The organism is Methanothermobacter crinale, assembly GCF_055397825.1.
On sequence record NZ_AP042450.1, the window covers coordinates 1,146,453 to 1,377,138 of the forward strand.

The window sequence follows — 230,686 nt, forward strand, 5'->3', positions numbered from 1 at the left end:
ACTGCAACATGCCATAACAGTACTCATAGCGGCATCACCACACGCCATCAGAATAGCAACACCAACCACAATCCTCGCAGCCACAACAATATCCGCGAAAAATGGCATAATCATAAAAAACAAAAAATCGTATGAAATCGCGCCCAAAATAAACACTATAGTATTCAACAAGACAGGAACCCTAACAACAGGCAAATTCAAAGTAACAGATATCATATCATTAGACGATGAAATAGATGAAGGTGACATAATCAACTATGCAGCCGCCATAGAATCCAAAAGCCAACACCCCATAGCAAAAGGCATAAAAGAAGTGGCCAAAGACCCCATACCAGTGAAAAAATCCAAGCCAATCCCGGGAAAAGGCATTGAAGGATATGTTGGAGATACAAAAATCCAAATCACAAGTTACAAACACGTCAAGGATCTAGGATTCCAGGTAAAACCAAAAATCCTAGAGATGATAAACCAAGGAAAAACACTAGCATTCATAATAATAAATGATGAACTCAAAGGGTGCATCGGACTCTCAGATAAAATAAGAAAAGAGGCCAAAAAGACAATAAAAACCCTCAAAGACAAGGGGATAAAATGTATAATGTTAACAGGAGACAATAAAAAAGTCGCAGAACCTATCGCCAGGGAACTAGGATTAGATGAATACCATGCAGAACTAACAACAAAAGAAAAAGCAAAAAAGATCGAGAAAATGCAAGAAGATGGGTTGAAAGTCGCTATGATAAGCCAAGCAGATGACGCCCAAGCCCTAAAACAGGCCGATCTTGGCATGGCCATTGGGACAAGTCATAACTTGGAGGTCAAAGGCGCTGATATCATCATCCCCTGGGGGACGCCATCAGATATTCCACATATACTAGAAATTTCCAAGGCAACCCACAACAAGATAAAAGAAAACCTTGCATGGGCTGCTGTCTACAATACGATAACAATACCCCTCGCCACAGGAATATTATACCAACAGATAAACCCACCCATAGGCGCCACCTTAATGGTGCTAAGCACCATAATCCCAATATTAAACTCCAAAACCATCATAAAGAGGTGAAAAGGCATGGGAAAAACCCTTGAGAATCTGGTTAAAGCATTTATTGGTGAAAGCCAAGCAAGGAACAGATACACATTCTATGCCAAGACAGCTAAAAAAGAAGGATTTGAACAAATCTCAGAAATATTCTTAACAACAGCTGAAAATGAAAGAGAACACGCAAAGTGGTTATTCCGGATGATACAAGAACTAAAAGGAGCGGATGATTCAATAATAGTGGAGGCAGAAGCCCCACTCACACTAGAAGATACTGTGGAGAATCTTAAAGCAGCCATAAAAGGAGAGAATTATGAATATAGTGAAATGTACCCTGAATTTGCGGATACTGCGGAAAAAGAAGGATACAATGATATAGCCAAACGCTTAAGGGCCATAGCAGCCGCTGAAAAACACCACAAAGAAAGATACGAAAAACTCCTAGAACTTGTAGAATCCAATAAAATTTACAAGAAAGACAAAGAAGTCATATGGACTTGTAGAAAATGTGGTTACACGCATAAAGGCAAAAAACCGCCTGAAAAATGTCCATCATGCGACCATCCAGGCAGATACTTCCAGATAAAATGTGAAAAATACTAGGGAGGAAAAAATTGACAACCATAAACCAAATATTCAGATGCAATATATGCGGAAACATAGTCGAAATCCTCAACCCAGGTGAAGGACGCCTAGTATGCTGTGGCCAGCCAATGGAATTATTATTAGCAAGACACACAGACATCGGCCCAGAAAAACACATCCCCATGAAAGAGAAGGTAGAAGAGGGCCTAAAAGTGAAAGTCGGTGAAACACCACATCCAATGGAAGAAAACCACCACATCCAATGGATAGAAGTCATACTAGATAATAAAGTGCTAAGAAAAACCCTTAAACCAGGTGACAAGCCAGAGGCAACATTCCAGGAAAAACCAACCAAAAAAATCATGGTAAGATCATATTGCAATATACATGGCCTATGGCACGATTAAAAGAATGCCAAGGCCTATGTTTACAATTATCATTAAAGTGCTGGGGGGAGCCTATCCCAGAGATTCTATTGGATCCCCACATATTGGGGGGGTTTCTCTATTGAAAGGGGAGTAGGAAAAACATGAAGAAGAGACTGCTATCAGCTCTTATAATACTCATAATCGTTTCTTGTAGCGGGTGCGTTTCCAATGTAGGTGAAATAAACAAGTTATCAGGAGACATCAACCAACACCTCAAAAAGGGTGATGAATATTATAATGGGGCCGCAGAAGACATGAATAATCATGAACTGGATAGTGCCCTTGAACAATGCGAATCAGCATCATCCGAATATAACGCGGCCCGGCTTTTAACATCAGAAGCCATGGCATATGCCGAAGAATCAGGGGATCAAGTATTCATAGAATACTTAAAACTTGTATTAGCAGAAATAGATGCGAAATTGAACGCCACATCAGAACTTAAAAATGCCATACAACTCCTCAACATAGATGAGACAGAATCAGCCAATAATAGTCTAGAACTTGCAAACAAGTTCATGTACGAAGCCAAAGATTATGAAAGACAACGAGACGAACTAGTAAATAAAAACCCCCAAAAATTCAACATATAATTAAAGGTGGCATTAGACGAGAATTCTGTAAAAAAATTGTGGCGAAAGCCAATAGTTGAGGATAAAATGATAAGAATTAACTCAGTTTATTTTTTCATGAAAACTCATCTTTTCAAGGCCAATTTAAGAAGATAGGTCCTTTCCCAACCCGTTCATGTTTCCTACTCTGTGTTAAAGAACACTTCCCTTTTAAAGAAGAATGGTAACCTCATACCTTGATAAAACCTTGTATCTCCCCCCTCTGAGGGTAAAGCACCACAATTCGATCCACCTATGCCAAAGCCGACAATGATAACATCCTATTCTTCTTTTCATTTCGGCTTTTGTGGATTCACTTCTTTAAGATTCAGTTTTACGAACATCTAATTTGAACACTTCCGAGCCCTTTTGATTTGTATCCGCCGAATTTAGACTATTTTCTATCAAATTCCAAGATTCAAGCCATTTATTTCCTTTGCTTTCCGATAAATCTGCTAGTTCTTTAGTTTCCATACAATGTCATAGTCCTAATCAAACTCAGATGACAGATAAAAAGTTTATCTTCGCTCGTTTTTCTGATTTTCTGATGCTTAGGACGCCAAAATGTTTTGCATATAAGTCTTCTAGTACATGATTCAAAAATATGGGGGGGCAGCCTTTTTATCATTTGGGTTTCTTGATACATACTCCGGCTTCAATGTCTCGCCCTGATAAAAAAAATTTAAAATTAATACCGTAGTCTTTCTTTTCCACAAAATCTTCTGATGTCACTATCAGATACTTGATACAAGTTTTTTGTCAATAGGTTGACAGAACTCTCTAATCAGTAAATTTAAATATTGCGAAGATCATAATTTATTAGGTGTTTAAAATCTGTATGGTGTTATCTTTGAAAAAATATAAGTGTAGAGTTTGTGGATACATTTACGACCCGGAAAAGGGCGAACCACGTAGGGACACGCCCCCAGGAACTCCTTTTGAGGATTTACCCGATTTGTGGAGATGTCCTTCTTGCGGGGCTCCTAAGAGGATGTTTAAACCAATAGACTAGTTTGTGTGGGGGGGTTAAATTTTCTATGGATAGATACAAGTGTCAGATGTGCGGATATATTTATGACCCAGAAGAGGGTGATCCCACCCAGGATATAGAGCCTGGAACGCCCTTTGAGGATCTGCCAGATGATTGGACCTGTCCCATCTGTGGAGTGGGAAAGGACCAATTCGAGAAGATTGATCAGAATGGTAATTAAAAAAATAGCAAGAGAAGTTTACGCTCTCCAAAATTTCGACTGGGATAGGAGAACTTTCGACAGCATAATAGAAATTCCGAAGGGTACAACATATAATTCTTTCTTGATAAAAGACGAGAAGAACATCCTAATAGATTCGACAGAACCTTCAATGGCGGATGAACTATTAGATGATCTCGAATCCCTAGACGTTCAAATAGATTATATAGTGTCTCAGCATGCAGAACAGGATCACTCAGGTGCAATACCAGCACTGCTAAGGGAATACCCTAATGCCAAGATCCTGGAGACAAGAGCATGCAAAGAACTTTTAGAAAACCTACTAGGAATCCCAGCCAAAAAAATCCAGAGTATAGACGATGGACAAGTATTATCAGCCGGCCGCCACCAACTAAATTTTATAGTAACCCCTTGGGTTCACTGGCCAGACACCATGGTAACATACCTCCTACCAGAGAGCATATTGTTTTCCTGCGATTTTTTCGCATCGCACTTCGCAACAACTAAGACAATATCAAAGTTGGATGACATCCAGGAGGAGGCCAAAAGATACTATGCACATATAATGATGCCATTTTCCCAGATGATACAAGGAAACTTGGAAAAACTCAGAAACCTTGAAATAAGGATGATAGCACCATCACACGGTCCCATCATAGAAAAACCAGAGATCATATTAAACCTTTATGAAGGGTGGTCATCACAGACTTCAAAGAAAGTGATCATAGCCTATATTTCAATGCATGGAAGCACAGAACTCATGGTTAAGCACATTACAAGGACACTCATAGACCTAGATGTTAACATCAGAGTACTAAACCTTGCAAATGCTAGTACAGGTGAGCTTATAATGGAACTTGTTGATTCAGGAGCCATGATCATAGCCTCCCCCACAGTATTAACTAGGCCGCATCCATGTGCAGCCTACATGTTATACCTTGTTAACATGCTCAAACCACCAATAAAATACGCTGCTTTGATAGGCTCATATGGTTGGGGCACCCTCATCGAAAAAGAAACCAAGAAACTATTTGATACAATGAATGTCGAATTCTTGGAGCCCGTGATCGTGAAGGGCAAACCATGCGAAGAAGATTTTGAAAGGTTAGACAAACTTGCACATGAAATTAAAGAAAAATTGGAGGTGATAGAATGATAAGTGAAAGGATGGAGGAAGCCCTGAACCGGCAGCTGAACGCGGAATTATATTCCGCCTATTTGTATCTTTCAATGGCCGCATATTATGAGGCCTCTGACTTGCCAGGGTTCGCTAATTGGATGCGAGTCCAAGCACACGAAGAACTGACACATGCCATCAAATTCTTCGATTACATCACCCAAAGAGGGGGTCGGGTAACCCTTGAAACGATTGAAAAGCCCCCAGAAGAGTGGGAATCCCCAGTTGATGTTAGTGAACATGTACTAGAACATGAAGGGAAGGTCACAGGCCTAATAAATGATCTTGTGGATTTGGCCTTGGAGGAGAAGGATCATGCCACCTACAACTTCCTCCAATGGTTCGTCGCTGAACAGGTTGAAGAGGAGGAATCAGCAGGAGAAGTCCTCAGAAAGGTTAAACTGGCATCTGAATCAGCGGCAAGCATGCTCATGGTGGATGCTGAACTTGGAAAAAGGGTTTTTAATCCACCTGCTGATGAATAAAAGGAGATGGTATTGGTGGAAGATGAAAAAAAGGGGATGCCCCTAATAGGTGATAAATTTCCTGAAATGGAAGTGCAGACAACACATGGGATGATGAAACTCCCAACAGAATACAGGGGAAAATGGTTCATATTATTCAGCCACCCAGCAGATTTCACACCAGTCTGCACAACAGAATTTGTAGCATTCCAGAAAAGGTACCCCAAATTCAGAGAACTAGACTGTGAGCTGATAGGATTAAGCGTAGACCAAGTATTCTCTCATCTAAAATGGATTGAATGGATAAAAGAGAACATGGAAGTAGAAATCGAATTCCCCATAATCGCAGATACTGGAGAAGTAGCTGATACCCTCGGCCTCATACATCCAGCAAGGCCAACCAACACAGTGAGGGCGGTTTTCATCATGGACCCGCAGGGTATAATAAGGGCTATACTATATTATCCGCAGGAACTTGGACGTAACATGGATGAAATATTAAGGATGATAAAAGGTTTCAGGACAATCAACGAGGAAGGCGTCGCCCTGCCAGCTAACTGGCCCGAGAATGAGATAGTTGGCGAGGGTGTTATTATACCACCACCAACAGACGTGAAAACCGCCAAAGAAAGGAAAGATAAAGAGAACTGTTTTGACTGGTGGCTTTGCTACAAAAAACCATAAGATTGGGGGAGGTTTTAGTATGGAGAAGAAGTTTTATGAACTGCCAGAGCTGCCCTATGGGTATGATGCTCTTGAACCTTATATTTCAGAGGAACAATTAACCATCCATCATCAGAAGCATCACCAGGCCTATGTAGATGGTGCCAACAACCTACTCAGAAAATTGGATGAAGCCCGAGAATCCAAAACAGGCATAGATTATAAAGCCGCTGCAAAGGAATTATCATTCCACGTAGGGGGATTTTTATTACACAGGTTTTTCTGGGAGAATATGGGCCCCGCAGACGAGAATGGGGGAGAACCCCATGGTAAAATCAAAGATTATATCGAAAAGGACTTCGGAGGTTTTGAAAGGTTCAAAGAGGAGTTTTCACAGACTGCTATAAGCACTGAAGGGTCTGGTTGGGCCATGCTAACATATTGTCCTTTAACGGATCGTCTGTTCATAATCCAGGTTGAGAAGCATAACATCAACTTGATACCGCAATGTAAAGTTCTTCTCGTATTGGATGTGTGGGAGCACGCCTATTACCTCGACTATAAGAACCTGCGCCCAGATTATGTTGAAGCATTTTGGAAGATCATAAACTGGGACGAAGTAAACAATAGGATGGAGAACATCTAAGCCCCTTTTTGGGAAAGATGAAGAAAATCCTCTAATATGACATTTAATGTAGGGCATTAGGCAGCCCACACTATTTTCAAGTATATGTAAATATAGTAATAGGTAAGGAAAAACCAAAAGGGATGCGGGAGCGTCCTAATAGATATAGTAACCGAACTTTATAGAAATGATATAGGTTCACAGAAAAATTAAAATCAGAGCACGAGTTCATTGTTGCAAGTGCAGATGAAACAGAAACAAAGAATATAACAGTCAATGAAAGGATATGGACAGCCCCCTAATTGCAAATGGGTAATATGGAAAAGCTAAGAGTTGAACCGGCGGACATTTCAAGAGTGTACGTGGATGGTTCGTTCGGAGGTGTATAAGCGTTGAAAATGCGAAGTTCATAGGACTCCTACCAGATATACCAACAGATCAGATAATGATTCCCAGGAGACATTGCAGTCACCGGAGCATCTAGGGGCACTGAAGTCCATCTAAAAAAGGATGGAATCTCGTGAAATACTCAAATTAATAGATTGTATTGAACTTTCAGCCGAAAAAGATTTCAAAAAAATATTCGCAGAATCGATCCAATTATAATCCCCCCAATTCTTGGCCTGTTAGAATTTTCAACTTTTTTTATCATTTCCCTATTGGATGGGGATGATCGGTCAGTTGAGAAGCTGGAACTTGGCATTCATTCTTATTTTTCTTTGAAATAATCTTACTCTGGCAAAAAAACTATTTTTAACAAACCATCTCATTATATTCAAAGGAATGGAAAGGGCTGGTCTAGATGATCTGGAACGAAGAGATGGAATGCATTTCAAGGGATGATCTAGAAGAATTACAAATTAGAAGATTGCAGGACACTGTAAAAAGAGTATATGAGAACGTACCATACTACAAAAGGAAACTCGAGGAAAATAATATTTACCCTGAGGACATTGAAAGCTTAGAGGATATAAAAGAGCTTCCTTACACGACAAAAGATGATCTTAGAGAAGTATACCCCTTTGGGATGTTCGCAACCCATAGAAAGGATATAATAGAAGTGCACACTTCCTCAGGGACCACAGGCAAACCGGTAGTTTCAGGTTACACAAGAGAAGACATTGAAATATGGAGTGAAGTCATGGCAAGGGGCCTTACAATGATGGGAGTCACAGAGGATGATATAATACAAAATACTCATGGATACGGCTTATTCACAGGAGGATTCGGAGTACATTATGGCGCCCAGAAGATAGGTGCTACCGTAATCCCCATTTCAACCGGCCAGACAAGGAGACAAATCGAGATCATGAAAGACTTTGGGACAACCGTCATGATATTCACACCATCTTATGGGTTATATCTTTCAGAGGTGGCTGAAGAAGAAGGCCACAATCCAAAAAAATCCCAACTAAAGGCCATAGGCTTCGGAGCCGAAATGTGGACTGAAGAAATGCGAAGAGAACTTGAAAGGCGCTTCAATGCACCAGCATTCAACATTTATGGTTTGACAGAGATTATTGGACCGGGTGTTGCCATGGAATGCCCTGAAAAAGACGGTTTACACATTTTCGAAGATCATTTTTATCCTGAGATTATTAATAGTAAAACAGGCGAAACTTTACCACCTGGAAAGCGGGGTGAACTTGTTATAACAACTCTAACAAGAATTGGGATGCCAATCATCAGATTCCGTACAAAGGATATCACCTCAATAAACTATGATGAATGCAGTTGTGGGAGAACCCTAGCGAGGATTTCAAGGATAACAGGACGCGTTGATGACATGCTAAAGGTAAGGGGGGTTTCAGTATTCCCTTCACAAGTGGAAAAGGCTTTGCTTAAAGTTGATGGGCTTCAACCCCATTACCAGATCATCGTAACCCGGCCGCACCTCATGGATGAGATGGAAGTTAAGGTTGAAACTTCACCAGAGATATTCTCAGATGATATAGGTGAAATGATGGAATTACAGAAAAAGATTGAAGATTATATAAGGGATGAGATCGGATTAAGAGTTAAAGTAACCCTCGTAGAACCCAAAACTTTGCCAAGGAGCGAGGGAAAAGCTGTGAGAGTTATAGATAAAAGAAAGTTTTGAGGTTACTAATATGAAGGTTAAGCAAATCTCAATATTCCTAGAAAACAAGAAAGGAAGGCTCTGGAAAGCCCTTAACATATTAAGGGGTGCTGGTATAAACATTAGAGCATTATACTTGGCTGATACTTCAGAATTTGGCATATTGAGGCTCATAGTCCCAGACCCTGAACTGGCGAGGAAAGTTCTCGAAGAAAACGATTTCGCCGTGAAAATGAATGAAGTAATAGCAGTAGAATTAGAAGACAAACCAGGAGGCCTCGCATCCATCCTAAAAATACTCAAGGACTCCCAGATAAACCTGGAATACATATACGCTTTTGTACATGAAAAAAAAGACAAAGCCATACTATTCTTAAAAGCTGACGACATAGACAAGACAATAAAAGCACTACAAGACAGCAATGCAAAAATATTACCAGCTGAAGAAGTTTACAAGCTCTAACCTGGTGAGCCTCAAAAAGACATGAGAAACCCTCCACACCACATGAAAAGGGAGGATGGTGGGCTTTGAACCCGATTATTCCAATTCTATTCATGAATACTGAAACCCATGAGGTGGGTTGCCCCCCATAAAATTTTTATACTACTGTCACGCACTTTGCAAGGTTTCTTGGGTGGTCAGGGTCTTCACCTTTCATTACACTGATATGATAAGCTAAAAGTTGTAATGGTATAATATATAAGAGCGGCGATATTTCCTCTCTTATACTAGGATTAAATGATATATACTTATCAGTATTCTTCTTAAATTCTTCATCGTCTTCTGCTCCGAGGCCTATGACCTCAGCACCCCTTGCCTTAACCTCCTTAACATTGCTCAGGGTTAAGCTATGTGAATTGCGGAATTCTTCCTCATCTTTAACTATCTTGGCCCCTGTTTTTAATGGGAGTGGTGGGGGGGCTATGGCCACTACAGGCACTCCTTTTTCTATTAATGCTATGGGGCCATGTTTTAGTTCCCCTGATGCATAACCTTCAGCATGGATGTATGAAATCTCTTTGAGTTTTAAGGCTCCTTCAAGTGCTGTTGGATATGAAAATCCACGTCCAATGAATAAGAAGTCGGACTTGTTTTTGTAGGTTCTTGCGATCTCCTTTATAAGCTCCTCTTTTTCTAGTATTTTCTCCATTTCATCGGGGAGCTTTCTCAAATCCTTCACTATCTCGGTTTTTCGGCCTATGGCAGCTGCTAACATGTATATACAAGCTAGTTGGCTTATATAAGTTTTTGTTGCCGCGACACCTATCTCTGGACCTGCTCTGGTATAAATTACATGGTCCGCTTCTCTGGTGGCCGTGCTCCCAAGGACGTTCACTATTGCTAATGTTTTTGATTTTTTGTTAACGGCTCTTAATGCGTTGAGTGTGTCCGCAGTTTCACCTGATTGTGTTATAAATATTGTGAGAGTTTCCTTGTCGAGCGCATTAGCAGTGTATTGGAATTCACTTGCTATTATAACATCTGTTGGTATATGGAGGATGCTTTCAAAGAGGTATTTGCCAACGAAAGCTGCATGGTATGATGTTCCACATGCGACAAAACATATTCTTTTTATTTCTCCTATTTCATCCACAACCCTTTGGATTGTGTTGATTTCCCTGAGGGTGTCCCTTAGAACTTGTGGTTGTTCATGTATCTCCTTTAACATGAAGTAGTCGTAGCCGCCTTTTTCAGCCATCTCAGGAGTCCATTCGATGTATTTGTATTCCTTCTTTTTAATGTTACCCTCCAGGTCTTTTATTCGGGCTCCTGTATCATCTATTATGACCATTTCATTATCATCCAGGAATATGACATCCCTTGCATGGTCTAGTATGGCTGGGATGTCTGACGCTAGAAAATATCCCCTTTCACCCTTGGCCACTATTAACGGACTTTCCTTCCTAGCCCCTATGATCTTATCAGGTTCGTCTGATGAGATCACAGCTATCGCATAGGCGCCTTTTAAACGTATAAGAGCTCTTCTAACAGCTTCTTCAAGGTTGTGTCCTCTGTTTTTGTATTTTTCTATTAGGTGTGCTATGACTTCAGTGTCTGTCTCTGATGCGAAATTGTGCCCTTCACTTTTGAGTTCATTTTTTAGTTCCATGTAATTTTCGATTATCCCATTGTGTACTATCGCTATCTTTCCATCACAGTCTAGGTGTGGGTGCGCATTTTCTCTTGTTGGGGGGCCGTGTGTCGCCCAGCGCACGTGGCCAATGCCTATTCTACCCTGGAACTTGGAAAGGTCTAGGCTCTCTTCGAAATCATTTATTTTACCTTCATCTTTTTCGACTATTATACTTGAATTGAGTGTTGCGATGCCGACGGAGTCATAACCTCTATATTCCAACTTTTTAACACATCCTAGTAATATTGGAGCGGCTTTATCATTTTCTAGTATGCAAGCAGCTATGCCACACATTATTTCACCCGGAGAAGCTTCATAGTCCTATACTCTTGGATTATAATGGATAATCATAAAGGGATGTATATAAACTTTGTTGGTAATATATCACAATAATAGTTCTAACACCTATATAAGGTTCTCCCCCATAAGAGAGATGTGATAATCATGAAACTGGGAAAACTTCTCTACACTGGCAAGGCAAAGGATATATACAAGACAGACAATCCAGATGAGGTTATAATCAGATTCCGGGATGATATAACTGCAGGTGATGGTGAAAAACATGACAAGATCCCTATGAAGGGATACTACAATTCCATAATATCAGCTAAGTTTTTCGAGGTTCTTGAAGCTGCCGGTATAAAAACCCATTATATAACGTTGGTGAAACCAGGGTATATCCTCGCCAGGAAACTTGAAATGATACCTATTGAGGTCATAGCAAGGAACATAGCAACTGGAAGCCTCACAAGAAGGTACCCGTTCAAGGAAGGCCAAGAATTCAAGGAGCCTATAATACAGATGGACTACAAAAGTGATGAGTATGGGGATCCAATGCTCAATGATGACATAGCTGTCGCCCTTGGCTTCACAACCATGGATGAACTAGATAAGATGAGGAAGATAACATTAAAGGTTAACAACATTCTAAAGGGGTTCCTCAAGGAGAGGGGTTTGCTGCTACCAGACTTTAAACTAGAATTTGGACGATACAATAGCAAAATACTAGTGGGTGATGAGATAAGCCCGGACACTTGCCGATTATGGGAGATGAAAACCAGGAAAACCCTAGACAAGGATCTTTTCAGGAGAGGTGAAGGTGGAGTTATAGATGCCTATAGGATAGTTGCCTCTTTAATCCTCGATGATAGGGATAAAAAAAGATGGAAACTAGAGGATGATCTGTTATGAAATTCAATGTTGAAGTCAGAATAAAACTAAAAAAGGGTATGCTAAACCCTGAGGCGGCCACAATACAAAGAGCCTTGGCACTGTTAGGGTACGAGGTTGAAAATACTAACACAATGGATATCATAACCTTTACAATGGAAGAGGATAACATGAAGAAGGTTGAAGAGGAGGTTGAGGATATGTGTCAGCGCCTCCTCTGCAATCCAGTAATACATGACTATCAAATTAATATAGAACCTGAGGATTAAATATGAGGGTTGGAGTTATAAGATTCCCAGGCTCAAATTGCGACAGGGACGTCTACCACGCCCTGAAATTAGTGGGAGCCGAGCCAGAATACATATGGTGGGACTTGGAGGATTTAAGTTATTTAGATGCTGTTATAATCCCGGGCGGATTCTCATATGGGGATTATCTTAGGGCAGGGGCGATAGCAGCCATAACACCAGTTATGGATGGTGTAAGAGAACTCGTGAAAGAAGAAAAACCTGTCCTAGGTATATGTAATGGGGCTCAGATACTTGCAGAGGTCGGCCTAGTACCCGGCGTTTTCACAGTCAACCAATACCCAAAATTCAATTGTAAATGGACAAAACTCAAAGTTAAAACTACTAGAACGCCATTTACCTCACTCTATAAGAGGGATGAGATTATTAAGATGCCAATCGCCCACGCAGAGGGAAGATACTATACCAACAACATCCAGGAACTCTGGGACAATGATCAAGTGGTTTTACAATTCTATTCAGAAAATCCTAACGGGTCCATAGATGGGATAACAGGAGTCTGTGACAAGTCGGGGCTAGTATGCGCTGTGATGCCCCACCCAGAAAGGGCCTCAGAGGCCATACTAGGATCAGATGATGGTATAAAATTCTTCAAGGGTATAATAGAATACATTAACAGAGGTTAGAATATGGTAGTATATCTTATCGGCGCAGGACCTGGAGACCCTGAACTCATCACACTAAAAGCACTGAAAGTCATAAAAAAGGCTGATGTCATAATATATGATCGTTTAATCAACAATAAAATCCTAGAACATGCTTCAGAGGATGCTAAACTCATATACGTGGGTAAAAAACCTGGAGGGCACAGTAAAACCCAGGATGAGATAAATAGGATAATAGTCGAAGAAGCAGAGAAAAACAATATAGTGGTCAGATTAAAGGGGGGAGACCCATTCATATTCGGCCGCGGAGGAGAAGAACTCCTAACACTAAAATCCCATGGAATAAAAACAAAAATAATACCAGGTATAACATCTGCAATAGGTGTTCCCACAGCAGCAGGCTTACCCATCACCCACCGCGGCATATCAACATCATTCACCGTTGTAACAGGCCATGAAGATCCTACAAAAGAGAAAAGACAAGTACACTGGGATTACAAGGCAGACACCCTCATCATACTAATGGGCGTGGGCAATCTCAAAAAAAACACAAAGGAATTGATGAAATATCGTCCAGCTGACACGCCAGTTTGCGCCATAGAAAATGGGACAACAAAGAATGAAAGGATAACCTTCGCAACACTAGAAGACATGCACACAAAGGATATAAAACCCCCCGCAGTAATCATCATAGGACACATAGTAGACCTATACAAGAAAATAATAGAAGAGGACCCATAATGGATTTGAAAGGCAAGGTAATAGCCATCACGAGACCAGAAGAAAGATGTGAAGAAGCCATAAAACTCATAGAAGAAGCAGGTGGAATACCACTCATCACCCCCACCCTCCAAATCCAAACACCCAAGACAAAAACCCTCAAAAGATTATGCGAAAACCTCAAAAAATTCGATTGGATAATCTTCACATCACCAGCAGCCATAAAATCCATAAAAAAACACTGCGAAAAAATAAAATTAAAACCAGATTGTAAAATCGCGGTCATAGGCCCTAAAACCCAAGAAGCTCTTGAAAAGATAGGATTAAAAGCTGATGTCATACCCTCAAACTACACAGCAGAGGGCCTGCTTGAAACATTATCATCCTATGATATGAAGAACAAGAATGTCGCCATACCAAGGACGCTTGCAGCCAGAAATGTGCTACCCGAAGGCTTGAAAAAGATGGGAGCCAAGGTTTATATAGCAGAAGCTTACAAATCCGCCAACCCCAAGGATGATAGGATAAAAAGGCTCATAGAAAAAATACTAAAAGAGGAGATAGACGCGATAACATTCACAAGTCCATTGACAGTGGAAAATCTCCTCACCACAGAAAAGGACAAAAAAGATGATATAATAAAAAAACTATCCAACGGGAAGATAATAGTAGCCGCCATCGGCCCCATAACCGCGGCAAAGCTCAAAGAATATGGTATAAAAGCTATAACCCCAGAAAATTACACCATAAAAGACATGCTGATAAAATTATTCCACGAACTCTCAGAGGATTGAAAAACATGCAAACAATCATATGGCCCGCTTATCTAGATGCTAAAAAAACAAAAAAAGAAGGAAGAAAAATCCCCCGAAAGCATGCAGTAGAATCCCCAACTTTAAACGAGATCAAAGAGGCTGCTGAAAGATTAAAATTCAAGGCAAGGGTAGAGGCGGATAAGGCATATCCACCATCATGGTGGGAACGCAGCGGAAGAGTCATAATAGAACACAACAACCTAAAAAAAAGAAGACTACTCATCAAGATCAGTAAAATGATAAAAGCCTCCCGAAAGAGATGATAGGATGAAAACACCCCCAGGACTCGATAAAGGCCTCCTAAAGGCTAAAGAGATTATAGAATCCTCGGAGGACATTAAAGTTTACAGTCACCGCGACTGTGACGGTATAACAGCCGGGGCCATCATCTCAACCCTCCTTGAAAGAACAGAAAAAGACTATGAAATAGAATTCATAAACCTCAACCAAGTCGAAGACATCAAAATAGAAAACGAGCTCACAATATTCACAGACATGGGCTCAGGCCAACAAATAGAAGAAATCGCCACATCCAACTCCAAGATAATAATCTTGGATCACCATCCACCACTCCCAAGAAAAAACCCGAAAGGACAATTACTAGAACTGAACCCAATAAAACATGGGATAGACGGTTCAACCCAAGTCTCAGGCGGTGGAATGGCATACCTCCTCTCAAAAAAATTCAACCATCATGACCTAAGCTGGATGGGCGTGTTATCAGCCGTAGGAGACCTTCAAAATTCGCTCACAGGCAAACTAACAGGTCTAAACGCTCAAATACTAGAGGATAGCAAGCAACTGGGGCAAATAGATATCATAGAAGACCTATCAATATATGGCAGACAAACAAGACCCATATTCGTAGCCTTATCATACTTCAGTGACGTCAACCTGCCAATCACCAACAACAGGACAGAATCTATACTACTGTTAAAAAAATTAAGGATACCATATAAGGAAGGGGAAAGATACCGTTGCCTATGTGACCTAACCATGGAAGAGAAAAGAAAACTATTCTCAGAACTAGTTAAGATGCTATCAAGGAAAGTGCCCCCAAAATACGTGAAATATATTCCACAATTAGTATCCACAGAGGCATATGACCTCCTAGGAGAAGAAAAATACACACCACTCCGCGACTTGGCAGAATTCTCCACGGCTATAAACGCCTGCAATCGAAACAACGACATCAAACTAGCCCTCAAAATACTAAGAGGAGAAAGAGACAAGGCACTAGACGAACTGGAAACAGTTACAAGAGCCCATAGAAGATACTTGGCAGAGAAAATAGAACTAATAGAAAGAGAGGAGCTCCTACAACAAAAAAGGAACCTACAATACTTCAAAACCACTGAGATAAGAGATAACGTGATAGGCACCATAGCAGGGATGATAATAGGCTACGGTGACTGGAGAAAACCCATAATAGGCCTAGGGGTCAAGGAACATGGCACAAAGGTTTCCCTGCGCTGTTCAAGGCTCCTCGCATTAGATGGGATACACTTCGGATCCATAATAGGTAAAATAGCAGAGAAAGTCGGGGGAAGTGGCGGAGGACATGCAATGGCCTGCGGAGCCTACATACCCCACGGAACCGAAGAAAAATTCCTAGAATTACTCGATAATGCACTTAATGGCAAGATAGGGTGAAACAGCATGCGAGTATTCAAAAAGAAAGGTGAACTCACAAGATTTCAGATACTAGCCGAGATAGCGGAAAACCAACCCCACATAAGACAAAGGGACATCGCTGAGAAACTAGGCGTAACAGTACAAGCCGTCTCCGAGAACATAAAAGCACTAACAAACCAAGGCTATATAGAACCAGGAGATGGAAGATCATACTATAAACTAACAAAAAAAGGACTGGAAAAACTAAAAAGAGAAGCTATAACACTCAGAAAATATGCCGATAGCGTACTAGAGACAATGAGCACCTACAAATCAACATGGCCGGCCATAGCAAAAGAAAACCTCAAAAAAGGCGACGAAGTCGAACTATTCATGGAAGATGGAATACTATACGCGAAAAAGAGAAAAAACGGCCAAGCCCACGGGAAGGTCCTGCAAGATGCCGAAAAAGGAGAGGATGTGGCATTAACGGAGCTCAGCGGACTAATCAACCTCAGAAAAGGTAGAGCAACCATACTAGTACTCCCAAGGATAAACGAAGGAGGATCCAGAGCCGCCAACCTCCAAAAGATAAAAAAGATCTACAATCAAGGCTACGACAAAGTCGGTATAATGGGGACGGTAGCAAGGGCAGCGGCCAACAAACTAAACCTAAGAGTCGATTTTGAATTCGCAACACCAGAAGCAACCCTAGCCGCGGCCAAAAGAGGCCTGGACGTCCTAGTATTAGCGGTGGGTAAGATGAGTAAAAGCATAGCAAGAAAACTCGAAGAAGAAAACATAGAATACAAGATAGAAAATGTAACCAAAACCTAACATTATACTTTTCGCGCACTCCCCTAACAGAATAAAACCCCACCTCTCATTTAAAAACTTCCACCCCACACTTTAATAAAAAACCATATTTTTCTGTCCTACAATATTTTTAGGTGCTTCTAATATCCACGTGTAACTGCAAATTGAAGTAAAAACCCTCCTTTTTTTGAAAGGTCATTATATCCATGTGAAAAAGAATCCTCCATTCTCCTAAAACCCCATCAAACCTCCCTTTTGAAACATTCATATACTTTCTCCATGACAAATTTCAGCGCTAATACTTTTGAACGGTCTTATAGAAACAGTGAAAATATGGAGGCAAAACAATAAACTTCGTTCCGCGAAAAACTATCACAGCAAAAAATCTCACTTATGTTCCAGAGGATCATAGGTAATTAGTACTACTCTTTTACCCTGCTAAATTGGAAGTGCTTAGAACGAGGAGATTATAGAGGCTAAAAAATTGAAGGGAAGAACCCAATAAATTTATTCACATCATTTCTATTTCTATGATCTCTTGTCAATTCGGATTTCACGCATATTCGTCTAAAAACTATTTGCTATTTTTTAGAAGTGTACATGCTGGTCGATTCTTTCTTTAAATGCCAACATAGATTTTCTTCCCTAAAAAAAGTTTATAAATTATTGGTTCCCAAATAATGTTAAGAAAATCTTCATAATCGGAGACTTTATCCATCATCCCCTTAGAGTGTAGAGATCTCCTATCGCAAAATTGGGAGGTGTTATTATAAGGCGTATGATAGGACTTCTGCACATGATCCTGCTAATTTTAATCTTACTGGCTTCAACCACGTTTGCATGGAAATGGCACACACATTACAATACAGTGGATCAAATCTATAAGAGCCTTCCCAGGGAATATAGAGAAAAAATTGACATTGAAGCCATGAAAGACGGGTCAGATGACCCCGACCAGAAATTTAAAGACTTTAAAAGGCACCATTTCCCACCAGCATATTATGAAGCGAAAAAGTGGCTCATAAAAGGAAAAGACGCATGGGACAAAAAAGATTACAAATATGCAAGTTACTGCTTTGGAGTAGCCTCACATTACATAACAGATTCATTCTGCGCTCCACATTACATTACCGAAGAATCGGAAGAAAATCACCAGGTCTATGAAGCTCAAGTCTTTGACTATGCGCCTAAAATTGAATATGTCGAAGGAGACCTCTACACTTTAATGTCGATGGGCCCTTACACTTCAGATCACTGGAAAATATGGTTAAACACAAAAAACCCTAGCATACCAAGAAAAGACTTGGACGTGGGGGCTTCCATCACCTATTCCGCGATAAAAGACGCAATAGAAGGTAAAATCCAATACTATCCCACAAAGGCCTACAAAGAAGATTACGTCGCTCAAAATAGGACGACCAATATCACATCGTCACAGCCAAAAAATTACGCCACCCCATTAAAAGAGACAGGAACGCCTATAGCACCCCTGTTAATAGGAGTAACCCTAATAGTAGCTGCTCTCATCGGAAAAAAATACTTTTAGAGCCAAAATTCCCTTTAACCATCCATGGCAGATTCAAGATATTCTGCAATCTTAGCTTCCTCCACCATACAGAATATATGAATTCATTTCGAAAGCCCTCGACCCTCATTATTTTTTATCTTGTACGAGAACAGTTATCCCGAAGGATGATCTAAAAAGACCTGCTAAAGCCATAACTTGGATTTTACATACAAAGTTCAAACTTTAAATTCGGCTCCCTACATTTAGTCGTTCTTTGATCCTTACTTCCCCTTGGGATTCTTGATAAAATTGAGGTTTATTCTTTCCATTACAAAAAGCTGCGATAATAATGATCCCAATTATTCTTTTCCTTTAATTTTTTCTTCTAATTCTTTTATCCTTCTTTCGATCCATTTTTTCTCTTCTTTTAAAATTTCAAGCTCCTATATCTCAGATAGTATGGATATCGCACATCTCTCGGTCCGAAACCACCTCTTCCGTATCCCATAAAATAGTAAGGGTATATCTCTGATACATGGTAAATTCTTCCTCTCACATTTTCATAATATGCATGAGACCCGAAACCACACTTACAAGGACCTACATACCTAAACCTTCTGCACATAGTTTACCACCTTCCTTTAATCTGCTTTAGGATCTCTTTCTGAAAATTTTGAGCATCATTATGAATATATATTCATAACTCATATATAAATGTTAAAATGAACACTATCCAGATAATCTAAACATAACACTTTCAATAGATCCTAAATTTCGAGAAAAAAGAAAATGACCTAAACTTGTAGATCACCACATTAATCGCCAATATAATCCTCCCCACTTATGCTTTCGAAAAAGGAAATTCTAATAAGCCCCTACACCTAACAATAAAAATCTACTTTTACAGCTAATGCTAAAAAATCAAAAATACATACCCATTTTTATATAACAGATTTTAAAGATTATATTATAAAATTTTTAGAATCCGTGATTCGATGTTATAAGCAAGAATACAAACAGAAAAAAGAAAATCACGCCATTAGAAGCTATAATCAATTTAAAAAAAGAAGAGATAGAATCCCATGGATTTAAATGCGACTAAGAAGTGATCATAGCACCTAAACCTGAATTCCAAGAACTTATAGAAATCTATGAAAAATACGAAAAATTACTAAAAGAAAATAGAAGTAACAAAACAACTAAAAAATACAAACAACCAGAAAAAGAAAAATAGCCACTCCCAAAAAAGATCCAACACCCCCGGAAGACCTTTCAAAAAAAATTAGCCGAAATTCTATAACTGTAAAAATCCGAAAATAATTCTGTAATTAAAATAAAGATCCATGCAGATTTCAAGATTAAAATTAATTCTTTTAAACAAGATTATTCCAGTAAGTGATATGATATTATCTATTACGCGACGATACAACTTCTACAATATCTTCTCCCATTTGTAACCTTCCCATATCTTACAAGGATTTTGGGCCCGGCCAACTTTGGAAGAGGTTACATTCATTGGATAATGTGACATTTTAACCATTTAAAAAAGAAAGAGAAGGAAAATGGGAAAGAAAAAATCGTTGAAAAAATATATCCATTCCACCGCCTCGACAAAGCATCTAGTGATTATACATCACCAAAAAACCATAAAAAGATTAAGTGTCATTCTTACATGCTCAGAGGACAAGAGAAATCAAAAAGCAAGCAAAAAATTAATTAAAATGTCATTGTGACATTTTCACACCCCAACATGCTCCAAATCACCCAGAAAAAATAAATTCTGTATTAAAAATGCTTTTTTGTCAGGAATGTGTGCCCCATATATTTATTAGCTTTAGAATATATTATAAAAAATGAGGTGAAATCTGCATTCCACTCACCTTATAACGGATCCAAAATGGGTTTTTTATAAAATAAGTGGTATATGAACAATTAAAGGATAACTTAATTGTTATTATGACCCAATAATGAAAAAGCAGGTGAACCCTCGACTTCACAAACTTCTATTAAGGCAGGCCCTTATTTAGTGAAGAAATTCGAATATTTTTAGCAGGCTAAAACTTTCTTTGGGACTGTTTCTGAGAATTTGTTTAATGTTTACCACAGCTTTTTTGAAATTATCCATTGTTGGGATGTTCTCATTGATATAAGTATAAGATCTAGAAAGGTTTCAACCGGAAAAAATATGTTGGAAGGTTCTCTTTTAGCTTTCTTGGTAAATGCCTGCCCCTTCTATGGAAAATAGTACTCTTGAATATTTAACATGACTTTTTTGGGAATATATTTTGCAAAACAAGGTGTATGGGTAAACTGGCAAGAAAAACCGAACTCACCTAAGGAATTGTAAGAATGGAGAGAGAGCTACAAAATACATGGAGATTTTAGTAGAATAGTGGAAAGTGGTAAAGTATGTGCAGAATTCTCAAAGATCCACATCTACACATTCTAGAGGTGGAATCGGGGGAATCAAAGATAATGAAGTACAAGAGGATACTCGAAAAAATAGCATATTCAAGAAGAAAAGGGAAGCCAAAATATTAAAATGAAATTGTTAATAATATCTAGAGGAAAGGATTAAATCCATGGAAAGCTGCAACATGTACATGGCGCATGCAAGTCCAAAAAGAATTTGGAAATCAGAAGAAAAATGTCGAAGTGAAGGCAGAGGAAAAAGAACAGGTGTCTTCAACCATGATCAGTACAGATCTTGGGATATATTGAAAATGTGGAAGTCAAGCGTCAATATCGAAAATGATGTCAGTGAGCCATTAAATTATGGAATGTCCATATATAAAATGGGAAGGGCTCGATTTGAGTGGCTCTATACATGTAGTCTGGTCTAAACTTCTAGGCTAGCTGATTTTTTGAGTTCCATCCTACCATTGCAATTTTTTGTAGTTTCTATTCCAACGCCCTAAAGGGACTTTCCAATGGCTTGTCTTCGGTTTCACCTTCTTGAACGGCCCTTTTAACCGCCCCCTTTTGCTTCTTTTGTATTATGGAATTCCTTTTCCTTGCCTGGTTATTTTAGTGTTTTCATCTGTCATGAGTCTTCATTTTACTCTTATTTTACTGCAGTTCCACTGTAGTATCATTGCAATCTTGTGAAGTGTAAAGGGGGCCTCTTTTCCAATTTTTCTTCCTTTATCTGTTTTTTCACGTCTTTTAAAGCTTACTTACCTGAAAGGGTGATAAATGTTATTTTCACATGGTTTTACGGTGTTTTTTGATAACCACAAAACCTGCAAAATTCCAATACCGGGCCTGATTTTAACGTTTCTTTTTGTGATAAGTATTACCCGAGAACACAAGTGAAGATGCGAAAAAAGCAGCAAACTATAGCCGTAAATGGTTTGAAGATTTTCTTTAAAAAAGATCAATATTTTTGCTGACATCATATTATTTTCATTACAAAAAGGGGGTATGGAGGTGTAGAGAATGAAGAATGCCTATTTTCTTGATTACTTTTTGCTAAAATGGAGTATACTTATGCCAAGGAAACGATTATCCATTCTCTTTTCAATTTTAAAATCTTCATTTTTTAATTTTTCTATGATGGTCTCTGGGGGCTTCTTGATTAAAAAAGTATGGTACTCAAGGATGATCTTATTGAACATTTGTAGGTCTTGTTCTTTTATTATTTTATATTCGCAACCTTCACAATCCATCTTTAATAAGTAAGGGTCTTCTATTTCATATTGTTTTAATATTCTTTTTAATGTTATAGTATTTACCTCTAAGGCGTTATCTGCTTTTATGAGAATGCTGGATTCTCCCCCTTTATTTAAACCTTGGTAGCTTATTTTAGCGCGACCTTCCTTGCTGTTCACAGCTTTATTTACAAAGGTTATTTTATCAGCTAGATGAGAGTTTAATTTAATATTTTTGAGGGCCACTTGATACACTTCTGGGATTGGTTCAAAAGAATAAACTCTATAACCTTTGTTGGCAAAATATAACGCTGTATCACCAACATTTCCACCTATATCTATCACTATTTTATCTTTATCCGTGGATGGGACATGATATGGTTCTTCAACGAATGTTTCAAAAAAAGATGACAAAGCGACGTTCATTATTTTTAAATTTAGAGGTTTTATATTTATCACTTCCTTATCTTTTTGATCAACAAGCAATTTAGCTACTTTCCAGTTTATGTTAAGTTTATGGGGAGAGATAGAGAGAAGAGCAGGGAACAACCCACTTTCTATGTCACGTTTTGTAAGTTTTACAACCCCTAATTGCCTAAAATCACATTCACACTCACTAAAAACTCCTAACCTAAATAATAGTACAGAGAATGGATTGTTGGTTGACTGAAAAATCTTGGTGGTCCAATAAAATTTTTTGCTCAAATAATCTATAATCCTAATTCCTCCAATGTCTTGTTAAAAACTTCCTTGAATTCCTTAACTTGACTTTCTTTTGAAAATCGACGACTGATGTCCTTACATTTCCTGGAAATTTTCCTTTTCCAATGCAATGGCCTATTGTATACTCTCATTATCTTTTCAGCTATTGTTTTAGGTTTATTGTCTTTTAAAATTAAAAAATCAAGACCATGCTCCCTGAAAACCTCAGATTGACCGGTATTCTCTGTAACAATAGGTATGATACCAGCTGACATGGCCTCCAGTACAGAAACAGGAAATGGTTCGAAGTCCGCCGGATGAACATAAAAAGAACATCTACTAAAGTATTTCTCAGGATGCTTCGTAAAGCCAATCTTATGTAACCAGTCATGCTTCTCTTCAATAATATCGCAACAAGACCCAATAAGATAAAGTTGAAAATTCCCATTATCATCATTCAAAATCTTCACGGCCTCAACAAGATTATCAAAACGTTTATCAGCTCTGTGACTCCCTATGAAGAGTATGTTTGATGTGTCAAGTGGACAGCTAATATCAAAATTTACATTAACGCCAAATGGGTGGACAACCTTTATATCTCGGGATTTGAAATATTTAGATGCCAATCTCTTGTTCATTTTGGATACAGTTATTATATGGTCAACAAATGACAATAAAAACTTCATCAGCAACTTCTTAGGGAATATACTCCTTGAAATAAGATAAAAGAAGGCGTCTGCATTGAGAAGTATGATCTTTGCCCTGGGGTTCTTAATTTTTTTAAGAATTGCTAAAGGTAGCCCCAATCCGCCTTCAGAAAAAACCACATCAGCCCTGTATTTATCTTTAATAATTGAACTAAAAAGAATCTTTATTATAGATTTACGGTTATCTCCATAAAACTCCCATTTATCAGTTATGGTTTCCGCAAATGCTGCGTGAACTGGATGTGGACCTTGATGAATAAAAACTATCTTCATTTATTCCACCTATCTCTAAAGTTTTTTAGAACTCGATTCCGTATAATATTTTTTGGCTATAATCAGGGGTCACATAAGTATTAATTATCAACCTTTGAAAGGTGACCCCCTCATTGAGCCTCTAACATAGTATATAGTAACAGTTAATAAAATTTAAAGATATTGCATTTAAGTGGAGGAGGATTTACCAATTATTCAAGTACCATGCCAAAGCATAAGTACATTCAGCACCATTTATGGCATTGAAGATGAAATTATAGGCTCAAGTATTTTGATAGCTTTAATGCTTTCAGTACTCAAAATGCTCAGCTTGAAGGATGTGTCACACTTCAAAGGTTCATTTAAGTGCATCATGATCCTGGGGAGCTGGAAGAGGCCTGAGTTAACGGTGCATTTATTCAATATAGAGGATACTTGGATCTCTATCGATGGAACAGGATATGTAACTTCATGATACGCTATAAAGCCAGATCACGCAAAAAAAACAGAGAAAAAGTTACACTAAAAATCAGATTGCACTGGATGCACAAGAACAGGTTATATTAGCACACAGAGTAGTCAGGAGTCTCCATGAAACAAAGGATGCAATACCATCTAACAAGGAAATACAGAGCGGCGGGATTTTGTATGGATAAATCATTCGACCAAGAAAAAGATGCACATAAACGAAAAACTAAAATCAACCAGCATGGATACCACTCAAAAAAAGACATGAAGAAAGGTAAGCATCGGTTTGCAATGGATCTCTTCAGTATATAATTTTGGAAATCTGGCGGAGGCGGCCATCAGTAATGAAAATGATAATGGGTGATGAAAGGCTATTCAAGGAGCAACTGACAAGGATACCGGGAAACAAAGCTCAATAACATCTACGTAGGCACGTAAAAACCTCATCGAAATAGGGAAAAACAGGACTTTTTACAAAACCTCCAATCATATATTTGGGACTTTCACCCGCCATTTAAATGTGAGAATCTTTTTAAATTCGCTATGATTTATTCTTTTTTTGACCATTTTCCTTTTTTTCATGATTGATATTATATTTTTGTAGGCATCATATTTTGCCCGGAAAATGATCCATTTTTTTCCTTTTTAAATTTAAAAGAACTTGTAAAATTTCTGCTAATATGAATAAAGGCGAATATGCGACAAGAAGAGGCCCTGGCATGTTTTTAAGGTGAGTCCATGTGTAGTTTCTCCAGTTATGGTATATTGTGAAGTCGCTTAAAATCCCCTTTGAGGCTCCTTTGTGATGATATGCAATCGCATCGGGACAATAGTATGATTTCCACCCGGCCAATCTTAATCTTAATGCCAGATCAAAATCTTCATAATATGCGAAGAAATCTTCATCAAAATACTCCCCGTTGATTTCAACATCTTCTAGGGCTTCCCTACTATATAGACAAGCGGCAGCGCAGCATCCAAGGATTTCAGTTGCATTATCATATTCTTCAGTTGCTTTGTAGGCGCCCCGGTTGAATCCCAGACCATTCTTTGAGTATTCTAGGCCAGTTGAATCGATAAGCTTGGGGTTTTGTCCCCATATTATCTTGCTTGGATACTCCCGGCCCTTTGATGTTTTTCGGCCATTTTAACAAAATTTTCGATAAAATCTGGTTCTGTTGTGGTGTCGTTGTTGAGGCAGATCAGATATTTGCATTTAGGATCTTTGAATGCTTCTTTGATTCCTTGATTGTTTGCCTTGGCAAAACCAAAGTTTTTTGGATTTTTTATTACTTTTAGTTTGCCATTTTCTATCCAAGTGTGGTAATTTTCCCGTAAATATTTTGATGAGTCATTATTTTCTGAATTGTCAATGATTATTATCTTAAATTCGTTGTAGGTTTGTTTTAGAGGGAATCAAGGTAGCTTTTAAGGAAGTTTTTGCCCTTGTATTCTGGTGTGACTATGTATACCCTTGTCATTTTGAATCACATACCCTTATATGTTTTAATGATCTCATCTATGATCTTGTCCCAGTTGAATTTTTCTTCGACTATTTTTCTCCCATTTCTTCCCATTTCCTCTTGTAGTTTTTCATCTAGGAGTAGTGTTTTTATTTTTTCTCTTAAGGACTTTATGTTTAGGGGTTCGATTAGGAATCCGTTCTCACCATCTTTTATAACCTCTATAACCCCTCCACTTTTATAAGCTATAATCGGTCGTTTACATGCGTTGGCTTCAGCAAGAACCATCCCGAACCCTTCTCTTGTTGATGGGAGGACCAGTATAGAAGACTCCTTCATATGATATATAACATCAGCATATCTAAGATTCGTGTAAAATGACACCCTATCTTCTATCTTACAATCTTTCACAAGTTTTAGAAGTCTATTTTTCTCTACGCCGCTGCCTATGATCTTCAATCTTATATCTGGGATCTCATCTTTTAATTCTTTCACTATTTTTAGGAGGTGGTCAACATGTTTGTGAGGTGCGAGCCTCCCTACAAAAATCAGAGTATCAGGAGTTCTTGATGCTTTTATCGAATCTACTAGGGGTAAGTCAACACCATTATAGACGACCTGGATCCTCTCGGGTTTTATTCCATAATCTTTGATTAATGCGTTTTTTGTTGCATTACTTACGGTGATTATCCTGTCATATGGTAGTCTTAGGAGTGTTTTCTCGGCTAATTTAGCAGTTTTCGATGATTGTATCCACTGATCGGGAAAAGTGGAGCTTACATCATGGATTGTTGCAACCATTGGCGTTCTTTTAATCCTTGAGGCTATAAAAGCTGGTAATAGTGGGGCATATGTCTGGGCATCGATAATATCATAATCATGGGATAGGATCCAGAATATAACAGCCAACATGAAATGCAAAAAATCCAAAAAACTCCTCTTTGGAGGATCCCCTATCACAGGACCGATATGATGGACTTTTAAACCTCTTATATCCTCCTTTTCCTTAACACCTTTAATTTTCATGGATATTACTTCGACTCGCCAGCCCCTTTCAATTAGTCTTTTCCCTATTTCAAAATATCGCCTTTCCCCACCACCAGGATAATGGGGCACGAAGAAATCGGAAACTATCAATATCTTCATAGAAGATCTTAAATAGGACTATACATATAACCTTTTTGGGGAGTTTCCAATCGAAATGTTTTAGAATGGTGAGAAGACTCTGATAAATACTAGCCAGGTGGGTATTGTTTTGGCTGTGAGACTGATATACCCTTTCACCATTAAGTAGTTTTTCCATTTGCCAATCTCATTGTAGTAGCATGTTCACAGAGAATTAAAGTAGATGAGTAGTGCAGGTAGACGAATGCTGGTGGATTAGTTTCTGTTGATCCTAGGGCCGCGACAAAAATAGGCTGCTATAACAATCCATGGCGTGAAGCTTGCTAGGCACTCGCATATATATGGCGACCAGTCAATCTTTTCAATGTATTGGTTCAGTTTCCCATTATCATCGAAAAACGAAGATCATTACAAGTGACCAGAGTTCCCAGACTCCTACAAAGGTTGCAAGTATCACGATCATGATCAAACTTGGAAGTGCATATTCGTACCAATGATATTGAATTCATATGAGAACAGGGCATGTATACTTTGGGTTTTTCTAGTTATTCGTACCCAATATTGGATTCATATCATTCTTCAGGTAATCCATCCTTTTGAGGAACCTGATGAAATGTGCAACTGCCAACATAAAAGGGAAAAGTTAATATAACAACCAATAGCCTATGGATGCGACTTTAAGGCATGATCTGAAATGATGTAAATTCATTGAAACTATCTTAGACTTCAAATAGAATGTGCTCATGAAAAGGGAACTTCCAGAACAAATTATTATGATTCCTTGGATAAAATGTAACGATCCAGCGATTATGTTCAATCTTTTAAGTCCCTTCAAAACTTTATAGGGGGATCTTCGCCTTAAACCTTTCAATATATTAATAAATATTGTGGGATCTAAAAACTTATTTTAGCGGCCAAAAAAAAGAGATTTGTTATGATGGAAATTTTCACATTGAATTTTTCATGCTTTAAGCCTAATTGTGGGATCCACTTTTCTGGTGTGAGTCATGTACAAACCTTTGACAGTAGATGATGAAATCATAGCATTTATAAGAGAATATTTGGGCAGGGAACGTCTTGGAGAAAATGTAAGGGAAGAGGCTTCAAGGGAACTTAGAAGATATTTGATCAGGACTTGTGATGGTTCATATACACTCCCTTCACAGAAGGTTTCGGGAAAAAGTGAAACCATGCACACAATCCATGGTGCCATAAGTGAGGCCTATGAAAAATTTGTTAAGCCATTACAACTAGAAAACAGAGACACTATTAGGGTTCTTGATATCTGCTCCGGACTCGGATACAATTCAGCAGCGCTCATAGACCATATAAGAGCCGATAATATTGTTATACATATGATAGAAGTTTCGCCAGAGGTTATATTTGCTGGGGTCCTTGTTCCAAGTCCAATATCAACCCATAGGATCATAAAAAAGGCATATGAGGAATGGCTATTTGAAAATGGATGGGTCCATTTCCAGATGATCTCGACCACGATCCCCGAGAATATCTCCATCGAAGTTTTCTGTGAAGATGCAAGACAAATATTACCCTCACTCCCACAAGGATACTATAATGCCATATTCTTGGACGCCTTCAGCCCTGATAAAACTCCCGAACTTTACACTCTAGAATTTATAATGGAACTTGCAAGGGTTATAGAAGATGATGGGATACTTACAACTTATACTTCAGCTGCCCCTGTAAGATCTGCCATGATAGAAGCCGGTTTCCATGTGGGTGAAGGTCCAAGTTTTGGTAGAAGAGGTGGTACTATCGCATCACTCTCAAAGGTGATGAAAGACTTGTCATGGATTGATGAAAGAATGATAGCCTTATCGGACGTTGGAATACCATACACTGATCCTAGTCTAGCTGATAGTAGAGATGAAATAATAGAAAGGAGAAAAAGGGAAAGAAGAACAGTTAGGAATACAAAAAGGTTGTCCTCAACTGTTCGAACACCGTTATACCTTGGTAAGGATCTTAAAGGTGGTAAATATGATCATAGGGTCTTGAAAAATCTTAGGAAGTTTGGGATCAAGGATGGATTTTCAAAAGAAGCACTTTATGTTATCTGTCCACAATATTCTGATTGTATATGTGGGTGTGGACTTTCAAGATTATCATCTTCACGAGACAGAATACTTGAAATGAGAAATAGGCTTGAATCCTTGTCAACGGGGAAATTATATGTTCGAAATAAAGAATAAGGATAATCTTGGCAGGACAGGTATATTCAAGATAGGAGACTCTAAAGTTAAAACACCCGCTTTAATGCCCGTAATACACCCCGGAAAAGTTTCATTGGATGTTAAATCTTTCGGCGCCGAAATAGTGATAACAAACGCCTACATAATCTACAAGAACGATAAATTAAGGGATCTGGCCCTTAGATGGGGTGTTCATAAGCTTATAGGCTTTGATGGTCCTGTTGTAACAGATTCTGGTTCCTTCCAACTGGCAGAATATGGCGACATTGATATAAGTAACAGAGAGATTGTTGAGTTCCAGGAGGATATCGGAGCCGATATTGGAACATCACTTGACATACCAACACCACCATATGCACCCTATAAAAAGGCTGAAAAGGACCTTGAGATAACCCTAGAAAGGGCCAAGGAGGCGTTATCCTCTCGAAAAAATATGATGTTGAATTCTGTTGTCCAAGGTTCCACATATGCTAATCTTAGGAGAAGGTGCGCTAGGGAACTTTCAAGGATGGATTTTGATGTTCATCCCATTGGAGCAGTTGTACCTCTTCTAGAATCCTATGATTATAAAAGTCTTGTTGAGGTTGTTATGGCCTCTGTAGAGTGTCTTCCACCTTCTAGGCCTCGGCATCTTATGGGTGCTGGGCATCCTATGCTATTTGCACTCGCAGTCGCCATGGGCTGCGACCTATTTGATTCAGCAGCTTATATGTTATATGCTAATGATGACAGGCTCCTAACACCATCTGGGACATATAAACTAGATGGACTTAAGGAGATGCCATGCTCTTGTAATGTGTGTGTTGAACACACTCCACAGGAATTACAGGCCATGGATAAAGATAAGAGAAGAGATCTTATAGCAGCCCACAATCTTTATGTGAGTTTTGCCGAGATTAGGAGGGTGAGGCAAGCCATAAGTGATGGTAGTCTGATGGAGCTTGTTGATCAGAGGTGTAGAGCACATCCACGATTATTGGACGCTTATCGAAGGCTACTTAATTATCAGGAACTGATCGAAAAGTATGATCCAGTATCTAAAAAGTCCGCTTTTTTTTATACTGGTCCAGAGTCGCTTAAGAGAGTTGAAGTTTATCGCCACCATAGGAGATTGAACCGACTCCCCAAGAAAAGGGGGCTTGTGCTTTTATCAGCATATAATAAGCCCTATTCAAGGCATGTCCCAGAAGATCTTGGGGAATTTTTTTCTCAAGCCCCTGTTGAAATTGATGAGTGGCAGTTCATGGTAGTTGACATCCCCTTCGGGATAATACCATTGGAATTGGATGAGTTTTATCCTTTCTCCCAGAACGAGTCCCCATCCACATTAGATGTTGAATCAGAGAATTTCATCAGTTCAATAATAAAAAAGCTTGAAGGAGAGTATGAAGCTATAATAGTCAGTGGAGATGTTAATAGAAGATTTAACCTTGGGTTTAAGTTTAGGGTTGAGCCTCCCCATATTAAGTTTTCTGATAGGGATCGTCTAGTTGCTGTGGCAGATTATCAGTTTGGTAAGGGTGCTGGTAAAGCGCTCTTCAATGGAAATCTCCAAATAATAAAGAGTAAAAAGACTGGGAGAATACGTTATGTTTACGCTGATGACGAGCTTATCGCGAGTATAAGGACATCTGATGGTTTCATAATCCCATCATGGAAAGGTGCATCACTCTTACACTCCAGCCTAGATTATCCCAGGTGTAGAGTTGTTGTAAACGAGGAATCAGAACCCTTTGCAAGGGAGGGGAAAAATATATTTGCAAAGTTTGTTATAGAATGTGATAAAAATATACGTGCTAATGATGAAGTTTTAATAGTTAACGAAGATGATGAATTATTAGCAACTGGCAAGTCGCTCCTCTGTAGTGAGGAAATCCTAGACTTTAGTCATGGCCAGGTTATAAAGACCAGGAGAGGAAGAAGATGATACCCGGCATGAACCCTAAGCAGTTGAAACAGATGCAAAGGGCCATGAAACAGATGGGAATGGAGATGAAGGATCTTAAGGGCGTGAAAGAGGTTATAATAAGGTTAAAGGACAAGGACATTATCATAGGGAATCCTAAGGTCAGTATCATGGACTTCATGGGCCAGAGAACCTACCAGGTAACCGGTAAAGCCAAGGAGAAAACCAGAGAACCAGAGATACCTGAGGAGGATATAGAGCTTGTGATGAGTCAAACAGGCGCCACCAGAAAGGAAGCGGAGGACGCGTTAAAGGATACCAAGGGAGATCTTGCAGAGGCTATCTTGAGGTTAAGTTAAAAATGGTGCTCATCGCACACATTTCAGACCTGCATGTAGGTGCAAGAAATTTCAAAGAGGATATACTATTAGAGGCTATAAGGCAGATAAATGACATGGAACCTGATGTTGTTGTGGCCACGGGCGATTTAACAGACAATGGCTACTACCTAGAATTTTTACAAGTGGCAAGTTATCTTAGTAATATAGAAAGTCCATTGGTGGTCGTCCCCGGCAACCATGACGCTAGACATGTAGGCTATGAAACATTTGAAGAAATTCTAGGAGAAAAAAGAAACACTATAACTGTTAATGATGAGTTGCAGGTGATAGGCTTAGACAGTAGTGAACCAGACTTAGATGATGGGAAGATTGGAAGGTGGCAGCAACTATGGATGGAAAAAGAGCTTAAAAAGGCTGCTGAGGCCGACATGTATAGTGTGATAGCATTGCACCATCATATCATACCCGTACCGAAAACAGGACGTGAAAGGAACGTCTTAGCCGATGCAGGCGACGTTTTATGTTCCATTGTTAAGGGTGGAGCTAACCTAGTTATATGTGGCCACAAACATGTTCCACACCTGTGGAGGGTTGAGGACATATTCTTTGTAACGGCTGGTACAGTAGCATCACTCAAGCTTCGAGGTAAAGATATTAATTCATATAATACATATTATATCGAGGACGATATGATAGAGATAAAATTGAATCAAGTGCAAAGGAAAAGTTATCTGATGGGGTCTTATAAGCTCTATTCTAAAAAATAGAAAGGTGATTGATTGAGGGTTATTATAGATGCATCCAATGTAGCTCATTCTAGGAAGGGAGATGATGATAAGCCCAGGTTGGAGAATATATTAAAGGCCGCTGAAGAACTTCGTAAACTTGGATATGAGCCTGTTATAATTGCTGATGCATCATTAAGGCATGAGATCGATGATAAGGAAGAATTTAAGAAGTATCTCGAAAAGGGTGAGTTTAAGCAGGTGCCCCCCGGCACCAACGCGGATCATTTCATCTTGAAATTGGCAGAGGAGGAAAATGCTAAGATATTATCAAATGATGCTTTCAAAGAATATTCTGACGAATTCCAGGACATAGGTAGTAGAAGGATACCCTACAATTTCAAGGAGGATAAAATAGTTATCGGCAGACCATCAAAGCCTAAGAGGGTTAAGAACGTCCTCCAGAAGATCTGCGCAGAAATACTGGGAGAATTCGAGCGTAAAGGCTTCGATTATTATAAGGTTAAAAGGGGTAAAAAATTAAGTGGTATAGCAATTGCAAAAGAAGCTATCGACAGGATAGAAAAAGTGGAAGAAGAAGGTCTCGAACCAAAACTTGAAGGTTTATTCATGAAATTACCCCTCTTTGACAAGTTCATGGAACTCGTTGAGGAAGCTGAAAGAACAGGGGACTTTATAATATTTGTACTTGTAAATCCTCAAGATTATAGAGAAGTTGTCAAATATGCTGGTAACATTGCAGTGACGGTTTTTGAGCGTTTAAAATTGGATCATGCACCCCTTGTCGCTGTTAGAAATGATGTTTTCATCAAAAAAGGCCGTTTCGAGGTTAATATACTATATTCTGATGAGGTCATGGAGGAAGCACCATATGATATTAACATAATCATCAATGACCATGACTATAATTTCGTGAAGAAGAATTCAAGGAACATTGCAAGTACTGTGGCAGCTCGCATAGGATCTTGGAGATTTCCCATAGTCTCTGTTAAGCCTAGCATGTTAATGGAAAACCCCGGAGAATTCGAAGTGATCTTGGAGAAGGGAGGAAGCAGCTGATGCTGACAGAGTATATCCTCCGAGCACTATTAGGTTTATTATTAAAAAAGAAAGTTTTGGGCATAGGCACCAAATATTCTCCAAACAATGCCAGTGAACGTGAATACGTTGACATGATAAACTATACAAGGACGATGCTCATAGAAATAAAAAAAGCAGATATAAACAGCCAAGGCATCTTCAAGAATCTTATAAGAGAGGTTGGCTCTGAGAACATCCCCCGCAGTAGGAGATTCATTGAATTAAAACCACCATTGGACAAGGTAGATGAATATGCTCTTTTCAGTAACATTATAATAGGCAGCGACCGTTACCTCTACATAGAAGTTTTTAACAAGGCCAAAATAATCAACGATTTCATAAAACTCCTAAGAAAAGAAAAAGGGGAGATTGTTGAAAAAAGTCCCACAGAAGTCCTTGCACGACTCCCTTCAAAGAATGATGCTATAAGGGCTGCTATAAAACTTATAGGATTGGCTAGTGCCAAGAAGATTAATGTTAGGGCTGCTGTGGGGATGACAGGAGCCGCTGCAATAGAAAGATCCATAGAATTAAACGAAAAGATCGGCGAAGTCCCGGGGGTGGGCTTCACAAAACTCGGTGGCGAATTCGCCCTCATATTCCCAACACCATTCACCCCAAAGGAGGGTGAACCATCACCCCATGACAATTACCTTTTCATTGACGTTATCAACTCCACAAAATTTATCGAAGAACATGGCAAAGAAGCCCTAGTCGAAATAATGAACGACATCAAGAATTACATTGAAAAGGAATGTAAAGGGAAAATCGAAGGTTACAAGGAAGGTGGTGATGACATAATCGCCAACCTACCAAGTAAAGACATGGCACTAAAAGCCACAATAGATGCTGCATGGCATGCACTTGCAAACGGTGCAAAAATAAGAGCAGGTATAGGTAAAACGAGAAGAGAAGCAGCTGAAAGAGCACACCTTGCAGATGATATAAAATTGTGGAACCCTGCCACTCTCATAATATTCGATGTTGCAGATGGACTCTACGGTTATTTCATCCCCAACCCTTTTACAAGGGCCATAATAGATTACTTATTCACTAGAAAGTCAAGACTCATCATAATATTCATTTTCGTTTTTATAGCAACCTTCTTGGGTTGGAACCTTGGATATTGGCAACTAGGACTACTCGCAATATTACTAACAGTATTGTATGGGGCCACTACCTAGGAAATCCTACTCATATTCCCCCATATAATCTTAAACTATTTAAAGGATTATCTATAATATAGTCTGGGGAGTTTTACAATGCGGCCTGAAACTGAAGCTAAAATAATGGTTGCCCTTTTAATCTCATTGATAGCATTTGGTTGCGGCTCTTGTCTAGGGATAATATTAGCGATATCACCCGAAAATATCACCCCAGAAACCGCCCATAACAATGCAAGCCTAGAGGCCCCAAATCCGACCCAAACGTCAAATCAGATTAACGAGACGATTACAAGTAACATGACAAATTCCAACGGATATAACCCATAAGAACGTGACTAATCGTCCTTGGATGGCGGGGGATCATCCATGAAGATAATAGAGGGTGGAGTATGTGCTGTAGATAACATACTCGCCGGGGGATCCAGAAAAGGAAAATATGGTCTTGGCATATTATATACTGGTGAAAGCACCGCAGCGGCCGTCTTCACATCTAACAAGATAAAGGCTGAACCATTAAAATTAACCATGAAAAACCTAGAAGATGGGAGACTATCAGCCATCATAGCCAACAGTGGTAATGCAAATTGCTTCACAGGCCCGGAGGGCATGAAGGACGCTCATAGGATGGTTGAACTAGCAGCAGAGGGTCTTTCAGTCCCAGAGGATAGGGTTGCTGTGGCCTCCACGGGCGTCATAGGCAGAAAAATGCCCATGAACATAATAGAACCACTCACCCAAAAGGTTCTGAAAGGCCTTGAAAATTCACCCAGGGGGTCCAGAAGATTTGCAGAGGCCATAATGACTACTGACACGTTCCCCAAGGAGTTCGCGGTTGAATTTGAACTTGAAGATGGTAGCACAGCCAGGATAGGTGGTGTGGCCAAGGGCTCTGGTATGATAGCTCCTAACATGGCCACAATGCTTTCCTTCATAACCACTGATGTGAGGGCATCATCATCGCAGTTAAAAGATGCTCTTAAGAGAGCCGTGGATGAAACCTTTAATATGCTAATAGTTGATGGTGATGAAAGCACCAACGACATGGTCATATTAACAGCAACTGGAAAATCAGGAAAAATAGATGATAATTTCCAAAAAGCACTAAACTTAACATGCAGGGAACTAGCGAAGATGATAGCAAAGGATGGTGAAGGAGCGACAAAGTACATGGAAGTGAAAGTCCTAAACGCTAGATCCTCAAAGGATGCTAAAATGGCCGCTAGGACGGTTGCAGGATCTCCACTCGTCAAAACAGCATTATTTGGGGCTGATCCGAACTGGGGGAGGATCGTAGCAGCAATAGGACGCTCAAAGGCCACTATAGAAGAGGAAAAAATGTCCATCATCTTGGAGAGTGAAAACCGAAAGATAGACCTTATAAGAGAAGGCGAAATCATAGCCTCTGAAGATAGTGAAGAACTTAAAATTGCAAGAGATCTTATGAAAGAAGATAAGATAAGAATAATCATAGACTTGGGCATCGGCGAAGAAACCGCAAAAGCCTATGGTTGCGACCTAACCTACGATTATGTGAAGATAAATGCAGAATATACAACATAGGATGCGATTAAAATGGAAACAGTGAAAATCCTTGTGGAAGCCCTACCATACATTAAAAGATTCCATGGAAAAAAGATCCTAATAAAATATGGTGGACATGCCATGATACAAGAGGAGGCCATGGACTCCACAGCAAGGGACACCGTACTCCTAAAATATGTGGGGATGGAACCAATCGTAGTCCATGGTGGAGGACCAGAAATATCCCGTGCAATGAACAAGATGGGGAAAAAACCCAAATTCATCCAAGGTTTAAGGGTGACAGATGAAGAGACAATGGATATAGTTAAAATGGTCCTGGTCGGTAAAATAAACACGAGCATAGTATCAAAGATATGCTTCCATGGAGGCAAAGGCATAGGATTATCAGGCAAGGATAACCAACTCCTACTCGCCAAGAAAAAAGCACCCCATATAATCAAGGATGAAAAAACTGGCCAAGAACAGAAAATAGACCTTGGACTAGTCGGTGAAATAGAATCCGTCAACCCTGAAATATTAGAGATACTGACAAGTAACGGGTACATACCTATAATCTCGCCCATAGGAATCGACAAGAATGCTGAAACTCTAAATTTGAATGCAGATACCGTTGCAGGTGAAGTGGCCGCAGAGATTGGCGCGGAGAAACTTATAATATTAACAGACGTCCCAGGAATCCTAGAAGACCCTGAAGATCCTGAAACTTTAATAGAAAAGGTTAGTATAAGCAAATTGGATGAACTCATCAAAGATGGTGTCATAAAAGGTGGCATGCTCCCCAAGGCCCTTACATGTATCCAGGCAATAAGGGATGGGGTCTCATCAGCACATATCATCGATGGAAGAGTTCAACACTCCTTATTATTAGAAATTTTCACAAAAAGGGGTATAGGGACCATGATAACAAAATCTTGAGTCTGAAAGACCCCCCTCGTAATACATTGAATGAAATGCATCTTATTGAGGTTTAACTCATTTTTTAGATTTCCAACCCAAATCTCCCACCTCCTCTATTTAAAGTATACTTGATAATCTCTAATTTCATGATGATAATGGGAGGGTTTGATTTCAAAACCTTGATCTTATACATGAAAAATACTATACCATGGTTAATGATATTAGCCTTTGATCCCGAATAGGAAGCGGAATCCCTTGATTCTTCTAACCACTTCAATGGTGGCTATGGTAAATATGAAACCAAGGCACATGATTAAGATTATCTGGAAGGGTATCTGGTTGGGTATCCAGTTTATGATGTAATAGGCGAAAATGTTGATCCAAGCCAAGTGGAAGATGTAAATGGGGAAGGACACTGCCGAAAGGTAGAGTGTTTTTAGGTTTTTAAATTCTAGGTAATGTTTACCTATTCCCATCACGCCAAGGACTCCCAGCCACATTATAGAATTTTCAAATATTTTCATTATAAATGCGCCTAGAATCGACTGAAAACTGAATTCGGTGTTAGAGTTTCCTGTGGAATTTAAGTTAGGTACACTTATCAAAAGATAGAGGACGGTTATAGCTAGAAATGAGATGAAAAGCGGCCATCTTTTATCCTCCAATTTTCGCTGGACTTCTTCATTAGCTAATAAAAAGTAGCCAAAAATAAAAACTAAAAAGAATTGTATTATGCTTTTTTCAGGGTATAAATTGAGGAAAAGGCTGCCGAAGGCTAGTGCGATGATCAGTAATAATAATTTGGGTATGGTTACCTTTTCTGGGAGAACTTTCCATTTTCCATTTTTATATTCTATGATAATGGGAAGTGCAACAAGGGACACTATAAAGAGATATAAGAGGAACCATAAGTGGCCTATAATTAGTCCTGACTTTAAATTGGGCAACCAGTGAATGAAGAAATCCGAGTAAAAGGCGAGGAAACTTCCAGTATATCCGCTGTAGAGCGAACCAAAGTATACACTTACTGGTATTACTAAGATGATCCCTGCTACTGTGGGGATTAGTAGTTTTGATATTCTTTCTTTCAGATATTCACTTGCACTTCTCTTTTTCAATGAGTAATATGTGGCTATTCCTGCTATGGTAAAAAGTAGTTGCATAAACCAGGGCGCAAGACTCAAGATGAATGTATTGGCAATAACAGAATTCGCAGCATGGAAATAATAGGATCCAATATTGCTGTAGATGAGTAAAACATGATATGGGAACAGTAACAAAATTATAAGCCAGCGCAGATTATCAAGATAATATTTTCTCATTTATAGTGCCCCATGTAACTAAATCAGGCCATTTCTGTTCATTATCCGGATACGTGATGAAATAATATTAAATGTTTTATAAATAGTATATAAATCCACTGGTATGGGGAGGTAGCATCTAAGCCATATAAATAATTTTTTATAATTTAAAGCAGCCAGTGACATGGAGATTTATCTTAATACTAAACAGATTTTTAACTGGAATACGATCCTGGTTTTCTTCTTCGCTAGGCTTGCTATGGAACTTTGTCAAATGCTAAGGGGGGTGATGAAACCGATTAGATGACTAAAGTAGTTTCTTGATCTTTGACACGAAAAAAGGTTGGATCTTGAAATAAAAATATTTTGTTGAAGTCTCTGCTAGAGAATCATGGCAATTTCTAAGTGCTTGGGGATTGGGGGGATGATTTCGTGCCAGTTAATATAACTTATCTAATCTAGCAAAGGTGTGGATTTTTATAAAGCTTTAGGGTCGTGTTTGTGAAAATTTCGACCGATGACAAACTATCTTTGATTGGAGTAGATGTTTTTTATTTTTAGTAGTTCTTTTTTTATCGCTTTTGCCATTTGCTTGGTTGTGTGTTTTCCTCCGAGGTCTGGGGTTTTTATTCCTTTTTTCAGGGTTTTTTTGAGGGCTTTTTCTATTAGTGTGGCTTCTTTTTTTTTGTTTAGGTGTTTTAGCATTAGTGTTGTTGATAGTATCATTGCTGTGGGGTTTGCTATGTTTTTTCCGGCTATTCTGGGTGCTGATCCGTGCACTGGTTCGAATATTCCGGTTTTTTGGCCGATGTTGGCTGATGGTGCCACTCCCAGTCCTCCTACTAGTGCTGCTGCTTCGTCTGATAGTATGTCTCCGAACATGTTTGTTGTTACAATGGTTTCGAACTCTTCTGGTTTTCTGATGAGGTACATTGCCATGGCATCAACATAAAAATCTTCGGCTTCTATTTCTGGATAGTTTTCTGCAACCTTGTAAAATTCTTCCCTGAAAATCCCATCAGTCTTTTTAAGGACATTGGCTTTATGCACAGCCGTTACTTTACCCCGATTTTCTTTCAAAGCATAATCAAAGGCAAACTTGCAAATACGCTCACAAGCCCGACGAGTAATAACACGCTTGGCAACAGCACCCTCACTCGTATACTCCTCCAAACCAACATACAAATCTTCAGTATTCTCACGAACAATAACAAAATCCAAACCAGAAAACAAACCACCAACACCAGGCAAAGACTTAACAGGCCTCAAATTAACAAACAAATCCAACTCACGCCTGAGTGTTATTATTGCACTTTTTTCCCCGGGTACTGTCGTAACTGCACCGAATAGTGTTGCATCAGATTTTTTTACAAGTTTTATTGTTTCTTTGGGTATTGTGTCCCCATGTTTTTGGAAGCATTCATGGCCAGCCTCTGCAAACTCATATTCGAAATCTAGGTTTAGTGCGTTTAGTACCATGAGGGCTGCTTCCATCACTTCTTTTCCTATTCCATCACCTGGGATGACAACTATCTTTTTCATTGTTTTCACCTAGGATTCATGAAAATTTTAAGTTGGATGAAAAATATAATTTTTGTAGATGACCTTGGGGGATGTTTAAATGATATTTTTGCTTGTATTTGGATTTTTGGATTCATTGAGAAGGGGGTAAAAGAGAGGATCTTAAAGAGTACAAGAGGAGGCTTGGTGAATATCAAGGGCACGAAGCCGAAACTTTAGTAGAAATTGGTGTTTTTTATCTGGAGAGGGATGAAACGGAAAAGGCTCGTGCTAGGTTCATGGAGGCTCTTGAAAATTATAGGAAAGCGGGGGATGTTGAAGGTGAAGGATATGCCCACTGAATTTATCGGGGACTGTTATTTGGTTGAGAGGAATTTTGAAGCTGCATTTAAGGATTATGAAAATGCACTTAAATGTTACAGGGTTGCTAAATCCTCTCCCAAAGATGGTCTGATAGAGAAGATGAAAGAGGTTGAAATGCTAAGAGAAACCCTCCAAGGGAAATCAAAGATTAAGGAAAGAAGTTTTCATGAAGATGAGGCGAGCGGAGTCTCCAAAGAGGATGCTATTGAAAATACTAATGGTCTAATCCAAGAATTTATAAGTTTAATGGACAAATATAATTCTCATAGGGATATTTGTAAGACACATTGGAATCATCAAAGTTAATCAATGACCAGGAGGATGAAGGAATCCTTCACCTTATCATTGGAGAAATTCTCCCTAGAAAAGGAGAGTATAAGCAGTCCCTAAAACATTTTAGTGAAGTTTATAATATCTTCAAAGGTAGGGATAAAAAAGGGGATGGCATATCTCTCTTATTGACTGGGGTGACTTCTTTTATCCTAGGTAGAGAGAGTGGAATTTATGAAATACTAAATAAAGTCATGAAAATTTTATGTGAAGTGTCAGATAAAGCTCTTAGGATAGCTTATAGTATTATAGAGGCCATTGAAGCCCTCTAGGTTTGGTGAGTTTAATGGAGAAAAGAGAGAATATTGAAAGGATTATAGAAAGATTGGAAGATGAAGACGAACTTGTGAGAGTCCAGGTTATGGAATTGTTGGAGGAGATAGGTGAAGCCGCGGTGGATCCGCTTATAGAAGCGCTTTCACATCCAAACAAGCTTGTAAGGAGAGGTGCTGCCAAGATCCTTGGTAATATAAAGGATCCACGGGCCATAGAACCTCTCATAAAAGCTTTGAGTGATGATAATAAATGGGTTCGACGGGAAGTTTCAACAGCCCTTTCCAAGATGGGTGAAAAGGCGTTCAAACCATTACTCAAAGCATTGAAGGATGATGATTGGAAGGTTAGGGGCGCTGCTGCTTGGGCTATTGGCAACCTAAAGGATGAAAGAGCAGTAGACTCCCTAATAGAGCTTTTAGATGATAAGAGTGGTTTTGTTAGGAGTGGAGCTGCATGGGCCCTCCAGAATATAGGGGGTGAGAAGGCGGAGGCTGCGCTGAAGAAATTAAAAAGTGAAGGTTCTGGTTTCGCTAAGAAAGTGGCATCAGATTACCTAGATAAGAAATAATTTCATATAGGGGGCTGATCTTTTTATGAAGGTGAGTATTATAGGCTCAACTGGTAGGGTGGGTAAATCAACTGCATTATGTCTTGCCGAAGAGGAAACTGTAAGTACTTTACAGTTGATTTCAAGAGAGGAAAGTTTTGAGCGCAGTAAAGGGGAGTTATTAGATATTAGTGATGCATTGGCGGCGAAGGGCGTTTCTGTCGACTTGGAAACTTCCTCGGATATTAGGGATGTGCGTAATTCCAAGATCATTATCATAACTGCTGGGATCCCAAGGAAGCCTAACATGGAAAGGGACGATTTAGCCCATGTGAATGGTCGTATAGTGGCCACTTATGCATCTGAGATAGGGAAATTTGCACCAGATTCCATGATACTTGTTGTGACAAATCCTGTTGATGTTATGAGTTATGTGGCCCTTAAGTATTCTGGTTTTCATCCTAGTAGGGTTTTCGGTCTTGGTAATCACCTTGATTCCCTTAGGCTTAAGAATTATATGGCGCAGCATTTTAATGTACATGTTAGTGAGGTCCATACAAGGGTCATAGGACAGCATGGCCCTTATATGGTGCCCCTTATAAGTTCAACGTCTATTGGTGGCATACCGCTTGAATATTATTCCAAGAGGGACTATTTTTCTGGTTATAAGCCTTTTGATTTAGAGGGTACTATTAAGAAGGTTATAAATGCTGGTAGTAATATTATTAGTAGGAAGGGTGCGACTGAGTATGGTCCGGCTTTTGCCGTTTCAAATATTGTTAAGACTATCTTAAATGATGAGAAGAGGATATTGACGGTTTCAACTTTGATTGATGGTGAGATAGGAGATATAAGGGATGTTTGCCTTGGGGTCCCTGTTAAACTTGGAAAGGATGGTATTGAGGGTATTGTACCATTTCTTATGGATGATAATGAACGAGAGGCTTTTATTGAGGCGGCTGAGTTTGTGAAAAGTTCAACTATGGAGGTAATGCGTTTACTTGAAGAGGAAGGTTTAAAGGGGCGTTAATAATTTATTTTCTTTCCTTTTTATGGTGGGGGTGTTAAGCCCCCAATGGAAACCTTTATATAATTGTTCAATTATAAGTGTTTTTACGGGTAGTTTTTTGAACATTGTATAATATGGTTTTTTTTGTGGGTCTCCCCAAAAAATGTGCCGGTAACCATTTTCTGGTAGTATTATATTGGAAGACTCAACTTAATATAATCAAAAAAAAAAGATTCGTAAGGAGTCGCCCATGATAAGGATAGGAATACTAGACCTCCAAGGAGACGTGTCAGAACACCTCGAAATGACAAAAAAGGCAATAAAAAATTTGAAAATAGAAGCAAAGGCTACAAAGGTGAAAAAAAAGGATGAAATAATATCATGCGACGCTCTGATAATCTCAGGTGGTGAAAGCACAGTCATAGGCAAGCTCATGGAAAGGGAAAACATAATAAAAACCCTAAAAAAGGAAAAAATACCAATAATGGGCACCTGCGCCGGGATGATACTCCTGGCAAAGGAAACAGACCATAAACAACCCCTCATAGGTATTATGGACATGAAAGTGCAAAGAAACGCCTTCGGAAGACAAAAAGAATCATTCGAAGAAAAAATAAGAATACTAGGCAAAGAATTCCATGGCATATTCATAAGAGCGCCAGCAGTCACCAGAACTGGGCCAGGAGTAAAAATCCTCTCAAAACTCAACGACAAAATAATAGCAGTAAAACAAGGAAAAAACATCGCACTATCATTCCATCCGGAACTAGGCAACGACACCCTAATCCACGAACATTTCATAAAGGAGGTACAAAATGTGCGGAATAGCCGGGATAGTATACAAAGATGGTAAACTCCACCCAGCAGGAAGAGACATGACAAAGATGCTCCATGCACTACAACACAGAGGCCCAGACTCCGCAGGCTTTTCAATCTACGGGGGGCTAAAACTAGCCAAAGATGAATACCTACTCAACATAGAAATCAAAGAAAAAAAAGGCATACTAAACAAGGTCAAAGATACAATAGAGGCCATGACAAGGATAAAATCTGAAGAAAAAATACAATCCGTGGAAAACTACATAATATACCGTTGCAAGATAAGCCTCGACTCATTCTCCCAACTAAAACCCCTAATAACAGAAATAGACAAAATAGAAGACGTCACAGTACTAAACGGGAGTCACTCATTCGAAATGATAAAAGATGTTGGCTCGGTCCTTGAAATAGCCGACCGCTATGATACATGGTCAAAAAAGGGCACACACGCCATAGGCCATACCAGATTTTCAACAGAGAGCATAGTAGACAGATACCATGCACACCCATTCCAAAGCTACATAATCCCAGACATCACAGTAGTCCACAACGGACAGATAACAAACTATTGGAAAATAAGAGACCCACTCGAAAGAAAAGGCCACATATTCGAAACAACAAATGACACCGAATGCATAGTACACTACATAGCTGACAAACTCGCAGATGGTTACAAACTAGAAGAAGCACTAGAACAATCAGTAAAAGACATGGACGGCCCATTCTCATACATAGTCGGAACACCAAATGGCATAGGAATAGCAAAAGACCAACTCGGCCTGCGACCTGGAGTAATGGCAGAAGACAATGAAATCTTCGCCATAGCATCCGAAGAAATGGCTCTAGGAGAAGTAGTAGATACAAGACACATCGAACAGATAGCACCCGGCGAAGTAAGAGTCTACGAAATATAAGGAGGCCATGAAACAATGAAAGAAGCTAAAATCAACGCCAAAGGGAAAACACCAAGGGAAGTTAACAGCAAACTCAAGAAAATGGCAGAAGAGTATGATAGAATAATCATAAAAAACCCGAATGCGATGCACTATCTTGCAGCAGGCCTAACAGGGGACGTTGAAGTGGTCATAGACGGATCAGCAGGATACTTCGCCGGTACAATGATACACGGTCCCAGGATAGAAATAAGAGGGAATGCTGGGTGGTTCCCAGCAGATAACATGACACGTGGTAAAATTAAAATTCATGGATCGGCAGGTGATGGGGTAGGACAAGGCATATATGGCGGCACGGTCATCGTAAAAGAAGATGCCGGCTCGCGGACGGGAGAAATAATGAAAAACGGGACTATAATCATCGGTGGAAACTCAGGTTTCATGACAGGACTCTACATGATGGGAGGACAAATAATAGTCCTAGGAGACCTTGGGAAAGATGCTGGTGAATCAATTATACGTGGAAAAATCTATGTTAAAGGAGAAGTGGAAAGCCTAGGCAAAAACGCGAAGATAAAAGGAATAACAGACCAAGAAAAAGAAGAATTAGAAAAAATATTAGGAGAGAATGGCTTCAAATTAGAAAAAAGCGAATACAAGAAGTTCAAGAAGATAATACCGAGGAGCAGAAGGCCATTTTATGGTAAAGAAGTGGAGGAAGGATAAATGGACCCAAAAATTGGCATGGTTGGCACTCCATGTCAAATAACAGCAGCAACACTCATGAAAGACTATGAATCCTTCATAAAAGAATTCCCAGTCACATTAAAGGTAGGATTATTCTGCATGGAAAACTTCTCCTACAAATACCTTAAAACGCTCTTAAAAGGGAAGGGAATAAGTCTAAGAGAAATAATACAATGTAGAATAGAAGGAGGATCCGCGAAATTCCACCTAAACAATGGAGAAGTAATATCCATGCCCCTAAAGGAATTAAAGGAGGCCATGCGCAAAAACTGTCAAATCTGCATGGATTATACAGCAGAACAAGCTGACATATCAGTAGGTTCAGTAGGCTCGCCAAAGGGCTGGTCAACTATAATCATAAGAACAAAAAAAGGACTGGAACTCCTCAAAGAAGCCGAAAAAAATAAATACATCAAAATCAAGCCAATAGACGATTCAGGGTTCAGATTAATCCAAAAGTTAGCCAGAAGGAAAAAAGAAACGAACCTAAAAGAGATAAAAAGGAGAGAAAAAATTGCAAGGCCAGTAATGTACTGGAGAGTGATGCCAGAGCCAGAATACCTTGAAGAGGTGACTGATTACCAATTCAGAGACCTCAAAGGAGATGTTATAGACATAGGGGCTTGTGTATTATGTGGAGCATGCCTACTCTCATGTCCAGAAAAGATCATAAAAATAGAAGATAGAAAGCCAGAAATAAGAGGAGAATGTCCACCCACCTGTAATGCATGCTACCTAGCCTGCCCAAGAACCTATGTACCTGACAATATCATAAACCATGAAACTGCGAATGAACCATTGGGAGATTATATCAAAATAGTATCAGCTAAAGCCCCAATGTTCAAAGGCCAAGATGGTGGTGTTGTAACCGCATTATTATCATATGCATTATCAGAGGGAATAATTGATGAAGTCCTAGTAGTTGACAAGGACACTGAAAACCCATGGAAACCCATCCCCAAACTTACAAAACAAGTTGAAGATGTTGTGAAGGCAGCTGGCACTAAATATTCAGCCTGCCCAATATTCAAAGCAATGGGAGGATCCTAATTGCCCTTCAAAGTTGAAAGGAAAGCTGAAATATGTAAAAGAAACTTCAACAGGCCAGGTTGTTGCTGGTACCTTTGCGACAACCGAGACGAAGAACAATGCAAAGGCTGCTTCTCATGTTATAACAATTGTCCACACAAGGTCTATGAGGTAATAAACGGAGAACCACAACCCATAAGACATGAAAATTGTGTAGGATGCCGTATATGTGAAGAGATGTGTCCTAATAATGCTATAGAAGTAAATGCTGTTGCGGAGGATAGGAGAAATGTATGGTCACTAACAGATCTCACCGAAATACAGCGAAAATCAGAGGAGGGCACTTACAAGGTTAGAGGATGCGGCGCACTACGCAGAATACCAACATTTGATGACTTGGTCTTAGTACCGGCACAAGTTTCAAGACCACCCATAGACAAATACAGGGAACCATGTAACACGAAGGTTATATTAGGAGACAGATACGCGGAAAAACCCCTAGAACTCGACACCCCAATAATGATAGCCGCAATGTCATTCGGGGCCATCAGCAAAGAAGCCAAAATAGCATTGGCCATGGGGGCCACGCTCGCCGGGACAGCCACCAACACAGGCGAAGGCGGCATGCTACCAGAAGAGAGAAAATACGCCTCAAAACTCATCGCACAATATGCATCTGGTAGATTCGGAGTATCAGCAGCATACCTAAACAATTCAGATGCCATTGAAATCAAGATAGGCCAAGGTGCAAAGGCTGGTATGGGCGGACACCTACTAGGAGAGAAGGTCACAGGGGAAGTGTCAAGGATAAGGATGATACCCGAGGGTACAGATGCTCTAAGCCCCGCAAGACACATGGATATAGTCGGCCCGGAAGACCTTAGCATGAAAATATCACAACTTAGGGAAATAACAGATTGGAGAGTGCCTATAATGGTCAAGTTTACTTCTGGACGAGTAAGAGATGATGTTAAAATAGCTGCGAAGGCAGGGGCTGACATTGTTGTCGTTGATGGCATGCAAGGGGGTACAGGCGCCGGACCAGATGTGGTAACAGAACATGCAGGCATACCCACCATAGCAGCAATAGTAGAAGCTGATGAAGCTCTTAAGGAGGTTAACCTCCGCGAAGAGGTCAGTCTCGTGGCGGCTGGTGGAATAAGGAATGGTGCAGATGTTGCAAAGGCCATAGCCCTAGGTGCAGATGCAGTATATATTGGGACAGCAGCTCTCGTGGCTATTGGATGTAGGGTCTGTCAAATGTGTTATGCTGGAACTTGTCGTAAAGGTATTGCAACCCAAGACCCACTATTTAGGAAAAGATTGGATTACGTTGAAGGCGGAAAACGGGTTGCAAGATACATCGAGGCCATGACAGAAGAACTTTCCATGTTAACGCAGCAAGCAGGGAACACTGATGTAAGCAAACTTGAAAAGGATGACTTGAGGGCGCTTAACCTTGAAGCTTCTGCCCTCACTGGTGTTAAAATGGCAGGGATGGAAGCACCACTCTATTCCTTATAAATTTTTTATCATTTTCCTTTTTGCATACTATATATTTAAATGGATGATAATCATATTTCCAAAAGGAAGTTATCAAACATAAATAATTGTTCTAATTGCGGAGTGTGAAGTCCTATGGAAAAATCCCTGAAACTTTATGTTTTATTAGCCGCCACCCTTTCATCTTTCTTAACTCCATTTATGGGCTCTTCTATTAATTTGGCCTTGCCAGTTATTGGCAGGGAATTCCAGATAGATGCTATATTACAAACTTGGATCCCTACAGCCTATCTTCTAGCCGCTGCAATGTTCGCAGTACCTTTCGGAAGACTATCTGAAATTAAGGGGATGAAAAAAATATTTGTCTATGGAAATATCATATTCTTTATATCATCTCTACTTTCTGCGTTATCTCCAAATGCCATATACCTCATAATATTCAGGCTGTTACAAGGTATAGGCTCTGCAATGATGTTTGTAACAGGCCTCGCCATCCTCACAAGGGTTTATCCTCCAATGGAAAGGGGTAAAGTTATCGGTATCAACACCGCCGCAGTATACGTTGGCCTATCCCTTGGGCCGGTGCTTGGAGGTGCCTTAACACACTATATTGGGTGGAGGAGCATATTCTTTGTAACATTACCTATAACACTCCTTGTGATTTTTATAATATCGAGGGTCAGGGAAGATTGGGCTGATGCGAAGGGTGAAAGGTTCGACCTTGGAGGTTCGATATCCTATAGCACATTCCTCTTCCTGTTAATATATGGATTTTCCATGTTACCAGATAAGACAGCTTACATGTTACTCATAGGGAGTATCCTAATAGCATCATTATTTGTCTGGATAGAATTGAACAATTCAAGCCCCGTTTTTAACCTGAGACTATTCAAGAACTTCACCTTCACCTTTTCAAACCTGGCGGCACTCATCAATTATAGTGCAACCTTCGGCGTTTCACTACTACTAAGCTACTATCTTCAATATATCAAAGGCTTAACACCCAATATAACAGGTTTCATCCTGGTAACTCAACCAGTTCTAATGGCACTAGTAGCACCCTTAGCTGGGAGAGCATCCGACAAATTCGACCCACAGAAACTCGCAGGCTTGGGAATGGCTGTAATATCCGCTGCACTTTTTACTTTAACCTTCATTAACGCTTCCACGCCCGTGAGTATGATATTCATTTCACTTATAATTCTCGGCGTCGGATTTGGATTATTCTCTTCCCCTAACACTAATGCCATTATGAGTTCAGTAGAGAGAAAATATTTTGGTATAGCCTCTGCCACAGTCAGCACTATGAGACTTATCGGCCAAAGCTTCAGTATAGGTATCGTAACGCTCATATTTGCCGTCATCCTTGGAAGAGTTAGAATAATACCCGCAAACTACCATTTACTCTTGAAGAGTACCCATGTCTCTTTTTCAATATTCGCGATATTATGTTTCATAGGTATATTCGCTGCCATAGCCCGACGCAAAGAATAATGTTGTTATTGTGGGGGCACCCCAAATATGATGGCGAAATGATGGTGAATGTCATATCATTGACATCAATAGAAAAATGTGAATGACCATTGGGGTTTTATACCTCCAATGATGAGAACATGAAGTTCGAAATGGGGGGGTGGACTTTGTTTCATTGCGGATTATAGAATTAGGCTATTTACTGGATGAACATCCAAGAAAATGAGGGGATCAAAAAATAAAAATGTTGTGGGACTTTAGAGTGGTACGATGTCCCTTCCATAGACTTCGTTTATAACTTCACCCAGTCCCACATAGATCGCGCTTGCACCTGTGAATATACCCTCATATCCTGCTATCATTGTTATGAGCTTAGATCCTGTTAGTTCGCCGATGGTAAGTAGGAAGAATAGTATCGCTAGGCTTATGAATATCACTTGAAGGCCTCTGTTTAACTTTAGGGTTGCTATAAACATTATAAGGGTGAACAGCCCCCACATGAATAAGTATGCTGCCAGTGAAGCTGGATCAGCAGCCTGGACTGGTGTGCCCATAGTTTTAAGGATGGTTAGCTGGGGCACCATTAATAGGAATACTAGTGACCACCAGAATAGTCCATAGGATCCGAAGGCGAGTGTTGCGAAAGTGTTACCCTTCTTATATTCCATTGCACATGCCAATATCTGGGCTATCCCACCATAGGCGAATCCCATGGCGAGTATCATGCTTGTTATGGGTATTAACCCAGCGTTATGCACATTTAATAGGACTGTGGTCATCCCGAAGCCCAGCAGTCCTAGTGGAGCCGGGTTCGCTGTTTTATCAACTATACTCACGGTTTCTTGTCCCATAATTTTTCACCTTTTATTCTTCTAGTGTAGAGGTGTCTCCTAGTTCTAGTCCTTCTTCTTTGGCTCGGAGTATCCTCCTCATTATTTTACCACTTCTTGTTTTTGGGAGTTTATCGACTTGGACCATCTCTCCAATGACTGCTACGGGTCCTAGTTCGTGTCTTACATGCCTTTTAAGATCCTCTATTAAGGCCGTGTTTAGGTTATGGCCTTTTTTGAGTATGAGGAAAGCTTTGATAACTTCCCCTTTGACGGGGTCTGATTTTCCTATTACGGCTGCTTCAGCGACTGCTGGGTGGGATACGAAAGCTGATTCAACTTCTGCGGTCCCTACCCTGTGTCCTGCTATGTTTAGCACGTCATCTGACCTTCCTTGTATCCATATGTATCCGTCTTCGTCCATGCGGGCCATGTCACCTGTTGTATACACGCCTCCTGGTATGTTTTCCCAGTAGGTTTCAATGTAGCGTTTTTCATCCTTGTAGAGGGTTCTTAGCATGGCGGGCCATGGTGTTTTGATTACGAGATACCCTCCTTTTCCTGGGGGTACTGGTTTGCCGTCCTTGTCAACGACTTCTGCTTCGATTCCTGGGAGTGGCCGAGTTACTGATCCTGGTTTTAATGGTGTTACTGGAAGCGGTGATATGAGGTGCATTCCTGTTTCGGTTTGCCACCATGTGTCCATTATTGGACATTTTTCTCTGCCGATGTTTTTGTGGTACCATATCCATGCTTCTGGGTTTATTGGTTCTCCGACACTTCCTAGTATTTTCAGGCTGGATAGATCGTAGAGTCTGGGGTATTTTTCGCCGAATCTCATTAGGTGTCTTATTGCTGTGGGTGCGGTGTAGAATTTTGTTATACCGTGTTCTTCTATTATCTTCCACCAGATTCCCGGGTCTGGATAATCTGGGGCGCCCTCGTATACTACTGTTGTTGTGCCTACGAGCAGTGGTCCGTATACTATGTAGCTGTGGCCTGTTATCCATCCTATGTCTGCTGTGCACCAGAATATGTCATCGTCGTGTATGTCAAATACCATTTTGGTCGTGGTTGCTGTTCCTACCATGTACCCTCCTGTTGTGTGGACTACACCCTTTGGTTTGCCTGTGGTCCCTGAGGTGTAGAGTATGAATAGTGGGTCTTCGGCGTCCATTATCTCTGCTTCACATTTAGCGTCTTCTCCTTCTATTATACTATCGAATAGGACTTCTTTTCCGCTTATATCTGATAGTTCTATTGGTATTCCCGTGTGTTCTAGGATGACTGTTGTTTGGACTGTTGGGCAGCGTAAGACTGCTTCGTCGACTATTTTTTTGAGTTCGATGACCTTGCCTCGTCTGTAGGTTCCGTCTGCTGTGACTATTATTTTGGCTTTTGCGTCGTTTACTCTTTCTACTAGTGCTCCTACGCTGAGACCTGAGTAGATTACTGTGTGTGGTGCTCCTATTTTTGCACATGCTAGCATTGTTATGACTGCTTCTGGGCACATTGGCATGTATAGTGCGACGACGTCTCCTTTTTTTATTCCTAGGCTTTTGAGTGCGTTGGCCATTTTGTTTACTTGACGGTATAGTTCGTAATATGTTAGCTTTTCTTCGTCTCCTCTTTCGTTTACGTAGAGTATTGCGACTTGGTTTCTTTTGGGGGTGTGTATCCATCGGTCTACTGCGTTGTAGGTCATGTTTATTTTGCCGTTGGTGAACCATTTGTAGAATGGTTTGTTGCTGTCATCTAAGACTTTGTCCCATTTTTGGAACCATTCGAGTTCTTTGGCTTTTTCTGCCCAATATTTTTCGATGTTTTTTCCTTTTTCTAACTCTGCCTCCCAGTTTTTTATGTGGGCTTCTTCCACGATTTTGTAGTTGGGTTTGAAGACCCTTTTTTCTTCTAGGAGAACAGTGGTATCCTCGGACATTTTTCTGCCACCATTTTGTTTTTTTCATTTGTTTTTTTAGGATGCACCCACTATATAAACTTTACTGATTAATCATGATAAATATGATTTTTTAAAAAAATAATATTACATTGGTGGCATTCCGCCCATGCCCTCCATTCCACCTCCTTCTTCAGATTCCTTCTTTGAAACTTCAAAGCCCTTTGCAGCTATCATATCATCGATTCTTAGTATCATCTCTGCTGCTTCCGCAGCTGACTGTATAGCCTGTTTCTTGACTCTGTGCGGTTCTAGTACTCCTGCCTCTTTCATGTCAACCACTTCACCCTCAAAAACATTTAAACCCATGTATGGTGACTCTTCATGAGCCGCTCTTAAATCTACGAGAGTGTCAATACTGTCAAGACCAGCATTCTCAGCCAAAGTCTTAGGAACAACCTCAAGGGCCTCTGCAAAAGCAGCCACAGCCAACTGCTCCCTGCCACTAATAGACTCACTATAATCCTTAAGCCTCTTAGCAATCTCAACCTCAGGAGCTCCACCACCAGCAACAACCTTCCCATCCTCAACTGTCGCCGAAACAACACCAATAGCGTCTTCCACAGCCCTTTCCACTTCTTCTGCGACTTGTCTTGTGCTACCCCTTAGGATTATGGATAATGCCTTGGGATCCTTACAATCTTCTACGAAGGTTAAAAGCTCGTCAAAGATTTTCTTTTCATATACTACGCCAGCTTCACCAAGATCTTCTTCTGTAAGATCCTCGATGTTAGTTACTAGTTTAGCACCGGTGGCTCTCTCAAGACGTTTCATGTCTGATTTTCTAACTCTTTTGAGGGCATATATACCTTCACGTGAAAGGTAATGGAGTGCAAGATCATCAATACCCTTCTGACAGAATAGTACGTTAGCCCCGGAATCTATGATTTTTTGGACCATGTCCTTTATCATTTTTTCTTCTTGTTCGATGAAGGCTTGCATCTGTGAAGGATCAGTTAGCCGTATTTTTGCGTCTGTTTCAAGTTCTTTGACTTCTATTGGATATTTTAGGAGTGCTATCTTGGCGTTTTCAACACGTTTTGGCATTGCATGGTCTGCTCTCCCCTTGTCGATTGCTATTCCATTAACTATCATGGAATCGTCGATTGATCCTCCAAGTATTCTCTGGATGTTTATATTGTCCTTGTCTATTTCCCCATTATCTTCAACCTGGAGTATTGCATCCACAACTAACTCTGCTAATGTTTCCCTCGCCTTTTCGGCTCCTTTTCCCGTCATCGCCGTCATTGCGACCTTTATTAATGTGTCCCGGTCCCTTGCATTTATTGCTATAAAATCTAGGATTTCTTGAGCTTTTTTGACAGCTTGCCTGTAACCTTGTACTATTATTGTTGGATGCACACCCATTTCCAAGAGTTCTTCTGCCTTCTTGAGAAGTTCTCCAGTTATTATGACTGCTGTTGTTGTCCCATCCCCTACCTCGTCTTCTTGTGTTTTAGCAACTTCTACCAGCATTTTAGCGGCTGGATGGGCTATGTCCATCTCTTTTAGGATTGTGACACCATCATTTGTTACCACAATATCCCCTAGGGAGTCTACAAGCATCTTATCCATTCCCTTAGGGCCTAAAGTTGTTCTAATGGTATCTGCTAATATTCTGCCTGCTAGTATGTTCATCCTCTGGGCTTCTTTTCCCACGTATCTTGTAGTTCCTTTTGGTAGTATTATTATTGGTTGTGAACCAGTTAACTGTGCCATGTAATCACCTCAATATAATATTTGCAATTATCCATGGGTTAGGGGTTCTATAAATACTTTACCCACTTGTCATGATTCTCGTTGTGAATGTTTGGCAAAAATCAGGTCCTTTTCTTTTCATCTCCTCCACTATCTTATTGGTTATCTCCCTCTCAAGATACTTTGACTTCTTTGAGGAAACAGCAAATGATTTATCATCTATATAAACCCTTAGAACTTCTTCACCAATAAATAATTCAAAGGAAACAATCCTACCATTTCTCATATCATTTCTTATATCATCGAATAAGATGGGGGAAAGCTTTAATAACTTCCTTCTTTGAGGTTTATAAGTTCTTGTTGACGTTTCAATCCTAGTTACCCTCAAAGGGGCGCATCCCTCTTCTCGGATGGTTTTACGCACAGTCCAGAACAAACACGCCAACAACTTATCCTCTGGGGATAAATCCCCCCTTAAAACCATCTTCTCCACTTTAATCATCCTATAATGATTTTATCCTAGAAGCTGTTGACTTAGCCACATCATAGCATTTAACCAGATCCTCTTCCGATGGCACATAATCCACTTCTATGGTGGCGAACACGTCAAATCCCGCCTTTGAGAGCTCCTGTTTGAGGCTGTTAACCGCGCCACCACCCCAACCTTTAGAACCGAAAATGACCGCAAGTCTCCTGAAGCCTGTTCTGTCAAATGCAAGGCCCCTCAGATAATATATAAGGTCTCCGAGGCTTGGGAATGGCCCGTTAAAAATCGTGGGACTCCCTATAAATATGGCTTTACTTCCAAGTATGTCCTTTACTATTTCACTTCTTTCGTCTTCATGGAGGAAGTACATGGAAACGTCTACTTCTTCACTCATAGCCCCTTCTGCAAGGGCGTGCGCCAATTTTTGGGTGGAGCAATGCATGGTATCATATATTATCGTGATCTTGTCCTCGCATTTTCCAGTGGCCCAATTCTTGTATGCGTTTATGATCTTCTCTGGTTTAGTCCATATTTGTCCATGGGATGGTGCTATCATCTTTATCCTGTCAAGAAGTCCGAGATCTTCCAGTTCTTTGAATTTTCTCAACACCAATGGTGATAATGGTGTTATAAGATTTGCATAGAATTTCCTCGCAGCATCCATTATAATATAATCATCGATATCATTGTCAAAGCGTCTATTGGAGCATAAATGTTGTCCGAAGGCGTCATTAGAGAAGAGTATACCATCCTCGGATAGGAATGTGAACATGCTATCAGGCCAGTGGAGCATGGGCGCCTCGAGGAACATGAAACTTTTACCGCCAAGATCTAGGCTGTCACCCGTCCGGACTATCTCTATCTTAGCGTCCACTAGGGGTGGGTAGTGTTTCTTCAATCCTTCTGCTGCTTTCCCGGTGCAGTAAATGGGAATATTATATTTTTTCAAAACCTCTAGTAGCGACCCGCTATGATCCCTCTCGATGTGGTTTTGTATTACTATATCAATCTTGTCCCTTCCCTCTTTCTGGAGAGCATCGTTTATTCTCGCCATCATCTGTGCAGAGGTCCCAGGGTATGTGTTATCTATAAGAGCAACCTTCTCTTCCCCGAATACAAGGTAAACATTGTAGGTTGTACCTTTAAGGGTGTAACCATGGTAGCTTCTAATATCCCAGTCCAAAACTCCAACCCAATAGACCCTATCTGCAATTTTCACAGCATCAGCCTTCATGTTAATACACCAATATTAATATGATTGAAGTTATATTAACCTTTAATTGGGGGCGGTTGCACTGGGAAAAAAACGTTTATATGTGATTTTTAATGCCTATTTCACTTTCTTATACTTGTATTGTGTAGAATAGGCAACCTTCTATTATGTGTACTTGCCTGCATAAATTTATTGAATTAAAGGGGCACCGAAACCGCAGCATGTTTCAAAATTCCACGAGAGCGATCCCAGAAAAAGGCATTTCAATATTTAGGTGCATGTCCTCTTGTGAGGTGGCAATAATGCTGATATCCTCTGGGTATGAGCTAATTCATGGGGGTTTATCAGTATATTTGGCAATCTTATCTGGGGGGGTGGTGGATGGCTTCTGCATTGTATGAGTAAATTTTTTTGTAGTGACTGCTAATGTCTTGAACTTTTTTAATTCTATTCTTCGATTTCGTATTTGAACTCCCAGAACGGTCTTCCACTGATCCGACCTTTTGAGAGGTGTTCCATTTCGTGGGATGCTCCGTAGGCTCCGGAGCCTTCAAATTTGACGGGTTCCTTTATCTTTTTAAGTTTTATCTTAAGGTCTAGGGGGTCTAGGCTCGCTTTTATAATATAATCAGCTTCTACCACAACCCTATATGGTCTTTTAACAAGCTCTCTTTCACCCTTTTCTCCACATTTTTCCAGCCTATAAATTGTTCCTTCTTCTTTGAGTATCCTTGGATTTAGGAAAAGGTATACGATTTCTATGGTGCGGCCAATCTTTTTATTTTCATCGTATTTTGTGATTTTTTCTTTCACTGCCATGAACTTTTCAGAATTTTTCACAAAACTCCAATCCCCACCAAAGCGCATGGAAAATAGGAGGGGTATGAAAGCGTCTTGTGGGATTTTCAGCCTTTTCATGATCTTTTTTTCATTTAAGGTGAACTTTAGGAGTTTTTTAAGGTGCTGGTATTCCACGTATATCATCCCATAAGGGGATTATGGGGTGAGGCGGGTGTAAAAGTCGTCGATGGCCGCGTCAACAACTTCTATTATGGCTTTGTCAAGATCTTCGGGGGATTCATCCACTACAATGGGTATGTTATCAGAGTATACCACGTCCAAGCCGGCTTCTAGCGCGTCCTTTGTCGCTACATCTACTGCTGCTGCCTTCAGCTCTGTTAACATGACCTCGGCCTTATCTATATATTTTTCTATGTCCTTTTGGAGTAGGGGCCTGTTTGAAAGGTGGGTTGTTGTACCAACTATATTACAATTGTATTTGTCTTCGAGGTATGCTACGAGCACGTCCATTATGGATTTTGGTGCTGTTGTGGCGAATAACACGTTCTTGTCTTTTATATCTTGAAGCGGTTTGGGCCTGAATATGGTGGGGATGACCTTTGTATCAGGGTTTATTTCATGAATGAATTCTTTTATATCCTTTATTTTCTTTTTTGTGGCCATTGGCTCTTCACACATGGTCAAGATGACCAGGTCTGCTAGTTTGATTCTATATGGTCCGAAGAACTTTTTGATGTTTATCATGGGCTGGTTTGCACCTACTATGACAATATGCTTGTTTGTTTTTACTGGTGGTATGGCGGCTCCGCTACCTTCCATGATAACGAAGTCTGCGTCTACTTCATTCGCGATTTCAGCGCCACGTTTTGCATTTGTTATGAATACGTCACCTACCATGCCTCCACCGCATCTTCTGCATCCTATTGTTAATATTCTGCTCATGAGCGCGTCCTCCCAATGGTCTGATGCGGCGTGCACGCCCTTGTATACTTGTTCTATTAAATATTCTGGTGTTATGCTTATTTTATCTCCGCGGACTATCTCTGGTTCCTCTGGGCCTCCACGGCCCATTGCAACAACACATGGATTATAATCTTTTTCATGGATTAGGCGGGCGGCGTATGCGGATACTGCTGTTTTACCTATCCTTTTGCCTGTTCCCAGTATTTTAATTGATGGTTTTTCAAGGACATCATATTCTGTGAGTGGTTGGAACTCAAAATCAGGGCCTCTGTAGATTACACCTTCTTCTAATACTATGGTTGCTATATTAAACCTTTTGGAATAGTCGAGCACTGGTTCGTCACTTAAGTCCATGACAACATCTGCATCATATTTTCTTATAATCTTTCTTATGAGATCATAGGGGATTTTATGAGGGTCCTCACCAAAATAGACCGGTTTTTCCATTATTTTAGCATATTCTTCTGGAGAAGATGTTTTAAGTTTCTCAGTACCCCCTATGAATACAAGGGCTTTAACATCTACGTGTTCGATACAATCAAGGGTTTCAACCGCGGCCTTTGTGACTGGGAGATAATGTTCACCATCAACGAGACAAATAATATTTTCCATAGCTTTCATTTTCTTCGACACCTTCTGCTGATTTTTAATGTTTAGATGTTAATATTTCAATATTTAATATTTGCCGCTGCTAAACCCCCACACAGGAGGGTACATGAAAGGAATAAATACAAGACTATACTTCAGGATGTGGAATTGGGAGAGATCTGAACGCATTTGAAGGTGCAGGTCTTCTCACTGAAGCAGAAAAAGCCTATAAAGTGGGGGTATTTCACTAATTTCTGAATCATGAGTTTATACTAGAAGATATAGACTATCTCTTGGGGTGTTTTAAAAAAGAGGATTGAGATTTCTGTTGTGTGAGATGTCTCTGATCTCTTTAACGTGCCGCCTTAAAATACTTGGGGAGTTAGTTTACTTGGCTTCTATGTTAGCCTCCATCCTTGCAAGCTCCTTTTTTGATCTTTTAGCGAGCTCTGACAAGCCATTCACGATGTTTGGTGGTAGTGTGTCATTTCCCTGTTTTGCAAGTATTTCTGAGATGGCTGTTGAAAGTACAAAAATAGCATATTTGTGTTCCGCCTTTGTCCGATGGATGTGATGAGGGCTTATGTTAAGTGAAAAATACTTCTCACATTCCTTTTCTATGTCATAACCATTTTCAAGGTATTTTAGGATATATACTAGAAATTGATGTAGTTGTATCATTTCATCCTTATACATGGGCACCAGCCTCGACTCCCTCCGATATTAGAGTAGTCATCTTGATTATATAAAACTAATGTTAAAGAATCAGAAAATAATCCCTGATACACCCCCCCCAAATTTCTTTAATATAACCTTGATTTATATATACTATTTTCTTCTTTTATATACCTTGTGTAAAGGGAGGAGAAACTAGGCCTGATTTTCTGAGAAATTTTTTAACATACTCTCTAAAGCTGAGTCAAACCCAGCCTAGAACCCAAAAAGAATGCACTTAGATAGAAAACTCCAAATGATCTGTCAACATCCCCCAGTCCGATTCGATTTAATGAGCACGTGCCTCCACCATTTAAAACATGCAAAATACTTGTGAAAAACTTTCATTCACTTCACCAGAAAATTTTAGAAGGGTTTATCCCCGTTTTCAGATTGGGGCAGCTGTACAATGCCCATGAAATGGTGGAAGATCCTTTTTCCATGGGGGTGATTAAGATCCAGCTTCCCAGAACCTATGTGTATTTAAACTAACATCTGATAAAATTAATCTTTGTGATAATATGCAGATCATAGAATTCAAAGCTCATATGATCAAAGAACTTGTGAAAAGATCATCACCAAATATTGATAATGTGACGGAACCTGTTAAAACCATAATTGACGAGGTTAGGAAAGATGGTGATGAAGCCCTCAGGAAATTCACAAAGAAATTCGATGGCGCGGACATCAAAAACTTCAAAGTTACAGGAGAAGAAATAGAGGAAAGCTATAAGCAAATAGATGAAAGTGTGAAAAACGCATTGGATATGGCAGCTGCGAACATCGAAAAATTCCACAAACTACAACTCCCAAACCAATGGCTAAAGAAGATAAACAAGGGTATAATCGGAGGTCAAATTATAAGAGCAATTAAGAACGTGGGCTGCTACATACCAGGAGGGAGAGCAGTTTATCCTTCCACAGCCCTCATGACAATAATACCCGCCAAAATCGCTGGAGTTAAAAGGATAATCTGCTGCACCCCACCAGGCAAGGACGGAACAGTGAATGAAGCCACACTCGTAGCAGCTGACATGGCAGGGGCAGATGAAATATACAAAGTCGGGGGTGTTCAGGCCATAGCCGCCATGGCCTATGGAACTGAAACCATAGACCCTGTTGACAAGATAGTAGGACCTGGCAACATATTCGTGGCAGCAGCTAAGAAATTGGTCTATGGGGATGTAGACATTGATTTTATCGCAGGCCCTTCAGAGGTTCTTATAATAGCTGATGAAGAAGCTAACCCGGAATATGTGGCGGTGGAGATGATCGCCCAAGCCGAACACGACCCAGAGGCGGCCTCAGTACTTGTAACACCATCAAGGAGTCTTGGAGAGAAAGTTTATAATATCCTAGAGGATAAGATTAAATATGCTAAAAGGGGCGAGATTATAAGAAAGTCCCTTGAAGAGTATGGTAGGATAATCATCGTAGATGATCTTGAGGAGGCCGTTTATTTCAGTAATGAATATGCCCCTGAGCACCTTATAATAATGACCAAGGCCCCTGAGATTTTATTAGATGAGATTGAAAATGCGGGGTCCATATTCCTTGGGGAATTAACATCAGTTTCTGCGGGAGATTATGGTTCGGGGACTAACCATGTACTGCCCACCAGTGGATGTGCAAGAATGTACTCAGGATTATCAACAGAATCCTTCCTGAAAAAACCCACAGTACAGATATTATCAGAGGAGGGTCTTAAGACCCTCGAAGATATTGTAATTCCACTCGCAGAATACGAAGGACTCTACGCACATGCTGAATCCTTTAAAAAGAGACTTATGAGGTGACAACTATGCTTGATAGGAGATATTCAAAGGAAATCATACCATCACTTGACGGATCCCAGACTATCCTCATGGGCTGGGTGCATGAAATAAGAGACCTTGGAGGGATAATATTCATACTACTCAGGGACAGGGAAGGCATAATACAAGTCACTGCTCCAAGTAAAAAAACATCAAAAGAACTTTTCAAAAAATTAAGAAAACTGAAAAAAGAATATGTTATAGAAGTCCAGGGGACGGTCAAAAAATCCCCCAAAGCTCCAAGAGGCGTTGAAATAATACCCTCCAATGTAAAAGTCCTGGCCGAATCACAGCAACCATTACCACTTGATCCCACAGGGAAAGTTAAAGCCGAACTTGACACAAGACTAGACTCAAGATTCCTAGACCTTAGAAGACCCGAGATAAGCGCAATATTCAAGATAAAAAGCAAAATGCTACACTTTGTGAGGGTTTTCCTCGAAAAGGAAGGTTTTATTGAGATAAACACTCCTAAGTTGGTTGCTTCAGCAACCGAAGGCGGTACAGAACTATTCCCCATAACATACTTCGAAAGGGAAGCCTTCCTAGGCCAAAGCCCACAACTTTACAAACAGATGATGATGGCAAGCGGCCTCGACAAAGTTTATGAAATAGCACCCATATTCAGAGCAGAAGAACATGACACCCCCAGACACTTAAACGAGGTCATATCCATTGATATAGAAGCGGCTTTCATGAACCATGAAGATGTCATGAAAATACTCGAAAAACTCATCGTAAAGGTCATAAAAGACGTCAAGAGACATTGCAAGGACGAACTCGAAATCCTAGGCAGAGAACTTGAAACCCCAAAACTACCATTCGAGAGACTAGAATATGAAGAAGTCGTGGAAATAGTCAACTCAAGTGGAGTCCACCTCAAACATGGGGAAGACCTCTCAAGGGCCGCTGAAAAAGCCCTGGGCGAGACAATGCCTGGGTATTATTTTATAAAATCTTGGCCAACGAATATAAAACCATTCTATGTAATGCCGAAGGAGGATGATCCAAACAAGAGTTACGCCTTCGACCTCATGTACAGGGACCTTGAAGTATCCTCCGGTGCCATGAGAGTCCATGAACACGACCTCCTAGTTGAAAGGATTAAAAGACAAGGATTAAACCCCATATCATTCAAAAGTTATCTTTCAGCCTTCAAATATGGCATGCCGCCACATGCAGGTTGGGGTCTTGGAGCTGAGAGATTCACCATGGCACTATTAGATATCAAAAATATTAGAGAAACCGTATTATTCCCAAGGGATAGGAGAAGATTAACCCCATAAAGTGATTTGATGATGGGCGCCTCCACAAAAGAAGGAAAAAAAATCGCTGAAAAAAGTAGGAAGATAGTGAAAAAGCTTATAAAAGACAAGATAGAAGGGTTATCCCCAGAGGAAGCTGCGATCATAGAGAGGATAGTTCACTCCACAGCCGACCCAGAATATGCTGATATCACTAGGATGAGCCAAGATTTCATACCCAAGACCATAAAAGTCCTAAGAGACCTCGAAGATATACTAGTAGATGTTGAGATGGTGAAAGCGGGAATATCCTATGATGGAAAAATCAAATGTTATATAAATCATCCAAATGTTATAAAGAGGGCTAAGGATAAAAACATGACTAGAGCAGCCGCTGCAATGGAATACGCGGCCTCAAAGGACTTCAATGGGGTTGTGATAGTGGGTAATGCGCCAACCGCACTCCTAAAGGTGATAAAATTGACAAAGAGTGGTATGGGTGTTAAATCTATAATAGGAGTGCCTGTTGGTTTTGTAGGCGCCGCTGAATCCAAAAAACTCCTCACAAGAACAAACATACCCTACCTTACAACTTCTGGTCCGAAGGGTGGGACGCCAGTTGCAGTGGCGGCCGCAAACGCCTTAATAAACCTCACAAAAAAAGGGGAGGAATATTAGATGATATCAGAGAACTTGTTTAAAGAAGCCCTTGAAGTCCTGCCTGGTGGTGTGAGCTCACCAGTAAGAAGATTCGAACCATACCCCTTCTTCGCCAATAAGGGTGAAGGGTGCATGCTCTATGACATGGATGGTAACCGTTACATAGATTATTGTCTAGCCTATGGTCCCCTCATCCTTGGACACGCTCCAGAGAAGGTTACAAGTGCAGTCTGCGAACAAATTAAAAAGGGCAGCACGTATGGCACGCCAACCAGGGCGGAATTGGAACTTGCAAAACTTGTCATAGAAAGGGTTCCGTCCGTTGAGATGATAAGGTTTGTAAATTCGGGTACAGAGGCTACAATGGCCGCGATAAGGCTTGCAAGGGCATTCACTGGCAAGGATAAAATAATCAAGTTTGAGGGTGCATATCATGGAGCCCATGATTATGTATTGGTAAAACCAGGATCTGGCGCGGCAGCAACCCCCGATTCACCAGGCATACCCAAAGATACGACAAGAAACACTATATTAGCGCCTTTCAATGATGAAGAAGCAGTTACAAATATAATAGAAAAGAATGACAATATCGCAGCAATACTAGTAGAGCCTGTGATGGCTAATATAGGATGTATAGAACCAGAGGACGGCTACCTAAGATTTTTGAGGGAAATAACAAGTGAAAATGGTATACTCTTAATATTTGACGAAGTTATCACCGGTTTCAGGATAGCCCCTGGAGGTGCCCAAGAATACTTTAATATACCAGCAGACCTTGTAACCTATGGGAAAATCATAGGAGGAGGATTCCCCATGGGTGCCATTGCAGGTCCTCGAAGACTAATGGAACATATATCACCTGCAGGTGATGTTTATCAAGCCGGCACATTCAATGGCAATCCTGTATCGGTAACTGCGGGTATAGTAACCCTCAAGGAATTGACAGAGGATCTCTATAAGGAGCTTAACAAGAAAGGTGAAATGGTAAGAAAGGGCATAAGGGATATCCTAGAGGATAACGGTTTGGAATTTTATCTGGCAGGATTATCTTCAATGTTCCAAGTCTACTTCACCCAAGGGAAAGTTAAGGATTATAGTAGTGCCAAGACAGCTGACCTAGAAATATTCAAAAAGTATTTTCATGGACTACTTAAGGGTGGGGTATTCGTGCCACCCTCACAATTTGAGTGCTGTTTTATCTCAGCAGCTCACAGGAAAGAAGATCTTAACACGACATTAGAGGTGATAGAAGAATCCATTAAAAGGGCTGTGAAATCCCCATAGGGTGCCTTTGCAATGTTTATTGTTTAAGTTTTTCGAATCCGATGTATGTTAAGAATTCTACAACGGAAGTTTGTGGGACTACAATGATATTTCCCTGGGCATTTTGCTGGATAGCTTCATCCACCAAGATCATGAATTTATCCCTATCTTTTGTAGCGTCTATTATGGCATTTATGAGGGATTTCACGGCATCCCCACGGGTGTATCCGGTTTTCTGCTCTTCTCTTAGGAAGTATATTGAATTGCCTGAAACATGACCTTGCCCTTCCACATATACTGGTCCCATCCTCGCCAAGATCGCATCAACGGCCTCTGGTGTTACTATAACTACAACATCTGTTTTTTTACCAGTATTATATTCCACTATTTCTTGGGCGAGCTTCGCCCCTTTCTCGGTGTCATTTTCCCAAAGGGCATCATGAAGGTACCATTTTTTAACACCCGTAGCTTTTAGGGATGGTGGTGGTGTTGCCGTTGGATGGGCCATCTGCCCTGGATAGATAGATTCTATACTTGTTATATCCCCATTATCTAATGTTATGATGAACGCCATGTCAACCGCTCCTATACCCGGCCTTGGCTCGCTTGGGTCAACGCATAAGAGCAGCACTTTCTTCTTTCCTTTCATGACATTCTGAAAGTCTTTATGTACAATAAAAGAGAGAATAGTACCTGCAAGGATGATTATTACTATGAATATTATAATTTTCCGGTTCATGGATGTGATGTTATCCTCCCCATTATATAAATCCTATGTAAGTAAAGCTTGTGCTATGGTGTTAAATTGGGGGGATACGAAGCCTAAAATTGCATGAGGAGAATATATATCCTGGACTGTCTGTCATTATATGCTTTGAAAACATGAAAATTTTTTTGATATCCATTTTAATAGCGGCGATCCTCTAATAGTCTGGGAAATTTAGAAAATCAAAATGATTAAAAGGATGATTATGATGACTATTGATATAAGTATATAATTAGAACCTCTGGACGTTCTATGGGTCTTAATTTCCTCTCTTTTATCTTGGACTGTGGAGATAAAATTCTGAGCATTATCATAGTCTTTCTCGAGCAAATTTTCAAGTGTAATTTCACCCTCTTTGGAAGTTCTGTTGGTAGTTTCATCAACTTTCTGAAGTTTTTCCGTGTAGGCCTCTTCTAGGGAATCATAATGTTGAAGTGAGCCTCCACATTCACATGAGACAAAATCAGAAGGGCTTTCACCTTTCTTCAGCTTATAATAGCCTCCACATTCTTCACAGACTAGATAGCCTTTAGAATCGGACTTTCCAGCCTTTGGCAACTGGAACCCCCCCACTTAACACCCCCCCACAAATTAAACATCATTATTTTGGGGGAGAGTATTTGGATTTATTTTATATTATTGTTTATAGATAAACCTTTTGTATATACCATTAAAAATTCTATTATAACTAGAGGCGTGAATAAAATTTTTTTTGAGAGGCTTCCAATATGGTGGTTATAGTAGTAGGGGTTGGTGAAAACAAAAATGTTGAGACAGCAGCGAATAATATGGATTTTGAAGTTCTTTTATCCTATTCAGAGGATGAATTTATTAAGATGATCCATGAGGGCATTGGGGATGCGTATGTGAGGGGTTCTTTAAATTCAGCGCCCATAATAAAAGAATTGCGGAAAATAGGTGATCCTAAAAGGGCATCTTTTATAGAATTGGATGATCACAGTTTTCTTTTAGCTCCTGTTGGTATAGATGAGGGGTTCACAATAGATGACAAGATAAAAATAATAGACTACTGTTCCAGGTTTATGGAAAAGATAGGAATGAAAGCTACAATAGCAGTTATTTCAGGTGGCAGGCCCCAAGATATTGGGAGAGCACTTGAAATCGATAAATCCATCAAAGAAGCCGAGAAGTTAACATCAATGATAAAAGATAAATATGATATAAAACATTATTATATTCTGATAGAGGATGCTATAAATGATGGACGTAATCTGATTCTAGCCCCAGATGGTATAACAGGTAACCTAATATTTAGGAGTCTCGTGTTGATTGGATCAGCTAGAAGTCATGGGGCTATAACCCTTGGGATAGACCCTATTTTTATAGACACTTCTAGAGCCCAGACTGTCAAAGGCTATGAGAGAGCGTTAAGATTCGCATATAAACTTGTCAATATGAAGGAGGATGGGGTATGAAACTCCTAAAGCCACTCTATAAACTCTACGAATGGTACATTTTAAAAGATCTGAAAAAAGAGAAAATGCCGAGGCACGTAGCCATAATAATGGATGGCAATAGGCGCTACTCAAGATTACAAGGCAGTAGGGATCCTATACAAGGCCACCAAAGAGGTATTAAAACCCTTGAAAAAGTACTAGATTGGTGTATAGACCTTGGAATAGAAATCGTTACGGTGTATGCGTTTTCCACCGAAAACTTCAAACGTCCCAGGAGGGAAGTGGAAGGGCTTATGAGATTATTCGAGGAAAACTTTAAAAGGGTTGCTGAAAATGAGAAGATCCATGAAAATCGTGTGAGGATCAAAGCCGTAGGCAACCTTGACCTCTTACCCGAGAACGTGAAGGAAGCTATTAGAATAGCTGAAAAGGCCACTGAAGAGTACGATGATAGGATCCTTAATATTGCAATAGGCTATGATGGGCGGCTAGAAATAGTTGAGGCCACCCGGAAGATAGCGCAGATGGTTAAGGAGGGTGAACTCGACCCAGAAGACATCGATGAGGATACTATAAATGATAACCTTTATACTGCGGGTTTAGAGGACCCCCACCTTATCATAAGGACTAGTGGAGAGGAAAGATTGAGCGGATTCTTGCTCTGGCAATCATCTTATTCTGAATTATACTTTTGTGACAGTCTCTGGCCAGAATTTAGGAAAGTGGACTTTTTAAGGGCTCTGAGATCGTATCAGAAGCGTGAGAGGAGATTCGGCGTCTGATAGTGGGGGTTTGATAGGATAATAGATATTCACTGCCACATAGACTTCAAAGAGTTTAACAAGGACAGGGAAGAGGTTATAAAAAGGGCTAAGGGAGGATTAACCGCTATCATAGATTCTGGAGTCGGTCTCGGGGGCGTTAGAAGATCCATCAGATTATCAGAAGAACATAAACATTTCATATACCCTACACTTGGTTTACACCCCGTAGACGCGGCTAGGATGGGAGACGAGCTCATAGAAACCATCATAAAAGAGATAGAAGATAACATAGAAAAAGCCGTGGGGGTTGGCGAAACAGGATTAGACTTCCACCATACAAAGGACCTTGAAGGTCGCAGAAGGCAAGAAAAGATCTTCAAATTATTCATAGAACTTGCGAGTGAATATGAGCTTCCACTCATAATCCATGCAAGGGACGGTGAAAAACAAGCCTTCAAAATCCTAAAAGAACATCCACTAGAAGATGTGATATTCCATTGTTATAGTGGCAGCCTAAACACTGCAAAGAATATAATAGAAGAGGGGTATTACCTTTCATTCTCTACTATGATATGTTTCATAGACCATCATCAGAGACTAATCAAAGATTTGCCACTTCAAAGTATCCTAACAGAGACAGATAGCCCATACTTGTCCCCATTCAAGGGTAAGCGGAATGAACCATTATTTGTAGAGGAAGCTGTGAAGAAAATAGCCCAACTAAAAAATACAAGCATCCAGGAAGTCGACAGAACAACGGAAAAAAATGCAAAGAAGATATTCAAAATATGAATCATTCTAGGACTTCCCTAGCTGCTATTAGAGCATTTATAGCAGCAGGAAACCCAGCATATACTGACATTTGTATTATAGTTTCGATTATTTCCTCCTTCGTGCAACCCGCATTAACAGCACCATGGATATGACTTTTAAGCTGTGGAGTGGCACAACCAAGGGTTGTTAAAGCGGCGATAGTTATAAGCTCCCTAGTTTTAAAATCAAGAACGCCACGGGAATATATTTCACCATAAGGGAACTCAGCAATTATACGCGCGAAATCAGGGGCTATACTCTCTAGTTCTTTTTTAAGTTTCTCATATGAATCCCTATGAATCCTATCCAATATCTTCAATCCCCTCTCATACCTTTCCATAATCTTATACCTCCCTAAGGCTAATATATCATCCAACAATAATAAAGTGGGGGGTGTACAATAAGTTGAAACCTTATGTCATATTAAATGCCGCCATGACACTCGATGGTAAAATAGCAACACACACCGGAAGCTCAGAAATATCAGGAAAAGAAGACTTGATAAGGGTCCATAAACTGCGCAGAGAATGTGACGCTATAATGGTAGGGATAAACACAGTACTCATAGACAACCCCCGTCTAACAATACACAAGATAAAAGCGGACAAGTCAGAAAACCCCACAAGGATAGTTGTCGACAGTAAGGCAAGAACGCCCCCAGATTCCAGAATACTCAACAAAGAGGCTCCAACAATAATAGCAGTTTCAAAAAGCGCCCCAGAAGAAAAAATCAAAAAATTATCAGAAAAGGCCAAGATAATCACAGCAGGTGATGATAAAGTCAACTTAAAAACCCTAATGGCTGAACTAGGAAAAATTGGCATAAAAAAGTTAATGCTAGAAGGCGGTTCAACCTTGAACTTCTCCATGCTCAAGGAAGGCCTCGTAGATGAGGTGAGGGTTTGCATAGCACCCATGATAGTGGGTGGTGTTAAGGCAAAAACACTAGTAGGCGGCCAGGGAATACCCTATATGAAGGATGCTATAAAACTAAAACTCGAAAAATACTACCCACTTGGGGAGGATCTCATCCTAGAATACAAGGTTATAAGATCCATAAGAAGGGAGGATACTCAAATTGCTTGAGGAAATCTATGAGAGAATAATCAAGTTAAGAGAGGATGGATGTCAAGATGGTCTCAAGAGCATTTGCCGCATGGATGAATTTTATTTCAATCAACTGATGGCCCGCCTACAAAAGGAGATAGAAATCGTGAATAAGTATAACCCCCCGGCAAGGCCCGCTTTGGATCCCCTAGTATCCACAGAACTTGGAATTTACCGGGGCGACGACTACCAGATAGGCCGATTACTAGGTTACCCAGAATGTTGCGTGAAAAGTTTTTCAGAAGAGACAAGATTCGCAATAGATAAAGATCATTTGAAAGAATTAGAAGAATTAGACGCGCCAGAGGGGGCTTGTGCACTCATACTACCATCAGGTTTCATACCTTGCAGTTTAAAATGTCCAAGAGCATGGGAAAGTAAATTGATAGCCTATGTAGACTCTGAGGAGTACCAGATGATACTAGAACTTGAGGAGGAACTTAAAAGAGAATTACCACACTTTCATCTAGGCTACAATGAATATTATGAGAAACTTCTAATCAAAAAAAAGCCAGGATAATGGGGTTACCTCTTCCTCCATATATAGATTAAGAGCAGGGCTAATCCTATGATAACACCATAATCTAGGATATGGAATATGGACTTTACGGTTGGCCAGTGAGGGCCAAGGGTGTATCCAATGTATGTTAAGGCGAAACACCATGGGATCGATCCTATGAGGGTATAAATTGTGAATTTTTTCAAGTCCATTTCAGCTATCCCCGCAGGTAATGAAATGAATGTACGTATACCAGGGAGAACCCGGGAGATGAAAACTGCTTCATGACCATATTTTGCAAACCACTCTTCCGCCATTTCAAGTTTCTTCTTTGTGATAAGGATGTATTTGCCATATTTTTCAAGTAATGGTCGGCCACCATAAAATCCTATAATGTATGCTATCAATGAACCTATAAGGTTTCCTAGAGCTCCTATGATTGTAACGCCGAGGATGCTCATACCACCCTTCCATGCGACGTATCCGCTGAATGGCATTATAACCTCACTAGGCAGTGGAATGCATGCACTCTCAAGGATCATACATATAAAAACGCCAAAATATCCGGTTCCTTGGATAAATTCAATGACGATATTGCTCAGATGCTCTAAAAAACTGAATTTTAGGAATATTAGCGTCATGTCTCTTTTTGCCTCTGATAAAATTATAGGATTTGGAAGGTATTATGAGAATTTTTTGAATGAGTGGGGGTTGAAGCCGAATCTTATTAATGTCTGTTTGTCTTCTTCTGTGAGTTTACTTTCGGAGGTTGGTGGTACTGGTTTTCCGCTCTTTGCTAGTATGGTTCCCCCTTTTCTTTGCGCGCCTAGGAATTTGCCTCCATCCCCATTTATTATGATGGTACCGGATTTCATGTCAATGGCTGTGAAGTCATCGGCATTTCCATCTATTATTACTGTGCCTCCACTTAGTAGGGCTCCTGTGTTCCTACCAGCATTTCCATCTACTCTTACAATGCCCCTTTTCATTAGTATACCCGTGGAAAGGTCAACATTGCCTTTATGTATTATCTGGGCTTCCACGTCTAGGCGCGCCCCAATCGTGTCTCTTATACGCCTATCATCTATTATAAGCCTGTTACCTGTGAAGGTCGCTCCTATTAGTTTTTCTCCTTGGAGGCCGTTGGTGACTATGTCCGTTATTGATCTGAATTTCTTATAGCCTTTCTTGTCAGATTCCACTTCTATAAGGTTCCCGATGGGCTCTTTGACCTTGCCTTTGACGTATATACCCCCTTTTAGCATGCTTATACCCATCCTGGTGTCAACATCACCCTCTATGATAACATCACCTACGTCTATTGCCTTTCCCGCTCCCCCGAAGAACTTTAGATCGACTCCCATACTTGAGCATGTCCTATGACCAGCATCTCCTAATATTCTGAGGGTACCACCATTTTTCAAGTGTTCTACGATGTCCTTGTATGTGTGGCCTGTTCCGGGTATTTGGTCTTCTGGTTCGAGTTCTTCACCCTTTTGTTGCCAATAGAAATTGTAAGTGAAATCTGCTATGCAATCTACGGGACCATCTGGTTCTATTTCAAGGATGTTTTCCCGGTCACTTTTCCTTTTCAAGAAATTGAACAATTCACTCACCTTCATCAGGATCTTATGTTCTTATTTGTAATATGAACTAAATAATATTTTAGAGAAAGAGGTGGAGATTCTGGTATGGGAGAAGTTGTTAGGTTCTTGTCAGATATTGGTGTTGACACAAGATTTGTGAGTGTAATGAAGGATGCTGTCCTTATAAATAATCTCAGGTTTTCAAGGTTTTCCAGGAGGCGGGAGGAACTGTTCAAGAAACATTATCCTAATATAAAGGTTGTGAGGTCTAAAATTTTCCAGATGATATGTTCGAGGGTTTCCCGCGTACTATCAGCCGAATTAGAACCTCATCAGAGGATATTTGTCAAGGAAGGTGATGATCCGCTTTCATACACGTTATATGCTGTATTGGAGCCCTACACTAGAAAATATGGTGTCAGTTTAGTTTCCGGGCCGGAATTTGATTTTATCGCATCTCCATTAACACTGGATCATATAATAGCTGATGCTATAGAGAAGATGATTAATGGAAAGCTTATTGTTGGTCCTCCAAGGGAGGATTATAGGGGGAGGTTATTGTATCCTCTATCCAGGGTGCCTGTAGCTTGGATTGAAAGATGGTTGGGAGTCGGGCCGATAAGAGTAACAGGGGATAATGTTGTCGAGGAGTTTCTTGGGTTCTTTGAGGAAGTTTTCCCACAATTTAGAGAGAACATGCTGAAATCCTTAGATTATATCAAAGAGGGTGTTATTTGAATTGTAGTAGTGTTGTCTGTTTTTCCTTGATTGGAGGATCCTCTCTTTCCATTTTCTTAATTTTGGATGGTTTTCTCTTCCCTTTAAGTATCTTGAATTCTTCATTGGTTAATTCTAAATATTTTCTGATCTCCTGGGCAGTTTTTTCATCTTCTAGGATTATCTTGAGGTAGGGGAATGTTGTGATGGCAACCTTTTTTGATATGTGCAGTTTTTTTGAGATCTTTTCCGCCAGATTATCTATTATTTGGCGTTTGGTCTTTGTTCTCCCAAAGAATTGGAATGATCCGGGTCCTGCGTATCTTGTAAATTTCTTATAGGTTTCATCCTTTGATAGGGCCACTCCCACTCCTATATGTTCTGATGCATAGCGCCAATATATGTAGTCTCTTGTTTGTGTCGCTCTTCCGAAGAATATGTCGGCGCGGGAGAGATGATTGTAGGCTTTTCTTATCTCGTGGGGTTTTTCATATTCTCTTGGGATGTTCTCTGCTGTGAATTCAAGTAATAGTTGGGGGTCTTCGTCGATTTGCATGGCTTCTTTTATATGTCTAATATTTTTGCTCTTTAGGATGGCTCTTATAGCGTCGAATAGGCCCGGGAAAACATCTTTTTCACCAGCTTCTAGGAGCTCCGCTCCGATCTTCTTTTCTCCTTTTGCCATGGCCTCTAGGTCGTTTATGGCGGATCTTAGGTCCCCATGTGATCTTTTGGCGAGTTCTCTCAAAATTTTGGGGTCTGCTTCTATGTTTTCTTTTTGGCATATCCTTTTGAGGAATGCTACTATTGAGTTTGGGTGTGCTTTTCTGATGGTGATGATTTTACAAGCTGGTTTTATTGTTTGAAGTTTTTTACTGTAGGGGTCGTTGGCTGTTAATACTATGGGATGTTTTGATTCTTTTATTATCTTGTTTATTGCGCGCACTCCTCCGCGGTCTTCGTTTCCGTGGATGCCGTCAACTTCGTCGAGTATGATGAGTTTGAGGTTATCATTGAATAGCGATTTGGTGGTTGATGCTTCCCCTATAATGTTCATGAGGAGGTCATGGGATCTTTTGTCACTAGCGTTAAGTTCTAGTTTATCTGAGAAGTGAGATCCTATGATATGGGCTAGTGTTGTTTTTCCAGTGCCTGGGGGTCCTATTAGTAGGAGTGGGTGTTGTGGTTTGCCATTTTTCCATGCTTGGATCCATTTTTTTATTTCTTTGATGGCCTTTTTGTTCCCCACCATTTCATTGAATGTTTTTGGCCGGTATTTTTCAGTCCATGACATCATCTTGCCCCGATCACTTGGATAGGAATGTTGTGAGTAATGCTTCTAATTGTATTCTTGGATTTGCACCTTCTCTTATCCTGAAGTCGTATTCTCCTATGGAGTCAACGAATTTTATGTAGGTTTCGACTTCTATGGATCCTTCCATGGCTAGTCTTGATACTTCCTGGTATATCTGGTCTACCATGTCTTCCCCACTTACGCCTTGTAGTATCATTATCTCCCTTAAAAGGTTCCTGGCGTCCATGAAATCTCCTTTGAGGGCCGTTTTTATCATCCTACGGACGTCCTTCGGCCGGGCTCTCGAAACTACCTCGTATATTGTGTCTTCAGTTATCTTTTCTTGTAGTGAGGCTGCTGCTTGTAATATGTTTATGGCCTTTCTAAGGTCACCCTCTGATAGATATGCTATGATGTCTAGAGCCGTTGGTTCATAGTCTAGTTTTTCTTCCTCTGCGATATATTTTAGTCTTTCTTTTATCTGGTGGCCTTTGAGTGGTAGGAAGCGGAATATGGCGCATCTTGATTGTAGCGGTTCTATTATCCTCGATGAGTAATTGCAGGAGAGTATGAACGCTGCAGTTTTTGTGTACATTTCCATTTCTCTTCTGAGGGCGTGTTGGGCGTCCCTTGTCATATTGTCTACTTCGTCGAGGAATATTATCCTGAATGGTGCGCCTATTGGTTTTAGACGGCAGAAGTTTTTGATGTTGGTCCTTACAGTGTCTATTCCCCTTGCATCAGAAGCGTTAAGTTCTAGGAAGTTTTGCTTCCAATTTTTTCCTAGTATTTCCTTTGCCAATGCTAGTGCTGCTGTTGTTTTACCGACTCCTGCAGGTCCTGTGAACATGAGATTGGGCATGCTTTTCTGCTCAACATAGCGTTTAAGCCTTGATATGATGTGTTCTTGTCCCACTATATCTTCTAATGTTCTTGGCCTGTATTTTTCAACCCATGGTCCTTCCAATTTTGATCACCTTATGATTTCTAGTATTGCCTCTTCCATTATATCTGTGGGGGCTTCTTTTCCTGTCCATATCTTGAATGATTCTGCCCCTTGGTATACTAGCATTTTTATTCCTGATATTGTCCTGGCCCCTGCCTTTTCGGCTTCTTTTAATAATCTTGTCTGAGGTGGATTATAGACTAGATCTTTCACGATCAGGTTCTTATGTAATATCTCCGCGGTTGCGAGGGGCTTTGCATCGGTATTTGGGTACATTCCAACCGGTGTTGTGTTGATGAGGATATCCGAGTCCTTAATCTTCTCTTTCAAGTGTTCTAGGCCGCCGGCGAATACGCTGGTTCCTAGTTTGTTTTTTATGTCCTCTGCTAGCTTCTTGGCGTTTTCAGGTGTCCTGTTGAGGATGTGCAAGCCCCCTATATTATAGGAGACTAATTGAAATGCGATAGCCCTTGAAGCCCCACCAGCACCCAATATTATAATATTCTTGTCATCGAGTGTTGTCACCTCTTCAAGGGCTCTTACACAGCCTAAGCCGTCTGTGTTGAAACCCCATACTTTTCCGTCTTCTAATTTTAAAGTGTTAACTGCTCCTATAAGCTCTGTTGTTTCATCTACTTTGTCGACGTAGTCTAGTATATCTACCTTATGTGGGATTGTGACATTAAGGCCTTTTATATTAAAGGTTTTCATGGCTTCTATCGCCTCTTTTGCCATTCCTTTTTTCACGTGGAAGGCTACGTAAACATAGTCCAGGTTTAGGTGATTGAATGCAGCATTATGCATGATGGGTGATAGGCTGTGTTCCACAGGATCCCCTATCACCCCAACAACATTGGTTTTTCCTGTTATCATTTTATCAAGGGCCTCCTCTTTTCTTAACTCCTTTGGATAGATCCAAGTATATTTATTTGTTGTTGATGATAATATATTCTATCACGATCATGAGAGGGGAATAAAGGTGCTTGCAAAACAAAGATTTGTACTTGATACAACTGCATTTACTGATAAACAGTTAAGGGATCTGATAGGCTCTGGTGATCTGCATAAGTCAGTTGATAAGCTGCTCGACCTCATAGCGAGATCCCGTATCAGATTAAATATAAGCTGTCATATGCCCCCAGTAACTTATAAGGAGTTCACTGATTATATGAACAGGTATAGTTGCCCAGAGGATATTCTTGTGAAGGCGGAGACATGGATAGTGAAAAAGACACCAAACCGTTATGATACTCAGATACCATCCCAGGTTTTCTTCGAGTATGTCCGGGACATAAGGGAGAGGATGAACAAGGGTATGAGGATCTCAGAGGCCGCCATATGGGAGGCTGCAGTGGAGGCCATGGTAATGGCCTCGAAGGGTGTTAAAAAGAGCAGAATAGAAATGGAAGTTATAGGCGGGGCTATAAAGGACTTCAGGAAAAAATATAGGAGCGCCCTCCGCAGGGGGACCCTTGACAGCGCCCCAGATCTTGACGTTTTATTATTGGCTAAGGAACTAGGTGCAGGTGTTGTCGCAGCAGATGAAGGCATCCAAGTATGGGCTGAAAGATTAGGTTTAAGATTCCTTGACGCAATATCATTCCCCAAAATGTTGGAGGAATACCTTAAATATTATGAATAGTCCACGGGGGAGAATACATGGAGATAACAAGGCCACGTGGGACAAGAGATTTTTTATTCAAGGAGATGAAAAAGAGAAAAGAAGTGGAGGAAACCTTGAAGAAAATCTTTGAAACTTATGGTTATCATGAGATAAAAACTCCAATCTTCGAAGATTTAAAACTCTTCACTTTAAAATCTGGAGAAGAGATAGTGAAACAGATATACCATTTCAAGGATAAAGCAAACAGGGAATTGGCTTTGAGGCCAGAGCTTACAGCACCGGTCGCCAGATTATACTTGAATGAGATGAGAAAACATCCTAAGCCTATAAAATTGTACTATTATGGGAGTTGTTTCAGGTATGAGAGGCCGCAGGCTGGTAGATTCAGACAATTCTGGCAGTTTGGATGTGAACTTATGGGTGCGGAATCCCCGCAGGCGGAAGCAGAGGTGATAGCATTAGCAGTGCATTGCCTGCGAGAACTTGGCCTCAAGGAATACAAGTTACATATAGGACACCTTGGCATACTTAGGGGAATATTAGAAGATGCTGGGATAAAAGGGGAGCCGCAGGATAGAATAATGGGCCTTATCGATAAAGGGGACTTGGAAGGACTTAAACTCCACTTGGAGAATATAAAAGCAGACAAAACCGTGAAGAACCTGTTATTGTCCATCATAGGCATGAAGGGCGGACTGGAAGTGCTTGAAAACCTTGAAAGCATGGTTGGGAGTTGCGAACCCGCCCTAGAATCTATTGAAGACCTCAGAAGGCTCGTAATGCTCCTAGATGATTTCAAGGTTGAAAAATATAACTTGGATTTGGGAATTGCAAGGGGATTAGACTACTACACTGGTATAGTATTCGAGATTTATGTACCGTCATTAGGGGCCCAGAAACAAATCTGTGGAGGCGGCACATACAACCTCATAGAATTGTTCAGTGGCGAAAAAATCCAATCAACAGGATTCGCATTCGGATTCGACAGACTAGTAGCAGCCCTCAAAAGACAAGAAAATGAGATTTTCCAATTTGCAAAGGTTTTCGTGGCCCCAGTTTCAGATTCAACCCGTCCATCAGCCTATAGGATAGTCCAGGGGCTTCGAGAGGCGGGCATACCTTCAGATGTCGACCTTTCAAGTCGGAAACTGAGGAAAATATTATCATATGCAGATCATCTCAACGTGGAAAAAGTCGTCCTCGTAGGTGAAAGGGACCTCAAGGATGGTAAAGTCACTGTCAAAGACATGAAAACAGGCACTCAAGAGCTTGTAGAAATTGATAAGATAATAGAATACCTCAAGGAGGAATAAAGATACTAAATTTCAGACATGAAATAGGCGGGGAGAAGCTTATAATAGCAATAGCCCAGGACAAAAATACTAACGAGATCCTAATGGTGGCATATATGAACAAAGAAGCCCTACAGCGGACAATAGAGACCAGTATGGCCCATTACTGGAGCACATCAAGAAAAAAAATCTGGTTAAAAGGTGAAAGTTCAGGACACATCCAAAGGGTGGATGAAATTTTAGTGGATTGTGACATGGACGCCATTATACTCAAAGTGGAACAAAAGGGTGGCGCATGCCATACTGGTCATTATTCCTGCTTCTATAGGAGGTTAATCCCCCCAAAAAAGCTGGAGAATATAGGGCGGAAGGTTTTCAATCCTGAGGAAATCTATAGGGGATGATTAAATATGAGAATAGTCCCAGATACAAGCGTTATTGTGGATGGTAGAATCACAGATATAGTACAGGAAGATGAATTCAAGGGGAGTGAAGTTATAATACCTGAGGCCGTAGTCTCAGAACTAGAATATCAAGCGAACAGGGGCCGTGAAACAGGATTTAACGGTTTAGAGGAGCTTAAAAATTTGCAAGAGTTGAGTAAGGGGAATATAATCTCCATAAGCTTCGTTGGTAGAAGACCCACACTAGATGAGATAGCCCTTGCAAAGGGTGGTGAAATAGATGCCATGATAAGAAGCACAGCCAGAGAACATAATGCCATACTAATTACAAGTGACAGGGTACAAGCAGAAGTTGCAAGGGCACAAGGACTAGAAGTAATATACATACAACCAGAAGTCCTAGAATATGATAAACTCGAGATAAGCAAATACTTCGATAAGGACACAATGTCGGTACATCTAAAAGAAAACGTTGTCCCCATGGCAAAAAAAGGAAAACCAGGAAAAATAGAACTTGTCAAGATAGGATCCAAGCCACTTAAACGTTCAGAAATTCATAGGATGGCCCGTGAAATAGTTGAAAGGGCCAAGAGCGACTTGAAAAGTTTCATTGAAATAGAAATGGAAGGCGCCACGGTAGTCCAATTCCGTGAATATAGGATATCCATTGCAAGACCTCCATTCTCAGAGGCCATGGAGATAACGGCTGTAAGACCAGTTGCAAGGGTTTCACTCGAAGATTATAGTTTATCTGATGAATTAATGGAACGTTTAAGGGACACGGCCAAGGGCATAATAATCGCCGGGGCCCCTGGCGCTGGTAAAAGCACATTCGCCCAGGCAGTCGCCGAATTCTTCAGCAAGGAAATGAATGCAATAGTCAAAACAATGGAATCTCCAAGAGATTTGCAAGTAGGTGATGAAATAACACAATATGCTCCAATAGAAAGGGACATGCAAAAGACCGCTGACATACTACTCCTTGTAAGACCAGACTACACAATATATGATGAGCTGCGGAAGACAAGAGATTTTAGGATATTTGCTGATATGCGCCTTGCAGGTGTGGGCATGGTTGGAGTGGTCCACGCCACCAGGCCCATAGACGCCATTCAGAGGATAATAGGACGAGTAGAACTGGGGATGATACCCTCAATAGTGGATACGACCATATTCATCGAAGATGGGAAAATAAAAGCGGTCTATGACATCTCCCTAACGGTTAAGGTACCAAGTGGCATGGTTGAAGCAGACCTTGCAAGGCCTGTTATAGAGATCAGGGATTTTGAAACAGGAGAACTGGTATATGAGATTTATACTTATGGTGAACAGACCATAGTAATGGAAGTTTCTACCATTGCTGAAAGAAAAACTCCAGCTCAGTTAATCGTTGAGAGGGAAATTGAAAAGGAGTTCAGCAAGCGGCTACCCCCCGGTAAATTCAAGGTCGAGCTCGAATCTGATGAAAGGGCGAAGGTATGGGTTGAAGAGAAATATATACCCCAGATCATAGGCAAGAAGGGTAAAACCATCGAAGAGATCGAAGATAATATAGGGATAAGCATCAACATAGAACCTCTCAAAAAAGTAGAGGAAAAGAGCTTAATAAAGGTTCCAGTAGATATATCTGGGAATTATGTGGTCCTAGAGTTCGGTAAAGATTCCATAGGAGTATCATATGATATACTAATAGATGATGAATATTTGTTCACAGCCACAGTAGGGAAAAAAGGCACAATAAAGATAAAAAAGGATATTGAATTGGCAGAGATGATATTAAACGCAATGAGGGAGGGAGTGCCGATAAAAGCCCGTTTAAGGTCTGAAACATGATATGGGGGTATTTTTTGGATTTTGGAGTTTCAACATTAGCCTTGCACCCGGCACCACTTAATATTACCCTAGAATACCTAGAGGGACTTGGTATCAACTATTGTGAGATAATCAACGAATACCCATTAGATAGGATACAGGAGGATCTAATCAGCTCATACTCCCTCAAATTCATAGTACATGCTCCAATCTCTGATGTTAACATAGCCTCTCCAAATAAGAGGATAAGAAGATCATCGATAATGGAGATAAAATCTTCACTGGACTTGGCAGCGCACTTGGACTCGGATAAGCTAATATTACATCCTGGCAGCGTACCATTCCTTGCAAGAGCATACAAGGATAAAATCATAGGATATAATCTCCAGTCACTCAAAGAACTTAAAAAGTATGCGGATGATCTGGGCGTGACACTCTGCCTCGAAAACATGCCAAGGATGGAAGGCTACCTCTACAATAACTTGAAAGAATTACAAAAACTGGTAGAAGAACTGGAGATCATGGCCACCCTTGATATTGGCCATGCCCATACCATGGGTTACACAACCAAGGACATCAGAATAGAATTAGTAGGCCATATACACCTCTCAGACAACGACGGCTTAAAAGATTCCCATAATGCCCTTGGAACAGGGAGCATAAACTTCCCTGAATTATTCAAGAACTTGAGAGGATATAATGGTATCCTAACAATTGAAGTGAAGAGTAAAAAAGAGTTAATTGAAAGTTTAACTTTCCTTAAAAAATTAAACCTACTTTAGGTGGTATATGATGGATAGGAAAATTGCCATAATAGGAGGAACCGGAGATCAGGGCATGGGATTGGCCCTAAGACTCGCGATGGCGGGTGAAGATGTTGTAATAGGCTCAAGGGATTCGAAGAGAGCCCAGGATACAGTGGACAAGATAAAAGAGATGACAGACGCGCCCGGGTTGAAATTGGAGGGTATGAGTAATGAAGATGCCGCCAGCCTAGCAGATATCATAGTATTAACGGTACCATTACATGCCCAGATGGCAACCCTAAAGTCCATAAAGGAACACATCAAAGGTAAGATTCTCATAGATGCTACAGTACCCCTTGAAAGTTCACTTGGCGGCTCAGGTGCAAAATACCTTGACCTATGGGATGGTTCAGCCGCTGAAAGATCTGCGAAATTCCTAGAAAACGTGGTCGTAGTATCGGCATTTAACAACATAAGTGCCTATAGCCTGCTAAACTTCAAGGAAGATGTGGACTGTGACTGTCTCATAACATCAGACGACGAAGAAGCCAAGAAGATCGTGATAGAACTTGCAGAGAAAATACCAGGGGTCAGGGGCATAGATTGCGGATCCCTAGAAAATGCTAGGATAATCGAGAAAATAACACCACTACTCATCAACCTTAACATGAAAAACAAGATAAAGAATGCTGGTATAAGGATAACAAAAATTTGAGGAGAATCCAAATGCTCCTCGAAACCGTAAAGAAGATACTGGAACATGCCTTGAAAGTCGCGGAAAAAATCAACAAAAAAGACCTAGACAAGATCATAGAGTTACTCACAGCATCAAAATCCATATTTGTATTGGGCAGCGGCAGGTCAAAACTAGTAGGTGAAGAATTCGCAATGAGACTCGCCCAATTAGAACTAAATGTCCATGTGATCGGAGACTCCACAACCATCACACCCAGAGAAGGCGACCTTATCATAGTTATTTCAAGTTCAGGGGACACAAGCAGCATAATAACAGAGGCCAGGAGATTAAAAAAGAAGGGTGTCAATATCATAGGAATAACAGCAAACCCAAGATCGGAACTCTCAAAATTATCCGATATCATAATAGACGTAGGACCATGGAGAGACTACCAAAGGGAGATAAAGGAGGAAAGAGAGGATAACATAACGCCACTTGGCACATTATATGAGGATACAAGCCTCCTAATATTAGATGGTATAATATCCGAGTTAATGAGAAAAGTTGGAAAAACAGAAGGAGACCTTGCAGAAGCACACTATTAAAGGGTGAGAAGGCTTGGACGGTCAGTTTGCAGGTGATACGGTAACAGTACAAGCGGATAATATGGCCCTACGCCTAAACCAGAAGAGCTACTATGGGAACCTAGAAGGCGACCAACTCAAACTGTCACTGGTAGAAGCGGCCTATTTACAATGGAAAGGCAAACTTTCAATATGGGATGGTAAAAAGAGGATAAGCTTCAATGAACTCTTATCCATCCTAGACAGGCGCGGCTTATACCAGAAGTTCATAGTCTACAGGGATCTTAGAGAGAGGGGTTACATAGTAAAAACAGGTTTCAAATATGGTTCAGAATTCAGAGTCTATGAGAGGGGTAAAACCCCAACTAAGGACCATTCAAGTTACCTTGTAAGGGTTCTACATGAGGGCACAAAACTTAAAATCCTAGACTTTTCAAGTTATGTGAGAGTCGCCCATGGCGTTAGAAAAAAATTAATCCTCGCAGTAGTTGATGATGAAGAAGACATCACCTACTACATGGTAGAATGGATCAGACCATAGGTGAAAAGCATGATAGACCCCTGGAGTTCAAGAATACTAGAATACAATAAGATAATGGAAAACTTCGGCATAAAACCATTCAAAGAAATTCTAGGCGAGATAAAAGATCCCCATTGGCTCATGAGAAGGGGTATAATCTTCGGCCACAGAGACTATGAGAGGATACTCGCAGCCATAAATGATGGGAAAGACTTTGCAGTGGTGACAGGGATGATGCCCAGTGGCAGGATGCACATCGGACATAAGATGATAGTTGACCAGCTCATCTGGTATGATGAACAGGGAGCGGAAATCTACATCCCAATAGCTGATATGGAATCCTATTCCGCACGCGACATCGACTTTAAGGAATCACGAGAACTCGCAATCAAAGAATATATAAGTAGTTATATAGCCTTGGGCTTAGATCTTACACAGGACAATATAAATGTTTATCTGCAATCAGAGAATCTCCTAGTGGAGGATCTTGCTTATATATTCGCGAAAAAGGTTAACTTTAACGAGTTAAGGGCCATATATGGTTTCACTGGTTCGACCAACATGGCACATGTTTATGTCCCCCTTATACAAGCAGCCGATATACTACACCCACAGTTAGGAGAGTATGGGGGTCCGAAACCGACTCTTGTACCGGTAGGACCTGATCAGGACCCTCACATACGCCTTACAAGGGATATAGCATCACGTCTCCAAAAAAGATATGCTTTCATCCTTCCCTCTTCCACATATCACAGGTTCATGAGAGGACTTACTGGGGGTAAAATGTCAAGTAGCAAACCAGCCACTGCAATATTCCTAACAGACACGCCAGATGAGATTGAATGGAAGGTTAAAAATGCTAAGACGGGTGGCAGGGAGACCCTAGAGGAGCAGAGGAGACTAGGGGGCGTTCCAGAGGATTGTATCGTATATGAGATCTTGTTATATCATATGGCGGGCTCTGACAATGAACTTAAAAGAGTATATGAGGATTGTAGGAACGGCACACTTATGTGCGGTGAATGTAAAAGTAATGTTGCAGATTATATGCGAAGATTTTTTGAAGAATTTTCAAAGAAGAGAAAAAAGGCTGAGAAAATTGCAGAATCCATACTTGACAAGGTGCACCAATGAATATCATAGATCTTTACAAAAGGAATAGGGATTATCTTATCATATCCATCCTAATATTCTTGGGATCATTTTCCCTAGGATACTTATTGGCAGGATTCTTGGATATCTTGTTAGCCCCTCTGATGAGAGAATTTAAAAAGAGTGTTATAGAAGAGGGTATAACCATAATCTCCATATTCTCCCATAATTTGCAGGCCATCCTCCTATTATATCTTGGCGGTTTATCCCTAAGCATCTTCACGGGTTTATTCCTTGCACTTAACGGATTATTTATGGGATATTTCGCCACGAAGGTCCCTGTGGTTGATTTCATATTATTAGTGGCCCCACATGGCATGTTCGAGATCCCAGGTATTATAATCGCGGGTGTGGCGGGTTTCAGGTTATCAAGTTTCATCATCCACTTTATGGGGGATCTTATAAGAGGCCCAGGGTCATTCACCCAGAAATTGAAAAAATCCTCCGATAATAATATAAGAGAATTTAAGGATTCTCTACTCCTATTCCTTATAGCTGTCATACTCATACTCATAGCGGCCATAATCGAAGCGGAGTTCACATTAACATTCTATTATATGATAAAAGGGTTCTAATGAGGTTTTAGAGATGATAAGATGTATAAAATGTGGAACTGAGTATGGGTTGGATGAGATAATATACACTTGTAGAGAGTGTGGCTCGATACTCGAGGTCATAATAGAACCTAGGGTTTCAAGGGATGTTTTTGAGAGTAGAAAAGAGACAATGTGGAAGTATAAAGAATTCATGCCAGTTGATGAATCAAAGATAGTAACACTTCAAGAAGGTGGGACACCCCTTATAAAATGTGATAATATAGGAAAGGATCTTGGGGTGAAATTATATGTTAAATTTGAAGGTGCTAATCCAACAGGAAGCTTCAAAGATAGGGGTATGAGCGTTGGTATAACCAAAGCCCTCGAGTTGGGGGTTAAGAGTGTTGGCTGCGCCTCGACAGGGAACACTTCAGCTTCCCTGGCCGCATATGCTGCGAGGGCCAACCTTGACTGTTTAGTGCTTCTGCCACAGGGTAAAGTCGCTCTTGGCAAGCTTGCCCAAGCCATGTTCCATGGTGCCCGGGTTTTATCTGTTAAGGGTAATTTTGATGAAGCTCTCGAGGCTGTGACAAGCCTTGCCTTGATGGGTGAAGTTTACCTTCTCAATTCTGTGAATCCTTTCCGTTTAGAGGGCCAGAAGTCCATCGGCTTTGAAATAGTTGATGAGTTGGGTTGGAGATCCCCTGATCGCATTATATTGCCGGTGGGTAATGCAGGTAACATCTCGGCGATATGGAAGGGTATAAACGAATTCTACCGAGCTGGTTTTATTGATGAGAGGCCTATGATGACTGGTATACAAGCTGAGGGTGCTTCCCCGATTGTTAACGCTTTTAAGAGGGGTGAGATGAAGATAGAAGCTGTTGAGAATCCTGAAACTGTTGCGACAGCTATACGTATAGGGGCTCCTGTAAGTTATCTTAAGGCTCTTAGAGCTATTTATGAGTCTGAGGGTCTTGCAGAGTCTGTGAGCGACGAGGAGATTTTGGAGGCTCAGAAGCTCCTGGCGAGAAAAGAAGGTGTAGGTGTTGAGCCGGCTTCAGCAGCTTCCATAGCTGGCCTTATAAGGTTGTTGGACGATGGTAAGATTGACAAGGGGGAGGAAATCGTCTGCATAGCAACTGGCCACCTTCTAAAAGATCCTGACACCGCTATAAGGGCATGTGAGGAGCCCATGGAAGTTGAAGCTGATATAAACAGCCTATTGGCGGTTATAAGGGAAAAGGCCAGTTTTGGGTAAATTTGTCTTTTTTGGTTGTCCCTTTTCATGGAACTCTCCCATAGCCTATTGTTTTTTATAAAATCTTGGATGATAATATCTATCATCATATCATGGGCGAAAAGTTCATAGTTGGCCCTGAGAATCTGCAAAATTGCCGATATATTTATATAGAAGTAGTTTAATAGATGATATTTGTAAATATGAGGTGGTTGGTTATGGAATTGCCAATAGCCCCTATTGGGAGAATCATAAAAAATGCCGGTGCCGAGAGAGTTAGTGATGATGCAAGAGAAGCACTAGCAAAGGCCCTAGAAGCAAAAGGTGAAGAGATAGCAGCAGCGGCCATAAAATTCGCAAAACACGCTGGTAGAAAAACTGTTAAAGCAGAGGACATAGAATTAGCCGTTAAAAGGATATAAGCTCTTTCTTCTTTTATTTTTTCTTTTGCCGGGGAAAGTTTTATAAACAATAAAACTAAAATAACTATGATTACTCCTAGTTTTTTTATTAGAAAAATTTTATATATTCCCATAATATAAAAGGGTACTCACCAGTTTAGAGTATTGCCGATGGATGGTATCCAAACCAGATGAAAAAGGAGGTAATATTTTATGGCAAAGCCAATCTACGTAAAATTCGACGTACCGAAAGAATTAGCCGACAAAGCCGCTGAAGCATTAGAGATAGCGAGAGACACGGGTAAAATAGCTAAGGGGACCAATGAGGTCACTAAAGCAGCTGAGAGAGGAGTCGCACGACTCATTCTAATAGCTGAGGATGTTGACCCGCCAGAGATAGTAGCACATCTACCAGTCCTTGCAGAAGAAAAAGAAATACCCTACGTATACGTGCCCACAAAGGACGAACTAGGAACAGCCGCGGGCTTAAACGTTCCCTCAGCATCAGCATGTATAATAGACCCTGGAGAATCGGAAGAACTAATAAAAGAAGTGGTAGAGAAAGTCGAAGAACTCAAAAAATAGACTAGGTGATAATATTGGAAGAAGCAACCCCTGCAGAAGTCATTGAAGTCCTAAAAAGGACCGGGATGACAGGGGAAGTACTACAAGTAAAATGTAGAATACTAGAAGGAAGAGACAAAGGCAGAATACTCACCAGAAACGTGATGGGACCAGTAAGAGAAGGCGACATACTAATGCTACTGGACACCATTAGAGAAGCCAAAGAAATCAAAGCACCATAAGGTGTGAAGTTATGAGAACATGCACATTCTGTAACGAAGAAATAGAACCAGGAACCGGGAAAATGTTCGTGAAAAGAGACGGTACAGTATACTTCTTCTGCAGCAGCAAATGCGAAAAAAACATGCTAAAACTCAAAAGAGTCCCCAGGAAAACCAAATGGATCACAAAGAAAAAACAATAGTGATACCATGGAGAGGACATTCATAATGTTAAAACCAGACGCCATCCAAAGAAGACTAACAGGAAAAATCATAACACGACTCGAAGAAAGAGGACTTAAAATAGTCGCCGCAAAAATGTTAAATGTTACAAGAGAACTCGCAATGAAACACTATCAAGAACACAAGGACAAAACATTCTTCAACGACCTCATAGACTACATAACATCCGCACCAGTACTAGCACTAGTAATAGAAGGGGAAAACAGTATAGAATTGACAAGGAAGATCGTCGGAGCCACCAACCCCCAAGAAGCAGACCCAGGCACCATAAGAGGAGACTTCGCACTCCAAACAGGGAGAAACATAATACACGCCTCAGACTCGCCAGAATCCGCTAAAAGAGAAATAAAATTATTCTTCAACGAAGATGAAATCCACGATTACACCATGCCAGATGAAAAAATAATATACGAATCTGGAGACTAAACAGATGAAAATAAGGTCGCCCATAGTATCAGTCCTAGGCCATGTGGACCATGGCAAAACAACCCTACTAGACCATATTAGGGGTACTGCCATAGCCACAAGAGAAGCAGGGGGCATAACACAACATATAGGGGCGACGGAAATCCCAATAGAAACAATAAAAGAAATATGCGGCGAATTCCTTGAAAGATTCTCCATAAAAGAGAAACTACCCGGCCTATTTTTCATTGACACACCAGGCCATGAAGCATTCACAACCCTCAGGAAAAGGGGAGGAGCCCTAGCAGACCTCGCAATATTAATCGTTGACATCAATGAGGGCTTCAAGCCCCAAACCTATGAGGCGCTGAACATCCTTAAAATGTACAAGACTCCATTCATAGTCGCGGCGAACAAAATAGACAAAATCCCAGGGTGGCAAGCGCACGAAGACACACCATTCATGGACACATTCCCACTACAAGCCAGAAACGTCCAAGAGAAGCTTGAAACAAGAGTATATGAGCTTGTTGGCAGCCTCCACGAGGAAGGTTTTGCATCCGAACGTTTCGACAGGATAACAGATTTCACAAGCCAAATAGGAATCATACCCATAAGTGCGAAGACAGGTGAAGGCATTCCCGAACTTTTAACCATGCTCATGGGCCTTGCCCAACAATACCTTAAAAAGCAGCTAGAGATAGAACCCAACGCACCAGCCAAGGGCACGGTACTAGAAGTTAAAGAAGAAAAAGGATTGGGGACAACATTAGACGCCGTTATCTATGATGGTATAATCAGAGACAATGACAAAATAGCCCTAATGACCACAGATGATATTATAACTACGAGGATAAGATCACTACTAAAACCAAAACCGCTCGAAGAGATGAGAGAAACCCGGAGAAAATTCCAAAAGGTAAATGAGGTGGTGGCTGCCGCTGGTATAAAGATAGTGGCTCCGAATATAGATGATGTCATCCCTGGCTCGCCCTTGAGGGTTATCCGAGATGATATAAAATCTATAAAGGATGAGCTACAAAAAGAAATAGAGGACGTTAAGATAGCCACAAAGGATGAGGGCATAATCGTCAAAGCCGACACTCTAGGTTCCCTTGAAGCCATGATAAAACTCCTAGAAGATTTAAAGGTGCCTATAAAAACCGCTGATATAGGTGATATTTCAAGGAAGGATGTTATCAATGCACAGATTGCAAAACAAGAAAACGAACTTTATGGTGTCATAATAGCCTTCAATGTAAAGGTTCTACCATCCGCCATGGAGGAAATCAAAGCCTCAAAGGTAAAATTATTCCAAGGGAATGTGATCTACAAGTTAATAGAAGAATACGAGGAATGGATGGAAGAAATCAAGGAGAAACGGAAAAGGAAGTGGATGGAAGCTATCATAAGACCAGCTAAGATCAGGATAATACCTAAGCTAGTGTTTAGGCAGAGCAAACCAGCCATCGCAGGTATAGAAGTTCTCGCTGGGACGATAAAACAAGGCTACCCAATCATGACAAGTGAAGGCAAATCCCTTGGTAGAGTGGCTAGCATGCAAGACAGGGGCGAAAGCAGAAAATCCGCTTCAACAGGGCAGAAATTAGCCATGGCAATAACTGACGCCATATTCGGGAAGAACGTCCATGAGGGTGACATACTTTACGTGGACATCCCTGAAAAACATTATAAGATCCTCACAGACAAACTCAAAGGAGATCTTACCGAGGAAGAATATGATACACTCCAGGAAATAGCTAACATCAAAAGGAAAAAGGATCCAACATGGGGGATCTAAAAAAATAGTATGGGAGGGAGATGACACAGTGACTTTCAAGATAGTAATCTCCGATAAGGAAAAAAGCATACAAATGGAAGCTGACCCTTCACAGGAGAGAAAACTCATAGGACTCGCGATAGGTGACGAATTTGAAGGTTCAATAATAGGACTGAAAGGTTACAAATTAAAAATAACCGGTGGGAGCGACAAGGACGGTTTCCCTATGAGAAAAGATATACCAGGTCCTAGGCGGGTTAGAAGCCTAGTATCAGCCGGTCCAGGTTACAGGCCGAAGCGTAAAGGTGAAAGAAGACGTAAAACCTTGAGGGGTAATGTAATATCCGAGGATATTGTGCAAATAAACACTGTAATAACCAAGAGGGGTGATAAGCCCCTTGAAGAACTTATAAGTGCCGAGGAAGAATAAAAAAGAACCTAATAGGTGCATCCTTGTGAAAAAACAATCCGAAATAAACATCGGCCTCGTGGGACACGTCGACCATGGGAAGACAACACTCACAAAGGCCCTGTCAGGGGTGTGGACAGACACCCATAGCGAAGAGACGAAAAGGGGAATATCCATCCGCTTAGGATATGCGGATATAACATTTAGGAAGTGTCCCAATTGCCCGCCACCCCAATCCTACACAACAAAGGAAAAATGTGAACATTGCGGTTCCAAGACGGAATTCTTAAGGAAAGTATCATTTGTAGACGCGCCAGGCCATGAAACCCTCATGGCAACAATGTTATCCGGCGCCGCTATCATGGATGGTGCAATACTCGTGATAGCCGCCAACGAACCTTGTCCACAGCCGCAGACAAAAGAACATCTCATGGCCCTCGACGTCATAGGAGTTAAGGATGTTATCGTAGTCCAGAACAAGATAGACATAGTATCAAAAGAAAGAGCCCTAGAAAACTATAAGGAAATCAAAGAGTTCGTGAAGGGCACATGTGCGGCTGACGCCCCAATAATACCAGTATCAGCCCAACAGGGAGCTAACATCGACATATTAATCCAAGCAATAGAAGAAAACATTAAAACACCAAAAAGAGACCTTAAAAAACCGGCAAGGATGTATGTGGCCCGTTCTTTTGATATAAACAAGCCAGGAGCCACCCCAGACCAACTAAAGGGTGGAGTTATCGGAGGGTCGCTTATACAGGGCAAATTCCGGGTCGGGGACGAGATAGAGATAAAACCTGGCATACAACTCAAGAAGGATGGTAAAACATCATGGAACAGCCTCTATTCAGAGATTGTGGGATTAGTTGCGGGTGGAGAGCCAATGGAAGAAGTTGGACCAGGAGGCCTTGTAGGTGTGGGCACCAAATTAGACCCATCACTTACAAAGGCAGATTCCCTCTCAGGTTCAGTAGTTGGTGAACCAGACACTCTGCCACCTGTCAGGCATAATCTCACTATCGAAACACATCTATTAGAGAGAATCGTTGGTACAGAAGAGGAGGCGAAGGTTGAACCTATAAGGACAAATGAACCCCTCATGATCAACGTGGGAACAACAACCACTGTAGGTATTGTAACCTCTGCTAGGGAAAATGACGCTGATATCACATTGAAGTTACCAGCCTGTGCCGAGGATGGTCAAAGGATAGCACTATCAAGGCGGGTAGGTGCAAGATGGAGGCTGATAGGCTATGGTATCATCAAATAGGATCATCCTTGATACAAATTTTTTATGATACCATCCCAGTTCAGGGTTGATATCATCTCTGAACTGGAAAGAATAGCGCCCAATGGCGAATTTATCATTCCATCATTCATAATAGACGAACTTGAAACGATTAAAAGAAAATCCAGGGGAAAGGACAAAATTGCCGCGCGTATAGCCCTCAGATTGGCGAAGGAGGGGCCGTTCAAGATAGTAAACTTCCCCTTGAAGGAGGGTGAAAGTGTGGATGACGCGCTTATACGCTTATCCGACATCCTCTGCACAAATGATAAAGAACTTAGAAAAAAAGCGCGCAAAAAAGGCGTGCCAGTCATTTACTTGCGACAAAAAAAATATCTAACCACCAACGGATACATATCATAAAATAAAATGGGAGGGAAAGAGTATGAATCTCTGGAAGGATATTAAACCGGGACCTTCAATCCCCGAGGTCGTATATGCCATAATCGAAATACCAAAAGGTTCAAGAAACAAGTACGAATATGACAAGGACTTGGAAGCCTTTTCACTCGACAGGGTGTTATATTCACCATTCTTCTACCCTGCAGATTATGGTATAATACCACAGACATTATATGATGATGGGGACCCTATGGACATCCTTGTACTTATAGATGAGGCCACATTCCCTGGTTGCATCATAGAATCAAGGCCAATAGGACTGATGAAGATGATTGACAGCGGCGACCAAGACGATAAGATATTAGCAGTGCCTGTCAACGACCCCCACTATGAGGATGTGAATGATATCACAGATGTCCACCCACATATTCTAAAAGAGATAGCCCACTTCTTCAAGGAATACAAGAAACTTGAAGATAAAAACACTGAGATAATCGGATGGGAAAACCGTCAAAAGGCATTAGATGCGGTTATCCACTCAGTGGAACTATACAAAGAAAAATACTTAAAATAGAATTTAGATAAGGGGGATACCTTGTATTATAAAACAAAGATCGTAGACACGGTTAGAATACCACCACACCGTTTTGAAGAGCCCCTAGAAGAGGTTACATTCGACATACTCAATGAAACATATGTAGGCAAGATGGATAAAAAACTTGGACAAATGCTCACAGTAACGGACATAGAAGACATAGGAATAGGCAAGGTCATAATGGGTGACGGGGCCGCCTACCATGAAGTAACATTCAACGCACTCTTTTTCAAACCAGAACTCCAAGAAGTGGTTGAGGGTGAAGTGATCGAGATAACCAACTTCGGCGCATTCGTGAGGATAGGCCCCATGGATGGTCTAGTGCATGTTTCACAGGTTACAGACGACTACATAACATATGAGGCCAAGAAGCGCGTCTTAATCGGTAAAGAGACCAACAGGAGACTCGAAGAAGGCAACCGTGTGAGGGCTAGGGTAGTCTCATTAAGCCTTAAAGAAGAGGGGAAGATAAAAATAGGCCTCACCATGAGACAGCCAGGGCTTGGGAGGCTTGAATGGATCGAAGAAGAAAAGAGGAAGAGTAAAAAATGACGCTCAAAGCTTGCACCAAGTGTAAAAGGATCACAGAGGAAGAACATTGCCCAGATTGTGGAGGAGCAACATCTACCAATTGGAGTGGATTGCTCATCATAATCAACCCTGAAAAGTCCAGGATAGCCAGGGAACTGGCCATTAACAAACCTGGTGAATATGCGCTGAGGGTCAGATAAAGTGTTAATCTTACCAAAAAAATTAAGGAAAAAATTAAAGGAACCATTCGGTAGACTATACCCATCACCTAAAGAGGCGCTCATACCAGAGGGTGCATTCATAATCTCAGTAGGTGATGTTACAACACATAGACTACTCCAGACAGGTTTAAAACCCCACCTAGCCATAATAGATAATCGTGTTCAGAGAAAAACCTCAAAATACAAGATCCGATATGATGCCAAAATCCTAAAATGTGAAAACCCCCCAGGCACTATAACAGATGAACTCTGGACAATTATAAAAGAGGCCATCAAATCTGGAGATAATCACCTTATCATAGTAGATGGTGAAGAGGATCTTGCAGTTTTACCATCAATCATATTAGCACCAACAGATGCCATCATATTATATGGACAACCCAATGAGGGGGTTGTCCTAGTCAAAGCAGAGAAGATGAAGCAAAAAGCAGAAAATCTAATTAGAGAATTTAAGGAGGTAAAAGCAGATGGAGATCAGAATAACCGATGAAAAGGAGAATCCACTCCTTGCAAGGACTGAGATAAAATTTGAATGTTTATATCAGGGAGAGCCAACACCAAAAATACTCGAAGTTAAAAAGAAGCTAGTTGCTATGCTAAACTCTGATAAAGATCTTCTTGTTGTAGACACTCTAAGACCCTACTTTGGAGAGGGTAAAGCCAAAGGATATGCCAAACTTTATCAAGACAAGAAAGCACTAGAAAAGATCGAACCAGAACATGTCATAGAAAAGAACCTAGAGAAGAAAGTGGAAGCTGAGGGAGAAGAATGAGCAAATATAAATTATATGAAGTTAAAGATGACAAGATCAAGAGAAAGAACCCGTTTTGTCCCAGATGTTCAAGTGGAGTTTTCATGGCCGACCATGGGGACAGATACGCGTGTGGAAGATGCGGGTATACACAATGGAAAAACAGGTAGAGGATGGAGGATAATTGAACCTTAGAGGCGGCAGACTGCAAAAAAAAATGGATGAAGAAGCTGCCAAATTCACATCATCCCTAGAATCCGACCACCACATATTCTACGCCGATATAAAATGTAACATAGCCCATACTAGGATGCTAGCCCGAGAGGGCATAATAGACGAAAAAACAGCCCATAAGATAATAAAAGTCTTGGAAGAACTTGGAAAAGAGGGTATAAAAGCTCTAAAATTGGATCCATCAGTTGAAGACATCCACATGGCCATAGAGGAATACGTCACGGAAAAGATAGGTGAAGAAGCCGGTTTCATGCACACAGGGAAATCAAGAAACGACCAGGTAGCAACAGACCTCAGACTCGCCCTCAAAGAAAAAATACGAGAAATACAAAAAGAATTACTAAATTTCATCAAAGTCTTGGTTAGGATGGCTGAAGACCATAAAGAGACTATAATGGTAGGCTATACACACCTCCAACACGCCCAGGTCACGACCTTCGCCCACCACCTGCTCGCATACGCCCATGCATTTAAAAGAGATTATGAACGCTTGAAAGACACTTACAAGAGAGTTGATGTTAACCCCTTGGGTTCAGCGGCCTTGACAACAACTAGCTTCCCAATAAACAGAAAACTTACAACAAGATTACTAGGATTTAGTGATTACATGGAAAATTCAATGGATGCTGTAAGTAGCCGGGACTTCATAGCAGAGACCATATTTGACCTTTCAATGATAGCCGCGAACTTGAGCAGAATCTGTGAAGAGATGATACTCTGGAGCACCTACGAGTTCCGTCTAATCGAATTGGCTGATGAATTCTCATCAACCTCATCTATAATGCCCCAGAAGAAAAACCCAGATGTTGCTGAGATAGCCAGGGCCAGAACATCAAACCTCTACAGTAACCTTATGAGCGTCCTTGGAATTTTGAAGGGCCTACCATATACCTATAATCGGGATCTCCAGGAGATCACACCACACCTTTGGGATGCTCTGGGCACATGCTATGATATGATATGTATAGTTAGGAGAATGTTATCAACAGTTAAAGTGAACAGCGAGCGAGGTTTTGAACTTGCAGTTTCCAATTTTGCCACGGCAACCGACCTTGCAGATGCTATTGTAATGGAGAAGAAAATCCCTTTCAGGACAGCCCACCAAATCGTGGGACGCCTAATCAACCATGTTATAAAAGAAGGTCTAAGTCTATTAGATGTTAATTCAAGTCTAGTGGATAAGGTTAGTGAGGAGATCATAGGGGAAAAACTTGAACTGGATGATGATATTATAAGGAGAGCTCTTGACCCTCATGAGAATGTTAAGAGGCGGAATGTTCCAGGTGGACCATCCCCTAGGATGGTGGAAGCCTCTCTCAAAAAATTGGAGGCATATGTTAAAGACGAACTTGAATCATTAAAGTAATCTATATATATGTCATGTTATCTTATTCTATTGTATGGTAGCGAAAACAGATCCTCGTGTAATAGGACTCCTTGCAATAATTATAGGCATACTAATGATCATATACCCCTACCTTGTGGGCTATCTTGTAGGTATCTTCTTGATTGTCTATGGTATATTAAAGTTCTTTGAATAGGCCCAGGATAAGGGTTAGCGCCTCTCCAGGTTCTAATATCCCGGCGCGTGTCTCCCTCAGTATCCTTTGTATTGAGTAGCGTCTAAAATGTGGGAATCTCCTGTGAACTTCACCTAGGAGGGGGCAGCCGAAAACCTGGGATCCTTTGATATTGAATTTTGAAACCACGCCTTTTACTTCCTGTTTAGATGCTGCGAGGAGGGCTGGGAGGTTTAACCTTAAAATATCATCCACTTGGTTTATAGCTTGGGACGAGGTTGGTAGTAGATCGCCAAATATGACAATCTTAATATCATGATCTCTGGCATAATCTAGTATTTTATCATTTAACTTCTTGGAACATCTTCCACATGGGTGGAATCTCCCCTCAAGGGCCTCTTTTATAAGATCTGAAAAATCAACCTTAATATATTCGTGATTTATTTTTAATTTCTTGGATAGTCTTTTTATGTTTTCTTTAACATGTCCTGGTAGTATTATGGTCCCAGGGTCTACTGTTATGGCTTTCACTTTAAAACCGAGGTTTTTCGCGATTATGGTGGAAAAGCTGCTGTCAACTCCACCAGATAATGCCACTATAACTTCTTCATTCAGATCTTCAAACTTATATTCTAGAGGGTCAAATTCTGGGATTTTATCCAGCCTTTTTTGTAGAAGATCCCTGAAAACCTTGAGTTGGTCTGGGAATATTCCCTCTCTTATTAAAGATTCTATTTTATTTAGTGAAAGTTTTATCCTATACTTTTTCAAGATTAGATCAGTATAAGCTTCAACATGGACTCTGCCAATCCCAAGGGCTTCTTTGAGCCTGCCAACAACCCATCCCCCCTTCCCTATTATAACAGATTTATCTGATCTGTCAGGGGCTATTATGATGAGCTCATCTTTTTCCTTGTTGAAAATAGTCTCTTTGATGTTCACATCAACCCTTTCATGGCCTATTTCTTCTCTAAGTTCTTCTATCATCTTCTTTAAATATGAAGACTCCATATAATATAATAGAGGGATGACAAATAAATAAGATCCCTAAAAAATAAGACCCCCCTAGAGAGTATCATATTAAGATTATGAGGAAAGGTGACATTGTAATGCCAGATATTAGAAGCCTCCTCTTCGGGGATAGAGAGGAAGAATGGATCCGTAAAAGGGAAACCGAGAATATAATAATAGGTTATGGTTATAAGAAGTTCAGTAAGCCCCCAATTATAGGTAAAAACCCCCTTATAAGATCTAATACTGTTATCTATAATGATGTGACCATCGGCGACAACCTCCGCACAGGCCATAATGTGTTGATCCGTGAAAAGACAACAATTGGAGACGATGTCCTTATAGGTACCAACACCGTCATAGAGGGCCATTCCAAGATCGGGGATAACGTTAGCATACAATCCAATGTTTACTTGCCGAAAAAAAGTTACATCGAGGATAATGTCTTCATAGGGCCATGTGCTTGTTTCACCAATGACAGATACCCTGTGAGGGTTAAATATAAACTTAGAGGCCCCATAGTAAGGGAGGGGGCGTCTATAGGTGCTAACACGACCTTCCTCTCGAATATTGAGGTTGGAGAAGGGGCCATAGTAGCCGCTGGTGCTGTTGTCACGAGGAATGTGCCCCCATGGTCACTTGCCATAGGAGCCCCTGCAAAAATCAAGGCACTACCACCAAAACTGAAAGTACCTAACAGAATATGAAAAGAGAGTAATAGTGGATTGACCCCACTATGTGTTCATTCTCTTGAATATAATCCTATCATCTGTGTTTTTTCGATTATATGCCCTTCCATGGCCTCTAGAAGCTCCTCTTTGGATGTCTCGGGTTCAAGGTCGAGGCTCGTGTCAAGAGCATATAATTTGAAGAAGTATCTATGCACACCAAATGGTGGGCATGGACCACCATATCCTATACGCCCAAAATCGTTAAATCCTTGTATGATCCCGTTTTCTAATTCTCCGACTTTTTCAACACCCTCTGGGAGACCGTTAAGTTCTGGTGGTATGTTGAATATCAGCCAGTGCGTCCAGGTTTTGGATGGTGCATCTGGATCATCTGATATTAGAGCGAGTGTAACAGTCCCCTCTGGTATGTCCTCCCAAATGAGTGGTGGTGAAATATCTTCACCATCACAAGTATACTTTTTCGGTATTCTCTCTCCATCATTAAAGGCAATGCTTCTAATCTTCAACATGTATACCCCCTAATGTATATTTTATCCTACACATGAATAATATTATGATGAATCATAAAATAAATGTGCCCTCTGATAATAGTATTTTTGTAGAAACCCAAGCCTATCTTAAACTTAAAAATGTGCTAGAAGATTTGAAGTATGAGAAGGGGAACATAGTACATGTTATAGGCACTCCCGGCACTGGTAAATCAGCGAACATTTACCGGGCCATAGATGAGCTTGGACTTAGGGTATATGATGTGGAATGCCACTTAGAGAACTTGTCAGCAACCCCACAAGAAGTTTTCAAGACCATAATAGATAATATTAAGAGATCATTGGATGTTAACAGTGCAGATGAAGCTTATAGGCGCCTTTCAACCTTTGACGCTGTTTTGTTCGCTGACAAGTTCCATGACAGTCACTTTTTGAAAGATGATGTTCATGGTTTCAGTGAATGGACTCTGAAATCAAGGAAAACCCCAATTTTTTATCTGCTCTGCATCAAAGAATACCTAAAATACAGGAAGGAGTTCAAGGATCTTAACATCATATTCCAGACAGCATGGCGACTAAAAATAGGGGATAAAAAGTATGATATCTTCACAGACATCCCCATTATTTCAAGGATACTCTCAAAGATCCTAGGGATGATATTCAAAGTAGTCAGGATAGAATACACACCTGAGGAAACAATCAAAATCGTGAAGGCGCACTTAAACGTTGAAGAGGAGAAAATAAAAAAATATATCAAAGTTTATGGTTGCAGACCCCGTTATATACTAGACAAGGTTAAAAAAGTTTAATATTATTGGTGATACATGAATGTTAAAGGCGCTTTTAAGGTCAACTAGGATCACTTGGACGGCTAAGAATATTCATATGTACCTTCTTGCCCTTACCTATGCTCATGAATATAATTTGGCCTTCAATCCATTGGAGTTCCTCTCAGGGCTTGTTATCGTATCAATACTCTGGGGTGGACTTTATTCCCTTAATGATCTTACAGATATTGAAGTTGACAAGAGGGATAGACTGAAATCTGACAGGCCATTCATAGGAGGAGATGTAAAACCAAAGATGGTTGTATTATTTATATCGGCCTTAATAGTATTCTCACTGGCGTCTTCAATGTTTTTAAACCCGGTCTTCACTATAATACTCCTCTTGATGGTTTTAAACCAGCTTTTATATACTTTACCCCCCTTGAGGTTGAAGGAAACATCTCTTGCACCATTAAATAGCACAGCCATTAACAATATTCTAAGATTAGCTTCTGCAAGCCTACTATTGGGGGATCTTTCTGTAGTCCCAGCCAGTATTTACATTTTAATGTTTACAGCAGGGCTGGGAACATACCTCATGTACAAGAAGAAATTAAAGGAAACAACTATAGTATCTATAATATTCTTTTTAATCTTATATTATGCATATCATAGTCATGATATTAGTCTTTCACAGATCCTAATAGTGATATTACCATCCTTTATGGCGACAATACCGTTATATCTTTCTAATATAATGGAAAGGGAGAAAATGATCAGATTAGCTGATATAACATATCATAGAATGTTATCTGTCTTTTATCTGGCTTGTATAATCATCCTACTCCTCCTAAAATAGTTTTCCAAGTTTTAAGAGGGCTCTTGGTGAAACCTTCACTAACTTTTTAACAAGTTCTGTTGTGCTTATCTTCTCAAATTCCACATCCTTAAAGGCTTCTGCGATTGAGTCAAGCTCCTTGTCACTGAGACTTAACATGTAATCTTTCACCTTAAGATACTTATCGATCTCTTTACCTATACTATCATAGGATAGTTTCTCATATTCTCTGAGCCTGCCCTTTGAAGTGTCATCATCTTTTATGGCCTCAGCCGCAACTTTACCTGCTAGCATGCCCCCTGTCATCCCAGATATTATACCCCCACCCGTTAGTGGGTTAACTTGGCCTGCGGCATCACCCACAACCATCAGACCATCAGTTACTAGTTTTTTTGGCATTCCACCTACCGGGTCCCCGCCTATATTCAACTCGACTGGTTGGGCGTCCTTTGTGGCTGGACAATCCTCCACAAATTCTAGAAGGTGCTCATATGCGCTCTTATTGGTCTTGGTTGAAAGGACGCCAAGTCCTACGTTAGCTATGTCATCCCCCTTTGGGAATATCCAAGCATAACCCCCAGGGGCGACACTCCCAAAGTAGAATTCTATGCAATGGTTATCCTCCATTTCAACCCCTACCATCTCAAATTGAGCTGCTGATTCCATGTCCTTTGGTTTAGCGGCGGTTTTGAGACCAGCCCACCTTGCAACCCTTGATTCGGGTCCGTCAGCCGCTATGATTATACGCGCTTTTATCTGGAATTCCTCTCCCATTGTCTCGAGGTTCACGACGTAACCATCATCATCTTTTCGCTCCAGGCTCCTTGCAAGGGTTTTTATCATGATCTTTGAACCGGCCCTGGCAGCGTCCATTGCCATGTGCTTGTCAAAGACTTTCCTTTCTAGTATGTAGCCAGCCTCTGGGAGTTCAACCCTATCAGATGTTAACCAGACACTGGTACCATTAGGTGATACGAGGCGCACACCCTCTATTTTCCTGGTTATCCACTGTGGGTTGGGTTTTATCCCGAGGGATTCTAGTCCACCCATGGAAACCCCTTCTGCACAACGTTTAGGCGCGCCTATCTCGGACTTTTTATCTACTAGGATTACATCAGCTCCTCCGAGGGCCGCGTGTTTAGCCGCGGTTGAACCTGCTGGGCCGGCGCCTATTACAAGTACGTCTGTTCTGATCATCTGCTATCACTCCTCTGGTTCAAGAGCCTTTATGGGGCATACTTGCATGCAAAGTCTGCAATCTTTACATTCTTTCTTCGAGAAAATTATGGATGTCTCCTTAACCTCTATCAAGTTCCTGGGGCATACTCCAGCACATTCTCCACAATACATGCACCAATCGTTAACTTTCATCCTATCCTCCTTTAGAGTCACTGTGAGATGTTCGCGGGTGGTGTTTCATCTTGTGGCGAAGATGGTTCTTGATCTTCTGAGGGTGGTATTACTGTCTGATTTTCGGGAAGTTGTTGTGTAGGTTGTGTGATGCTTGGTTCGTCCACTGGTTGGTCATTACTTGAATTGTTAGTTATGTTAAGGATTAGGTTTTGCGTTGATGAAAGTCCTAGAGTCCATCCTATTACCATGCCTATTAGTAGGGCTCCCACACCCACTATTAATATCTTCTGATCCATTTTTTATCACCTTAGTTTAACTTCTTTTTCAAGTATCTTGAGTATTTCACCTCTTAGGGTTAAGAACTCTTTACTTAGCCTATCTCTTATCCTATCTATTTCAACTTTGAATATTTTGAGTATTCTGCCAGGTCTCGCGCTTAGAACCACTATCCTATCTGCTAAGAATACCGCCTCATCGACGTTATGTGTTACGAATATTATGGTTTCATTTGTTTTATCCCATATGTATAAAAGTTCTCTTTGGAGTAGGTTCCGTGTTTGTATGTCCAATGCCGCGAATGGTTCGTCCATAAGAAGAAACCTTGGGTTATTTGCGAGGGCCCTTACTATTGCAACCCTCTGTTTCATGCCTCCTGAAAGTTCATATGGGTATGCGTCCTTGAAATCTTCCAATCCAACTAGTTTAAGATAGTCTATGGCGATTTTTTCCCTTTCATCCTTTTCTAGTTCTTTAAGTTCTAATCCGAAGGTAACATTCTCAAGGACGGTGCGCCATGGGAAGAGCGTGTATTGCTGAAAAACGAACCCACGATCGGCTCCAGGCCCCTTGATTGGCCTGCCATCAGCTAATATTCTGCCTGTGGTGGGCTTTTCTAGGCCCGCGATTATACGCAGTAGTGTGGTTTTACCACAACCTGATGGTCCTACTATGCATAGGAATTCACCATCTTCGACTTGGAGGTTTATATCCTGGAGTATAGGCCTGTCCTTGAACTTCTTTGAGAGCCCCTCTATTTTTAATGGCATCCTTGGATCCCCCTCCACACTCATTTAGATGGTTTTACCCCTCCATGGAATGTATCTTTCCTCTACTTTTAAGAGCAGATAGTCGATGGCGAATCCTATCAAGCCTATTGTGAGCATGCCCACCACAACTTCGCCTGTGTCTAGTAAGCGCATGGCTTCCATGATAAGGTATCCTAGGCCTGATTTGGCTGCTATCATCTCGGCTGCTACTGTGCACATGAATCCTATCCCAAAGCCAACCCTTAAACCTAGTAATATCCCTGGGGAGGATGCTGGTAGCACGACCTTTATCAACACTTGTCCTTCAGTAGCTCCTAATGTGCACGCTGCTTCGATGAGCACTCTCTCCACGCCTTTAACAGCGTCTAGGCTATTGAGGAGTATTGGGAAGAATGATCCTATGAATATTATGAAAGCTTCTGCTTTAAGCCCGAGGCCGAACCAGAGCAGGGCAAATGGAACCCATGCTAGTGGTGGTATGGGCCTTAATATTTGGATTATGGGGTTGAAAAGCCTCTCCAGGGTCTTGGACCAGCCTATGCCTATTCCTAGGGGTATTGAGATCATGGCTGCTGCGCTGAATCCTGCAACAACCCTTGATAGTGTGCTCATAGCATGTAAGAACAGTTCCCCTGTTACTAGTAGGTTGTAGAATGCTATCAAAACCTCATATGGACTCGGCAGAATATATGATGGTACCAGGTTGGTGAATGTCAACATTGACCAGATTATGAGAAGTATCACTGGTATGATTAGTGCTTCGAGGAATTTTTTCAAAACCGTCCACCCTGTGCTCCCTATTCTATGGCAGGTAATTTAGGTTGAAGATATCATCCTTTTTAAGGTCTTTTTTAATATAGCCTAACTGTTTTTGTATTTCAACGAATTTCATTACATTATCTATGAAGGAGCTTGTGGGTATTGCTATGAATTTCATGTTCTGGAATGCTCTCTTTTCTATTTCAGGGTCTGTTCCAAGCGTCCTGGCTACTATGGATGATGACTCATTCTTGTGACTGTTGAGGTATTCTGTGGCTTCTACATGGACCTTTAGAAATTTTCTTAGCTGGTCTGGGTGTTCTTTTATGAACTGGTTTGTGGCTATCACTACACAGCATGGGTGGTCTTTCCATATGTCTCTAGAGTATGCGATTGCGTGCCCGTAACCTTTTTGTTCTGCCATGGAGACATAAGGTTCCCATGCTATGAACCCATCTATTCTCCCTGCTTCCAGGGCCTTTGGCATTAGTGGGACTTGCATTTCTATGATGTTAACCTCCTCTGGGCTTATGCCATGTTCCTTCAATGTCATTTGTAATAGAACGTCTTGGATGCTCCCTTTCATGGGTATTGCTATTGTTTTGCCTTTGAGGTCTTCTATTTTTTGTATGCCTTCCTTGACCACTATCCCTGATCCTTCTTGGTTGACTGCTGCGACTATTTTTATGGGCACGCCCTTGGCTATTCCAGTGACTGCTGGGGGTGTTCCACAGTAGCCGATATCTATTTGTCCAGTGCCGGCTGCTTTCACAAGGTCTGGTCCTGCGTTGAATTCAATGGTTTCAACTTTTAAACCTTCTTTTTCGTACATTTCTTTTGCTTGCGCTATGAAGAGTGCTGAATGGTGGTCGTCCTTTAAGTGGCCGACTCTTATCACGTTCTCTTCTGGCTTGGGGTATAATATGTAGACTGCGCCCACTATCACCATTATTATTATCGTGGCTATGATCCATTTTCTCTCTACCATTATTTTATCCCCCTATTGAATCTTTTTTTGTAGTAGGTTAGGGTTTCTGGCTCTTTTTTAGCGAGTCTTTCTATGAGCCTTTGATTTTTGAATTCGTTGATCGTCTCCTCTAGTATTTCTATTTTTTCTCGCGCTTCATCGAGTAATCTTTTCGTTATCTTGGTTCGGTGTTTTAGGCGGTTGTTTTCATCTTCTAGGGCTTGTATGTTTCTGAGTTTGAGTTCTAGTCTTAGAACTTCAAGTTCATTTAATTTTTTATTTAGTCTTTTTTTCTCTTCTCTCAACTCATCTAGTCTACCTTTATATTCGGAGAGTTTCCTTTGGAGTTTTTCTATCTTTTTGTCCTTTTTCTTTATTTCCTTTTTCAGTTCTTCTATTTTTTCGTCTATAGGCGCCAACCCCCCATTTAGTATCTTTTCTTGTATCTAAGTTCCTTGAATGTTATCATGAGATCTAGGCCCTTTTTGTTTTTGATTGTTAGTTTTCCTCCTAGTTGACTTGTAAGGGATTTTATGAGTTTCCAGCCTAGTCCTTCTGATTTTTGGATTTCATCTTTTGTTAGGCCTTTGCCATCATCTTTGTAGTGTAATTTTAGGTTCCCATTTACCTTTTTTAATCTTATTTCTACATTTTTTGCATTGGCATGTTTTATAGTGTTGGTTAGTAGTTCGTTTATTATTAGGCCGATTGGGAGGCTTGTTTCAATATTTAATGTGATATCTTCAATATTTGTTTCTATTTGGATGTCTGTTGGGTAGGCTTGTAGGGTTTTTGTCGCAAGATTTTTTATATAATCTTTGATTTTCACATTTGCAAGGTCTGTTGACTGGTACAATTGTTCATGTAGGAGTGCTATGGATTTTATACGCTCCTTGCTACTTGAAAGTATGTCCTTGAAGTTTTGATCGCTTGTTTTACGTTCTTGGATGCTTAGGAGGCTTGATATGATCTGCAGGTTATTCTTGACACGGTGATGGATCTCTCGTAAAAGTAACTCCTTTTCTCTTATGGATTCTTTTAATGGTGTTATATCCTCCATTACCACGATCATCTCATCTTCCAACTTGCTGAAGTTTATCTTAGCATATAGGATGCTATCATCCTTCTTTTTGACCTTATATTCTCCTGGGGTCGGTTCTTTGATCTTATCCTCTAGGATATCATTGATGTTTTTACCTATCAGTTCATTTGGTTTATAGCCGAGTGTGCTCACCATCCTGTTACAGTCTTGGATTTTAAGGTCATTGCCCAGTGATAGGATGATGCTTGGGGCTGTGTTGAATATGCTCCTGTATCTTTTCTCGCTTTCTTCAAGCTTCCTTCTTATATGGTAAAGTTTTGTCATGTCCTCAGCTGCGATAATAGCTCCTTTAAATTCTCCGTTTTCATAGATTGGCTTGGCGGTCATTTGCATTATCTTCTCATTACCTTTACATGTGATAACCTTACCTGTGATATCATAACCTTTTTTAGCCTCTTTAATGTGTTTGAAGTATTTTTTCTCTCTTTCAAGGCGTTCATCGGCTGGCACGAAATTCGAGAACCAACTTTTGCCCTTAACGTCATCTTCGCTACCTTCCAGGATTTCAAGGCCTCTCCTATTTATGTATTGTATCCGGCCTTTATCATCTAGGAATATGAGGCCCCATGCTGCGATTTTAAGGTATAATTCAGCCCGGTTTTTCTCGGCATTCAAATCTTCAATGAGCTTCCTATTTTCAAGTAGAGTGCCATGGTGTCGTCCAACCGCGAAGGATAATATTATGAGGAATGCTATCGCAAAACTTTGTGATGTTTTAATGTTGAAATTGAAAAGCACAAACAAGAATAATATGAAAAGAGATAATATGAAGAAGTCTGGGAAATATTCCATTACCCATGCGCGTTTTTGTGAATATACTGGAGTTTCAAAATCTTCAAGTCTAAATTCAATAGCTGATACTGCTAATAGTAGGTAGCCTATTATCCACCCAAGGTCGATTAAGCAGCCACTATAATATAATCCATGGAATTCTCCATAAGAAAATAGAAGATCGCTTAAAAGTAGAATTATTATACCAGCAAGGAATATGTTAATGGCCCGAGATTTCACCAAGCCGATCTTGTTCATGATAAAGTCTATGAGGATGAATAGAACTATGAAATCTCCTATAATGTAAATTGCAGAGACTAAAACTTCAATTAGAGACCCTCCAGAGAGTATAACGGGTTTAAGGAAAAATAGCCATAATATCGTGGCCACGGCGGCTGATATTATGCAAAAATCACACATGGCCGTAAACTTCTCCGTTTTCCTCTCCACTGGGGTGATAAGAAGTCCAATACCAAAAAGAGGATAATATAATATGTATAAGAGGTCTGCTATGGATGGGAACGGTTCTTGACCCAGTAAATCGAGGATGAACCATGCAACATCTCCAAGCGCCAAGAAGAACAAACCAAAACCCAAAAATAAAAATGTAGGATAATACTTCTGGTAAACCTTCTTTGAATAAATAGCAAGATAAAAAAACGCGAAAGACGCTATAAAAGCCGTGACAAAAGTTATAATATCTATTATGGGAACCCTTAAACTAAGAGGTAAAAAGAACGCGCCAACTGAAATCAAGAGCATTATAATGGCATAGAGATAAACCTTCTTATACATGGTGATCCCCTTTATCCTATTCCAATACTATGATTTAGAATTTTTCCCTCGCTGGAACCATTATAATTTGACAAGTCCACTTTATTACACTTATTCTATAATGCACTATAAATAATAGTAGAAGGTTTTTGGTGGAAAAAATAATGGCGCTACCAATACTCAAAGATATTGTTATAATTTTTGGCTTGGCCTTCCTTGTGCTTATCCTATTCCAGAGGATGAAAATGCCCAGTATAGTTGGATTTTTCATCACAGGGACGATAGCAGGCCCCCATGTACTCGGACTCATCCAGGATATGGGGCAGATAAGATTAATAGCTGAAGTAGGGGTTATACTATTATTATTTACTATTGGACTTGAACTTTCAACCGAAAAATTCGACGAATTTAAACGCACAGCACTCCTTGGAGGCACACTCCAAATACTCCTGACAATAATCATAATATTGATCATCTTATCCAAGGTCGGGTTAAGTTTTGGGAAGGCATTGTTCATAGGATTTCTAGTTTCACTTAGCAGTACAGCTGTCGTTTTAAAGGTCTTACAAGATTCTGAGCAGGTAGAATCTCCGCATGGTATGGTTTCAACCTCAATATTAATATTTCAGGATCTTGCGGCAGTGCCCATGATATTGCTCGTACCAGTGCTTGCAGGAGCCAATAGGGGGATAACACTTCCCAGTGTGATATTAAAAGGGGTTCTTATCATAGCATTCACATTAATCGCTTCAAAGTATCTCATACCATGGATTCTACATTTAGCTGCGAAAGCTAAAAGCAGGGAGTTATTCCTAGTTACTGTTATATTTGTTTGCGCTTCTGTAACATGGCTTACAAGCGAGGCAGGATTATCACCAGCCTTGGGGGCTTTCATAGCAGGTTTCATGGTAGCCCAGACAGATTATGCCCATAGGGCCCAGGGGATAATTTTACCATTCGAAGAAATATTTTTAAGTTTCTTCTTCGTATCCCTTGGGATGCTAGTAAATCTTAACTTTCTATTCACGCATTATACTCTGATATTAGCTGGTGTTGCCATTATTATCCTTATAAAGTTTTTCATTAATAATGTGGTGGGTTTCTTGCTTGGATATTCTATTAGAGTTATGGTACTTGTGGGCCTCATGTTATCACAGATTGGAGAGTTCTCATTTATCATATCTGAAAGCGGGTTAAGGTATGGTCTCATAGACAGTGTAACATTCCAGGGTCTGCTTTTAATTTCTGTTATGACTATGGCTTTAACACCCTTTGTTATCATGGTTTCGCCGCGGATCGCTGAGCATTTCATGAAATTCCCACTACCAGGAAAGCTTAGAAGGGGAAGATATTATGAGAAACCCGAGAAGCCCCTTGAGGATCATCTTATCATCATAGGCGTGGGTTTAACAGGCCGAAAACTCGCGAATATGGCGGAGGAGAACAACATACCATACATTGGAGTTGATATAAACCCTGAGGTTGTTAATAGGCTTAAAGATGAGGGATACAATATTTATTATGGTGATGCAACCCACATTAACGTTTTAAAACATTTTAATGTTTCAAAGGCCGCCGCGATGGTGGTGGCTATAACGGATTATGATTCAACAGCCCATGTTGCCCATGAAGCACGCCACTTAAACCCTCTTATGAAGATAATAGTCCGCATAAGGGGCTTCGAAGATGAGGAACCGCTTTACAGGGCAGGGGCGGATATCGTGATTTCTGAGAAAAGAGAAGCCACAAAAAGGATAACAGAGGAGATATTCACATGCTACAAGGACGTCTGCAAACTAGAATAACACCTATGAGGACACCAATCGGAACCATCCATATACTCTGGCATATGGAAAATAGACCGGTCATATCCAAGGTCATCTTACCCGGAAATCTAAATGGAAGGATGAAATTTGCTAGCCTATCCCTAGAGAGTGTGAAGATGGAAAACCTTGCATTGGATCTTTGTTCAAACTTCCAGAGAAAGGTTTTAGAAGTGGTCTGCAGGATACCGGCCGGTTTTGTAAGCACTTACGCTTGTATAGCGAAGAAACTTTCAACAAGTCCTAGGAGTATAGGAAGAGCCCTTGCTACTAACCCTTTCCCTATCATTGTACCATGTCATAGAATCGTGAAATCTGATGGGAGCCTTGGAGGATATCAGGGCAGCGCATGGATGAAAAAAAGATTACTAGAGAGCGAAGGCATAAAATTTGATGAAAATGATAAAATATTAAAAAAATTTATCATAGGAGGGTTAAAGTGAAAACATATTTATTAATTATTTTTTTAGTGATATTAGCGACAGGTTGTACCTATAAAGGACACTATGAGGGTTCTAGGGTGTCATTTGATTATCCAATAGGATGGAAATGTAATAAACCCACGGATCTTCCAGGGGCCCTTATAATTGTCAGCGCCCCCTCTAATAAAGCGATGGTTATAATAGGACAGGAAAAAGCAAACGGTAGTCTTGAAGACCGATACTTAGAACATGTCCAAAAATTGCAAGAAGAACTTTCAAAATACTGTTATGAGAAAATATCGAATAGAACCCTTACAGTTGACAGCTCAAAAGCCTACGAACTAGTATATAAGTTAGGTTGCGATCAAACACAGACAAGACAACAGATTCGTATGATAATCCTCCAAAAAGGGGACTACTTCTATATTATAGAATGTGAAGCAACTCCTGAGGATTTCAACAAGGAAAATCGCAACTTCGATACTATTATCAACAGTTTACATATACTCTAATCTATTATAGTGAACGCTTCATCTACACTCACCCTGGGAGGTGCTGATGGTTTCTCCGCAGGATAACCTAGAGGGATTAACGTAACTGGCCTTAAAGTAGAGGGGATTTCCAAGATTTCCGCTACGAGTCTTTCGTCAAACGCCCCCACCCAACAAGCTCCGAGACCAAGTTCATGTATTGTAAGCAGCATATTCTCAACCGAGGCCGCGACATCAAATAGGCAATAAAGGTTTCTTCCACGTTCACCATAGCCTAGAGCAGACCTTTCAAGATCTGCACATGCAACGACAACAACTGGGGCTTCTTCTATAAATGGTTGCCCATAGGCTGCCTTTGCAAGTTCATGTTTCAATTGGGGGTTTTTAACAATTAAAAATTTTCTACTTTGGAGGTTACCAGCGGATGGAGCCCATCTTGCAGCCTCCATTATTTCCTCAAGATACTCCTCAGGTATACTTTTCCGTTTAAATTTCCTTATACTCCTTCTCTTTTTGATAGTTTCCAAAAGGCTCATTAAAACACCCCTAAGATTTTTATATACAAACTAATATATAATATTCCCACATCTTACAATAGAAAAATTGGACATCTATATCTCAAAATGAGGACTCACTCACGACCATATCCATGATAATTACAAATGGACTATTGCAGCCCTCCGACACACTAAAAAACTGTAGATCTAAATTTATTTTTATGGAACTCCCCAGGAAAAAGAATTAAATAATATTATTATAATAACTTTTTGTCATGATCCAAAAGATACTGGAAAGATTCAAAGAGGATAGGAGATTCAAGGACGCTATCGAGCACATAGAGACCATGCCATCGAGGAAAGCAAAATATGCTAAAGTCAGTGACTTGCCAGAAAACATGAAAGGATACCTCTTAGAAAAAGGGATGAAACTTTACCATCATCAGGTTAAGGTTCTTGAATATATACGCGATGGTATGAATGTTATCATAACAACTCCCACGGCTTCTGGTAAAACATTAGCATTTAACTTTCCAATAATGGAAAAACTAACCCATGATGAGAATGCGACAGCACTCTACATATACCCTGCCAAGGCCCTATCTAATGATCAATTAAAAGTTTTAAAAGGATTGGAATCAGAGCTTGGACTGAGGCTAAATCCAAGTGTTTATGACGGGGACACCCCAAAAAATAAACGACCTTGGATAAGGGCGAATGCTAGGATCGTTATAACTAATCCTTATCAGCTTCATCGTATACTGCCATGGCATCACCAATGGCGCCGATTCTACAAAAACCTAAAATTTATAGTTGTAGACGAAGCCCACCAGTACCGTGGCGTGTTCGGATCAAACGTGGCATTCCTCATAAGAAGACTTAAAAGAATCTGCAAATACTATGGCTCCGATCCACAGTTCATAGTTTCAAGCGCAACCCTTGCAAACCCCCGGGAATTCGCAGAAAAACTCATAGGCAAAAAATTCAAATTAGTTTCAAAGGACACCTCACCATCCGGAAAAAAACACTTCATACTCTATAATCCCTCCAAAAAGAAGGAAAAGTTGTCAACGCACCATGAAACCAAAAACATACTATCATATTTTGTATTTAATAGGTTGCAGTGCCTTTGCTTCACAGTCTCAAGGAAGATGGCCGAGCTCATAACACTATGGACAAGAGAGGAACTCGACAAAAAGAAAAAAGAACTCGTATACCGTGTAACAACATACCGTGCAGGTTACAAGCCCGAGGACAGGCGAAAAATAGAAGAGGGCTTGAGAAGCGGTGAACTTCTAGGTGTTAGCACGACAAACGCCCTGGAACTTGGCATAGACATAGGTTCCCTAGATGCGGTTATGATATCAGGGTATCCTGGGACGATGATATCTACCTGGCAGCAGGCCGGCCGTGCAGGCAGAAAAGAGAACGATTCTATCATAATACTTGTGGCCTTTGAAAATCCACTAGACCAGTACCTTATGAAAAATCCGTCATTTATTTTTGAAAAGTCTCATGAGAATGCTATAATAGACCTTAAAAATAGGTTCATACTCCGGAATCAGATAGCATGCGCCGCAAGTGAACTACCCTTAAACCTTGAAGATTTTTTTGAAAATGATTTCAACTTGAAAGTTATAGCAGAGATGCTAAAAGATGGTGAACTCACTATAGCGGATCATGGTCTTGTATACAGTGGAGAAGGTGATCCCCAGTTTACTTACGGGCTTGATCAGATATCAGATGATAATTTCACAGTCCTAGATGATAGTAGGGTTCTTGAGAGGATGGATAGGGCGCATGCTTATCGTGAAGCCCATGAGGGTGCGGTGCTCATAAACCGTGGGGACACTTATACAGTGGATGAATTCGACTTGAAGAGGCGCAAGATCCATGTTACAAGGAAAAGTGTGGATTATCATACGCAGGCGCTTAAAAAGATCGACCTTAAAGTTAAAAGGATTTTGAGAAAGAGGAGGTTTTCAGGTTTTGATTTGTATTTTGGGGAGGTTGAAGTTACAGAAGACTATTATCTTTATCGTGTGATGGCTTATAGCAAAGTTCTTGGAACTTTCCCATTGGCCTTGCCGCCTTTAAGGTTTAGGTCAACCGCTCTCTGGTTCACCATCTCAGAGGAACTTGAAGGAAAGATTAGGGATGATTTTGATGATGAGGCGTTTGAGGGTGGTTTGCATGGTTGTGAACATGCTATTATCTCATTGTTCCCTTTACATGTGCTCTGTGATCGTATGGATATTGGTGGCTTGTCAACTTCTCATCATCCGGATACTGGCGCGGCCACAATATTTATCTATGATGTATTTGAGGGTGGTATAGGATTGGCAGAGAAAGCTTTTATATTATTTGAGGATATTATCACTTCAACCTTTGAGCTTGTGGATTCGTGTGGGTGCGCTGATGGTTGCCCTTCCTGTATATACTCTCCTAAATGTGGTAATGATAATAAACCATTGCATAAGGAAGCTGCTAGAAGTATGCTCTGGTATTTGAAGAGTGTGATGAGTGGGGGTTTTTTGGTGGAGGTTGAAACTGGGGCTATGGAGGATGTTGACTTGGAAGTTGAAGGTGCGTATTCTGAGGTTTATTTTCTTTATAGGAGTGGTAGGTTTGCGGAGGCGAAGTTGAAGCTCCATGATGTGCTTGAAAAGAATCCTGGGGATGCGAGGGCATGGTATCTTATGGGCGCTATCCTCACAAGGCAAGGGGAGAAGGAGATGGCAGCATACTTCCATGGAAGGGCTAGGAAAGGCTGAATACTATACAATTATGACTTTTTTATGTTAAGAAAGATGTATTTGAGCACATCGATTGTATTATATATGCATCTCGATATAGTTGGAAATGAACTACCCCCACCTGATATGAGGGGGGGGTCAAAAAAAATAGTGAGAGGAAGGATAACATGAAGAAGTTGGCAATTGCCTTGATAATTATAACAATAATACTGGCAGCATCTGGAATATATTATCTAAGCAATCTTGAAAAGGAAGTCCTTAGAATATCCACAACAACAAGTCTTGAAGATACAGGATTGCTTGAAGAGCTTGAAGCTCAATTCGAAAAAAAATATCCTAACATCGACATCCAAATAGTATCAGGGGGAACAGGAATAGCACTAGAACGTGGAAAAAGAGGAGACACAGACCTTTTGATAGTCCATGACAAAAAAAGAGAAGAAACATTCATAGATGAAGGCTATGGGACGAAAAGATACCCCTTCGCCTACAATTACTTTTACATCATCGGCCCAAAGGACGACCCAGCGAATATCAATGGAAGCACAACAGCAACAGAAGCATTCCACCGAATATTCACAGCAGCACAAACAAAATCTGAAGTAAAATTCGTATCAAGAGGAGATAATTCAGGGACAAATTCAAGGGAAATAAAAATCTGGAACAAAACAGGTATAAATTATAATGATATAAAAAAATCCCCATGGTACATCGAAACAGGAAGCGGAATGGCTGACACGCTCCGAGTAGCCAATGAAAAACAAGCTTATACAATCACAGACTCTGGAACATACCTTGCATACCAGAATAGAATAAATCTTGTACCATATCTTACAAATGGTAGCGACCTCCTCAACGTATACTCTGCAATACCCATAAACCCAGAAAAAGTGAATGGTGCAAACTATGATGCCGCGATGAAATTCGTAAACTTCCTTTTAAGCAAAGAAGGACAAGATATCATAGCAAAATATGGTAAAGGCAAATACGGGAACTCACTATTCACAGCCCTTTTCGGAAAGTCGGAGCCAGAAGCCTGACCCATTATTCCATTTCCTTTTTTTTTGATGCTCCCCGGTGATATGATTGAACGAAATATTACAAGGCATTTTAAAAGCATTGGAACTTATAATAACACTAAACCCAGAAGTAATCGATATAACATCACGTACACTGATGATTTCGCTATCATCAACGTTATTAGCATCACTCATCGCAGTACCTGCCGGGGCCCTAATACACTTTAAACAATTCAAGGGCAAAAGAGCTATCATAAACATAATCCAAACACTGTATAGTATACCCACAGTTCTGGTTGGATTATTTGTATTCCTATTAATTTCAAAATCTGGGCCACTAGGATCCTTGAATCTTTTATTCACACCCTGGGGCATGATATTGGCCCAGGCTATACTAATTTCGCCTCTGATAACTGGTTTCACTATAACGGCGCTCAAAGGTGTTGGTGATGAGATTGTGGATCTTGCACGATCGTTGGGAGCCACAGAGTATCAGACACTCTCCACTTTAATTTCTGAGGCAAGGTATGGTATAATGGGCGCTATAATCTTGGGTTTTGGCAGGGCTATATCAGAGGTGGGTATTGCCATAATGATTGGTGGGAACATAAGGGGCTGCACTAGGGTTATAACAAGTGCAATGTCACTTGAAACATCAAAGGGGAACCTGGAACTTTCAATAGCCCTTGGGATAATACTACTCGCGGTTTCGCTTATAATAAACACCCTCTTAAATTACTTCCAAGAAAAGTGAAAAGAATGATGCTCAAATTACAGGGAATATCAAAAGTATACGACGAAAAAATGGTCTTAGAGGATATAAACCTTAAAGTAAAAGCTGGTGAGACCCTGGGGATAATAGGCCCCACAGGGTCAGGTAAAACAACACTCCTCAAAATTATAGACCTCCTTGAAAAACCCACCACTGGTAGGATAATATTTGATGGCATAGATGCCTTAAGCGTCCCAGCATTCAAAATAAGGCGCAGGATAGGTATGGTATTCCAAGAAACACCAATACTAAAAAGGACAGTTTATGATAATGTCATTTACGGGCCGCGGATCAGGGGCGAAAACCCCCAAGAAGATGAAGTGAAAAGGGTCCTAGAGCTTGTAGGACTCTTAGGATATGAAAACAAAGATGCCCAAAGACTCTCTGGGGGAGAGAAACAAAGACTTGCACTCGCACGTGCGCTCATAAACGGGCCAGAACTTTTACTATTGGATGAGCCCACATCAAATCTGGATCCGGTTTCGAAAAAGAGGATAGAGGATGCCATAAAGGAATTAAAAGGCGAAACCAGTATCATATTCACCACACATGACCTTTTCCAAGGACAACGCCTAGCTGATAGGATCGCCATACTCCAGAATAAAATAATGCAAATTGGCAAGCCAAGTGAAATATTCAGGAAACCAGCCAATAATTTCGTTGCAAAATTCGTTGGGGTTAAAAACATAATAAAAGGCGAAGCAGAAATGACAAAAGAAGGGCTCACACTCATAAAATCTAATAAAATAAGCATTTATTCATCTAAACCAGCAGAAGGGGAAGTAATCGCCACCATAAGACCCGAAGATATAACTGTTTCAGGGGGACCTAGAGATTCAAGCGCGCTCAACCAGCTAAAAGGCAAGATCATAAGAGTAAATGAAATGGGATCACTCCTCCAATTACAAGTGGAATGTAATGATGAGATGTTCGCTGTTTATATGACTCGGAAGTCTTTCCATGACATGAATATAACTATCGGTTCTAATGTTTGGATAGAATTTAAGGCTTCGGCAGTCCATATAATCCAATGAAAGTTTTTATTCAATGGGGCGGATCTTCACCATCCCATTGAAAACATTTCCCTTTTCAAAATAGTTTATTGTACAAGCACAATCTTCTCCCTTGGTCCATTAACAGCCCTTGTAGAAATAAGCCCTTGATGTCTTTTCATTGTAGATGCTGTCGTCAACATTGTGATGAACTCCAAGAAGGGGGCATGTTCTTCATGGGATATGACATTTACTAGGATTTAGGGGGGGTTGAAGGTTGAATTCGCTAATATTAGTCTATACCAAATCTTTTTTGGCATTCTTTCAGTTTAGATGGTTCATGAATTGAGAGAACAAGGTGCAGTTATTGAATGTTAGTGTGATTTCTTTAAATTCTTGGGGGTTATATCACAGCCCAAAATTGTTATTACCTTATATTAATTAAATGAAAATGTAATAATATATATTTATATATTGTTATTATTAAGGCTATGTAAAATGAAAAAAGAAATAGAGAGGAAATATTGAAGAAGGAACTTTTTGTTCTGTTCTTTGCATTGGTTTTCATGGTTTCGATGGGCGCAGTTTCGGCAACAAACAGCACATGCGAAGTAGGGATAAGAGCAAACTATGAATATCCAGAGGAAATAAACGCGACAATCCGAGAGCTCACAGACTCTTCCAAGCAAAAAAATAGAATTCCAAAAGTACTTCGATCCAGGAGCAAACATCACCAAGATAACATTCCAACACTCACAACCAGAAACAGGATTCCAAATAAAAATCAGAGCACCAGGATACCAAACAACAACACAACAGTCCACACCTACAACCCTGCTGGTATAAATATAAAAATAGCACCTCAGAGGATGCAATTGAAGGTATATTAAATGAAGCGAAAGGTGCGATAACTTATGGTAAAAGGGAATCTACTAGTGCTTAAAAAGACAGCCATTGACCCTCTAGTATTCGCATTTGTCATCAAAAAGCGTAATGACCTTATATTAGCTTATTATATTTAATAACACTCTCATATACAATGGCACAGTATCCCAGAACATGACAGAAACACAATGGGACAACCTTGGAGGGAAACTTGGAGATGATGCATTCTCAATAGCAAGCTTGGCAAATGCATGGGCTATAAGAGTTCCGATAGACTTGCTGAAACAAGCAGCATCCCATGGACACATATGTAGTGGTTGTATAAGCGGATATGCAATGAGCAAAACACTCTACATGTATTATCCTCCCATAGTGGACTTTTCAACAGGATCTCCAATAGAATTGACAAGTTATATGACAATTGGCGTGCCAGGAGGATCAGATGATGACGCATTAGTCCTGGCACTTGACACAACACCTGCAAAAAGGTCATACATGGGCTATTCAAAAACTGATGATACTAACCTCAGGCTTTATAAGATGGAACTCAAACACGAGAACAGGAACCCTTATAATAATGTTATATGACCTTCAGGAACTCGTAAACAAATACAAACAGGAAAACAGGGGCAAAGGAAGTTTCAGAACTTAAATTCAACGCATGGTTAGTGAAAAGGGTTACAATGGAGCCAACATTAGTTATTACGATTGTCAAAGAACTTGATAACCTAACAGAAGAACAATACTATTACCTAGTTGGTAGAAGTCAATTATGCCCAGTTAAATGAAACGCACGGCCTCGACATAGATTACATCAACAGCTTTAATCTCCCAACAGCCACGAGAGCGAACAACACGCTACAAGGAGATAATTTGAGCTGTGAATACCTAGATAGGGACAGACGCTGCGAATCTTGCAAAACAAATTTTCATGGACGAAAAGGGAATCAACTTTGAAAAGGATGACTTGAACCTTGCAGTTTTAACATCAGCAGGCTATGTCTATCTAAACGGCACTCTAACAGATCCATGCTACAATGGGATATTCAAGGTCCTAGGTGCTAGGCTCAGCAGAAAAAATCTTTTACCCGTACATCAACCATTCTACAAGCCGCTATGGTTCACATTCGTCCTAAAAGGATATGATGGCAAAACCCTAAATTCAGTGTTCATAGTCTATGATCCCACTACAAGACAATTAATAGTAAAAGAATCATCCAACGGGACTAAAGTGAACGACATCAGACCCAAAGCCATGAACGATCCCGCTAAAGACAATGCAAACTCAAGAGTATTCAGATCAGTCTATTTCAATATCGAAAGCATAGCTAACGCATGGAAATACGACGCACCATATGACTAGCTAATGGTATTCCTATTCCACAACCATGTATGCCCGGGAGTGCAGTCAGGATTCTTCATAATAGAAGCCCTTGGAAATTACCCACTTACAGAAGGCCAAAAATACCTCTGGTTTGGTACAAGCATTTACTGCAAAGACGACGCATTACTCTACCTCATGGGCGTGACCCCTGGTAGTGGTACATACTGCAAAAAGAGTGCTCCAAGAAGAATTAGAATCTCCAATGGTTCCAAGTGAAAGCGAGGAAGGCATACTAATAATCTGGGATGAAGTAAACAATGTAGGAAAAGCCATCTCGTTCACTTTCAAATGGCCAACATTCGATCTAAGTGACTGCAGGACAATGAATGCCATGTTCGAAAATGGGCGGCAGCATTCATAATGCTTTACAAAGATGAAACACCAAATTACATGCAATCACTAACGGTACTAGAAAAAGGGAGTGAAAAATGGATAACAAGTGAAGAATTAAACTACATTATATCAGGAGTGGCTGGAACACTTATCATATTTAAGATCAATACTGAACCGCCAACTTTCGGATTTAGTGCCCAATGTCCCTTGTGTTCCAGGCGGTTCAGGTACTTTCAGCGGGGTTTCTCCTAGGTTCATTGATTCCTTTGTAGGTGCCAGTGTTTTAACTGCTGCTCTAGGTCCGGGAAGTGGACAGGGCAAGGCTTATGAGGTTACAAGGGCTTCCAGCGGTGGCGGTTCAGCCAGTAGTGGATGGTACGTTTATGGAGTCATAATAGGCCTTACACTAGTTGGCTTGGCAACGTTCAGATTCCTTAAAGGCGGCTTCAAAATCTAACCCCTACACTTATTTTATTATTTTTTTGGATTTCAATGGATCTAATAAATGTATTTTGCGGATTTCTCTATTAACTTGGAGAGTTCTTTAATGCTATATTTCTTTTGATGCTCTTTTGAGAAGAAACCGTATAATTTGAGGGAAGTATCCATACTTTTTTTGAAATTATTGCCATGATGTCTCCGACAGGGCAAATTCTTTTCCTCATGTCATCCAGAACCGTTTACATAAAATCCCTATGAAAGGGGTGATTTGTGTGGTAGCTGCCGGCATATAGGGACTCTGTGTGGGGATCCAATTTTACACTCCCTTATATTCTCCTCTTATACTTTAGTTCTTTGAATTTTATTATGACCTTGGCGCCATTGTTTTCAGTTTGTAATTTACCATCAAGTTGCTGAATTAATGCTCTTACAAAGGGATATCTACCCCCCCCCCCCGGCTGTTGGTGCCCTGTTGCTTGATATGATCAGTTGGTACCCTCCATTATATTCCTTGACTTCTATTCCTAGCTTAGTCGGAGGAACATTTTTAATAAACTTTGTGAGTAATTCATTGAGGAGATGGGCAAGTGGCATTGCAGTTTCCAGGTTGAACTTCACTTTGCAATTTATTTTAAAGTTCGTATTGTAGAGCTTGTATCGGCCTTTAAGATTATGCACAAGCCTTTTCACATACGTTTGCATGTCCACTTCCATCCCTTCCTCATAGATTGCATCGTGAATCATTGCCATTGTCTTTATACGATTTTGAGCGCCTAAGAGAACTTTTCTTGTTTTTTTATCTGCTTTGGAAGCTTGTAGGTTTAAAAGGCTTATTATTACCTGGAGATTATTCTTCACGCGATGGTGGATCTCTCTTAAAAGAATTTCCTTTTCATTCATGCTCGATTCTAATTCTTGTCGCGCTCTGATAAGATCCGTAATTTCAGTTAATGAAACTATAGCTCCATCAAATCTCCCTTCATGGTATAATGGGGTGATCCAACCCGTAAAATATCCTTTGTTGACTTTAAGCTCTTTGATTGGAACAGGCCTCTGTTCTTTTTTGAGTTTCAACCAATAATCTTGGACTTGAGGCTTTATCTTCTTCATTTGCCTGTTCTCATATACTTTTTCCCCTTTTTTGTCAAAGACTGCTATGGCCTCTTCGATGTTCTCCACAACATCCTCAAAGAACTTCCAAGCCTCTATGATTTCCCTGTGGAGTTCACTCTTTTTCTGAGCTAGGACATTAAGACGATGGACCCCCACCGTCATTATAAAAATGGAAAAAGCGAATGCAACAGCAAGAAGGAACACCCCAGAAGAAAAAGGGAACCAATCCCTTAACAATAGTATAATTGGGCCTGTGACGCCAAGAACTACTACAAGGAAAGGTATCATGGTCCTTGCTACTTGGCCGCCAACATACTTCGAATGTAAAGGTGCTATAACACCTTCATCTGGACAAACCGATAAAATAGCCACAGCAGTTATTAAGTGTAAAACACCTTCAAAAAACGGAACCCTCAAACTAGGAGCCGGCAACAAGCCAGTAACATGGGAAACAATTAGAGTGTAAGCCATTATACCAGTAAAGTATGCGAAGACTTGTCCAAGCCCATAAAGCTTCAAAGAGAAAAACAAGAATATGAAAAAGTACACTAAAAGAAATATCTTCGAAACAAAAAGAGGGTCAACAAAAGCCGCGAAGAAAAAGAAAACAGAAGCCGCCACAATAGGCTTCCTCCAACCAAAATACAAGGATATTATAGAAAATGCCAATACAATAGATATCACTCCAACAATCGCCCCATGGAAAAAAGGTGAAAGGATAACTATAAGTATTGCAAGTAAAATGGAAAACCGTCTTGCAAGAATGGAAGACTCCAATGTTTCACCCCTTAACCTCTTTTTTCAGAACATATGACGATTATTATAAAAAAAGTTTTCGGGATCCCCCCTTCACAGTCCGTTTTTTTCTTGTGGGGAAAGTTCACATAAAAATTCTTTTAAATGTGACCATAAAAACATATCCTGGGTGAAATATGCAGATCAATCCCCTTGTTTTCTTGGCCGCGATGATGATCATAGCAGGGATGGTATATTGCCAGCCAGTAACCGGCTAAGCATCACTATCGGCTACACAACCTCCAGAAGCTAACGTTACCGAGACAGTTGCAATCACAGCTTAATGGGCCGGGGGGAGACGACAATAGTACAATTAATCTAGGTAATTTACCCGCAGAAACATGCAAGAATCATGGGATGGTGGAGCTAGCGGTGAACAAGTCAGCACGGATTCCAAGATAGCAAGACTTCTATGTAAGAACTGCAGGCGACTTGGCAAACGGAACTAATATTATACCACTAGATCTTCTTAAATATGCAGACTACAGTGCTAGTATATCAAAAGCTTCATTTACAACTAAGTTATGTCCAAGTGAAATCTGGTTGGGGGTTACCAGATCAGTTTGGCTCTTTAACAGTGCCTGTTGATCTCTTCTTGACTGTCCCATTTGCAACGCCTCCTGGTCTTTACACAACCACGGTATATCATGCAGTGTCCAGGCAGGTGGAACAGCACCAACAACACCATAAAATTAATTATCCCTTTCTTTCATATTCCTTTTTTTGGGTGGTGAGGAATCATGGGAAGATGGGCTATACTCTTATTGATATTATTTTTCTTGTCTTCAGTTTTTGCTGTGAATTTGATTGTTTCGCCGACACGTTTTCGAAATAAAGGATACTACCCATTTTTCTGGGAAGGTTACAATCGAAAATTTTGGAGGCGAAACCTTAGAAGTTACTGTTGACAAGAAGATCCTAAAAAATAAATTGCATCTTCTCCTTGTTGATGGTGGAGTTGCTGATTGGATAAAAGTCAAAGAAACCAATTTTGTCTTAAAACCTGGAGAGAGTAAAGATGTTCATTTTGAGATGAACGTACCCTCAAGTTATAATTATAGGGATGCTGTTGGAGCGCTGGTCATAAATGCAACACCGAGGATAACGTCACAAGTCAAAAGTGGAGGGGCTCAATTGGTTATAAAGCAGAGCGCGGAGGTCGTAGTACCCATTGTCGTAGGGTTGCCAGGGCCCATTATGGAATTTGTTAAATTTGAAAGTTTCAAGGCACCTTTTATTGTTATAAGTCCTATAGGGTGGGAACTTCAAGTATACAGTCAGGAATACTGGTAACACCTACCAGAATTTTACAGGGACAATAATATTAGATGGATGGTTCACTGACGCTAAAATCAACTCTACAGGTGGAGTTTATCCAGGGGATAAATATGACAATATCGTAACATGGAAGCCCAGCCTATGGGGCTTGGGGGTTTACAATGCAAAATGTAAGATAGAATATGGGAGATATAATCCTCAGAAGCCCTTAGAGGCCCAAGACCAGGTCATAGTAATACCAGGATGGCTTATAATACTAGTGATCTTGTTAATTGCCATGAGAATCCTCAAAAGTAAAAAAATGCCCATAAAAATCAGAATAGAAAAAGAATAAATCTTCTGGGCAACCTTGCTATAAAAGAAGAAAATATTTTGCATTCCAGTATAAAATTTAATATCCACCTCTAAAATTGTGATTTTTGCAAGCAACGAGAGTATAAAAAAGGGGAAGGCAGAATATAAGGACAAATATGATTTACGTGACAATTTATCCCAGATAAAATGTTACATAAAACATTTAGAGAATATACAGATCTCTTGGAAAAAGAGAACAATGGAAGTCTTTTTGAAACTCATCAGCGTCTGCTCTCTCCTTGATAATGCTCTACAATGAAAGAGCATTCACATCCCTTTATAATTAGTCTTGTTAATGAACTACCTTTCCCCCCGCTGAGACCATCATAAAAGTGTTCAAGGGCCGTTCCACAACCCACACATTTCTACCTTCTTGAAGATATTCTTATAGGATATGGAAATTAACAGCAAAGAATAATTGGACTTCAAAATAATTACTCTCATCTGAAAATATACTCCAATGCAAATGGCAACCTAATTAATTTCAAAAAAATAGAAGAAGGGGGGCTTTAAATTTTTCCACGTCCTGCTAGGAAGTATCCTACACCTACAAGTACTACTAGGACTATGACCCCTGCAACTGCGTATACTGGCAATCCAGAACTTGCTCCTGGCATTCCACCAGCTTTACTCACCTCATAGACTCTACCAGACGCTCCGGGACCTTGCCCTGCACCAGTCACCGCGCCAGTTGCACCAGCCGCGGCCCCTCCAGCTGCAACTACCCCTTCTATTCCTGGACTACCAGCTTGACTTCCAATCCCAGGACCGCCAGTATAGCCTGGTGTTGGCCCTGCCTGTCCAGTAGATCCCGGAGTTCCTGGCTGTCCTGGACTTCCAGGCGCTCCTGGAGTTCCTGTCGGCGCGAATGCGCTGTTCTGTGTAGCACCGTAAAGCTTCGTCTTAACCCCACTTAAAAGGTTAGGATTCACATACCCCATAGCCCACTGTATCATAGCAATGTTACCGCAGCTACAGTCACAACAGGAAACACCGTAACTTGAGATCATCGAAGCCCAAGTGTTAGCTACTAGTTGTAGGGTGGCTGCATCAGCTTTCCAATAACCTCTGTGGGCCATTTCAAGTAATGTTCCTGTTATTTTGATCATCGAATATACGTTTTGACCAGTTGAAAGCCAACTTGTAACTCCAATATTGTACTTGTCCCTTATGTAAACATTTGTTATCTCATTCCAGACATAATCGTTGACTAACTGTGGTGTTGTAACTTGCCATCCCTTTAGGTAATCAACGAACTTGTTTGAGATCTGTCTTGCACCAGCATATCCTGCCCTCATCTGTCCTTTAATCCACTCTGGGTTGAAGTAGCGTGTTCTTATCTCTCTTCCCATGAATTCCTGGAGCGATACTATCTCTGGGTTGGAGGGGTTTGCATAATAGACTACATTTAAAGTTGGTGCTCTGCCGCTGTTTATTTCTTCGATGGCCATTGACAAGCCGCCATAATAGTCGTAGTAGTCGTCGTTGTCTATGACGCCATATAAGTTCGTGCTCCTACTATGGTATGTTACTGTAATTCCTTTTAGGAGGTCTTGGAAGAGTTTTTGTTGGGATATGCCCCATTGGGTGTTTGAATAGGCGTGGCTCATTCTCCTCAAGTAGATGTCTGCGAGTTGTGAACGGTCGTTCCATGTCCACATTTGTTCAACCGCCTTGTTGACTCCTGCTCCATAATCGCCTACTGGTGGCGCGAATATGCGTGTTATCGCGGTGTCGCCATCGTATCCTCCATTTACGAGTTCTATCCAATGCTTTGCAATATAATTTAAGTTGATGGGGTCTTTAAGGTCAACTGTTTTCAGTAGGGCGTCTAATGTCTTTGCCTGTTGGAATTTTCCAGTGATTAGTGGATCTAGTGCCTTGTCAAGTTCTCCTTTAAGTTCTGGGTATGCTTCTATTATATTTGAATAGGAGGCTGCAAGAGCCACTCTATATGCGATGTCCATCTTTGCGAGGAGGTTTGGATACAAGTCCCTGAAAAGTCCGCTAGTAGTAACTATAACATCTATCCTTGGTCGTTGTGTAAGATTAGATAGTCCTAGGCTGTTTCTTGCCTTGTTTAGGTCGGCTAGGAGTTGGTCTAGTGGTGTTGGTATGATATAGGAAAGTTTTCCTCCGTTGAGCCAGGTTTTGTCGTTGAGTTTTGGTTGGACTCCTAGTAAGCGGAGTACGAATGAGACCATTGTCCCGTCGTCGCGTGCTGTTTCAACGCACCATACGACTGCTGCTATTTTTTCTGGGATTGTGTCGAGTTGTGCGAGCGCCATGTCCGCGAGTCTTTTGCCAAGGTCCCATGCAACTTTTGTGGGTAATGTATTGTCGTCTTGTGCATAGAAGTTTTTGCCGGTTGGAAGTGCATATGGCGCCTTTACTGGATCTCCACCCTTGCCCGGTGTGATGTAATGCCCAGAGAGCGCCTCTATTAAAGCGTCCATTTCGCAACTTGGGCTTTCTTTTAAGAGTTTAATGTATTCTTGGGCCACTAGAAGTTTCTCTTCTAGGCTTTTGCGCAAGTTCTCATCTGTGATGTTTCCTATTATTTCATTGATTGTTTTACCGGCAATGATGTCCTTGATTGTCTGTATACTTATTTCATTGACGTTCTCTGCTTCTTCCAATGTTAGATTGTTCCAGTCCCATCCCATCATCATACTTATGAGTCTTTGGAGTGATGGGTCTTCTTGGGAGTCTGGTGAAAGCATTGCCGCAACCATAAGTGCTATTTCGTCGTCTGTCCAATTTTCGCCGAATGTGTGCAAACCATATGGCATGAGTGTTTGCTGTAATGATAATAGGTAATCATGGACTTTATCAATGTCTTTGTCTGTTATATTCGCTGGGTCTAGGCCTAGATCTGCTGCAAGGTTTAATTTTATGATAGTTTCCCTGATTTGCTTTGCATATTCCTCACGTAGTGGATTACCTTCTGGCGTTTTCTCATAGTTTGTTATGAGGCCTGCGAGCTCTTGTAGGTCCCCGTAGAGTTTTGTCTGTGTTAATGGTGGTGTTAGATGGTCTATTATAACTGCCAGGCCTCTTCTTTTTGCCTGCATTCCTTCGCCAACACCGTCCATTATGTAAATGTAAATTGACGGTTTATCAGCTATGCAAATGTCTGGGTAGTCGAAGCTGGAAAGTGCATACTGTTTCCTGGGTGTCCATTCATAAGTTGCATGTCTTCCAAGATGTACCTGGGCATTGGCGTCGAATACTGTGTTAATCCACGCGTACCATGCAAGGTAACAATGTGGTGGTGGCACAACAGTACTATGGTAGAACTTTGATATGTCAGCTTCCCATCCACGCTGTGGTTCTGGGCCTATGAATATGTTACCAAATAATAGGCCAGGGATTACAATGTATCTCTTACCATCTTTTTCTATTGTCATAATATTTCCTGGCGGCTCACCCCATCCTGTCAGGCCTGACATGTTAAGTGCAAGGAATTGGCTCTTGTATTCGTAGAATAGGCTCCATAAGCTTGTATTTGTCGGATCGTCAAGTATCTTGGTTAATGTGCTACTGATGTTTTGGATGAGTTCTGTTGCCATGGCCCCTACAGTAGGATAAGTGTTTGCATTTGATATCATCTCTTGGGTCCAACGATTTAATGTTTTGATCATCTCATCCTTTACGCGAGGATCTCCTTTTTTAATGTATTCTATGGCCGCTTTTGTCAATTCTTCGATGTAGCCTACCGGTCCTTCTATCATTTCTTTTTTGGCTATTGGATCTAGCTTGTTGAACCATGCTATATAGTCCTCGACTGGCCATAGGATAACATTTGTGTTGTTAGCAAGTCTTTCTAGTTCCCCTGGGGCCCAGTTTGCCACGTTTATGCCCCTTTCTATTAGGAGTTGGAGGAGTTCGCTTTCATTAGCTGGGATTTCACTAACATTGTATCCTTCGGCTTTAAGTCTTTTTAAAATTTCTAGTAAGGATTCTGGCACGTTTAAGTAGCTTGCACCAATGTTTTGCTTGCCGGGAGGATAATTATAGTATACTATGGCTATTTTCTTGTCTTTGTTTGGGAGAAGCTGGAGTTGAGCCCAATTATAGGCACGGTTTGCAAGCTTCTGGATCCTGTCTGGTAAAGTAACTGTTGTATCCCATTGCGCTCCCGTCTCGGGGTCGTATCCTAACTCCCCAACACCTACTGCTATGGGTTCTATTTGGCCTTGCATTTCTGGTTGTGCGCATTGCCAATAAACTGCCATCCAACTGAATCCTTCTTCTGATACTAGCCATTGACCCGGCGTCCTATAAGTAGAACTTGTTATCATCGCCCTTAAAACTGGGACATTGGCTTGTTCGAAGAATCTGTTGACTTGCGCACCCGAGACTGTTGAACCTGTAATGAATGATAAGAGGTCTATTATAGCGTTGACTTTACATGGATACCTTTTAGGGTCTGATTCATATTGTAGTACGTTTTCTGCGTCTGTAAAAAATTTTATCATAGCTGAATAAACATTTGTTGGTTGTGAAGAACTTATTTTAACAGTTTTTACTGTTTTCCCATTTTCAAGGATTGCAATTTCATATACTAGTGCCTTTGGATTGCTAGTAACTCCTAGGATAGAACTAGTGTCTGTGTAATTGCCTATGCCCTTAACTGATAGTATTTGGACTGTCTGGTTTGCTTGGCATAGACTCCTGGCAAGTTCTATTATCTCATCCTCTTTAAGGTTGATGTAGCTTGACCATGTGCCTACAGCTGGTATGACATTCATGCCCCTTGCTACAAGTGCATCGATTATTTCTTGGAAAGCGTCAGCATAAGCCACTTCCCCAGCGCTTGTTATGTAGCTGAGCACGCCGACTGTTGGCTTGTTCGGATCAAGGGGATACTTTTCAAAATATTGCTCTTTGGTGAATCTTTGACCATCACGGTATAAAAATTCCATTGATAGTGGTGATGCAATCTCTGGCGGTTCTGGATCCCATTCTTTTGGCCATAGGATCCCCTTTAGTTCTGCATACTTTTTGAGAGCCCATTTGAATTGGTTTTTAAGGTTGGTCTTTCCACTGGCTGCATAATATATTGCGCAGTCTATCCAATCATGTAACGCCTTGTTGTTTGGATATTTTTCCTTGTATGATGATAGTGCAGTTATGTCTCCATCGTGGCAGGCTCCTATAAGTGTCCCTGGGGTGTCCCAAGTGCCAATATCTTTGTCGCTCACACCATCGAAAACGTTAGTATTGTTGATTTTACTCAATTTCACGAGCGTCGGCCCACTTTCGAATACGAAGAATATCTTGTCATTTATAATTGTTGGATTTGATCTTATCACTGCTTCTAGTGAACCGTTACCTGCAAGTTGTGTGCCCCATTCTGCCAATATAATATCTGAATTGTTTACGAGTGATTTTATTTCATCCGCTGTCATGTTTTCTATCTGACTTGTTGATCTTATCTGGAATTTCACTACTGTTGTCTGCTTATTTAATTCGTCCATGAGATCATGAGCAACTTCATTGTAGCTTTTAGCGCCACTTGAGGACCCTATAACCAGTATAGTGGTTGAATTTGTATCAGCTGCCGACACTGACCCCAAAGTTATGAATAGGATTGCAAATACCAAAACTAGGAAAATACTTGCCTTTTTAATTTTTTCACCTCCCTTTCATTCTCTAAGGGAAAATAATTAATATCATCTTATAAATATATGATTATTTTATTACTGATTTTTTAATAGAATTCAAAATAGTAATAATTTATTTTTTAATATTCTACGGGTATTCTTGTAAACACGATGCATTATTCTACCTTATGAGCATGACCATAGTAGTGGCACATAGTTTGCGAAAAAAGTTAGAATCTTCAATGATCCCCGGTGAAAGCGAAGAAAACATAGTAGTTAGTGAATTTTTCGATATTCTCTAAAGCTCATGAAAAAAAAAGAATTAAGTGCTGTGATAGGAAACGTTTTGTATCTGTATCGATATCAACTAGTACTGGTTCATCATAACTAAAGGCTCCATCAACCACCTTTTTCAATTTTGATGATCTTCGGGGATTTTTATCGTGAAAACATTTTTTTAGCAGTTTTACATTTCCCCTTTAAATATTAGATTTTTTTATAATCTTCCCTTGGGCATGAGAAACCCATAGATTGCAAGCCCGCAGACATACTCAAACCCCAGTATGAGGAGCGCAGAAGGAGGGGTGAAGAGGTGGGCATAATAGAAAAGGAGGAGGATATATTGACCCTCGCCCTCCACCCGGCCGTTGCACCTAAATTCTTGAGGGTGAAATTGAGGAGGAGCCCCTGGTAAAGGAGCGACCCCCTGCAAAGTGAAGTGCCAACAGTCTTCCATGTTGAGGTTGATGGTGACGAGTTCGAGGTCAAGGTGGTTCCCACGGGCCACATAACCATTGAGGAGGCGGAATCCGAACCAGTGGATATTGAGGGTGCTGTTAAGTCCACAATATAATGCATGGTTGTGAAGCTCAAGGTCAGTGAGGGCGACCAGGTGAATGCAGGGGACGCTTTCGCTGTTGTTGAGGCCATGAAAATGGAGAACGATATCCAGACGCCCCCATGGTGGTATTGTTGAGAAGATATACACCGCTGAGGGTGAAAGGGTTGAAGCTGGCGACGTAATCATGGTCATAAAATAAATTTTTTAAAAAGTTTCTTATCATTCCCCCTGTAATCACCGGCACATCAAGGCTCAGCTGCGAACCGGATCGCTGAATGACGTGACCATGAAACATGAGCCCCTCAGTGCAGCGTCCCTATCAGTGTATATCATTCTATCAGCAGACCCTCGCATCCTTTGAAAGAGGCCTTTTTTTGCTATTTCTTTCACTGCCTCATATTCCTGGTCCGCCATTGCATGATCCTGGCCCTTTTCAGCTGTCATGTTATCACTGTTCTATGAATCTAGAGGAAGTCATGAGCGAAGTATTTCTTCTTGACTGGTGCTCTGTTTAATGAAAAATTGCCCACGAACACGTTCCAGAGAAGTTTAGCAGATTCTTTTCTATCCAAATTTAACAGGCAGACCAGACAATTAAGTGTATCTGCGGAATACTTACAAGGATCAAGATCATGTTTGATATGAACAGCCCGATGTCTCCTGGTTTCAGAACTTTCCTCTTAAAATCACGTATGAAAATGAATGTAAGGCCAAGGAAACACCCAAGACCCAGAGTTAAAAAACCTCGATCTTGAAGGACTAACCTGCCACGAGAAAGATTATAGCGGCTGTCCCAGCATTAGAAACAGAGTTCCATGACTTCCCCTTTTCCAGTCCAACTATAACCTATCCCATCAAACAAGCCCAACAGAACCTCATACCAGTGCGGGGCCAGCCCACACGATACCTGAACTTCTTTCTATGCACAGCCTTACCCTTGATGTTCTGCATTTCCTCTCTGCTTAGGGTTTTGTTTTCAGCGCTGCTTTGAGTTGCGCTGTCCACGGCTGGGTTATTATCTGTATCTGTCTGGTTTTTTGTCCTGGTCGTGTTATGGTTGATTACAAGGGCGTAGCCTGTGTACATCTCCCGGGAGTCCTGGAGGGTTAATTTTATGTTCCCTGCAGTTGGATCTGCGAATTTAATCGCGTCACTGGTTATCTCCCCTATTATGGTGTAGTGTCCCACACCATCAACCATGGTGTACACAATCATGTTCTCCTTGAGTTCAGATATACCAAGTTTCATACTGACCGCATTCACTCCCTTGGCCTTGGCGGCTTCCAAGAGGCCCTGCATGGTTGTCCCGTCCTCGGTTGTGCCTGCAAGTTCTGCTAGTTCATCCTCTGTAGTGCTTATTCCAAGTTTTTGGAAGACGGTGGCGAGTGCTGCGGGTCCGCAGGTATAATTCCTGGTCTGGAGGATGACGCCCTCAGAATCCACTGTGGCATCATCAGGTGCACCTACATCACCATCCTGGACTTCAACGACTGTGGAGTTGTCTGTACAGGCAGCAGCATCCACTGTGAAGTTTTCTGCGGCGCCTGCAGCTGTCATAAGTCACATGAAAATAGTTGTCAAGAAAGTATTCATAACCGCTGTGGACGCATTCATATAATATGATATAAATACTCCATATAAATTGAGGGGTGTGTTAATCATCATCTATGGAAACTTATAAGAATGGAGTTGATAGGTATGAAACAGTTTCTTATAACGCCTAGTGCTGGTAAACGGCTCATAGCCCGTGGCATGCGCAAACATCCTGATATAAAACGGGTATTGGATGATGGGATCCTTGCAATAATCGCCGGTACAACTAATAGCTACATAGCAGAAGAAATATGTAAATCTCTTGGTGAAAATGATTTTAGACTTGATGGGTTCTTCCGTGGCATAACTCTACCGCCCTCATTCAAACATGAAAGAATCGAAAAATTGCGTGAAAGTTTCCCAGGAGATGTTATCATAAGGGATGGGCGATGGGAACTTGGCAAGACAATATTCGATATCTTAGACGAGCTTGGGAAAAATGACGTTATACTTAAAGGTGCTAATGCGCTCAACATTAAAAAAAGAAAAGCAGCTGTTTATATAGGGCACCCGGAGGGTGGAACCATCGTAGCATCCCTCCAAGCAGTGGTTGGGCGCCGCACCAAACTCATAATACCCATAGGCCTTGAAAAAAGAGTTCCAGGAGACCTTGATAAGATCGCGGCCAAGCTTAATTCGCTAGAAGCTGAAGGACCCCGCATGCTGCCCGTTGTTGGAGAAGTATTCACAGAGATAGAGGCTATAAAAATTTTAAGTGGTGCCAACGCAGAATTGGTCGCGGCAGGGGGTGTTTCAGGCGCTGAAGGTGGTGTTTGGCTGCTCGTAACTGGTTCGAAAGAAGAAATGCAAAAAGCAGAAAAGATCATAGACTCCGTATCCAGGGAACCGCCATACGTCTTATGATTTCAACCTTTTTCGCGTTTTTAAGTAGCACTACTCTTTTTGAAAGAAACTAAAAAAAAAACGATGGGGGACAATTACTTCAAGAGGGTGATGGGAAGAAAACCTTGAAAATGAACCGATGCGAGACATGGTCTAGTTCATAAATTAAGCCATGAATTTGATTCAGATTGGGGATAGATACAAAAAGCGTTAATATGTATTCTATTCTTGAGTTTTTCAGCTTTGATGATCTTCAGGACCTCTTTTTTATCATGGAAGCATTTTCAACGGCTTTTACATCATCTTTGAATATTAGATCTCTTATAATTTTTTGCTGTTTCCTTAGGCGGGAAAACTCCATACTTTAGGATGAGGTATTCTGAAAAATTCATCGGGAATATCTATCATAATGGGCTTCATCCACGAAATAAACATTTTGTTTGCCCAGTGGGTGAAATTCTGTGATCTATGAAGACATTAATGACATCTAATAAATTCTTGAAGATATGCTGTTTCATCGGCCGAAATATAGAATATTCTATCCTGTTCGACTCCTTCTCCTAGCAGATATTCATACTGTCGTCACTTACTGCCTTTTCTATTCCTTTTTCTAAGTTCAACTCCTTTTCCTAGCAGATATTCATATAGTTTGGAGTAGTATGGTTGTTTTTCCAACACCCCGTAGGCCGGGCATTATAATCAATCTATTCAGTTTGCCCCAGCCGAAAAATTGTCTAAATGTTCCTGATCCTAAAATGGCCACCCCCCATATTTTAAGGGGGTCTTCCATTTCTTTCAGTATAAGTTCTCGCCAATCTATGAGTATTATGTAAGTTTCCAACCACATATTCTATAAGGTCCAACAACACTACATCTCTATTGTAAATAAATGTATGAAACTTTAAATGGGATGTTATCAGAAGGATGAGCTCATGCCTAAACCAGACCCTCCACACACCATAAGGTTTCATTAAATTATAAACGCCTCCTAGTAGACGAGAGAAAAACTATAGAATATTCTTTCACACTAGATAATCAAAATCTCAGCCTATATAAGAATTAAAAAATAATAAATCTAATCAAATTCCCCTGTGATAGTTATGCTAGAGGAAAAAAGGGAGGAATATATTAGACTCTTGGAAAAGTCTGTTGAAAAAATTGTTAAAAGTCTTTCTGGTAAAGTGGAAAAAGTAAGTATCTTCGGATCCTACAATAAAAGACAACCCGATCTTTTCACAGACCTAGATATACTTATAATAATGAAAACCGAAAAACCTTTCCTGAAAAGGTTAAAAGAGATCTATTCTCTATTATCTCTACCAGTTGATGCAGACATCCTATGTTACACACCAGAAGAATTCGAAAAAATAAAAAGGAGAAGATTTTTCAAAAAGATATTAGAGGATGAGGTCGTATTATATGAGAAGAGAAGCGATCGAGGAAGGGAAAAGATGGCTTGAACAGGCAAAAGAGGATCTAAAATGGACAAAGGATTTGGCTGAAAGGGGAGGCTATCACATAGCATGCTTCTTAGCCCAACAAGTAGGAGAAAAGGCTTTAAAGGCTTTTTTATACGCGCAAGGCGAGGAGATAGTGGTTGGACATTCAATTGAAAGATTATGCAACCTAGCATCAAAATTCGACAATAAATTCTCAAAGAAAATCAAAAGATGGGCCATACTCGACGGTTACTATGTACCGACAAGATATCCGAACACCATACCAGACAGTATCCCTGCAAGAATCTACACAAAAGATGCTGCGAAAGAAGCTGCAAACCTAGCAAATGAAATCGTCGAACTCGTCGAAAAAAAACTGAAAATAACAGATTAACCCATAAAAGAAGAGCACCAAGCCATAAAAAATGGGGAAATTAAATTTTCTCGCATCCTGCTAAAAAGTATCCTACCCCTTGAAGGTGATATTAGGATGATGACCCCCCATGATCGCGTATACATGAAGTCCTCCTGTTGCTGATGTCCCCCTAGCCTTGCCAACCTCATAAATTTTCCTTGATTTTTGGTTCCGGGCCGGTAGCTGCTGTTCCAACATTTCTCCCTGTGGTTTCTCTCATTTCCGGAATTGCACCTACTTGACTTCCGATTCCTATGGCGCATGTTACTGCGAATACAACGTTCATCATGGTTCCATAAAGTTTCGCTTTAACTGCCCTACAAGGTCTGGGTTTATGAATTATCCTCACTTGTTACATTATCAGCGGCGGATACTCTCCCACCTATAAGATCAAGGTCAAGATTAAAAAAATCAATTGGCTTCCCCACTCACCCCAAATTAGAAACTAAAAAATCATAATATATTCCTCCAAGGCATTCAAAAAATCGAGTAATACCATTTCAAGCAGGATAATCGTCAAACCTTCGAAGAGGATCAAAATAATATCTCTATCTGAAACAAACCATGTCCCCCCCAAAAAAATGTGCTGAGAGTAGTGTTTGGCTGCTTGTAACCGGTTCGAAATACAAAAAGCAGAGAAAATCATAGATTCAATGTCCCAAAGAACTACCATAACTTCTCACAAAATCTTTGAAAGCCTGAAGAAGTTCTAGAACGCTCTATTGGCATGAAATTCGCAAGAACAGAGCCCTATTAAATACTTAGCGTTTTATATATCTTTTATGTGCTGCCAAAACGAAAAAGGTTTTATTTAGAACCTAGAAAAATTATCAACTGCGACAATGAATCAACTTCCAATTAGAGAAAAACCATGGGTTGGCAGAAACCATACATTAACTAGCTATTTGAATCCCTATATAAAGAGTACTTGAAATGGAACTAAATGCTGAAAACACAAAATACATGATGAGAGAATATTAAAGGCATCCCCCAATCGTGAAAAAACCATAAAGGAAAAGCATTATTTACTATGACTTTATGCATATCTTGTGTTTTTTGTTTTTATATGGGCGAAGAAAAGAAGAACACACAAAAGCCTATGGAGAGGCAAAAGTAGACATATGCAAGTTTCAAAGTAACGAAACTGGTCCTAAATTCGCCTTCATACTTGGAGTTCACCCTCCCTATGAATGGGAAGCCCATAACGCATTTTAGGGGGAAAATCGATATTTACCGGATCCACGTATCCGAAAAATATGCTAAAAACTGGAGCAAGGGGAAGGAATTTTGGGAACACGGCCACTAATAAAAATATATAGTACCCATGATACAAAAGTGGAGGATATGATGCCGTTTTTGATATACATAGTGCTTGGGAGGAGTGGCCATTCATTGGAAGGCCAAAATGGTTCAATTGTATCCTTCAACAAAAGAGGGAAAATCCCTCTCCTAGAATATCACAAAGAATTGGATAGAGATAATGGGAAACTGTTCACAAGGTAAAGAACATGTCAGGCTACTGGGGTTGAAACATCGCTTGCCAAGAAGATACCAATACTAATATTAGAATATGGATGGTGCGAACCAGAAAAATAATGACTCAAATACAAGAATATAAATTTAAATGCAACCACCCCCCTGGAGAATATGAAGGCAAAATAAATCATGCGCTAGATGATTTCATGGAAAAAAACCGGAACAATTCCCACTTGTCCAAGAATTCTCTCCTTATTTAACAGAAGATAACAGGTAAAACCGAAAAACAATCCATTTCAAAGCAATTACAAATTTTAAGGATTCAGATTCAAATAAACAGGTCGCTGTTATATACTAAAAAATCCGATTTAAAATTATAATTGATTTCGATGAGTCCCAAAAAAAAGAGGATATAAGCTGAAAACTAGGAGGTGCGAAGAACTGGACAAAAAATACTTATCAATAATATTAATAGCTATTACAATAACTATGATTAGTTATTTCACCTACACCGAATATAGAATGCTACAAATGGATAAATACATGGCACAAGTTTGTGAAATCAATGAAGAAAAAGGTGAGATAATTGATGAAACCGACGAGCTCATCATCAAAGGAGAAATAGACCAGGCCCTAGCCAATGCAGATAAAATAATCGAAAAACAAGAAGAGATGATCTCATTCGAAGAAAAAGCATATGAATATGCTGATGGGCCATACAAGGAACTAGTAGGATCATATTTAAAAGCAGATCGCCTATACCTAGAATCATATAGATCATGGAAAAATGGACTAGAATATATGAAAAAAGGTGATTACTTTCTCGCAACCGAAACTTTGGAAAAAGAAGAAAAGTTATCAACAAAAGGAGCGATCATCTATAATGAAATCCACAACTTCCTATCAAAAAATCCAGAAATCAAAAAACATATAAACAAATACTGGTAACCCACGGGGACTGACCCCTACACATATCCACAAGTTTTAATGTTTGCATAAAACTATGGTCTTATTACATATCATAATAATGTTAACTGGAAAAAATAAATAAAAACATAACTCTGTAGAAAGCATACAAATTTTGGCTTTGTAATCATGTTTTTATTATTTTGATGTGGTTTTTATGCGCTGTAAGATGATAGCAGGTTCTTGAGCATGTATTTCCCTGCATATCTGCTGTTTACTTCTAGAATAATATTTTTATCGTCTAGTATTCTCTTCATCACTGATATTGATTATTTCCACGATGTTTCTTCGGTTGTAATGGTTTGCTGAAAAGATCCAACCCCTTGCAGGCCGATATTTACCATTCTTTACATTTTTTTCGACTGGTATCATGCTGGTTGCCATCCAATACCATGTCCATACAGAAACTCAATAGCTTACATTTCCCCTGTTTTCTTGACAGTGGGGCATCTTATCATTTGAATTGTGTCTATGGGGTCCTTGGAAATACATTGAGCGATTATACCTGTTTTCGTGTGTCCACGACAGGCTTTGGTGTAAACTCTTCTTCCATCCTTTTATTCTGTGATCTGGCTTTGTGGGGTGTAGTATAGGTTTGCATAGCTACTTGAATGCTCTGTTCCATCAATAGTTATTGAAGGATCCTTTATGTTGAATAAAGGACATTTAAGTCGAGCATTTTGTCCAAGGTCTAGTATCCGGTGCGTTTAAATGAATTTTTGTATTGTAGCACGCCATTCAAGCCTGAGTATCTTAGAATATGATGTGAATCCAATGGCATCTGAATTTCTAATCGCGTCTTTTAAGGCCATAAGTTGGCTTTTGAGTGTATTTAAGCCTTGGATTTGATGATTAAGCTTGTGAAGCTTTTTTAACCATTTTAAATGTGATACTTGTAAAGCTTATTAACCTTGTTTTCACTATATTTTACTCTGGAGGATCCAACTTTTTACTAGGTTAGAGTTTAATAATCAAAAAAAAGGTTTGTGCGGGGTAATGGAAAAGTGTTTTGGAAGACTTGTGGAATTTTTTTTGAAAAGAAGGATAAGGTGAATTTAGCCTATCTTTTCGGCTCCACTCAAGGGGATAAAGGGAAATTGGGCGATTTTGACCTGGGAGTTCTACTAGACGAACCCCTTGGAAAATATGAGAGGTCCCAATTTCAATTGAAATTGTTTATATGATCTTGCATCTATACTTAAAACAGATAAAATTGATTTGATCATCATGAATGATACGACACTCTCCTTAAATTATAATAAAAGATGGAATACTCTTAAAAGATGATGAGGAAAAAAGGATAAACTTTGAGAAAAATATCATCTCAGAATATTTGGATAGGAAGTATTATATTGACAGGCATGCGAGAATAGCCATTATAGGGATAGCCCGCCAGGGATTAATATGAAAAATGAAATCTCATCAAAATTAGAAAGATTAAGAGAATACCTAAAAATATTAAAGGGTTATCAACCCACAGCCTAAAAGATTTAAAAAATGACATCACATTAAAAGGAGCAGGATTTCGTGGATAAATTCGCCCCAGCCACAAGTTTCAGGAACATACTAGTCCATATGTACGCAGAAAATAGACATTGAAAAGGTCTATAAATACCTACAAAACAACCTAGATAACAATTTTGCAAAGTTCATCGCAGAATACCTTAAAAAATCATAAACCCAAGGCGTGGCCGCTTTCTTACTATATTTTCCCCACATTTTCGGCCCGTTAACTGTGTAATTTCGTTATTCAGGGTTAAACAAAGTTTCTTGTTGTGAGAGAGGAAAATTTATATACTTTTGGGTGGTGTTTCTTTTTGAGTTTCAAGCTTCTGAGTCTGCTATTCACCAGCCTTGGAAGATCTTACATGTTAAGGTGTGGGCTGGGTGATGGAGTTAACTCTTAAAAATCTTTTGGGTTTATCTAATATGTGGTGAACTTGCATCTACAAGAATGAAATCTCATATTTTTTAGCCATAGGCTGAATGTGGCTGTATGATCTCTCTACTTTAGGGTGCTCCAAGTTTTTCTGCCAAAGACTCTGCTAACACCTACGTAAATTTCTTGGGGGAGATAGAGATACCACCATATACAGGTTAGACTTCTTATTTTAGTAGGATTTGACATGAATGATACATTACTTAACATGAATTTAAAGTAAATATGATGTTGATGCTGACAATGCACTATTTCCCGCATTGGATCGTTCCATACTCTAAAGGTACTTACACTCCAGCACCCCACCGAGAAACCCGTTTCTTGGGGGAGTGAATATCACTTAAAACTCTTTCTATTGGAATTTTCGATAGGTAGTGGGGCCATTCCAATAGGAGTGCTTAAAGGTAATCCCTGTAAATATTTGTTCATGGTTTGGGGTTTTCAGCGTAATATTTTAGAGGTTGGGGAGTTTTCACCTGCTAAGCACGCTTAAAAATAAGAAAATAACATAGATAATTATTAACAACAGGGCTTTTTGGCGTGTTATACCACTCTTACTCCTTAAAAACATTATAAAAATGAAAATCAGTAATATTAAAAAGACTGAGACGATCTGAAAATTTTTAAGATCAGTGACTAGGATTGGTCTCATAACTGATACCACGCCTAGGATCAGGGTAGAGTTGACTATTGTACTTCCCATTAGGTCGCCTATTGCCAGAGCCTTGTAGCCATGGAGTATTGAGATGGTTTCAAATACAAGCTCTGGTAGGGATGTGCCAAAAGAAATCAATATTATACTTATAAATAAAACTGGAACCCCTATTTCAAGGGCGATCAATACAGCATAATGAACCAAATATCTAGAACTTATCAAAAGAACTGTTAAGCCAGCTGCAAACAAGATTAAAGATAATAAAAATTCTCCCTCACCTACTTCTTCCTCTTCTTCAAAGCCCCTTTGCCTATAAACCAACAAGAAATAGCCAATGAATATAACAATCAGGAATAGACCATCAAAACGGGACAATACACCATCCAAAGTCAAGAAGATAGGTAGAAGGGCTATGAAAAAAGGGTAAACAAACCACTCTCCGATTTTATCACCCTCAAAACTAACCCCTCCTGCAATTAGCACTGCAGTACCTATAATTAGGGATAGATTAACAACATTAGAACCCAAGACGTTTCCCAGGGAAACTTCGGGCACGCCCTCCATAACAGAGCTTATACCCACCACCAATTCAGGTATGCCTGTTGCAACAGCCATTATAATAAAACCGGCAGCGAAATGGCCCAATCTAAGATAAGAGGATATCTTAGAAATGGATCTTGTGGTTACTATGCCACTTACAATAAGTACAATCAAAAGCGCAGTGAAAATTAGATAATGGTACATGTCACCTTGTATATTAACTATTAATATTTATAGATCACATGAGAGGGTATTGGAGGATCATCAAATTTTTTTCTCTTCTCCGTGAGTTTCAAGATAGTTCATAATTTTTTTGTTCTTGGCTCATTAAGGTTTTCTTGGCGAGGTTGATGATCTTTGGGATTGCATTCTTTTTGAGAATATTTCATTCTAAATCCATCAGGAGGCAGTATAGTTCCTCCTCGACGTTCCTTTTTTTCTTTTTTGCTTTTTTGGGGGATTTTTTTATCTTTACGGGTTCCACTTCGGGGAAACTGCCATACTCGAGTTTGAATTTTAAAATTTCCACAGTCTCCCTTTTCCTCTTCTTGGTCAAAGCCAACCACCCTACATGTTTTATCTGTTTTTCTTTTTTATACATTTTTTCCTAAGAAGCTTGTGATCATGAATGTAGCCTTTTTTCATGATAATCGCTTGGCTAAGCCTATGAGAATAAAAATATAATAGGATCGTGCAGGTAAAAATTAAACTTGCACCCAAAAAAAGGATTTACATGGGATTGGTGATGTTATGGAAGTTATAGCTCATAGGGGAGCATCTTATTTCGAACCTGAGAATACTTTAAGATCTTTTAGAAGGGCTGTGGAGATGGGAGCTGACAGAGTCGAGGTTGATGTTCGGCTCAGCAAAGACAATGAACTTGTCATAATCCACGATCCGAGGGTGGATAGGACAACAAATGGTACTGGTAGAGTGGAGAATATGACACTCCAACAACTAAAAAGTTTAGATGCTGGAAAAGGAGAAAAAATACCAACACTACAAGAAGTTATAGAGTTCCTGGAGGGTGCGAAACTAGTAATAGAGATGAAAATTCCAGGCATCGAAGAAAAAGTTCTAGAGGTTATCCATGAAAACCACCTGAAAGATATATTAATAACATCATTTTATCATGGTAGTCTCAAGAAAGTGAAAATCCTAGATGAGAACATAGAAACAGGGGTCATATTTTCATGCCAACCCTTAAAACCGGAAAGACTAGCATTAGACGCCAATTCAGATGCAATATTCCCAAAACAAAAATTCACAGACCAGAAAATGATAAAAAGAGCCCATAAACATGACATAAAAATATACCCATGGACAATAGACAACCCAAAAACAGCGAAAAAACTAATAAAATTTGGAGTAGATGGGATCGTGACAAACAAGCTAATAGGCCCATACCAAAACAAATTAAATACATTCAAAATTGCGCAGAATGATACAAGATAATGATTTTTTCAGATTGATTGGAGAAGTCCGTTCATTTAATTTTTTTGCCTTGCTTTAGTATTTTCGTATTCGGACAACAAGCAAATATGTCGTTTATTTTCATTCAAATCTTCATGGGGGGCTTGTATGCCTGTAAACCGTTATCGAGGAGTTCCTATAACAAAAAAATTTTATTAAACAATCCGTATAATAGATAGTGAGAAAAAGTTTAAGTGATGATCATGTCAAAAACCGGGGATATTAAGATAATGAAAGAATTAAAAAAGATCAAAAGAGATTTAAAATACATAAAAGAGCATATGGTAGATGTGGATACTATTCTAACGGCCGATGAAGAAGCATTATTGAGCATGGCAAAGAAAGAATACGATGAAGGGAAACCGTACATTTAAAGGATATAAAAAAGGATTTAATGTGACCTATGAAGTCCATTTAAGCAGAAGCGCATATACTTTCCTCAAGAGATTGTAGAAAGGATACAGAATACAGATAATTAAGAAATTGGATTTACTATCTAAAAATCCCTATGTAAAAGGTGCGAAAAAGATCCTGGGAAGAAATGAAAAATTATTGAGAATAAGGGTATGATCCTACAGAATACTCTATGAAATCCTTGAAAAAGAAGAAGTAGTATTAGTAATAAAGATAAAAGATCTAGAGCCTATAAGTGACCTAAATATCAGTAAATACGCCCTAAATTAGTCTTCAAGTTTTAAATCCCCTTGTACTCAATTATTCACTCCATGATTGTTCCCATTTCAAAACCTTCTTATTTGATTACTCACAAACTCCCTGCAAAGCAATTAACAGCCCCGCTTTTTTCATCTACCCCAATAATTAGCCATTTTATCAACCGTATCTCTCCAAGATATGATCGCAAAAAAAGAGCACATGCTTACATAATCTGTGCCCTTGTACCTTCCAACATCTCTTTTTGTGTGTGGGGGTGAGACCCTCCAATACTCCCACTTAAATCTGAACTACCCCCTTGCGGAGGGGTTTTTCTGCTTCATGGAAAGAATTTTGCCTCTCGGCCATCTGGGTAAAAGTCCTTTCTCCACAGACATTCTGGCCCCCCCACATCTAATATTTTCAAGGAGGCCTTTAGGTCTCTCTCCGCCCTCCTAACCGCATTTCGGATAGACAGATTCTCTATTCATCTACCGGCTTTCTCAGCCTTGTAGACGAGTGGTGAGGAAAAAATATAAAGTTTTTGTCGTCTACCCCCCCTTTGGGGCTTAGCAAGTTAAATTTTTGATAAAATGAAAGATATGATAAATCCTAAAACTGTTATAAGCCCTGCAAGGTCGTGAGTTTCTGAAAAGGCTTCTGGTATCATCGTATCCACGAGCATGGCCAGGATCTCCCCGCTGCAAAGGCCATACTAGTTGCAATAATCCCTGGTGGAAGATTATTGAATAGGCTGTAACCCGCAATTGATGCGATAGCTGTGCAGAAAAAAATTGAAATGGCCTTCCAACCTGCCCCTTTTCATGCCAACAGAACTCGAAAGCCCCTCAGGTACATTAGATAAAAATATGGCTATCACTGTGGCCATGCTCACAATCCTGCCTTCTATCATGGTAGGCCTATCGCAACTGATTCTGGTATACCGTCTATGATAGAACCTACTGTGATAGCCAGACTATCAGATTCTAGCATGTGCTCGCCAGAACGCTTGCGATGTTTACCGCCTTTACGCGCCAGATAAACATTCGCTCCAGTGAAGATGACAGCCCCACTTATAAAACCAAGGGTAACATGTGGAAAGCCTCCGAGCTTATAAGCTTCATCCATGAGTTCGAAGGCCACTGCTGATATGAGCACCCCGGCACCGAATGCCATGATAGAGGCGATAAGACGCTTGGGTAGAATAGTATCCGAGTATGGCGCCGATTAAAAGGGCTGAACCAACGAAAAATCCCCAAAATCTTGCTAACAGCCATAACATGATTGAATCATTATTCAATTTCTAATCTTATAAGTTTTGGTTTAACAATCAAAATTTTGTGCCCTTTTTTATAGTTTGATTTTGAGTCCTATGGGGCAGTGGTCTGAGCCCATAACATCTGATAATATCCAAGATTTTTTAACATTATCCATGAATTCTTTGTTAACGAAGAAGTAGTCTAGTCTCCATCCAACGTTTCTTTCACGGGCTCTTGTCCTGTAACTCCACCATGTGTATTGGCCGGGTTCTTTGTTGAATGCTCTGAACGTGTCGATGTAACCGTTTTCGATGAAAGTGTCGATCCAAGCCCTTTCAACCGGTAGGAACCCTGAGACGTTACTGTTTTCCTTTGGCCTTGCGAGGTCTATCTCCTTGTGAGCGGTGTTGAAATCGCCGCAGATTATTATGTTATGTCCTGAATCTCTTTCGCGGTTCACGTCTTTGAGAAATGCATCATAGAAGTCTAGTTTGTATTTGAGGCGTTCTTCGGACATTTTACCATTTGGGAAGTATATGTTGTATAGTAGGAATTTTTCAAATTCTGCTATTTGGATTCGGCCTTCGATGTCGAATTTTTTTAGTCCGAATCCTTCCCTCAAGCTTGTGGGTTTGATTTTGGTGTATATGGCAACTCCACTGTAACCTTTTCTCTGGGCTGGTGTGAAAAATGTACTGTAACCTTCAACATGCCTCAATTTTCTCGGGATTTGCCCGTGGTTTGCTTTTATCTCCTGTAAACATAATATGTCAGGTTTTTCTGTGAGGAACCAGTCAAGGAAGCCTTTACGGTATGCTGCCCTCAGACCATTAACGTTCCATGAAATTATCTTAATAGTGGACATGAAAACCCCCCATCACATTGTATAATTTTTTTTGGATAATAATTATCTTAGATTCTGGATTGGGGTATGGGAATTTTTTTGGCAAAATTGGAATGCTAATTTTATAAACTTGGAGCGAGATATTGTTTTTGTATGATGAGGCATTCATTAAGGGCTGGGTTTAGTTTTGGTTTAACTTCTGCTGTACTCACAACCTTGGGTTTGATGGTGGGTTTGAATTCTGGGACGCATTCTAGGTTTGTGGTTATTGGTGGTATATTAACGATAGCAGTTGCTGACGCTCTTTCTGATGCGCTGGGTATCCATGTTTCTGAAGAAGCTGAGGATAGGCATACCACGAGGGAGATATGGGAGTCGACCTTGGCCACTTTCTTGTCTAAGTTTGTTTTCGCTTTAACTTTTATCGTCCCACTTTTATTGTTCAATTTATCAGTTGCGGTTATTGTGAATATTCTTTGGGGTTTGTTCCTCTTGGGAATATTCAGTTTTCAGATCGCTAGGGAACAGAAAAGGAACCCTTGGAGGATAATAGCGGAGCACGTGATTATAGCATTAGCTGTTATAATCATAGCACATTATGTTGGTGTTTGGATTGCATTAACTTTCTGCTAGAACTTTAACCTTTGTGGGTTGCCTTTTTCCAAGGTTTTTGAAATTTGGAATAGTATGCAATTGTTGAGACGAAATTTTTATTGAATCCCCTTTTTACTCTGGTGGGGGAGGAAAGAGTTTGTCACTTTCTTTTGATGGTGTCTTCTGGATTTTTTGGTGGGGGTTTATGATAATTTACTTAGGGTAAATTACTTGTGAGTAGTCTTCTTTCCTTTTTTTTTTGGGATCTAATGAGAGGGTTGATCTGTTGATGTCTCTTTATCTTGTTTGAGGAATTCCTCGGGTGTTATGACATTTTTCATCCATTTAAAGTGTTTTTTGTTGTTTGTGATTAATTTTGCATTTAATGAGAGTGCTGTGCCGCCTATGGCATAATCTCTAGCATTTTCGCTGAAATCCCAATTGCCAAGAGCGTTTGCCACGGCTTTTTTTGCCTCATTTTTTCCGAATGGGACAATCTTAACATTCATTTCTTTTAGGAACGTGTTTACCATGGATTCCGTATTCCCTTTCTTTATTTGATGGTATAGGAACTCCATGTAAGCGATTGATGGTAAATATTTTTGTTTTTCTGAATTCAAGAGCCAGTTACAAAATCTCTTGTTATTGAAAACATTGGTATCTATGAGTATTTTCACTATGATCACCTAGACTTATTTTAAAGATTTGAGATTTCTTCTTATACCCCTTTCAAAACCTTTCCTTGATTCTTTCACGGTCTTCTCTATATCTTTTGACGATTCTATTATCCTCTCTGCTAGTTTTTCAAATTTCATGAGCCTCCATTTCCCTTCTTTGTCTTTTATGAAGACTACTTTGTCCCCTGCGCGGATTTTAAGATCTTCACGCACTTCTTTAGGGATCGTTACTTGATACTTGCTTGTAACACTTACCATAATATCACCTTACCATATTTGTGTATGTAATACTTTAAATGATTTTCTATACTTTCTATAGTCCTTCAATACACTTCCTTCTGGTGTTTCAATAGGAAAATAGGGTATGCTCGATTGTAAAAAGAATCGAATCTAAAAATGCATAGATTTTCTATGAAAAATTTGGTATTATATCGAAAAGCCGGGCTCTGTAAAAAAAACTTTTTGTGAGATCTAGGATAATTGTGGTAATGTTGTTGTTCAAAAGATTCTTTTTAGAAGGGGAATTTATTGCTTCGATCGTGAAACTTTTTTATGGACATGGTAATCCAAAGTTTTTACACTTTGCCAAAATATTAATTGTGGGCTGAATTATCTTTGTAAAGATTTGCCAACAAGCTTTAGATGATAATCTTTAAGTGATAATCATATGGAGGGTGAACCTTGCAGAAATAGGTTATGTGGAGGCTTCACAGTCATATAAGATCGCCTCAAAGGGTAAACCATTTCAATATCACAAAAAGGGGGAGGGTGGAGATAAGGATCGAACTTTGAATTACATTCGCCATAACAATCCACAAGATTATCCTTGAAAAAGCCCAAAAAAGTCAAGAACAGGGAAAATGGTGAAAAAAGGGGATTACAGGATATCTAGGTGGTTGGGATGAGGCCTGGATTCTCTCCTGTGATACATTTCCCGCCTTTCCTTGTCACTATAAAAGTGTTTTCGGTTCCAACCATCCCCACGCCTTGGATGCCTTTCTTCGGTTCTATTGCTAATGTCATGTTCTCCTCCAATGGATCCTTGAATTTTTCAGCGATTACTGGCACTTCATCAATCACAAGGCCTATACCGTGACCCAAGAATTTTACCTGATTTTCTCCAAAACCCATGAAATTTTTTCTGAACTCGTCATCGAGTCCATCCATTATCGTCTTATAGATTCCTGCGGGGCTTGTCCCCGGTTTTAGCATCTTGGAGATTTTTTCCTGGATTTCTAGGCATTTATTGTGGGCTTTCTCTGCCTTTTCGGGTATTTCCCCTTTGAAGATGTATGTCATTGTCTTGTCTGTATGATAGCCTTCTATTCCGAAGCCTATGTCCACATAAACGAGATCGCCTTTTTTTAGTTTGCGCTGGCGACTTCCGAGCAGTGGAGCTGCTGGTGACAGCCCTCGGTTTCCGCTGGCTCCGTTGAAGTAAGATGGGTAGAGTGGTGTGTCGCCGAATCCTATGTGTCCGAGTAACATTTCTGTGTCGAACATTCCGAATCGTGTGATGCCATGGTATCCTTCTTCTATCATGATCTGGAAAAGTTCTGCTCCAAGTTCGGCTTCACTCATACCCTCATATAATAGTTCTGGCACGATCTCTTCTAGTATGTGCTGGTGTATTTTACCAGATTTTCTCATTATTCGGAGCTCATATTTGCTTTTTATGGCTCTTAGCATTCCTATAATACGATCTGCTTTCTTATACTCTTTGATTGGGAAGTATTTTGTGAATCTTTCATATAGTGCCAAGGGCATTGCTTCTGTTTCAAGGTATATTGTATCTGGTATCTTTTCAAATGTTTGGCTAATATCGCGGAAAGTATTCATGTGTCTTATATCCTTAAATTTAGATTCTTCTAAAGCACGTTCGTAGCTGCGCCTTACCCAAAATGTTGGATCATCATCAGCTGGTATGACTAATATGCCATCTTGCATAGTCCCAGTGAAATAATATTGGTCTATTTTGGTGAAAATCACTGCAATCTCCCATTGGGGGTCTTTCTTGTCCATCTCAGCCCTGAAACGTTTCATACGATTTTCAAGTTCATTATAAGGCACCCCCAAAATTATACCCCCGGATTTTATGGATCCCTAAAATTATTGTGTTGTAACATAAAAAAGAGAATGTTAGGATATCTTAAAGCTTTCTATTATTTTCTTGAGTGTGGCCAAATCACTTTGCGGACTACTATAATATAATTGGTATCCTTTGCTTTCATCTATTTTTATATGTACCATGGTAAAATACTTGCCCCCCTCTCGGTATTGGAGGAGTGCAGCGTCTTTGCCAGCCACTTTTATACTTTCATCTTTTGATATGATCTGTGAAGGTTCAAATGATGATTCCGTTATCTGTAACCATTCACTTGGTGATCTCACATAACCACCACTTGTTGCTGTTAATTTTAACACGGCAAATTCTTCTGTATCGTTCCCAAGGTATGCTATAACACTTGCTGCTCCATATTCTAAAATAGGAATAGAAGCCTCCAACTCACTTATGGATTTGTTCTCCCAAGTTCCAGGGTACTGGAATGTTATACCATCTCCTGAAAAAGTCTTTTCAGAAACCCCTGTGCAGCCAAATGCAAAAGCCACAACCACTAATATTAGGATTGGCAAAAACTTTTTCACAAAAAACCTCCCTCTAACTTGATAATGTTATTTTTTTGCATTCCCAATATATAAAAATTTGTGGGGGGGAGTTTGACCTCTACGAGTAGATTGATGAAAATAACCTTTATTCACTTACTTGAAACATGTAGTGACTTTTTTCTCATTTTTATCGATTCCCGTGAACTACTCTTCTTTTACGGAAGGAGGTTTTCTGATTCTGCTTTCATGGTGTCGAAAACCCCATTTTACAGAGACCCCCACATCATAGACAATGATGTACCAGAATATCCCACATGAATAGTATTTTTTGGGTTTTTATTTTTCTCCCCCTCTGGAAGGGAGGACCCTCCATCCGCAATAATTAAAAAAAGTTTTTAGGAAGGGCACAGTTTATTGTGGAAGGATATCATCTCTTCCATTATAGTTTTCCGTGCCCTCCAAGGAAGTAACCAGTGCCTATGAGCGCTACTATGGCTATGATCCCTGCTAGTGCATAGAATGGCATCTGACTTCCTGAACCGCCACTTGGAGAAGCGGCAACCTCGAAAACTTTACCGGTTTTCCCTGCAAATCCGCTTCCAGGTCCTTGATTTGCGCCTGCAGCAGTCCCTGGGGAGCTGCCAGACGCCCCGCCAGAACTGCCTGCTCGTCCCTGGCTGCCTGTATAACCAGGACCCACACCAGAAGATCCCACTCCAGACTGTCCAGGCATGCCTGGTTGTCCAGGAGATCCCGTACCAGGAACCGTTATTTCAGCCCCAGTAGCTGCTGCAATTACCCCTGCAAATTTTTGGAGGGCCGCAGAATTCAATGATGAAACACTCACAAGCCACTGATTAAACACGATATTGCCACAAGTATGGTGACAACAGGCAACACCATACTGGTTTACCATGTTTATATATTCATTGGCTAGGTATGTTATAGTATCACTTTTGGGGTTCCAGTAGCCTTTCCTTGCTGTTTCAAGCAGTCGTGCTATGATTGAAGTTCTTGCATAAGGGTTTGCATTATTGAAGAAATCACTGAGACCTAGATTATAGGTGTCCATTATGTATATGTTAGTTACCTGGTCCCATGTTGATCCCTTCACGAGACGGGGGTTTGTGACTTGCCACATCCAGAGGTTTTCTATGAAGGAGTCCATGTACCTGGCGCCATCATAGCCGTTTTCCATCATACCTTTTATCCAGGTTGGGTTGAAGTAGCGGCTTAAAATGTCTCTGTTGAGGAATTGTGTGAATGTTTCGATTTTCGCTTCGCCCCTGAGATTACTTATATACATTGATGGTTGTGTCCCTGAAACCTTTTCTATTGCGAGGCTAAGACCGCCTAGGTATGCTGCCACCATTGGATGTTCTAGTGCGCCGTAAAGGTTTGAACTTCTACTGAACATTGAAACTTTTATTTCCCGAAGATTTTCTTCAAAGACACTTGGGATTTTCACCCCCCAGGTATCGGTGCTGTAGGCGGCTGACATTCTTTCAATGTAAAATTCTGCAAGTTGCATTCTTTCTTCCCATGTGTTGCTTGCTGGTATGGCTTCTTGGAGTCCTGGTGAATAGGCTCCTGGTTCTTCCGAGAATATTCTGAGTAGTGAAAGTTTCCTGGCTTCTGATCCATTGTAACCTTCAGTTTTGAGTTTTTTATAGATTCTCTCGGAGTTGACTTTAACATAATTGGTGGTATCATTGGCTGCTGCAGCAAGTTTTATTGCCTTGTCAAGGAGGTTTATAAGGTCCATGTGAAGGTCCCTGTAGAGGCCGGAGGTTATGATTATAACGTCGATGCGCGGCCTTCCAAGGTCGCTTATGAGTTCAACATCTTTTACTCTACCCTTTGTGTCCCATACTGGTTTGACGCCTAGTAGGTATAGTATTTCTGATTCCATGACTCCTTGGTGCCGCATTGTTTCACAAGACCATAACACATATGCGACTTTTGTCGGGTATTCTCCATGTTCTTCTAGATATTCTTCGAGGAACTTGTCTACGAGTTTTTTCCCAGTTTCCCATGCAACTTTTGTTGGTATGGTTCTTGGATCGAATGGGTAAGGGTTTCTTCCGGTGGGTAGGGCTTCCGGGTTCTTTATAGGGTCGCCTCTGGGGCCTGGGGTCATGTATGCGCCCTCGAGTGCATTAAGTATGCTTGTTATTTCATTCTTAGATTCTAGGATTCTTTGCTTGTAATCTATTGCAAGTTCTAGGTATTCTGTGATCTCAAGTGTTGTATTGCCAAGTATTTTGAATTGAGCCTCCTCGGCTGTGAGATTATTGAATATCATTTCTTCGAGTAGGCGTCTTGATGTTTCCTTGTTAATCTTGTCTGGTAACATGGCCTGTAGTAGCTGTATTAGTTGGTCGCCTTCAGGGACAACACCGAGTGTATGGGAACCATATGGCATGTAACTGACCTTGATATCCTCAAGATATGCTGTGACTTCGTCAATAAACTCTTCAAAGCTCGTTTCTGGATAGTATTCTAATCCTAGACCTCTTGTTTGGTTAATGATTTCTTCTTTGTATGCTTCCTTTAGTGTGGGGTCTGTTGTTTCCCTATAGGATCTGATGTTATCATATAAGCTTGTTAGGTTTCCGTAGAGGCCTGCCGGTAAGAGTACTGGTGTCATGAAGTTTATGATTAGCATGTTAGCTCTCCGTTTGTCGAATATGGCTGGGGCGTCCATTGGCAGCACGTGTATTATTGGAGTGTCTTGTAATAGTATTGCACCCCAGTCCTCTGCTGAAAGTCCTGCCTGTTTCCCTGGCATTAATTCCACAAGACTAAATATTGAAAGTATTGCACTTGCATTATAGACTTTATTAATCCACCAGTAGAATGCGAGTAGTTGGTGTGTTGGCGGCAACTTACCAGTATTATATAAGGTGTTGTTATCTTGTAACCAACCCCATACTGGTTCCGGGGCAAGTAATATGTTACCAAACTCTAATATGGGTATAACAATATACTTTCCTGTGCCATTAGTATAGACCATGATCTGTCCGGGTGGAGGTCCCCAAGCATCTATCACTTCTTTTTTCTTGTCTTCTGGGAGTTCATTGAACCATCTTAGGTATTCTTCTTCACTTATTAGTATAACTTGACCTTCTTTAACCCTTTTTTCTAGTTCTCCAGGAGCCCATGTGCCGATGTTGCTGCCTATTTCTGCCATTAACTTTGCTAGTTTATCCTCAGATGGTAATAGTTCTTTGCCAAGGTAGTATCCTCTTTCCTTCATGGCTTCTAGTAATCTTTTCAAGCTTGCCGGGGCGTTCAAGTAGTAGTCAATGTCAGCACCAATATTCGCTTTACCGCCACCTTCACTATAGTAGGTTATTATTATCTTTTTGAGGTTATTTGGGGTCTTCTTGAGTTCTGCCCATGATAATGCCCTGTCCACTAACCATTCTATCTGATATTCTATTGGTTTATTGTAAATGATCCCTGTTTGGGGATCTGTTTCCTTTGCACTTATCACTATGGGTTCTATTATCCCATCCATTTCTGCGAATGCAAGTTGGTAAAGTTCACTTGATGGAACGCCTTGTATGTTGTTTTCCCAGTCTTGTACTGTCATATTAGGCGAGAATAGGCGGATACCATTGATGACTGTTACATTAAGTTTCTTAAGGTCTTCAATGCCTTGGGTCCAATTCCGTGAATTGAGCAGTCCACCTCTTGAGATTACTATTGCAACATCTATTATGGGTTTACCATCTAATAGAAAGTATTCCAGTGATTTAGGGTCTCGGTAGGTATATGTTGCTGCTATTACATTAGCTTTTTTTGCCTCAAAAGATCTTATAATGGCATCTAATAGGGGTCCGTCCCTTGCCATGTCAGTATACTCTGTGGTAATTATACCGACTGTTGGGGAAGTTTCATTATATTTTCCTGTGTTCTTGTACCATTGTAGATAACTAGTAAGGTTGCTGAATATTTCAGGGGCTTCTGGATGGTATATTCCCCATAGTGGTCTTTGTATTGGCGGCTCTATTGCGGCTGTGTAGTTGCAGAACGAAACTGCGAGGAAAAGAGTAAGGCGTTTTAAGTTTTCATAGCATGTGTAGTTTAAGTATTTGAGTGTTTCAATGTAGCGGGTGTCGTTGGTGTCAACATTTTGTAGGTGTAGGATTGGAGCATAATCTTGGCGTGATGATGGGTCTACGCAGATCATCACATATGATCCATTATTTTTTGCTGTTTCGACCTTGTCTTTTAAGGCTTCCCATACTGGTGCTGAAAGGCCGCTTCTTGTTCCGAATATTATAATGTCTCCTTTCACTTCATAGGTGAGGTTGCTGTCTGTTCTTCCTGGTTCTCCCCTTATGTTTATTTTGTCTTTGATTGATGGATCCTCTGCTACTTTGTTGATAAGGGCTAGTTCGTTTGGACTGGAGCTTATTATGAGAATCTCTGGAGCTTTTGTTGTATTTTCTTCTGCGGATACTGTTCCCATCATGCAGAATATGCCGATACAGAGCAGAAGTAATACTATTTGTTTCATATACACCACCCTTATTAAAGTTCACTTTAAAATATATCAAGAAAACTTTATAAAATAATGGGTATATAAACTTTACCACACAAAGGAAACCCCCCACAACATAAAGATTATCAAAAACGAATTTTTAGTTAGCCTTTTTGAGTGATGTTTAACTTTAGACAATTTTAACTTCATAGCTGGGGGAAGTCTCCCCTTCTATAGGGAGGGAGATAAAAAGCTAAATTGTAGATATATGGAGTGTGATAAAAGCGACTTTATCTATGGCTAGGGAAGGTCCAAACTACACTTGTGAAGATGGAATCCCATAGCTGAAGCAGAAAGCCCCCTATGGAAATTGGGGGCAGTTCAAGGTTTCTATTCTCCGAAGAAATAATCCCATATGACGAACCAATCAACATCCAGGAATTGAAAGTTTTCAGGTTTGTGAAAAATGAATTAAGACTTTTCCCCTAACCGCTAAACAAATCGTGACATGGCTCATGAGGCAAGTACAAGAATATAAAAAATTTGGCAAATACCCAAATCTAAGAAGTAAACTTTGCACGTAGAGGGGATTGTCCACTCGCAATATAAAAGAGGCTATCATTTCTGTAAAAGTATAACAAGAGAAGATTCCTTTCTTAAAGGGATTTTTTTTGATCGTCTTTTTTTTGCTTTTTCTTTTGCTCTTTCCATGGCCCTTTTCAGTTTTTTAGTGTCTATTCCTTTTTGGGAGTATTTTTGGTACTTTTGGATGAACTTTTCAACTATTCTTTGTTTGCTTTCTCTTTTTAGGGTTGAAGTGCTGTCTATTATGAAGAAGCATATTTCTCCCAGGTCATGGATGGGATCTCCATAAAATGAATCTTCAAAATCAATCCCGTATATTCCTTTCTTTGTGAATATAAAATTTTTAAGGTTGCAATCTCCCTTTAATATGGACTTTCCATTGTATTTTATGTTATGGAGCTTTGATAGCCATTTTGCGAGGTCTTCAACCCAGTTTGTATGCGTGTAGATTTCTTCTCCTATTGTTTTGCCATTTATAAATTCCATTATTAGGATGTTTTTATGGGAGCTAATTATTTTAGGCACGTTTAATCCATGTTTTTTTAATTTTTTGAGATTTCTTTCTTCTATGATTCTGCAATTTTCATTTTTGTAAATTTTCAGTATAAACTCTTTGTTTTTGTATTTAATAGCATAGACGTCATTTCTTTTGCTTTCAAGTTTCTTTAAAAGGGGGTGTATCAAAGTATTTTTCTCTCCTTCAAGGTTTTTTCAATTGTGTGTTCATTTTAGATCTTTAATTGTCTAGAAATCGCTCTTTCCGGTTTTGATGTTATATTATATAAATTTTTTGATTGGAAGTTGTTTCGTTAACTTTTTATAGTTCTATTTGTTAATATACGAAATGCATAATATTGCATTTCGATTGGGGAGGTGAGAAAAATTAAGAAAAGAATAATACACTTTCTGATGATATCAGTAATAGCTATTGCACTCAGTGGACACGCCTCAGCATCTGATCTGCAAAACATTACAGAAAATATAGCAACAGACGCGCAAAACACACTAGACTTACAAGATTCACAAAATACATTATTAATAACCACGGCAGGACCATCGAAGTATAAAAATTCAACAACAGAAGACGCTCTACAAACCGTAAAAGACAAAATCCCTTTACAATATTCAAACATACTCCAACTAAACAAACCTAATGATCCGGTTGAATTCACATTCGTCAAAAAAGAAAACAACAATACTTACGCAATAAAATACACAATACTTGAATCAGGATGGGAAAAAACGCAAAAATTTAACATAGCAAAGATGACAGAAGCACAGTTCACAGTCGCCAGCAGAGAACTAGGATACGACATTCTAACCATCGCAAGCGCTTGGACAGCAGGAGCACCATTAGACATGCTGAAAATCGCAGCATGGACTGGTACGATCAACGATGGCCTTATAAGTGCATATGCAGCGACTAAACAATTCATACAAAATTATCCCCTTGAATCAGATACAACATCATATCATATAATAACATCCGTAGGCGGCGACGACGATGATGTTCCTATGTTCTTCATGGATTCCACACCACTCAAACGGAACGGCAATTACTACAACTTCAGATCAACATATACAAATGATCCAAATGAAAACATCTACATATGGTGGGATGCAGATTCAAAAACAGGTAAACTAGTTTATTGGACAATAAGTGACAACGCAAAATACAATGGTCCTAGAGGAACACTCACAGAACTAAAACATAACCTAGAATTGCTCACATTACTTTCGACCAAGCCAGCTTCTCTCTACAAGATCCTGAAAGTAGCCACAATCAATGATGAACAATTCTCACATTTATGGTCTACAGGAATAGACAAAGAATATATAAACAGTTTACCATCTCTAGAAACCATGAAGACAGACATTCCAGTCATGCCAGCAAACGATTACAATAGCTTTTACGAAAATGGGAAAAAAGCAGTTGAAATAGCAAATCAAGCATTCAAAGAAGCTGGACTCTCACCACTTACCAGAGAAGATCTTCTCATAACATCCGCCGGTTACTCACAAAGCCTAGGATTAACCTATGCAGCCATCGACGGTGTGATAGATTCTACAGGAATGCTGTTAAAAAATATTTATTCCCTTAAAAGATGTGCCCAGACACCACTCTGGTATGTTTTCGTGAAAAAACCGACGGTTGCGGATGGGCCTTTATATGCAGTTTTCATCGATTCTGAAGGGAAAATAAAACCAGTACTCTACAATGGTACAAATTATAACGTTTTCGATATCAGCGCCAAAAACCTTGAAGGAAACAAGGGAACAGAAGGCTGGACAAAATCTCTTGCAGTCTACGAAGCATACAAGTACGACATACCAAGCTATGCTCAACAAGATTATTACATAGTTAGCCTTGCAAACCAATGGGCAATCGGCATGCCATATGACTTCAGGTTAGCAGCCATTGGAGGCGGCTGTCCAGGTTCAGGGTTGACACAAGGATATGTAATAGCAGATCTCATAAAAACATGGCTGCCATTAACAGGAACACAATATTATGTATACATTGGAGTACCAGCCCATTGCAAAGAACAAGCTATAATGCAAGTTCTTGGACTTTCAGCTGCTAAAGGAACATACCATACCACAGGTGTTAGAGATACAGCGGCATTACCATCATCACAGGGTATAGCGATAAGATGGGATCCGTTAAAAAATACAGGCAAAGCGATCCTCATAGACTATAACAAGAAGATTCTAACCAGTATACAACCTTATAACAATAATTACTACCGGACAATGTATTGGGCTATGTGGTACATTACAAGCGCATTCCCGGGAAAAGAGCTTTACACCAAACTACGAGAAGCATACAGCATCAAAAAGGAAACTACACTCACAAAACCAGAGTATTGTCAATTATTGGCGGCTGGAGACCCTGTTGAATACCTATTAAACTTCAAAGATGTGACACCCCCAGAAATTATGGTAACAGTAAAAGACTCAACGGTCTACATGGATATCAATGAAGAAGGCAGCATCTTTTATTCAACAGATGGCTCAACATGGCACCAATACATAAATCCAATAGAACTCGAAAAAACAGCCACAATATACTATTATGGCGTTGATGTGAACGGTAACAGAGCAGAAACCCAACAGATAACAATCCCAATTAAAACTGAAGAAACGCAACCAACAACTCCAGTAATTTCAACACCCAGAGAAACTGAAGAAACGCAACTAACTCAGCTAACAACTCCAGTAATTTCAACACCCAGAGCGCAGCCAAGTATAACTCAGTTGACAAGTCCATTTGTAACAACTTCAGCTCCTGCTACAGCCCCAACACCTCAACCGCCTAAGAAAGCTTCACATACAAGTCCACATAAACCCGTCACAGGAATATCATCAACGTATTTGGCTTTAATCGCAATGCTAATCATAGCAGCGGGTACCTTGATTTACATCAAACGAAGCAGTATCTTCCATGCGATCAACAATGTTAAGAGCGTCCAAAAGGGCAAATAATTTTTTTCTCTTTTAATTTTTTTGAAGACAATTATTCATCTACATTTGAAAATTATATGACTCTCTTGAATTCAGTTTTTTACTCGGGTGGACTCTAGTTTTATGCTTTTTATTGTGTTAGAAGTGAAAGTCGCATAAATGGAGCGTGATAAAAATAGATTATCAGGGTGTGGACGGTTCAGAGTAACGCCTGTGAAGACCTATCAGTAGCTGGAGCACCCCCCAGGGAAATTGAGGGTAATATTGCTACAGTTGCTCTGCTATGAGCTGTTTCGTTCATAATTTTTCCAAGGGGAGTCTTTCAGCTTCACGGCTTCCATTATAGCGAATTAATTATTATTCAAGTTCTTCACTGAGAGCGAAAAGGCGTTCTGATAAAGGAATGGATCACCCCCAAATATTCTAATAGGTTTTCTTGGATTTTGTTATCATCAAATTCCAGTAGATGAGTTAGGCTTCCTCCAAGAATACCATAAGCCTTTATAAAAATCTTCAAGTGAGTATTGGCAAGAGGTAACCTGCACCTATTAGACCAACTATTGCAATGATGCCAATGAGTGCGTAGATGGGGCATCTGGGTTGTCTCTGAATTGCCCTGTGCTGATGCTGCCGCCTCATAGGCCTTTGCATTACCCTTTTCAATGAATGATGCGGATTCTGAGGCAGACTGTGAAATTCCTCCTGAACCTGAGGCCCTTGAAGATTTCCCGGTACCCACGGAACCGGTCACACCGGGTGATACTGTCTCTGACCCTAAATGTCCTCCACTTCTATCGGTTGATGATGCATTTGTATCACCAGGGGGCAGGTCCTCTCCCCATGCAGCAGCCATTGTACGTTTGAACTTCTCAATTGCAGCACTGTTCAGTGTTGACAGGCTGACTATCCACTGATTCAGTACGATGTTTGCGCATGTATGGTGGCAGCAAACCACACCGTATTGGTTCACCATATTAATGTACTCGTTGGCCACGGATGCCTTTACCTGGTTTGATGGGCTCCAGTATCCCTTACGCATGGCTTTGATGAGCCTTGCAACAATTGAAGCCCTTGCATAGGATCTGATGTGCTAAAAATTTATTCAGACCCATATCGTAGCTGTCCCTCACGTAGATGCTGTTCACCATGTCCATGTGGACTCAGATACAAGTTCTGGATTTTGTGACTTGCCACATCTAGAGGTCCTCCACCAAGGAATTCATGTACCTTGCACCGTCATAGCCGCCTTTCATCATACCCCCAATCCATTTCGGGTTGAAGTATCTCTTTAGGAAGTCCCCTGTGGGGAACTGACTCATTCTTTTTATTTTTGCATCACTGCGCAGATTGTTTATGTACATTTTGGCCTTGAACCTGAAACCATTTCCACTGCAAGGCTGAGACCTCCGAAGTAGGCTGCTACCTTACCTCCATGACTAAACAACAAAAAAAGCACAACCCCCACAAAAGAAAATTTGTGAACTCTTCTCCAATCACTACTTTTAAATTTCAGGAACGCTCCGTTCATTTTTTACAATCTTGAACTAGCATTCAACACAATTTCTCGGACCAAAACCTGCATGAACAAAAAGCAAATTTATACTGAACAAGTCCTATCAACAAAAAAAAAAAACGCGGGCTAGCTACCACAAAGCTTTAAAACAATCGGAATGAAAGTCTCTGGTGATCTCCCAATTGATCGTCATGATCCAAACTACCAGAGCTTCCTCGAATATCTTTTACCCTTTCCTGGTTTTCCTTTTAAAAAAGTGCATTCCCCTTTTAATTTTTTGACGAATTGGAGCTTTAAACCTTTTTTAATAAAAACAAATCTTTTAAGATTTGGATTATCTACAGTGGATCCCCCTCTTTTAATATATTTTCTAATTTTACTTTTCTTTGGCTGAAATTTTTCCAAATCATTTTCCTTTATCTTTATTAGGCCATAACTATTTTCTGCAAGTTTGCCCCCAAGAGCCCCATAATCTTCTATTATCTTGAAAGTCTTGTTTAATAATCCAAACTCTATATCATCCATCTTTTTAAGTTCAATGATCTTAAAAATAACCTCATCATCTGATTCTTCGATATCTAATTTGAATTTTCTAGCCCATCCACTGCAACCGAATAATTCACAAGCGTCACAATGATTTTTCCCTTCGCACTTCTCTTTTCTGTTGTTAGTTGGATCACATGCAGTACCGTCCAGACTTCTTATAAGTGCTTCGTACCACCATCGCAAGCTACCAATTATTCCCGTTTCTCTAAGCACTTCTGACTTTCTTTGCTCATCACCTGTCCATAGCCGCGTTAAAGGCTTTACTTTTATCCTATAAATCATAAAAACTCCCCAAAGAAACTTCTATTTATTAAACTCGGGATCTTTGTCATTCCCTCAACTTTTTCTGGAAGATCCGTCCAGGCTCAAAACACTAGATTACACTTTTTATATAATATTCTGTTGTTTTTTTTTTTCGGTCTGTCATAAGTTTAGCATAGTTCTTCATCTTCCTTTTGCCAGGGAGGTGACACTATGCATAGGAAGGAGAGTATGGAATCGCCAATATTTTCGATGCATTGGACGGCCTTAGGTGGGATATAAATAGTGTCACCTACTTTGACCATCTCTGCTTCGTTATTGATATGCATTAGACCTTTGCCCTCTAGGATATAATAGACTTCCACAGACTTTAGACGGTGAGGTAGTGAAGCCTCTCCAACTTGAAGGATTGCATGGGCCAGGCTAAAATTCATCTTTAGACCTTTTCGTGGATGTAAAAGTTCGCAGAGGAGTGTACCATCTAAAACTTTGCCATAGGAGCAATCCTTTAGATTTTTAACAATCATGAAATGTTCCCCCCGTTAATGTTTATTAGGGGGGCGAAATTTAGATAATAATCGATGGGAGGTTTTAGCATGGATCTTGTTTTTCATTATGCTGACCGGGCTAAGGCATTCATTATAGAAGCATTCCGCCTATTTGAATATTATCAAAGATTAGAAGGTCCTGAATTGGACAAACTTATGCTGGAAATACTGAAAGGGTGTGAAAAAGAGATAGCACGGGGAAAAGCTATATGTTCAAAGACAAGTTGGGCAGAAGATTATTTTGAGGAGGCATCAAAGTTGGCTAAGGAGCTTATAAGGGATTTTAGCAGGGGTGATTATGAAAGAGTGGAAGAAGATCTTAGGGGTATATTGAATAAGATGACGACGTGCGCGGTCAAGGCAGAAACAGAAAACATAAGCTAAATTCTGGGGGTATTCTAACTTGTAAAAGTTATGATGGGTAGATTTAAGGCCTTTTTAAGATTATTCAGATTTTTTGGGGGGGTGTGCGTTTATCGCCTATTTGGGGAAAAGGCTTGTGGGGAAATGCTTACCTTATTGGAGTTCGTTGGCATGGAGACGGTTTATTTAGGGGTGAGGTGATTTTATGTGTATGGGGTGGGTTGATATTGTGTTCGTTATAGGGCAGTTTAACGAAAAAAAATTAATAAACCATTCAAAAATAGAAAAACATATAAAAAAAAACGAAATAGGTAATACAAAAGTTTATGGAGGGAATACACTCTTATGTTGATTTCTGTTATACTCCCAGCCTTTAACGAAGAAGGCGTTGTAGGGGAAAACCTATAAGGTCTGCAACGAATAGACTCTTGGGAAGAAATATTTCAGGAACATGCAATAAAATGGTAAGAAAGGGGGTATGGATGTCTTTGTCGCTTAACTGTTCAATAATGAAAGATGTTACTTTTATAATCCCGGCTTATAATGAGGAAAAGTCGATAGGTCATGTAATTGAGAAGATAAATAGATTATATCAAACTGATATTATAGTCATTGATAATAATTCATCTGATAGGACCGCCGAAATTGCAGAGGAAAAAGGTGCTCTTGTAGTAAAAGAAAAAAAGCAAGGAAAAGCCAAAGCAATTTTCACAGGTTTTAAGCATGTTAAAAAAGATTATGCTGTTATGATGGATGCTGATGGAACATATTCCCCAGAAGATTCAATCCTACTCATAAATTTACTTAAAAGTGAAAATGCAGATGTTGCACTCGGATCACGATTAAAAGGCGAAAGAGAAGATGGTGCAATATCCACGATCAATTTAATCGGCAATTTCATTCTAAGTTTAACTGCAAGCATACTTTATCAGCAAGTCAGCGACATCTGCACCGGGCACTGGGCTTTCACAAAAAAGGCGATCCAATACATTTTAAAAGAGTCGTTAAATTATCCAGGATTTGAACTCGAAGCTGAAATGTTCTCCAAGTTTTCAAAAGCAGGGTTCAAGATAGTTGAAGCTCCAATATCATATAAGAGGCGGAGAACCGAACCGAAGCTTTCATCAATTAAAGATGGTTTCAAAATTTTTAAAACACTCCTCATTGAAAGAATAAAATAAAGTTGGGGTTTTCATGAATGTATTGATCGTTTCACATTGTTTTCATCCATTTGTAGGTGGTTTAGAGGAAGTAGCTTTTCAACAAGCTAAAATGTTAGTGGAAAAGGGACATGAAGTACAAGTTGTAACCAGCAATATAGGTAATAATGGAAAATTGAAAAAATCTGAAGAAATTGACGGAATAAAAGTATATAGGGTTTCTGCAAGTGATTTCTTATATAAAAATTTTGACATCCCGCAGCCCATTTTTAATGCTTTAGAACTGAATAGGGTATTGAAAAAGTTTGTTAAAAGGGCGGATTTAGTCCATATTCATGATAGATTTTATATGTCTTCTATTTTTGCCACAAAAATTGCAAGAAAATTTAACAAGCCCATAATTCTCACTATACATGTAGGGGAAGTTGTCTATAATAAACTATTGTACAAACTATTTTATGGAATTAACGAAAGACTTGCTTATTATGTTGTAAATAACGCGTCCAAAATACTTTCGGTTGGTGAAGAAATCAGTGAATATGTTTATAATAAATTTAAAAGAAAGTCTGAGGTAATTTCGAACGCCGTTGACACAACCTTTTTCCAACCAGACTTTGAAAGGCATGATAATAATTTTATAGTCCTCTTTGTTGGCAGATTCACCTATAAAAAAGGCGTTGACATTATTGTTGATATTGCGAGAAGATTAAATAAAATAGATAAAAGTATACGCTTTATTTGTATAGGTGACGGTCCCAAAATGCCTGAAATTAAAGAATCATCAAAGCACATTGAAAATTTAATTTTAAAGGGAATAGTTACAAATAAAAACGACCTAAAGAAATATTATAAAGCCTCAGATATCCTCATTTTCCCTTCAAGGAAGGGAGAAGCAAGTTCACCACTAGTAATCCTTGAAGCATTAGCCTCTGGTTTACCAGTAATAGTGAAAAACACAGGAGGCCATGCAAAGATAATAAAGGATGGTGAAACAGGCTTTGTTGTTGATAATACTGATGAAATGATTGAAAAAATAATATATTTAAAAGAAAATAAAGACATGCTAAAGAGAATGTCTTCAAGTGCGAGAAGATATTCAGAAAGATTCAGCTGGTCAAAAAATACTGAAAAACTAATATCAATTTATGATTCAACACTAACTGATCATTTATGAAAATACTTATCTTAACACCATACTTTCCACCAAGAAAAGGTGGAGTGGAACATTATACATATAACATATCAAAGATATTATCAGAAAATGGCCATAAAGTAACTGTGATTACAACAGGAAAAACCAAAGAGGAAATCCTCGATGATATTAAGGTAATAAGAGTCAAAAATAAAATTTTAATCTCTAACACTCCTATCAATATACATTTGCCATTTAAAATTTCAGAAGTTTTAAAGAAAGATTTTGATATTGTGAATGCCCATATGCCAGTACCGTTCTATTCAGACATAGGTGCAATCACAAGCAAAATAAAGAATGTAGCATTCATTTTAACCTATCATAATGATGTAACCAAAGATGAGGGTCTTTTAAAGATTCTATCATCAATTTACAATAAAAGCCTCCTACAATTTACGCTTAGAATAACTAAAAAGATAATAACACCTTCACCATACGTATACAATGAATCCACTATCATAAGTAAATTTGTCGATAAAACTGTATGGATCCCCCCAGGAGTCGACGTGAACACCTATAAACCTGGAAAAAGCAACATGAAAAATAGATACAACTTACCTCAAGATTCCAAGATAATATTGTTTGTGGGTGCAATGAACCGTGGACATGCCCATAAAGGAGTTGAAATTCTTTTGAAGGCATTTAGCATGATCAAAGCAGATAATATTTACCTTGTTTTAGCTGGTGGAGGAAACATGATACCCGAATACAAAAAACTTGCAAAGTCCCTTGGAATAGACGATAAAACAATATTCACAGGATTTATAGATGAGAAATCATTGATCGACTTTTACAGAGGATCCTATATGCTAGTTCTGCCAACATTAACAGCCGCAGAAGGTTTTGGAATGGTCCTAATAGAGGCCAATGCATGTGGCAAACCAGTTATAGGCTCAAAAATTGGGGGGATAAAATATGTTATAAAAGATGGTGAAACAGGGCTTCTTGTGCCGCCAGGAGACCCTAAAACACTAGCAAATGCCATTATGAAGTTATTAGAGGATGAGGAACTCGCCAAGAAAATGGGCTCAAAAGGCAGGAAAATGGTGGAAAAAAATTATACTTGGGATAAGGCTGCTAAGATGACGGAAAAGGTCTATAGAGAGGTTGTTTAATGAGAATATGTTTACTTGGCGAATTCGATGTTGATTTGGATGAGGCGATGCGTAAAACAGCATATTATCTCTATAAACATCTATCTAGAGGTCATAAGGTTCTTAAACTTGATCTTAGGGATATATTCTCATTTTCATTTTGGCGCACGTTGAAAGATTTCAGACCTTCTATTGTGCATTATGTTAGCGGTTCTTCACTTAAAAGTTTCATGATATTAAAATTGATAAGCGGAGTCTTTAATGCTAAGTCTATAATTTCAATAATGCGCCCGACATTTTCAAGATTCTCTCTCCAGATTATCAGATTTTTCAGGCCGGACGTTGTAATTGTACAATCTCCCGAAACTGAAAAAAAGTTCAAAAGCTTAGGATTTAACACAATATTCTTTCCTCTTGTAGGTATCGACCTTGAAAAGTTCCATCCATCCTTAAAAGACGAAAAAGATGCGTTAAGAGCTGATTTTAATCTGAGAGAGGGTGATTTTATTGTCCTCCACATAGGATCTATAAAGAAGGGAAGAAACCTAAAATGGCTCATTAAATTACAAGAGTTTGATGATATTCAAGTTGTAATTGTTGGTGCCGTTTCGCAAGGGATTGAAGAAAAAATGTTAAATGAATTAAAAAATGCTGGTTGCATAATATGGGACAAATATTTTGAAAATATAGAACTGGTATATGCCCTTGCTGATTGTTATGCTTTTCCAGTCGTCCCAAAGGAAAATCTAATAGGTAAAAGTAAAGCTGATTGTATAGATATGCCGCTTTCAGTTTTTGAGGCCATGGCATGTAATCTTCCGGTGGTCTCAACCAAATTTGGCGGGCTCCCTCAAATTTTCGAAGAGGGTGATGGTTTAATTTTTGTTGAAGATATTAAAGAGTTTGTCGAAGCCGTTAAATATTTCAAGGATTCAGATACGATGATTAAGACTCGTGAAAAGGTTAGAATTTATTCATGGTCTCTGGTATCAAGGAGAATCGAAGATGTCTACAAAAAATTCTAGGAAATTTTTAATATCTTTCAGCGGAATCGACGGTTCTGGTAAAACCACACTTGCTAAATATATAACAAATATACTTAGAGGGCATGGTTTTAAATGTAATTATGTTTATGGAAGATTAGAGCCCCTAATGTTAAAGCCTTTTATCTTCCTTGGCAGAAAACTGTTCCTTAGAAAGAGCGACATGTTTAGAGATTATATGGGTTACTCCAATCAAAAAAGGAATAAGGTAAAGAGACATCCACTCCTATTCAAAATTTATTTTTTTATAATGCTCTTGGACTATCTAATACAACTGTTTTTAAAGATTACGATTCCATGGGTAATGGGAAATAGTATTGTGTGTGATAGATACATTTTTGACACTGTCATAAATGATTTTGCCGTGGACATGGAATACTCAAATAAGGACATGGAAAAAGAAATTGACAAGTTTTTCCGTTTCTTCCCAAAACCAACACTGTCATTTTTCATAGACGTCCCCGAGAATATAGCATTCAAAAGAAAAGATGACACGCCATCATTAAAATATTTGGAAGAACGAGCCTCCAAATACAAATTCATAGCCTCAGAATATAATATGATAAGAGTGGATGGCAACAAAGATCTAAAAAAAATAAAAAGATTCATTGAAAAAAAAGTTTCTGAAGAGGTGCGCTTGAAATGAAGGTAATGATAATTGGTATCGATGGATTAGATAATGAATTATTAACTAAATTTGAAAAAGACTTGCCTAATTTTAAGAAATTAAGAGAAAGATCTCCTCTCATAAAATTAACTTCAGTGTTTCCTCCTGATTCTCCCACAGCTTGGACTTCAATTTACACAGGTAAAAACCCTGCAGAACATGGAATGGTTTTCTTCAAGGATCCATTTAGCAAATCTCGCTATGGAAGTTACATAGGAAACGATATTTCCAGAAAAACTTTTTGGGACATTGCAGGAAAACAAGGAAAAAAAGTCTGTGTTCTTTTCCCACATCTTGGATATCCGGTATGGCCTGTCAATGGTATAATGATCGGAAGAACAACAGAAGTTGATATCAAGAAATTCGACATTCAAACTTGGCCTAAAGAAATTTCCACAAAATATGATCTCTCAGGTTTAGAGCCCATGACATCATATCCTGTAAATGTTGGAGATATGATAGAACCAACAAAGGAAGTTATCTTAAATGAAGTTGAATTAGCGAGTCAGTTGTGTCGAGACTTTAATTGGGATCTTTATTTTTTCTATTCTTCTTCACTAGATAACATACAACATCTATTTTGGATGTATTACGATAGGGAGGATCCTTTCTATTGGGAGGGTAATCCTTATGAAAATGTAATTCCCGATTTCTACAAATTTTATGATAAAAATGTGATAGGAAGATTTCTCAAAATCATTGATTCTGATACCGTGTTAATAGTTTTGAGCGATCATGGACATGCAATGAGACCAGCCAAAGTTGTTAACATAAATGAAATATTAAGGAAAAAAGGATTTTTAAAAAAGAAAAAAGAAATGATAGGTTTCGAAAATACCTTCATAGATAAAATGAAGAATGCAATTCTATCAGTTATAGATCAATATAGAATAATTGGAAAAATGGCATCTATATTCTTGAAATTATTCCCACAAGGATTATCTTTTTATACGAACATAACCCCAATTGATAATAAAAGTATTGCCTATCTATCAGACCCTTCAGGGGGTATAAAAGCCTATAGCTACGCTGGAATAAAAATAAACAAAAAAATCGTAGATGATTCTTCATATGAAAGCCTAAGAGACCAAATTATTAAAATATTATTATCTATCGAAAACCCTGGAAATTCCGGGAAGCTTGTGGAATGGGCTAAACGAAGAGAAGAAATTTACAATGGTAAATATATTAACAAATACCCAGATATCGTTTTTAAACTAAAGGAAGGGTGGGGTGCTGGATTAGAAATAAATGAAAAAATATTTTCAAAAAGTAGATCACACAAACTACACTCAGGAAATCATCGGATGGAAACCCCAGTATTACTCATATATAATGAAAAAATAGAATTTGATTTAACAAAGAACTTAGAATTAATGGACATAGCTCCCCTAATATCTAAATTCCTTGAAATGGAATGATCAACATGAAAATATGTTTTATAAGCCGCTTTTACAAACCCTTCGTAAGGGGAGGGGCTGAAATTTATGTCGGTAAAATCGCAGAAAAACTCGCTAAAAAAGGCCATGAAATATTTGTTATAACCCCAGCGCCCAAAAACCAAAATTACGCAGAAAAAATAAATAATGTGAAAATATATAGAATATCACCACTTAACATTTACAATGCCTACGAATCCCTCAAAAAACCTCTCCTGTCGAAAATAGTTTATCATTCCTTGGATTTATTTAATTTACATTCATATAGGCTCATAAAGGGAATATTAAAAGACGAAAATCCAGATATTGCACACATAAATAACTATAAAGGATTATCGCCCCTAGCATTCAAGGCTGCCAAGGATCTTAAAATACCAATAGTTTTCACAGCCCACGACTATTCAAGCATTTGTATAAGAGCAAACCTACTCAATGAAAAAGGAGAAATATGCGAAAATCCACGAATACTATGCAAAATATACAACAAAATACAAAAATCCTTAATCCAAGATAAACCCGATATTGTAACAGCACCATCAAATTTCGTCCTCCAAAAGCTAGAATCAAGAAGACTATTCAATAATGTTAAAAGGATTGTCCTACCTAATCCGGTAGAGACAAGGAAAAGAATAGAAAAGGACTATGACAACATTGATATTTTATTCGTTGGTTCACTATCAAAGCATAAAGGACCGCAGATACTCATCAAAGCATTTAAAAAACTTAAAGAAGATAACTTGAGGCTTCACATCCTCGGGAAAGGCCCAGATGAGGACAGGCTAAAAGAACTTGCAAAAGATGATGAAAGGATAATATTCCACGGATTTCTCACTGGCAAGGAACTCATGGACATGTACAGGATGGCAAATGTTACTGTTGTACCATCAATAGGGCATGAAGTTTTTGGCATGGTTATACTAGAAAGTTTTATGCATTCGACGCCTGTTGTTGCAAGCAGGATTGGGGGGATACCAGAACTTGTGAAACATGGATATAATGGTTTTCTGTTTGAACCAGGAGATGATAACGAACTTGCAAAGGTATTAAATAAGTTTTCAGGGGATCCGGAGATCCTGGGGAAACTTGAAATGGGAGCTTACAAATCAAGCAAGAAATATGATATAAAAAAGCATATAGATAAGTTGGAGGAGATTTATAGGAGCTTAACATAAAAACCGCAAAACATTGAACATCCCTAAATACGATAATCCTCTCAGTCCCAATAAAAAAACAAGGTGGTTAGATTGTTCGCTAGAAAAATAAAAAAAGTCTATAAAGATCAAGGTTTCATAGGCCTTATCAAAGCTACCTTAAGATTTGTTCGTGAAGTTCTCTTATATTATATTATTCTGAGTATTCTGAGGGAAGATTTTCAAAAATTGAAGATTTTGTTCCAAAGGATGCTGAAGATGCTTTTAATTTTATCTCAGAAGAATTCTTTGGAGTTTTCAAGCCGCAGCAAAAAAAGAGTGAATTCTTAGAACTGTTAAAAATTTTCGAAAAAAAGAAACCTCGTAACATTATGGAAATTGGGACATACCGAGGGGGAAGCCTATTCTGCTTTTGTAAATTAGCCCCTAATGCCAAAAAGATAATTAGTATTGATTTACCTCCATTAGCTTATGAAATTAGATATAGACGATTTTTTAAATATTTCACAAAAAGAGGGCAGAAATTGCACCTTTTAAAAGCAGATTCGCATAGAAAGGAGACCCTAGAAAAAGTCAAGGAAATCCTAGATGGTGAATTTCTAGATTTTCTTTTTATCGACGCCGACCATAGCTACAAGGGCGTGAAAAAGGATTTCGAAATGTACTCTCCCCTACTAAGACCTGGCGGGATCATAGCATTCCATGACATAGCCAAGCTAGGTGTCAAAAAATTCTGGGACGAAACAAAAAGACAATTCAATTATAAGGAAATCTTAAAAGAAAATAGCAGCGCTGGCATAGGAATACTATTCCTCAATCACGATTTTGAAAAACCCGCTCCATGCAATAAAAAGCTACATGAAAATTTTGTAATCTGAAAGAAAATAGTGGCGCAGCTATTAATTGGGTGAGTATGACAACCCAAATTAGATGATGAAGCATCCTCCAAAAAGGAAAAAAGTTCCAATAGGGAGTTAAAAATCTTCTCCCATCAAGGAATAATATGTTTTCATCTCACCAAAATTGAAGCAACGACCAGCTATTCCACCATTTTTATTATATTAGACTTTCTATCATTTCAGCGCTTGATCATCCCAGCCTCTCCCATCATATTTTCCATTTGGATGCACCCTATTTTTAAAGAATCCACACCAACTAGCCTCAATTTCCCGTACCCATATCAAAAGCTATAACCGTCAATCACTCTTTTCAAAAAAATACTTGCCATTAATCACTTACTATAGCCAAATACCAATTCATTACATTCAACAAATTCCTGGTAGTCTCCATATCTCCTCTTTTTTTACTAAACCAAGAAACTGGATTCAAAAATAGGGGAGACCATCCCCACCCGCCCATTAATCCGCACTTTCATCTGACACATACATGACACAAGATCTTGAAAGTGTGATCACACACCCCCCACAAAATAGTGTTAATACACATAGAGTGAGAGGGGTATGAGATAAGAGAGGAAACGCTAGGGGTGAAAAAATATTATATATATTGGTGGGATTTGAAAATTGACACCAGTCAAAAAGGTCGTAGAATACTTTGTTTTGTTAATGTGGATGTTAGGGTGGGAAGTGACAAAAAAGAAGAAAAAATCACCCTGTCATGGTCAATGATTCCTGTTCTAATTCAAGATAATTTGGCTGGTGTCATAGGGTGTCAAAGCCGATGTCACCCTAAAACCACCCCTCCTTGGTAATACCCCATAATACTAATCCTAATTTTTTGGGCCCAAAAAAATGTTTTAATATAAAATTAAAAAATAGTATTATTTTTGTGCGGGGGTGGATCAAAATTGAAAAAGAAAATACTCCTACACATACAGGATGGTGAGCATGTTGCGGTTCGATACAAAAACATAGAAGATTACCTGGACCTGGAAACAGGCCATGAAAAAATATTCCTGGAACATATAAACCCGGCGAAGGAAGTGGCATCGGAAATACTTTCAAAATTGACAAAAACAGCAAGAAACACAATATACAAAAAATACACAACAAACGAAATCATACAAGAAATAAAAAAGAAAACAAAGGACAAAAAAGTGCTAATAGTCTTCAACGACCTACAACAGATGTCCAAGAGTACAATGCGAATCTTCCTCGACACCATAGACAATATACAAGTATTCTGCAGTATACGGGGACGAACAGAGAAATACCACACCAGGCTATTAAAAAAGATGGTGATACTCACTGACCCAGAAGACGAAATCATCGACATTAAAATCCCAATGATAATCTTCGTGGGAACACTCGCATTTCTAGTATACCTGAAAATGGCGATGAGCCTATCAGGCCTAACAGCATACATTATCCTCACATCAGTATGGTTCGGAACCATAATCGCCAGAACACTACTATGGATCGCAAAGTGAAAAAACATGACGGGAATAATTTTCGAGTTTTATACCATTCAATTTTATTAAAAGCGGATTTTTGTGTAACTGTTAAATTATAGGAGCATGCGCTTATAACTGTCTGTAAAAGGTTTTCTTCTATCTTTTCTGCCAAACTGTACTTTTCCAAGATCTTAATGTGATATCAGATTCATCAAGAAGCCCTGAAAGTAAACATAGAGTTTTAAGGGGAATTCTTGCTTGCTGTAAAAACTTTCTTGGCACCAGATAGAATATAAAAAATTAACCTACTCATGAATATTGGATACATCATATCCCTCATAAGCTTTTATTCCCCCCTCTAACTTATATATTACACCTATATTTCCAATTTCTTTGTAAATTGAATTCTTTTTTATTTCATTCCAAAACTTTTCCACTCCCGCACCTCGGAGAGCGATGTCATGGAAAGCGATAATACCACCAGATTTGACTAGTGGAGAATACATTTCGAAATCCTTTTTCACGCCCTTGTAGCTATGGTCGGCGTCGATAAAAAGAAAAGCTATTTTATCGTTGTTTAGCACTTCTTTAACCCTTTTTTAGGGTTTCATTTTTTATGTGAGTCTCCTTTTAATAAATGGAGCTTTCTTTTTGTGAAGTATTTGAAATATTTCCTATAATAGTTCGTAGGCTAAAGGCGGTAAATCAACGCTGATTATCTTAGCATTATTTTTGGGCTAATTTGCAAAAGCAGAATAGGCTTCCGCATTTTGCAGTGCCAATTTACATCACACAATCTGGATTATTCTCCCTAAAAACCCTTAATAAGCCTATAAATTCTTCTCTTCTCTGTTGTGGTTTAAATGCTTCTGGAAATTTCTCTGCGATAAAATCAAAAAAACGTATCTGGGATCATTTGAAGAAAATCTTCTCAATTTTGTGAAATTTTCCCAAATTCCAATCCAATAATAAACTACAGAATAAAGAAATTTCAAAGTCGAAAGGACAACCCCCCATTCAAACCTGTTTCCATATACCTTCATAACTTTCTTCATAAAAATTCTCACCTTCAATTTTCTGCTCTTTCATATGGGGGGATTACTGCGGGCCGTTTTCTGTGAGGTTATGAGCTGCTTTATTGGGAGTTTTTCATTTTTATCCCATCGTATGGGGCGTTTTTAATTAAATTAGAATCTTTGAGCCTCCATTGTCATAGATAACGCTTTTATCTGTGAATAGCCCAAGATATTTGGTTAATGGCTCCACATTATCCATTTTCAGTTTACCATTAATAAACCTTGGAGGTCTACCTGGCGTGTCCTTGAATATGAGACCCTCGTTTATGTTAAGATGTCTTAAATATATGTAATCGCCTTTTGTGAATGGGCCTGTATTATTGAAGAAAAAGTGGTCCATTCTCGGCTTTTTGTCGAAGCCTAGTAGGATTCTGTGGTCGCCTACTCTGTCGGTATGTATGGTTGAACTTTTGTTGCCATGATAATTTAGCCATGCTGCGCCTGTAACTTCACTGTCATAGATGAAGGTTTCATATCTTCTCTCTCCGGTGTTGTCATAGGCATAGGAGTATGGTATGCCACAGAGCTCATATTGTAGATAAGTTGTGCATAAAAATCCTAAAATTAAAAGTGTTAATATGATAATTTTCATCACTTTTTTCTGATTGGATTTAATGAGTTTTTTTGCATGATCTGTTATGAATCTCACCCCTATTATGAAACAAGGCGCCAATATCACGAGTAATTGTGAAAATAATCTTGTACCCCCATAAGCTTTTGAGACATAGGGTATGATGACAAATGATGCGAGGATAGCCAAGATTACTAGAGTGGAGGCGATATACTCATCATTTACCCTGTATCTTTTCTGATAGTCTTGTCTGAAGAATAATGCCAGTACTCCGATTCCAATAATCAGGAAGATGGTATCATGGACAAAGGTGCTTAAGAAGTTGGGAAAATGCGCCAAACCAATGCCAAGCACCGCCTGTTCTGAATAATTCCTAAGTTCCAAGGAAAAGAAATTCGCCATACTCTTAAAAGTTTCGATAATAACATGGGAAGTGTGTCTGAATATGGGGCCTGTAAGCTGTGCATACCATAAAAACATGAAAACAAAGAAGAAAATGGCCAGGTTCTTACTCGAGAAGGTCCTTGTATACTTCCATGGAAATTTAATTCCCTTCAAGTGCCTGCTTGCCCATATAATGAATGGTGGTAAGGCCACGATAGCGAAAAAAACATAACTTGAAGTGTAATGAGAAAAAACCGTTGATATGATGAATATTATGAAAAGAGCTTTCTTATAAGATTCCTTTATAGAGGATGTTAAGATCATGATGGCGGCCGCGAAAAATATAAATGCAATAAGCTGACGCTGATATTGCCCCATATAAGTGTAGGCAAATTGGAACATCAAGAGTAAAGTGGCATAGAATCCCATCTTCCTGCTGTGGAGGATTCTCCTCGAAAAAACATACATAGGCAATGGTACAATGGCCCCAATCATAGGATGATAAAACTTGAATACAAGTATGGGGGAGACGCCCAACAAGTACTTGTAAATAGCTGGCAATATTGTAAGGCTCAAACAACCATTATAAGCATGATATGGATCAAAGATATTCCAATGATGATTAATCAAACTCCTCTTAAAACAATAATATTCCCAGTGAATGTCTCTTCCAATAATATAATTAGATGGTAAAGTGTTCAAGGCAAGAAGAGAAAAACCAAAACACCACAATGTAAGAGGATAAACAATAGGATGAACCCTTTTCTCAAAGGCCAAAGCAAGAACATATACTGGTATACTAAACAACACAAAAAGTAAGATAATATTATTGGAATAATAATTCATCATATATGATCCAAGCACTGTTAAAACAGGTAAAAAAAGAGGATAAACCGCAACCGGCGAAAGCAAGCTTTTCCACTCCCCAGCAAATGAAAAGTCGCCTTCACCCTTCCATCTTACACACAATAAAATAATCACGAGAATATTCAACGAAACCAACAATGGAACCAAACTTAAAGGTTTCGGGATCAAGGGATACAGACTATTCACAAAAAGCCCTGCAAACATGACAAGAGCAAGACTCAATGCAACAGACAAAACAAAATTCTCAAGAGGCTTAACATCCAAACCCCTAATTAACAAGTAACCCGGGACCATGCTAAAGAAGAGAAATGGCAAAGATTGCCTTAAAAAGGGAACATCAGCCAAAATAACAATATCTGTAAGTATTAGCAACATCAGAATATAAAGGATATCCCGTCTCACCTGCTCTCCTCCCCCACTAAACATGAAATATGATCATCGACAAAAGTACCACCATAATGATAATCCCACTACACCCATATATATTTTTTACACCTGATATATTCTTGGACTGGGGGTACTATTACAAGAGCTTGAGGATTATACTTTTGAAGTATTTCAAGTTTCACATGGGTACAGTTATCCTTTTATGCTTTTTAAAAGAATATGCTTTGCATGACTTCAAAGATCTTAGATGTTGGAAGAATTCTTTGACAGCATTACTCTACTACAAGGGGTTATAAAAATTTGACAACATTTGGGATTTCCCATTTTAAGAACGCATCTTGACATCGTTGAAATACCTCAGAGGGTCTCCCATATCATCTTTTGATTTAAATTTGCAAATTCCTTAAGGAATGGGTTAAATTGCCAAAAATTGACCTGATAATATTCGCCGAAGTATTAGAGCATTTATATGTGCACCCAAAGCATGTCTTTAAATTTTTAAAGTCTGGTTTAAAGTGGAGGTTATCTTATTGTTCAAACACCTAATGCCGTTGCTATAGGAGATAAAGATGATTTTGGGTTTACATCCATATGAAGAGATTCGTAGAGAAGATGACCCCGGACATTTCAGAGAATACACAAAGAAAGAAATTATAAAATACGGGGAAAATGTTGGCCTAGAATTGGCGATGCACGAATATAAAAGTTATTTTGGAGTAAAAGGATTCACAAATTTATTATACATTTTAACATCATTTTTAGGCAAGGCCAAACTTTTATAAAAAAGAGATTATTGGTGATTTCTATGAAGAAGATAGGAATAGCTGTTGTTGGAGCAAGGCCAAGCTGCTAATACAATTCACTTCCCATCATGTAAAAACATCAAAAGAAGCTGAGGTAACAGCGATCTGTAAAATAGAGAGTTTGGTGAAAAAACCGTAAACAATAGTAGAATTGATCAGAAAAGAGGAAAAAATAACATCAGAAATTCTGGCATGACAAATATGCAACATGTAATTTGGGGAACTGGGAATGATACATCCATAGTTCCCTTTAAACTTAGTAAAATTAAAGTTGAAATGGAAAATTTAAAATCGTAGACGAAAGTTAAAAGAGTGAAACCAGAAACTAAGAAAAACTTTGATTATTCAGCAGGGATAAAAAAGAATAAGTGGGATATGATGATAACGAAAGTAGTTGATTTTTTAGAAAATTCAGGAAGTGGCAGGTTTTTGTTAATCTTTGGCATGGAATGCCTTTAAAAGCTTTGAGTTATGTTAGAAAAGATGATAATTTTCTGTTAGATTATTCTTCAGATGATAAAAATTATTATCTTTTTGCGACTTCTGTTGTTATGAGGAATGCTCTTGCAGCTTGTTTTAACCAAGATCCACGGCGAATTTTTATAACGGGTCAGCCCAGGAATGACAAACTTTTCAAAAATTCTAATAAAGACCTTGAAAGACTCTTAAATATTAATTTAAATGACTATAAAAAGGTTATTTTGTTTTTACCTACATTTAGAAGATCCCAAAAAGAGATTAACGGAGAACTTATCAGCTATAATTTTAATTTCCCAGACTTTAATAGAGAAGTTTTCAGTCAATTCCTTCGCTCCAATCAAATCCTTTTACTAGCTAGGTTCCACCCCTTTGAAGAGTCCATAACCAAGCCTTATTTTAAAAAAATGAATAACGCCATACTTATTACAAGTGAAATGTTACAAAAGAATTTTATGGACCTTTATGATATCCTTAGTTGCGCAGATGTTCTTGTAACGGATTATTCTTCAGTATACTTTGATTTTTTACTTCTTGACAGATCTATAATTTTTGCTGTTCCCGATCTTGACGAATACCGCAAGAAGAGAGGTTTCGCACTAGAATCTTATGAGTTTTGGACGCCAGACCCTAAAGTTAAAAATTTTGATGAATTTCTAGAAGAACTGGAAAAAAACATAAAAGACCCTGAATATTATCAAAAAGAGAGAAGAACCATAAACGAGCTCGTAAATTATTACAAGGATGGTAATTCTGCCGAAAGAATATACAAGATCGTCTTCGAAGATGAATTATGAAAGATCATTTTATTTTTATCAATTTGTCGGAATATTTTGCCAGATTTTCTAAGCCTTAACGAATATTCCACGTCATCAAAAAGAATGGGAAACTCTTTTTTAGGTAATTCAACCTCCATAACCTTTTTTCTGTTTATTAAAAAGCCTACAAAAATTTCAACATCATTTCAACAATCCATTTGTTGTAACACTCTCTTTTAAAAGGATACCAATGTGCAGGAAACCTATTCTTAGATACTCTCGATGATTGAAATAAATGTTTCCATCCTATATGATAATTGAACAAAGGACAGCAATATTTTTCATTTGCATAATCTAGTAATCTTTCCAGGCTGTCGTTTAAGGTTCAGCATCGTCGTCCATAAGCCATATCCAGTCGTGGCCATCATTGTAAGCTCTTTTCACGCCCTCATGAAAACCGCCCGCCCCTCCAACGTTTTCCCTCATGCGCACATAAACCACTTTTATTAACCTACCATCATGAAGGTTTTCTATTTTTGTCATCTCACTTTCTTGGGTTTTTATGTAACCTTGCTCTTGCAGCAGCTGTGGTGTTCCATCAGTCGATGCATTATCAATAATATAAATAGCGTTAAGAGGCCTTGTCTACCTCCTTAGCCCCCAAACATTCAATTAATAATTTCTTCGGTTGTAAGTCACGACCACTGCAACTATCTCCTCTTCAAATGTTGTGAAGGTCTCTCCTATATTAATGAGTTTTGTGAGTCACTCTAGTGGGAGTACGTAGTTTCATGCTCTTGGTCTGGCTTGCGAATTATGTAAATTGGATTCCTTAATTGATAAATTAAGGGCTTTGTAGAAATCATATTTTCTTTATTTTGATGAGGGTTTTTACGTGCATGTATATGTAAATGTCTTTGAGCTTGTGTTTCCACTGTATATTTGCCATTTACTCCTGAATAATTTTTATCGTCTATTACTTTCCTCAAAACTGACGTGGCTGTTTCCATGATGTTTCTTTGGTTGTATAATGGTTTCCTTGCAGAATTCTAGCATCACTAAGAACATTTGCCTTTCCCTATGTTCTTTTTTTTTGGCTGGTATTCATGCTGTTTGCTTCCAGTTCAAATTATAAACGCGATATATTTCTTTCCCGTCACCTGTCCATACTGAAAAACCCCACTGGCTTATACTTTTCTGCTTTAGTGGGTATCGCGTCTTTTGAGTCGTGTCTATGGGTCCCTGGAAGTACATTGAAAGAGTACACCTGTTTTTGTGTGTTTATTGTTATCTGGTTTTTGGTGTAGCTTTTCCTCCACTTTTTTGTGTGATTTGGCTTTGGGCGCAGGCTTGCATGGCCCACTTGCTAATGTTCTATCAAAATGGCTATCCAAGGATCATTTATGTTGAATAAACGAACATTTAATTGGGCATTTTATCCAGGATCCGTGATCTCGGTGCGTTTAAATGAACTTCTAAAGTGTGGTGCTGAATCTCCTTAAAGCCAAGCATTCGGAGCGCTGAAGACATTAAACTAACGATGTGAATGCACGGTACTTGAGCTCTAATAGCGTCTTCAAGACCCTAAGTTGGCTTTGAGTGTACTTAAACCTTGATTTGGTGGTTGAATATGGGCTGGTAAAGCCCCCCTTAGCCACTTTAAATGCAACACCTGTAAACCTTACTAATTCGTTTCCACTATATCATCCTTGGGAATCGCAGCGGATCACCTTTCAGGTGTTGGTGATTAATACCTAGGTGATATTCTTATATGATTTCTACAGAGCCAAAATTATTATATTGGTGAAATTAGAAAAGGGAAATTTATGAAGTTTATGATTTTAGGTGTCAATCAGAAAAATAAAGGTAATGCGGCTTTAGTCAAGACCACGATAGAAATCATAAAAAAGGTTATTAGAGATCCTGAATTTTATTTAATGGGTCCTAACGAAGATTTTCTAGATAAGCATAGGATCATCGAAAATCCTACTTATGGAATGTCCCTGAGAAGTCCCCAAAGTATTATAAAATCCTTTTTAACGCTTCTAAAGATTATTATCTGGAAAGGATTTAAAATGAAATTTAGAAAAGATGATTTTTTATGGTATATGCAAGAATCTGATATCGTTATTAATAGTGGTGGTGATCACCTTTCAGGAGAGTATGGTAGAGCAAGTATCATAACATTGACAAATCTTTTATATGCCCTTTTATTGGACAAGCCCATTGTATTATTTTCAGAAAGTTTAGGCTACCATAAAAGCCTTATAGTTAAGAGATTATTAGATTATGTCCTTGAAAGATCCGATCTAATCCTCTTAAGGGAATCTGAATCATATCAATATGTTCAGGAGCATATAAGAACAAAAAATTATTATTTAACCGCGGATCCCGCCTTTATTCTAGATTCATCTAAGACAAACATTGAAAAATTCGACAGACCCATTATCGGGTTTAATATAAGCCCTCTTCTATCACAATTTGCCGATAAGATCGATATCCTAAGAATCTCAACAAAAGCCATTGAAAAAATCTCTAAAATGTTAGGTGGTACACTTCTTCTCATACCCCATGTATACGGAAAAGATTCAGATCTTAAAATTTTATCCCAAATATACAATCATCTTAGTTTGGATAACATTTTTTTGATCGAGGATGAATATGAACCTGAAGAATTAAAATTTATAATAGGCAACTGCGACCTTTTTATAGGTGCTAGGATGCATGCCACCATAGCTGCTACTTCAATGTTTGTCCCAACTGTCGGGATAGCATACAGTCATAAAATGCATGGGATAATCGGTGAAATGCTCAGCCTTGAAGATTATATAATCGATCTGGAAGATTTAAACCATGAAATATTAATTGAGAAGGTGATGAAGGCATGGGAGAACAGGGAGAGAATAGTTGAACATCTTAAAAAGACAATCCCGAGAGTGAAAGAAAGAGCCTTAAAAAATGGCGAACTTTTAAAGAGATTATGTGATTCACTTTCCTAGAAAATCCCTTCTAGCCTTTAAAGATGCGATAAGAGAATATAGGGAAATGTACCTCCTTTTAAGTGTCCATGGGATCTTTAATCTTGAAGGTTCGAAAAATCCTATTATCTTATCAATAAAGTCTATTCTAGGAAAATTACTATGATATAAGGATTTCATGTGCAACTTTTTCTTCACATATAAATTATAGATTTGTGAGAGAATAACCTTTTCGGGTTTGATTGGTTCTATTCTACAAACTCCTTTATTTTCCATTTCTTTGAGAATATTAGAATTCTTCCTTGTAATGATTAGTGTCTTTCCCTTTTTTTCATTTTTGAATTCGCTTAGCCATGGATCGGCGAAGGACATGTCAGAGAGCTCTGCCATATGATCCACACAAAAGTTACACCTTTTAGGAATAAAAAGCTGCCCAAAACCAGACCCCCAATATTCAGGTAGTAGTAGTATTGTGCCTGATTTTGTTTCTATTTTTAAATTTCCTGGCCAGCCTTCTCCACGATAACTTATATTTTTAATTTCTTCTTTTTTGATGTTGAGTTTTTCTAGTAGGAATTCTGTTGCTTTGAATGTGGGTGTGTGGTTGCAGACTATGCCAAGATGGTATTTTATGCGTTTTCTTAATTTTTTATTGATTTTTTCAGCTTTTCTTATTCCATGTATGTGGCATGGTAAGCCTACTATGGCATATTTTCCTGGTGTTTCAAGTATTTCCTTTAAGCATGTGTTTGCTGGTACTGGACAATATTTGGATCCTTTTGATTCTTTTATTTCTTTTGGTGTGCGGGCGATGAATGGTTCTGGTTCAGGTGGTTTTTTAGGATTCATACGCGTTACAAGGGCACCATCAATAAGACCTTCCTTAAGAAGATAGAGTAAAATTTGGGTTACCATACCCCCAGATGATGAATTATACCTTAACTTTTCATTTGATGAATATCCAATGTAGCAATCTTTGTAATTTCCAATTAGCAAGTCTTTTGGTTGTCTTCCGAATATCATCATGTTAAGCTCCTTGAAGTCTACGCCAATCCCGGGACATGCTTTTATGCATGTCATGCATTCATTGCATTCCCCTTTGATAATTGGCACATAGATTCCCTTTTTTTGGTCTATCTCCATTTTTATAATATTTTGAGGGCATAGGCCTGCGCAGGTCCCGCAACCAGTGCACAGATCCTTCACTTCAGTGATGTTTTTCATGCTTCTTTCCCCAACAAGTTATTCAATAATAGCCTGTCATCATCTCCAAAGGTTTTCAATAGGAAGAGGAATAAGAAATAAATGATTGTGGCAAGACCAATAATGATAAATGGGTTCAGGTTTTTTATTGGATATATTGTCATGGCCATTATGATTGATGCTATTAGGGGTTTTGTGAATGTTCGATTCACATTTATGGTCTTATAATAGCGTCCTATATAAAATAGGAATAGACAGTATAGTAGGAGTTCTGATAGTACTGTGGCTATGCTTGCACCTATGTAGCTGTAATATGGTATTAGTATAAGGTTTAGGATGATGTTGAAGGCTGCGCTTATTCCTACGCTGAACATTCTGTAGCCTTGTCTGTTTATGGAGCTTAGAAGTGTTCCTGTGATAGTGCTGACGAGCCGGATGGGTATGAAGAGCGCCAAGATTTGGAATGCTATTATGGCGCCGGTATATCCTCCAGCATAAAGTATTAGTATGAATTTGTCTGCGAGTATGAAACATCCAATGGCAATGGGAAAGCCAAAGATTGCAAGATACTTAGATGAAATAATTGTAAATTTTCCTAGGGATTCTTTATTTTCTTTATAGTATTTTGACATTACAGGGTAGATTGCGGCTGACACTATCCCCGCGACAATCATACTCAGACTTAGAAGGGGGTTATAGGCTGCATTATATATTCCAACGGCAACATCACCCTTTAAAAAACCTAGGAGTATAGTGTCTATCTTGAAGAAAAACACTGCAAATAGCGCGTTCAAACCAAAGGGTAATCCCATTATTAAAAGTTTTTTCTGGAGTCCCCAATCAATCTTAAAAAGGGGTTTTATAAACTTTTTGAAGGTTATGGTTGCTGCGAGGATCATATCTATGATGCCTGCCAGGATATAAATGTATGCGACTGCTATCACACCATACCCCTGAAATAGGACTATTAAAGTAAAAGTCGCGATTATTACACGTTCTATAACTTGGAATAGTGCGACATATTCCATTTTCTCCCAAGCCTGGAAGAGTGAAAGGTAAGTACTTGAGAGTGTCGATAAGATATTGTAAATTCCGAAAAGATAGAGTAGAATGGATAATATCTTAGGGAATCTAAGAGTCCATGTTATCAGAATGATACCTATGAATGTTAAAATTGAAAGCAGAATCTTTAATAGGATGGCATTGTTCACATAATATTCTGATAATTGTTTTTTTCTAGCTATTTCTCTTATGAGTAGTTGGCTAATGCCGAGGTCGGCGAATATCGCGAAAAGGTTTGTAAATGAAAATGCAAAATTATATTTTCCAAAATCGGCTTCTCCAAGGAACCTTGCAAGGTATATGAGAAGCACGAAGGATATTAGCGCGGTTAATACTTGCGCTGCTCCCATCACTCCCATATTCTTTACTATTCTCTGAATTTGATTCATTATAATCACTGACAAGCTAGGTGCAGATAATTTTCCTCTTCTTTTTTAGAGACCAATTTCTAAAGTTGAGAGATTGGATCCAGGGAAATATGATTATAGCAGCTAATATTATACTTATAAGTCTGGATTGAGCTTTTTCATCCATTTACCACCTAAAAAAGTCTCCCCCTCAACCCTCGTAATTCTTTCCCTGGTCTTCGAATATATTACCTTTTATTTAGGGGATTTCCGAGAAACTGCCAGCTTTAAATTTTTGAGGTGTCCTTGTATGCTGTGGTTGCTGCGATGGCACCCTCAGCGCATGCTGTAACCCACTGATTTAACCCGCCTGTTATGTCCCCAGCGGCATAAACTCTTTCTATATTGGTTCTTTGTTGCTTGTCAGTTATTATGTAACCTGCCTTGTCTGTTTTGACTCCTAGGTCTTGGGCGAGTTTGTTTAGTGGTTCTTCTCCTATTGCTATGAATATACCATCAGTTTTTATCGTGGTGGTTTGGCCCTTTTTGTTTTCTATTATGGCCCCCTGAACTGCATTGTTGCCTTTGATTTCTTTTAGGGTGCTGTTCCATATTATGGGGATTTTTAGTTTTTTTGTCTGGTCTTGTAGGTATTTTTGGGCCCTTAATTGATCCCTTCTGTGTATTATTGTGGGTTTGGATCCTATGTTGTGTAGGAATATTGCTTCTTGTAGTGCGCTGTTCCCTCCTCCGACAACTAGGACTTTTTTGTCTTTGTATAGTGGTCCGTCGCATGTTGCACAGTATGATACTCCTCTTCCTAGGAATTTTTCTTCGCCGGGGATTCCCAGTCTTTTGTGTCGTGTTCCGGTGGCTAGGATTATTGTTTTGGTCTTGTAGGTGTCTTTTTTAGTCTTTACTTTGAATCCTTCACGTGTTTTTTCGATTTTTGTAACCTCTTCCAGTTCTTTGAGTTGCGCTTGCTCTGTTGCCTGCTTTTTTATCTTTTGTATGAGTTCTTGACCTTCTATTCTTTCGTATCCTGGATAGTTTTCCATTAACGGCACTTCTAGTCCTTTTCCCCCGGCTATTCCCTTTTCGAGTATGAGTGTTTTGCTTCCTTGTCTTCCGGCATATATGGCGGCTGTTAGGCCTGCTGGTCCAGCCCCTATTATTATTATGTCATACATTGCTTTGGCCCCGAAAATTTTATAAGTATTCTTTGGGTAATATTATTATTGCTCCGATAGTGTAGTCCGGCCAATCATCTCGGCCTCTCGAGCCGAGGACCCGGGTTCAAATCCCGGTCGGAGCACTCTCTTCAGCGGCGTTGGTCCAGCCTGGTTAAGACACTGGCCCCCCAAGCCAGCGACCCGGGTTCAAATCCCGGACGCCGCATCATAGTATTGCGAGTTCCCCTGCTGATGTTATTTCAAGTTTTTCAGGGTCTATGAATCCCATGTTCCTAAGTTCTCTTATGTGGTTGTATGTCATGCCCCGGCTTATCCCAAGCTCTAGAGCCAGGTTTTTAACGGAAGTTTCTCCTCTTTTAAGCTCCTCTAGTACTTTCTTTTTTGTTTTGGATATCCCGAAGCTTAGTATTGGGAGGTCTATTATTTCGCCTTCTTCTTCTGTTACGTAGGCTATTCTTTGGACGTCGTTGTTTCTGGCATAGCATCCAAATAGGACGCCAAGGGCTTGTGTTTTTCTTCCTCCACTTATGTTGACCACAACTTTTCTCCCTTTTGCTCTTTCCTCATCTATGGTGTCCACCGTGTCCTTGGCTATCTGAACTACATCGTAGAGGCTTGTTTCTTTTATTTTGACTTCTATGAAGTTTCCTAATGTGTCTTCTATGATCTTTTGTACTTGTTCCTTCTCCTTAGGTGGTTCTTCTTCCATTATTAGCACGACTTTTCTTGGTGAAAATTGTGTTATGCAAATCATTACAGGTTCTATGGAATATACTGTGGATATTAATGTTGTTTCCATCAATTATCAACTCCCATTCTCCATTTATCCATTCTTCTGATTTTTTCATGGTTCTTCTCATCATTTGGTGGATGATTATTATATTACTTGCTTTTGTCCAATTTATAATATTTTTGATCTAAACCTTGGGCGAAGATTATTTCTATAATGGATGATCTAATTTGATGTTGGAGGTGTTCTTGGGGATGGCCATGTTTGAGGTTTGGAAGTCCACTACCGATAATTTATTCCTTGGTAGAGTGAAGGTTTATGTGCCGGATAGGCCAGGATCCCTTGCGAGGATAGCTGGTTACTTTGCAGATCATGATATAAACATATCATATTTTTATTATAATAGATCTGAGCATCCTAATCGCGTTCTTGTTGAAGGAAAGTCCAAGGAGGATGTTTTCCACTCCCTATACAATGATCTTGTCCATGGAGGATTCTTTAAGGAGTTATTTGAGGAGAATCTTCAAATCACAAAACCTGACAATATTCTTAAAGTCTCTGTCTATCTTGAGAACAAACCCGGAACCCTCAAAGATTTTGCGAAGGTTCTCGAAAGGTATGGTGCCAATGTCACTTACATGATCTATAATGAGATGATATCAGAGAACAAGGCTGAAATGGCATTCTATGTCAAAGACCCAGAGCAGATCCAAGAACTCGCCAAGGAATTAAACACACTCGGATATCACTACAATCTCGAATACACCGGGGCCGACGAGGAAAAAACTAATATGATGATCGGTTTGAACCTTATTGAAAGGTTTTTCCTCAAACTCAGAGAGCTCCTAGATGATGAGGAAGTAGCGAAGATAAAAAGACTCGTTAACACTTCCAAGGAGTTATCTGACACCCTTATTGGTTTTAACCGGGAGGCTGGTCGGAACCTTGAAGCCGGCCAAGTCCTTGGGAACATATTGGCCTTCGCAATATCATCTAGGACGCGTAAAGATGATGCATTCTACTATAGAAAGCTGCCCAGCCTACCACTCGGCAACCTACTATTACATGTTTTCAAACCCCCGACAGGCGGCAACATCCACATCCTAGAATATGATAAAGACCTTGTAATGATCGACGGCACCTATGGCATATACTACAACAACATAAAAGAAATGCTAAGAGAGAATGGCCTAGACCCTTCAAGGATAAGTCGAATTTATCTTTCCCATGCTGACGCAGACCATGCCGGCCTCAGCGGATACTTCCATGAAGAATATGGTACAAAAGTTTTCATGCACCCACAAGCCAAGAAGATCATAGAGGAAGAGAATCGTGCAGCAGGCTCAAAAACACCCCTCATGGAACTTAACCATTATTTCACAATCCTTGTAAACCATTTTACAGAGTGCAAGTTCCCCAAGAACTGGCAACCATACAAGACAAAGAAAAGGGGCGAAATCGGAGCATTCCACATAATAGACCATTTCAAGGTTGGTGGCTTAAATTTCAAGGTTCTGGAAAGCCTTGGGGGTCACATACCAGGACAAGTATTTTTCTTATCAGAAGAAGCAAAGGTACTATTCAGTGGCGATTATCTGCTCTATGTGCCAAGCTTGGAGGATGAGGAGAAAAAATTCCTAAACATTCCAAGATTCCTCATGACAAGTACCAATGCAAACTCAATGCTATTTAAAGAAGAAATGCAAGCATTGAAAAAAGTTGCAAAAGCGACTGATAAAAAGGTAAATGGTTTGATCGTGTTACCAGGACATGGAGATTACTACCCCATAAGACTCCTATAACAGAGGAGCTATTGGGTTTTGAACCAACCAGCCTCTTCCATGGCCTTTAATGCTATTCTAGTGCTCGGATCGTCGCCTCTTGCAACACTTATCCCAACTTTTTCTTTAGTGGCTTCTATTATTTCACCTATTGTCTTATGTGTGAACCCCGGACATAGGATTATTGAATGAACTCCCCCCTGGGCAAGTTCCTCGCACACCTTTAATGCCTGCCTGTCATCTCCTACTAGGATGCTTGTAAGCTCATATAGGCTTGTTTCAATCTTGCACCTGTCCCTTTCAGGGTCTGCATCAGGTACATGTGCTATGAATGCAGTCTTAAATTTTTTAGCCGTCATACATATAATGGATAAGATATCATATAATATAATAATTTTTTTGTATTGCGGGGGGTTTTATTGTTGATACATTATAGGTTGGACATGCCCGATAGGGTTAAGTGTTCGGTTTGTGGTGGCGAGGCCGTCGAAGTTGAAGAAGAATATGCAGAAGGAGATTTTATCATGATAACCTATAAGTGTAAAGACTGTGGACATATAGAAAAGAGACAATATGGTAGGCCCACGAGTATAATAGATTAGACCCCCAATATCGAACCATAAGGTGGGGAATATTATGAAAACAGAATATAAAAACATCTCCAAGAAGATGAAAGACAAACTAGGACTTGAAAGGTCCCCCGTGGCTGTTAAACTCGTACTCCACGAGGATGACATGCCAGGGGATGTTGAAAGGATAAGCGAGCCGGCTAGGCACTGCGAAATGGTGATGCGGGCAAGCGAAGGCGAAATGTTCTACGCACTCGCAGAGGACCAGGAATGCAAAGGGGGAGCAGGTGCCATCGGAGCCGCTGAAACACCAGAAACTGTAAAAACCGGAGAATTCTATTATAGCCTGGGCAGATTTTCAAGCCTCCCAGCCGCCAAAAGAACAATAGACCAGATCCCAAAGATAAACCTCAAATTCTATGCTGTAGTATACGCACCACTAGAAAAAGCAGAATTCGACCCTGATGTTATATTAGTGGTCTGTAACCCTGCCCAAGCACTCAAGATAATCCAGGCACTAGTCTACACCAAGGGTGGCAGGGTCAAGGGAGATTTCGCAGGCATACAATCAATCTGTGCAGATGCAGTGGCAGGACCATACACGCGAGGCGAAGCCAACATAACCCTAGCATGCAGCGGCTCAAGACAATACTCCAACATAAAAGAGGATGAGCTTGTAGTTGGCCTAACAGCCGAAAATATAGACTGTACAATAGAAGCGCTCGAAGAAATAGCATAACATGGGGGTGGATCAGCCTTGGTTGAAATAACTGACATATTAGATGAAGCACGTGACCTTGCAGAGAAGATAAAAAAGTACCGCGAAGAGGCTGAGAGTGAGACCATAGCATGTTGGATCTATGACGTCATACTCTCAATGGAAGATCTGGCTAAAATCGTTGAAGAATTACAAGATAGGATAGACTTGCTCGAAGAGGAACTAGAAGGTAAAAAATTCTAGTTCTTCCTAATAATTTTTAGATAATCATCAAAGGTATTCAAGTTAATAAGTTCTATTTCATCTGACGGCCTTATAGCATACAAGCTTATACCATCTTCTAGTATGTGCCAGAGCAATGGATTAATGTTACCACTATAAGATGGTAAATATTTTAGTAGGAGTTTCCTGGGGGCTGCAAATGGCATCCCAAGACCCCTAGCATTGTCCAAGCAACCGAAAGAACCCCTCCCAAGTATTGACACCCTACCATCACCCACGGCCCTGATAATCTTCTTGTAAGTCCTAGGAGTGACTGTTGGCTGGTCTCCGGCAACACAAAGACAAAAAAGTCCCCTAGCATTCTTCACACCGTTCAATAATGAGCCAGTCAATGGCAGATCATCCTGGTTCTCCACGATCCTAACATCCAAGTCACTGATCACAGGGATTATATCATCCTTCTGGTGTCCAACAACAACAATACACTCATCCACACCAGCACTCAGGACATTAGTTATGGTCTTTTCTAGCACTGTTCTATCATTTAACTTTAGTAGGAGTTTATGCCTTGGCTTTAGGCCCCTTTTTTTCATGTCAGCTTTCATCCTCTTCCCTTTACCTGCTGCTGTTATAATCCCTGATACTTTCATGCCCCTTCACGTTCAGTATTAATAACAATTATTTGGTCTTGGATTCAGTTTCCGTGCTCTCCACGTTGATATTAGTCGCTTTTCCAAGTCCTTCGGGGGATCTTCGCGAAAGCATGCTTCCCTCTTTACGTTGGTACTAATCTGAGGATTTTAGCGTGTATGAGCATGCTCGGACCTGAACCTTCAGTCCACATGATTATCATTATAGGATACCGTCCATCATTATACACTTTAACATCGGTAGCCGGGTCGAAACCATATATGAGCGCGAAATATCCCCAGCTTATACCTGTGGGCGTGGGCAACCCTGCCTTTGCAACAGCATCTCTGAGGGCTCTTGCCGGTGGACACGTACCATGTGAAGCATAACCTCCAGGAGCCTTGGGGTCCCTTGATGATGTGAACTGGACTGTCTCCTTTCCAGGTGAACTCGTCCCAGGAGGCACTATAGTACCATTCCAGGCCCTTGTGAATTCTCTTGCATTATATTCCCTGTTTATATTGTCATACTCTGGGTATGATTCAAGTTGGCTTGTGGCTGTTGCAACCTCCTCCACCTTGTAGTGGTGCATGTAAGCCATGATAGGGGCGCCCTCAGGATATTCCCGCATGTATTTTTTCGTTTTTTCACCAAAGAATCTGCTTATATCCTCTGGTGGCACTTCTAGTCTGCCATCGCTAAAATTGGAAAGTGAAAAGTCTATAGCTATCCTGTCACCTATCTTCGCTTCCTTGTACCATTCTTTAAGTTCTGTTTCATTAATATAATCAGAGGCAGCACCACCTATCTCGTCGGGTGATAATGTCCTTATTGTTTTATTCTTCTCCACTATGCTTATACCATCCTCTGTTTTAACGGCATAAGTGTATGGTGTCTTATATGCCCATATGAAATTTGCTGGTGGCTGTACAACTAGCTTATCATCTTTCGTTGTCAGCATCCCAAGACCCTCTAATTTGGAGGCTCTTCCACCAACATCAACACCCTCTGTAACCTCTTTGATGGGTGTCATCATGGCCCCGGTGAATAGGCCATAGATGACCGCACCTATATCCCCATCTTGTATGTTCTTGACTAGATAATCTGGGTGTATGATTAGGGGTTCTTTCCTTATTTTTGCAGGGTCTGCCACTTGCATCCCAGACACTACTGTGCTACCTATGGGTATGCTGCTTATCTCCTCAGGATCCTGTGATGGTATCATAGTGTGGATGCGGTAATCTAGTGGGGTCATCACAACCACTATCAATACTAGTATAACTACCATAATCCTAGGATCCTTTAAGGACGCTTTTAGCATACTTATAGCCTCCCTCCCCTATTATTAGGATGGTATCATCTTTTTCCGCATGTTTCAGGGCCTTTTGGATGGCCTCCCTTACTTGTCTCTTGCTGGCTCCTAATGTGCCTTGTTTCATTTTTTGTTTGCTAGACTTTATATGTATGATCTTGGCTCTTGTATGATCTGATGCCTTCCTCGCACTATATGATGCTGGTATTATGATGTTGGCATTTGAGAGTATCCTTGCTATCTCTTTGTCGCCTTCTATTCCACTCTCAGAGGATATGGTATTCACTACTATGATTTTTCCAGGGGTTTCTTCTTTTACAAGTTGCATTATGGCCCTGACACCAGCTGGGTTATGGGCATAGTCTATGATTATCTTGGGCTCTCTTTTTATTATCTCATGCCTTCCAGCAGCGCCTTTAAATGAGCTTATACCCTCTATGATATGCTCGGGGTTGATGCCAAGGGTTAGGCTTGCGGCAGCCGCCGCAAGACTATTATAGACATTGAAAAGTCCGCCTGTTTTGAGCTTTATTGTCTCATCTGCTATGTTTAATCTGAACTTATCCATTTCTACTTTGGTGGCTTTAACGTCCAACTTCGGCCTTCTATAACCGCATGTACAATAGTAGTCTCCAAGGTGGCCTAGGAACCTATTCTTGTATTTTAGGGGTTTGCCACAATAGGGGCATTCTCTGTCTTCTGGGAATACCTCAAAGTGGGATTTGACGGATTCTATACCATAGAATGTTACCTTGTCCTTGGGGAGGCTTTTGGCGAAACTTGCCACTATGGGATCATCAGCATTTAATATGATGTGCTGGGCGACGTCTATGATCTCTTTTTTACATTCTATGTATTTTGGGAAATCCTCTGGTGGTAGATGATCCCTTGAAATGTTTGTTATAATAGCTATCTCGACTTTGCTGTCTGTAGCAGCCTTTTTTATTTCACCTAGCTTTCCGAATGTTCCTATTTCAACTACTGCTATGTCACCTTCTAGTCTTGCTTGTAAAGCTGGTATGAATTCTGTGTTTCCTTGGATGTTAAGATAATGTTCAGGGACCTTGTATCCTGCCACCCTTAGTATGTTTTTTAGGATTTGTGTGGTGGTGGTTTTGCCATTGGTTCCTGTGACGCCTACAACTGGCTTTTTAACTTTGCAAGATGCTATGATGTCCTCGACTGTTATGATCTCTTTGCCTTTTATGAGTTGGAGTATCTTCTCATTCTCTAGTAGGCTTGGCGCCACCGCTATCTTATCAGCTCCTCTTATTATATTGGGGTTATGACCTCCAAGGTCTAGTTTGATGCCCTCTGCTTGAAAGATTTCCCATAGGGGTGTTTTTTTGCGAATGTCTGATATTGTTACAGCAGCCCTCTTTGCTAGTATTCTGGCCATTAGGCTTCCTACTGTCCCGCACCCGCCAAGTACCACTATCCTCTCCATCATCTGTCCCCCTTGTAATCTCTTATAGCCCTTCGAATGTCCATTTTAACGCTTTTGTAAGCGTTAACAACCCCAGGACCCATGTGGATTATCATATCCCCTTTTTCAGAGTTTTTCAAGGCTTCTTTAATGGATTTGTAGACGTTTTCTACTATTATGGTTTTTGTGGGGTTCGCCCCCTCCGCAACCTCTTCAGCCGCCCTCCAATCTATTTCCCCTGTTGTTTCATTTTTAGCACTTACAATGAGCAGATCAGCCGCCTTTGCAAGCGTCTTACCTATCTTGAATTTATCCCGCACTGTTAATGTGTCAGGATTGTCAAGGCTTATTATAAGCCCACCATCGAATTTTAAACCCTCAAATAATTTCTCCATGCTCTCTGGGTTGTGAGCAGCGTCCATATAAACTTTAACACCATCAACCACGCCCATGACCTCAAAACGCCCCCTTATACCCTTAAATTCGCCTATGCGCTCCTTCAGATAATCTATGTCAAAACCTAGAATCAATCCTGTTGTAATAGCCGCCAGCGCATTTTCAACATTGAATATCCCTGGAACCTGTAAACTGATCCTCTCCTTATATGGTCCAACATATTCCCGCTTAAAATCCCCACATTCACAATTTATACTCCCACACCTTTCACATAAGACTGTGGGTATTCTCCCACTTAAAAATGTGAATTCCGAACCCCTAAGACCCTTTAATTTGATTTCCTCGGCTTTAACATCAACCGACAGGGGCCTTGTCACATATCTTCTACCATGGAATTCAACCAGTCTTTTCCTGCCCAAGCCATAGATGATGCGTGCGTCTATTTCATCTATGAATCTGCCTATTATGGGATCATCTCCATTGAGTATGAGCAAACCCCCCGGCTTGATAAGATCCTTGATGAGAAGGTTACGCTTGATATAATCATCATAATCCCTGAATTCGTCGAGGTGGTCCGGGGTGAGCGTGGTTATGATACCAGCACATAATTCAAGGCCTTGTGTCATTCTTATGGTACCATGTGGCAGTTCAAAAACTGCGAATTCACCCTCCAGTTTATCCTCCACCAGCAAATCAACCAGGCCTTCAATGACAAGTGAATCTTCTAATGATGAAAACGATATCGTGGCATGCTTCCCCTCTAGGATATGCTTTATCATGTTCGTAGTTGTGGTTTTACCATCTGTGCCAGCCACCCCAACCATCGGAATCTTAATAAAGGAGTTAAGCATGCCACCAATCATTGAAGGCGTTATATATTCAATATCCCTTTTCTCTATCAGTTTGTATATCACCGAATCTTTTGGGATGTTAGGTGAGATGAAAATGGCATCTGCCCATTCTATATCCTGAGGATGATGCCCCCCAAAATGGAACCTTATACCACTTTCCTGCATCTTCTTTATCCTTTTTTTGGCCTTTAGGGGTAGTTTTTCGAATTCTTTGATTTCTGTGACTAGCACTTCATTGCCAAGGTGGTGTAGTAGTTTTGCAGCGGGTCTGCCAGCATTCCCAGCACCGACCACTAGTATCCTCTTATTCCTCATTGTCCCACCATTTTTTCTATATTTTCTTGGATCTTTATGATCCTTTCTTGCCCATTACCCCCTATAAGTATCCTATGATATTCACTGCTAAACCCTTCAAGTAATTTGATGATTTCATCCACGCCCTTTGCAGTTAAAACCTTTGAGGGCAGATTCTCCGCACGTTTTAGGGCGATATCTGTTGTGTCCTCGAGGCCCGGGAATAATACAAGTATCCTTGGCGGTTTTTTACCTATTTCTTGTAGTGTTTCGAATCTCCAGTCCTCGTTTCTTCTCGGGGTTCCGAGGAATATTATGTCAAAATCAGTTTCCTTTAATATGGTTTTCATGGCTGAGGGATTATCAATCTTCCCTATGACTATCTTCGCGTTATTTAATTTATATGTTTGTATACGCCCCCTTGGGGCTTCAAAATTTTCCAAGACGGAGTCTATTATATTTCGGGGCGTGCCGAGTATTTGAGCTGCTTTCGCGGCGGCACCAGCATTTAACTTGTTAAATTCCCCGAAAAGGTTGAGTTTACCATTATATGGCCCATATAGTATCGACTTGGGGGTTTTTAATTGTAGTGATAGTGGGTCTTCCTTGTTGAGCAGGACTTTTTTGCCTTTTAGGAATCTTTTGAGACTTTTCTTATAATTTTTGATTGTTTTGTGATGGTTCATGTGGTCTCGGCCTATGTTGGTTAAGATCACAAGATCTGGATTGAAACAGTGGTCTGCGAAATCTAGTGTCATGTCACATATTTCCACGACTATAATGTCATATTTGTCCTCTGTGGCTTGTAGTATGAGTTCTGTGTAGCCTTGGAATCCTCCTCCTGCGTTGCCACCTACTAAGACTTTTTTACCCCACTTTTTTAGTATTTTTGTTAGCATGAGGGCTGTTGTTGTCTTGCCGTTGGTTCCTGTGACCCCTATGGTGTATGGTTTTTTGTGCTCTTGGAGGATGTTGCAGATTATTTTATCTTCTACTTTTTCTTTGAGTGGTGTGTCATAAAGGCTTGGGCTTAATATTATAATGTCACATGCTTTTATCTTATCTATATCATGGAAGCCCAAGTCTACTTCAACATCATCTAGGCCCTCTAAATTTAGATTAGTGTTGATATCAGTGGCGTATACCTTATATCCACGTTTTCTAAGTGATTTAACGGCTTTTCTGCCTTCAACGCCCAATCCTATCACTGCAGCTTTCATTGCGGACACCAGAACTCTGATCAAGGATTCGACTATTCAGTTCATCCTGTTTGGATTGTTGAAACCCCACCATTTTTTTCTACTGTGAATGTGTGATCTGCTAGGTTTTCTAGTTCTTCTTCGTGGGATACTATTATTACCTGTGAACATTCCAACTCTTCTAGTATTTCTCTGAATTTTAGGAGTTGTTCTTTGCTGAACCCGTCTGTTGGCTCGTCTAGTATGAGTATGTCTGATTTTATTGTGGAGTATCTTTGGATGATGGTGTTTAATGCTAGTCTGTAGGCCAGTGCGACGCTTGTTTTTTCACCTCCGCTGAGGTGTTCTATGTCCTGTTCGTAGCCTCCTTGTTCTATTATTGGTGTGAAGTTCTCATCTATCCTTACGGTTTTTTCGTTGTCTTCTACGAGTTTCTGGAACCAGCGCTGGAAGTGACTGTTAAATTCTTGGTTTATTTGTGTCATCACATGGGTTTCGATGTCTTGTAATGTTGGTATGAAATATTCCTTGAGCCATTTCACATATTCTTTCAATCTCTTTATAGACTTTTTTATTTTTTCTTTTTCTTTTATCTGTTCTTCCAAGTCTTTGATTTCTTCTTTTATCCTTTTGAGCGCTCCAAGATTCCTTGCACGTTCATTTTCGCATTTTCTTATCTTTTCCATGATGTGTTCTAGTCTGTCTTGTGTTTGGTCCTTTTTTTCTTTTATTTCATCCTTTTTTTCTAGTATTTGGTCTAGTTTTTCGATCTCTTCCTGGATGGATTCTATTTGGCTTGTTTTTTCCTTTATGATTTTCTTGTTTTCTTGGTATTCCATGTTTTGGGTTGGTTTTAGTTTTCTGATCATTTCTTGGTGTGAGCGTATCGAGGCTTTTATGTTGGCTATTTTTTCTTTTAGCGCGTCCCTTTCACCCTCTAAACTCGCTTTTTCTCTTTTGAGTCGTCCCATTTCATCTGGGATGGTTGATTTCGCATTTATCCTCTCTTCTAGGCTCCTTTTCACCTTTTCTATCTCTTTTGTTTTTTCTCTGATTTTCTCTATTGCCTTATTGTTTTTTTGAAGGTTTTGTTCCCTGTCTTCTAGTTTTTCTTTGAGGGTCTCTAGTTCTCTTTTAGCGTTTTCGTATTCTCTTATCTTTTCTTTGAGTCTTTTGTTTTCTTTTATTCTTGTAGTGTATTCTTTTTTCATTTTTTCAAGTTCTTCTTTCTGGCTTTGTTTTTCTTTGAGTTTCTTTTTGATCTTGGATGGGTCAACTGGGGCTCCGCATGTTGGACAGGTTTTTTCTTCTTTTATTGAGGAATAGTCATTTATTTTAGCGTTAACTTCCCCTATTTTCTCCTCTGTTATCCCCTTTTTTCTTTCATATTCTTCTATAATTTCTTCGATTTCTGTTAGGCTCTGATTGGATGGTCTTTTAATCCCTTCTAAGCTTTCAATTTCTTGTGCGATCTTGGATTGTTCCTTTATGATTTTTTCGTTGTCTTCTTGGATTTCTTGGAGCCTTTCGCGGTATTCTTGTTCTTGTTTTTCCAAATTTTCTAATTGGTTTTTATCTAATAATATGCTCTCATAATCTTCTTTTATGTTCTCTATCTCCTCCTCCACCCCTTCCAGGGCCTCTTCCACCGTTTCTAGTCTTTTTTCTTGTTTGGATTTCTCCTCTTCTTTTTCATCACTTTCTATGATGTGTCTCCTGTATTCTTCCTCTATTTTCTCGTTTTTCTTCTCGGCCTCTTCTATCCGCTCAATTATAATTTTAATCTTATCTATTAGACTCTTTTTCCTATTCTCAGCGCTTTTAATGTTTTCATGTTCTCTTTCGAGTTCTGCGAGCTCATATTCTATGAGTTTTCTATCCTTTTCCATTCTTTTCTTCTCATCTTCTATTTTTTCAATCAAAAGCTTGTATTTGTCTATTTCACGCCTCCTCTCATCCCTTTTATCCTTTAACCCTTGGAGGTCATGTATCCTCCCCTTAAGCTCATCAGCTTTCCTATCAATTCGAACCGCCACCATATTAGCGTTCATGGCAGCTATGTTATAATCTTCCAATCTTAAAGCCTTTCTGATGGTTTTAAGCCGATCTTCAGGATTCATACTTATTATATTTTTCATCTCTTCCTGTGGGGTGAAAACAGCATACCTATAAATGCGGCTCTTTGCACGCGGATTTAAAGGCTCATTATACTCCAATATCCTAAGGATCCAATCCTTCATATCTTTCGGTCTAAGGTTCGTCCTACCATTCTCTGTCTCAATATAGCATATATCCTGGCTTATACTTCCATCACTTCTCTTAAGACTCCTATAAACAGTATATGTTTTACCATCCACTTGGAATGTGAGGGAAACATAACCCCTATTTGAACCTAAACGGAGCAGACCAGCCCCACGTTGACCACCCAAGCCAAAAAGGGCGAATTCAACCGCTAAGAGTATTGTCGTCTTACCAGAGCCTATATCACCCTTAAAAAGTGTGACACCATCATAAAAATCGATCCTCGCCTCCCGGTAACTTCGAATATTCTTAAGTTCCAAGGATTTAAGGATCATAAAAGACCACCCAAAGACTTGTCAATCGACAATACCCGGAGAGCATCCCGGAACAGCCCATCCTCATAATCAACCTTACGCTCATTAGGTTCCCTATCACGTCTCAAAACATTTAAAAGTTCCATTGCAACATCAACATCACACTCCCTGAGAACATCCAAATTCTCCCTATTCTCCTTGAAAAGAGTCCTTTCAACCTGTGGAATATTTTCCACTTTAATCCTTATCCTCCGCCTCTCATGGCGCCTGAGACCATGACGGTTTATGTTAACATGTAAAGCACCCATCTCCACGAGCAGATCCCTTATCCTTAAAGGGTCTATCTCAGCTGTTTTACCCGATGAAAGCTCACCCCAAATCTTCACCATAACAACTTTACCATCCACATCATAAACCTGAAGCTCGGAGATTATATCATCCATAGCCTCCTGAGAGCTCTTACCAGTAACATCATATCCAAAATACTCATATTCAACAAGATCCAAAGGCAGAAAACTCACACCCTTTATAGTGTCATCAAATTCTACAATATAGAATCCCCGTTCTTTACCCTTAGCATTCGCTTCAAGATCAGTTGCATATGATCCCAACAATGGCCCAGGATAGACTATAAGACCATAATCTTCCTCATACTTTTCTATTCTCTCATGTAGGTGGCCCCCAGCATAATAATCAAAGCCTCGGGGGAAAAGGCTTAATGGTATGGATTCCATCTCTGAAAGGTATGCTGGTTTAAGTTCTGTTATGGCACTATGGAAAAGGAATATCTTAAAGCCCTCCTCGGATTCTAGCGATTCCTTGTTAAGGTATTTGAACTGTTCTATTTCCATGCTCATTCTACGGGCTGATATGCCTGTAAGTTTCGCCCCAGTCACCGGGTCCTTGATAAAATCTAGGGTATACCCTTCTTCTCCTCTGCGGATGTTATCAACCCTTTTTAACAAGCCTGCGCTTTCAAGCACATCAATCATTGACGTTCTAGTTGGACTGTAATCATGACTCCCATAACATACATATACTGGTATTTCAGCCTCTTTCAAATCCTTAAGTACTTTAGCAGCTTCCTTAACAACCTCCATGTTAGGAATGTTAGAATGGAAAAAATCCCCTGATATTACAATAAAATCAACCTTTGAATTGACAGATTCCTTAATAGCCTCTTTAAAACTTTCAAGTTCTATCCTTTTAAGTTCCGTGTACCTGTGGGCTCCAAGATGACAATCTGCTAAATGAGCGAACTTATACATAATCTGCACCTATTATAAGTCTTCAAGGGATAAAAGTGGGGGTTTCTCCCTTTTATTTATTTTGTCTTTGACATGTTCATCAAAGAGCGGTATCTTAATGGGTACTGCGAATTTCGTGAAAACACTCGTCACTATAGCCTCGCCCCTGTCAAGGCTTGCTATTGTCCGATTATCATCCGAAAGATCCTGTGAAGCGCTTGCTATAATCTCGGCCCGCTCTTGTGACATTTCATTCCCGAGGATTATCTTCGTGTTCATATTCGCCAGTATAGTCCTTGGAATTAAACTTACAAGTTGTGTTATAGCAACGAGACCGATATTGAATTTCCGACCCTCCCTTGCAATAATACTATAAATATTGTGGCCCTGTCTTTCTATGACTTCCTTGCCAAGGACCCTCGGGGCCTCCTCAATCACTATACCGATTATGGGCTTCTCTTCTAGGATGCCTTCTGCCTTATACTTTTGATATTTGTTGAATATGGCCCCGACGATTATGCTACCTACCAGTAGTTCAGCTTCACCCGTAAGCTTTGAAGTGTCTATTATAACGATCTCACCATCTTCTAGGGATTTTATAATACTTTTGATGGTTGATTCACCAGCATCTGTTTTGAATACGCTTCCACGGGACTTTATCTGACCATTTTCTGCGTAGATTCCTAGGATGTTGTCAAATTTCCTTTTTATAACGCTAAGTGTCCGAGGATTCACCCCATCAATTTCTTCTTCTCTGATTATGGCTGATATCCACTCTTTCCTGTGTGTATTATGGTAGCGTTTTAAGGCGTCCCTCTGGGCATCTGTAAATTCAACTATACCATCGAAATGTTCTGGTTTTATAGATTTAAGGTTTATCCTGAGGGACTCTACCCCATGAATGTTAGATGTGTCCGGAGAATAGTATCTAAGTTTTTCCTGGTTGGGATGATCTTTTAACCCTAGTTCGTTCCTGCCATAATATTCGTCATGGGGGTCGAGAACTAGCATGCCTATATTTTCTATGCCCATAAGTTCCCAGAGCATCACCTTTACTAGATTACTCTTACCCCGACCTGTTGTTGCAGGTATGAGGATATGGTGTGGTATTGCTTCTCTAGCATCAACATGTATACTTGTTTTAAGTTCCTTGGAGCCACTTCTCACATTACCTAAATAGAGCGGATTTTTTATCTTCTCCTCCATTAAAAATTTGAGATCATCATCTTCTATGCGTCTTACCTGACTGAAGAAATTAGGGAGTGTCTTGGGTAACTGTGGTTCACTATCCCGTATTTGGAGTATGGTCTTAGCCTCTGCGATTATATAATTCCTAAGCTCCTCATCTAGGAACTCCATGTGAGAGCCGTGGCCTTCAAGTTGGAGCCCCGAGGCGAGTTCTCTCATGATCTGAGGAATCTGCGAATGATAAACCAAATCCTTTACTTGTAATATGCTATAGTTGCCACCATCTTCTTCCGCAACTAATAAGTCTCCAAGTTCTATCCTTGAACCGCTCTTTTCCCTTATAAAAATCTTGGAGGTCTCCCCTCCTATGATCTGTCCTATGACATCGATTTTTTGAACCCCCCACGCAGCACTCTTAATCTTTGATCATGTTCGCTATCATGTTTAATCTTTCATGGGCATCGAGCGCCCTTATATGAGATTTCAACTTTTCTAGGACATCCTCTGATAATGCTGAAAGTATCCTTGTCCTATATAATTTCACTTCATCCATTCTCACCCTTGCGTTAAGATCAGCATCTATAAGACCATATGGGTAGCCTGGGAATGTAGGATCAACTGTGTTCTCGCCAATAGCAGATACCACTTCAACTTCGTCATGGTCTGTTTTAAGGAAGTCCATACGAAAAATATACTCTGTAAGCTTGTGTAACTTAGCAGCCATTATCATGGAACCTGGACGTTCCCCGTTCACTATCTCCTTCGCTATTGGATAATAGCACCATCTATCATATTTTTTATGCTCAGCAAATTTTTTAATGGATGCTATCAAAGAATTCCCTGTATCCGTTGATAATGTTGAAGTTTTTGAAAGGCCGACGAGGTTAACCCCCATTTTATGGGCGGTTTTCATTACCCTGTCTAAGTATTCGTTTTCGCCTTCAAATGATGCTTGCAGCGAACCATCCCTCACGAGTATGTCACCATCATCAAGTTCCTCTTCTATTATATGCGTGCTGAAGCTCCACTCAGCGAATCTTCGGGCTACCGAAAACATTCTACTCCGCTGGTAAAAATCTGGAGGTCCTGGAAGAGTAACCCTTAAATCTTTTTCCCTTGGCAGATACCTCGAATGTTCTTCTGAAAGCGGGAATATCCTCACCTTACCCACTTGCCCATCCTTGGACACATTAAGATATGATAAGAACTCTATCTTCTCAGGCATCCCAGATGATGGCCTTTGACGCTCCTTGCCCCAGAAAAGATTGAAGTATACTCTGTTTATTTGGAGGGAAAATGTTGGAGCATTTAAAACAGTATTGTTCCCCCCGTCGACGAACGCCATTAAACGGGGTTCAACATCCTTGAGAGGTTTAAAATTCTCCTCGTTAAAATCATAAATCTTATAATTCCCCGATTGTAGATATGGCCTACCCAATCCCCTGTTAACATCCTCCTCAAGGGCTTTAATTATCTTTTCAACAACCCCCAACATTATAACCTCCCTTCAAATTTAGGGGTTGTCTATTCCTTTTCTATTATAACAGCCGTGCCATAAGCTAGAATTTCTTGCATGACATTAGAGATAGAATCAGAGTCAAAACGTGCGCTTATAATAGCATTAGCTCCAAGCTCCCTCGCATGTTCTATCATACGATCAATAGCCTCTTGACGTGCATGTTCCATCATGGTAACATACTCTTTAATCTCCCCCCCTACTATAGACCTTAAACCTGCCCCTACTTGGCCTCCAAGTCCTCTGCTCCTAACTGTAAGCCCATAAACAAAACCTATGGTTTCAACGGCACGATACCCTGGGACATGATTTGAACTTACAACAATAACATCCTCATACTCAGTTGGTGCTACTGGCTTCTCCTCTTCCAAGCTTTTTTCTTCAAGTTTAGTGCCGCATTCTTCACAGAAATTAGCATCAGGCCCATATTCCCTATTACAATTTGGACAATATTTGACTGGCGCTTCTCTTAGAGGGGTTGAGGGTTCAACCACCTCCTTTTTCCTTTTTTCTTCTAATCTTCTTTTCATCTCCTCAGTGGATACCATAATATTCACCCTAACTTATTCTTCTAATTTTTCAAGTATATATGGGTTAACTTCCCCCCAATTTTTCACTCTAGTAATGGTACTCCAGTGGGAGGTATTTCTTAAATATTAGCTTATAGAAATGTTATTTTATGAGGCTTCGGAGGGCCCTTACATTATTCGATGTTGTGAACCTTGTAATTGGTACTATTGTCGGCGCTGATATTTATATAGTGGCTGCTGTTGGCGCGGGGGCCCTTGGACCCGCATCTATACTATCCTGGTTTATAGCTGGGGTTATGGCGATTATAATAGCACTTGTATTCGCCGAGTCTTCATCAATATTACCCATGGTCGGGGGACCCTATGCATATGCTCGGCATGTTTTCGGGGACTTTATAGGTTTTCTTGTGGGCTGGTCCCTTTGGGTGTCATCATGGGTGGCTATAGCGGTTTTCCCTGTTGCATTCGTCTCATATTTGCTCCATTTCATAATGTTGGATCCCATTCTCCAAGCCCTTGTTAAAGTTGCTTTCATAGTCTCTTTAACCCTGGTAAATTATATGGGTGTGAAAATGGCTGGTAAGGTTAATGATGCTTTAACTGTTTTGAAGCTGGCTCCACTTTTTATTTTTGCTATTGCTGGTCTGGTTTATTTTCTAATGAAACCTGATGTTCTCATAGCCAATTATACGCCCTTCACACCCCAGGGGTTAGGGGGATTGGGTGGTGTTGTTGTATTAGTTTTCTGGGCGTATGTGGGCTTTGAACTTGTAACAGTACCATCTGATGAGGTTGTGAATCCTGAAAAGACAATACCAAAGGCTATAGTCCTTGGGATGATATTTATAATGTTCTTTTATCTTGTAACGAATTTTGTCATATTAGGTGTTGTCCCGTGGAATCTGCTTGCGGATAGCCGGGCACCCTTGGCACTTGCAGGTTACATGCTACTAGGATCCTCAGGGGCTCTGCTCATGACAATTGGCGCCCTATTCTCAATATCTGGTTCGGAAGAGGCTGGTATACTCTCAACTGCGAGGATATTATATGCCATGGCCTCTGATGGTCTTCTCCCAAGGGCCTTTGCTAAAGTACATCAAAAGTATAGGACACCCCATGTAAGTTTGGTTTTCCAGAACCTAACAGCCCTTGTGGCGGCGCTTTTAGGAACCGCCACACAACTTATCAGCATCTCTGTCTTCACCCTACTCTTCTGTTACATTCTAACCTGCATCTCATTACCTTTACTTAAAAAAGAAAGAATACCTATTAAGGCCATACTAGGATTTCTTGTATGTGTTTATCTGATGATTAACTGTCCACTCGACTCCATCCTCTGGGGCTTGCTTTTAACCTTTATCGGAGTTCCATTATATCTGAATTATGCAACCCATCAACCAGACGTTTATGTGAAAAGAATAGCAAGACAATTACAAGAGAGTATACTGGCAAGGAGAGAGAAAAGATTCCTTGCAAGATTCCTAAGATCAATATTCAACTTTATAAAAAGACTAAAATAGGAAGATTTATATACTCTTACTTTATTATGGGGGATGATGGAGGTGGCTAATCTATGAATAAACTATATGCATTGGTATTAGCGGCGCTTGTAGTGTTCATTGGAATGGGTGCTGGATCAGCGGCTTCAATGTTCTATACCAATAATTCAATACCCGCAGAAAACAGCACCCCATATACTGCGCCAATAGCCCTAAATAAAACAATGCAAATAAAGTATATGATAAAAGACAATACAACAACAAAGTATGGTATAATTAAACACGAAATAACGAGGAAGAACAAAAACCAGACAATATGTCCAATGATATCATTTAATGGGACTGCTCTCTCCCTGGTTTTCCCTGAAAACCTGACAGTATACTATACAGTAAATGGTAGGGAGCCGACGAACAAAAGCACACTCTACACTTCCCCAATAATCTTAAACAAGAATATGATAATAAAGTACTTGATAGTGGTCAATGGCACAAAATATACAGGGATAGTCAAGCACACGCCATGTAAGCTTGTCAAGAAGATTCAAACCAGGAAGATAAAGAACAAGCGAATAAGACAGGTAATACAAGAACTTGTACCAGCCTAGAATATTCTTTTTATTTTTTCTATTTTTAGAGTATTTATTATATCATGGGGTGTTGCCCATCCTCTTCTGGCTGTTTTAACACCCCATTTCATGTTGTGGAGGTCTGGAAGCCGGTGAGCATCAGTATTTATCGCAAGTTTGCAACCATATTCTATGGCCTTTTTAATGTAAATATCTCGGAGGTCTAATCTGATGGGGTTGGCGTTTATCTCCAGTATTGTACCTGTCTTCGCCGCCTCCTCGAATATCCTATCAAGGTTCAAAGGATATTCTTCTCTTCTGAATAATTTTCTCCCGGTGGGGTGTCCTATCATATGAACGTGCTTGTCTTCTATTGCTGATAATATACGCTCTGTCATATCCTCTCTTCCTGGTGAGTGTATGCTCGCTATTACAATATCTAACTTGGATAGTATGTCATCTGGGATGTCTAGTTGACCATCTAATCTTATGTTAACCTCTATACCCTTGAAAATGTGCACTTTAAAGTCTAGGTTGTCTATTTCCTCTATTTGCCTTTGGAGTTTTTCCTCGTCTAAACCTCCGGCGATTTTAAGTGAGCCGCTATGATCCGTAACAGCTATATACTCATATCCTAAACTTTCAGCTGCCCTAGCCATGGTCTCTATGGTTTCTGTGCCGTCACTCCATATGGTGTGAATATGGAGGTCCCCCAAGATTTGATCTTCTCTTATCAGGCTTGGGAGGTTTCCCCGGGCCGCGGCTTCTATCTCTCCATTGTTTTCCCGGAGCTCTGGTTGGATGTACTCTAATCCAAGGGCTTTAAAGATCTCCTTTTCCGTCTTTGAGGCTATCCTCTTGCCGTTCTTGTATAATCCGTACTCGTTTAATTTCATCGACTTTGAGCGTGCCAGCCTTCTCAGCTCAACATTGAACTCCATCGACCCTGTGAAATATAATAAGGCCGCCCCAAACTCCTCCTCCTTGAAAATGCGCAATTCACATTCTAGCCCGTCCTCTAGGCGTATGATAGCCTTCTTAGAACCCTTTGCTATTATCTCATCAGCCACTTCCAAGGATGTGAAATAGTCTATGATCTCCTTTGGTTTTTTGGTTGTTGTGAGGATGTCGATGTCCCCTATTGTCTCTACACCCCTTCTTATGGACCCGGCTATTTCCACTCTCTCAGCTCCTGGATGGTCTTCAATGAGGGATTTTATATATTCTGCTATGGGCCCCGCATAGGCTAGGAGTCTTCTCCCCAAGGTTGAACGGACGAATTCGATGCTCTGGAGTATTCTCTCTTCCTTTTTTTCCCCGATTCCTTTTATTTTTCGGAGGTCACCCCTCCTGGCATGGTATTCCAAGTCTTGGAGGTTTTTGATTTTGAATTTTTCATAGAGTATCTTTATCGTCTTAGGGCCTATCCCTTCTATTGCGAGTAGACTATCCATGTCTATGGGGTATTCCTTTTCCAGTTTTTCTAGGTAGGATAGTCGGCCTGTTTCTAGTATTTCCTCCACTTTCTCGGCTATGTTACGGCCTATCCCTGGCAATTCTGTCAGTTTTCTTTTTTTGGCATATTCTTCTATGTCTGTCGGCAGTAGTTGGATGGTGTGGGCTGCTCTCCTGTAGGCTCTGACCCTGAATGTTTCCTCTTTCAACTCGAGAAAATCCGCCACCCTATTCAAGATCTTGGCAACTAGCGCATTTTTCATCTATACACCAAAATATGATATTCTTAGGGTTTTCTTATGGCCTTTGTTATCTCTGATATTTTTTCCTCGATGTCTACAGCATCCTCTACTATTGTACCCGTTACTATTATGTCTGCTCCGGCTTTTGCCGCTCTTTCAGCGTCCTCTCCAGTTCTTATACCCCCACCTACTACGAGTGTTAGGTTTGTGGATTCTTTCACCTTTTTTATCATCTCTGCCGGCACTGGTCTGTCCGCTCCAGACCCTGCTTCTAGGTAGAATAGTCGCATTCCTAGTAGTTCTGCGGCCATTGCATAGGCTGCTGCTATGTCTGGTTTGTCCCTTGGGATCAGTTTAGCATCCCCAACCCATCCTACAGTACCACCTGGTTCTACTACTAGATATCCCATGGGTAGTGGTTCTATTTTCATCTTTTTTATGGTGGGAGCTGATAGTGCCTGGGCCCCTATTATCCAATAAGGGTTTGTGGAATTCAAAAGAGTCATGAAGAATATGGCATCAGCATACTTCGTAACCCCTGAAATATTACCTGGGAACAATATTATGGGAACATCCAAGTTCTCCTTGAGGGTTTTTGCCGTTGCTTCTAATTCTATGCCATTGGTTGTTGACCCGCCGAGCATTATCCCATCAGATCCCCCATCGATTGCCATAGTTGCCATTTTAAGGGCTTCCTGTGATGTTTGCTCCTCAGGGTCTATGAGGGTGAGGTGCATTTTCCTCTCCCTAAGAATGTTATTGAAATAATCTTCAACCTTCATATCAGACACAAAAAATGTGTGGGGGGATTTTAGCCTCTAGGGTCTTTTGCCTTAAATCTTAAACCTTTATAACCACATTTCCTGCATCTTGTAGCGTTTGGCGGGTTTCTTGCATTACATTTAAAGCATATTTTAACGTTGAATATTCTCTCCTCTGCCACTTCGAATTTTGCCATGAATATCATCTCCTCATGAATTCTTCCTGGATTTTAACAACTTCTCGGCTGTTTTTAGCCTTTGAATACGCCTCCAATAATTCCCTGTTGAGGTCTAGGAAGTGCAGACCCCATTTAAACGAAGACATTATATTGACTGCTATATCTTTTAATCCGATTATATAAAAAGTTGCTGCTAGGGCTTCTGCAGTTGATAATATAAATGGTTTGCCATAGTTTGTTGGATTGGCAGCTACAAGGTATGGTAGCGCCCTATGATATCTCTTAACTGCGAAGATTGGCGAAGATTTCTTAACCTCCTTCCATGAACAGTCCAAGGCCGCAACACCCCTTTTGAGGATCCTCTCCTTGTCCGCTGGGGATAATGCCTTTTCAGCGAATGGGTTGAGCACTATGCTACCCCATGGTATGCGCTTGGGGCTTGACACTATCCTAACTTTTCCCATCCTAGCCAGTTTTAAACTTGTACACTTTTTTCTGTCACATTCCTCTGCATGATATACAATGATCCTCATATTCCTAGAATTGGCCCCTTTCGTAATCCATTATCCTTGGTATTGCAAGTGATGGGTCTTCTAACTGATCCAGGTCATAGTATCTTCCACCTGATAGCATTGCAAGTTCCATGTTTATGTTACGGCCTTGTTGAAATTTTCTCTCAAAGTTTATCACTACTGTGTGTATCTCGTTCTTGTTCAACTCTCTTCCGAGCTCCATGACGTCCTGGATTGGCCTGCCCTCTATGCCGACATTGGGCATCCCATCACTTAATATTAGCATCACAGGCACGTATTCTTCCCTTTTCTTCTCTTCTTTAAGTATTTCGAGTCCCTTTTTTATGCCATGGGCCATCGGTGTCGTGCCACCTACTCTAATATTGTCCACTTTTTGTTGGAATGATTGAGCCCTCTTGGTCGCGGGTATTATTATCTCTGCTTTCCTTCCTTTGAATCCTATGACACTTAATTTGTCCTTGTGACGTTGAGCATCCTGTATTATCTTGTTTAATATGTTTTTTATCTTGGCTGCTTTCTGGTCTGTGAACATGGACCCGCTTATATCCACTACAAGTGCTATGCTAGCCCTTGCACCATGTTTTCTGATCTTCTCGCGGAGATCCTCTGGTTCCACCATTATACGACCCTTTGATTTGAGGGCCGCTGCTCTCAATGTTGCATCTATGGCTATGTCCTTCGATTTCCCCTTTAACATTTTGCTCTTTACATATTTCCCCTTCTCTGTTTTTGATTCTACTCTGCTACCATAGAGTCTCCTGTTCTTCTTACCCTTAAATTTCAAGATCTTTTTAAGGTCTATGTCAACCTCCTCTTCTTTTATTGTCCTTTCACCGGGATTCGGCGCCATCTTCAAATCCGCAGAACCTAAACTGGGTTGTCTGCTCTCACCACCGTATCCCTTCTCATCCGGCGGGGGGTTCTCACCCCCCATGGCCTCGTCCTCAAACTCTCCAAATTCTTCCTGTCCCATTTCACCCTTTGCCCTTTGTATTTGCCTTTTCACATCCTGACGGGCATATGATCTTTCAGGTATTCTCTCCCCTAGGACCAGTTCAACAGCCTCTTCAAGATCCTCAGGCAAGACCCTTGTCCTACCATTGTATGCCGCTATAGCCTTTGACGCTTTAAGGATGGCTATGTCAGCCCTGTGACCATCCACGCCCACGTTAACGCATATTCTCGCGATAAGTTCCAATAGCTTCTCATCTATCTTAACATGGGATAATAGTTTCCTTGCGTTGAGTACCCTCTCCAGTAATTTTTCCTGCTCTTTTTGGAATTCTCTCCTGAAGGCTTCAGGGTCTTCCTCAAACCTTTCTCTGCGGGCCATGATCTTCACTCTTTCTTTAACATCCTGAATAGTCTCCACATTAATATGTAAACCTATACGGTCTGCTAGTTGCGGTCTTAACTCCCCCTCAGCCGGATTCATTGTACCCACTAATATAAACCTGGATGGATGAGATATCGAAATACCCTCTCTTTCAACATAGTTAACGCCATAGGCCGCCGCGTCTAACAAAACATCCACGAGATGGTCGTCTAGAAGGTTTATCTCATCAACATAGAGTATGTTCCTGTTCGCCTCTGCGAGTATCCCAGGCTCCAAGGCTTTTATACCCTCCTTGAGCGCCTTTTTTATATCTAATGACCCGACAACCCTGTCCTCCGTCGAACCTAATGGCAATTCAACGACTCTCATCTTCTTCTCTTCAACCTCTATGCTATCCCTTGACTTACAAAGTTGGCAGAGCGAATCCTCATCTTCAGGATCGCAGTTGAATGGACACCCCTTAACAGTTTTAATTGATGGTAGCAAGTCTGCCAGCGCCCTGACTGCCGTTGTCTTACCAGTACCTTTATCACCCCTTATCAAAACCCCACCTATAGATGGGTTTATCGCATTTAAGATCAGGGCTTTTTTAACTTTTTCTTGTCCTACTATTGCCGTGAATGGGAAAATCAAATTCTTCACTATACTCACCACAAGGAAAAACCTAAACTATACTATTATTATCCCTTTTATAAAATAAGTTATTTCCCCCCAATCATACTCCAAGCCCATTTTTTAAGAATAAACTACCACACCCCTAATAAGATAAAAGGTGCTCCATGACAACAAAATAAAAACAAACCCCCCCAATAAAAAAACAATAACGGTGGATGACCCAAAACTTGCAAAATTTCAAAGCAAAAAAAATTCAAACTAGAGCATCAAAGAAACCTCAGTGTCGACACGCGCTGATGGAGGCCATTGAGTAGACTCCTGAAAGCTAAGCCTAACAACATGCCTCACATTCTATTATATCGTATAAATCTACCTTTCATTTTTAGAAAATTGAGGGTAGCAATGAATGTCATTTTTTTGGATGTTCAGAATAACAGATTTTATGAAATCTTTGAGTCTTTTTTCTTCATTTTCGCTTTCACCAGGATTTAATGGGAATGCACCGACAGATGGCACATCATAAGATGGACACTCTGGAAATATGATCTCTCTGTCCCCAGGGTAGAGGATGTAGGCACCAACACTGTGAAGTATTGCATCCTTGTAGCCGTGCATCTTGTACACATCACCATTCTTGAAGTTCCTCTCAAGTTCCTCTTCCGAATCCCTCAAATCAATATTCTCATAGAAGTCATCCAAATTTACAGTGGAACGGTACTTTGCATCTAAGTGTATGAAGTAAGTGCACTCACCCACATCAACAAGGATGGAGTAGTCTGGCTTGAATGGGAGTGAATAGGACCGGCAGCGGGTGTCCCCTGTGAATTTTCCATTGTAAGAAAGGGCGATTTCAACATCACCCCATTTGAATTTGAGTATTGAGTTTCCGGTTTTTAGCCGGAGCTTCCAGTCATCCTTGATGAATATGTCCCTGGGGTCAACTTTCTGTCCTGTTATATCCTCGAGAATCCTGAGGATCTTGAAATAACACCAGTACTCATAGAGTTCGCTGAGCTTTTTCTCAAAGCCCATGATATTATCCTGTAGTTCATCCCAGGTGAACCTGAGCGCAAGGTCAAGTATGAAAAAGTATCTGAGCACGTCCCTGTAGCCTTCCCTCTTCTGGAGGACTTGTGAGTTCAGTGGAAGGACCCGGATGTCACCAACATCTCTCAGCCACCCTGCAGAGAAGAGAACATTCACCTCGTCAAGGAATCCCATCAAAGAATCCTTGATATAACCTTCAGGAGCGTATTCAAGGAGCGAAAGTATCTTATCCTCCACCAATTCCAGAAAGTACTTGTAGAAGCGGTTCTCTGGCGTGTCAGGCGTCTCCCTCAGCTTCAGTTGTGGAAGGTTCCTGAGGGTTCCATCCACATCAACATTGACCGGTTCTGACACTACTCTCGCCATCTCATCAGGATCTATCACTGAGGCCAAAGACGCGGGTATCACCTTGACTTCCCGTTTAAGACCAGAATAGAAACTATGATTTATATGTTCAGCAGCGGCTGGAAGGTTTTCTGGTCTGAAAAGATATTCCAGTAACAGGAAATCCTCATATAGTATCTTATCATCTTCAACTGATGGGATGAATGTCTGGAATGTGGATGAGTCCGAATCGAGGATAATGGATGATATCTCATCTGATAGATCTGCAAGCATGGCAGGGTACTGCTCATGATAGTTTATTTTCTTCGATCTCACCTCAACAGGGATGGATTCACGGCCATGGCATGCTTCTATATCAAGGAATGATTTACCAGCATAGCTTCTGAAGTTCAATATCCCTGTCACCTTGTCTTTGAATTCGAAACGGATCCTCCTGAACATACTTTTTGCATGAGGAAGTACCGCCACGTCATTCATGGATTCCCGCCCTTCAAAGAGGACCTGATACTCTGTTTCCTCGAGGAGCATGATTTCGTTGAGGTTGTCATAGTACGGGCAATGTTCAATAGGGTTCAAACCAGGTTTCTCAACTATGGGAACATTTATAAGTCTCACAGGGTAACCGCTAATCTCCACAGTCCTCGGAGGCACCTTCCTGGAGGCTGGACCCCCATTTATCTTAAGGGTTCCCCCCTGGAATTCTATGATTATCTCCTGGTCCATGGACGACCACTACCTGATGAATGACACATAACGCTGGGTTTTCAGGGTATTTTGCATTTCTTTAAGCTTCCTTTCTGATTCAGGAAACCTCCCCATACAATGGTTCCGAAGATCCTCTAGTGTATCCCTGAGAAGTCTTTCAGGGCCATGGATCTTTGGAAGGATCTTCTGTTTGATCTGGGCGTCCATATAACGTTCCCAGTTATCCCATTTTCGGGGCCGGCCATCATAAACCCAAGCCGCATGCATGAATCTGAGGATTTCCATTGTTACCCTGAATCCGAAATCAAATCCAGGGCCTTTGAGGGTTTTATGGAAGAAGTCAAGTTCAGCCACTAATTCATCCCATATCATCCCAAGATCATCCCTCAAATTCTCAAGGTCATATTTCATGACGTCTTCAAGGAATTTAAGGTCTCCTAATGGGCTCTGATCATCTTGATGACCATTAAGGTATTCTCCGGGCCTCATGGTATCAAATTCTATGGTGTTTGCACGGTCAAGAACCTTAGGCGAGAACATATAGGTTGTCTCATCAACATTAACTGTACCTACAACAATAAGATTTTCTGGTATTTCTATTTCCTGTGGGAAGTCACATTCTGGATCGTCATGTAGTGGTATTGGTTCGCCACTCTCAATAGCTGATAAAAAATCAGAGAAGTAACGTTCAACATGTGAAAGGTTCATTTCATCAAGTATGAGAATGTAGGGGTTTTCAGGATCCTTAGAAGCTTTCATGATGAAGTCAAGGGCTGGGGTGCTCTGATATTTTCCTGTCATGATGTTTAGGTAGCCGAAGATGTGCCTCTTCTCGGTCCAATTGGCACCCACAGGAACAACAAGGTACCTTTTTCTATCTGTTGTGGAAATGTACTCGCCGTAGAGCTGGGCCAGCTTTGTCTTACCCGTACCAGAATTACCTGTCAGTATTACAAAGGGTTTGACCTTAAGTGAAAGTAGGAAGTTTTCAATGAGCTCCGGTCTGAAATGATAGCCCTTAAGTTGTAAATAGTGGTAAAAGTCTTTTTTTCCAATAAGTTCCTCATAGAGGGGTTTAAGTTTCCTGTAAATACTCAGAAATTCTTCAAGGTCAGATTGTAGTTCCCCGTTTTCTGGCAGTTCACTGGAGGGATAATATTTTGCTATGATATTTCCTGCTTCACAAAGAACCCCGTATCCTTCTTCGCTGAGTGATATTTCAGTTAGGTAATTAAAACTGTCCAGGTGAGATCTCAATTCTGATGCACGATCCTTTAAGATTTCAATGAATTCAGCTTTTTTATCTGGTGTTCCCTGATTCAACGATAAATATAAGCCGCGCATATCCTCTCTGAATAGATAAGTAATATATAAACCATTCTTTTTTGTTTCAGAGTCCTTTATGGCAATCCATGGTATATGTGTCCAGTTTCCCTGCCCAAATGATCCTTTTATCTGATAATCTGATTCGGGAACTATCTTTTTAAGTTCATCTGGTAGTTCCTTGCATATTAATTCTGCAAGTGGGTGCCCTTCGAATTCTTCTCTTCTCGCGTTTGCGTATTCGAAGACCTTATGAAGTTTTTCTTTCAGGTTAAAACCATTCTTAGTAGTTTTTATCCTCTGAACTTCATATACGAAATCTCTTATCTTCTCAGGGATGGTTTCATCGATTTTTCCTATGACCACAACTTTTTCTTCCCGATCACCATCAATGACTGTTGTCCATTCACCGTGATATCTGTCTTCAAAAAAACTCTTACTGTAGTTTCCACCAAGTTTACCCCTGTGCACCACATAGTAGTTGCCTAGAGGGTCACGTGCTATAGCGGCTCCGACCCTGCGATTTATACTCTCTGGGGGGAAGTTTATCTCACAGATGATCGTTCTGTTTCTACCCTCCTCTGGCTCTTCTGTCCCAAAACCGTTCCAGTACCTGCTCCCCTCTATAAAGCGGGTCATGTACCATACACCAAGATCAGACATCCAGTAAACCTTTCCCCTCTCTTCGCCTCCCTGAAAACCTGCCCCGCCATCAACAACTTTATCTGCTCTTTTTTTTAAAATGGTTTCCAATTTTTTCTGAACCTTTTTTATCTCATTTTTGTCTTTTATTATCTCTAAATATCCCCCAGTTACTTTCCCAGGCGGTTCCATGGGTTTAACCCCAAAGTAAATTTATTTAACTAATAAATAGTTAACTTCTTGTCAATTAAATAATGTATGCCTCTTCCTAATATATGCTTTTAATTAAAAGGAAAAGAACAAAAGCAAATAATCCATTCAACGTTTAAAGTTTGCTAAATGATATGTTTATATTGGATATGTAAAACTTTTGATTAACTGGGAACAATCTTTGATGTTAATCCTACAACCCAGTGCTCTCCAGAGGAACCCCTTGTTAGGTTTAAACATTGAAAAACCCGAAGAACTACTTCTTAAAAATGGCAATTAAACATAATCTATAATTGGGGAAGATCATCAAAGCCAAATAGACTTTTTTTCTCTGTTTGGAAAATGGGTGATGAATTTTATTCAAGGCCACCCACCATAAATTATCCTATTTTTCCAGTTTTATATAGCGCTGGGACTCCCAGGTTTATCCTTTAATCTTATAACTCGTTTAATTCCAACCCAAAAACAAATTCGGATAACCCTGAAAATGTTAAAAAAACTCGAATTTAAAACAAGAACACGATGAAATTTTAACCTAACTTATAATACACCCCCCTAATGGATTGTAAATGGGGGGGATGGCCCCTCTAATGAGAACCGCACTTGAAAGGTTAACCCAAAGCTTAAATGACCATAAAAAAACTACTGACATCAGGGTATCAACAATTCAAACTAGTAATTTCAAAGTAAGGACCGGGGATTAAACTCCCACTTCCTTTGGGGAGAGATAAGTATGGGGGATTAAGATGCGGCGGGACTACTTTCGCCATTACAGACAAAACCTTATACTCACCAAGGGATTCACACCAACAAATCTCAATGGGGGGGTTTCCAACCGAGGATAAAAAAACCTATTAATAATAAAAACATTATATATAAAGTAGGGTGAGTTAATATGTGTACTGTAGGAGGGCCCATGGCTGATATAAAAATGAGGAAATTAAAAACAAGACGCTGTAAGTGTCTTGATTGTGGTAACGAGTTCAAAGGCGTTGGCAAAAGGATCATATGCCCATCATGCCAATCAGATAACATAGAATGCTCAGAATAGGGGTGAAATCCTATGTGTAGCGTAGGAGGGCCCATGGTAGACATTGACCTTAAAAAGGTCACAAGCCGAAAATGTAAGTGTCTTGATTGTGGTAACGAGTTCAAGGGTGTTGGCAAAAAGGTCAGATGTCCCTCATGTCAGTCAGACAACGTAGAATGTTCAGAATAAAAAAAGATGAGATACTTTTCATCAGAGGAGACAATGGCGTTATCGGCGTGGCAAAATCAGAGAAACCACGCAACATTTTCATGGGAACGCCAAAAGAAGAGATAGTGTTATCATTGGATGAGGACGATCTTATAGCCGTCTCAGCATTCGAAACAGGCCCCAAGATAGAAAAGGCCATAAAATGCATGATCCACCTTCTAAAGGAGATAGGAACGCCTCTAATCGTGCTAGATGAGGATCATCCGACTTCTAAGCGTCTTAAAATGGTTGTATCAGTTGGCGAAACCATAAAATTAGACTGTGATATAACCCCCGGCACGCACCCAGAACAGGATTTGCTCTGCTCAGCCCCTGAACTATCAGGCACAATCATAAAACGCGCGAAAAATGGTATAATAATTGAAGGAGAAGTCGAAAGAATAGATATAGAACATTCATAGAAGTTCGTCAGGCCACCCACACCCTTAAAAGTTGTCAATAAAAAAATAAATTGGAAAGGTTTTTATATTCTTACAGAATTTGGTAGTCTACCGTTAGCGCTGTAGAAGTTTATTATCCTTGCATAGGCATATATTAAGTTTTTTGTAGTTTATTTTACCGATTGTTGTTGTGGCATAATTCGGTGATCTCCCATTGGCCTCCATGTACTTTTTGATATTCTGAACTGCTTGTAGGTATGCTGTTTTTGTGAGCGTACCCCTTGCAGTGGTGCTTAGTGGATTCGTTGGAGGCTTATAATTCTTGGTGGTTATGCTCGTTTTCTTGTTGACATTCAAGTTTATTGTTGTTACGACCGCAGCATACAAGTAATCATCTATACTTATACTCTTGTTGCCTACCGTGACCCTAGAGGGTATCTTGCCTGTTTTAGACACCTCATTTGCTATTATCTTTGAGGCTGTGGAGATTTCATTGTAAGTTAATTGTACATTGACAATAACGTTTACTGGGTTTAGATTGTCCACCGTCACATTATAAGTTCCCTTTGAAAGCAGCTTATTATAATGTTACCTTTACTGTTCGCCCGGGTTGAACCGCTACAGTTTTATTTTCCACTACTTGACCGTTTACCTTGAACTTGGCAGTGTATTTCCCCGCAAAATCACCGGTATGATATTAACCGTTACCGTCACATTTAATGGTTCACTACCACTCCTTGGCGTCACAGTAAAGTTGGAAATTTTAAAGGTCGCTGGTTGAAGTACATTAACATTTAGTCGTGTGGAGTTTTCTATCCAGATGCTATAGTTGCCTCTTTGGGTTATGGTATAATCGAATGTTACTGTTGTATTGGAATTGCTTGCTATGTTAATGATTTTATTTGCCACGGCAGTTCCTTGGACATATAGTCTGGCCATGTAATTTCCTGCAATGTCACCCACATTTTTTTTATCGTGGCTGTGGCTTTTATGGTTAAAGGCGCCACACCCTGATGGTGTCACTTGAAAACTTTGTATAATGAATTTTGCAGGTTCCAGTACAGTTATTGTAGTTGGTGAATCATCTATCCCTATAGTGTATGTTCCAGCAGTTCTTAAAAGTGTGTTGAATGTTACGATAGCTGATCCGTATCCCATGATGTTTAAGGTTTTTTTTGTCAGTTGGGAGTCCGTTAACATAAAGTGTCGCTGTGTAATCGCCACCGCCTTCCTCCATGTTCATGATTAGTGCGCTTGCATTTACATTTAATGGCGCCACCCCAGTTTTTGGCGTGACAGTGGAATTAGTTAATAAACACTGGAGATTTCAGAACTTTAACGTTCACTGGCTCTAAATATGATATTCCAACAAGATAATCGCCTGGCTCTTCTATGGTGTGATTAAAGATTACCGTCTTTGCACTTCCAGCTGCAACGTTTATTGTTTCGTTTGAAACCGACACGCCATTAATGTAAACTGTGGCAGTATAATTCCCTGCTATATCATCCGTATTAATCACCTTAGCCTTTACTGTTATATTGAGGGGTGCTGATCCGTTTTTCGGCGTCACAGTAAGATCTGATAAGGTGAATTCCGCTGGCTTTCTAACATCGACCGCCACAATATGAAGATCGTTGATTTTCACATTATGCGAGCCGGCTGTTAACATGGCCTCCATTTTAAGTTCCCAAGTTTCTCTAGGGTTTATGTTCTTGGATCTTTCTTGTATTAGTAGACCGTCAATGTAAAGTCGTGCATTATATGATCTTATCTTATCATAGGGGTTTGTGACGTTTAGTAATGCTTTTATGGCTAATGGGGCCACTCCACTTTGCGGTTCTATGCTGTAGCCTGTTATGTTTAATGGCGGTTCATGGACTCTGATTGTTACTGGCGATCCATCATTCACGCGCAGGATATAATGTCCGGTTTCTTCTATTGTTTTATCCATGGAAATCGTTACTTTTCCCTTTCCTGGCACGGTTACTATACACGTATCCCATGCTATATCATCTTTGTAGAGTGTTATTGTATAATCGCCTGTCCCCTTTGTTGGTGACTGTAACATTGACATTTAATTTAAGGGGGTGCTTCACCCTCACTTGGGGTTATTGTCACGTTGGAAAATTTTCTATTATATATAAGTTTTTAGAAGTGATAATCACTGATAAGGGATTGGGGGATTGCTATGTAATGATATGTGAAAATTAGTTATATAATCTTAACATGAAGTTGTTGATATGATTGTTGTTATTGTGTAGATTTTATGTTTACAAAGTTTATATATTGGATCTTCCCCAAAGTTAGCCAAAGGGTAAAATTTGGTTTTTTTGATGATTATGATAGACTTTTATCAATTGTTTGGTCAGCTCATCTTCATGGCCATGATGGGCCTAATACTGTTACTTTTGGTGAGTCTGTTCCTTGGAAGAATACTTTTAAGTAATAATCGTGTGGTGTTCCCAAGATTACTCCTTCTAACATTAGATTTATTCTATGGGCCGTTTAAGCGTTTCGCATCCATACTTGGGCTTAGTGAGAGTATAGTGGATCAGATTGGTGTTGAGGTTCGGAATAAGGTTAACGAGGAAAAATTCAATAATATACCAGCAGAGGATAAACTTCTAGTCCTGCCGCATTGTCTAAGACACCCGAAATGTGAAGCTCCACTGGAACCTTCTGGTCTGAAATGCAAAAATTGTAAAAAATGCGTCATCGGCATACTAAAAGAAAAAGCAGAAAAAATAGGCTACCGCGTATTCATAATACCAGGTTCAACATTCCTCAAAAAAATAGTGAAGGAGAACAAATTCAAGTCGGTGCTTGGTGTCGCCTGTTACCAGGACTTGAACCTCGCCATGATGAAATTATCCAAATTCGCACCCCAAGGCGTGCCCCTGCTCAGAGATGGCTGCTACAAAACTAAAGTAGACATCACTATGGTACTGGAAAAGATGGGCATACAAAAACCTAAAAGGCCCCGCATACAATGCGGAGTTGATCAAAAATGGACATCACCATAACAGACAACCATATCCACGTGGATCATATCAATGGTGAAGGACCTGTGAAAGTGGCTGAAAAATTCTATCGTGCAGGCGGCAAGAGGATGATAATACCCAACAAGCCCACTTGGACAATACAAAAACCATTCAATTTCAAAGAGGCCATGGAACTCGTTATAAAATATGCCAAGAAAATAAGTTCTAAGACAAGGGTAGAAGCTTATCCTATTGTAGGAGTGCACCCAGCAGAACTTTCAAAGCTTATAGAATCGGGCAAGACCATCCAGGAAGCCGAAGAACTCGCCAAGACGGGCCTTGAATATGCCCAGAGGCTCGTACTAAATGGAGAAGCTATAGGTATAGGCGAAATCGGAAGACCACACTACCCAGTAGGAGAAGAAGAATGGGAAGCCCACAATAGAATACTCTTATATGCTCTGGAACTTGCAAGAGAAGCTGACTGTCCAGTGCAACTCCACACCGAAAGTTCAAACTCTAGACAATTCAGGGAATTCTCAAGGATGGCCGATAAAGTAGGGATAAAAAAGTATAAGGTTATAAAACATTTCTCAGGCCCCTATGTCAGTGAAAGTGAAAATTATGGGCTCACACCATCCCTGATAGCTTCACGTGACGTTATAAAAAGGGCCTTGGAGAAGGGTGATAATTTTCTTATGGAGACGGATTACCTGGATGATCTGAGCAGGCCGGGCGCGGTATTGGGTCCAAAAACTGTTCCAAGGCGTACAAAGGAGTTTATCCAGAAGGGTTTTATGAGCCTAGAAGATGCTTATAAAATCCATGAAGAAAACATAGAAAAGGTTTATGGGTTAGTGTGACCCTCCAAGGAATATGCTTATCAATGTTATCATAAAGCCTATAGCCACGATCTCTATACTAGTTTTGAAGATGTTCTCCCTTGATATCGTCCCAAGGTAGACTCCAAGGATGAGCAATGCCATCATAGATAGTAGTATGGTGAGTATTGTGGCGGTTATCCTATCCTCTATGAAGAAGAATGGTATAGTTGGTACGAAGGCGCCGAGGAAACTTGAGAATCCATGGGTGAACATGCTCATGTATATTCTCCTCTTGGCTTGTTGATGTATTATGGTGTCGTTGAGGCTGCCTTTTTCCATTATCATCTTCTTTTCAAGTTCTCTCATTGTACGGGTTTCCTCCGCCCTTTCACCGATGAATGAGCCGAAGGCGTTGGACATTGCAATGGCTATACCTCCACTTAACCCTGTGAGGCCTATGAGGTAATTTTCTATTTCAACTCCGCCGATACCTGCCACTCCACTGGCTGTTAGGGTAACACCCATAACGGCTAGTATGCCATCTAGGGTCCCTAGTGCAACGTATCGGCTCATGCTAAGATATTCATGGATGAATCCCCTCAAACCCATCCTAGGATCCTCTACCCAATCTTATATGTGCCCTTGCGAGGTGTCCTGCTGCTAAGGCGCCCATGAGTGATAATTCACCTGCTAGAACTGCCCCGGCGACTATCTCTGCAAATTTTTGAACTTTCCCTGATCCTCTGACACCCATTATCTCGAGGCATTCTGATGCTGTTTCCAATCTTGTGCCGCCGCCCACGGTAGCTAGGGGGACGTCTGGTAGCGTGACTGAAAAGTGCAAGTTTCCGTTGATTTCTTCGGCTGTTGTTATGCCTAGGCTTCCTTCGGTGATGTGTGCTTCGTCTTGTCCAGTGGCGAGGAATATGGCCCCTATTATGTTCGCATAGTGTGCGTTGAATCCCATGCTCCCTGATATGGCGGATCCTGCGAAGTTTTTGGCGAGGTTGACTTCCTGTATGGCCCTTGGTGTTGTTTTAAGTGTTCTTTCCACTATCTTGGCTGGGATTTTCACCTCGGCTGTGAGGCTTTTTCCTCTGCCCTCTATGAGGTTTAAGGCTGCTGGTTTTTTATCTACGCACGCGTTTCCACTTAGGGCTATGAGGTGTGCTCCTGTTTCTCTTGTTAAGAGTTTCATGGCTTTTTCTGTGGCTATTGTTACCATGTTCATTCCCATGCTGTCTCCTGTCGTGAAAACGAATCTTGGATAGACATAGGGGCCTACTATGAGTATTGGGTCTACTTTTATCAGTTTTCCGTGGCGTGTTGTTGACTCAGCAGCCTCTTTTAACCTTCTGAAATTTTCTTGGATCCATCCTCTGACTTTTAGCGCTTCTTCTATCGATTCTGTTCTGAGTACGGGTGCTCTCGTCATCTTGTCCCCTGTTATCCTTACTGTGGCGCCCCCAGCTTCTGTTATGGCTGAGCATCCCCTGTTTACTGATGCTACGAGGGCTCCTTCTGATGTTGCGAGTGGAATGTAAAATTCGCCCTTTGCATGTTCTCCTCTGATTTTAATGGGCCCTGCGATTCCTAGTGGTATTTGTATTGTGCCGATTGGGTTTTCTATGTTCTTTTTCTGGGCCTCTTCCATGTTTATAGAATATTTGGAGATATGTTCTAGTTTTTTTCCTGTTATTCTTTCTATGAACAGTCTTCTTATCTCCACTGCTTCTTCTATGCTCGTATATTTTTCGATTTCGTGAAGTTTTATTTTTCCTTCTTTTAATCCTTGTATTATTTCTTCTTGTATCATATGATCCCTTATAATTCTTTTAGCATTTCTGGGATGTCTGACGGCTTTTCAGCCACTTGCACGTCTGCCTTTTCAAGGGCTCTTATTTTACTTTCAGCCGTTCCCGCACCCCTTTCTATGATCGCCCCGGCGTGTCCCATCCTCTTTCCAGGGGGTGCTGTTCTACCAGCTATGAATGCCATAACAGGCTTTGATATGTGCTCTTTTATGTATTCTGCTGCTCTTTCCTCGGCGTCCCCTCCAATTTCCCCTATCATGAGCATCGCCCTGGTATCCTTATCCTCTTCAAACTCTTTAAGGACATCAGCAAAGGTTAGGCCTACTATTGGGTCGCCCCCAATACCTATACATGTGCTCTGTCCCATTCCATTGCTTGTAATCTGGTGGGCGAATTCATAGGTTAGTGTCCCGCTCCTTGAAACTATGCCAATATCCCCCTCTTGGAATATGTGCCCTGGCATTATACCTAATTTACCAACTCCGGGTGTGATTATGCCCGGAGTATTAGGGCCTATAATTGTTGTTTTCATTCTCTTACCATATTCCATGATTTGCATCGAGTCGTGGACTGGTATATGTTCTGTTATTATAACTACAAGGTCTAGGTGTTTTATGGCCTCGTAGGCCGCGTCTTTTGCAAAGGGCGCTGGTACGAATATTATCGAAGCGTTTACATCTGTTTCCTCCTTGGCTTCCTCTATTGAATTGTATATTTTAACCCCTAGAAGTTCTTGACCTCCTTTGCCAGGTGTTACACCAGCCACTATCTTCGTACCATATTCTAGCATTTGGCGGGTGTGGAATGACCCTTGCTTCCCGGTTATGCCCTGTACAAGACATCTGGTATTTTCATCTAATATTATCATACTTAAACCCCCAAAACTATTATACTTTTAGTATTCTTGTTCTTTCTTCGAAGGGCGCGGCTAGGTCTATTATGTTACCGTTTAGGAAAGCTGTTGCTGATACTATGACGCTCCCAGGTATTATATGTGATGGTGCCCCTCTTCTTACGAGGTAGACATTTTTGTTGCCTAGTGCAGCGCCTAACATAGCCCCTGCAACGACACCTATACTTTCCATGTCCTCTATTGTAGCGGCTACAACAGGATCGTCTGTCTTCTCCGACACGTAACCAACCCCGGGTATTTTCCTGGTTCCTGGTTTTATCTCTTCACTGACGTCTGTAACACCATCCATGCCCCTAGCAGCTTTAATGGTTGAATTGGCAACATCTGATACGAATTCCTCACCACCGTATGTGTCGAAAGACAATATGATAGCATCAGGGTATCTGTCCTGTCTTATTTTAGCCTCTGCATAGGATATGCCCTCACCAGCACCCTCAGGGGTGCCTGATATCCCCTCAAGATCCCCTATATCCTCAGAATTCTCCCTTAGAATGTGAATTATGGCCCTGTTTATCTTCGCAGTGATCCCATCCTCCACAAAGGCACTTATAACAACATCATCACCTGTTATATTCGTCAAAGCCGCCTTATAGGCTCCCAAGTCCATGAGTACTGGGATGTCAGCCTCTAATCTCATTATCAATTCCTTGCTGCAACTTGTATCATTCCCTGATATATCAGCCCCAATAGAAACTATCTTCAACAAGATCACCAAACAAGATATAATTATATTCTGCTAATAATTTAGATCAAAATATAATATTATCCTTCCGGGGGTTAACATTGACTCTGATATGCGCACCAATAATGGAAAAAAACATGGAAAAAATACCCCAAATAGCCACAGAATATACCCAGAGAGGCGCTGACATACTAGAACTTCGGATAGATGCCATGGAAAACCCATCAAAAGCAAAAGTCAGGGAACTTGCAGCTAACATTCAAGCCCCATTCATAGCCACCAACAGACTATCAACAGAAGGAGGATTATTTAAAGGCTCGGAAAAAGAGAGGATAGAATTACTAACCGCAGCTGCAGAAGAAGCAGAATATATTGACATAGAATTACAGACAAAAAAAGAAGAACTCAAAAAAATCATAGAACTTCCAATAAAGAAAATCGTATCATACCACAATTTCCACGAAACCCCCACCCTAGAAATATTATCAAGGATAGTGAGAGAAGAAAAAAGGATAGGTGACATAGCAAAGATAGCTGTGATGCCCAAAACCATGAAAGACACACTAACCATACTAGAATTATCATCTAAAGAGAATGATCTGATCGCAATATCAATGGGCGAACTTGGAAAATATACAAGGATCATAACACCACTATTCGGGTCACCCATAACATATGCAACAGGTGGAAAACCATCAGCACCAGGCCAACTAGAAATCGAAAAAACCCGCCTAGTACTCAAAGAACTAAAACCCAAGGAGATACCATGAGAAAATCATATATACTAATATTATCATTGTTGGTTTTTGTTATTGCAACAAGCCTATACATCCACGAGAAGGAAACACTTAATATAATCATAGAAACCAATGGCACCACCGTCACTGTTAAAACTTCCACACTATCACTTTTTAATTCACCACCACCTAACATGGAGGAAGAGATCGCAAATCACATACAAACAGTCATAGACGATCCTGAAAGCACAACCGATTCCATAAAAGCCGACGTGAAAAATATAGCATCAAAGTATGGTTACAATGAAGTTAATGTCCAGTTAAGATCACAGTTCGGCGTTGACCAACTCCCCATGCCCGCCAAAGTAAGGGGAAACTCAATGTATCCAACCCTAAAGGACGGTCAAGAACTAATAGTCCTCAAGACGAAGGATTTCAAGGTAGGGGATATTGTAGTGGCAAAACACCCAGAATATGGTCTGATCGTGAAAAGAGTGGGGAAAATAGAAGGGGACATGGTATATCTCATAAGCGACAACAAAAATGTTGAAAAAGTCTATACAGGGACTTCCATAGTAATCATGGTACCATTAAACACATGGGTCCACAAATCAGATATCATAGGAGTTGTGAAAGAGGTTATGTAAGTTCTGATAACCTCTTTATCCTCTTTAACATGTTTGGGTGTGTTGAGAGCAATTCCATTATCCTCGCAGCAACACCTATCTTCACACCCCTATATTTTATCTGTTGTAGTTCACTCTCACTTATGGTCCCATTCATATCAAGATCCACCTGGCGCAGATCCTCTATCTCAGCGGTCGCACGAGAAACATCATTCACAAAGAAAGCCTTCAAACCTTCAACTTCCTTAATTTCATCCTCTTCTGAAGCCGCAGACCCATATACAAGCTTGTAAAGTGCACTCGCCAATTTATGTGGTTGGCCACCTATCTCAACACTACCATAATCTGCGTAGTATTCACGAACCCTTGAAATGAATAGGACTATCAATTGCCCGAGTAAGTAAGCCGCAAGAGCCAACAATCCCACCAAGCCCATGTCCCTGTCCCTGCTAAATATCGAACTTATATAAATGTAGTAGCATATCAAAGGCACCGCACTTATGAGGGTCATGACTATCATATCATCATGCCTTATATGGGATATCTCATGGCCCAGCACCGCCTTAAGCTCTTCTTCATCCAACAACCTTAATATACCCCTTGTTACGCAAACTCGCCCATCAGATTTTGTTCTCCCAAATGCGAAAGCGTTCGGTATCCCTATATCAGCTATTCCAACCCTTGGCTTGGGTATGCCGGCTCTCATCGCAAGTTCTTCCACCATCGCATGCAACCTTGGGGCCTCTTCCGGTGAAACATACTCTATGCGCATTGTAGCCTCAACTATACTCGGTGAGATAAGATATTGTAATAGTATGATGCCGAGGCCCAACAACATATAGAATAGGGGGCCACCAAATCCCATAATGTGTCCTATCAGCATCAATATAGCATAGACTATGGCGAATAGGAATATCGTGGCTAGGAACATTCTAAGTTTCAATTTCCAAGTGCTTATTCTCATTTTAAATCATCACCTCCAATTCTTGATATAGTATGATCTGGTATTTATCACTTTCTGTAACTAAAAGGCTTAAATTTTTATTCCCTTCTTTTTGAGTATCCTCTTAGGGTTATCTTCTAGGATTTTCTTAAGTTCTCTTTTTGGGATTCCTGCGCCAAGACCTATCTGACATGCCATATCATAATCTATAAGATCCCCTGGGTGGTGGGTGTCAGTGTTTATCACAAGCGAAGCCCCCACTTCCATTGCAACAGATGCAACATGACCATTAGCGAGACAATGCCCACTCCTCGCAGTTATCTCCAAAGTTATACTATTATCTTTTGCCATTTCAGCCTCTTCATAGCCTATAAGACCTGGATGGGCCAATATATCAACCTCGGGGGATTCCACTGCTACACGGTTAGTCCCCTCTATAACAGGTTCTACTAGCGTCTCACCATGGACTACTATAATCTCGGCCCCCAAGCGTCTAGCCTTTGATGCGAGCTTGTCTATTATTTCTATGGGTGCGTGTGTAATCTCAGCCCCGGGGATCACTTTGATATCCCAATTTTCATTCACGTCAGAGACAGCATCTATAAGATACTCTATAGTGTTTATGTTAGACGCGTCTATATGATCTGTTATAGCCACCGCCTTGTGTCCAAGTACACAAGCACGCCTTGCAATCTCTGATGGTAAAAGTTCACCATCACTCAATAGGCTATGGGTGTGTAAATCTATCCTCTTCATCATAATTCAGCCCCTCAAAATCTACCCCCACATGAAGGGATGTGGGGGGATACTAATCACCCTTTATAGTATAAGATTCCAATTATTATAACAACCTCATTTTCGGATACTAACCACCCTTTATAGTATAAGATTATTATAATATTTTTATCAGTTCATGGCCTTGCAAAGGATGAGAATATGAAGACCAGAGTTTTTGTACCATCACATATAACAGGCTTTTTTCAGATAGTGGAGCATGAGAATCCCCTTTTCACAGGGTCGAAAGGTGCTGGGGTCGCCATAGATAAAGGTGTTATAACCACAGTCAGACCATCAAGATCCGATAAAATCTCAGTAAAGGCTGATGGTAACTATGATCCTTCTAATATAACATTTAAAGTGATAGAATTGCTCAAGGAAAAATCAAAGCATATAGGGGGGGTTAAGATCTATTATAGTTTTGAGGTTCCTATGGGTTGTGGGTTCGGCGCGTCAGCCGCATGTGCACTTGGAACAGTCCTTGCCATGGCCAGGATGTTAGAACCCCCCATAACCTTTAATGAAGCCGCTTCAATAGCCCACCAAGCAGAAGTAGAACTTAAAACGGGACTAGGGGATGTTATGGGAGAATCGGTTGGTGGAATAGTCCTAAGATTAAAAGAGGGTGCTCCAGGTTATGGTTTAACTGATAAGATAATCCATGAACCATTATATGTAATATGCAAAGCCTTCGGCGAACTTGACACAACCAGGATACTCAAAGACCCCAAGAAGAAAAAAATGATAAACCTCACAGGTTCCCGGATGTTGCCAAGACTAATCGCAGATCCACGCCCAGAAAATTTCATGCGATTATCCTACGAATTCGCAGAAAAGACTAAACTTTTAACCCCAAAGGTGAAAGAAAGCCTTAAAATAGTCAGGGACGAGGTTATAGGGGCTTCAATGGCAATGCTTGGGGACACAATATTCGCACTCTCAGAATATCCAGACACGAGCCTGGCGGATCCCATTATAGCCAGAATAGACTCAAACGGCCCTAAGTTCCTCAAAGCATGAAAAATGGAAACTGCAAAGATAGTAACCCCATATCCCATCCTATCAGATTATAAAGTCACCCCCCGCGTGAAAAAATTCATTGTTATGGATAATCACGTTGATCCAACCTTCACCCTAGGGAAAACCCCATAATGGGAATGTGTATTGTGTTCACCATGTTTCGAGGATCGTTGCAATTAAAAGAACTTTGATCCCCACACACTTTACAGCCTATATTTAACCCTCCATTTAAAAGAAAAGTCGAAGATGCAGTTATTCATGGAATGGACTTGCCATTATGATTTTTTTCACACCCTGGGATATACTATTAATGGGGTATATTGCATTCCTGCCCCCACATAGTGTATAGTAATCCTCTTCTCAGGGGATCAGGTAAACTTCCCAGAAAAGTCCAACACCAAAAATTTCTCCTTTTATATGCCCCCATTTTATGTTACATGCGAATTTTAATTTGCAACTGCACAACCCCCCCACAACAAAATCTACATTAATACATTCTAGAAGAGTGAATTATTCACCCGTCCAAGGTCGGGAAGCTTCACTGAAAAAAAATCCTCACACATACAAGCTTTTAATGAGGGGCGTCCACGACCCTCACATCATATATAGTCTCGTACTTTCTACCCCCATCTCCCCCTCATCCCACACTAATAGGAGATTTAAAACAACCAGATGTTAAAAAAAATTGTCATCTTATTGTCTGCGACTCATCTTCCAAGGGGATGATACCTAATTGGGGGGGTGGCTAAACTATTTAAACTTTGAGCTAACAATATAATAGAATGTAGCTGATGAGTCCCCCTTGGGATGCCCAGTAGTGAATGTGTGAACCCAGCCAGTGAAAGGATAAGAAACCTCCCATTCATGGGGGGGTGACTCACATATTAATCCAATAGGGAATAATCCCAGCTTGGATTTTCCCCTTTTCATGGGGGGATCTCCCAAAATGATAAAGATAGTATATGATATTAGAATTTATAGGAAGACTCTCAAGGATCTTATAAGGGAATATGATACAGTAGTGGAACTGGGACCCCACGTGGGCGGGTCAACGAGAATAATAGCAGAAAAAAACCCAAGGGGGAGGATAATAGCCGTTGACAAGAGCCCCCAAGCATGTGAGGCCATGAAGAGCCTTGAAATGGAATACCCGCACCTCAAGTTCATCATGGGGGATGTTAGACGCCATGAAACCCTCGAGGAAGTCTACAAGGACATAGGATCATGTGACGTCCTGGCAGTGGATCTTGGGGGTGGCTATCACCCAGACACAACATTCAAGGTATACTTCATATGGTCCTCAACACTAAAGCCAAGAACATCCATTATAAGGAATAGGGGACTGCTAGATTTCGCAAATTCTTCAAAGATAGATGAGGACCTAGCATCAACCAAGGGATGGCTCGAATCAAGCAGCCAAGGTGGCGTGCCTCCAAGATTAAAAGAATTCAAGCTCTGGTCTGAGAAATTATACTAGAAGGGGGTAAGATCCGGGAGGTAAATGATATGATAGGTAAAATAATTAGAATGGAGAGAATAATAAACCGTGAAACAGGCAGAACGGTCATAGTACCAATGGACCATGGAGTTTCAATAGGCCCAGTCCCCGGCTTACTGGACATGACCAAGACAATAGACCAGGTAGCCACAGGCGGAGCCAACGCAGTCCTAATACATAAAGGGATAGTTGTAACAGGACATAGAGGATACGGGAGAGACATAGGCTTGATAGTCCACCTTTCAGCCAGCACAAGCCTAGGACCAGACCCAAACCATAAAGTCCTCGTAACCTCTGTAGAAAAGGCTCTGAAACTCGGAGCAGATGCAGTATCAGTGCACGTCAACGTAGGATCCGAAAGAGAGCCTGAAATGTTATTAAAACTTGGAACAGTAGCGGAAACTTGTGATGAGTGGGGCATGCCCCTCATAGCAATGATGTACCCACGGGGTGAAAAAATCGAAGACGAACACGACCCAGAAGTCGTTAAACTCGCGGCAAGAGCCGGGGCAGAACTCGGAGCAGATATCATAAAAACTAATTACACAGGAGACCCCGACACTTTCAAGGAAGTTGTTGAAGGATGCCCAGTCCCAGTGGTCATAGCAGGAGGACCTAAAGTCGAAACAGAAGAAGAATTACTACAGATGGTTAAAGATTCCGTGGAAGCTGGCGGGGCTGGAGTAGCCATTGGAAGGAACATATTCCAGGCAGAATCCCCAGAGAACATGACAAAAGCCATAGCAGCCATAGTACACGATGAAATAGAAGTTGATGAAGCACTCAAAATGCTATAGGGGGAGTGTTAGCTGCCCCAATTTTTTGGGGGGGGTGTGTGGAGCTTGCAGTTAGCCCTAAACCCAGGATCCACCCCCCACAGTGGGGGGGAATAGCAGACTATTACAAATAGAGGGTTAGAAACCCCAAATAGAGTTTCTTTTAAAGCTTCACACTATCTTCAACCATCCTGCTCTGGATAGAAGAGTGCCTTCAAGGGCGAGGGCATCTACATGATACTTTAAAGTTTTTCGGAGGTGAGAAGCCCCTGCGGATAAAAGTCTCAAGCAGGGGCTTGAAAGATGAAATTTGCTTGGATAAAAACACCGGAAATTGAATGGGAAGAGAAAAAAACCCTTATAACCACCGCTCTCGAATCGGGTATAGACCACGTATTAGACCGGGAAGACGTTGAAACGATACACAAACTCGGGAACATAAAAGTCATAGCCGATGACGAAGACGCCGACATCATACTGGTAGGGGTTAATGGTGAAGGAGACGGCACATTCCCACTACCCAGCAACCTAGAAGACTCAAAGGATCTCATGGCCGCGAAGAGCCTTAAAAGGCAGGGAAAACCCATAGCAGCTTATGTGGAGATAAAGGGTAAACGGTATGAGGAGCTTGCAAGACTCCTTGGCAAGACTGTGGACTACCTCATCCTAGTAGGAAAAGACTGGAAGATAATACCACTTGAGAACATAATAGCAGACCTCCAAGAGGAGGATGTTAAACTAGTAGCAGCAGTAGCAGATGAAAAAGAAGCTAAAACAGCCCTGGAGACCTTGGAACATGGAACTGATGGTGTTCTCATAGAACCGGAAGATCCATCACAGATAAAAAAGATCGCGAAACTCATCGAAGATATAAAGATGGGCTACTATGAACTCAAACCAGCCACTATAACAAGGATAGAACCAGTAGGATCAGGTGACAGGGTCTGCGTAGACACTTGTTCGATAATGAACATTGGCGAGGGAATGCTCATAGGCTCATACTCCCAAGGATTATTCTTAGTCCATAGCGAATCCCTAGAAAGCGAATACGTGGAATCAAGACCATTCAGGGTTAACGCAGGCCCAGTACATGCATATGTGATGACACCAGATCATAAAACCAAATACCTTTCAGAACTTGAAGCAGGAGATGAGGTTCTAGTTGTTGACAAGGATGGTAAAACAAGACCAGCTATAGTTGGCAGGGTTAAAATCGAAAAAAGGCCCCTGCTCCTTGTCGAGGCAGAATATGAGGGCATGAAACTAAGAACACTATTACAGAACGCCGAGACAATACGCCTAGTCAATGAGAAAGGCAAGCCAGTGTCGGTTTCAGAGTTAAAAGAAGGTGATAAGGTACTAGTACATGTTGAGGAAGCTGCAAGACACTTTGGAATGGCCATAAAAGAGGCCATAATCGAAAAATAGGTGGGATAATCTACGTATAAGGTGGAGATCATAAGCCCCCAAGAAAAGGACGATAAGCTTGATGAGCTCGCAGACAAGGTATACTTTGAAAGAAAGGCTAACATTCATGGTGCTTGTGTCAAACTTTTAACAGATAATAAAAATTTCAAGGAGGAGTGGGAGGACAATTTCAAGTTCATGAACGAGGATATAAGACCCCATGCTAAAGTATTCACTGTGGAAGATGGGGGACCCCTTAGAGTATTCTATGAGCCTCTCTCCAAGACTAGCATAATCCTCAACTGCGACTATTATGGTTGGGTTAAGAGCATAGCACTCGCCACGATCGCAGACTTCTTCGAGGACTACCATTCAGAGCATAGAAGATACTCAGTCCATGGCTCGGCTGTTGACTGCCACGGACAAGCTCTGGCGATCATAGGCCCCCCAGGGACTGGGAAAACAACACTCACATATGGTCTCCTCTTAAATCCTAGATACAATTATGTTTCTGATGACTGGTTTTTCACGCGCATATTCGTGAATGGTGTAATAGTATACTCATCAGAGAAAAACTCCTATATACGCGATGATATAGCAGATTCCTGGGACGAATACAAGGATCTCATAGCCGAGGTGAACCTAGACAAGAAGAAGAGAGGGATAGCTGATGTTAACAGATTATTCAATGGTAGGATCAGGGAAACATCCAATCTCAAGGCAATAGTACTCCTTGAGAGAGACCTTGATGATGAGCCATTTAAAAAGCTTACAAGCAAAGAAGCCCTCAATCATATGAAAAAGAATGACTTCTGCAACCCCCACCAACTTATAAAAGATGAGAGAAAATATAAACTCAGACTAAAATTTTTCAAGGAAATATTCCATAAAATAGAAGTCTACTTACTTAACACTATCGAAACACCCAAAGAAAGCCTGGAAAGAATAAAAAACATACTATGAGGTCTAAGAGTATGGAGAAAATAAGAAGCTTCCTTGCAATTGACGTGGACAACCCCCTCAAAGACAAGATAATAGAAGTCCAAAAAATCCTAGATGAGGCTAACGCCCAATTAAAGTTCGTAGAACCAGAAAACCTACACTTCACCCTAAAATTCTTCGGCCAAATAAACAATAACATGATAAAAGAACTTTCAAGGATAATCAAGGAAAAGATAGGATCATACAAACCATTTAAGCTAAAAATAGAAGGCATAGGGGTCTTCCCAAATAAAAATTATATGAGAGTGATATGGCTAGGAGCAAAAAACCCCAAAAAATTCTCAGAAATCCAAAAAGCATTCGACGAACAATTCTCAAAGTTAGGATTCAAAAAAGAGAAAAGTTACATACCACACCTCACCATAGCCAGAGTCAAAGGGGGTAAAAACAAAGACAAGCTACTGAAAAAGATAGAAGAACTCGAAAACATCCAAATAGGAGAAATGCAAATAAAAGAACTAAAACTCAAAAAGAGCGAACTCAGACCAGAAGGACCCGTATACACCACCATCAAAACATTCAAACTATGATAAGAATGGACTACAAGAAAATACTCTCAAAGATAACACCAACAAGACAAGAAAAAAAAGCCGTTAAAAGATTCACCAACAAACTAATCAAAACCATAAACGACATAGCAGAAAAAAAGAATATAAAAGCTAAAGCCGAGCTCGTAGGATCAGTTGCCAAGGGCACCTGGCTCAAGGGAGAAGCAGACATAGACATATTCATAAAATTCCCCCTTAAAACACCAAAGGAAAAACTCAAAAAATATGGCCTACAACTCGGCCACGAATGCATAAAAACCATGAAAGGCCAAGCCGAAGAAAAATACGCCGCACACCCATATGTTACCGGCCACATAAAAGGATACGAAGTCGACATTGTACCATGCTACGATATAACAGACGCATCACAACTCAAATCAGCAGTAGACAGGACAATACTCCACACAAGATACATCAAAAAAAACCTAAAAAAAGAACAAATAAAAGAAGTATTATTACTTAAAAAGTTCATGAAGGCCATAGGAGCATACGGGTCAGAATTCAAAGTAGGTGGATTCGCAGGCTACCTCTGCGAACTACTCATAATAGCATATGAAAACTTCAAAGGAGTTTTGGAAGCCGCCGCACTGAAATGGAGAAAAGGCCAAATAATAGACATCGAAGGCCACGGCACCGGAAAATACTTCAAAAACCCCCTAATTGTTATAGACCCCACAGACAAGAACAGGAACGTTGCAGCAGCACTCACACAACAAAAACTTTCAGAGTTCATAATAGTGGCGCGCAACTTCCTAGAAAACCCAAAAGAAGACTACTTCCAAGAAATAAAATACTCACATGATAAAGAGAAGATCCACGCCAAATTCAAACAACGGGAAAGCAAATGCATCATCCTAGAATTCAACCCTCCTAATGTGCCAGCAGACACACTATACCCCCAACTGAAAAAGACCATGGACACTTTAGTATCACACCTTTCAAAAGAAGGATTCAAGGTGAACAGGAGCTCCTATTGGACCGATGAGAAAAAAAACAGCCTAATAATATTCGAATTCGAAACATGGAAACTACCAGCCTATAGAAAACATATGGGGCCTAGGGTCTGGTCAAAGAAGCACACAAGGAGATTCCATAAAAAGTATGGTGACAAGATTTGGATAGAAGGCGACCGCCTCTTCGTAGAAAGAAAAAGAAAAACAACCAGACCAGAAACATGCCTTAAAAGCCTCCTCACTGAAATAGAATACCTAGGCGTTGGGAAACACATAAAAAAGGAGCTCAAGAAAGGTTACAAGATCATTGACATAAATAAATACCTTGAGGGTGAACAATCACAAGAGGCCCTAGAATTCTTGGACGCTTTCCTAAACCCTGGAAAGCACCTGTGGAGATCCTAGGATCCCTCCTTCACAAAATCAGGCACAGCATCCTCCAAAGGGTCGAAACTTTCAAGATCCTTTACATAAGTACAGATCATACTAACCTTAGAGTGCAATGAACTGGGAAGCCTCAATATCCTCTTAAGATCCACAGTTACCTTAGCATCCACAAGTTGCAGATTCAATTTCGCAACAGACCCAATCAACCTATCATATACCCTAGGTCCTATAACACCCTTAAATTCACCCCACTTATCAGATTCTATAAGATCCCTATACTCCATGATCTTATTCATTGTCTGACGCGTTATATCCTCAATCTTTTCATCCCCACTCAAATGCAAGATAATATAACGGCTCCTCTCCGTGAAAACCCTAGGATAACCCAACGGGGCCATGAAATGGTCCAGACTACGCATCCTACCATCTAAGCCCGTGTATAAAAGCCTTGGGACGTCCCCGCCCATAACATATCTCAGTATCTGGCCTCGAACCTCAGAATCTAACCTAAGTATGGTGGGATCTAATACACGTATATGATAACCCCTACCAGAGTATACGACGTGGATTTCCTGTAGGCCAAGATCATCCCTAAGGGTGTCTATGATCATGGCCACTATCTCTTTCGCCTGATCAAGACATTCTTCACACACATTATCACAACCGCATGGCCTTACTGGGATGTCCTTAGCGTCAACATCAAATACTAGTTCTGATGATATCCAACCTTCACGTTTCCATGGCTTATCATATAAAGCTACGGAAGAGTAGGCAGCATATGGGGCCCTATACCTCAAGAATTTTTTGAGGAGTTTTTCATCACGGAAGAACCGGTACCTGTCATTGGGGCCCTGGCCCGTATGGTCAAATCCAAATTCTCTAAGGTGGATATTCTCCCTTATAAAAGCTGGTATCTTTTCTGGTTTCCATTCCCTCGTATAATATTTTTTTCTATCTTCTGGTGTTGCCTCTTGGAATATCCTTATCACCCCCCTCATTTTTTCTTTTTTTTTGCCATCTTTTCCTGTTGTAGTAGGTGAGGGGGTTTTGGATTTTTTCGCATAGGCTGTCGGGCTTGCATACTACGGGTAAGTGTATTTTTATTTTTTCGCAGCTCATTGGAGTGTACCATTTGGTTTCCCCCTCATTTTCTAGGCTTGGTGTTTCATGTAATCCGAATCCGAGTTTTGCTGTGATGTTAAGTTTTTCTTGGGGGTCATCTTGGAATAATGGTGGTTCACAGTTGTCAGCGGCTTCATATATCATTGGTAATATCTCATTTAGGGTTATGTTGAGGGTTGGGTCGAAGTCTGAGACTTTATGCGGTTTCCTGTCTTTGAAGACCGAAGGGTATAATCTTGCATAGGATAGGAACCCAGTTAGTAGTAATACTATGGCATCGTTTCTGTTACCGGCACGGACGCCTTTTATGGTATTTTTTATGCATGGTGGGAATGCGTCAAAATCTAGTTTGGAGGCTTTTATTGTCCTTGCCCCTGTCTTCTTGGGGATGAAAAACTCTCTGCTTATCCTCTCCCTGATTTTTTCAGCCAATCTTGTTAGTATGGGGTGTGGTTCGATTTTCGCAGCCATTTCATGGACCTTGTAGAGGTATTCTTGGGTTTCTTGCACTATAAGTGCTGGTATGATTTTTTCTCTTATGGCGTTGATTACTTGTTGGGTTCTTCCAGTGGCTGATTTGTCTAGGATGACTTCACCATCTTTGAGGATTAGCTCGGTTAGTTTTATCCTCCTGTTTTCTAGGAGTTTTTCCAGTTGGGTCCAGTGCGGTGTTTCACTATCTAACATTTCCCTTAGGATCTTGGATATTACACGCTCCCTTTCTCGGCTTTCAATCCTTAAAAGCCTCTCCTTCACTATTTCAGCCTCTGATTCCATGAATATGCGACTTTCCCTGGAATTTGGGTTGAATTTCGCCCCTATGGCTTGTGCGAGCACATAGAATGTTATAACATCAAATTCTGCTATCTGTGGGTTGAAGAGGAATCTGTAATATCCTGGCTGATACCTTTGATAGCCCTTTTTCTCCAAGTACCATTCAATCCTCTTAATCGCGAATTCCCAAAGGCTTCCAGGTATCCTGGAATCATCATCAAGCCTCTGGCCCCTCGTATACTCTATGATATTAAGGAGCCTTGCATCCTCCTCCATGATCCTGTCAAGATCTCCGCTAGCTTTTACAAGCTCTTTTGCCTCTTGTGAAAATGGGTTTATGAAAACTGTTGACACCATCGCCATTGGCCCCCCCTAAAACTCGAGATAGTATCCATCCTGTGCAAGCTAAAGATAGAAATCCATTAATCTCTTGATCTGTTGGTTTGGTTGGTCTCATTTTGTATTGCTGTTGTATTGTCTACGGGGATTGCACGTTTTTGCAACCATACTGGCTGGAATGTAGGGTCTTTTATGATGTTCATTTTTTCTTCCTTTATGATTTGTGGCGCTTCTATTTTGGGAATTTCGGCGAATAATACTACCGCTGATGCTGATCCATAGGCTATTAGCGCTACCATTAATATTATAAATATTCTTCCAAGTTTTCCCGAGTTCAAATTTATCAAACCCCCAATATCTTCTTTTTTTAATCTACAAGATAAATATAATGGGCTGAAAAAAATCTCCATGGGGGGTAGATCACCCCCAGTCAGATAGAAGGAATTATATGGGAGGGCTGTTATAAAGTTCCTATATGGATTCTCAGCTTTTGAAGAGAGAATTTTTGAGAAAATGTGAGGAGTTTGGGATCAGCCTTGTGGGTTTCGCGCCAGCTGATAGGTGGGAAAATCCTCCAAGGGAGCTTCCGCACAAATTTTCTAAGTGGATACCTGAAGAGTTCCATCCCAGATCGATATACCCTGAAGTCACTACTGTTATTGTGATAGGATTCCCCATCCAATTACCCATATTGGAAACAGCACCATCTATCTACTATCATGAATTATATAAGACTGTGAATTCCTTGTTAGATCTGAGGGCCTATGAACTTTCAGTTTTTTTGAATGATAAAGGTTATCCTTCCATTTATCTGCCTAGGGATGGTTATGCCGGTATAGATGTGTTACTTGAAAAACCTTTTGCCTTTTTCTCCCATAAACATGCAGCTTATCTCGCTGGTTTAGGCTCCTTCGGGCAGAACAATCTCATTCTAACCCGAGAATATGGGCCAAGGATAAGATTCACTTCCATATTCACCTGTGCTTCAATAGAACCAAATCCTCTAAGAGTCGAGGATTTATGTACAAGGTGCCTTAGGTGTGCGAAGAGCTGTCCAGTAGGGGCCATACAAACAGAAGGAAAGTTCCCACCACCTATAGATAAAAAACTCTGTGCTATGAGAAGCGCTAAACTTTGGAGTAAACATAAATCGCCCTGTGGCATCTGTATCAAAGTTTGTCCCGTGGGCAAGGATAGGAAACTATTTAATCGCACTGACATGTCCATATATGATGGAAAAGGCCCCAGAGAGTATGGGAGGGCCTGGGCCCATGTGCGAAAATATGGGACTTTTTGATTTCTCACCCGAAAATGTGAATTGGAGCTTTTATAGAGTCAGCCATAATTATTGGAGTATGCTGATTATTTGCAGTTATATATTACTTTATGGATTGTAGCCAGCTAAAAACCCTATTGTATTGTGCTGTTGAGTATTCTTTCTTCGTTTTCAACAATCCCCCAGGATTCGCAACTTTTACTACTATTTTGAAATGTTGGGCTTCTGAATGTTCTATTCTCATTAATAAGTCTGCAACTGTCTTCAAACCTTATGGGTTTTTTGATGCGATATTCCTAAATTCGAGGCTGTGGTTCATTATATTAGTGACATGATCTCTAAAGATTTCATAGGTTCTTGAAGAATATTCTCATTTGATTTGTTACTTTTATCATTTCTTCTGGGTCAATTCTACCATAAATCTGGTATTTAGTGGCGTATTGCTGGGTTTTCCCGGGAGGTTGGGTTGGCTAAGTCTGTTGTCCAGGCGCAGAGGAATATGAATGGTTCTGGATTCTCTCCTGGCTTGAAATGCCATATATAGCATGTTTCTTTCGGGAAACTGCTTGAAATTTTCTTTAATGTTTCATTTAAGTCTTGGAGTGTCATTTCATTTGGGCTGGCGAGAATCATGATTAGAAGGGTTGGGACGGTTTCTTTCAGCTGGGCTTGCAGCCGGCTTAGAGTGGTTGAGGCTGTCTTTCGTAAAGTTTTTCCTGTTCCCACTACCCAACTTGCAAGCTTTGGGGTTTGCCCTGCGGGTAGGGTAGGTGAATATGGGTAGGTGCACCCGCCCTCGAATAGGTAGGGGCACAATAGACAAGGCCCGGGAATGAGGAGGTCTATGCCAAGGTGAGAGAATGGCTCGTAAACCTCAAAGTTCTCTTTTACTATTTTTGCTGACAGCCGCCTCAAGGGATTGTTCTTCCAGGGACAGGGACGCATTTTATTCAACTTCTATTGGGTGAGTCTGAGCGGAATCTTCTGCAAAATACTTGGTAAAGGCCCGGCTATCCCCTCGCACGGTAGGGCAAAGAGCATGGTCTTGTTTACTGGGAACTTTAAAAGCACCATTAGCAGGATCTATTGCACTTATCATTAGTTGTTTTTACTTTTAAGCTCCCAATACATCCCCCAAAAAAAGTGTAGGAGATGATAAAAATGTTGAGGTCATTTCTACTACTAGTTTTAGTAGCATTTTTGCTCGTAAATGGAGTATCAGCGACTATAAGATAGTAATTTATCATATTTAACTTTTTCGCCCTAGTTCAAAGACTCATAAAAAAAAAGATTCTTAGAAGCGTTTAGAGGAGAACAAGCGAAGAAAATTGGATGGTCTATACTTTTTCATTTCACCTAGGTGTGGGGGTTGCCGAGCTCTTATATTAGACTTCGAGAGTAGATGAATAATAATTTGGATTAAAAAAGGGGCAGCCTGCAGCCTCCAAGATGGTTTTATTTTTTTGGTGTCTCGTAGCCTTTCATGGGGGAATGGTTGACTCTTGAAAACTTGATCGCATTGTCCTTCTTTTTCTTGAATCAGCCTGTGACAGTAACTCCCGTTTAACTTCTCTATAACGGACAAAAAGTTTATATAAATAATGTGTGGGGTATATATCGGTATTTTTTTTATCATACTGGGGTAATGCTATGTTGGGGTGATGTATGTATTGTGTAAGACAGGTTTAGTGGTGTTTTGGGATTGTCTGGGTGATATAGTTAAGGTAAATGGAGGGTGTGTTTTATGATGAGAATGGAAAGAACAATAACTTTGAGGATAGATGAGAATTTATATAGGGCCTTGAAGAAGCAAGCAATAAAA

Annotated in this window: 247 protein-coding genes, 2 tRNA genes and 2 pseudogenes (2 of these 251 only partly in view); 151 read left to right on the forward strand and 100 right to left on the reverse strand. The window is 40.1% G+C overall.

Annotated elements, in window-relative coordinates; genetic code table 11:
• From ACZ5XX_RS06640 to ACZ5XX_RS06695, 12 genes are all read left to right on the forward strand, one after another.
• A protein-coding gene (locus ACZ5XX_RS06640) for a heavy metal translocating P-type ATPase (RefSeq protein ID WP_464583719.1) crosses the window boundary here: on the forward strand, window positions 1-1,066 show its 3' portion. Its footprint begins 761 nt before the window's first position; 1,066 of the gene's 1,827 nt are visible here — the last part of the coding sequence; its start codon lies off the left edge, out of view; it ends in the stop codon at window positions 1,064-1,066.
• Between the two features lie 6 nt (window positions 1,067-1,072).
• A complete protein-coding gene (rbr, locus tag ACZ5XX_RS06645; RefSeq protein WP_464583721.1) occupies window positions 1,073-1,645 on the forward strand; it encodes a rubrerythrin in 573 nt (190 codons plus the stop codon).
• Between the two features lie 11 nt (window positions 1,646-1,656).
• Window positions 1,657-2,034, forward strand: coding sequence for a desulfoferrodoxin (locus tag ACZ5XX_RS06650; protein WP_464583723.1), 378 nt, complete (start codon window positions 1,657-1,659; stop codon window positions 2,032-2,034).
• Between the two features lie 122 nt (window positions 2,035-2,156).
• Window positions 2,157-2,648 (forward strand): hypothetical protein, encoded by a 492-nt coding sequence (locus ACZ5XX_RS06655; RefSeq protein ID WP_464583725.1) that lies wholly within the window; start codon window positions 2,157-2,159, stop codon window positions 2,646-2,648.
• Window positions 2,649-3,516: 868 nt separating this feature from the next.
• Window positions 3,517-3,678, forward strand: a complete 162-nt coding sequence (locus tag ACZ5XX_RS06660) for a rubredoxin (RefSeq protein WP_464583727.1) — start codon at window positions 3,517-3,519, stop codon at window positions 3,676-3,678.
• Window positions 3,679-3,703: 25 nt separating this feature from the next.
• Window positions 3,704-3,877, forward strand: a complete 174-nt coding sequence (gene rd / locus ACZ5XX_RS06665) for a rubredoxin (RefSeq protein ID WP_464583729.1) — start codon at window positions 3,704-3,706, stop codon at window positions 3,875-3,877.
• Window positions 3,867-5,033: an FprA family A-type flavoprotein gene (locus ACZ5XX_RS06670; protein ID WP_464583731.1), complete on the forward strand. Its 1,167-nt coding sequence runs from the start codon at window positions 3,867-3,869 to the stop codon at window positions 5,031-5,033. The genes rd and ACZ5XX_RS06670 overlap by 11 nt, the downstream gene beginning before the upstream one ends.
• Complete coding sequence (locus ACZ5XX_RS06675) at window positions 5,030-5,539, forward strand: ferritin (protein WP_464583733.1); 510 nt, start codon at window positions 5,030-5,032, stop codon at window positions 5,537-5,539. The genes ACZ5XX_RS06670 and ACZ5XX_RS06675 overlap by 4 nt, the downstream gene beginning before the upstream one ends.
• Window positions 5,540-5,545: 6 nt before the next feature.
• Window positions 5,546-6,202: a peroxiredoxin gene (locus tag ACZ5XX_RS06680; RefSeq protein ID WP_464583735.1), complete on the forward strand. Its 657-nt coding sequence runs from the start codon at window positions 5,546-5,548 to the stop codon at window positions 6,200-6,202.
• A gap of 19 nt (window positions 6,203-6,221) precedes the next feature.
• Complete coding sequence (locus ACZ5XX_RS06685; RefSeq protein ID WP_464583737.1) at window positions 6,222-6,827, forward strand: superoxide dismutase; 606 nt, start codon at window positions 6,222-6,224, stop codon at window positions 6,825-6,827.
• Window positions 6,828-7,608: 781 nt separating this feature from the next.
• The gene (locus tag ACZ5XX_RS06690; protein WP_464583739.1) at window positions 7,609-8,907 is read left to right on the forward strand and encodes a phenylacetate--CoA ligase family protein; all 1,299 of its coding nucleotides are present in this window, start codon (window positions 7,609-7,611) and stop codon (window positions 8,905-8,907) included.
• 10 nt (window positions 8,908-8,917) lie between these two features.
• Entirely contained in the window at window positions 8,918-9,349 is a 432-nt protein-coding gene (locus ACZ5XX_RS06695; protein ID WP_464583741.1) for an ACT domain-containing protein, read from the forward strand.
• A gap of 136 nt (window positions 9,350-9,485) precedes the next feature.
• On the opposite strand, the gene glmS is transcribed toward ACZ5XX_RS06695, so the two are convergent.
• On the reverse strand, window positions 9,486-11,315 hold the full coding sequence (glmS, locus tag ACZ5XX_RS06700; RefSeq protein ID WP_464583743.1) for a glutamine--fructose-6-phosphate transaminase (isomerizing): 1,830 nt from the start codon (window positions 11,313-11,315) through the stop codon (window positions 9,486-9,488).
• Between the two features lie 150 nt (window positions 11,316-11,465).
• On the opposite strand from glmS, the gene purC reads away from it, so the two are divergent.
• The 11 genes and pseudogenes from purC (at window position 11,466) to ACZ5XX_RS06755 (ending at window position 20,104) form a co-directional block, all read left to right on the forward strand.
• On the forward strand, window positions 11,466-12,212 hold the full coding sequence (gene purC / locus ACZ5XX_RS06705; protein WP_464583745.1) for a phosphoribosylaminoimidazolesuccinocarboxamide synthase: 747 nt from the start codon (window positions 11,466-11,468) through the stop codon (window positions 12,210-12,212).
• Window positions 12,209-12,460 (forward strand): phosphoribosylformylglycinamidine synthase subunit PurS, encoded by a 252-nt coding sequence (purS, locus tag ACZ5XX_RS06710; protein ID WP_464583747.1) that lies wholly within the window; start codon window positions 12,209-12,211, stop codon window positions 12,458-12,460. The genes purC and purS overlap by 4 nt, the downstream gene beginning before the upstream one ends.
• Window positions 12,461-12,462: 2 nt before the next feature.
• The gene (purQ, locus tag ACZ5XX_RS06715) at window positions 12,463-13,125 is read left to right on the forward strand and encodes a phosphoribosylformylglycinamidine synthase subunit PurQ (protein WP_464583749.1); all 663 of its coding nucleotides are present in this window, start codon (window positions 12,463-12,465) and stop codon (window positions 13,123-13,125) included.
• 3 nt (window positions 13,126-13,128) lie between these two features.
• Window positions 13,129-13,845: a uroporphyrinogen-III C-methyltransferase gene (gene cobA, locus ACZ5XX_RS06720; RefSeq protein WP_464583751.1), complete on the forward strand. Its 717-nt coding sequence runs from the start codon at window positions 13,129-13,131 to the stop codon at window positions 13,843-13,845.
• Window positions 13,845-14,618 carry a uroporphyrinogen-III synthase gene (locus ACZ5XX_RS06725; RefSeq protein ID WP_464583753.1) on the forward strand — a complete coding sequence of 258 codons (774 nt, stop codon included), beginning with the start codon at window positions 13,845-13,847 and terminating at the stop codon, window positions 14,616-14,618. The genes cobA and ACZ5XX_RS06725 overlap by 1 nt, the downstream gene beginning before the upstream one ends.
• Window positions 14,619-14,623: 5 nt before the next feature.
• A pseudogene (locus ACZ5XX_RS06730) lies at window positions 14,624-14,827 on the forward strand (signal recognition particle subunit SRP19/SEC65 family protein); the annotation flags it as partial.
• A 79-nt stretch (window positions 14,828-14,906) separates the two neighbouring features.
• Window positions 14,907-16,292 carry a single-stranded-DNA-specific exonuclease RecJ gene (gene recJ / locus ACZ5XX_RS06735; RefSeq protein WP_464583755.1) on the forward strand — a complete coding sequence of 462 codons (1,386 nt, stop codon included), beginning with the start codon at window positions 14,907-14,909 and terminating at the stop codon, window positions 16,290-16,292.
• 6 nt (window positions 16,293-16,298) lie between these two features.
• On the forward strand, window positions 16,299-17,090 hold the full coding sequence (locus ACZ5XX_RS06740) for a DUF7839 domain-containing protein (RefSeq protein ID WP_464583757.1): 792 nt from the start codon (window positions 16,299-16,301) through the stop codon (window positions 17,088-17,090).
• 757 nt (window positions 17,091-17,847) lie between these two features.
• A complete protein-coding gene (locus ACZ5XX_RS06745) occupies window positions 17,848-18,615 on the forward strand; it encodes a zinc dependent phospholipase C family protein (RefSeq protein ID WP_464583759.1) in 768 nt (255 codons plus the stop codon).
• 1,066 nt (window positions 18,616-19,681) lie between these two features.
• Window positions 19,682-19,810, forward strand: coding sequence for a hypothetical protein (locus ACZ5XX_RS06750; protein WP_464583761.1), 129 nt, complete (start codon window positions 19,682-19,684; stop codon window positions 19,808-19,810).
• A gap of 189 nt (window positions 19,811-19,999) precedes the next feature.
• Window positions 20,000-20,104 (forward strand): oligosaccharide flippase family protein, encoded by a 105-nt coding sequence (locus ACZ5XX_RS06755; RefSeq protein ID WP_464586289.1) that lies wholly within the window; start codon window positions 20,000-20,002, stop codon window positions 20,102-20,104.
• Window positions 20,105-22,037: 1,933 nt separating this feature from the next.
• Here ACZ5XX_RS06755 and ACZ5XX_RS06760 read toward each other — a convergent pair.
• Both ACZ5XX_RS06760 and ACZ5XX_RS06765 read right to left on the reverse strand, forming a co-directional pair.
• Entirely contained in the window at window positions 22,038-22,775 is a 738-nt protein-coding gene (locus tag ACZ5XX_RS06760; RefSeq protein WP_464583763.1) for an FkbM family methyltransferase, read from the reverse strand.
• 161 nt (window positions 22,776-22,936) lie between these two features.
• Window positions 22,937-23,908, reverse strand: coding sequence for a glycosyltransferase family 4 protein (locus ACZ5XX_RS06765; protein WP_464583765.1), 972 nt, complete (start codon window positions 23,906-23,908; stop codon window positions 22,937-22,939).
• 172 nt (window positions 23,909-24,080) lie between these two features.
• Between ACZ5XX_RS06765 and ACZ5XX_RS06770 the strand changes: the two genes are divergently transcribed.
• Complete coding sequence (locus tag ACZ5XX_RS06770) at window positions 24,081-24,362, forward strand: hypothetical protein (RefSeq protein WP_464583768.1); 282 nt, start codon at window positions 24,081-24,083, stop codon at window positions 24,360-24,362.
• 1,094 nt (window positions 24,363-25,456) lie between these two features.
• Here ACZ5XX_RS06770 and ACZ5XX_RS06775 read toward each other — a convergent pair.
• The 4 genes from ACZ5XX_RS06775 to ACZ5XX_RS06790 form a co-directional block, all read right to left on the reverse strand.
• Window positions 25,457-25,738 carry a glycosyltransferase gene (locus tag ACZ5XX_RS06775; protein WP_464586291.1) on the reverse strand — a complete coding sequence of 94 codons (282 nt, stop codon included), beginning with the start codon at window positions 25,736-25,738 and terminating at the stop codon, window positions 25,457-25,459.
• Window positions 25,739-25,842: 104 nt separating this feature from the next.
• The gene (locus tag ACZ5XX_RS06780) at window positions 25,843-26,964 is read right to left on the reverse strand and encodes a glycosyltransferase family 4 protein (RefSeq protein ID WP_464583770.1); all 1,122 of its coding nucleotides are present in this window, start codon (window positions 26,962-26,964) and stop codon (window positions 25,843-25,845) included.
• A 234-nt stretch (window positions 26,965-27,198) separates the two neighbouring features.
• Window positions 27,199-27,321 carry a hypothetical protein gene (locus tag ACZ5XX_RS06785; protein ID WP_464586293.1) on the reverse strand — a complete coding sequence of 41 codons (123 nt, stop codon included), beginning with the start codon at window positions 27,319-27,321 and terminating at the stop codon, window positions 27,199-27,201.
• A 10-nt stretch (window positions 27,322-27,331) separates the two neighbouring features.
• Window positions 27,332-27,406 carry a hypothetical protein gene (locus tag ACZ5XX_RS06790; RefSeq protein WP_464586295.1) on the reverse strand — a complete coding sequence of 25 codons (75 nt, stop codon included), beginning with the start codon at window positions 27,404-27,406 and terminating at the stop codon, window positions 27,332-27,334.
• 544 nt (window positions 27,407-27,950) lie between these two features.
• On the opposite strand from ACZ5XX_RS06790, the gene ACZ5XX_RS06795 reads away from it, so the two are divergent.
• The 9 genes from ACZ5XX_RS06795 to argB all read left to right on the forward strand — a co-directional run bounded on the left by ACZ5XX_RS06795 (window position 27,951) and on the right by argB (window position 36,852).
• Window positions 27,951-29,156, forward strand: a complete 1,206-nt coding sequence (locus tag ACZ5XX_RS06795) for a tRNA (5-methylaminomethyl-2-thiouridine)(34)-methyltransferase MnmD (RefSeq protein WP_464583772.1) — start codon at window positions 27,951-27,953, stop codon at window positions 29,154-29,156.
• Window positions 29,137-31,083: a tRNA guanosine(15) transglycosylase TgtA gene (gene tgtA / locus ACZ5XX_RS06800; RefSeq protein WP_464583774.1), complete on the forward strand. Its 1,947-nt coding sequence runs from the start codon at window positions 29,137-29,139 to the stop codon at window positions 31,081-31,083. Before ACZ5XX_RS06795 ends, tgtA begins: the two co-directional genes overlap by 20 nt.
• Window positions 31,080-31,421, forward strand: coding sequence for a nascent polypeptide-associated complex protein (locus tag ACZ5XX_RS06805; RefSeq protein ID WP_464583776.1), 342 nt, complete (start codon window positions 31,080-31,082; stop codon window positions 31,419-31,421). Before tgtA ends, ACZ5XX_RS06805 begins: the two co-directional genes overlap by 4 nt.
• 2 nt (window positions 31,422-31,423) lie before the next feature.
• Window positions 31,424-32,170, forward strand: a complete 747-nt coding sequence (locus ACZ5XX_RS06810) for a metallophosphoesterase family protein (protein ID WP_464583778.1) — start codon at window positions 31,424-31,426, stop codon at window positions 32,168-32,170.
• Window positions 32,171-32,182: 12 nt separating this feature from the next.
• Window positions 32,183-33,208 carry an NYN domain-containing protein gene (locus ACZ5XX_RS06815; protein ID WP_464583780.1) on the forward strand — a complete coding sequence of 342 codons (1,026 nt, stop codon included), beginning with the start codon at window positions 32,183-32,185 and terminating at the stop codon, window positions 33,206-33,208.
• Window positions 33,208-34,413 (forward strand): hypothetical protein, encoded by a 1,206-nt coding sequence (locus tag ACZ5XX_RS06820; protein WP_464583782.1) that lies wholly within the window; start codon window positions 33,208-33,210, stop codon window positions 34,411-34,413. Before ACZ5XX_RS06815 ends, ACZ5XX_RS06820 begins: the two co-directional genes overlap by 1 nt.
• A 78-nt stretch (window positions 34,414-34,491) precedes the next feature.
• The gene (locus tag ACZ5XX_RS06825) at window positions 34,492-34,722 is read left to right on the forward strand and encodes a hypothetical protein (RefSeq protein WP_464583784.1); all 231 of its coding nucleotides are present in this window, start codon (window positions 34,492-34,494) and stop codon (window positions 34,720-34,722) included.
• A gap of 39 nt (window positions 34,723-34,761) precedes the next feature.
• On the forward strand, window positions 34,762-35,955 hold the full coding sequence (gene argJ / locus ACZ5XX_RS06830) for a bifunctional ornithine acetyltransferase/N-acetylglutamate synthase (protein ID WP_464583786.1): 1,194 nt from the start codon (window positions 34,762-34,764) through the stop codon (window positions 35,953-35,955).
• A 12-nt stretch (window positions 35,956-35,967) separates the two neighbouring features.
• Complete coding sequence (gene argB, locus ACZ5XX_RS06835) at window positions 35,968-36,852, forward strand: acetylglutamate kinase (RefSeq protein WP_464583788.1); 885 nt, start codon at window positions 35,968-35,970, stop codon at window positions 36,850-36,852.
• Between the two features lie 203 nt (window positions 36,853-37,055).
• Here the strand turns inward: argB and ACZ5XX_RS06840 are convergent, their stop codons facing one another.
• Together ACZ5XX_RS06840 and aksF are read right to left on the reverse strand one after the other, a co-directional pair.
• Window positions 37,056-38,156, reverse strand: coding sequence for an acyltransferase family protein (locus ACZ5XX_RS06840; protein WP_464583790.1), 1,101 nt, complete (start codon window positions 38,154-38,156; stop codon window positions 37,056-37,058).
• 504 nt (window positions 38,157-38,660) lie between these two features.
• On the reverse strand, window positions 38,661-39,677 hold the full coding sequence (gene aksF / locus ACZ5XX_RS06845; protein WP_464583792.1) for a homoisocitrate dehydrogenase: 1,017 nt from the start codon (window positions 39,675-39,677) through the stop codon (window positions 38,661-38,663).
• A gap of 228 nt (window positions 39,678-39,905) precedes the next feature.
• Between aksF and ACZ5XX_RS06850 the strand changes: the two genes are divergently transcribed.
• From ACZ5XX_RS06850 to ACZ5XX_RS06895, 10 genes are all read left to right on the forward strand, one after another.
• Complete coding sequence (locus ACZ5XX_RS06850) at window positions 39,906-40,325, forward strand: hypothetical protein (protein ID WP_464583795.1); 420 nt, start codon at window positions 39,906-39,908, stop codon at window positions 40,323-40,325.
• Between the two features lie 161 nt (window positions 40,326-40,486).
• The gene (locus ACZ5XX_RS06855) at window positions 40,487-40,621 is read left to right on the forward strand and encodes a hypothetical protein (protein WP_464583797.1); all 135 of its coding nucleotides are present in this window, start codon (window positions 40,487-40,489) and stop codon (window positions 40,619-40,621) included.
• Between the two features lie 14 nt (window positions 40,622-40,635).
• Complete coding sequence (locus tag ACZ5XX_RS06860) at window positions 40,636-41,193, forward strand: HEAT repeat domain-containing protein (RefSeq protein ID WP_464583799.1); 558 nt, start codon at window positions 40,636-40,638, stop codon at window positions 41,191-41,193.
• A 25-nt stretch (window positions 41,194-41,218) separates the two neighbouring features.
• Window positions 41,219-42,202 (forward strand): malate dehydrogenase, encoded by a 984-nt coding sequence (locus tag ACZ5XX_RS06865; RefSeq protein WP_464583801.1) that lies wholly within the window; start codon window positions 41,219-41,221, stop codon window positions 42,200-42,202.
• 229 nt (window positions 42,203-42,431) lie between these two features.
• Entirely contained in the window at window positions 42,432-43,034 is a 603-nt protein-coding gene (gene pdxT, locus ACZ5XX_RS06870) for a pyridoxal 5'-phosphate synthase glutaminase subunit PdxT (RefSeq protein WP_464583803.1), read from the forward strand.
• The gene (locus ACZ5XX_RS06875; RefSeq protein ID WP_464583805.1) at window positions 42,997-43,914 is read left to right on the forward strand and encodes a class II glutamine amidotransferase domain-containing protein; all 918 of its coding nucleotides are present in this window, start codon (window positions 42,997-42,999) and stop codon (window positions 43,912-43,914) included. Before pdxT ends, ACZ5XX_RS06875 begins: the two co-directional genes overlap by 38 nt.
• A gap of 15 nt (window positions 43,915-43,929) precedes the next feature.
• Window positions 43,930-44,619 carry a GltB/FmdC/FwdC-like GXGXG domain-containing protein gene (locus tag ACZ5XX_RS06880; RefSeq protein ID WP_464583807.1) on the forward strand — a complete coding sequence of 230 codons (690 nt, stop codon included), beginning with the start codon at window positions 43,930-43,932 and terminating at the stop codon, window positions 44,617-44,619.
• Window positions 44,620-45,690, forward strand: coding sequence for a Coenzyme F420 hydrogenase/dehydrogenase, beta subunit C-terminal domain (locus ACZ5XX_RS06885; RefSeq protein ID WP_464583809.1), 1,071 nt, complete (start codon window positions 44,620-44,622; stop codon window positions 45,688-45,690). It begins immediately after the preceding gene.
• A complete protein-coding gene (locus tag ACZ5XX_RS06890) occupies window positions 45,691-47,193 on the forward strand; it encodes a glutamate synthase-related protein (protein ID WP_464583811.1) in 1,503 nt (500 codons plus the stop codon).
• Window positions 47,194-47,397: 204 nt separating this feature from the next.
• The gene (locus ACZ5XX_RS06895) at window positions 47,398-48,666 is read left to right on the forward strand and encodes an MFS transporter (RefSeq protein ID WP_464583813.1); all 1,269 of its coding nucleotides are present in this window, start codon (window positions 47,398-47,400) and stop codon (window positions 48,664-48,666) included.
• Between the two features lie 236 nt (window positions 48,667-48,902).
• Here the strand turns inward: ACZ5XX_RS06895 and ACZ5XX_RS06900 are convergent, their stop codons facing one another.
• The 8 genes from ACZ5XX_RS06900 to ACZ5XX_RS06935 all read right to left on the reverse strand — a co-directional run bounded on the left by ACZ5XX_RS06900 (window position 48,903) and on the right by ACZ5XX_RS06935 (window position 57,878).
• Window positions 48,903-49,496, reverse strand: coding sequence for an acetate uptake transporter (locus tag ACZ5XX_RS06900; RefSeq protein WP_464583815.1), 594 nt, complete (start codon window positions 49,494-49,496; stop codon window positions 48,903-48,905).
• A gap of 13 nt (window positions 49,497-49,509) precedes the next feature.
• Window positions 49,510-51,414: an acetate--CoA ligase gene (acs, locus tag ACZ5XX_RS06905; protein WP_464583817.1), complete on the reverse strand. Its 1,905-nt coding sequence runs from the start codon at window positions 51,412-51,414 to the stop codon at window positions 49,510-49,512.
• 105 nt (window positions 51,415-51,519) lie between these two features.
• Window positions 51,520-53,151 (reverse strand): thermosome subunit alpha, encoded by a 1,632-nt coding sequence (gene thsA / locus ACZ5XX_RS06910; protein ID WP_464583819.1) that lies wholly within the window; start codon window positions 53,149-53,151, stop codon window positions 51,520-51,522.
• A gap of 58 nt (window positions 53,152-53,209) precedes the next feature.
• Window positions 53,210-53,566: a hypothetical protein gene (locus ACZ5XX_RS06915; RefSeq protein ID WP_464583821.1), complete on the reverse strand. Its 357-nt coding sequence runs from the start codon at window positions 53,564-53,566 to the stop codon at window positions 53,210-53,212.
• 67 nt (window positions 53,567-53,633) lie between these two features.
• The gene (locus tag ACZ5XX_RS06920; protein ID WP_464583823.1) at window positions 53,634-54,851 is read right to left on the reverse strand and encodes an FprA family A-type flavoprotein; all 1,218 of its coding nucleotides are present in this window, start codon (window positions 54,849-54,851) and stop codon (window positions 53,634-53,636) included.
• 426 nt (window positions 54,852-55,277) lie between these two features.
• On the reverse strand, window positions 55,278-55,814 hold the full coding sequence (locus ACZ5XX_RS06925) for a putative ATP-dependent zinc protease (protein ID WP_464583825.1): 537 nt from the start codon (window positions 55,812-55,814) through the stop codon (window positions 55,278-55,280).
• A gap of 12 nt (window positions 55,815-55,826) precedes the next feature.
• Window positions 55,827-57,215, reverse strand: coding sequence for a 2,3-diphosphoglycerate synthetase (locus ACZ5XX_RS06930; RefSeq protein WP_464583827.1), 1,389 nt, complete (start codon window positions 57,213-57,215; stop codon window positions 55,827-55,829).
• A 354-nt stretch (window positions 57,216-57,569) separates the two neighbouring features.
• Complete coding sequence (locus ACZ5XX_RS06935; protein ID WP_464583829.1) at window positions 57,570-57,878, reverse strand: UPF0058 family protein; 309 nt, start codon at window positions 57,876-57,878, stop codon at window positions 57,570-57,572.
• A gap of 539 nt (window positions 57,879-58,417) precedes the next feature.
• Here ACZ5XX_RS06935 and hisD point away from each other — a divergent pair.
• From hisD to hemL, 4 genes are read left to right on the forward strand one after another with little or no spacing between them, the layout of a single operon-like run.
• Entirely contained in the window at window positions 58,418-59,692 is a 1,275-nt protein-coding gene (gene hisD, locus ACZ5XX_RS06940) for a histidinol dehydrogenase (protein WP_464583831.1), read from the forward strand.
• 5 nt (window positions 59,693-59,697) lie between these two features.
• Complete coding sequence (aspS, locus tag ACZ5XX_RS06945; protein ID WP_464583833.1) at window positions 59,698-60,996, forward strand: aspartate--tRNA(Asn) ligase; 1,299 nt, start codon at window positions 59,698-59,700, stop codon at window positions 60,994-60,996.
• 9 nt (window positions 60,997-61,005) lie between these two features.
• Window positions 61,006-61,632, forward strand: coding sequence for a cobalt-precorrin-8 methylmutase (locus tag ACZ5XX_RS06950; protein WP_464586298.1), 627 nt, complete (start codon window positions 61,006-61,008; stop codon window positions 61,630-61,632).
• Window positions 61,633-62,898, forward strand: coding sequence for a glutamate-1-semialdehyde 2,1-aminomutase (hemL, locus tag ACZ5XX_RS06955; RefSeq protein ID WP_464583835.1), 1,266 nt, complete (start codon window positions 61,633-61,635; stop codon window positions 62,896-62,898).
• Between the two features lie 16 nt (window positions 62,899-62,914).
• Here the strand turns inward: hemL and ACZ5XX_RS06960 are convergent, their stop codons facing one another.
• The gene (locus tag ACZ5XX_RS06960; protein ID WP_464583837.1) at window positions 62,915-63,616 is read right to left on the reverse strand and encodes a DUF4012 domain-containing protein; all 702 of its coding nucleotides are present in this window, start codon (window positions 63,614-63,616) and stop codon (window positions 62,915-62,917) included.
• Between the two features lie 201 nt (window positions 63,617-63,817).
• Window positions 63,818-64,201: a hypothetical protein gene (locus tag ACZ5XX_RS06965; protein WP_464583839.1), complete on the reverse strand. Its 384-nt coding sequence runs from the start codon at window positions 64,199-64,201 to the stop codon at window positions 63,818-63,820.
• 170 nt (window positions 64,202-64,371) lie between these two features.
• Between ACZ5XX_RS06965 and mtxX the strand changes: the two genes are divergently transcribed.
• From mtxX to ACZ5XX_RS06980, 3 genes are all read left to right on the forward strand, one after another.
• Entirely contained in the window at window positions 64,372-65,079 is a 708-nt protein-coding gene (gene mtxX, locus ACZ5XX_RS06970) for a methanogenesis marker protein Mmp4/MtxX (RefSeq protein WP_464583841.1), read from the forward strand.
• Complete coding sequence (gene uppS / locus ACZ5XX_RS06975; protein WP_464583843.1) at window positions 65,076-65,843, forward strand: polyprenyl diphosphate synthase; 768 nt, start codon at window positions 65,076-65,078, stop codon at window positions 65,841-65,843. The genes mtxX and uppS overlap by 4 nt, the downstream gene beginning before the upstream one ends.
• A 78-nt stretch (window positions 65,844-65,921) precedes the next feature.
• Window positions 65,922-66,617, forward strand: coding sequence for a TatD family hydrolase (locus ACZ5XX_RS06980; RefSeq protein WP_464586300.1), 696 nt, complete (start codon window positions 65,922-65,924; stop codon window positions 66,615-66,617).
• Between the two features lies 1 nt (window position 66,618).
• Here ACZ5XX_RS06980 and ACZ5XX_RS06985 read toward each other — a convergent pair whose 3' ends face one another.
• A complete protein-coding gene (locus ACZ5XX_RS06985; protein ID WP_464583845.1) occupies window positions 66,619-66,978 on the reverse strand; it encodes a carboxymuconolactone decarboxylase family protein in 360 nt (119 codons plus the stop codon).
• 65 nt (window positions 66,979-67,043) lie between these two features.
• Here ACZ5XX_RS06985 and ACZ5XX_RS06990 point away from each other — a divergent pair, with 65 nt between their 5' ends.
• Both ACZ5XX_RS06990 and ACZ5XX_RS06995 read left to right on the forward strand, forming a co-directional pair.
• Window positions 67,044-67,724: a 2,5-diamino-6-(ribosylamino)-4(3H)-pyrimidinone 5'-phosphate reductase gene (locus tag ACZ5XX_RS06990; RefSeq protein ID WP_464586302.1), complete on the forward strand. Its 681-nt coding sequence runs from the start codon at window positions 67,044-67,046 to the stop codon at window positions 67,722-67,724.
• Complete coding sequence (locus ACZ5XX_RS06995) at window positions 67,717-68,265, forward strand: DUF483 domain-containing protein (RefSeq protein WP_464583847.1); 549 nt, start codon at window positions 67,717-67,719, stop codon at window positions 68,263-68,265. The genes ACZ5XX_RS06990 and ACZ5XX_RS06995 overlap by 8 nt, the downstream gene beginning before the upstream one ends.
• 5 nt (window positions 68,266-68,270) lie before the next feature.
• Here ACZ5XX_RS06995 and ACZ5XX_RS07000 read toward each other — a convergent pair whose 3' ends face one another.
• Together ACZ5XX_RS07000 and ACZ5XX_RS07005 are read right to left on the reverse strand one after the other, a co-directional pair.
• Window positions 68,271-68,885 (reverse strand): DedA family protein, encoded by a 615-nt coding sequence (locus ACZ5XX_RS07000; protein ID WP_464583849.1) that lies wholly within the window; start codon window positions 68,883-68,885, stop codon window positions 68,271-68,273.
• Window positions 68,886-68,927: 42 nt separating this feature from the next.
• Window positions 68,928-69,839 (reverse strand): hypothetical protein, encoded by a 912-nt coding sequence (locus tag ACZ5XX_RS07005; protein ID WP_464583851.1) that lies wholly within the window; start codon window positions 69,837-69,839, stop codon window positions 68,928-68,930.
• A gap of 96 nt (window positions 69,840-69,935) precedes the next feature.
• Between ACZ5XX_RS07005 and ACZ5XX_RS07010 the strand changes: the two genes are divergently transcribed.
• Entirely contained in the window at window positions 69,936-70,568 is a 633-nt protein-coding gene (locus ACZ5XX_RS07010) for a hypothetical protein (RefSeq protein ID WP_464583853.1), read from the forward strand.
• Here the strand turns inward: ACZ5XX_RS07010 and ACZ5XX_RS07015 are convergent.
• The 3 genes from ACZ5XX_RS07015 to ACZ5XX_RS07025 are packed head-to-tail and all read right to left on the reverse strand — an operon-like array spanning window position 70,561 to window position 73,660.
• The gene (locus tag ACZ5XX_RS07015; protein WP_464583855.1) at window positions 70,561-71,841 is read right to left on the reverse strand and encodes a replication factor C large subunit; all 1,281 of its coding nucleotides are present in this window, start codon (window positions 71,839-71,841) and stop codon (window positions 70,561-70,563) included. The genes ACZ5XX_RS07010 and ACZ5XX_RS07015 overlap by 8 nt on opposite strands.
• A gap of 13 nt (window positions 71,842-71,854) precedes the next feature.
• A complete protein-coding gene (locus ACZ5XX_RS07020; RefSeq protein WP_464583857.1) occupies window positions 71,855-72,808 on the reverse strand; it encodes a replication factor C small subunit in 954 nt (317 codons plus the stop codon).
• 6 nt (window positions 72,809-72,814) lie between these two features.
• On the reverse strand, window positions 72,815-73,660 hold the full coding sequence (locus ACZ5XX_RS07025) for a shikimate dehydrogenase (protein ID WP_464583859.1): 846 nt from the start codon (window positions 73,658-73,660) through the stop codon (window positions 72,815-72,817).
• Between the two features lie 106 nt (window positions 73,661-73,766).
• Between ACZ5XX_RS07025 and ACZ5XX_RS07030 the strand changes: the two genes are divergently transcribed.
• From ACZ5XX_RS07030 to ACZ5XX_RS07165, 28 genes are all read left to right on the forward strand, one after another.
• Window positions 73,767-74,429: an RNA ligase partner protein gene (locus ACZ5XX_RS07030; RefSeq protein ID WP_464583861.1), complete on the forward strand. Its 663-nt coding sequence runs from the start codon at window positions 73,767-73,769 to the stop codon at window positions 74,427-74,429.
• 17 nt (window positions 74,430-74,446) lie between these two features.
• Entirely contained in the window at window positions 74,447-75,724 is a 1,278-nt protein-coding gene (hisS, locus tag ACZ5XX_RS07035) for a histidine--tRNA ligase (protein ID WP_464583863.1), read from the forward strand.
• A gap of 2 nt (window positions 75,725-75,726) precedes the next feature.
• The gene (hisI, locus tag ACZ5XX_RS07040; protein ID WP_464586305.1) at window positions 75,727-76,107 is read left to right on the forward strand and encodes a phosphoribosyl-AMP cyclohydrolase; all 381 of its coding nucleotides are present in this window, start codon (window positions 75,727-75,729) and stop codon (window positions 76,105-76,107) included.
• A gap of 6 nt (window positions 76,108-76,113) precedes the next feature.
• Complete coding sequence (locus tag ACZ5XX_RS07045; protein ID WP_464583865.1) at window positions 76,114-77,940, forward strand: PIN domain-containing protein; 1,827 nt, start codon at window positions 76,114-76,116, stop codon at window positions 77,938-77,940.
• A gap of 14 nt (window positions 77,941-77,954) precedes the next feature.
• Window positions 77,955-78,701, forward strand: coding sequence for a sugar phosphate isomerase/epimerase family protein (locus ACZ5XX_RS07050; protein WP_464583867.1), 747 nt, complete (start codon window positions 77,955-77,957; stop codon window positions 78,699-78,701).
• A gap of 10 nt (window positions 78,702-78,711) precedes the next feature.
• Window positions 78,712-79,380 (forward strand): NADPH-dependent F420 reductase, encoded by a 669-nt coding sequence (gene npdG, locus ACZ5XX_RS07055; RefSeq protein WP_464583869.1) that lies wholly within the window; start codon window positions 78,712-78,714, stop codon window positions 79,378-79,380.
• On the forward strand, window positions 79,377-79,946 hold the full coding sequence (locus tag ACZ5XX_RS07060; RefSeq protein WP_464583871.1) for an SIS domain-containing protein: 570 nt from the start codon (window positions 79,377-79,379) through the stop codon (window positions 79,944-79,946). Before npdG ends, ACZ5XX_RS07060 begins: the two co-directional genes overlap by 4 nt.
• 13 nt (window positions 79,947-79,959) lie before the next feature.
• On the forward strand, window positions 79,960-80,466 hold the full coding sequence (gene endA / locus ACZ5XX_RS07065; RefSeq protein ID WP_464583873.1) for a tRNA-intron lyase: 507 nt from the start codon (window positions 79,960-79,962) through the stop codon (window positions 80,464-80,466).
• Between the two features lie 9 nt (window positions 80,467-80,475).
• A complete protein-coding gene (locus ACZ5XX_RS07070; protein WP_464583875.1) occupies window positions 80,476-81,579 on the forward strand; it encodes a tryptophan--tRNA ligase in 1,104 nt (367 codons plus the stop codon).
• On the forward strand, window positions 81,576-82,172 hold the full coding sequence (locus tag ACZ5XX_RS07075) for a stage II sporulation protein M (RefSeq protein WP_464583877.1): 597 nt from the start codon (window positions 81,576-81,578) through the stop codon (window positions 82,170-82,172). Before ACZ5XX_RS07070 ends, ACZ5XX_RS07075 begins: the two co-directional genes overlap by 4 nt.
• 13 nt (window positions 82,173-82,185) lie before the next feature.
• Window positions 82,186-83,394, forward strand: a complete 1,209-nt coding sequence (thrC, locus tag ACZ5XX_RS07080; protein WP_464583879.1) for a threonine synthase — start codon at window positions 82,186-82,188, stop codon at window positions 83,392-83,394.
• Between the two features lie 197 nt (window positions 83,395-83,591).
• Window positions 83,592-83,795, forward strand: coding sequence for a histone family protein (locus ACZ5XX_RS07085; RefSeq protein ID WP_112094263.1), 204 nt, complete (start codon window positions 83,592-83,594; stop codon window positions 83,793-83,795).
• A 192-nt stretch (window positions 83,796-83,987) separates the two neighbouring features.
• A complete protein-coding gene (gene rpl7ae / locus ACZ5XX_RS07090) occupies window positions 83,988-84,359 on the forward strand; it encodes a 50S ribosomal protein L7Ae (RefSeq protein ID WP_464583881.1) in 372 nt (123 codons plus the stop codon).
• 14 nt (window positions 84,360-84,373) lie between these two features.
• Complete coding sequence (locus tag ACZ5XX_RS07095) at window positions 84,374-84,580, forward strand: 30S ribosomal protein S28e (RefSeq protein ID WP_112094261.1); 207 nt, start codon at window positions 84,374-84,376, stop codon at window positions 84,578-84,580.
• A gap of 11 nt (window positions 84,581-84,591) precedes the next feature.
• Window positions 84,592-84,762, forward strand: coding sequence for a 50S ribosomal protein L24e (locus ACZ5XX_RS07100; RefSeq protein WP_464583883.1), 171 nt, complete (start codon window positions 84,592-84,594; stop codon window positions 84,760-84,762).
• A 7-nt stretch (window positions 84,763-84,769) separates the two neighbouring features.
• Entirely contained in the window at window positions 84,770-85,228 is a 459-nt protein-coding gene (gene ndk / locus ACZ5XX_RS07105; RefSeq protein WP_464583885.1) for a nucleoside-diphosphate kinase, read from the forward strand.
• A gap of 4 nt (window positions 85,229-85,232) precedes the next feature.
• The gene (gene infB / locus ACZ5XX_RS07110) at window positions 85,233-87,008 is read left to right on the forward strand and encodes a translation initiation factor IF-2 (RefSeq protein ID WP_464583887.1); all 1,776 of its coding nucleotides are present in this window, start codon (window positions 85,233-85,235) and stop codon (window positions 87,006-87,008) included.
• Between the two features lie 28 nt (window positions 87,009-87,036).
• On the forward strand, window positions 87,037-87,417 hold the full coding sequence (locus tag ACZ5XX_RS07115; protein WP_464583889.1) for a 30S ribosomal protein S6e: 381 nt from the start codon (window positions 87,037-87,039) through the stop codon (window positions 87,415-87,417).
• 25 nt (window positions 87,418-87,442) lie between these two features.
• The gene (locus tag ACZ5XX_RS07120) at window positions 87,443-88,669 is read left to right on the forward strand and encodes a translation initiation factor IF-2 subunit gamma (protein WP_464586307.1); all 1,227 of its coding nucleotides are present in this window, start codon (window positions 87,443-87,445) and stop codon (window positions 88,667-88,669) included.
• A gap of 24 nt (window positions 88,670-88,693) precedes the next feature.
• Complete coding sequence (locus ACZ5XX_RS07125) at window positions 88,694-89,050, forward strand: type II toxin-antitoxin system VapC family toxin (RefSeq protein ID WP_464583892.1); 357 nt, start codon at window positions 88,694-88,696, stop codon at window positions 89,048-89,050.
• Between the two features lie 22 nt (window positions 89,051-89,072).
• Window positions 89,073-89,603 (forward strand): inorganic diphosphatase, encoded by a 531-nt coding sequence (locus ACZ5XX_RS07130; RefSeq protein ID WP_464583895.1) that lies wholly within the window; start codon window positions 89,073-89,075, stop codon window positions 89,601-89,603.
• Window positions 89,604-89,624: 21 nt separating this feature from the next.
• Window positions 89,625-90,176 (forward strand): DNA-directed RNA polymerase, encoded by a 552-nt coding sequence (gene rpoE, locus ACZ5XX_RS07135; RefSeq protein ID WP_464583897.1) that lies wholly within the window; start codon window positions 89,625-89,627, stop codon window positions 90,174-90,176.
• Complete coding sequence (gene spt4 / locus ACZ5XX_RS07140; protein ID WP_464583899.1) at window positions 90,173-90,355, forward strand: transcription elongation factor subunit Spt4; 183 nt, start codon at window positions 90,173-90,175, stop codon at window positions 90,353-90,355. Before rpoE ends, spt4 begins: the two co-directional genes overlap by 4 nt.
• A gap of 1 nt (window position 90,356) precedes the next feature.
• Window positions 90,357-90,866, forward strand: a complete 510-nt coding sequence (locus tag ACZ5XX_RS07145; protein ID WP_464583901.1) for a GTP-dependent dephospho-CoA kinase family protein — start codon at window positions 90,357-90,359, stop codon at window positions 90,864-90,866.
• Window positions 90,844-91,149, forward strand: coding sequence for a 30S ribosomal protein S24e (locus tag ACZ5XX_RS07150; RefSeq protein WP_464583903.1), 306 nt, complete (start codon window positions 90,844-90,846; stop codon window positions 91,147-91,149). The genes ACZ5XX_RS07145 and ACZ5XX_RS07150 overlap by 23 nt, the downstream gene beginning before the upstream one ends.
• Entirely contained in the window at window positions 91,146-91,298 is a 153-nt protein-coding gene (locus ACZ5XX_RS07155) for a 30S ribosomal protein S27ae (protein ID WP_464583905.1), read from the forward strand. The genes ACZ5XX_RS07150 and ACZ5XX_RS07155 overlap by 4 nt, the downstream gene beginning before the upstream one ends.
• 14 nt (window positions 91,299-91,312) lie before the next feature.
• Window positions 91,313-92,728: an argininosuccinate lyase gene (gene argH / locus ACZ5XX_RS07160; RefSeq protein ID WP_464583907.1), complete on the forward strand. Its 1,416-nt coding sequence runs from the start codon at window positions 91,313-91,315 to the stop codon at window positions 92,726-92,728.
• Window positions 92,729-92,762: 34 nt separating this feature from the next.
• Window positions 92,763-92,903 carry a DUF3096 domain-containing protein gene (locus tag ACZ5XX_RS07165; RefSeq protein WP_464583909.1) on the forward strand — a complete coding sequence of 47 codons (141 nt, stop codon included), beginning with the start codon at window positions 92,763-92,765 and terminating at the stop codon, window positions 92,901-92,903.
• Here ACZ5XX_RS07165 and ACZ5XX_RS07170 read toward each other — a convergent pair.
• Window positions 92,886-93,893, reverse strand: coding sequence for a 7-cyano-7-deazaguanine synthase (locus ACZ5XX_RS07170; RefSeq protein ID WP_464583912.1), 1,008 nt, complete (start codon window positions 93,891-93,893; stop codon window positions 92,886-92,888). The two genes, ACZ5XX_RS07165 and ACZ5XX_RS07170, sit on opposite strands and share 18 nt — an antisense overlap.
• Before the next feature lie 77 nt (window positions 93,894-93,970).
• On the opposite strand from ACZ5XX_RS07170, the gene ACZ5XX_RS07175 reads away from it, so the two are divergent.
• A complete protein-coding gene (locus tag ACZ5XX_RS07175) occupies window positions 93,971-94,600 on the forward strand; it encodes an acyltransferase (RefSeq protein ID WP_464583914.1) in 630 nt (209 codons plus the stop codon).
• 35 nt (window positions 94,601-94,635) lie between these two features.
• Here ACZ5XX_RS07175 and ACZ5XX_RS07180 read toward each other — a convergent pair whose 3' ends face one another.
• The gene (locus tag ACZ5XX_RS07180; RefSeq protein WP_464583916.1) at window positions 94,636-95,094 is read right to left on the reverse strand and encodes a YbhB/YbcL family Raf kinase inhibitor-like protein; all 459 of its coding nucleotides are present in this window, start codon (window positions 95,092-95,094) and stop codon (window positions 94,636-94,638) included.
• A gap of 47 nt (window positions 95,095-95,141) precedes the next feature.
• On the opposite strand from ACZ5XX_RS07180, the gene ACZ5XX_RS07185 reads away from it, so the two are divergent.
• Window positions 95,142-95,882, forward strand: coding sequence for an ATP-binding protein (locus tag ACZ5XX_RS07185; protein ID WP_464583918.1), 741 nt, complete (start codon window positions 95,142-95,144; stop codon window positions 95,880-95,882).
• Between the two features lie 19 nt (window positions 95,883-95,901).
• Window positions 95,902-96,699, forward strand: a complete 798-nt coding sequence (locus tag ACZ5XX_RS07190) for a UbiA family prenyltransferase (protein WP_464583920.1) — start codon at window positions 95,902-95,904, stop codon at window positions 96,697-96,699.
• Here the strand turns inward: ACZ5XX_RS07190 and ACZ5XX_RS07195 are convergent.
• The 8 genes from ACZ5XX_RS07195 to ACZ5XX_RS07230 are packed head-to-tail and all read right to left on the reverse strand — an operon-like array spanning window position 96,691 to window position 103,261.
• Window positions 96,691-97,875, reverse strand: a complete 1,185-nt coding sequence (locus tag ACZ5XX_RS07195) for an NAD(P)/FAD-dependent oxidoreductase (RefSeq protein WP_464583922.1) — start codon at window positions 97,873-97,875, stop codon at window positions 96,691-96,693. The two genes, ACZ5XX_RS07190 and ACZ5XX_RS07195, sit on opposite strands and share 9 nt — an antisense overlap.
• 6 nt (window positions 97,876-97,881) lie before the next feature.
• Window positions 97,882-98,049: a 4Fe-4S binding protein gene (locus tag ACZ5XX_RS07200; protein ID WP_464583925.1), complete on the reverse strand. Its 168-nt coding sequence runs from the start codon at window positions 98,047-98,049 to the stop codon at window positions 97,882-97,884.
• 17 nt (window positions 98,050-98,066) lie between these two features.
• A complete protein-coding gene (locus ACZ5XX_RS07205) occupies window positions 98,067-98,327 on the reverse strand; it encodes a hypothetical protein (protein ID WP_464583927.1) in 261 nt (86 codons plus the stop codon).
• 6 nt (window positions 98,328-98,333) lie between these two features.
• The gene (locus ACZ5XX_RS07210; protein ID WP_464583929.1) at window positions 98,334-99,077 is read right to left on the reverse strand and encodes an ABC transporter ATP-binding protein; all 744 of its coding nucleotides are present in this window, start codon (window positions 99,075-99,077) and stop codon (window positions 98,334-98,336) included.
• A 24-nt stretch (window positions 99,078-99,101) separates the two neighbouring features.
• Window positions 99,102-99,854 (reverse strand): ABC transporter permease, encoded by a 753-nt coding sequence (locus ACZ5XX_RS07215; protein ID WP_464583931.1) that lies wholly within the window; start codon window positions 99,852-99,854, stop codon window positions 99,102-99,104.
• 25 nt (window positions 99,855-99,879) lie between these two features.
• The gene (locus tag ACZ5XX_RS07220) at window positions 99,880-100,824 is read right to left on the reverse strand and encodes an ABC transporter substrate-binding protein (RefSeq protein WP_464583933.1); all 945 of its coding nucleotides are present in this window, start codon (window positions 100,822-100,824) and stop codon (window positions 99,880-99,882) included.
• Window positions 100,824-101,222, reverse strand: coding sequence for a hypothetical protein (locus ACZ5XX_RS07225; RefSeq protein ID WP_464583936.1), 399 nt, complete (start codon window positions 101,220-101,222; stop codon window positions 100,824-100,826). Before ACZ5XX_RS07225 ends, ACZ5XX_RS07220 begins: the two co-directional genes overlap by 1 nt.
• Before the next feature lie 8 nt (window positions 101,223-101,230).
• Window positions 101,231-103,261 carry a histidine kinase dimerization/phosphoacceptor domain -containing protein gene (locus tag ACZ5XX_RS07230; RefSeq protein WP_464583938.1) on the reverse strand — a complete coding sequence of 677 codons (2,031 nt, stop codon included), beginning with the start codon at window positions 103,259-103,261 and terminating at the stop codon, window positions 101,231-101,233.
• Between the two features lie 353 nt (window positions 103,262-103,614).
• Between ACZ5XX_RS07230 and ACZ5XX_RS07235 the strand changes: the two genes are divergently transcribed.
• The 3 genes from ACZ5XX_RS07235 to ACZ5XX_RS07245 are packed head-to-tail and all read left to right on the forward strand — an operon-like array spanning window position 103,615 to window position 106,207.
• A complete protein-coding gene (locus tag ACZ5XX_RS07235) occupies window positions 103,615-105,255 on the forward strand; it encodes a cation:proton antiporter (protein ID WP_464583941.1) in 1,641 nt (546 codons plus the stop codon).
• Complete coding sequence (locus tag ACZ5XX_RS07240; RefSeq protein WP_464583943.1) at window positions 105,225-105,716, forward strand: MGMT family protein; 492 nt, start codon at window positions 105,225-105,227, stop codon at window positions 105,714-105,716. Before ACZ5XX_RS07235 ends, ACZ5XX_RS07240 begins: the two co-directional genes overlap by 31 nt.
• Before the next feature lie 26 nt (window positions 105,717-105,742).
• A complete protein-coding gene (locus tag ACZ5XX_RS07245; protein ID WP_464583945.1) occupies window positions 105,743-106,207 on the forward strand; it encodes a PsbP-related protein in 465 nt (154 codons plus the stop codon).
• Here ACZ5XX_RS07245 and ACZ5XX_RS07250 read toward each other — a convergent pair.
• Window positions 106,204-106,722 (reverse strand): nitroreductase family protein, encoded by a 519-nt coding sequence (locus tag ACZ5XX_RS07250; protein WP_464583947.1) that lies wholly within the window; start codon window positions 106,720-106,722, stop codon window positions 106,204-106,206. The two genes, ACZ5XX_RS07245 and ACZ5XX_RS07250, sit on opposite strands and share 4 nt — an antisense overlap.
• Before the next feature lie 236 nt (window positions 106,723-106,958).
• On the opposite strand from ACZ5XX_RS07250, the gene ACZ5XX_RS07255 reads away from it, so the two are divergent.
• The 9 genes from ACZ5XX_RS07255 to ACZ5XX_RS07295 all read left to right on the forward strand — a co-directional run bounded on the left by ACZ5XX_RS07255 (window position 106,959) and on the right by ACZ5XX_RS07295 (window position 115,281).
• Entirely contained in the window at window positions 106,959-109,457 is a 2,499-nt protein-coding gene (locus tag ACZ5XX_RS07255) for a DEAD/DEAH box helicase (protein ID WP_464583949.1), read from the forward strand.
• A gap of 149 nt (window positions 109,458-109,606) precedes the next feature.
• A complete protein-coding gene (locus tag ACZ5XX_RS07260; RefSeq protein WP_464583951.1) occupies window positions 109,607-110,479 on the forward strand; it encodes an ABC transporter substrate-binding protein in 873 nt (290 codons plus the stop codon).
• A 46-nt stretch (window positions 110,480-110,525) separates the two neighbouring features.
• Window positions 110,526-111,212 (forward strand): ABC transporter permease, encoded by a 687-nt coding sequence (locus ACZ5XX_RS07265; RefSeq protein ID WP_464583953.1) that lies wholly within the window; start codon window positions 110,526-110,528, stop codon window positions 111,210-111,212.
• Window positions 111,213-111,217: 5 nt separating this feature from the next.
• Complete coding sequence (locus tag ACZ5XX_RS07270) at window positions 111,218-112,264, forward strand: ABC transporter ATP-binding protein (RefSeq protein ID WP_464583955.1); 1,047 nt, start codon at window positions 111,218-111,220, stop codon at window positions 112,262-112,264.
• A gap of 482 nt (window positions 112,265-112,746) precedes the next feature.
• Window positions 112,747-113,112 (forward strand): hypothetical protein, encoded by a 366-nt coding sequence (locus ACZ5XX_RS07275; protein WP_464583957.1) that lies wholly within the window; start codon window positions 112,747-112,749, stop codon window positions 113,110-113,112.
• Window positions 113,113-113,281: 169 nt separating this feature from the next.
• Complete coding sequence (locus ACZ5XX_RS07280; RefSeq protein WP_464583959.1) at window positions 113,282-113,695, forward strand: FmdE family protein; 414 nt, start codon at window positions 113,282-113,284, stop codon at window positions 113,693-113,695.
• A gap of 343 nt (window positions 113,696-114,038) precedes the next feature.
• The gene (locus tag ACZ5XX_RS07285) at window positions 114,039-114,470 is read left to right on the forward strand and encodes a hypothetical protein (RefSeq protein ID WP_464583961.1); all 432 of its coding nucleotides are present in this window, start codon (window positions 114,039-114,041) and stop codon (window positions 114,468-114,470) included.
• A 3-nt stretch (window positions 114,471-114,473) separates the two neighbouring features.
• Window positions 114,474-114,707: an FmdE family protein gene (locus ACZ5XX_RS07290; protein WP_464583963.1), complete on the forward strand. Its 234-nt coding sequence runs from the start codon at window positions 114,474-114,476 to the stop codon at window positions 114,705-114,707.
• Window positions 114,708-115,017: 310 nt separating this feature from the next.
• The gene (locus ACZ5XX_RS07295) at window positions 115,018-115,281 is read left to right on the forward strand and encodes a hypothetical protein (protein WP_464583965.1); all 264 of its coding nucleotides are present in this window, start codon (window positions 115,018-115,020) and stop codon (window positions 115,279-115,281) included.
• 425 nt (window positions 115,282-115,706) lie between these two features.
• On the opposite strand, the gene ACZ5XX_RS07300 is transcribed toward ACZ5XX_RS07295, so the two are convergent.
• Window positions 115,707-116,540 (reverse strand): histidine kinase dimerization/phosphoacceptor domain -containing protein, encoded by an 834-nt coding sequence (locus tag ACZ5XX_RS07300; RefSeq protein WP_464583967.1) that lies wholly within the window; start codon window positions 116,538-116,540, stop codon window positions 115,707-115,709.
• Window positions 116,541-116,547: 7 nt separating this feature from the next.
• Here ACZ5XX_RS07300 and ACZ5XX_RS07305 point away from each other — a divergent pair, with 7 nt between their 5' ends.
• The 4 genes from ACZ5XX_RS07305 (at window position 116,548) to ACZ5XX_RS07320 (ending at window position 118,785) form a co-directional block, all read left to right on the forward strand.
• On the forward strand, window positions 116,548-116,844 hold the full coding sequence (locus tag ACZ5XX_RS07305; protein ID WP_464583969.1) for a hypothetical protein: 297 nt from the start codon (window positions 116,548-116,550) through the stop codon (window positions 116,842-116,844).
• 69 nt (window positions 116,845-116,913) lie between these two features.
• Window positions 116,914-117,192 carry a hypothetical protein gene (locus tag ACZ5XX_RS07310; RefSeq protein WP_464583971.1) on the forward strand — a complete coding sequence of 93 codons (279 nt, stop codon included), beginning with the start codon at window positions 116,914-116,916 and terminating at the stop codon, window positions 117,190-117,192.
• A 788-nt stretch (window positions 117,193-117,980) separates the two neighbouring features.
• Entirely contained in the window at window positions 117,981-118,466 is a 486-nt protein-coding gene (locus ACZ5XX_RS07315) for a hypothetical protein (protein WP_464583973.1), read from the forward strand.
• A 133-nt stretch (window positions 118,467-118,599) separates the two neighbouring features.
• On the forward strand, window positions 118,600-118,785 hold the full coding sequence (locus tag ACZ5XX_RS07320; RefSeq protein ID WP_464583975.1) for a hypothetical protein: 186 nt from the start codon (window positions 118,600-118,602) through the stop codon (window positions 118,783-118,785).
• Window positions 118,786-119,314: 529 nt separating this feature from the next.
• On the opposite strand, the gene ACZ5XX_RS07325 is transcribed toward ACZ5XX_RS07320, so the two are convergent.
• The gene (locus tag ACZ5XX_RS07325) at window positions 119,315-124,414 is read right to left on the reverse strand and encodes a cobaltochelatase subunit CobN (RefSeq protein ID WP_464583977.1); all 5,100 of its coding nucleotides are present in this window, start codon (window positions 124,412-124,414) and stop codon (window positions 119,315-119,317) included.
• A gap of 547 nt (window positions 124,415-124,961) precedes the next feature.
• On the opposite strand from ACZ5XX_RS07325, the gene ACZ5XX_RS07330 reads away from it, so the two are divergent.
• Genes ACZ5XX_RS07330 through ACZ5XX_RS07340 form a run of 3 tightly spaced genes read left to right on the forward strand, consistent with a single transcriptional unit; the run spans window position 124,962 to window position 125,390 of the window.
• Window positions 124,962-125,108 carry a hypothetical protein gene (locus tag ACZ5XX_RS07330; RefSeq protein WP_464586309.1) on the forward strand — a complete coding sequence of 49 codons (147 nt, stop codon included), beginning with the start codon at window positions 124,962-124,964 and terminating at the stop codon, window positions 125,106-125,108.
• A gap of 24 nt (window positions 125,109-125,132) precedes the next feature.
• Window positions 125,133-125,267, forward strand: a complete 135-nt coding sequence (locus ACZ5XX_RS07335; RefSeq protein WP_464583979.1) for a hypothetical protein — start codon at window positions 125,133-125,135, stop codon at window positions 125,265-125,267.
• A 3-nt stretch (window positions 125,268-125,270) separates the two neighbouring features.
• Window positions 125,271-125,390, forward strand: coding sequence for a biotin/lipoyl-containing protein (locus ACZ5XX_RS07340; RefSeq protein WP_464583981.1), 120 nt, complete (start codon window positions 125,271-125,273; stop codon window positions 125,388-125,390).
• 117 nt (window positions 125,391-125,507) lie between these two features.
• Here the strand turns inward: ACZ5XX_RS07340 and ACZ5XX_RS07345 are convergent, their stop codons facing one another.
• Window positions 125,508-125,699, reverse strand: coding sequence for a hypothetical protein (locus tag ACZ5XX_RS07345; RefSeq protein ID WP_464583982.1), 192 nt, complete (start codon window positions 125,697-125,699; stop codon window positions 125,508-125,510).
• Between the two features lie 402 nt (window positions 125,700-126,101).
• A complete protein-coding gene (locus ACZ5XX_RS07350) occupies window positions 126,102-126,812 on the reverse strand; it encodes a C39 family peptidase (RefSeq protein ID WP_464583984.1) in 711 nt (236 codons plus the stop codon).
• 141 nt (window positions 126,813-126,953) lie between these two features.
• On the opposite strand from ACZ5XX_RS07350, the gene ACZ5XX_RS07355 reads away from it, so the two are divergent.
• The gene (locus ACZ5XX_RS07355) at window positions 126,954-127,712 is read left to right on the forward strand and encodes a hypothetical protein (protein WP_464583986.1); all 759 of its coding nucleotides are present in this window, start codon (window positions 126,954-126,956) and stop codon (window positions 127,710-127,712) included.
• A 619-nt stretch (window positions 127,713-128,331) separates the two neighbouring features.
• Here the strand turns inward: ACZ5XX_RS07355 and ACZ5XX_RS07360 are convergent.
• A complete protein-coding gene (locus ACZ5XX_RS07360; RefSeq protein WP_464583988.1) occupies window positions 128,332-128,532 on the reverse strand; it encodes a hypothetical protein in 201 nt (66 codons plus the stop codon).
• Between the two features lie 259 nt (window positions 128,533-128,791).
• Between ACZ5XX_RS07360 and ACZ5XX_RS07365 the strand changes: the two genes are divergently transcribed.
• The gene (locus ACZ5XX_RS07365) at window positions 128,792-129,151 is read left to right on the forward strand and encodes a nucleotidyltransferase domain-containing protein (protein ID WP_464586311.1); all 360 of its coding nucleotides are present in this window, start codon (window positions 128,792-128,794) and stop codon (window positions 129,149-129,151) included.
• Window positions 129,111-129,524: a HEPN domain-containing protein gene (locus tag ACZ5XX_RS07370; protein ID WP_464583990.1), complete on the forward strand. Its 414-nt coding sequence runs from the start codon at window positions 129,111-129,113 to the stop codon at window positions 129,522-129,524. Before ACZ5XX_RS07365 ends, ACZ5XX_RS07370 begins: the two co-directional genes overlap by 41 nt.
• Window positions 129,525-129,690: 166 nt before the next feature.
• On the opposite strand, the gene ACZ5XX_RS07375 is transcribed toward ACZ5XX_RS07370, so the two are convergent.
• Window positions 129,691-129,894, reverse strand: a complete 204-nt coding sequence (locus tag ACZ5XX_RS07375) for a hypothetical protein (protein WP_464583992.1) — start codon at window positions 129,892-129,894, stop codon at window positions 129,691-129,693.
• A gap of 1,649 nt (window positions 129,895-131,543) precedes the next feature.
• Here ACZ5XX_RS07375 and ACZ5XX_RS07380 point away from each other — a divergent pair.
• Entirely contained in the window at window positions 131,544-131,969 is a 426-nt protein-coding gene (locus ACZ5XX_RS07380) for a hypothetical protein (RefSeq protein ID WP_464583994.1), read from the forward strand.
• 252 nt (window positions 131,970-132,221) lie between these two features.
• On the opposite strand, the gene ACZ5XX_RS07385 is transcribed toward ACZ5XX_RS07380, so the two are convergent.
• Window positions 132,222-132,371, reverse strand: coding sequence for a hypothetical protein (locus ACZ5XX_RS07385; RefSeq protein WP_464583996.1), 150 nt, complete (start codon window positions 132,369-132,371; stop codon window positions 132,222-132,224).
• A 665-nt stretch (window positions 132,372-133,036) separates the two neighbouring features.
• Here ACZ5XX_RS07385 and ACZ5XX_RS07390 point away from each other — a divergent pair.
• A complete protein-coding gene (locus ACZ5XX_RS07390; protein WP_464583998.1) occupies window positions 133,037-133,171 on the forward strand; it encodes a hypothetical protein in 135 nt (44 codons plus the stop codon).
• Between the two features lie 1,227 nt (window positions 133,172-134,398).
• Here the strand turns inward: ACZ5XX_RS07390 and ACZ5XX_RS07395 are convergent.
• Both ACZ5XX_RS07395 and ACZ5XX_RS07400 read right to left on the reverse strand, forming a co-directional pair.
• Window positions 134,399-135,295: a sodium:calcium antiporter gene (locus tag ACZ5XX_RS07395; protein WP_464584000.1), complete on the reverse strand. Its 897-nt coding sequence runs from the start codon at window positions 135,293-135,295 to the stop codon at window positions 134,399-134,401.
• A 211-nt stretch (window positions 135,296-135,506) separates the two neighbouring features.
• The gene (locus tag ACZ5XX_RS07400; RefSeq protein ID WP_464584002.1) at window positions 135,507-135,677 is read right to left on the reverse strand and encodes a hypothetical protein; all 171 of its coding nucleotides are present in this window, start codon (window positions 135,675-135,677) and stop codon (window positions 135,507-135,509) included.
• A gap of 194 nt (window positions 135,678-135,871) precedes the next feature.
• Between ACZ5XX_RS07400 and ACZ5XX_RS07405 the strand changes: the two genes are divergently transcribed.
• Both ACZ5XX_RS07405 and ACZ5XX_RS07410 read left to right on the forward strand, forming a co-directional pair.
• Window positions 135,872-136,576, forward strand: coding sequence for a glycerophosphodiester phosphodiesterase (locus ACZ5XX_RS07405; RefSeq protein ID WP_464584003.1), 705 nt, complete (start codon window positions 135,872-135,874; stop codon window positions 136,574-136,576).
• A 221-nt stretch (window positions 136,577-136,797) separates the two neighbouring features.
• Complete coding sequence (locus ACZ5XX_RS07410) at window positions 136,798-136,968, forward strand: hypothetical protein (RefSeq protein ID WP_464584005.1); 171 nt, start codon at window positions 136,798-136,800, stop codon at window positions 136,966-136,968.
• Window positions 136,969-138,154: 1,186 nt separating this feature from the next.
• On the opposite strand, the gene ACZ5XX_RS07415 is transcribed toward ACZ5XX_RS07410, so the two are convergent.
• The 3 genes from ACZ5XX_RS07415 to ACZ5XX_RS07425 all read right to left on the reverse strand — a co-directional run bounded on the left by ACZ5XX_RS07415 (window position 138,155) and on the right by ACZ5XX_RS07425 (window position 139,794).
• Window positions 138,155-138,421: a hypothetical protein gene (locus ACZ5XX_RS07415; RefSeq protein ID WP_464584007.1), complete on the reverse strand. Its 267-nt coding sequence runs from the start codon at window positions 138,419-138,421 to the stop codon at window positions 138,155-138,157.
• Window positions 138,422-138,595: 174 nt separating this feature from the next.
• Window positions 138,596-139,369 carry an exodeoxyribonuclease III gene (gene xth, locus ACZ5XX_RS07420; protein WP_464584009.1) on the reverse strand — a complete coding sequence of 258 codons (774 nt, stop codon included), beginning with the start codon at window positions 139,367-139,369 and terminating at the stop codon, window positions 138,596-138,598.
• 101 nt (window positions 139,370-139,470) lie between these two features.
• A complete protein-coding gene (locus ACZ5XX_RS07425) occupies window positions 139,471-139,794 on the reverse strand; it encodes a hypothetical protein (protein WP_464584011.1) in 324 nt (107 codons plus the stop codon).
• A 37-nt stretch (window positions 139,795-139,831) separates the two neighbouring features.
• Here ACZ5XX_RS07425 and ACZ5XX_RS07430 point away from each other — a divergent pair, with 37 nt between their 5' ends.
• Window positions 139,832-139,981, forward strand: a complete 150-nt coding sequence (locus ACZ5XX_RS07430; protein ID WP_464584013.1) for a hypothetical protein — start codon at window positions 139,832-139,834, stop codon at window positions 139,979-139,981.
• 227 nt (window positions 139,982-140,208) lie between these two features.
• Here the strand turns inward: ACZ5XX_RS07430 and ACZ5XX_RS07435 are convergent, their stop codons facing one another.
• The 5 genes from ACZ5XX_RS07435 to ACZ5XX_RS07455 all read right to left on the reverse strand — a co-directional run bounded on the left by ACZ5XX_RS07435 (window position 140,209) and on the right by ACZ5XX_RS07455 (window position 147,754).
• Window positions 140,209-140,619 carry a type II toxin-antitoxin system VapC family toxin gene (locus tag ACZ5XX_RS07435; RefSeq protein WP_464584015.1) on the reverse strand — a complete coding sequence of 137 codons (411 nt, stop codon included), beginning with the start codon at window positions 140,617-140,619 and terminating at the stop codon, window positions 140,209-140,211.
• A gap of 15 nt (window positions 140,620-140,634) precedes the next feature.
• The gene (locus ACZ5XX_RS07440) at window positions 140,635-140,877 is read right to left on the reverse strand and encodes an AbrB/MazE/SpoVT family DNA-binding domain-containing protein (RefSeq protein WP_464584017.1); all 243 of its coding nucleotides are present in this window, start codon (window positions 140,875-140,877) and stop codon (window positions 140,635-140,637) included.
• Window positions 140,878-141,507: 630 nt separating this feature from the next.
• Window positions 141,508-142,689, reverse strand: a complete 1,182-nt coding sequence (locus ACZ5XX_RS07445) for a M24 family metallopeptidase (RefSeq protein WP_464586313.1) — start codon at window positions 142,687-142,689, stop codon at window positions 141,508-141,510.
• Between the two features lie 69 nt (window positions 142,690-142,758).
• Window positions 142,759-143,265, reverse strand: coding sequence for a hypothetical protein (locus ACZ5XX_RS07450; RefSeq protein WP_464584019.1), 507 nt, complete (start codon window positions 143,263-143,265; stop codon window positions 142,759-142,761).
• Between the two features lie 400 nt (window positions 143,266-143,665).
• Window positions 143,666-147,754, reverse strand: a complete 4,089-nt coding sequence (locus tag ACZ5XX_RS07455; protein ID WP_464584021.1) for a cobaltochelatase subunit CobN — start codon at window positions 147,752-147,754, stop codon at window positions 143,666-143,668.
• A gap of 327 nt (window positions 147,755-148,081) precedes the next feature.
• Here ACZ5XX_RS07455 and ACZ5XX_RS07460 point away from each other — a divergent pair, with 327 nt between their 5' ends.
• On the forward strand, window positions 148,082-148,207 hold the full coding sequence (locus ACZ5XX_RS07460) for a hypothetical protein (RefSeq protein WP_464584023.1): 126 nt from the start codon (window positions 148,082-148,084) through the stop codon (window positions 148,205-148,207).
• A gap of 129 nt (window positions 148,208-148,336) precedes the next feature.
• Here the strand turns inward: ACZ5XX_RS07460 and ACZ5XX_RS07465 are convergent, their stop codons facing one another.
• Window positions 148,337-148,987 (reverse strand): phosphotransferase, encoded by a 651-nt coding sequence (locus ACZ5XX_RS07465; protein ID WP_464584025.1) that lies wholly within the window; start codon window positions 148,985-148,987, stop codon window positions 148,337-148,339.
• 225 nt (window positions 148,988-149,212) lie between these two features.
• Here ACZ5XX_RS07465 and ACZ5XX_RS07470 point away from each other — a divergent pair, with 225 nt between their 5' ends.
• On the forward strand, window positions 149,213-151,789 hold the full coding sequence (locus ACZ5XX_RS07470) for a chitobiase/beta-hexosaminidase C-terminal domain-containing protein (protein WP_464584027.1): 2,577 nt from the start codon (window positions 149,213-149,215) through the stop codon (window positions 151,787-151,789).
• 349 nt (window positions 151,790-152,138) lie between these two features.
• On the opposite strand, the gene ACZ5XX_RS07475 is transcribed toward ACZ5XX_RS07470, so the two are convergent.
• The 4 genes from ACZ5XX_RS07475 to ACZ5XX_RS07490 all read right to left on the reverse strand — a co-directional run bounded on the left by ACZ5XX_RS07475 (window position 152,139) and on the right by ACZ5XX_RS07490 (window position 154,615).
• Window positions 152,139-152,741: a hypothetical protein gene (locus ACZ5XX_RS07475; RefSeq protein WP_464584029.1), complete on the reverse strand. Its 603-nt coding sequence runs from the start codon at window positions 152,739-152,741 to the stop codon at window positions 152,139-152,141.
• Between the two features lie 223 nt (window positions 152,742-152,964).
• A complete protein-coding gene (locus ACZ5XX_RS07480; RefSeq protein ID WP_464584031.1) occupies window positions 152,965-153,129 on the reverse strand; it encodes a cobaltochelatase subunit CobN in 165 nt (54 codons plus the stop codon).
• A 353-nt stretch (window positions 153,130-153,482) separates the two neighbouring features.
• The gene (cmr1, locus tag ACZ5XX_RS07485; protein ID WP_464584033.1) at window positions 153,483-154,109 is read right to left on the reverse strand and encodes a type III-B CRISPR module RAMP protein Cmr1; all 627 of its coding nucleotides are present in this window, start codon (window positions 154,107-154,109) and stop codon (window positions 153,483-153,485) included.
• 149 nt (window positions 154,110-154,258) lie between these two features.
• Window positions 154,259-154,615 carry a cupin domain-containing protein gene (locus ACZ5XX_RS07490; RefSeq protein ID WP_464584035.1) on the reverse strand — a complete coding sequence of 119 codons (357 nt, stop codon included), beginning with the start codon at window positions 154,613-154,615 and terminating at the stop codon, window positions 154,259-154,261.
• 69 nt (window positions 154,616-154,684) lie between these two features.
• On the opposite strand from ACZ5XX_RS07490, the gene ACZ5XX_RS07495 reads away from it, so the two are divergent.
• The 10 genes from ACZ5XX_RS07495 (at window position 154,685) to ACZ5XX_RS07540 (ending at window position 165,134) form a co-directional block, all read left to right on the forward strand.
• Window positions 154,685-155,020, forward strand: coding sequence for a hypothetical protein (locus tag ACZ5XX_RS07495; RefSeq protein ID WP_464584037.1), 336 nt, complete (start codon window positions 154,685-154,687; stop codon window positions 155,018-155,020).
• Window positions 155,021-155,508: 488 nt separating this feature from the next.
• Window positions 155,509-156,180, forward strand: a complete 672-nt coding sequence (locus tag ACZ5XX_RS07500; RefSeq protein WP_464584039.1) for a glycosyltransferase family 2 protein — start codon at window positions 155,509-155,511, stop codon at window positions 156,178-156,180.
• Window positions 156,181-156,193: 13 nt separating this feature from the next.
• The gene (locus ACZ5XX_RS07505) at window positions 156,194-157,333 is read left to right on the forward strand and encodes a glycosyltransferase family 4 protein (RefSeq protein WP_464584041.1); all 1,140 of its coding nucleotides are present in this window, start codon (window positions 156,194-156,196) and stop codon (window positions 157,331-157,333) included.
• Window positions 157,330-158,466, forward strand: coding sequence for a glycosyltransferase family 4 protein (locus tag ACZ5XX_RS07510; protein WP_464584043.1), 1,137 nt, complete (start codon window positions 157,330-157,332; stop codon window positions 158,464-158,466). The genes ACZ5XX_RS07505 and ACZ5XX_RS07510 overlap by 4 nt, the downstream gene beginning before the upstream one ends.
• Complete coding sequence (locus ACZ5XX_RS07515; RefSeq protein ID WP_464584045.1) at window positions 158,466-159,470, forward strand: glycosyltransferase family 4 protein; 1,005 nt, start codon at window positions 158,466-158,468, stop codon at window positions 159,468-159,470. Before ACZ5XX_RS07510 ends, ACZ5XX_RS07515 begins: the two co-directional genes overlap by 1 nt.
• 337 nt (window positions 159,471-159,807) lie before the next feature.
• Window positions 159,808-160,134, forward strand: coding sequence for a nucleoside/nucleotide kinase family protein (locus tag ACZ5XX_RS07520; protein ID WP_464584047.1), 327 nt, complete (start codon window positions 159,808-159,810; stop codon window positions 160,132-160,134).
• Window positions 160,131-161,576, forward strand: a complete 1,446-nt coding sequence (locus ACZ5XX_RS07525) for an alkaline phosphatase family protein (RefSeq protein WP_464584049.1) — start codon at window positions 160,131-160,133, stop codon at window positions 161,574-161,576. The genes ACZ5XX_RS07520 and ACZ5XX_RS07525 overlap by 4 nt, the downstream gene beginning before the upstream one ends.
• A 5-nt stretch (window positions 161,577-161,581) precedes the next feature.
• The gene (locus tag ACZ5XX_RS07530) at window positions 161,582-162,766 is read left to right on the forward strand and encodes a glycosyltransferase family 4 protein (RefSeq protein ID WP_464584051.1); all 1,185 of its coding nucleotides are present in this window, start codon (window positions 161,582-161,584) and stop codon (window positions 162,764-162,766) included.
• Between the two features lie 347 nt (window positions 162,767-163,113).
• Window positions 163,114-163,623 carry a class I SAM-dependent methyltransferase gene (locus ACZ5XX_RS07535; protein WP_464586315.1) on the forward strand — a complete coding sequence of 170 codons (510 nt, stop codon included), beginning with the start codon at window positions 163,114-163,116 and terminating at the stop codon, window positions 163,621-163,623.
• Window positions 163,624-164,552: 929 nt separating this feature from the next.
• Entirely contained in the window at window positions 164,553-165,134 is a 582-nt protein-coding gene (locus ACZ5XX_RS07540) for a hypothetical protein (RefSeq protein WP_464584053.1), read from the forward strand.
• 269 nt (window positions 165,135-165,403) lie between these two features.
• Here ACZ5XX_RS07540 and ACZ5XX_RS07545 read toward each other — a convergent pair whose 3' ends face one another.
• The 3 genes from ACZ5XX_RS07545 to ACZ5XX_RS07555 form a co-directional block, all read right to left on the reverse strand.
• A complete protein-coding gene (locus ACZ5XX_RS07545) occupies window positions 165,404-165,622 on the reverse strand; it encodes a hypothetical protein (protein WP_464584055.1) in 219 nt (72 codons plus the stop codon).
• Window positions 165,623-165,928: 306 nt separating this feature from the next.
• The gene (locus ACZ5XX_RS07550) at window positions 165,929-166,153 is read right to left on the reverse strand and encodes a hypothetical protein (RefSeq protein WP_464584057.1); all 225 of its coding nucleotides are present in this window, start codon (window positions 166,151-166,153) and stop codon (window positions 165,929-165,931) included.
• Between the two features lie 127 nt (window positions 166,154-166,280).
• Window positions 166,281-168,422 carry a DUF2206 domain-containing protein gene (locus ACZ5XX_RS07555; protein WP_464584059.1) on the reverse strand — a complete coding sequence of 714 codons (2,142 nt, stop codon included), beginning with the start codon at window positions 168,420-168,422 and terminating at the stop codon, window positions 166,281-166,283.
• A 530-nt stretch (window positions 168,423-168,952) separates the two neighbouring features.
• Here ACZ5XX_RS07555 and ACZ5XX_RS07560 point away from each other — a divergent pair.
• The 3 genes from ACZ5XX_RS07560 (at window position 168,953) to ACZ5XX_RS07570 (ending at window position 170,460) form a co-directional block, all read left to right on the forward strand.
• Window positions 168,953-169,165, forward strand: a complete 213-nt coding sequence (locus ACZ5XX_RS07560) for a hypothetical protein (RefSeq protein WP_464584061.1) — start codon at window positions 168,953-168,955, stop codon at window positions 169,163-169,165.
• Between the two features lie 333 nt (window positions 169,166-169,498).
• Window positions 169,499-169,645 carry a hypothetical protein gene (locus tag ACZ5XX_RS07565; RefSeq protein ID WP_464584063.1) on the forward strand — a complete coding sequence of 49 codons (147 nt, stop codon included), beginning with the start codon at window positions 169,499-169,501 and terminating at the stop codon, window positions 169,643-169,645.
• Window positions 169,636-170,460 (forward strand): CDP-glycerol glycerophosphotransferase family protein, encoded by an 825-nt coding sequence (locus ACZ5XX_RS07570; protein WP_464584065.1) that lies wholly within the window; start codon window positions 169,636-169,638, stop codon window positions 170,458-170,460. Before ACZ5XX_RS07565 ends, ACZ5XX_RS07570 begins: the two co-directional genes overlap by 10 nt.
• Window positions 170,461-170,799: 339 nt before the next feature.
• Here the strand turns inward: ACZ5XX_RS07570 and ACZ5XX_RS07575 are convergent, their stop codons facing one another.
• Complete coding sequence (locus ACZ5XX_RS07575) at window positions 170,800-171,048, reverse strand: glycosyltransferase (protein WP_464586319.1); 249 nt, start codon at window positions 171,046-171,048, stop codon at window positions 170,800-170,802.
• 1,199 nt (window positions 171,049-172,247) lie between these two features.
• On the opposite strand from ACZ5XX_RS07575, the gene ACZ5XX_RS07580 reads away from it, so the two are divergent.
• Window positions 172,248-173,420: a polysaccharide pyruvyl transferase family protein gene (locus tag ACZ5XX_RS07580; protein ID WP_464584067.1), complete on the forward strand. Its 1,173-nt coding sequence runs from the start codon at window positions 172,248-172,250 to the stop codon at window positions 173,418-173,420.
• Here ACZ5XX_RS07580 and ACZ5XX_RS07585 read toward each other — a convergent pair.
• The 3 genes from ACZ5XX_RS07585 to trxB all read right to left on the reverse strand — a co-directional run bounded on the left by ACZ5XX_RS07585 (window position 173,409) and on the right by trxB (window position 177,201).
• Complete coding sequence (locus ACZ5XX_RS07585; RefSeq protein WP_464584069.1) at window positions 173,409-174,623, reverse strand: Coenzyme F420 hydrogenase/dehydrogenase, beta subunit C-terminal domain; 1,215 nt, start codon at window positions 174,621-174,623, stop codon at window positions 173,409-173,411. The genes ACZ5XX_RS07580 and ACZ5XX_RS07585 overlap by 12 nt on opposite strands.
• Window positions 174,620-176,023, reverse strand: a complete 1,404-nt coding sequence (locus ACZ5XX_RS07590) for a flippase (RefSeq protein WP_464584071.1) — start codon at window positions 176,021-176,023, stop codon at window positions 174,620-174,622. The genes ACZ5XX_RS07585 and ACZ5XX_RS07590 overlap by 4 nt, the downstream gene beginning before the upstream one ends.
• A gap of 275 nt (window positions 176,024-176,298) precedes the next feature.
• The gene (gene trxB, locus ACZ5XX_RS07595) at window positions 176,299-177,201 is read right to left on the reverse strand and encodes a thioredoxin-disulfide reductase (protein ID WP_464584073.1); all 903 of its coding nucleotides are present in this window, start codon (window positions 177,199-177,201) and stop codon (window positions 176,299-176,301) included.
• Window positions 177,202-177,251: 50 nt separating this feature from the next.
• Here trxB and ACZ5XX_RS07600 point away from each other — a divergent pair.
• Both ACZ5XX_RS07600 and ACZ5XX_RS07605 read left to right on the forward strand, forming a co-directional pair.
• Window positions 177,252-177,326 (forward strand) — tRNA-Glu (locus ACZ5XX_RS07600).
• Between the two features lie 9 nt (window positions 177,327-177,335).
• Window positions 177,336-177,409, forward strand: a tRNA-Gly gene (locus ACZ5XX_RS07605).
• Here ACZ5XX_RS07605 and csa3 read toward each other — a convergent pair.
• Window positions 177,410-178,003 carry a CRISPR-associated CARF protein Csa3 gene (csa3, locus tag ACZ5XX_RS07610; RefSeq protein ID WP_464584075.1) on the reverse strand — a complete coding sequence of 198 codons (594 nt, stop codon included), beginning with the start codon at window positions 178,001-178,003 and terminating at the stop codon, window positions 177,410-177,412.
• A 191-nt stretch (window positions 178,004-178,194) separates the two neighbouring features.
• Between csa3 and ACZ5XX_RS07615 the strand changes: the two genes are divergently transcribed.
• Window positions 178,195-179,736, forward strand: a complete 1,542-nt coding sequence (locus ACZ5XX_RS07615; RefSeq protein ID WP_464584077.1) for an ACT domain-containing protein — start codon at window positions 178,195-178,197, stop codon at window positions 179,734-179,736.
• Window positions 179,737-179,744: 8 nt separating this feature from the next.
• Here the strand turns inward: ACZ5XX_RS07615 and ACZ5XX_RS07620 are convergent, their stop codons facing one another.
• Window positions 179,745-180,074 carry a DUF6506 family protein gene (locus ACZ5XX_RS07620; protein ID WP_464584079.1) on the reverse strand — a complete coding sequence of 110 codons (330 nt, stop codon included), beginning with the start codon at window positions 180,072-180,074 and terminating at the stop codon, window positions 179,745-179,747.
• Between the two features lie 63 nt (window positions 180,075-180,137).
• Here ACZ5XX_RS07620 and ACZ5XX_RS07625 point away from each other — a divergent pair, with 63 nt between their 5' ends.
• Genes ACZ5XX_RS07625 through ACZ5XX_RS07635 form a run of 3 tightly spaced genes read left to right on the forward strand, consistent with a single transcriptional unit; the run spans window position 180,138 to window position 181,245 of the window.
• Window positions 180,138-180,317: a hypothetical protein gene (locus ACZ5XX_RS07625; protein WP_464584081.1), complete on the forward strand. Its 180-nt coding sequence runs from the start codon at window positions 180,138-180,140 to the stop codon at window positions 180,315-180,317.
• Window positions 180,318-180,351: 34 nt separating this feature from the next.
• Window positions 180,352-181,023: a DUF169 domain-containing protein gene (locus tag ACZ5XX_RS07630; protein ID WP_464584083.1), complete on the forward strand. Its 672-nt coding sequence runs from the start codon at window positions 180,352-180,354 to the stop codon at window positions 181,021-181,023.
• Window positions 181,024-181,041: 18 nt separating this feature from the next.
• Window positions 181,042-181,245, forward strand: coding sequence for a hypothetical protein (locus ACZ5XX_RS07635; RefSeq protein WP_464584085.1), 204 nt, complete (start codon window positions 181,042-181,044; stop codon window positions 181,243-181,245).
• Here ACZ5XX_RS07635 and ACZ5XX_RS07640 read toward each other — a convergent pair.
• From ACZ5XX_RS07640 to ACZ5XX_RS07690, 11 genes and pseudogenes are all read right to left on the reverse strand, one after another.
• A complete protein-coding gene (locus ACZ5XX_RS07640) occupies window positions 181,242-181,874 on the reverse strand; it encodes a nucleotidyltransferase family protein (protein ID WP_464584087.1) in 633 nt (210 codons plus the stop codon). The genes ACZ5XX_RS07635 and ACZ5XX_RS07640 overlap by 4 nt on opposite strands.
• A 125-nt stretch (window positions 181,875-181,999) precedes the next feature.
• Entirely contained in the window at window positions 182,000-183,175 is a 1,176-nt protein-coding gene (locus ACZ5XX_RS07645) for a hypothetical protein (protein ID WP_464584089.1), read from the reverse strand.
• Window positions 183,147-184,613 (reverse strand): Mur ligase family protein, encoded by a 1,467-nt coding sequence (locus ACZ5XX_RS07650; protein ID WP_464584091.1) that lies wholly within the window; start codon window positions 184,611-184,613, stop codon window positions 183,147-183,149. Before ACZ5XX_RS07650 ends, ACZ5XX_RS07645 begins: the two co-directional genes overlap by 29 nt.
• The gene (locus ACZ5XX_RS07655) at window positions 184,613-186,154 is read right to left on the reverse strand and encodes a Mur ligase family protein (RefSeq protein ID WP_464584093.1); all 1,542 of its coding nucleotides are present in this window, start codon (window positions 186,152-186,154) and stop codon (window positions 184,613-184,615) included. Before ACZ5XX_RS07655 ends, ACZ5XX_RS07650 begins: the two co-directional genes overlap by 1 nt.
• A complete protein-coding gene (locus tag ACZ5XX_RS07660; RefSeq protein ID WP_464584095.1) occupies window positions 186,151-187,353 on the reverse strand; it encodes a Mur ligase family protein in 1,203 nt (400 codons plus the stop codon). The genes ACZ5XX_RS07655 and ACZ5XX_RS07660 overlap by 4 nt, the downstream gene beginning before the upstream one ends.
• Before the next feature lie 41 nt (window positions 187,354-187,394).
• Complete coding sequence (locus ACZ5XX_RS07665) at window positions 187,395-189,908, reverse strand: AAA family ATPase (RefSeq protein ID WP_464584097.1); 2,514 nt, start codon at window positions 189,906-189,908, stop codon at window positions 187,395-187,397.
• Window positions 189,905-191,155, reverse strand: a complete 1,251-nt coding sequence (locus ACZ5XX_RS07670) for a DNA repair exonuclease (RefSeq protein WP_464584099.1) — start codon at window positions 191,153-191,155, stop codon at window positions 189,905-189,907. Before ACZ5XX_RS07670 ends, ACZ5XX_RS07665 begins: the two co-directional genes overlap by 4 nt.
• Window positions 191,156-191,167: 12 nt before the next feature.
• Window positions 191,168-192,541 carry an ATP-binding protein gene (locus tag ACZ5XX_RS07675; RefSeq protein ID WP_464584101.1) on the reverse strand — a complete coding sequence of 458 codons (1,374 nt, stop codon included), beginning with the start codon at window positions 192,539-192,541 and terminating at the stop codon, window positions 191,168-191,170.
• A gap of 196 nt (window positions 192,542-192,737) precedes the next feature.
• Entirely contained in the window at window positions 192,738-193,814 is a 1,077-nt protein-coding gene (locus ACZ5XX_RS07680; protein ID WP_464584103.1) for a DNA double-strand break repair nuclease NurA, read from the reverse strand.
• 32 nt (window positions 193,815-193,846) lie between these two features.
• Window positions 193,847-194,164, reverse strand: coding sequence for a heavy metal-binding domain-containing protein (locus ACZ5XX_RS07685; protein ID WP_464586321.1), 318 nt, complete (start codon window positions 194,162-194,164; stop codon window positions 193,847-193,849).
• 87 nt (window positions 194,165-194,251) lie between these two features.
• A pseudogene (locus ACZ5XX_RS07690) lies at window positions 194,252-194,386 on the reverse strand (hypothetical protein); the annotation flags it as partial.
• A 131-nt stretch (window positions 194,387-194,517) separates the two neighbouring features.
• On the opposite strand from ACZ5XX_RS07690, the gene ACZ5XX_RS07695 reads away from it, so the two are divergent.
• Both ACZ5XX_RS07695 and ACZ5XX_RS07700 read left to right on the forward strand, forming a co-directional pair.
• On the forward strand, window positions 194,518-195,888 hold the full coding sequence (locus ACZ5XX_RS07695; protein ID WP_464584105.1) for an APC family permease: 1,371 nt from the start codon (window positions 194,518-194,520) through the stop codon (window positions 195,886-195,888).
• A 53-nt stretch (window positions 195,889-195,941) separates the two neighbouring features.
• Window positions 195,942-196,472 (forward strand): chitobiase/beta-hexosaminidase C-terminal domain-containing protein, encoded by a 531-nt coding sequence (locus ACZ5XX_RS07700; protein WP_464584107.1) that lies wholly within the window; start codon window positions 195,942-195,944, stop codon window positions 196,470-196,472.
• On the opposite strand, the gene polX is transcribed toward ACZ5XX_RS07700, so the two are convergent.
• The 7 genes from polX to ACZ5XX_RS07735 form a co-directional block, all read right to left on the reverse strand.
• Entirely contained in the window at window positions 196,469-198,151 is a 1,683-nt protein-coding gene (gene polX / locus ACZ5XX_RS07705) for a DNA polymerase/3'-5' exonuclease PolX (protein ID WP_464584109.1), read from the reverse strand. The two genes, ACZ5XX_RS07700 and polX, sit on opposite strands and share 4 nt — an antisense overlap.
• 23 nt (window positions 198,152-198,174) lie before the next feature.
• A complete protein-coding gene (locus ACZ5XX_RS07710; RefSeq protein ID WP_464584111.1) occupies window positions 198,175-198,912 on the reverse strand; it encodes a phosphoglycerol geranylgeranyltransferase in 738 nt (245 codons plus the stop codon).
• A gap of 29 nt (window positions 198,913-198,941) precedes the next feature.
• Window positions 198,942-199,097 (reverse strand): 50S ribosomal protein L40e, encoded by a 156-nt coding sequence (locus tag ACZ5XX_RS07715; protein ID WP_464584113.1) that lies wholly within the window; start codon window positions 199,095-199,097, stop codon window positions 198,942-198,944.
• A complete protein-coding gene (locus ACZ5XX_RS07720) occupies window positions 199,094-199,603 on the reverse strand; it encodes a DUF367 family protein (protein WP_464584115.1) in 510 nt (169 codons plus the stop codon). The genes ACZ5XX_RS07715 and ACZ5XX_RS07720 overlap by 4 nt, the downstream gene beginning before the upstream one ends.
• Before the next feature lie 4 nt (window positions 199,604-199,607).
• Window positions 199,608-201,581, reverse strand: a complete 1,974-nt coding sequence (locus tag ACZ5XX_RS07725; RefSeq protein WP_464584117.1) for a VWA domain-containing protein — start codon at window positions 201,579-201,581, stop codon at window positions 199,608-199,610.
• Between the two features lie 342 nt (window positions 201,582-201,923).
• Window positions 201,924-203,669 carry a DUF2357 domain-containing protein gene (locus ACZ5XX_RS07730; RefSeq protein WP_464584119.1) on the reverse strand — a complete coding sequence of 582 codons (1,746 nt, stop codon included), beginning with the start codon at window positions 203,667-203,669 and terminating at the stop codon, window positions 201,924-201,926.
• A 9-nt stretch (window positions 203,670-203,678) separates the two neighbouring features.
• On the reverse strand, window positions 203,679-205,808 hold the full coding sequence (locus ACZ5XX_RS07735; RefSeq protein ID WP_464584121.1) for an McrB family protein: 2,130 nt from the start codon (window positions 205,806-205,808) through the stop codon (window positions 203,679-203,681).
• A 913-nt stretch (window positions 205,809-206,721) separates the two neighbouring features.
• On the opposite strand from ACZ5XX_RS07735, the gene ACZ5XX_RS07740 reads away from it, so the two are divergent.
• From ACZ5XX_RS07740 to ACZ5XX_RS07750, 3 genes are read left to right on the forward strand one after another with little or no spacing between them, the layout of a single operon-like run.
• Window positions 206,722-206,877, forward strand: a complete 156-nt coding sequence (locus tag ACZ5XX_RS07740) for a hydrogenase maturation nickel metallochaperone HypA (protein ID WP_146737619.1) — start codon at window positions 206,722-206,724, stop codon at window positions 206,875-206,877.
• 12 nt (window positions 206,878-206,889) lie between these two features.
• Window positions 206,890-207,045: a hypothetical protein gene (locus ACZ5XX_RS07745; protein WP_464584123.1), complete on the forward strand. Its 156-nt coding sequence runs from the start codon at window positions 206,890-206,892 to the stop codon at window positions 207,043-207,045.
• A complete protein-coding gene (locus tag ACZ5XX_RS07750; protein WP_464584125.1) occupies window positions 207,033-207,485 on the forward strand; it encodes a hypothetical protein in 453 nt (150 codons plus the stop codon). Before ACZ5XX_RS07745 ends, ACZ5XX_RS07750 begins: the two co-directional genes overlap by 13 nt.
• Window positions 207,486-207,547: 62 nt before the next feature.
• Here the strand turns inward: ACZ5XX_RS07750 and ACZ5XX_RS07755 are convergent, their stop codons facing one another.
• The 4 genes from ACZ5XX_RS07755 to ACZ5XX_RS07770 form a co-directional block, all read right to left on the reverse strand.
• On the reverse strand, window positions 207,548-207,601 hold the full coding sequence (locus tag ACZ5XX_RS07755; RefSeq protein WP_464586324.1) for a hypothetical protein: 54 nt from the start codon (window positions 207,599-207,601) through the stop codon (window positions 207,548-207,550).
• Window positions 207,579-208,016 (reverse strand): pseudomurein-binding repeat-containing protein, encoded by a 438-nt coding sequence (locus ACZ5XX_RS07760; protein ID WP_464584127.1) that lies wholly within the window; start codon window positions 208,014-208,016, stop codon window positions 207,579-207,581. The genes ACZ5XX_RS07755 and ACZ5XX_RS07760 overlap by 23 nt, the downstream gene beginning before the upstream one ends.
• Window positions 208,017-208,112: 96 nt before the next feature.
• Entirely contained in the window at window positions 208,113-208,664 is a 552-nt protein-coding gene (locus ACZ5XX_RS07765; RefSeq protein WP_464584129.1) for a hypothetical protein, read from the reverse strand.
• Window positions 208,665-208,768: 104 nt separating this feature from the next.
• On the reverse strand, window positions 208,769-209,533 hold the full coding sequence (locus ACZ5XX_RS07770) for a CARDB domain-containing protein (protein WP_464584131.1): 765 nt from the start codon (window positions 209,531-209,533) through the stop codon (window positions 208,769-208,771).
• Window positions 209,534-209,798: 265 nt separating this feature from the next.
• Between ACZ5XX_RS07770 and ACZ5XX_RS07775 the strand changes: the two genes are divergently transcribed.
• Together ACZ5XX_RS07775 and ACZ5XX_RS07780 are read left to right on the forward strand one after the other, a co-directional pair.
• Complete coding sequence (locus ACZ5XX_RS07775) at window positions 209,799-210,488, forward strand: DUF116 domain-containing protein (protein WP_464586326.1); 690 nt, start codon at window positions 209,799-209,801, stop codon at window positions 210,486-210,488.
• Entirely contained in the window at window positions 210,473-211,309 is an 837-nt protein-coding gene (locus tag ACZ5XX_RS07780) for a TatD family hydrolase (protein WP_464584133.1), read from the forward strand. Before ACZ5XX_RS07775 ends, ACZ5XX_RS07780 begins: the two co-directional genes overlap by 16 nt.
• On the opposite strand, the gene ACZ5XX_RS07785 is transcribed toward ACZ5XX_RS07780, so the two are convergent.
• The 4 genes from ACZ5XX_RS07785 to ACZ5XX_RS07800 are packed head-to-tail and all read right to left on the reverse strand — an operon-like array spanning window position 211,301 to window position 214,700.
• Window positions 211,301-211,879 carry a TIGR00267 family protein gene (locus tag ACZ5XX_RS07785; RefSeq protein ID WP_464584135.1) on the reverse strand — a complete coding sequence of 193 codons (579 nt, stop codon included), beginning with the start codon at window positions 211,877-211,879 and terminating at the stop codon, window positions 211,301-211,303. The two genes, ACZ5XX_RS07780 and ACZ5XX_RS07785, sit on opposite strands and share 9 nt — an antisense overlap.
• 1 nt (window position 211,880) lies before the next feature.
• The gene (gene hmgA / locus ACZ5XX_RS07790; RefSeq protein WP_464584137.1) at window positions 211,881-213,086 is read right to left on the reverse strand and encodes a hydroxymethylglutaryl-CoA reductase (NADPH); all 1,206 of its coding nucleotides are present in this window, start codon (window positions 213,084-213,086) and stop codon (window positions 211,881-211,883) included.
• A gap of 8 nt (window positions 213,087-213,094) precedes the next feature.
• A complete protein-coding gene (gene sucD, locus ACZ5XX_RS07795) occupies window positions 213,095-213,952 on the reverse strand; it encodes a succinate--CoA ligase subunit alpha (protein WP_464584139.1) in 858 nt (285 codons plus the stop codon).
• A 19-nt stretch (window positions 213,953-213,971) separates the two neighbouring features.
• Window positions 213,972-214,700, reverse strand: a complete 729-nt coding sequence (locus tag ACZ5XX_RS07800) for a hypothetical protein (RefSeq protein ID WP_464584142.1) — start codon at window positions 214,698-214,700, stop codon at window positions 213,972-213,974.
• Between the two features lie 80 nt (window positions 214,701-214,780).
• On the opposite strand from ACZ5XX_RS07800, the gene aroD reads away from it, so the two are divergent.
• Together aroD and ACZ5XX_RS07810 are read left to right on the forward strand one after the other, a co-directional pair.
• Complete coding sequence (gene aroD, locus ACZ5XX_RS07805; protein ID WP_464584144.1) at window positions 214,781-215,449, forward strand: type I 3-dehydroquinate dehydratase; 669 nt, start codon at window positions 214,781-214,783, stop codon at window positions 215,447-215,449.
• Complete coding sequence (locus ACZ5XX_RS07810; RefSeq protein WP_464584146.1) at window positions 215,446-216,063, forward strand: S24/S26 family peptidase; 618 nt, start codon at window positions 215,446-215,448, stop codon at window positions 216,061-216,063. Before aroD ends, ACZ5XX_RS07810 begins: the two co-directional genes overlap by 4 nt.
• On the opposite strand, the gene ACZ5XX_RS07815 is transcribed toward ACZ5XX_RS07810, so the two are convergent.
• Both ACZ5XX_RS07815 and ACZ5XX_RS07820 read right to left on the reverse strand, forming a co-directional pair.
• Window positions 216,056-217,006: a zinc metalloprotease HtpX gene (locus ACZ5XX_RS07815; protein ID WP_464584148.1), complete on the reverse strand. Its 951-nt coding sequence runs from the start codon at window positions 217,004-217,006 to the stop codon at window positions 216,056-216,058. The two genes, ACZ5XX_RS07810 and ACZ5XX_RS07815, sit on opposite strands and share 8 nt — an antisense overlap.
• Before the next feature lie 69 nt (window positions 217,007-217,075).
• Entirely contained in the window at window positions 217,076-217,744 is a 669-nt protein-coding gene (locus ACZ5XX_RS07820; protein ID WP_464584150.1) for a histidinol phosphate phosphatase domain-containing protein, read from the reverse strand.
• Between the two features lie 177 nt (window positions 217,745-217,921).
• Here ACZ5XX_RS07820 and ACZ5XX_RS07825 point away from each other — a divergent pair, with 177 nt between their 5' ends.
• The 7 genes from ACZ5XX_RS07825 to cca all read left to right on the forward strand — a co-directional run bounded on the left by ACZ5XX_RS07825 (window position 217,922) and on the right by cca (window position 225,371).
• Window positions 217,922-218,782, forward strand: coding sequence for a pantoate kinase (locus tag ACZ5XX_RS07825; protein WP_464584152.1), 861 nt, complete (start codon window positions 217,922-217,924; stop codon window positions 218,780-218,782).
• Between the two features lie 946 nt (window positions 218,783-219,728).
• On the forward strand, window positions 219,729-220,259 hold the full coding sequence (locus ACZ5XX_RS07830; protein ID WP_464584154.1) for an SAM-dependent methyltransferase: 531 nt from the start codon (window positions 219,729-219,731) through the stop codon (window positions 220,257-220,259).
• Window positions 220,260-220,288: 29 nt separating this feature from the next.
• Complete coding sequence (locus ACZ5XX_RS07835) at window positions 220,289-221,077, forward strand: 2-amino-3,7-dideoxy-D-threo-hept-6-ulosonate synthase (RefSeq protein ID WP_464584156.1); 789 nt, start codon at window positions 220,289-220,291, stop codon at window positions 221,075-221,077.
• A gap of 282 nt (window positions 221,078-221,359) precedes the next feature.
• Window positions 221,360-222,484, forward strand: a complete 1,125-nt coding sequence (locus tag ACZ5XX_RS07840) for a 3-dehydroquinate synthase II (RefSeq protein WP_464584158.1) — start codon at window positions 221,360-221,362, stop codon at window positions 222,482-222,484.
• A 21-nt stretch (window positions 222,485-222,505) separates the two neighbouring features.
• The gene (locus tag ACZ5XX_RS07845) at window positions 222,506-223,426 is read left to right on the forward strand and encodes a hypothetical protein (protein WP_464584160.1); all 921 of its coding nucleotides are present in this window, start codon (window positions 222,506-222,508) and stop codon (window positions 223,424-223,426) included.
• The gene (gene thpR, locus ACZ5XX_RS07850; RefSeq protein ID WP_464584162.1) at window positions 223,423-223,995 is read left to right on the forward strand and encodes an RNA 2',3'-cyclic phosphodiesterase; all 573 of its coding nucleotides are present in this window, start codon (window positions 223,423-223,425) and stop codon (window positions 223,993-223,995) included. Before ACZ5XX_RS07845 ends, thpR begins: the two co-directional genes overlap by 4 nt.
• A complete protein-coding gene (gene cca, locus ACZ5XX_RS07855; RefSeq protein WP_464584164.1) occupies window positions 223,992-225,371 on the forward strand; it encodes a CCA tRNA nucleotidyltransferase in 1,380 nt (459 codons plus the stop codon). Before thpR ends, cca begins: the two co-directional genes overlap by 4 nt.
• Here cca and priS read toward each other — a convergent pair.
• Genes priS through ACZ5XX_RS07870 form a run of 3 tightly spaced genes read right to left on the reverse strand, consistent with a single transcriptional unit; the run spans window position 225,368 to window position 227,926 of the window.
• A complete protein-coding gene (gene priS / locus ACZ5XX_RS07860; protein ID WP_464586330.1) occupies window positions 225,368-226,333 on the reverse strand; it encodes a DNA primase catalytic subunit PriS in 966 nt (321 codons plus the stop codon). The genes cca and priS overlap by 4 nt on opposite strands.
• Window positions 226,305-227,612 carry a DNA primase gene (locus ACZ5XX_RS07865; protein WP_464584166.1) on the reverse strand — a complete coding sequence of 436 codons (1,308 nt, stop codon included), beginning with the start codon at window positions 227,610-227,612 and terminating at the stop codon, window positions 226,305-226,307. Before ACZ5XX_RS07865 ends, priS begins: the two co-directional genes overlap by 29 nt.
• A 59-nt stretch (window positions 227,613-227,671) precedes the next feature.
• Complete coding sequence (locus tag ACZ5XX_RS07870) at window positions 227,672-227,926, reverse strand: hypothetical protein (protein WP_464584168.1); 255 nt, start codon at window positions 227,924-227,926, stop codon at window positions 227,672-227,674.
• Between the two features lie 137 nt (window positions 227,927-228,063).
• On the opposite strand from ACZ5XX_RS07870, the gene ACZ5XX_RS07875 reads away from it, so the two are divergent.
• Complete coding sequence (locus ACZ5XX_RS07875; RefSeq protein ID WP_464584171.1) at window positions 228,064-228,885, forward strand: 4Fe-4S binding protein; 822 nt, start codon at window positions 228,064-228,066, stop codon at window positions 228,883-228,885.
• An 82-nt stretch (window positions 228,886-228,967) separates the two neighbouring features.
• On the opposite strand, the gene ACZ5XX_RS07880 is transcribed toward ACZ5XX_RS07875, so the two are convergent.
• Window positions 228,968-229,132 carry a hypothetical protein gene (locus ACZ5XX_RS07880; RefSeq protein ID WP_464584173.1) on the reverse strand — a complete coding sequence of 55 codons (165 nt, stop codon included), beginning with the start codon at window positions 229,130-229,132 and terminating at the stop codon, window positions 228,968-228,970.
• A 161-nt stretch (window positions 229,133-229,293) separates the two neighbouring features.
• Entirely contained in the window at window positions 229,294-229,779 is a 486-nt protein-coding gene (locus ACZ5XX_RS07885) for a hypothetical protein (protein ID WP_464584175.1), read from the reverse strand.
• Window positions 229,780-230,608: 829 nt separating this feature from the next.
• On the opposite strand from ACZ5XX_RS07885, the gene ACZ5XX_RS07890 reads away from it, so the two are divergent.
• A protein-coding gene (locus tag ACZ5XX_RS07890; protein ID WP_464584177.1) for a ribbon-helix-helix protein, CopG family crosses the window boundary here: on the forward strand, window positions 230,609-230,686 show its start. Its footprint extends 78 nt past the window's final position; only the first 78 of its 156 coding nucleotides appear in the window; the start codon lies at window positions 230,609-230,611; the stop codon falls past the right edge of the window.

Bases quoted from the DNA above. Each gene is read 5' to 3' on its own strand.
- ACZ5XX_RS07355 (WP_464583986.1), top strand. From the start codon at position 126,954: ATGAAACAGTTTCTTATAACGCCTAGTGCTGGTAAACGGCTCATAGCC.
- ACZ5XX_RS07165 (WP_464583909.1), top strand. From the start codon at position 92,763: ATGGTAGCGAAAACAGATCCTCGTGTAATAGGACTCCTTGCAATAATT.
- spt4 (WP_464583899.1), top strand. From the start codon at position 90,173: ATGACGCTCAAAGCTTGCACCAAGTGTAAAAGGATCACAGAGGAAGAA.
- ACZ5XX_RS07510 (WP_464584043.1), top strand. From the start codon at position 157,330: ATGAAAATACTTATCTTAACACCATACTTTCCACCAAGAAAAGGTGGA.
- ACZ5XX_RS06875 (WP_464583805.1), top strand. From the start codon at position 42,997: ATGTGCGGAATAGCCGGGATAGTATACAAAGATGGTAAACTCCACCCA.
- uppS (WP_464583843.1), top strand. From the start codon at position 65,076: ATGAAACTCCTAAAGCCACTCTATAAACTCTACGAATGGTACATTTTA.
- ACZ5XX_RS07475 (WP_464584029.1), bottom strand. From the start codon at position 152,741: ATGGTGAACCAATACGGTGTGGTTTGCTGCCACCATACATGCGCAAAC.
- ACZ5XX_RS07285 (WP_464583961.1), top strand. From the start codon at position 114,039: ATGGACGAAAAGGGAATCAACTTTGAAAAGGATGACTTGAACCTTGCA.
- ACZ5XX_RS07590 (WP_464584071.1), bottom strand. From the start codon at position 176,023: ATGGGAGTGATGGGAGCAGCGCAAGTATTAACCGCGCTAATATCCTTC.
- ACZ5XX_RS07780 (WP_464584133.1), top strand. From the start codon at position 210,473: ATGGACATCACCATAACAGACAACCATATCCACGTGGATCATATCAAT.
- ACZ5XX_RS07630 (WP_464584083.1), top strand. From the start codon at position 180,352: ATGAAAACAGAATATAAAAACATCTCCAAGAAGATGAAAGACAAACTA.
- ACZ5XX_RS07750 (WP_464584125.1), top strand. From the start codon at position 207,033: ATGTTCAGAATAAAAAAAGATGAGATACTTTTCATCAGAGGAGACAAT.
- sucD (WP_464584139.1), bottom strand. From the start codon at position 213,952: ATGATAATATTAGATGAAAATACCAGATGTCTTGTACAGGGCATAACC.
- ACZ5XX_RS07710 (WP_464584111.1), bottom strand. From the start codon at position 198,912: ATGAAGGTTGAAGATTATTTCAATAACATTCTTAGGGAGAGGAAAATG.
- trxB (WP_464584073.1), bottom strand. From the start codon at position 177,201: ATGTATGACATAATAATAATAGGGGCTGGACCAGCAGGCCTAACAGCC.
- ACZ5XX_RS06810 (WP_464583778.1), top strand. From the start codon at position 31,424: ATGGTGCTCATCGCACACATTTCAGACCTGCATGTAGGTGCAAGAAAT.
- ACZ5XX_RS07240 (WP_464583943.1), top strand. From the start codon at position 105,225: ATGCTACAAGGACGTCTGCAAACTAGAATAACACCTATGAGGACACCA.
- thsA (WP_464583819.1), bottom strand. From the start codon at position 53,151: ATGGCACAGTTAACTGGTTCACAACCAATAATAATACTACCAAAAGGA.
- ACZ5XX_RS07840 (WP_464584158.1), top strand. From the start codon at position 221,360: ATGAAATTTGCTTGGATAAAAACACCGGAAATTGAATGGGAAGAGAAA.
- purC (WP_464583745.1), top strand. From the start codon at position 11,466: ATGAAACTGGGAAAACTTCTCTACACTGGCAAGGCAAAGGATATATAC.
- ACZ5XX_RS07660 (WP_464584095.1), bottom strand. From the start codon at position 187,353: ATGAAAGCTGCAGTGATAGGATTGGGCGTTGAAGGCAGAAAAGCCGTT.
- ACZ5XX_RS07735 (WP_464584121.1), bottom strand. From the start codon at position 205,808: ATGGAACCGCCTGGGAAAGTAACTGGGGGATATTTAGAGATAATAAAA.
- ACZ5XX_RS07615 (WP_464584077.1), top strand. From the start codon at position 178,195: ATGTTTGAGGTTTGGAAGTCCACTACCGATAATTTATTCCTTGGTAGA.
- ACZ5XX_RS06820 (WP_464583782.1), top strand. From the start codon at position 33,208: ATGCTGACAGAGTATATCCTCCGAGCACTATTAGGTTTATTATTAAAA.
- ACZ5XX_RS06690 (WP_464583739.1), top strand. From the start codon at position 7,609: ATGATCTGGAACGAAGAGATGGAATGCATTTCAAGGGATGATCTAGAA.
- ACZ5XX_RS06930 (WP_464583827.1), bottom strand. From the start codon at position 57,215: ATGAAAGCTATGGAAAATATTATTTGTCTCGTTGATGGTGAACATTAT.
- ACZ5XX_RS06825 (WP_464583784.1), top strand. From the start codon at position 34,492: ATGCGGCCTGAAACTGAAGCTAAAATAATGGTTGCCCTTTTAATCTCA.
- csa3 (WP_464584075.1), bottom strand. From the start codon at position 178,003: ATGGAAACAACATTAATATCCACAGTATATTCCATAGAACCTGTAATG.
- ACZ5XX_RS07695 (WP_464584105.1), top strand. From the start codon at position 194,518: ATGAGGCTTCGGAGGGCCCTTACATTATTCGATGTTGTGAACCTTGTA.
- ACZ5XX_RS07015 (WP_464583855.1), bottom strand. From the start codon at position 71,841: ATGTCATGGACTGAAAAATACCGGCCAAAAACATTCAATGAAATGGTG.
- ACZ5XX_RS07640 (WP_464584087.1), bottom strand. From the start codon at position 181,874: ATGAAAGTATCAGGGATTATAACAGCAGCAGGTAAAGGGAAGAGGATG.
- ACZ5XX_RS07130 (WP_464583895.1), top strand. From the start codon at position 89,073: ATGAATCTCTGGAAGGATATTAAACCGGGACCTTCAATCCCCGAGGTC.
- ACZ5XX_RS07270 (WP_464583955.1), top strand. From the start codon at position 111,218: ATGATGCTCAAATTACAGGGAATATCAAAAGTATACGACGAAAAAATG.
- ACZ5XX_RS07875 (WP_464584171.1), top strand. From the start codon at position 228,064: ATGGATTCTCAGCTTTTGAAGAGAGAATTTTTGAGAAAATGTGAGGAG.
- ACZ5XX_RS07380 (WP_464583994.1), top strand. From the start codon at position 131,544: ATGCTACAAATGGATAAATACATGGCACAAGTTTGTGAAATCAATGAA.
- cmr1 (WP_464584033.1), bottom strand. From the start codon at position 154,109: ATGATTTATAGGATAAAAGTAAAGCCTTTAACGCGGCTATGGACAGGT.
- ACZ5XX_RS07220 (WP_464583933.1), bottom strand. From the start codon at position 100,824: ATGGTAGAGAGAAAATGGATCATAGCCACGATAATAATAATGGTGATA.
- infB (WP_464583887.1), top strand. From the start codon at position 85,233: ATGAAAATAAGGTCGCCCATAGTATCAGTCCTAGGCCATGTGGACCAT.
- ACZ5XX_RS07370 (WP_464583990.1), top strand. From the start codon at position 129,111: ATGAGAAGAGAAGCGATCGAGGAAGGGAAAAGATGGCTTGAACAGGCA.
- ACZ5XX_RS07670 (WP_464584099.1), bottom strand. From the start codon at position 191,155: ATGTATAAGTTCGCTCATTTAGCAGATTGTCATCTTGGAGCCCACAGG.
- ACZ5XX_RS07000 (WP_464583849.1), bottom strand. From the start codon at position 68,885: ATGACGCTAATATTCCTAAAATTCAGTTTTTTAGAGCATCTGAGCAAT.
- ACZ5XX_RS07815 (WP_464584148.1), bottom strand. From the start codon at position 217,006: ATGAGAATAAGCACTTGGAAATTGAAACTTAGAATGTTCCTAGCCACG.
- rd (WP_464583729.1), top strand. From the start codon at position 3,704: ATGGATAGATACAAGTGTCAGATGTGCGGATATATTTATGACCCAGAA.
- ACZ5XX_RS07070 (WP_464583875.1), top strand. From the start codon at position 80,476: ATGATAGACCCCTGGAGTTCAAGAATACTAGAATACAATAAGATAATG.
- ACZ5XX_RS07310 (WP_464583971.1), top strand. From the start codon at position 116,914: ATGAAAAAGTACACTAAAAGAAATATCTTCGAAACAAAAAGAGGGTCA.
- ACZ5XX_RS07410 (WP_464584005.1), top strand. From the start codon at position 136,798: ATGTCAAAAACCGGGGATATTAAGATAATGAAAGAATTAAAAAAGATC.
- ACZ5XX_RS07210 (WP_464583929.1), bottom strand. From the start codon at position 99,077: ATGCCATTAAAAATAGAGGGGCTCTCAAAGAAGTTCAAGGACAGGCCT.
- ACZ5XX_RS07495 (WP_464584037.1), top strand. From the start codon at position 154,685: ATGGATCTTGTTTTTCATTATGCTGACCGGGCTAAGGCATTCATTATA.
- ACZ5XX_RS06900 (WP_464583815.1), bottom strand. From the start codon at position 49,496: ATGGGACAAGAAACCGTGAGTATAGTTGATAAAACAGCGAACCCGGCT.
- ACZ5XX_RS07810 (WP_464584146.1), top strand. From the start codon at position 215,446: ATGAGAAAATCATATATACTAATATTATCATTGTTGGTTTTTGTTATT.
- ACZ5XX_RS07715 (WP_464584113.1), bottom strand. From the start codon at position 199,097: ATGATATTCATGGCAAAATTCGAAGTGGCAGAGGAGAGAATATTCAAC.
- polX (WP_464584109.1), bottom strand. From the start codon at position 198,151: ATGAAAAATGCGCTAGTTGCCAAGATCTTGAATAGGGTGGCGGATTTT.
- ACZ5XX_RS07075 (WP_464583877.1), top strand. From the start codon at position 81,576: ATGAATATCATAGATCTTTACAAAAGGAATAGGGATTATCTTATCATA.
- ACZ5XX_RS07775 (WP_464586326.1), top strand. From the start codon at position 209,799: ATGATTATGATAGACTTTTATCAATTGTTTGGTCAGCTCATCTTCATG.
- ACZ5XX_RS07205 (WP_464583927.1), bottom strand. From the start codon at position 98,327: ATGGATCAGAAGATATTAATAGTGGGTGTGGGAGCCCTACTAATAGGC.
- thpR (WP_464584162.1), top strand. From the start codon at position 223,423: ATGAGGTCTAAGAGTATGGAGAAAATAAGAAGCTTCCTTGCAATTGAC.
- ACZ5XX_RS07740 (WP_146737619.1), top strand. From the start codon at position 206,722: ATGTGTACTGTAGGAGGGCCCATGGCTGATATAAAAATGAGGAAATTA.
- ACZ5XX_RS06850 (WP_464583795.1), top strand. From the start codon at position 39,906: ATGAAACGGAAAAGGCTCGTGCTAGGTTCATGGAGGCTCTTGAAAATT.
- xth (WP_464584009.1), bottom strand. From the start codon at position 139,369: ATGTCCACTATTAAGATAATTTCATGGAACGTTAATGGTCTGAGGGCA.
- ACZ5XX_RS07865 (WP_464584166.1), bottom strand. From the start codon at position 227,612: ATGGCGATGGTGTCAACAGTTTTCATAAACCCATTTTCACAAGAGGCA.
- ACZ5XX_RS07385 (WP_464583996.1), bottom strand. From the start codon at position 132,371: ATGGCAACCAGCATGATACCAGTCGAAAAAAATGTAAAGAATGGTAAA.
- purQ (WP_464583749.1), top strand. From the start codon at position 12,463: ATGAGGGTTGGAGTTATAAGATTCCCAGGCTCAAATTGCGACAGGGAC.
- ACZ5XX_RS06655 (WP_464583725.1), top strand. From the start codon at position 2,157: ATGAAGAAGAGACTGCTATCAGCTCTTATAATACTCATAATCGTTTCT.
- ACZ5XX_RS07580 (WP_464584067.1), top strand. From the start codon at position 172,248: ATGAAGTTTATGATTTTAGGTGTCAATCAGAAAAATAAAGGTAATGCG.
- hemL (WP_464583835.1), top strand. From the start codon at position 61,633: ATGATATCAGAGAACTTGTTTAAAGAAGCCCTTGAAGTCCTGCCTGGT.
- ACZ5XX_RS06695 (WP_464583741.1), top strand. From the start codon at position 8,918: ATGAAGGTTAAGCAAATCTCAATATTCCTAGAAAACAAGAAAGGAAGG.
- ACZ5XX_RS07820 (WP_464584150.1), bottom strand. From the start codon at position 217,744: ATGATGAAGAGGATAGATTTACACACCCATAGCCTATTGAGTGATGGT.
- ACZ5XX_RS07195 (WP_464583922.1), bottom strand. From the start codon at position 97,875: ATGATCAGAACAGACGTACTTGTAATAGGCGCCGGCCCAGCAGGTTCA.
- ACZ5XX_RS07515 (WP_464584045.1), top strand. From the start codon at position 158,466: ATGAGAATATGTTTACTTGGCGAATTCGATGTTGATTTGGATGAGGCG.
- ACZ5XX_RS07290 (WP_464583963.1), top strand. From the start codon at position 114,474: ATGGTATTCCTATTCCACAACCATGTATGCCCGGGAGTGCAGTCAGGA.
- ACZ5XX_RS07655 (WP_464584093.1), bottom strand. From the start codon at position 186,154: ATGAGGAATAAGAGGATACTAGTGGTCGGTGCTGGGAATGCTGGCAGA.
- thrC (WP_464583879.1), top strand. From the start codon at position 82,186: ATGATAAGATGTATAAAATGTGGAACTGAGTATGGGTTGGATGAGATA.
- ACZ5XX_RS07255 (WP_464583949.1), top strand. From the start codon at position 106,959: ATGATCCAAAAGATACTGGAAAGATTCAAAGAGGATAGGAGATTCAAG.
- ACZ5XX_RS06840 (WP_464583790.1), bottom strand. From the start codon at position 38,156: ATGAGAAAATATTATCTTGATAATCTGCGCTGGCTTATAATTTTGTTA.
- ACZ5XX_RS07490 (WP_464584035.1), bottom strand. From the start codon at position 154,615: ATGATTGTTAAAAATCTAAAGGATTGCTCCTATGGCAAAGTTTTAGAT.
- ACZ5XX_RS07570 (WP_464584065.1), top strand. From the start codon at position 169,636: ATGCCTTTAAAAGCTTTGAGTTATGTTAGAAAAGATGATAATTTTCTG.
- ACZ5XX_RS07550 (WP_464584057.1), bottom strand. From the start codon at position 166,153: ATGAAGAAAGTTATGAAGGTATATGGAAACAGGTTTGAATGGGGGGTT.
- purS (WP_464583747.1), top strand. From the start codon at position 12,209: ATGAAATTCAATGTTGAAGTCAGAATAAAACTAAAAAAGGGTATGCTA.
- npdG (WP_464583869.1), top strand. From the start codon at position 78,712: ATGGATAGGAAAATTGCCATAATAGGAGGAACCGGAGATCAGGGCATG.
- ACZ5XX_RS07010 (WP_464583853.1), top strand. From the start codon at position 69,936: ATGGGAGAAGTTGTTAGGTTCTTGTCAGATATTGGTGTTGACACAAGA.
- ACZ5XX_RS07250 (WP_464583947.1), bottom strand. From the start codon at position 106,722: ATGAGCCTTTTGGAAACTATCAAAAAGAGAAGGAGTATAAGGAAATTT.
- ACZ5XX_RS07770 (WP_464584131.1), bottom strand. From the start codon at position 209,533: ATGTTACAGTCACCAACAAAGGGGACAGGCGATTATACAATAACACTC.
- ACZ5XX_RS07125 (WP_464583892.1), top strand. From the start codon at position 88,694: ATGATACCATCCCAGTTCAGGGTTGATATCATCTCTGAACTGGAAAGA.
- pdxT (WP_464583803.1), top strand. From the start codon at position 42,432: ATGATAAGGATAGGAATACTAGACCTCCAAGGAGACGTGTCAGAACAC.
- ACZ5XX_RS06925 (WP_464583825.1), bottom strand. From the start codon at position 55,814: ATGATATACGTGGAATACCAGCACCTTAAAAAACTCCTAAAGTTCACC.
- ACZ5XX_RS07645 (WP_464584089.1), bottom strand. From the start codon at position 183,175: ATGCTAAAAGCGTCCTTAAAGGATCCTAGGATTATGGTAGTTATACTA.
- ACZ5XX_RS07470 (WP_464584027.1), top strand. From the start codon at position 149,213: ATGATATCAGTAATAGCTATTGCACTCAGTGGACACGCCTCAGCATCT.
- hisS (WP_464583863.1), top strand. From the start codon at position 74,447: ATGGAGATAACAAGGCCACGTGGGACAAGAGATTTTTTATTCAAGGAG.
- ACZ5XX_RS07175 (WP_464583914.1), top strand. From the start codon at position 93,971: ATGAGGAAAGGTGACATTGTAATGCCAGATATTAGAAGCCTCCTCTTC.
- ACZ5XX_RS07155 (WP_464583905.1), top strand. From the start codon at position 91,146: ATGAGCAAATATAAATTATATGAAGTTAAAGATGACAAGATCAAGAGA.
- ACZ5XX_RS07185 (WP_464583918.1), top strand. From the start codon at position 95,142: ATGAATCATAAAATAAATGTGCCCTCTGATAATAGTATTTTTGTAGAA.
- ACZ5XX_RS07170 (WP_464583912.1), bottom strand. From the start codon at position 93,893: ATGGAGTCTTCATATTTAAAGAAGATGATAGAAGAACTTAGAGAAGAA.
- rpl7ae (WP_464583881.1), top strand. From the start codon at position 83,988: ATGGCAAAGCCAATCTACGTAAAATTCGACGTACCGAAAGAATTAGCC.
- ACZ5XX_RS07745 (WP_464584123.1), top strand. From the start codon at position 206,890: ATGTGTAGCGTAGGAGGGCCCATGGTAGACATTGACCTTAAAAAGGTC.
- hmgA (WP_464584137.1), bottom strand. From the start codon at position 213,086: ATGATACAAGAAGAAATAATACAAGGATTAAAAGAAGGAAAAATAAAA.
- ACZ5XX_RS06795 (WP_464583772.1), top strand. From the start codon at position 27,951: ATGTACAAACCTTTGACAGTAGATGATGAAATCATAGCATTTATAAGA.
- glmS (WP_464583743.1), bottom strand. From the start codon at position 11,315: ATGTGTGGCATAGCTGCTTGCATACTAGAAAATGATAAAGCCGCTCCA.
- ACZ5XX_RS07620 (WP_464584079.1), bottom strand. From the start codon at position 180,074: ATGACGGCTAAAAAATTTAAGACTGCATTCATAGCACATGTACCTGAT.
- ACZ5XX_RS07835 (WP_464584156.1), top strand. From the start codon at position 220,289: ATGATAGGTAAAATAATTAGAATGGAGAGAATAATAAACCGTGAAACA.
- ACZ5XX_RS07280 (WP_464583959.1), top strand. From the start codon at position 113,282: ATGACAGAAACACAATGGGACAACCTTGGAGGGAAACTTGGAGATGAT.
- ACZ5XX_RS07235 (WP_464583941.1), top strand. From the start codon at position 103,615: ATGGCGCTACCAATACTCAAAGATATTGTTATAATTTTTGGCTTGGCC.
- rbr (WP_464583721.1), top strand. From the start codon at position 1,073: ATGGGAAAAACCCTTGAGAATCTGGTTAAAGCATTTATTGGTGAAAGC.
- aspS (WP_464583833.1), top strand. From the start codon at position 59,698: ATGCTTGATAGGAGATATTCAAAGGAAATCATACCATCACTTGACGGA.
- ACZ5XX_RS06960 (WP_464583837.1), bottom strand. From the start codon at position 63,616: ATGAACCGGAAAATTATAATATTCATAGTAATAATCATCCTTGCAGGT.
- ACZ5XX_RS07305 (WP_464583969.1), top strand. From the start codon at position 116,548: ATGGAAAAAGCGAATGCAACAGCAAGAAGGAACACCCCAGAAGAAAAA.
- tgtA (WP_464583774.1), top strand. From the start codon at position 29,137: ATGTTCGAAATAAAGAATAAGGATAATCTTGGCAGGACAGGTATATTC.
- ACZ5XX_RS06950 (WP_464586298.1), top strand. From the start codon at position 61,006: ATGATGGGCGCCTCCACAAAAGAAGGAAAAAAAATCGCTGAAAAAAGT.
- ACZ5XX_RS07675 (WP_464584101.1), bottom strand. From the start codon at position 192,541: ATGAGAGAACTCGCCTCGGGGCTCCAACTTGAAGGCCACGGCTCTCAC.
- acs (WP_464583817.1), bottom strand. From the start codon at position 51,414: ATGTCCGAGGATACCACTGTTCTCCTAGAAGAAAAAAGGGTCTTCAAA.
- ACZ5XX_RS07405 (WP_464584003.1), top strand. From the start codon at position 135,872: ATGGAAGTTATAGCTCATAGGGGAGCATCTTATTTCGAACCTGAGAAT.
- ACZ5XX_RS06920 (WP_464583823.1), bottom strand. From the start codon at position 54,851: ATGAAGGCTGATGCTGTGAAAATTGCAGATAGGGTCTATTGGGTTGGA.
- hisD (WP_464583831.1), top strand. From the start codon at position 58,418: ATGCAGATCATAGAATTCAAAGCTCATATGATCAAAGAACTTGTGAAA.
- ACZ5XX_RS07825 (WP_464584152.1), top strand. From the start codon at position 217,922: ATGAAGACCAGAGTTTTTGTACCATCACATATAACAGGCTTTTTTCAG.
- argB (WP_464583788.1), top strand. From the start codon at position 35,968: ATGGAAACAGTGAAAATCCTTGTGGAAGCCCTACCATACATTAAAAGA.
- ACZ5XX_RS06880 (WP_464583807.1), top strand. From the start codon at position 43,930: ATGAAAGAAGCTAAAATCAACGCCAAAGGGAAAACACCAAGGGAAGTT.
- ACZ5XX_RS06745 (WP_464583759.1), top strand. From the start codon at position 17,848: ATGATAGGACTTCTGCACATGATCCTGCTAATTTTAATCTTACTGGCT.
- ACZ5XX_RS07340 (WP_464583981.1), top strand. From the start codon at position 125,271: ATGGTTGTGAAGCTCAAGGTCAGTGAGGGCGACCAGGTGAATGCAGGG.
- ACZ5XX_RS07480 (WP_464584031.1), bottom strand. From the start codon at position 153,129: ATGTACATAAACAATCTGCGCAGTGATGCAAAAATAAAAAGAATGAGT.
- cca (WP_464584164.1), top strand. From the start codon at position 223,992: ATGATAAGAATGGACTACAAGAAAATACTCTCAAAGATAACACCAACA.
- ACZ5XX_RS07525 (WP_464584049.1), top strand. From the start codon at position 160,131: ATGAAGGTAATGATAATTGGTATCGATGGATTAGATAATGAATTATTA.
- ACZ5XX_RS07100 (WP_464583883.1), top strand. From the start codon at position 84,592: ATGAGAACATGCACATTCTGTAACGAAGAAATAGAACCAGGAACCGGG.
- ACZ5XX_RS06805 (WP_464583776.1), top strand. From the start codon at position 31,080: ATGATACCCGGCATGAACCCTAAGCAGTTGAAACAGATGCAAAGGGCC.
- ACZ5XX_RS06740 (WP_464583757.1), top strand. From the start codon at position 16,299: ATGCGAGTATTCAAAAAGAAAGGTGAACTCACAAGATTTCAGATACTA.
- ACZ5XX_RS07365 (WP_464586311.1), top strand. From the start codon at position 128,792: ATGCTAGAGGAAAAAAGGGAGGAATATATTAGACTCTTGGAAAAGTCT.
- ACZ5XX_RS07665 (WP_464584097.1), bottom strand. From the start codon at position 189,908: ATGATCCTTAAATCCTTGGAACTTAAGAATATTCGAAGTTACCGGGAG.
- ACZ5XX_RS06780 (WP_464583770.1), bottom strand. From the start codon at position 26,964: ATGAAGATATTGATAGTTTCCGATTTCTTCGTGCCCCATTATCCTGGT.
- ACZ5XX_RS06865 (WP_464583801.1), top strand. From the start codon at position 41,219: ATGAAGGTGAGTATTATAGGCTCAACTGGTAGGGTGGGTAAATCAACT.
- ACZ5XX_RS07585 (WP_464584069.1), bottom strand. From the start codon at position 174,623: ATGAAAAACATCACTGAAGTGAAGGATCTGTGCACTGGTTGCGGGACC.
- ACZ5XX_RS07200 (WP_464583925.1), bottom strand. From the start codon at position 98,049: ATGAAAGTTAACGATTGGTGCATGTATTGTGGAGAATGTGCTGGAGTA.
- ACZ5XX_RS07460 (WP_464584023.1), top strand. From the start codon at position 148,082: ATGGAAATTGGGGGCAGTTCAAGGTTTCTATTCTCCGAAGAAATAATC.
- ACZ5XX_RS06985 (WP_464583845.1), bottom strand. From the start codon at position 66,978: ATGGAAAGGTATGAGAGGGGATTGAAGATATTGGATAGGATTCATAGG.
- ACZ5XX_RS07555 (WP_464584059.1), bottom strand. From the start codon at position 168,422: ATGTTTAGTGGGGGAGGAGAGCAGGTGAGACGGGATATCCTTTATATT.
- cobA (WP_464583751.1), top strand. From the start codon at position 13,129: ATGGTAGTATATCTTATCGGCGCAGGACCTGGAGACCCTGAACTCATC.
- ACZ5XX_RS07650 (WP_464584091.1), bottom strand. From the start codon at position 184,613: ATGGAGAGGATAGTGGTACTTGGCGGGTGCGGGACAGTAGGAAGCCTA.
- ACZ5XX_RS06725 (WP_464583753.1), top strand. From the start codon at position 13,845: ATGGATTTGAAAGGCAAGGTAATAGCCATCACGAGACCAGAAGAAAGA.
- ACZ5XX_RS06675 (WP_464583733.1), top strand. From the start codon at position 5,030: ATGATAAGTGAAAGGATGGAGGAAGCCCTGAACCGGCAGCTGAACGCG.
- ACZ5XX_RS06935 (WP_464583829.1), bottom strand. From the start codon at position 57,878: ATGTATAAGGATGAAATGATACAACTACATCAATTTCTAGTATATATC.
- ACZ5XX_RS06765 (WP_464583765.1), bottom strand. From the start codon at position 23,908: ATGAAGATAGTTTTTATTCATCAAGGTCCACATCCAGTTCACGCAGCA.
- ACZ5XX_RS06670 (WP_464583731.1), top strand. From the start codon at position 3,867: ATGGTAATTAAAAAAATAGCAAGAGAAGTTTACGCTCTCCAAAATTTC.
- ACZ5XX_RS06860 (WP_464583799.1), top strand. From the start codon at position 40,636: ATGGAGAAAAGAGAGAATATTGAAAGGATTATAGAAAGATTGGAAGAT.
- ACZ5XX_RS07300 (WP_464583967.1), bottom strand. From the start codon at position 116,540: ATGACGGTGGGGGTCCATCGTCTTAATGTCCTAGCTCAGAAAAAGAGT.
- ACZ5XX_RS06885 (WP_464583809.1), top strand. From the start codon at position 44,620: ATGGACCCAAAAATTGGCATGGTTGGCACTCCATGTCAAATAACAGCA.
- ACZ5XX_RS07260 (WP_464583951.1), top strand. From the start codon at position 109,607: ATGAAGAAGTTGGCAATTGCCTTGATAATTATAACAATAATACTGGCA.
- mtxX (WP_464583841.1), top strand. From the start codon at position 64,372: ATGGTGGTTATAGTAGTAGGGGTTGGTGAAAACAAAAATGTTGAGACA.
- ACZ5XX_RS07730 (WP_464584119.1), bottom strand. From the start codon at position 203,669: ATGGACCAGGAGATAATCATAGAATTCCAGGGGGGAACCCTTAAGATA.
- argJ (WP_464583786.1), top strand. From the start codon at position 34,762: ATGAAGATAATAGAGGGTGGAGTATGTGCTGTAGATAACATACTCGCC.
- ACZ5XX_RS07785 (WP_464584135.1), bottom strand. From the start codon at position 211,879: ATGGGTTTGAGGGGATTCATCCATGAATATCTTAGCATGAGCCGATAC.
- ACZ5XX_RS07560 (WP_464584061.1), top strand. From the start codon at position 168,953: ATGATTTTGGGTTTACATCCATATGAAGAGATTCGTAGAGAAGATGAC.
- ACZ5XX_RS07700 (WP_464584107.1), top strand. From the start codon at position 195,942: ATGAATAAACTATATGCATTGGTATTAGCGGCGCTTGTAGTGTTCATT.
- ACZ5XX_RS06680 (WP_464583735.1), top strand. From the start codon at position 5,546: ATGGTATTGGTGGAAGATGAAAAAAAGGGGATGCCCCTAATAGGTGAT.
- ACZ5XX_RS07415 (WP_464584007.1), bottom strand. From the start codon at position 138,421: ATGGCATTCGGTGCCGGGGTGCTCATATCAGCAGTGGCCTTCGAACTC.
- ACZ5XX_RS07505 (WP_464584041.1), top strand. From the start codon at position 156,194: ATGAATGTATTGATCGTTTCACATTGTTTTCATCCATTTGTAGGTGGT.
- ACZ5XX_RS07085 (WP_112094263.1), top strand. From the start codon at position 83,592: ATGGAATTGCCAATAGCCCCTATTGGGAGAATCATAAAAAATGCCGGT.
- ACZ5XX_RS07830 (WP_464584154.1), top strand. From the start codon at position 219,729: ATGATAAAGATAGTATATGATATTAGAATTTATAGGAAGACTCTCAAG.
- ndk (WP_464583885.1), top strand. From the start codon at position 84,770: ATGGAGAGGACATTCATAATGTTAAAACCAGACGCCATCCAAAGAAGA.
- ACZ5XX_RS07350 (WP_464583984.1), bottom strand. From the start codon at position 126,812: ATGACAGCTGCAGGCGCCGCAGAAAACTTCACAGTGGATGCTGCTGCC.
- ACZ5XX_RS07345 (WP_464583982.1), bottom strand. From the start codon at position 125,699: ATGACAGCTGAAAAGGGCCAGGATCATGCAATGGCGGACCAGGAATAT.
- ACZ5XX_RS07180 (WP_464583916.1), bottom strand. From the start codon at position 95,094: ATGTTGAAGATTAGAAGCATTGCCTTTAATGATGGAGAGAGAATACCG.
- ACZ5XX_RS07500 (WP_464584039.1), top strand. From the start codon at position 155,509: ATGAAAGATGTTACTTTTATAATCCCGGCTTATAATGAGGAAAAGTCG.
- ACZ5XX_RS07440 (WP_464584017.1), bottom strand. From the start codon at position 140,877: ATGGTAAGTGTTACAAGCAAGTATCAAGTAACGATCCCTAAAGAAGTG.
- recJ (WP_464583755.1), top strand. From the start codon at position 14,907: ATGAAAACACCCCCAGGACTCGATAAAGGCCTCCTAAAGGCTAAAGAG.
- ACZ5XX_RS07025 (WP_464583859.1), bottom strand. From the start codon at position 73,660: ATGATAACAGGAAAAACCAATGTTGTTGGGGTGATAGGGGATCCTGTG.
- ACZ5XX_RS07530 (WP_464584051.1), top strand. From the start codon at position 161,582: ATGAAAATATGTTTTATAAGCCGCTTTTACAAACCCTTCGTAAGGGGA.
- ACZ5XX_RS06685 (WP_464583737.1), top strand. From the start codon at position 6,222: ATGGAGAAGAAGTTTTATGAACTGCCAGAGCTGCCCTATGGGTATGAT.
- ACZ5XX_RS07045 (WP_464583865.1), top strand. From the start codon at position 76,114: ATGAGAATAGTCCCAGATACAAGCGTTATTGTGGATGGTAGAATCACA.
- ACZ5XX_RS07190 (WP_464583920.1), top strand. From the start codon at position 95,902: ATGTTAAAGGCGCTTTTAAGGTCAACTAGGATCACTTGGACGGCTAAG.
- ACZ5XX_RS07150 (WP_464583903.1), top strand. From the start codon at position 90,844: ATGGAGATCAGAATAACCGATGAAAAGGAGAATCCACTCCTTGCAAGG.
- ACZ5XX_RS07455 (WP_464584021.1), bottom strand. From the start codon at position 147,754: ATGAAACAAATAGTATTACTTCTGCTCTGTATCGGCATATTCTGCATG.
- ACZ5XX_RS07765 (WP_464584129.1), bottom strand. From the start codon at position 208,664: ATGTTAACGGACTCCCAACTGACAAAAAAAACCTTAAACATCATGGGA.
- ACZ5XX_RS07720 (WP_464584115.1), bottom strand. From the start codon at position 199,603: ATGAGGATCATTGTATATCATGCAGAGGAATGTGACAGAAAAAAGTGT.
- aksF (WP_464583792.1), bottom strand. From the start codon at position 39,677: ATGAAAAAGATAGTTGTCATCCCAGGTGATGGAATAGGAAAAGAAGTG.